At 39.7% G+C, this 170,375-nt stretch carries 162 protein-coding genes, 1 tRNA gene and 3 pseudogenes (1 of these 166 only partly in view); 55 read left to right on the forward strand and 111 right to left on the reverse strand.

The features are described from left to right. Positions 1-550: the beginning of a DUF3336 domain-containing protein gene (locus FTV37_RS04175; RefSeq protein WP_180063100.1), read on the reverse strand. Its footprint begins 962 nt before the window's first position; 550 of the gene's 1,512 nt are visible here — the first part of the coding sequence; the start codon lies at positions 548-550; its stop codon lies off the left edge, out of view. A 189-nt stretch (positions 551-739) separates the two neighbouring features. Here FTV37_RS04175 and FTV37_RS04180 point away from each other — a divergent pair, with 189 nt between their 5' ends. Continuing rightward, on the forward strand, positions 740-1,612 hold the full coding sequence (locus tag FTV37_RS04180; protein WP_180063101.1) for an ATP-binding protein: 873 nt from the start codon (positions 740-742) through the stop codon (positions 1,610-1,612). Positions 1,613-1,681: 69 nt separating this feature from the next. Here the strand turns inward: FTV37_RS04180 and FTV37_RS04185 are convergent, their stop codons facing one another. The 3 genes from FTV37_RS04185 to FTV37_RS17730 are packed head-to-tail and all read right to left on the reverse strand — an operon-like array spanning position 1,682 to position 4,316. Then, entirely contained in the window at positions 1,682-3,025 is a 1,344-nt protein-coding gene (locus FTV37_RS04185) for an amidase (RefSeq protein ID WP_180063102.1), read from the reverse strand. Beyond that, a complete protein-coding gene (locus FTV37_RS04190; RefSeq protein WP_257224201.1) occupies positions 3,022-3,912 on the reverse strand; it encodes an MFS transporter in 891 nt (296 codons plus the stop codon). Before FTV37_RS04190 ends, FTV37_RS04185 begins: the two co-directional genes overlap by 4 nt. A gap of 56 nt (positions 3,913-3,968) precedes the next feature. Then, positions 3,969-4,316, reverse strand: a complete 348-nt coding sequence (locus FTV37_RS17730; protein ID WP_218947553.1) for an MFS transporter — start codon at positions 4,314-4,316, stop codon at positions 3,969-3,971. A 97-nt stretch (positions 4,317-4,413) separates the two neighbouring features. On the opposite strand from FTV37_RS17730, the gene FTV37_RS04195 reads away from it, so the two are divergent. Beyond that, on the forward strand, positions 4,414-5,382 hold the full coding sequence (locus tag FTV37_RS04195; RefSeq protein WP_180063103.1) for an Lrp/AsnC family transcriptional regulator: 969 nt from the start codon (positions 4,414-4,416) through the stop codon (positions 5,380-5,382). A gap of 38 nt (positions 5,383-5,420) precedes the next feature. Here the strand turns inward: FTV37_RS04195 and tsaD are convergent, their stop codons facing one another. Further along, the gene (gene tsaD / locus FTV37_RS04200) at positions 5,421-6,437 is read right to left on the reverse strand and encodes a tRNA (adenosine(37)-N6)-threonylcarbamoyltransferase complex transferase subunit TsaD (protein WP_111885694.1); all 1,017 of its coding nucleotides are present in this window, start codon (positions 6,435-6,437) and stop codon (positions 5,421-5,423) included. A gap of 146 nt (positions 6,438-6,583) precedes the next feature. On the opposite strand from tsaD, the gene rpsU reads away from it, so the two are divergent. Both rpsU and FTV37_RS04210 read left to right on the forward strand, forming a co-directional pair. Continuing rightward, a complete protein-coding gene (gene rpsU, locus FTV37_RS04205) occupies positions 6,584-6,799 on the forward strand; it encodes a 30S ribosomal protein S21 (protein WP_001136722.1) in 216 nt (71 codons plus the stop codon). Positions 6,800-6,838: 39 nt separating this feature from the next. Then, positions 6,839-7,285, forward strand: a complete 447-nt coding sequence (locus FTV37_RS04210) for a GatB/YqeY domain-containing protein (protein WP_180063104.1) — start codon at positions 6,839-6,841, stop codon at positions 7,283-7,285. Positions 7,286-7,399: 114 nt separating this feature from the next. Here FTV37_RS04210 and FTV37_RS04215 read toward each other — a convergent pair whose 3' ends face one another. From FTV37_RS04215 to FTV37_RS04280, 14 genes are all read right to left on the reverse strand, one after another. Continuing rightward, complete coding sequence (locus FTV37_RS04215; RefSeq protein WP_180063105.1) at positions 7,400-7,957, reverse strand: GNAT family N-acetyltransferase; 558 nt, start codon at positions 7,955-7,957, stop codon at positions 7,400-7,402. Between the two features lie 47 nt (positions 7,958-8,004). Next, positions 8,005-8,364: a hypothetical protein gene (locus FTV37_RS04220; RefSeq protein WP_180063106.1), complete on the reverse strand. Its 360-nt coding sequence runs from the start codon at positions 8,362-8,364 to the stop codon at positions 8,005-8,007. Between the two features lie 121 nt (positions 8,365-8,485). Beyond that, positions 8,486-9,925 carry a M48 family metalloprotease gene (locus FTV37_RS04225; RefSeq protein ID WP_078188859.1) on the reverse strand — a complete coding sequence of 480 codons (1,440 nt, stop codon included), beginning with the start codon at positions 9,923-9,925 and terminating at the stop codon, positions 8,486-8,488. Between the two features lie 85 nt (positions 9,926-10,010). Beyond that, a complete protein-coding gene (locus FTV37_RS04230) occupies positions 10,011-10,982 on the reverse strand; it encodes a D-glycerate dehydrogenase (RefSeq protein ID WP_180063107.1) in 972 nt (323 codons plus the stop codon). Between the two features lie 20 nt (positions 10,983-11,002). Continuing rightward, positions 11,003-11,650: a hypothetical protein gene (locus tag FTV37_RS04235; RefSeq protein WP_180063108.1), complete on the reverse strand. Its 648-nt coding sequence runs from the start codon at positions 11,648-11,650 to the stop codon at positions 11,003-11,005. A gap of 174 nt (positions 11,651-11,824) precedes the next feature. Beyond that, positions 11,825-13,714, reverse strand: coding sequence for a M48 family metalloprotease (locus FTV37_RS04240; protein ID WP_180063109.1), 1,890 nt, complete (start codon positions 13,712-13,714; stop codon positions 11,825-11,827). A gap of 91 nt (positions 13,715-13,805) precedes the next feature. Then, positions 13,806-15,344: an amidophosphoribosyltransferase gene (purF, locus tag FTV37_RS04245; RefSeq protein WP_180063110.1), complete on the reverse strand. Its 1,539-nt coding sequence runs from the start codon at positions 15,342-15,344 to the stop codon at positions 13,806-13,808. A gap of 24 nt (positions 15,345-15,368) precedes the next feature. After that, positions 15,369-15,956, reverse strand: a complete 588-nt coding sequence (locus FTV37_RS04250; RefSeq protein WP_078188866.1) for a CvpA family protein — start codon at positions 15,954-15,956, stop codon at positions 15,369-15,371. A gap of 5 nt (positions 15,957-15,961) precedes the next feature. Continuing rightward, entirely contained in the window at positions 15,962-16,963 is a 1,002-nt protein-coding gene (locus FTV37_RS04255; RefSeq protein WP_180003012.1) for a quinone-dependent dihydroorotate dehydrogenase, read from the reverse strand. A gap of 90 nt (positions 16,964-17,053) precedes the next feature. After that, positions 17,054-17,533, reverse strand: coding sequence for a type II secretion system protein GspM (gene gspM / locus FTV37_RS04260; protein ID WP_168378926.1), 480 nt, complete (start codon positions 17,531-17,533; stop codon positions 17,054-17,056). After that, complete coding sequence (gspL, locus tag FTV37_RS04265) at positions 17,533-18,672, reverse strand: type II secretion system protein GspL (protein WP_180063111.1); 1,140 nt, start codon at positions 18,670-18,672, stop codon at positions 17,533-17,535. Before gspL ends, gspM begins: the two co-directional genes overlap by 1 nt. Before the next feature lie 27 nt (positions 18,673-18,699). Then, positions 18,700-19,155, reverse strand: coding sequence for a histidine phosphatase family protein (locus FTV37_RS04270; RefSeq protein ID WP_078193626.1), 456 nt, complete (start codon positions 19,153-19,155; stop codon positions 18,700-18,702). A 79-nt stretch (positions 19,156-19,234) separates the two neighbouring features. Continuing rightward, on the reverse strand, positions 19,235-20,308 hold the full coding sequence (locus tag FTV37_RS04275) for an NAD(P)H-dependent glycerol-3-phosphate dehydrogenase (protein ID WP_180007311.1): 1,074 nt from the start codon (positions 20,306-20,308) through the stop codon (positions 19,235-19,237). 60 nt (positions 20,309-20,368) lie between these two features. After that, positions 20,369-20,959 (reverse strand): nitroreductase family protein, encoded by a 591-nt coding sequence (locus tag FTV37_RS04280; protein WP_171525909.1) that lies wholly within the window; start codon positions 20,957-20,959, stop codon positions 20,369-20,371. A 212-nt stretch (positions 20,960-21,171) separates the two neighbouring features. Here FTV37_RS04280 and FTV37_RS04285 point away from each other — a divergent pair, with 212 nt between their 5' ends. Further along, positions 21,172-21,561, forward strand: coding sequence for a hypothetical protein (locus tag FTV37_RS04285; protein ID WP_180063112.1), 390 nt, complete (start codon positions 21,172-21,174; stop codon positions 21,559-21,561). Positions 21,562-21,660: 99 nt separating this feature from the next. Here FTV37_RS04285 and rhlB read toward each other — a convergent pair whose 3' ends face one another. Together rhlB and FTV37_RS04295 are read right to left on the reverse strand one after the other, a co-directional pair. Further along, on the reverse strand, positions 21,661-22,812 hold the full coding sequence (gene rhlB, locus FTV37_RS04290) for an ATP-dependent RNA helicase RhlB (RefSeq protein ID WP_078188878.1): 1,152 nt from the start codon (positions 22,810-22,812) through the stop codon (positions 21,661-21,663). 99 nt (positions 22,813-22,911) lie between these two features. Then, on the reverse strand, positions 22,912-23,124 hold the full coding sequence (locus FTV37_RS04295) for a cold-shock protein (protein WP_005014923.1): 213 nt from the start codon (positions 23,122-23,124) through the stop codon (positions 22,912-22,914). 413 nt (positions 23,125-23,537) lie between these two features. Between FTV37_RS04295 and FTV37_RS04300 the strand changes: the two genes are divergently transcribed. The 6 genes from FTV37_RS04300 (at position 23,538) to FTV37_RS04325 (ending at position 27,088) form a co-directional block, all read left to right on the forward strand. Continuing rightward, positions 23,538-23,732, forward strand: coding sequence for a sulfurtransferase TusA family protein (locus FTV37_RS04300; RefSeq protein WP_078189214.1), 195 nt, complete (start codon positions 23,538-23,540; stop codon positions 23,730-23,732). A 143-nt stretch (positions 23,733-23,875) separates the two neighbouring features. Next, positions 23,876-24,745 (forward strand): RNA polymerase sigma factor RpoH, encoded by an 870-nt coding sequence (gene rpoH / locus FTV37_RS04305; protein WP_078188879.1) that lies wholly within the window; start codon positions 23,876-23,878, stop codon positions 24,743-24,745. A gap of 171 nt (positions 24,746-24,916) precedes the next feature. Then, positions 24,917-25,282 (forward strand): DUF423 domain-containing protein, encoded by a 366-nt coding sequence (locus FTV37_RS04310; protein WP_180063113.1) that lies wholly within the window; start codon positions 24,917-24,919, stop codon positions 25,280-25,282. 56 nt (positions 25,283-25,338) lie between these two features. After that, positions 25,339-25,536, forward strand: a complete 198-nt coding sequence (thiS, locus tag FTV37_RS04315; RefSeq protein WP_180007313.1) for a sulfur carrier protein ThiS — start codon at positions 25,339-25,341, stop codon at positions 25,534-25,536. A gap of 12 nt (positions 25,537-25,548) precedes the next feature. After that, complete coding sequence (locus FTV37_RS04320; protein WP_180063114.1) at positions 25,549-26,334, forward strand: thiazole synthase; 786 nt, start codon at positions 25,549-25,551, stop codon at positions 26,332-26,334. Between the two features lie 181 nt (positions 26,335-26,515). Further along, positions 26,516-27,088, forward strand: a complete 573-nt coding sequence (locus tag FTV37_RS04325; RefSeq protein ID WP_180063115.1) for a hypothetical protein — start codon at positions 26,516-26,518, stop codon at positions 27,086-27,088. A gap of 80 nt (positions 27,089-27,168) precedes the next feature. Here the strand turns inward: FTV37_RS04325 and FTV37_RS04330 are convergent, their stop codons facing one another. After that, a complete protein-coding gene (locus FTV37_RS04330; RefSeq protein ID WP_078188886.1) occupies positions 27,169-27,780 on the reverse strand; it encodes a glutathione binding-like protein in 612 nt (203 codons plus the stop codon). A 215-nt stretch (positions 27,781-27,995) separates the two neighbouring features. Between FTV37_RS04330 and FTV37_RS04335 the strand changes: the two genes are divergently transcribed. The 3 genes from FTV37_RS04335 (at position 27,996) to trmB (ending at position 32,560) form a co-directional block, all read left to right on the forward strand. After that, entirely contained in the window at positions 27,996-29,438 is a 1,443-nt protein-coding gene (locus FTV37_RS04335; RefSeq protein WP_180041312.1) for a SulP family inorganic anion transporter, read from the forward strand. Positions 29,439-29,727: 289 nt separating this feature from the next. After that, positions 29,728-31,668 carry a sensor histidine kinase gene (locus FTV37_RS04340; protein WP_257224209.1) on the forward strand — a complete coding sequence of 647 codons (1,941 nt, stop codon included), beginning with the start codon at positions 29,728-29,730 and terminating at the stop codon, positions 31,666-31,668. A gap of 175 nt (positions 31,669-31,843) precedes the next feature. Further along, positions 31,844-32,560 (forward strand): tRNA (guanosine(46)-N7)-methyltransferase TrmB, encoded by a 717-nt coding sequence (trmB, locus tag FTV37_RS04345; protein ID WP_078188891.1) that lies wholly within the window; start codon positions 31,844-31,846, stop codon positions 32,558-32,560. 104 nt (positions 32,561-32,664) lie between these two features. Here trmB and FTV37_RS04350 read toward each other — a convergent pair whose 3' ends face one another. From FTV37_RS04350 to FTV37_RS04375, 6 genes are all read right to left on the reverse strand, one after another. Next, positions 32,665-34,182, reverse strand: coding sequence for a GMC family oxidoreductase (locus FTV37_RS04350; protein ID WP_180063117.1), 1,518 nt, complete (start codon positions 34,180-34,182; stop codon positions 32,665-32,667). Positions 34,183-34,400: 218 nt separating this feature from the next. Next, positions 34,401-35,084 carry a class I SAM-dependent methyltransferase gene (locus FTV37_RS04355; RefSeq protein ID WP_180063118.1) on the reverse strand — a complete coding sequence of 228 codons (684 nt, stop codon included), beginning with the start codon at positions 35,082-35,084 and terminating at the stop codon, positions 34,401-34,403. A 62-nt stretch (positions 35,085-35,146) separates the two neighbouring features. After that, on the reverse strand, positions 35,147-35,920 hold the full coding sequence (locus FTV37_RS04360; protein ID WP_180063119.1) for a Rossmann-like and DUF2520 domain-containing protein: 774 nt from the start codon (positions 35,918-35,920) through the stop codon (positions 35,147-35,149). A 226-nt stretch (positions 35,921-36,146) separates the two neighbouring features. After that, positions 36,147-36,359 carry a hypothetical protein gene (locus tag FTV37_RS04365; RefSeq protein ID WP_078193638.1) on the reverse strand — a complete coding sequence of 71 codons (213 nt, stop codon included), beginning with the start codon at positions 36,357-36,359 and terminating at the stop codon, positions 36,147-36,149. A gap of 332 nt (positions 36,360-36,691) precedes the next feature. Continuing rightward, complete coding sequence (pepN, locus tag FTV37_RS04370; protein WP_180063120.1) at positions 36,692-39,301, reverse strand: aminopeptidase N; 2,610 nt, start codon at positions 39,299-39,301, stop codon at positions 36,692-36,694. A gap of 353 nt (positions 39,302-39,654) precedes the next feature. Continuing rightward, the gene (locus FTV37_RS04375) at positions 39,655-39,930 is read right to left on the reverse strand and encodes a hypothetical protein (protein ID WP_180007321.1); all 276 of its coding nucleotides are present in this window, start codon (positions 39,928-39,930) and stop codon (positions 39,655-39,657) included. 493 nt (positions 39,931-40,423) lie between these two features. Here FTV37_RS04375 and FTV37_RS04380 point away from each other — a divergent pair, with 493 nt between their 5' ends. The 3 genes from FTV37_RS04380 to thiM all read left to right on the forward strand — a co-directional run bounded on the left by FTV37_RS04380 (position 40,424) and on the right by thiM (position 42,874). Next, positions 40,424-40,687, forward strand: a complete 264-nt coding sequence (locus tag FTV37_RS04380; protein WP_078188903.1) for a hypothetical protein — start codon at positions 40,424-40,426, stop codon at positions 40,685-40,687. Between the two features lie 148 nt (positions 40,688-40,835). Then, positions 40,836-41,993 (forward strand): hypothetical protein, encoded by a 1,158-nt coding sequence (locus FTV37_RS04385; protein ID WP_180054545.1) that lies wholly within the window; start codon positions 40,836-40,838, stop codon positions 41,991-41,993. 11 nt (positions 41,994-42,004) lie between these two features. Further along, entirely contained in the window at positions 42,005-42,874 is an 870-nt protein-coding gene (gene thiM, locus FTV37_RS04390) for a hydroxyethylthiazole kinase (RefSeq protein ID WP_180063121.1), read from the forward strand. 99 nt (positions 42,875-42,973) lie between these two features. On the opposite strand, the gene FTV37_RS04395 is transcribed toward thiM, so the two are convergent. From FTV37_RS04395 to FTV37_RS04405, 3 genes are all read right to left on the reverse strand, one after another. Next, positions 42,974-43,525 carry a hypothetical protein gene (locus tag FTV37_RS04395; RefSeq protein ID WP_180063122.1) on the reverse strand — a complete coding sequence of 184 codons (552 nt, stop codon included), beginning with the start codon at positions 43,523-43,525 and terminating at the stop codon, positions 42,974-42,976. A 19-nt stretch (positions 43,526-43,544) separates the two neighbouring features. Further along, complete coding sequence (locus tag FTV37_RS04400; protein ID WP_180063123.1) at positions 43,545-44,273, reverse strand: hypothetical protein; 729 nt, start codon at positions 44,271-44,273, stop codon at positions 43,545-43,547. Positions 44,274-44,651: 378 nt separating this feature from the next. Continuing rightward, complete coding sequence (locus tag FTV37_RS04405; RefSeq protein ID WP_180063124.1) at positions 44,652-46,172, reverse strand: transporter associated domain-containing protein; 1,521 nt, start codon at positions 46,170-46,172, stop codon at positions 44,652-44,654. Between the two features lie 616 nt (positions 46,173-46,788). Between FTV37_RS04405 and FTV37_RS04410 the strand changes: the two genes are divergently transcribed. Continuing rightward, positions 46,789-47,253 (forward strand): MarR family winged helix-turn-helix transcriptional regulator, encoded by a 465-nt coding sequence (locus FTV37_RS04410; RefSeq protein ID WP_078193646.1) that lies wholly within the window; start codon positions 46,789-46,791, stop codon positions 47,251-47,253. A 20-nt stretch (positions 47,254-47,273) separates the two neighbouring features. Here FTV37_RS04410 and FTV37_RS04415 read toward each other — a convergent pair whose 3' ends face one another. Continuing rightward, entirely contained in the window at positions 47,274-47,933 is a 660-nt protein-coding gene (locus tag FTV37_RS04415) for an SOS response-associated peptidase family protein (protein ID WP_180063125.1), read from the reverse strand. A 264-nt stretch (positions 47,934-48,197) separates the two neighbouring features. Here FTV37_RS04415 and FTV37_RS04420 point away from each other — a divergent pair, with 264 nt between their 5' ends. Continuing rightward, positions 48,198-48,959: a hypothetical protein gene (locus tag FTV37_RS04420; protein ID WP_180063126.1), complete on the forward strand. Its 762-nt coding sequence runs from the start codon at positions 48,198-48,200 to the stop codon at positions 48,957-48,959. A gap of 76 nt (positions 48,960-49,035) precedes the next feature. On the opposite strand, the gene FTV37_RS04425 is transcribed toward FTV37_RS04420, so the two are convergent. The 5 genes from FTV37_RS04425 to FTV37_RS04445 form a co-directional block, all read right to left on the reverse strand. Further along, positions 49,036-50,478 carry an aldehyde dehydrogenase family protein gene (locus tag FTV37_RS04425; RefSeq protein ID WP_180063127.1) on the reverse strand — a complete coding sequence of 481 codons (1,443 nt, stop codon included), beginning with the start codon at positions 50,476-50,478 and terminating at the stop codon, positions 49,036-49,038. 111 nt (positions 50,479-50,589) lie between these two features. After that, on the reverse strand, positions 50,590-51,066 hold the full coding sequence (locus FTV37_RS04430; protein ID WP_180063128.1) for a hypothetical protein: 477 nt from the start codon (positions 51,064-51,066) through the stop codon (positions 50,590-50,592). Between the two features lie 88 nt (positions 51,067-51,154). After that, complete coding sequence (locus FTV37_RS04435) at positions 51,155-53,317, reverse strand: malate synthase G (RefSeq protein WP_180054559.1); 2,163 nt, start codon at positions 53,315-53,317, stop codon at positions 51,155-51,157. 526 nt (positions 53,318-53,843) lie between these two features. Then, positions 53,844-54,995, reverse strand: coding sequence for a cell division protein ZapE (gene zapE, locus FTV37_RS04440; protein WP_180063129.1), 1,152 nt, complete (start codon positions 54,993-54,995; stop codon positions 53,844-53,846). Between the two features lie 84 nt (positions 54,996-55,079). Next, the gene (locus FTV37_RS04445; protein ID WP_180063130.1) at positions 55,080-56,087 is read right to left on the reverse strand and encodes an AraC family transcriptional regulator; all 1,008 of its coding nucleotides are present in this window, start codon (positions 56,085-56,087) and stop codon (positions 55,080-55,082) included. Positions 56,088-56,244: 157 nt separating this feature from the next. On the opposite strand from FTV37_RS04445, the gene FTV37_RS04450 reads away from it, so the two are divergent. Next, on the forward strand, positions 56,245-57,774 hold the full coding sequence (locus FTV37_RS04450) for an NAD(P)/FAD-dependent oxidoreductase (RefSeq protein ID WP_180063177.1): 1,530 nt from the start codon (positions 56,245-56,247) through the stop codon (positions 57,772-57,774). A gap of 49 nt (positions 57,775-57,823) precedes the next feature. Next, positions 57,824-58,732 (forward strand): lysine exporter LysO family protein, encoded by a 909-nt coding sequence (locus FTV37_RS04455; RefSeq protein ID WP_180063131.1) that lies wholly within the window; start codon positions 57,824-57,826, stop codon positions 58,730-58,732. An 80-nt stretch (positions 58,733-58,812) separates the two neighbouring features. Here the strand turns inward: FTV37_RS04455 and pyrF are convergent, their stop codons facing one another. The 28 genes from pyrF to FTV37_RS04595 all read right to left on the reverse strand — a co-directional run bounded on the left by pyrF (position 58,813) and on the right by FTV37_RS04595 (position 80,844). Then, complete coding sequence (pyrF, locus tag FTV37_RS04460; RefSeq protein WP_180063132.1) at positions 58,813-59,493, reverse strand: orotidine-5'-phosphate decarboxylase; 681 nt, start codon at positions 59,491-59,493, stop codon at positions 58,813-58,815. 240 nt (positions 59,494-59,733) lie between these two features. After that, positions 59,734-60,099 carry a lipopolysaccharide assembly protein LapA domain-containing protein gene (locus FTV37_RS04465; RefSeq protein WP_078188931.1) on the reverse strand — a complete coding sequence of 122 codons (366 nt, stop codon included), beginning with the start codon at positions 60,097-60,099 and terminating at the stop codon, positions 59,734-59,736. A gap of 24 nt (positions 60,100-60,123) precedes the next feature. Next, complete coding sequence (locus FTV37_RS04470; RefSeq protein ID WP_067767464.1) at positions 60,124-60,426, reverse strand: integration host factor subunit beta; 303 nt, start codon at positions 60,424-60,426, stop codon at positions 60,124-60,126. A 162-nt stretch (positions 60,427-60,588) separates the two neighbouring features. Continuing rightward, positions 60,589-62,268, reverse strand: a complete 1,680-nt coding sequence (gene rpsA, locus FTV37_RS04475) for a 30S ribosomal protein S1 (protein ID WP_168378903.1) — start codon at positions 62,266-62,268, stop codon at positions 60,589-60,591. A 107-nt stretch (positions 62,269-62,375) separates the two neighbouring features. Beyond that, on the reverse strand, positions 62,376-63,059 hold the full coding sequence (cmk, locus tag FTV37_RS04480; RefSeq protein WP_180063133.1) for a (d)CMP kinase: 684 nt from the start codon (positions 63,057-63,059) through the stop codon (positions 62,376-62,378). Between the two features lie 17 nt (positions 63,060-63,076). Then, positions 63,077-63,508 (reverse strand): SRPBCC family protein, encoded by a 432-nt coding sequence (locus FTV37_RS04485; protein WP_078188937.1) that lies wholly within the window; start codon positions 63,506-63,508, stop codon positions 63,077-63,079. Positions 63,509-63,534: 26 nt separating this feature from the next. Next, entirely contained in the window at positions 63,535-64,086 is a 552-nt protein-coding gene (gene tadA / locus FTV37_RS04490; RefSeq protein WP_078188939.1) for a tRNA adenosine(34) deaminase TadA, read from the reverse strand. Positions 64,087-64,089: 3 nt separating this feature from the next. Further along, positions 64,090-65,214 (reverse strand): enoyl-CoA hydratase/isomerase family protein, encoded by a 1,125-nt coding sequence (locus tag FTV37_RS04495; protein WP_180022533.1) that lies wholly within the window; start codon positions 65,212-65,214, stop codon positions 64,090-64,092. Then, positions 65,211-65,924, reverse strand: a complete 714-nt coding sequence (gene ung, locus FTV37_RS04500; protein ID WP_180026951.1) for a uracil-DNA glycosylase — start codon at positions 65,922-65,924, stop codon at positions 65,211-65,213. Before ung ends, FTV37_RS04495 begins: the two co-directional genes overlap by 4 nt. A 36-nt stretch (positions 65,925-65,960) precedes the next feature. Next, entirely contained in the window at positions 65,961-66,557 is a 597-nt protein-coding gene (locus tag FTV37_RS04505; RefSeq protein WP_180040238.1) for a 6-carboxytetrahydropterin synthase, read from the reverse strand. A gap of 130 nt (positions 66,558-66,687) precedes the next feature. Continuing rightward, complete coding sequence (gene gspK / locus FTV37_RS04510) at positions 66,688-67,635, reverse strand: type II secretion system minor pseudopilin GspK (RefSeq protein WP_180059030.1); 948 nt, start codon at positions 67,633-67,635, stop codon at positions 66,688-66,690. Between the two features lie 39 nt (positions 67,636-67,674). Further along, entirely contained in the window at positions 67,675-68,304 is a 630-nt protein-coding gene (gene gspJ / locus FTV37_RS04515; protein WP_180063178.1) for a type II secretion system minor pseudopilin GspJ, read from the reverse strand. Positions 68,305-68,350: 46 nt separating this feature from the next. Then, positions 68,351-68,743 (reverse strand): type II secretion system minor pseudopilin GspI, encoded by a 393-nt coding sequence (gene gspI / locus FTV37_RS04520; protein WP_180063134.1) that lies wholly within the window; start codon positions 68,741-68,743, stop codon positions 68,351-68,353. After that, on the reverse strand, positions 68,733-69,290 hold the full coding sequence (locus FTV37_RS04525; RefSeq protein WP_180059029.1) for a type II secretion system protein: 558 nt from the start codon (positions 69,288-69,290) through the stop codon (positions 68,733-68,735). The genes gspI and FTV37_RS04525 overlap by 11 nt, the downstream gene beginning before the upstream one ends. A 9-nt stretch (positions 69,291-69,299) precedes the next feature. After that, complete coding sequence (locus tag FTV37_RS04530) at positions 69,300-69,914, reverse strand: TetR/AcrR family transcriptional regulator (protein WP_168378896.1); 615 nt, start codon at positions 69,912-69,914, stop codon at positions 69,300-69,302. Between the two features lie 42 nt (positions 69,915-69,956). After that, a complete protein-coding gene (locus FTV37_RS04535) occupies positions 69,957-70,730 on the reverse strand; it encodes a TatD family hydrolase (protein WP_180054571.1) in 774 nt (257 codons plus the stop codon). 31 nt (positions 70,731-70,761) lie between these two features. Next, positions 70,762-71,103, reverse strand: coding sequence for a PilZ domain-containing protein (locus FTV37_RS04540; RefSeq protein ID WP_180063135.1), 342 nt, complete (start codon positions 71,101-71,103; stop codon positions 70,762-70,764). Positions 71,104-71,118: 15 nt separating this feature from the next. Then, entirely contained in the window at positions 71,119-72,102 is a 984-nt protein-coding gene (locus FTV37_RS04545; RefSeq protein WP_180063136.1) for a DNA polymerase III subunit delta', read from the reverse strand. Positions 72,103-72,115: 13 nt separating this feature from the next. Next, positions 72,116-72,877: a 3-deoxy-manno-octulosonate cytidylyltransferase gene (kdsB, locus tag FTV37_RS04550; RefSeq protein ID WP_180007338.1), complete on the reverse strand. Its 762-nt coding sequence runs from the start codon at positions 72,875-72,877 to the stop codon at positions 72,116-72,118. A 3-nt stretch (positions 72,878-72,880) separates the two neighbouring features. Further along, positions 72,881-73,894 (reverse strand): tetraacyldisaccharide 4'-kinase, encoded by a 1,014-nt coding sequence (gene lpxK / locus FTV37_RS04555; RefSeq protein ID WP_168378892.1) that lies wholly within the window; start codon positions 73,892-73,894, stop codon positions 72,881-72,883. Between the two features lie 3 nt (positions 73,895-73,897). Beyond that, complete coding sequence (msbA, locus tag FTV37_RS04560; RefSeq protein WP_168378891.1) at positions 73,898-75,625, reverse strand: lipid A export permease/ATP-binding protein MsbA; 1,728 nt, start codon at positions 75,623-75,625, stop codon at positions 73,898-73,900. Continuing rightward, a complete protein-coding gene (locus FTV37_RS04565) occupies positions 75,625-76,047 on the reverse strand; it encodes a biopolymer transporter ExbD (RefSeq protein WP_168378890.1) in 423 nt (140 codons plus the stop codon). Before FTV37_RS04565 ends, msbA begins: the two co-directional genes overlap by 1 nt. A 13-nt stretch (positions 76,048-76,060) precedes the next feature. Continuing rightward, positions 76,061-76,702 (reverse strand): MotA/TolQ/ExbB proton channel family protein, encoded by a 642-nt coding sequence (locus FTV37_RS04570; RefSeq protein ID WP_078188956.1) that lies wholly within the window; start codon positions 76,700-76,702, stop codon positions 76,061-76,063. Positions 76,703-76,733: 31 nt separating this feature from the next. Next, complete coding sequence (locus FTV37_RS04575; RefSeq protein ID WP_111885065.1) at positions 76,734-77,621, reverse strand: ParB/RepB/Spo0J family partition protein; 888 nt, start codon at positions 77,619-77,621, stop codon at positions 76,734-76,736. Further along, the gene (locus FTV37_RS04580) at positions 77,618-78,400 is read right to left on the reverse strand and encodes a ParA family protein (protein WP_078188958.1); all 783 of its coding nucleotides are present in this window, start codon (positions 78,398-78,400) and stop codon (positions 77,618-77,620) included. Before FTV37_RS04580 ends, FTV37_RS04575 begins: the two co-directional genes overlap by 4 nt. A gap of 24 nt (positions 78,401-78,424) precedes the next feature. Beyond that, positions 78,425-79,057, reverse strand: a complete 633-nt coding sequence (gene rsmG, locus FTV37_RS04585; RefSeq protein ID WP_180003083.1) for a 16S rRNA (guanine(527)-N(7))-methyltransferase RsmG — start codon at positions 79,055-79,057, stop codon at positions 78,425-78,427. An 84-nt stretch (positions 79,058-79,141) separates the two neighbouring features. Next, complete coding sequence (murU, locus tag FTV37_RS04590; protein ID WP_180063137.1) at positions 79,142-79,831, reverse strand: N-acetylmuramate alpha-1-phosphate uridylyltransferase MurU; 690 nt, start codon at positions 79,829-79,831, stop codon at positions 79,142-79,144. Next, positions 79,831-80,844 (reverse strand): aminoglycoside phosphotransferase family protein, encoded by a 1,014-nt coding sequence (locus tag FTV37_RS04595; RefSeq protein WP_180063138.1) that lies wholly within the window; start codon positions 80,842-80,844, stop codon positions 79,831-79,833. The genes murU and FTV37_RS04595 overlap by 1 nt, the downstream gene beginning before the upstream one ends. A 120-nt stretch (positions 80,845-80,964) precedes the next feature. On the opposite strand from FTV37_RS04595, the gene FTV37_RS04600 reads away from it, so the two are divergent. After that, positions 80,965-83,445: an LPS-assembly protein LptD gene (locus FTV37_RS04600; protein WP_168378884.1), complete on the forward strand. Its 2,481-nt coding sequence runs from the start codon at positions 80,965-80,967 to the stop codon at positions 83,443-83,445. Beyond that, positions 83,445-84,752: a peptidylprolyl isomerase gene (locus FTV37_RS04605; protein WP_180063139.1), complete on the forward strand. Its 1,308-nt coding sequence runs from the start codon at positions 83,445-83,447 to the stop codon at positions 84,750-84,752. Before FTV37_RS04600 ends, FTV37_RS04605 begins: the two co-directional genes overlap by 1 nt. A 153-nt stretch (positions 84,753-84,905) precedes the next feature. Here FTV37_RS04605 and hfq read toward each other — a convergent pair whose 3' ends face one another. The 4 genes from hfq to tsaE all read right to left on the reverse strand — a co-directional run bounded on the left by hfq (position 84,906) and on the right by tsaE (position 88,940). Further along, positions 84,906-85,415, reverse strand: coding sequence for an RNA chaperone Hfq (hfq, locus tag FTV37_RS04610; protein WP_180026935.1), 510 nt, complete (start codon positions 85,413-85,415; stop codon positions 84,906-84,908). Positions 85,416-85,507: 92 nt separating this feature from the next. After that, entirely contained in the window at positions 85,508-86,452 is a 945-nt protein-coding gene (miaA, locus tag FTV37_RS04615; RefSeq protein WP_180026934.1) for a tRNA (adenosine(37)-N6)-dimethylallyltransferase MiaA, read from the reverse strand. Between the two features lie 6 nt (positions 86,453-86,458). Then, positions 86,459-88,471 (reverse strand): DNA mismatch repair endonuclease MutL, encoded by a 2,013-nt coding sequence (gene mutL / locus FTV37_RS04620; RefSeq protein ID WP_180063140.1) that lies wholly within the window; start codon positions 88,469-88,471, stop codon positions 86,459-86,461. Next, positions 88,461-88,940, reverse strand: coding sequence for a tRNA (adenosine(37)-N6)-threonylcarbamoyltransferase complex ATPase subunit type 1 TsaE (gene tsaE, locus FTV37_RS04625; RefSeq protein WP_180063141.1), 480 nt, complete (start codon positions 88,938-88,940; stop codon positions 88,461-88,463). The genes mutL and tsaE overlap by 11 nt, the downstream gene beginning before the upstream one ends. 135 nt (positions 88,941-89,075) lie before the next feature. On the opposite strand from tsaE, the gene FTV37_RS04630 reads away from it, so the two are divergent. The 3 genes from FTV37_RS04630 (at position 89,076) to FTV37_RS04640 (ending at position 90,983) form a co-directional block, all read left to right on the forward strand. Next, positions 89,076-89,981: a pseudouridine synthase gene (locus FTV37_RS04630; protein WP_180063142.1), complete on the forward strand. Its 906-nt coding sequence runs from the start codon at positions 89,076-89,078 to the stop codon at positions 89,979-89,981. Positions 89,982-90,093: 112 nt separating this feature from the next. Continuing rightward, on the forward strand, positions 90,094-90,441 hold the full coding sequence (locus FTV37_RS04635; protein ID WP_078189014.1) for a type II toxin-antitoxin system RelB/DinJ family antitoxin: 348 nt from the start codon (positions 90,094-90,096) through the stop codon (positions 90,439-90,441). Positions 90,442-90,539: 98 nt separating this feature from the next. Then, positions 90,540-90,983 (forward strand): GNAT family N-acetyltransferase, encoded by a 444-nt coding sequence (locus tag FTV37_RS04640; RefSeq protein WP_180063143.1) that lies wholly within the window; start codon positions 90,540-90,542, stop codon positions 90,981-90,983. A 139-nt stretch (positions 90,984-91,122) separates the two neighbouring features. On the opposite strand, the gene FTV37_RS04645 is transcribed toward FTV37_RS04640, so the two are convergent. Further along, complete coding sequence (locus FTV37_RS04645; protein WP_180063144.1) at positions 91,123-91,842, reverse strand: pseudouridine synthase; 720 nt, start codon at positions 91,840-91,842, stop codon at positions 91,123-91,125. Positions 91,843-91,993: 151 nt separating this feature from the next. Between FTV37_RS04645 and FTV37_RS04650 the strand changes: the two genes are divergently transcribed. Then, positions 91,994-92,449 (forward strand): DUF441 domain-containing protein, encoded by a 456-nt coding sequence (locus FTV37_RS04650; RefSeq protein WP_180003104.1) that lies wholly within the window; start codon positions 91,994-91,996, stop codon positions 92,447-92,449. A 32-nt stretch (positions 92,450-92,481) separates the two neighbouring features. Here the strand turns inward: FTV37_RS04650 and FTV37_RS04655 are convergent, their stop codons facing one another. From FTV37_RS04655 to FTV37_RS04700, 10 genes are all read right to left on the reverse strand, one after another. After that, the gene (locus tag FTV37_RS04655; protein WP_257224202.1) at positions 92,482-93,648 is read right to left on the reverse strand and encodes a CynX/NimT family MFS transporter; all 1,167 of its coding nucleotides are present in this window, start codon (positions 93,646-93,648) and stop codon (positions 92,482-92,484) included. Between the two features lie 305 nt (positions 93,649-93,953). Further along, on the reverse strand, positions 93,954-94,964 hold the full coding sequence (locus tag FTV37_RS04660; protein WP_180003108.1) for a sensor domain-containing diguanylate cyclase: 1,011 nt from the start codon (positions 94,962-94,964) through the stop codon (positions 93,954-93,956). A gap of 252 nt (positions 94,965-95,216) precedes the next feature. Further along, positions 95,217-95,483, reverse strand: a complete 267-nt coding sequence (locus FTV37_RS04665; RefSeq protein WP_257224203.1) for a gamma-glutamylcyclotransferase family protein — start codon at positions 95,481-95,483, stop codon at positions 95,217-95,219. A 69-nt stretch (positions 95,484-95,552) separates the two neighbouring features. After that, positions 95,553-96,473, reverse strand: a complete 921-nt coding sequence (locus FTV37_RS04670) for a LysR family transcriptional regulator (RefSeq protein WP_078189020.1) — start codon at positions 96,471-96,473, stop codon at positions 95,553-95,555. A 181-nt stretch (positions 96,474-96,654) separates the two neighbouring features. Next, positions 96,655-97,641: an ion transporter gene (locus tag FTV37_RS04675; RefSeq protein WP_180007353.1), complete on the reverse strand. Its 987-nt coding sequence runs from the start codon at positions 97,639-97,641 to the stop codon at positions 96,655-96,657. 148 nt (positions 97,642-97,789) lie between these two features. After that, a complete protein-coding gene (locus tag FTV37_RS04680) occupies positions 97,790-99,505 on the reverse strand; it encodes an AAA family ATPase (protein ID WP_180063146.1) in 1,716 nt (571 codons plus the stop codon). 96 nt (positions 99,506-99,601) lie between these two features. Further along, on the reverse strand, positions 99,602-101,617 hold the full coding sequence (locus tag FTV37_RS04685; RefSeq protein ID WP_180063147.1) for a hypothetical protein: 2,016 nt from the start codon (positions 101,615-101,617) through the stop codon (positions 99,602-99,604). Positions 101,618-101,830: 213 nt separating this feature from the next. Next, positions 101,831-102,598 carry a 1-acyl-sn-glycerol-3-phosphate acyltransferase gene (locus tag FTV37_RS04690; protein ID WP_180003116.1) on the reverse strand — a complete coding sequence of 256 codons (768 nt, stop codon included), beginning with the start codon at positions 102,596-102,598 and terminating at the stop codon, positions 101,831-101,833. 11 nt (positions 102,599-102,609) lie between these two features. After that, a complete protein-coding gene (locus FTV37_RS04695) occupies positions 102,610-103,725 on the reverse strand; it encodes a beta-ketoacyl-ACP synthase III (protein ID WP_180026928.1) in 1,116 nt (371 codons plus the stop codon). A gap of 30 nt (positions 103,726-103,755) precedes the next feature. Continuing rightward, positions 103,756-107,706, reverse strand: a complete 3,951-nt coding sequence (locus tag FTV37_RS04700; protein WP_180063148.1) for a DUF3418 domain-containing protein — start codon at positions 107,704-107,706, stop codon at positions 103,756-103,758. Between the two features lie 513 nt (positions 107,707-108,219). On the opposite strand from FTV37_RS04700, the gene ahpC reads away from it, so the two are divergent. The 3 genes from ahpC to FTV37_RS04715 all read left to right on the forward strand — a co-directional run bounded on the left by ahpC (position 108,220) and on the right by FTV37_RS04715 (position 109,976). After that, entirely contained in the window at positions 108,220-108,783 is a 564-nt protein-coding gene (gene ahpC / locus FTV37_RS04705; RefSeq protein ID WP_078193727.1) for an alkyl hydroperoxide reductase subunit C, read from the forward strand. Positions 108,784-109,074: 291 nt separating this feature from the next. Next, entirely contained in the window at positions 109,075-109,551 is a 477-nt protein-coding gene (locus tag FTV37_RS04710; RefSeq protein ID WP_168378868.1) for a hypothetical protein, read from the forward strand. 218 nt (positions 109,552-109,769) lie between these two features. Beyond that, entirely contained in the window at positions 109,770-109,976 is a 207-nt protein-coding gene (locus FTV37_RS04715) for a KTSC domain-containing protein (protein ID WP_078189026.1), read from the forward strand. An 86-nt stretch (positions 109,977-110,062) separates the two neighbouring features. On the opposite strand, the gene FTV37_RS04720 is transcribed toward FTV37_RS04715, so the two are convergent. Both FTV37_RS04720 and FTV37_RS04725 read right to left on the reverse strand, forming a co-directional pair. Further along, positions 110,063-110,656, reverse strand: a complete 594-nt coding sequence (locus FTV37_RS04720) for an O-methyltransferase (protein ID WP_373683558.1) — start codon at positions 110,654-110,656, stop codon at positions 110,063-110,065. 57 nt (positions 110,657-110,713) lie between these two features. Then, entirely contained in the window at positions 110,714-110,932 is a 219-nt protein-coding gene (locus FTV37_RS04725) for a DUF1653 domain-containing protein (protein WP_180010283.1), read from the reverse strand. A 283-nt stretch (positions 110,933-111,215) separates the two neighbouring features. Here FTV37_RS04725 and ahpF point away from each other — a divergent pair, with 283 nt between their 5' ends. From ahpF to FTV37_RS04740, 3 genes are all read left to right on the forward strand, one after another. After that, entirely contained in the window at positions 111,216-112,781 is a 1,566-nt protein-coding gene (ahpF, locus tag FTV37_RS04730; protein ID WP_180063150.1) for an alkyl hydroperoxide reductase subunit F, read from the forward strand. A gap of 266 nt (positions 112,782-113,047) precedes the next feature. Beyond that, the gene (locus FTV37_RS04735; RefSeq protein ID WP_078192893.1) at positions 113,048-113,290 is read left to right on the forward strand and encodes a hypothetical protein; all 243 of its coding nucleotides are present in this window, start codon (positions 113,048-113,050) and stop codon (positions 113,288-113,290) included. A 236-nt stretch (positions 113,291-113,526) separates the two neighbouring features. After that, the gene (locus FTV37_RS04740) at positions 113,527-113,721 is read left to right on the forward strand and encodes a hypothetical protein (RefSeq protein WP_078192892.1); all 195 of its coding nucleotides are present in this window, start codon (positions 113,527-113,529) and stop codon (positions 113,719-113,721) included. 68 nt (positions 113,722-113,789) lie between these two features. Here the strand turns inward: FTV37_RS04740 and FTV37_RS04745 are convergent, their stop codons facing one another. Next, a complete protein-coding gene (locus FTV37_RS04745; RefSeq protein ID WP_180063151.1) occupies positions 113,790-114,437 on the reverse strand; it encodes a LysE family transporter in 648 nt (215 codons plus the stop codon). A gap of 147 nt (positions 114,438-114,584) precedes the next feature. Next, positions 114,585-115,157, reverse strand: coding sequence for an FxsA family protein (locus tag FTV37_RS04750; protein WP_180022547.1), 573 nt, complete (start codon positions 115,155-115,157; stop codon positions 114,585-114,587). A 132-nt stretch (positions 115,158-115,289) separates the two neighbouring features. Between FTV37_RS04750 and ruvC the strand changes: the two genes are divergently transcribed. Continuing rightward, complete coding sequence (ruvC, locus tag FTV37_RS04755; protein ID WP_078189034.1) at positions 115,290-115,835, forward strand: crossover junction endodeoxyribonuclease RuvC; 546 nt, start codon at positions 115,290-115,292, stop codon at positions 115,833-115,835. Positions 115,836-115,905: 70 nt separating this feature from the next. Here ruvC and FTV37_RS04760 read toward each other — a convergent pair whose 3' ends face one another. Beyond that, on the reverse strand, positions 115,906-116,181 hold the full coding sequence (locus FTV37_RS04760; RefSeq protein ID WP_168379658.1) for an acylphosphatase: 276 nt from the start codon (positions 116,179-116,181) through the stop codon (positions 115,906-115,908). 1 nt (position 116,182) lies between these two features. Continuing rightward, a complete protein-coding gene (locus FTV37_RS04765) occupies positions 116,183-117,670 on the reverse strand; it encodes an NAD(P)H-hydrate dehydratase (protein WP_180063152.1) in 1,488 nt (495 codons plus the stop codon). Positions 117,671-117,690: 20 nt separating this feature from the next. On the opposite strand from FTV37_RS04765, the gene queG reads away from it, so the two are divergent. Beyond that, complete coding sequence (gene queG / locus FTV37_RS04770; RefSeq protein WP_180063153.1) at positions 117,691-118,785, forward strand: tRNA epoxyqueuosine(34) reductase QueG; 1,095 nt, start codon at positions 117,691-117,693, stop codon at positions 118,783-118,785. Between the two features lie 277 nt (positions 118,786-119,062). Continuing rightward, positions 119,063-120,055 (forward strand): biotin synthase BioB, encoded by a 993-nt coding sequence (gene bioB, locus FTV37_RS04775; protein ID WP_180027230.1) that lies wholly within the window; start codon positions 119,063-119,065, stop codon positions 120,053-120,055. Between the two features lie 126 nt (positions 120,056-120,181). Here bioB and FTV37_RS04780 read toward each other — a convergent pair whose 3' ends face one another. Together FTV37_RS04780 and FTV37_RS04785 are read right to left on the reverse strand one after the other, a co-directional pair. Beyond that, positions 120,182-120,406, reverse strand: coding sequence for a hypothetical protein (locus FTV37_RS04780; RefSeq protein WP_111885746.1), 225 nt, complete (start codon positions 120,404-120,406; stop codon positions 120,182-120,184). 536 nt (positions 120,407-120,942) lie between these two features. Beyond that, entirely contained in the window at positions 120,943-123,147 is a 2,205-nt protein-coding gene (locus FTV37_RS04785) for an OsmC domain/YcaO domain-containing protein (protein ID WP_180063154.1), read from the reverse strand. Positions 123,148-123,515: 368 nt separating this feature from the next. On the opposite strand from FTV37_RS04785, the gene FTV37_RS04790 reads away from it, so the two are divergent. The 3 genes from FTV37_RS04790 to FTV37_RS04800 all read left to right on the forward strand — a co-directional run bounded on the left by FTV37_RS04790 (position 123,516) and on the right by FTV37_RS04800 (position 125,335). Next, positions 123,516-123,592, forward strand: a tRNA-Ile gene (locus FTV37_RS04790). Between the two features lie 193 nt (positions 123,593-123,785). Further along, positions 123,786-124,982 carry a tyrosine-type recombinase/integrase gene (locus FTV37_RS04795; RefSeq protein ID WP_180042390.1) on the forward strand — a complete coding sequence of 399 codons (1,197 nt, stop codon included), beginning with the start codon at positions 123,786-123,788 and terminating at the stop codon, positions 124,980-124,982. Between the two features lie 119 nt (positions 124,983-125,101). Continuing rightward, positions 125,102-125,335 (forward strand): transcriptional regulator, encoded by a 234-nt coding sequence (locus FTV37_RS04800; protein WP_180042392.1) that lies wholly within the window; start codon positions 125,102-125,104, stop codon positions 125,333-125,335. A 224-nt stretch (positions 125,336-125,559) separates the two neighbouring features. On the opposite strand, the gene FTV37_RS04805 is transcribed toward FTV37_RS04800, so the two are convergent. The 11 genes and pseudogenes from FTV37_RS04805 to FTV37_RS04855 all read right to left on the reverse strand — a co-directional run. Beyond that, complete coding sequence (locus tag FTV37_RS04805; protein WP_180063155.1) at positions 125,560-125,790, reverse strand: hypothetical protein; 231 nt, start codon at positions 125,788-125,790, stop codon at positions 125,560-125,562. A 77-nt stretch (positions 125,791-125,867) separates the two neighbouring features. Then, positions 125,868-126,233 carry an MbcA/ParS/Xre antitoxin family protein gene (locus tag FTV37_RS04810; protein ID WP_180063156.1) on the reverse strand — a complete coding sequence of 122 codons (366 nt, stop codon included), beginning with the start codon at positions 126,231-126,233 and terminating at the stop codon, positions 125,868-125,870. Between the two features lie 268 nt (positions 126,234-126,501). Continuing rightward, positions 126,502-127,281: a hypothetical protein gene (locus FTV37_RS04815; RefSeq protein ID WP_180063157.1), complete on the reverse strand. Its 780-nt coding sequence runs from the start codon at positions 127,279-127,281 to the stop codon at positions 126,502-126,504. Between the two features lie 11 nt (positions 127,282-127,292). Beyond that, positions 127,293-129,344, reverse strand: a complete 2,052-nt coding sequence (locus FTV37_RS04820) for a hypothetical protein (protein WP_180063158.1) — start codon at positions 129,342-129,344, stop codon at positions 127,293-127,295. A 76-nt stretch (positions 129,345-129,420) separates the two neighbouring features. Further along, positions 129,421-130,155 carry a lecithin retinol acyltransferase family protein gene (locus FTV37_RS17735; protein ID WP_218947554.1) on the reverse strand — a complete coding sequence of 245 codons (735 nt, stop codon included), beginning with the start codon at positions 130,153-130,155 and terminating at the stop codon, positions 129,421-129,423. A 147-nt stretch (positions 130,156-130,302) separates the two neighbouring features. After that, positions 130,303-130,704 carry a surface-adhesin E family protein gene (locus tag FTV37_RS04830; RefSeq protein WP_180063159.1) on the reverse strand — a complete coding sequence of 134 codons (402 nt, stop codon included), beginning with the start codon at positions 130,702-130,704 and terminating at the stop codon, positions 130,303-130,305. After that, positions 130,697-131,788, reverse strand: coding sequence for a hypothetical protein (locus FTV37_RS17825; RefSeq protein ID WP_228257156.1), 1,092 nt, complete (start codon positions 131,786-131,788; stop codon positions 130,697-130,699). Before FTV37_RS17825 ends, FTV37_RS04830 begins: the two co-directional genes overlap by 8 nt. Positions 131,789-131,861: 73 nt before the next feature. Next, positions 131,862-135,119, reverse strand: a complete 3,258-nt coding sequence (locus FTV37_RS04840; RefSeq protein WP_180063160.1) for a type I restriction endonuclease subunit R — start codon at positions 135,117-135,119, stop codon at positions 131,862-131,864. Beyond that, positions 135,116-136,516 (reverse strand): restriction endonuclease subunit S, encoded by a 1,401-nt coding sequence (locus FTV37_RS04845; protein WP_180063161.1) that lies wholly within the window; start codon positions 136,514-136,516, stop codon positions 135,116-135,118. Before FTV37_RS04845 ends, FTV37_RS04840 begins: the two co-directional genes overlap by 4 nt. Continuing rightward, positions 136,516-138,837 (reverse strand): class I SAM-dependent DNA methyltransferase, encoded by a 2,322-nt coding sequence (locus FTV37_RS04850; protein WP_180063162.1) that lies wholly within the window; start codon positions 138,835-138,837, stop codon positions 136,516-136,518. Before FTV37_RS04850 ends, FTV37_RS04845 begins: the two co-directional genes overlap by 1 nt. Positions 138,838-139,071: 234 nt before the next feature. Next, positions 139,072-139,572 (reverse strand): annotated as a pseudogene (locus FTV37_RS04855) (IS5 family transposase); the annotation flags it as partial. Between the two features lie 980 nt (positions 139,573-140,552). Between FTV37_RS04855 and FTV37_RS04860 the strand changes: the two are divergent. The 4 genes and pseudogenes from FTV37_RS04860 (at position 140,553) to FTV37_RS04875 (ending at position 144,427) form a co-directional block, all read left to right on the forward strand. After that, the gene (locus tag FTV37_RS04860; protein ID WP_180041571.1) at positions 140,553-140,798 is read left to right on the forward strand and encodes a hypothetical protein; all 246 of its coding nucleotides are present in this window, start codon (positions 140,553-140,555) and stop codon (positions 140,796-140,798) included. A 350-nt stretch (positions 140,799-141,148) separates the two neighbouring features. After that, positions 141,149-141,640 (forward strand): annotated as a pseudogene (locus tag FTV37_RS17830) (transposase); the annotation flags it as partial. A gap of 1,164 nt (positions 141,641-142,804) precedes the next feature. Further along, entirely contained in the window at positions 142,805-143,374 is a 570-nt protein-coding gene (locus FTV37_RS04870) for a 1-acyl-sn-glycerol-3-phosphate acyltransferase (RefSeq protein ID WP_180063164.1), read from the forward strand. 300 nt (positions 143,375-143,674) lie between these two features. Next, a complete protein-coding gene (locus FTV37_RS04875; protein ID WP_111886000.1) occupies positions 143,675-144,427 on the forward strand; it encodes a YebC/PmpR family DNA-binding transcriptional regulator in 753 nt (250 codons plus the stop codon). Positions 144,428-144,516: 89 nt separating this feature from the next. On the opposite strand, the gene FTV37_RS04880 is transcribed toward FTV37_RS04875, so the two are convergent. Next, positions 144,517-144,987, reverse strand: a complete 471-nt coding sequence (locus FTV37_RS04880) for an Lrp/AsnC family transcriptional regulator (protein ID WP_111885999.1) — start codon at positions 144,985-144,987, stop codon at positions 144,517-144,519. A gap of 483 nt (positions 144,988-145,470) precedes the next feature. Between FTV37_RS04880 and FTV37_RS04885 the strand changes: the two genes are divergently transcribed. Then, positions 145,471-146,799 (forward strand): hypothetical protein, encoded by a 1,329-nt coding sequence (locus tag FTV37_RS04885; protein ID WP_180063165.1) that lies wholly within the window; start codon positions 145,471-145,473, stop codon positions 146,797-146,799. Between the two features lie 81 nt (positions 146,800-146,880). Here FTV37_RS04885 and FTV37_RS04890 read toward each other — a convergent pair whose 3' ends face one another. Next, the gene (locus tag FTV37_RS04890; RefSeq protein ID WP_180012150.1) at positions 146,881-147,645 is read right to left on the reverse strand and encodes a glutathione S-transferase family protein; all 765 of its coding nucleotides are present in this window, start codon (positions 147,643-147,645) and stop codon (positions 146,881-146,883) included. A gap of 269 nt (positions 147,646-147,914) precedes the next feature. Here FTV37_RS04890 and ychF point away from each other — a divergent pair, with 269 nt between their 5' ends. Together ychF and FTV37_RS04900 are read left to right on the forward strand one after the other, a co-directional pair. Then, the gene (ychF, locus tag FTV37_RS04895) at positions 147,915-149,006 is read left to right on the forward strand and encodes a redox-regulated ATPase YchF (protein ID WP_078189045.1); all 1,092 of its coding nucleotides are present in this window, start codon (positions 147,915-147,917) and stop codon (positions 149,004-149,006) included. 228 nt (positions 149,007-149,234) lie between these two features. Beyond that, a complete protein-coding gene (locus FTV37_RS04900; protein ID WP_257224204.1) occupies positions 149,235-149,669 on the forward strand; it encodes a hypothetical protein in 435 nt (144 codons plus the stop codon). A 63-nt stretch (positions 149,670-149,732) separates the two neighbouring features. Here the strand turns inward: FTV37_RS04900 and FTV37_RS04905 are convergent, their stop codons facing one another. Further along, the gene (locus FTV37_RS04905; protein WP_180063166.1) at positions 149,733-150,272 is read right to left on the reverse strand and encodes a DUF962 domain-containing protein; all 540 of its coding nucleotides are present in this window, start codon (positions 150,270-150,272) and stop codon (positions 149,733-149,735) included. 100 nt (positions 150,273-150,372) lie between these two features. Between FTV37_RS04905 and FTV37_RS04910 the strand changes: the two genes are divergently transcribed. After that, entirely contained in the window at positions 150,373-151,080 is a 708-nt protein-coding gene (locus FTV37_RS04910; protein WP_180063167.1) for a Crp/Fnr family transcriptional regulator, read from the forward strand. A 96-nt stretch (positions 151,081-151,176) separates the two neighbouring features. Here FTV37_RS04910 and FTV37_RS04915 read toward each other — a convergent pair whose 3' ends face one another. Together FTV37_RS04915 and FTV37_RS04920 are read right to left on the reverse strand one after the other, a co-directional pair. Further along, positions 151,177-151,335, reverse strand: coding sequence for a hypothetical protein (locus tag FTV37_RS04915; RefSeq protein WP_257224205.1), 159 nt, complete (start codon positions 151,333-151,335; stop codon positions 151,177-151,179). Between the two features lie 435 nt (positions 151,336-151,770). After that, a complete protein-coding gene (locus FTV37_RS04920) occupies positions 151,771-152,250 on the reverse strand; it encodes a hypothetical protein (protein ID WP_078194361.1) in 480 nt (159 codons plus the stop codon). Between the two features lie 103 nt (positions 152,251-152,353). Between FTV37_RS04920 and FTV37_RS04925 the strand changes: the two genes are divergently transcribed. From FTV37_RS04925 to dapC, 5 genes are all read left to right on the forward strand, one after another. After that, positions 152,354-153,106, forward strand: a complete 753-nt coding sequence (locus FTV37_RS04925; protein WP_078194362.1) for an AzlC family ABC transporter permease — start codon at positions 152,354-152,356, stop codon at positions 153,104-153,106. Further along, on the forward strand, positions 153,103-153,450 hold the full coding sequence (gene ygaH, locus FTV37_RS04930; protein ID WP_180004109.1) for an L-valine transporter subunit YgaH: 348 nt from the start codon (positions 153,103-153,105) through the stop codon (positions 153,448-153,450). Before FTV37_RS04925 ends, ygaH begins: the two co-directional genes overlap by 4 nt. Before the next feature lie 900 nt (positions 153,451-154,350). Then, positions 154,351-155,565, forward strand: a complete 1,215-nt coding sequence (purT, locus tag FTV37_RS04935) for a formate-dependent phosphoribosylglycinamide formyltransferase (protein ID WP_171263820.1) — start codon at positions 154,351-154,353, stop codon at positions 155,563-155,565. Between the two features lie 29 nt (positions 155,566-155,594). Then, entirely contained in the window at positions 155,595-158,261 is a 2,667-nt protein-coding gene (glnD, locus tag FTV37_RS04940) for a [protein-PII] uridylyltransferase (protein WP_180063168.1), read from the forward strand. A 23-nt stretch (positions 158,262-158,284) separates the two neighbouring features. After that, positions 158,285-159,454, forward strand: coding sequence for a succinyldiaminopimelate transaminase (dapC, locus tag FTV37_RS04945; RefSeq protein WP_180063169.1), 1,170 nt, complete (start codon positions 158,285-158,287; stop codon positions 159,452-159,454). 141 nt (positions 159,455-159,595) lie between these two features. Here dapC and FTV37_RS18140 read toward each other — a convergent pair. The 4 genes and pseudogenes from FTV37_RS18140 to msrB form a co-directional block, all read right to left on the reverse strand. Further along, a pseudogene (locus tag FTV37_RS18140) lies at positions 159,596-161,786 on the reverse strand (TonB-dependent receptor). A 320-nt stretch (positions 161,787-162,106) separates the two neighbouring features. Continuing rightward, the gene (locus FTV37_RS04955; protein WP_180042111.1) at positions 162,107-162,628 is read right to left on the reverse strand and encodes an energy transducer TonB; all 522 of its coding nucleotides are present in this window, start codon (positions 162,626-162,628) and stop codon (positions 162,107-162,109) included. A 102-nt stretch (positions 162,629-162,730) separates the two neighbouring features. Continuing rightward, positions 162,731-163,219, reverse strand: a complete 489-nt coding sequence (locus tag FTV37_RS04960; protein WP_078189057.1) for a glutathione peroxidase — start codon at positions 163,217-163,219, stop codon at positions 162,731-162,733. Then, positions 163,216-163,635, reverse strand: a complete 420-nt coding sequence (msrB, locus tag FTV37_RS04965; RefSeq protein WP_078189058.1) for a peptide-methionine (R)-S-oxide reductase MsrB — start codon at positions 163,633-163,635, stop codon at positions 163,216-163,218. Before msrB ends, FTV37_RS04960 begins: the two co-directional genes overlap by 4 nt. 228 nt (positions 163,636-163,863) lie before the next feature. Between msrB and FTV37_RS04970 the strand changes: the two genes are divergently transcribed. Next, positions 163,864-165,294, forward strand: a complete 1,431-nt coding sequence (locus tag FTV37_RS04970) for a pyridoxal phosphate-dependent aminotransferase (RefSeq protein WP_078189059.1) — start codon at positions 163,864-163,866, stop codon at positions 165,292-165,294. A gap of 231 nt (positions 165,295-165,525) precedes the next feature. Continuing rightward, positions 165,526-166,701, forward strand: a complete 1,176-nt coding sequence (locus FTV37_RS04975) for a YbfB/YjiJ family MFS transporter (protein ID WP_180063170.1) — start codon at positions 165,526-165,528, stop codon at positions 166,699-166,701. A 302-nt stretch (positions 166,702-167,003) separates the two neighbouring features. Here the strand turns inward: FTV37_RS04975 and FTV37_RS04980 are convergent, their stop codons facing one another. Continuing rightward, positions 167,004-167,159, reverse strand: a complete 156-nt coding sequence (locus FTV37_RS04980; RefSeq protein ID WP_180063171.1) for a hypothetical protein — start codon at positions 167,157-167,159, stop codon at positions 167,004-167,006. A 418-nt stretch (positions 167,160-167,577) separates the two neighbouring features. Continuing rightward, positions 167,578-168,831: an NADP-dependent isocitrate dehydrogenase gene (gene icd / locus FTV37_RS04985; RefSeq protein ID WP_078194375.1), complete on the reverse strand. Its 1,254-nt coding sequence runs from the start codon at positions 168,829-168,831 to the stop codon at positions 167,578-167,580. 189 nt (positions 168,832-169,020) lie between these two features. Between icd and FTV37_RS04990 the strand changes: the two genes are divergently transcribed. Further along, positions 169,021-169,809 (forward strand): rRNA large subunit pseudouridine synthase E, encoded by a 789-nt coding sequence (locus tag FTV37_RS04990; RefSeq protein ID WP_180063172.1) that lies wholly within the window; start codon positions 169,021-169,023, stop codon positions 169,807-169,809. 81 nt (positions 169,810-169,890) lie between these two features. Here the strand turns inward: FTV37_RS04990 and FTV37_RS04995 are convergent, their stop codons facing one another. Next, positions 169,891-170,265 (reverse strand): hypothetical protein, encoded by a 375-nt coding sequence (locus FTV37_RS04995; protein WP_180063173.1) that lies wholly within the window; start codon positions 170,263-170,265, stop codon positions 169,891-169,893. Between the last annotated feature and the right edge of the window lie 110 nt (positions 170,266-170,375).

Here is a 170,375-nt window from a genome sequence, read left to right on the forward strand (position 1 = left end):
GCATCAAATCTTGTTCCATCAGTGCTTTACACACACCGGTATGAAACAAACCTAAAGTTGAACCGCCTGAAAACATCAAAACAGGTTGACCATAGGCTTTTTGGCTTTGTTCAAAGAATTCAATTTTTTGTGCAGCATCAAGACAAACGCATTCTTCAGATGCGATAAATGCCAAACTTTTACTCACCTCATCAACATAGTCTTCAATAATTTTTTTGGTGCCGACGTAGGCTTCTGTAAACAGTAAAGGATGAGCAATATTGCCAACATCATAAGTTAAACCTTCACTTAAAATGTACATCAAATCTCGAGTACGTTTCTGAGCACGATATCGTCTCAGTAACCCTAAACGATGTGTGATGATTTCTGCATCAAAATACGGTGAACTATTATCGAATTTCCATTCTTGCGCACCCGATTCTTCATCTATTTTAAGTGCGATATCTTTCCATTCTTCATAACATTCAGCACGGTCGAGCTGACGCTTTAATTTTTTTATCCGATATGCCTGATGTGGATTAATACTTTTTGAAAACCCTGTAAACAACATGACTATCCCTCAGCACACTTTAAACTGTTCACTCAGCTAGATTTATAACAACTTTTTGGTTATTCGAATAGCATAGATCTGCCAGAACAATCATTTAACTTTGACATATTGAGGCGATTATAACTGCATTATTGATGTACACTGCTGTCATATACCAACCAACAACAAGACACGACAAGCTGACTTATCATGGCTACAATTGATTTACCTGACAACATCCTTCAATCACTATCTACTGTACTCTTACAACTACAGCACAGTTTGCCTGAGCTTAAAAAAGCACCCGATTTTTCGAGTATCGCGTTTAAATGGCAAGATAAACAGCTTAAAGCCATTCAACAGCCCAAAGTCATGTATTTAGAAGATTTAAAAGGAATTGAGCGTCAAAAAGAAAAAGTGATTCAAAACACTTTACAGTTTTTAAATGGCTTACCTGCCAATGATGTTTTACTCACTGGCTCTCGTGGTACAGGTAAATCATCCATCGTCCGTGCTCTGCTCACACATTATGCAGACCAAGGTTTACGTTTAATTGAAATTGAGCGTGATGATTTATCTGATTTGCCAGAAATCCAAAAGTTGATTGAACATCGCCCTGAAAAATTTATCGTATATTGTGATGATTTGGCATTCAATGCTGAAGATGAAAACTATCGCAGTTTAAAAAGTGTTTTAGATGGTTCATTACAATCAGGTTCGAGTAATTTTATTATTTATGCTACCAGTAACCGTCGTCATTTATTGCCTGAATTTATGCACGAAAACACACCAATTACCCGTGTAGATGTTCCTCAATATACAGAATTACATCCACAAGAAGCGATTGAAGAAAAGATTTCTTTGTCTGATCGCTTTGGGATGTGGCTGTCTTTTTACCCAATGGATCAAAATTTATATTTAGAAATTGTTGAACATTATTTGGCTAAAGCCGAGATGCCATGGACAGATGAAGCGCGTGCTGAGGCACTACGTTGGTGTCAAGGTCGTGGGCAACGTTCAGGGCGTGCTGCTTATCAATTTTCAAAGCATTGGATTGGGTCAGAACAACTTAAACAAGCCTAGAGCCAAAAAACTAAATAAAAAAAGAACCGCTATAGCGGTTCTTTATTATTGAATATGACAAATGATTCTTTAATTCTGACAAATAGGTGGAAGCACAGAACGAATACCTAAACCATTGGCAATTTTCTGCACTGTGTTTACCACATTAACATCATTAGCTTGAGATGAAACCAACTGAATACCCATCGGCAGTCCGCTTTCACTTTGAGCCATTGGAAAAGCATAACTTGGTGCATCTAAATAGTTAAATGGACGCGTGTATTCACCCACATGACTAAACTCGGTATCCGTTGAGCTTGACACAACTGCAAGGAATGGGCTCACTGGAAACAGCAAACATCGACCATTTAAAGAAGCTTTAAATGTCTGCTGAAACTCAGTTCGCTCTGCAATCAATGACTCGTATTTTTCCTGTGAAATACTCTTACCGCGTAGCACACGCTGACGAACTAATTCCCACATCTGTGTTTCAGCATTTTCAGCTGTATCGCCATGATATAAATAACTTTCATAAGCAATAATGTCAGACGTCCGGTCCGATAAATTATGAAAATCGAAATGTGCAGGTGGTTGCCAATTTTTAATTTCGATTCCCAATGATTCGATGCGTTTTAGCCCTTCGCGCCAAAGGGTTAATACCTCAGGCTCAAGCGGATATGGAAATGCAGATTCATCTAAAGCATAAATTACATTTTGACTTGATGCCGCTCCAACATCTACATCCATCAATACATTGACTAAAGCGCTAATATCATCTGCAAATCGTGCAAAAGGCCCTAGAGTATCTAAAGTTTTGGATAAAGGTACTGCACCCGTGTCGGCAATTTTATGGGCTGAAGGTTTAAAACCAAATATGCCATTTAATGCTGCTGGTGTACGAATCGAACCACCTGTATCACCGCCAAAGGCCATAGGACTAAGACCACTAGCCACAGCAACCGCTGAACCTGAAGATGATCCACCCGGTGCAAATTGCTGCTCTGCCCACGGGTTTTTAGGTGTGCCTTGCATTGGATTTTGACCAGACAAACCAAAAGCCAACTCGGTCATTTTAGTTTTACCTAAAATCACTAAACCTAAATCTTGCAATTGATCAACCAGTTTACAGTTCGCTTGCGCTTTTTGATCTAAATAAACCGTACCTGCATAGGTGATATGACCCGCTACATCCAGATTATCCTTTAGTAAAATTGGCACACCATGAAATGGACTCAATCGTGTGCCTTGCTGAAGCAACTCATCTAAATGTTGTGCCTGTTGCAAAGCCTCGATTTCGAATAATTCCGAAATACAATCTAGATGTTTAAATGTTTGGTTTCGATCAATATAAAATTGAACTGTCTTTACTGAAGTTATCTTTTTGCAGGCAATCTGGCGACCAAGCTCAAGTGCAGATAAATTCACAATATTCATTTTATATCTTCCAAACCTTTTCCTGCCGTTTCAGGCATTTTCATAAATGTGATTAATGTTAATAATGCGCCAACCAATACCATAAAGTAGAAATAATCTTGTTTACCAATACTTTGTAGCCAAGTTAGCACATACGGTGTTGTGCCGCCGAGTAAAGCCACCATCAAGTTGTAGGGTGCGCCAATGCCAACTGCACGAACTTCTGTCGGAAACTGTTCAGACATGACAGCTGGGCCAATGGCGGTATATAAAGCATATAAAACCAAGCCGAAAAGCTCGACCAATAAAATAGATGCAAACGTGCCATCCATCCATTTAATGATTGGATAAAAGAACACTAAATATCCCACAGCAAACACGATCAACTGCGGTTTACGACCAATTTTGTCTGATAGCCAGCCAAATACAGGCTGACACAGCATAAAGATAATTAAGCCAACAGTATTTGCAGCAAAGGCTGTTTGTGGCTCTGCGCCTAAAACTTTAATGGCATAGGTCGGGACATAGACCACAAAAATATAGAATGCAAATGTTGTTAAGATAGAAATACCCACAATACGAAGCGTTTCTTTCGGATGACGTTTAATCAGTACAACCAAAGGATTTTTTACTGATTCTTTTTTATGGGTCATTTCGCTATCAGGTACTGATTTACGAATCCACATACCCACCAAGCCGCCAATCGCACCCAAAATAAACGGAATACGCCATCCGTATTCGCTCATTTGCGTTTCAGTTAAAGTACTTGTTAAAGCCCAAGCAAGACCTGAGGCCATCAAAATACCAATCGCTGAACTGAAAAACATAAAGCTTGAATAGAATCCGCGTTTATTTTTTGGTGCCATCTCTGAAAGATAAGTTGCCGCTGAAGCGAACTCACCACCCAAAGATAAACCCTGAAGTAATCGCGCTAATACCAAAATAATCGGCGCAAAAATACCAATTATTCATAGGTTGGTGAAAGACCTATCATCAAAGAACCACCTGCCATCATTATGATGGTTGCGGCCAAAGCTGCTTTTCGACCATAGCGGTCAGAAAAGATCCCCAATACGATTCCACCTAATGGACGCATGAAAAAACCTACAGCAAAAATTGCGAAGGTCGCAAGCAAGGATGCAGTTGGATCATCTGATGGGAAAAATTGTTTCGCGAAAAATACTGCAAAAGTTGCATAAATCGTCCAATCGAACCATTCAATAGCATTTCCTACAGTTCCTGCAAGAATAACTTTCTTTTGTGATACATTTCCTTGTGTGGAAATTGAGTTTTGCATTTTTGACTCATCCATAAGCGTCTCATTTAATATTTAGACATAAATACAGGTTGTATTTTATTTTATAGACTTAAATTTAGATTATAATTATTTTTTAGACAAGTCAATCATCATGAGTGAATCTTTTAGTTTCGACGGAATCGATACTGCATGCATCAAAGCTCTTATCTCCAATCCGAGAGGATCATGGCGAGAACTGAGCCAGATTAGTGATGTCCCTGAAAAAAAGCTGTCTCGACGTCTAGGTAGATTGCTAGATGACCAAGTTATACGAACTGCAATTGAATTAAATCCTGTGGTTGCCAATAAGGGTTACACCGTTCATGTCTGGATCAGTGTGAAATTTGGGAAGGAAAAAGAAGTTGCGCATTTTTTTGCAAACCGTCCAGAAGTACGCATTGTTTTTCTAACCACAGGACTTGCCGATATTTTCCTTGAAATTGGATTAGAAAAGGCCGCCGATCTCTCTGTTTGGATGCATGATTTTGTTACGCATATTCCGGATATTAAAACCGTAGAAACCCAAGCCGTATTAAAACCATTTACTTGGGCAAGCAAACCCAAAGCTTTAGAAGGTACAAGCGATAAAAACATCAATTTTAGAAGTTTGACTGAAATAGAATTAAAACTGATTCATGCTCTGTCTATTGATGGGCGTTCATCTATTAAAAGTTTGGCAGAGCAAATCGAACTCAGTGAACATAAAACTCATAAATTATTGAATGATTTATTGGAAGAAGGCATTTTCAACATTCGTGTCGATGTAGAACCCAGTTTGATGGGCTATAAGTCAGAAGCGATTATTTTGATTAAAGCTCGTCCAGATGCAGCAAATCAAATTGCCAAGACCTTGTCTGAACTTAAAAACACACGCTGCCTATTTGGCATTAGTGGAGATTCACAATTTTTCTGGCATGTCCTATGTAATGATTCAAGTGATTTATGGAAACTCATTACAGAAGATCTTGGTAATTTTGAAGGCATTCAATCTTGCAATACCAACATGGTGACATTGGCATTAAAACGTGCAGGATTTATGCGAAAAATCAGCAGCGCGCAGTTATTTTCAAATTTAGATTAAAAAAAGAACCGCAAATGCGGTTCTTTTTTTAACGATTTTTACGCTTCGTTTGGATTACTTAATTCCGTCATCGGCCAACGCGGTGTAGTTGTAACAGACAAATCATCATGCTGACCCGCTTTAAGACGCTGATAACCTGCAAACGCAATCATTGCACCATTATCTGTACACAGCGCAGGTTCTGCATAAAACACATTTGCACGGATTTTTGCCAAATCAGCCTCTAAGCGCTCACGTAAACGCTTGTTTGCACTTACACCGCCGGCAATTACTAAACGTTTTAAACCCGTTTGTTTTAATGCTTTCACTGATTTTTTCACCAATGTATCAACCAACGCTTCTTGGAATGATGCAGCGATATCCGCCTCACGACCTTCGCCTTCAACTTTTTTCAATTGAACTGAAACGGCAGTTTTTAAACCACTAAATGAAAAATCTAAACCTTGGTGTAGCATTGGACGTGGAAATTCAAAGGCATTGATGTCGCCATTGATCGCCAATTTCGAAATATTTGGACCACCTGGGTATGGTAGACCCATCATTTTAGCGACTTTATCGAATGCCTCACCTGCTGCATCATCAATCGACTCACCCAATAATTCATATTGACCAATTCCATAAGCAGCCATCAATTGAGTATGTCCGCCAGAGACTAAAAGTGCCACAAATGGAAATTCTGGTGGAGTTTTAGACAACAAAGGCGCCAACATATGACCTTCCATATGATGTACACCAATTGCAGGTTTATTCAGTGCAAATGCCAACGTACGACCAAACAATGCGCCTGTCATTAATGCACCCATCAAGCCCGGCCCGCGAGTATATGCAATTGCATCAATTTCTGATTTATCAACTTTACTTTCTTCAAGCAATTGTTTTAATAACGGAATTAACTTACGCACATGGTCACGTGAAGCTAATTCAGGTACCACACCACCATATTCTGCATGCAGTTTGATTTGGCTATACAATACTTGTCCGCGTAATCCTTGCTCACTATCGTAGAGTGCGAGTCCTGTTTCATCACACGAAGTTTCCAAGCCTAAAACGATCATTAAACTGCCTTTTGCCCATTTCAAAATATTGCGAAACCTATTATAGACTTGTGATATGAGATGTAAATGAGTAAAATACTGACCTTCACTTGTGATCAAGGGTAATTCGACCCGAGATCTTATCCATAACTTAATGAGGATTCTTCATGCCACAAGTTAAATTGAAAGAAGGCGAACCAGTAGACGTAGCTATCCGTCGTTTCAAACGTTCATGCGAAAAAGCGGGTGTTCTTGCTGACGTTCGTAAACGTGAATTCTACGAAAAACCAACTCAAGAACGTAAACGTAAAAAAGCTGCTGCTGTTAAACGCTACCAAAAGAAATTGGCTCGCGAATCAGTACGTACTACTCGCCTTTACTAAGATTAATTTGTGATTGATTGACTAACCTGGACAAGATAAATGACTCCTTTAAAAAACCAAATAACTGAAGTTTTAAAAGCCGCTATGCGTGCTAAAGAAATGGACAAGTTAACGGTAATACGTAGTCTACAGGCAGCAATCAAGCAAATCGAAGTCGATGAGCGCATAGAGCTTGACGATAAGCAAGTTCTTGCGGTCATTGAAAAGCAAATCAAACAACGCAAAGAATCGGTTAAAGCCTTTTTAGGTGCAAATCGAGATGATTTAGCTAGTAAGGAACAAGCCGAGATTGAGGTGTTATCTCAATTTCTACCAGAAGCTATGACTGAGGAAGAACTTGATTCCATCATTGCGCAAACAATTACTGCGCAAGAAGCTACTAGCATGAAAGATATGGGTAAGGTGATGAACTCTCTACGTCCGCTCATAGCCGGACGTGCCGATCCTGCACAAGTTTCAGCTAAAATTAAAGCGAAACTCTCTTAATCTTTCATCTATATTGTTTGATTTGGTCTATTTAAGTACGCTGATGACTTAAATAGCCAAATTATCCAAATTCAAAAATAATTCAAATTCATTCATCATTTATAATTATCTTTCTTATTTAACGATTTCATACTTACAAATATCTCGCCAACTTCCATCTACTGGATTTTGAATTGCAGCTTGTTCGATTTCAATCAATTTAAAATTTGCTCGTTCACATAGACGTCGTGCTTGCTTGTTCTCTACATCTACAAAAGCGTTTAATTGCTGAAATCCTAGATCATTCAATAATTGATCCACAAATAACTGCAAAGCTTCTGTCATCAAACCCTGCCCTTTAAATTCAACATTTCCCCAAAATCCAACGTTAGCTTGGTTTTCCATCCAATTGATTTGATGAATATCCATGACACCTAGAAAGTTATGCGACTGTTGCTCACGAATCACATAAACAAAATTTTCCTGATTTAACGCAGCCAACACTCTCGAATCACAAAATGCCAATGAAGCATCTAAATTAGGTTCTTGTAAGGACCAAGCCAAACTTGCAGGAAACATTCGTAAGGTTTCTATACTTTGACAAATCGCCTCATAAAGTGCTTTTGCATCGTGGCGCTGAATCAACTGAAGCGTGATTCTGCCATGACTCATACCAAAATCATCGAGTTTCATTTTTATTCAGTTTCTCGTAATGATTTAAAATGCTTATAAATTTACTATTAATTTAGGGCACATTGCACATTATATTTTTTTAATAATTGCATCTCTCTAGAAGCAGTCACTTGCTGAATCACATCCTGCTTATTCATAGTATGGTACTCACGATCTAAAAATGCACGATTTTCATCTGCCGCACGATAAAGATCATTTACATAAGTCTGAACAATACCGCAGTATTTCACTTGCTGGTCTGCTTTAAATCCCTGTTGCTGTGGGTCTAACTGACTAAAAAATTGTCGTACATCGGTTTTATATTTTTCGTTAATATCATTCACAGCGATCACATATTGCTCTGCGCTAGCTGCTGCAATATTCGTTGCTAAGCCCAACAGACAGGCCGCCAAAATCATATTTTTCATTTGTAAGTTCTTAATCATAAACATTTTACATCCAGCTAGTTTACACTGATTAATCCAAGCCACTAAAACTACAATTTGCACTTTATAATCGACATAGATAAGTGCATCACATTTGAAATCTTTATATTTTTAATTTCCGTTCATTTTGCATTTCGTCTACACGTTGCTTGATTTTCGCAGAAAGACTTTTCGAGTCTTTGGCGATGCGCTGCGCCTGTAGCAAAGATTTAATCGCGCGTTCTTCATCCCCGCCCCAATACTCTACTTCAGCTCGATAGCGCAGCACATTGACCGAACGGAAGCTTGCATCTTTGTCTGCATCAGCCATTTGCAACATCAGTCGCCAACCACTCAAGTCACGCGGATTTGCTTGTAAAAATCGCTGTAGAATCAGTTGTGCTTGTGCATATTCTTTGTTTCGAATCAAAGCCTCTGCATATTTATAATTTAATGCACGATTTTCAGGCATAATGATTGCCGAACTTTTCACAGCGTTCACAGCATCGGCTGTTTTGTTTTGTCCCAACAGCACATCGGTCTGCAAAATAGTAAAAAGTGCATGCGATGCATTTTGTTTTGCCGCTTCATTTAATAACTTTTGAGCAGCACTAAAGTCACCTTGTTTAATATGCAAGCTCACTAAAGCCAACTCAGCTGCATAATTCTTTTGCGCCACCATCGCATTTAATTGCAATTCAGTCGCCTGACCTGACAGTACTCGACTATACCAGCGCAGAATTTCAAAATCTTGATCAACCAAACTGGTTTTAACTTGAGGCAACTGATTGGCACGTAAGCGCGCTTCGCTCATACGCTCGGTGGTTAAAGGATGTGTCAACCAAAAATCAGGCAGAAAGCTCACTCGACTCGTAGAACGATGCATCACTTCAAAGAAGTCAGCCATGCTCTGCGGATTGTATCCAGCACGGTACATATACTGCATCCCAATACGGTCTGCTTCACGTTCTTGATTGCGGCTATAGGTTAGCTGTTTATCCATTAAAGCAGCTTGTGAGCCCATCATTACAGCCGCACCGACATCACCATCTGCCTGTGAGGCCACCAAGGCTCCGACCAAAATACCGGCTAGTGACAGTAAACCTTGCCCTTTAAAGGCTTCTTGTGAACGACTGTAATGACGTTGTGATACATGTGCAATTTCATGCGCCATCACCCCTGCCACTTCATCCATGTTGCGTGCTGAATTAATTAATCCTGCATTTAATGCAAATAAACCACCAGGTACAGCAAAAGCATTAATTTGTGGATCATTAATTAATAACAAACCGACCGGTTGATTGAGTTGAGTTTGACTCAAAATATGCGTAAAGACAGATAAAAGACGATCTTCCATCCACGGATTTTCAGTCACAGGAAGTTGACGATGCACCTCACGATACACCTTCTCACCAATGGCACGTTCTTTTTGTTGATCCAACAAGCCGACGCCACTACCAATTTCAGGCACAGAAAATTGTGGGGATGAACTAAAATCTACGGACTGCGTCTGCGCCAATGTCGAACAAAGCCCGAGACCACATGCCAGTAAAATCTTTTTCAAAGTCTATTCTCTAAATTTCATATTCGTACTTCATCGAATATAGCATTGAATTTTGGTGAATTATGGAGAAAACTGTTGTGATTGTTTATTCAAATTTTGGATTGACCACATAGCGTGGCGCGCGCTCATGTACCAAAACATCCACTAAATTTTGATAAGCCAATTCCGCCATACGTTTACGGGTAGCCGCTGTTGCCGAACCCACATGGGGCAATGTCACGACATTGGCTAATGTAAATAAAGGTGATTCTTGAAGTGGCTCTTGCTCATACACATCTAAGCCTGCTGCAAAAATTTGACCACGACTTAATGCATCGATTAAAGCAGCTTCATCAATTACTGAACCGCGTGAAATATTGACCAATACCGCATGCGATTGCATCAAGGCCAACTCACGTTCACCAATTAAAGCTTTGGATTCTGCATTTAAATCCACTGCAACGACCACAAAGTCAGCACGTTGCAACAAATCATCCAAATCGCAATATTGTGCTGATAACGATTCAGCCAATTCAATTTTTTCTCGGCGATTATGATAGAGCACATTCATATTAAAGCCGTAGCGAGCACGGCGCCCGATCGCTGCGCCAATATGTCCTAAGCCAATAATTCCGATGGTTTTAGCAAAGACATCCATGCCAAATTGCTCAGGACCCACTGTACGCTTCCACTGCCCTTGTTTGGTCCATTGATCCAATGCAGGCACTTTACGTGCTGCACTCATCAACAAGGTAAATGCTAAATCTGCTGTAGTTTCCGTCAACACATGCGGAGTATGACTCAACCAGATATTTTTTTGGTTTAAAAATGCGAGATCATAGTTGTCATAACCAACACTTACACTTGAGATGACTTTTAATTGTGATGCATGCGCTAAATTCGAAGCATTCAACAAACGCCCCGCACCGATCATGGCGTCAGCATCTTTTGAATGCTCAAGAATTTGCTGATTCACATCACCCAATTTAGGGCTAATTTGGAAAACTTTAAATTGCTGTTCTAAACGTTGGATTATTTCTTGATCTATTTGACTAAAAACCACTACTTTTTTTTGCATAAATTTTCCATTTACGTAATTTAAGTATTTTGTCCTGCCTTATTTTGCATAAATTGCCATAGGCGTTTTTTCAATAAAGGCTGTTCAATCATTTGCTGTAAAGATGCCAATGGATACACCTTCGCATGCTCTAAATGCGGAATATCGCCTAGACAAATGACATTTTTATCCAAGCTCATCGCATCGATAAAACCCTGTACATAAGATGCTGCACCACGACCATCTTGCAAATTCACCCAGCCAAAAGGCCACTGTAAAGCAAAGAAATCGGCACTGACTGCGCGCTGAATATTGCTCCACAAAACTTGCTGCTCTGCCGTTAATTCTGTGGCATCAATGACAATGACACAGTGCATTAAACAGATGGCTTCTAAGTTAAACGAAGGGATTTGAACAATTGGACGAATTTCAACAGGCTCAACAACCTTTGGTTCATCTTTAGGTGCTTCTACAGGTTGATTTACAACAACATCAACGTTCTTTTTAAGCTCAGTCTGTGATGAAACAGGCGTTGGCTGAGGCGCATTTTTGAGTAGAATTTCAGAGACTATTTCAGGAGCCGCCTGATCTCGCCAGATATTTGAGCTAAATTGCTGACACGGAGCCGCCTGAGGAATCCATACATCAATTCCCATTGCCGCCATTATGCTTCGCTGATGCCCAATCATGCTTTCATTTTCACCTATTCAAGGCTTGTTATTCTAACGGGATTCACTCTGTTTTGCTGAACTTTTATAAATCAATTAGACCACTCTATTTCTCTATTGATTATGTAGACTTGCTCAGACTACTTTTGACTTAAAATTAAACAATTTATTCATAAATCAAACCGCTATAAACAATTATACGATCATTAAACTATTTTTCTTTTGCATTAGTTCAACTATCTCAACTGATTCAAATCCAATACGCCAATATAGTAGCTGCAAAACATCCAACTCATCTTGCGTGATAATTCGATCATTCCATAAACATATTTCTGCAACCCCAAGGATGCTTAGACGCTCACGAAGCAACAATCCTGAAATATCATTTAGGATTTCAGCCAAGTCTATTGGCTCATCAGAAATATCGCGATAAAACTCTAATTCTTCTTTCGTTAAGATTCGATTGAGGATTTTTTCACGCACTTCGAGTTGGTTATCACTGTTAATTTGTTGCACATGCAACAAGGCATCAATCAAACGCACAATACTCGGTTTTACATCTTCTAAAGATGTAGGTGTATGTGCAGGCAACAGATTTAACTCATATTTGACTGTTTCAAGTAGTAATGCATCGAGCAAACCAATTTCACCATCTTCCTGAATAATTTTGGCCAGCTTGGTTAAGAACTGCCGTGAAATTGTTGCTGGCATGGTACCAATATTTTTACATGCCTCATGAAAAATTGAGATATGCACACGACCATCAAGATTCAATAATGCATCTACAATCGCACGACTCACTTCAGCTTCAGTCGGAATAAACTCTCGATACTGACGAATCATTAAAATAGCAACCATCACCTCACGCGAACCCGTTGCTGTTTGCAAGGCACGTTGGATCAATTCAGGCCGCTGCCAATTTTCACGAATCTCAGGGTTCAACGGTTTAATTGCATCTCGTATCGCAAAACTAATCGGTGACAAGCGCAGTAAAGGTAATGGTTGTGGCGAGTTCCATGGTGTTGCAACATCTGGACTAGCTTCTTCTAGTGAACGGAATAAATAAAATAGCGGCTGGTTTCGCAGTTTTTTTAAATTTTCTAGTTGCAGGTCATGAATGAGCGCCGGATTTAATTCAAAAATACGCTGTTCAATACTTGGGTGAATATTCATCCAGTTTTGCGGACTGAGTGAGTTTGCAAAACACATATGAGAAATCGATTCCGCATATTCACTATGAATTTGCGAACCTGAATGATGCACATAAATCCTTAATAAGGTTTGAATATTGGCATCATTTTGAATCAGACGTTTGGTTTTCTGATCATTGCGATAGGTTCGAGAACCCAAAGAGATATATTTAATAAAGCGGGAAATCAAAACACCCAAGCTTCCGATCAACCAAATGACCGCGCCAATCGCTACAAAGAGGGTTTCAAACTTATTGTCCCGTGCTTGTCCATTTTTATAGAAACCACGTTTTGCAATTTTACTACCCCACTGACTAAAGGTCGTCAAACCGCTATATAAGATTTTCAAACGGGTATTTTCCGCAGCTTCCCCTGACAAGATTTTATTAAATTCATGGCTCAGCAAACCATACATTTCCATCTCATCTAAGGTTTGTAATGCACCCCAGGTTAAAATGATCGATGTATCTCGAGGGCTAAAACCTGCGGTGAGTGCATTTACACCCACTTCATCGGGTAAGACATAAAGTGCAGGAGTATCGATTAGAAAGGTATCTGCCAGCTGCTCCGTCATACGCAGTGCAACACTTTCTTCAGGAATACTTTCTATCAGACTCAGACGACGCGCACCCAACTGTTTAGCAAGTGAATAACCACCTAAGCGAAAGGTGTAAAAATCATAGAGAACTGAAACCAACATAATCAGCAGTACAGCAGCCACTAAAAATGGGCTAAGAACATGCCAATAGATAGACTGAGTGGAATCATAATAATCCACAATTAAACCGACAATTACATTAATAATTGCGACGGTCAAAAACACTGCCGCCATACACATGGTGACAGGCCAAAACATATTTTTGTTTTTTATAAAATCATAACCCACACGTCTCAATGTAATACCCTTAAGCTACATTGTCTTTTGTTTGCTCATCATAAATGAAAAAAGCGGGAAATTCCCGCTTTTTCAGTGTGTTTTCAGCAGATTATTCTTCGCGAACACCTGTTAAATCCACAGAAGCTGCATCAATGTTAACATCAATATAGGCTGGCTTTTCATTTTTTGCAGAGTCATTACGCTTACGCTCTAATGCTGCCAAATATTCAGCATCAATACCGCCTGCCACATATTTACCATCAAATACCGAGCAATCAAAGTCTTGCAACTCAGGGACTTTCTTGGTGCGTACTGCAGATTTCAAATCTTCCAAGTCTTGGAAAATCAGGCGATCAGCACCAATGATTTCACGGATTTCTTCAACGCTACGTTCTGACGCAATCAGTTCAGATTTGGCTGGCATATCGATACCGTACACGTTTGGATATTTCACCATCGGTGCAGCAGACGCAAAGAATACTTTTTTCGCACCTGCATCACGCGCCATTTGAATGATTTCATTACAAGTCGTACCACGAACAATCGAGTCATCGACCAATAGTACGTTTTTGCCTTGGAACTCTAGCTCTACAGGGTTAAGCTTTTGACGCACAGATTTCTTACGAAGTTGCTGACCCGGCATAATGAAGGTACGACCGATATAACGGTTCTTCATGAAGCCTTCACGGAATTTCACACCTAAGGTATTTGCAAGCTCGAGCGCAGAAGTACGTGAAGTATCAGGAATTGGGATCACGACATCGATATCGTGCTCATCACCCCATTCACGTAGAATTTTCTGAGCAAGTTTTTCGCCCATTTTCAAACGTGCTTTGTAAACTGAAATACCGTCAATGGTTGCATCTGGACGCGCAAAATATACGTATTCAAAGATACAAGGACGATATTCAGGGGCTGCTGCACACTGCTTGGTCGACATCACGCCATCAGCAGTAATATAAATTGCTTCACCCGGTGCAATATCACGCTCAACCTTAAAGCCGAGCGCTGTAATTGCGACAGATTCAGACGCAATGATATATTCCATACCATTTTCAGTCTCACGCGAACCGTAGATCAATGGGCGAATACCATTTGGATCACGGAAACCCACAAGGCCTTGACCTGTGATCATAGCAACAACCGCATAACCACCTTTGCAACGTTCATGCACACGTGAAACCACGTGGAATACATCTTCAGCGCTTGGTGTAAGTTTTGCGCGTTTTTGCAATTCGTGAGCAAATACGTTTAATAATACTTCTGAGTCTGAATCGGTGTTCATATGACGTAAGTCAGTCTTGAACAAGTCATCATGAATTTCAGCAGCATTGGTTAAGTTACCGTTATGTGCAAGCGTAATGCCATAAGGTGAGTTTACATAGAATGGCTGAGCTTCAGCACTGCTAGAAGAACCCGCAGTTGGGTAACGAACATGGCCAATACCATAATTACCCTGTAATGCACGCATATGACGTGTGTGGAACACATCACGTACCATACCCGTATCTTTACGCAGGAATAAACGACCATCCTGACAAGTTACGATCCCGGCTGCATCCTGTCCACGATGTTGTAACATCGTTAACGCATCAAACAACATTTGGTTAACAGGTGATTTACCAGCTATACCAACTACTCCACACATAGCAACCTCGCAGACAAGCTAGGGTTAATAAAAAGGATTATTTGTTGACTCACCCGATCCAGAACGTCCGTGCTTGTTCTGCGACTCAGATGGGAGGTCTGAAGATTTCTGAGCATCTTCAGACTGAATATGATGAAGTGCTTGATTTGCAGCATCTTTGGACAATTCGGTTGCCCAAGGCGCATATGGCAATAATGACTGAACCATTTTAGATTGTTTCCAATGTGGTGAACTTTCTACCCAAGGACCTAGCCCCTGCATAGTGATCAGCACCACCAACAATCCTTTTAAGCTTCCAAAAACACCACCTGCCAGTCGATTTAACGGACCGAGCTTTAATGTTTTCAAAATACTGTTCAATAACCATGTCGCGACCCAAGTCATGACTACAATCAACAATACAATAAATGCGAACGCGGCAATCTTCTGTACCACTGGATCTGTACTTAAAGATGTCATCGAAGGTGCAAGGACGGTTGCATACTTTGCCGCAATGACAAGTGCAAGAATCCATCCAATGAAGTTCGCAAAGGCTTTTACAAATCCTTGACGCAAACCGTTAAGCCCTCCAATGAGCAAAATAATCAGTATAAAGATATCAATGGTATTCATGATATTTACAATGCGTCTACGCAGTCTTTTACAAGTGTCGGACCTGTATATATGAGGCCACTATACACTTGTACAAGGCTAGCTCCTGCTTTTTGTTTCGCAACAGCATCCGCGCCCGACAAAATACCACCTACACCGATCAATGGAATTTGACCGTTTAATACTTTAGCAAAAGCCGCCAAACATGCCGTACTTTTTTCAAAGACTGGCGCACCGGATAGACCACCTGCTTCATCACCATATGGAAGGCCTTCAACACCTTCACGTGACAAAGTCGTATTGGTAACAATCAGACCATCAATTTTAAATTTTAACAATTGTTGGGCAATAAAATTAATGTCTTCTGGTTCTAGATCTGGTGCAACTTTAAGTACTAAGGGTACATAATGTTGATTTTCATCCGCCAACTCGAGTTGACGTTTCTTGAGCGTCTCTAACAGTTCAGTCAAAGCATCACCGCTTTGTAAGCTGCGAAGATTTTTTGTGTTAGGAGATGAAATATTAACGGTAATATAAGAAGCGTAGTTATAAACTTTTTCTAGACAAATCAGATAATCGTCAACTGCTTTTTCAACAGGTGTGACTGCATTTTTACCGATATTGATCCCAAGTACACCCTTAAATTTTGCAGCTTTGACATTTTCGATCAGCTGATCCACGCCATCGTTGTTAAAACCCATACGGTTAATAATGGCTTTTGCTTTCGGTAAACGAAATAAACGAGGTTCAGGGTTCCCTGATTGTGGAAGTGGTGTAATTGTACCAATTTCAATAAAGCCGAAGCCCTGGCTCGCCAGCGCATCGATATAAGCACCGTTTTTATCAAGACCGGCTGCTAAACCAACAGGATTCGGAAATTCGATTCCCATACATGTTACTGGTTTAGACGCCACGTTTTGACGCATCATTCCCATCTTGTGAGAAGATTTCAACAGCGATAATGTCAGCTCATGTGCACGCTCTGGTGCTAAAGTAAACAACAAAGGGCGGGCTAGAGAATACAACATATCTATAAAAGTCTACTGCTTTTTAAGTCGGCATATTATAGGCACAGCACAAATAAAACACCATGCTTAGCAGATCTTTATTTTTACCGATTATTGTACACTCGCTGTTAATTTGACCTGTCCCGCTTCAGAACTTAACTCCATCTTTTCAATACTTAAGCCCATTTGAACCAATTGAGTCAAAAAATTGGCCAGAATTGCATAATTTTCATGCATCACTGCAATCTGTATTTGCTCACCGACTTGTTGAGATGCCACGGATAAACCCTGTTGTTGCGATACACGCTGAACTTTTTCCAACGCGCTCAGTTGTGTATCACCTGCTGGTTTCATCGTGACGGCATTACTTTGCATCCAAACAACAGTATCTTTGAGTTCATTCACGCGCTTTTGTTGAAAATTTGCAGCTTTGTTCATATAAAACAGTGCCGAACCAATCGCTGCCACTACAACAAAAATCGTGGTAAAGATCACCATGACTCGTTCACGAGTAGAAAGTTGGTCTAAATAATCAGTGATGCGCTCAATTTGCCCATCTATACGTTGCTGTAGGTTTTCCATTTTTATCATTATTGTATTTTCACCAATCCAATCGCGCCGTTGGCACTTGGTTGAATATTCCCTAATTCGACTTTAAAACCTTGTTGTTTTAATTGATCAGTTAGGGTTTGTAGTACTTCTGCCGAATTGGCTTTTAGCTCCATATTTAACATCGAGGCTTCATAGCTCACACGATTTGCAGAAATTTGGTTTTGCATTAAAACTGGCCCGACACGGCTCAGTAAAGACAAAGCCTGTGCATTGCCCGTTTGACTCTGACGCAATTGTGATTCGAACTGGCTTTTCAGCGTTTGTTCAGTGACAGGATAGCTTTGACCAAACCAATATTTAAACTGATCAATCGCTTGTGCCGCAGTGATATTGGCCACTTTTTTGTATTGACACCAGCGAACTGCATCATAACTAAACTGAGTAATTAGAGCCGCAACCAAAACAGCTGCACAAGCTTTCCAATAACCGCTTACACCCGTATTGGTTTTGGCTTTCGGCAAAACATTCAGTGGATGTTGTTTCGGTTTTTTTATATTGGGTAGTTCATAATGAAACGATTCAATGTGATCATGCGTTACAGCGGCTTCAAGACTATGCGTCTGATCTGAACTTAGATTTGAAATCTTATAGTTCGGCTGACCAATTTGATAATCTAAATACAATGCCAAATCATCAACAGACTGACCGACATATTCATTATTTCGGACCAATAAATGACCGCTGACATTTGCCAAAACATGTTGCCCTGATTCTGGACTTGGTAAGACCAAAAAGTCAGGTAATAACGAAATGACTTTTACAGGAATTAGCGTCAAAGCATGCTGCATCGTTTCGACTGCACTATGTGCAATCCCCATGACCGTTAATTCATCTGGACTTTGAAAATGATGCAATACTTTCATTGCATCCAAAGGCAAAATGACATATTCCTCAAGTAAATATTTTACGCCGTCTGGGCCAAGTTTTTTATATTGGTTTTTTGGAAAATTTTGCTGAATGATTTGTACATCACGACTCGGAAAGAAAACAACCGCTTCCTTTCCCGCATGTGGCTGAATTTCCTGAATCAACTGTTCAAGTGTCGATGACTGCTTCCAGAAATCCCCTTCTGACCATTGCCAAACCCCATTGGCTTCGGGCATCCATAAATACAACATTAATTTTTCTGCCGTTTTAATTGGTTTTTATGTTGATGGTATAAACGTTTTAATTTGTGTTGATAACCCTGGAGCAATGACCGCTTGTTCATAAATGCGCGCTTCTGCCAAAGCATAGGGATTAAAATATTCTGAGACCAAAACACTGGCCATATGTGCCACAACGTTCATATGGCACACCACCACAATAGACTCATACGGTAAATGTGACAACCATTCCACTGCAACTTTGGCATCATCTTCCGGTTTGATGGCATTACAAATAACCACAGGCACATGTGGAAAATGTTTTTGCAAAGATGACAGTGTTTGCTGCGCACGCAGTAGTGGACTCACCACAAAAACGTCTGGTTGAATTATATCTTTCAAATATGCTGCAGTTTCTGCCGCTTGAGTTTGTCCACGCGCTGTTAAAGGACGCTTTTCATCATTCCCCATTACAGGTGGAGCAGCTTCGCCATGCCTAACCAATGTCAGTTGCATAAAATTTCCTTATTCTATTCCGCACATTATATACAGCCAGTATGACAAAGCTATGTGTATTGCATATTAATCAGCAAACTTAAACTTGCTGATGTGGCAAGACAAATTCAACATCACTACGATGGCCATTTTTCATCAGTGACAATGCAATATTCAGTGCCGGTGCACCTTCAAAAATCACTTCGTACAAGGCACTGGTAATTGGCATATATACACCGAGCTCTTCAGAGCGTGCGCGTACTTGCACAATGGTATTAATCCCTTCCGCAGTTTGTCCCAGTTCTTTGGTGGCTTGTTCTAAGCTTTTACCACTACCGAGTGCAAAGCCGACTTGGTAATTGCGGCTGAGCGGACTACTACAAGTTGCAAATAAATCACCGACACCAGACAGACCTAGGAATGTTAATGGGTTTGCGCCTAATTTCACTGCAAAGCGGCTCATTTCTGCTAAAGCACGTGTCAAAATCATACTCTTGGTATTTTCACCGACACCATAAGCCGCAGCCAGACCCATCGCGACTGCATAGATATTTTTCAGAGCACCGCCCAATTCCACGCCATGCACATCATCACTTGCAAATACACGGAATAATGCACTGTGCAGCGCTTGTTGAACAGCATAACGAACCAGTTCAGATTGGCTTGCAATCACAGTCCCCGCAGGTTGCCCCGCAACAATTTCCTTCGCCAAGTTTGGCCCTGAAAGCACACCATAAGGGACTTCAGGAAGTTCTTCACGAATAATATCGCTCATAAAGCTAAAGGTATTGGCTTCAATACCTTTGGTTAAAGACACCACTGCTTGTGACGTGATAAAAGGCTTGATCTGCTGTAAAACACTACGGAAAGAATGGCTCGGAATGGCCACCAAAATAATATCACGATTACATACTGCTTGTTCTAAATCTGAAACAGCGAGCAAACCTGCTTCTAATTGAAAATCTGGCAAGTAACGTTTATTAATATGTGTTGCATTGATATCCGCAGCCACCGCCTCATCACGAATCCATATCATGGTGTCACAGCCATTACGTACTGCAGTATTAGCCATCGCAGTACCAAAACTCCCACCACCCAGCACCGTAACACGCAGTGCAGTTTTTTGATCAACTGACACAGGGCTAACAAGACTTGCAAAATCAAGTTCTGACATTGTTCTTTTATCCTAATTTCTTTACTGATCGATCTTGTTCAATCGACCTATTTTTCACTTTTATTGGTTTGCTTTATGCCAATGGCTTACAAAGTCAGCAGACTGTATTTCAGCACGCGGTGGAATGGCTTTCACTGCTGTACCGATATAAATAATGCCTGAAATCAAATCATTTTCCGTTAAACCCAAGGCTTGTTTAAACAATTTAGATTCAACCACCGCCCCACTACGCCACATGGTTGAAAAGCCTTGTGCTTGTAGAGAGAGCAAAAAGTTTTGTACTGCTGCGCCTGAACTTAAGATTTGTTCGAAATGCGGAACTTTGGGATGATCTTGTAATTGAGTTAAAGCCAAAACCAATAGTGGCGCACGAAATGGATGGTGTTTCACACGTTCCAACTGCGCTTCTTCTGTTTGTCCAGTATCGGCTAGAGCATGTGAAAGCAACTCACCAAATGCTTCACGTTCAGTTTCAGGAATAATCACGAAACGCGTAGGCTTAAGACGATGATGATCTGGCGCCGTTAAAGCGGCTTGAAACGCATTTTCCAATTGCTCAGCATTCGGCGCAGGTTCAATTAAATGACCAATCGACTGACGCTGATGAATATTTTGATGAACTGTATCAACTGCTGATTTTAGAATTGACATCTATACACTGTACTTTAAAACGTTTGCTCAAGATTAGCATATTCTCAATAACTTACTCTAGAATGTTTACATCAGACTCGGTGCTTATTTGTTAAGTCAGCTTTATTCACAGATTTACTATAAAAAAACCGCATAACTTGTACAGCAGTTCCCTGTTCTATAAGAAATTTTATGTTCAAATAAATCAAATTGTTTCTAACTCGGGGCACCGCATGAAAAAATTCAACAAAACTGTTGCCATGGTTAGCACGCTAAGCGCAACTGTGCTTTTAGCTGCATGTACATCTACGCCAACAAAATCTTTAGCGATTCAAAAACCAAATAATCAATATGAAGTGACTGCCGTAGGTAAAACCAGTTTAGCGGCAAAAAATAATGCAATTGCAGCGGCAAATAGTACCTGTGGTAAAAATGCGACCCCTGTCGTGGTGGATGAAAAGCAAGAATACAACGGAGTTTTAAAAGGCGTGGTCGATGAAAAGACAGGTCAAATGATTCAGGCGGCGGCTGGCGTACTTGGCACCATTACTGGAAATAGCGGTAGCATCAGCAAAGATGATGATTACCAAACCGTACTAACCTTTAGTTGCCGTGCAAACTAAAACGCTAGTCTGTGATTTTGTTTTGTCATTAACTCAAAATGAAATAGTCGACATGAAATAAAAAAGCCTGCAAATCTGCAGGCTTTTTAGAAGCAAAAATTAGCAATAACCGTCTAAACGGGTTAAAGGTAATTTTTGACCAATGGCTTTTTCAATTTCAGGTAGTGAAAAAGCATCATCTTCAGACAAGAAACTAATACTGACACCACGTGTTCCTGCACGACCTGTACGACCGATACGGTGTACATAATCATCAGACTGTTCAGGAAGTGTAAAGTTCACGACATGAGAAACGCCATCGACATGGATACCACGACCCGCAACGTCTGTTGCAATCATGATGTTATGTTGACCATTTTTGAACTGATCAAGCATTTTCAAACGTTTATCTTGAGCGATTTCACCTGACAACATCACCACTTTATAACCGTCCTTTTTGAGATGATCATAAAGTTTACGCACTTGATCACGACGGTTGGCAAAGATCATGACCTTTTCAATTGGTTCATCACGTAAGATGTCTTCCAATAATTTATATTTATCAGACTTCGCCACCATGTAGACACGTTGCTCAACGTCTGCATTGGTTTTCTTTTCAGGCTCAATTTCAACTGTAACGGGTTCAAACAACCACTGCTGTGCAAGATTGAGCACGTCATAACTAAACGTCGCAGAGAACATTAGTGTTTGGCGTTGTTCTTTACGTGGTGAGAAACGCACAATCCGTTTAACTGAAGGAATAAAGCCCATATCTAAAAGACGGTCAGCTTCATCAATCACTAAAAATTCAATTTGATCGAGCCAAACTTCTTTTTGTTCCACAAAGTCAATTAAGCGACCTGGGGTTGCAACCATAATGTCGACAAAATTACGGTTTAATAGATTTTTTTGTTTATCGAAATCTACTCCACCCAATAAAGTCATGACATTAAGATCAGTGTATTTCACTAATTCTTTGGCATCACTTTCAATTTGCAATGCAAGCTCACGGGTTGGTGCAAGAATCAATGCACGCGGTTCACCGCGGAAGCGTTGTTCTTTAATTGGATTATTCAACAGATCATTAATCACACTGACCAAGAAAGCAGCTGTCTTCCCTGTACCAGTTTGAGCACGACCAATAGCGTCATGTCCAGCCAATGTAAATTTTAAAACCTTTTGCTGAATAGGCGTCATATCCTTAAAACCCAAAGCATCAATGGCTTTTTTAAGGTTCGGATGTAAATTTAAGGTTTCAAAACCTGATGACATATAGATGTGCCCTAAATGAATAATCACAAAATTATCGAAGCATTATAAACAAAAAACGCCCCAATTTACATTGGAGCGTTTCTGAGTACATTTAGACGATTAGTCTAAAGGTTGTACTTCTTCAGCTTGGAAGCCTTTTTGACCTTTAACAACGCTGAATTCTACGCGTTGGCCGTCACGAAGTGAACGGTGGCCTTCGCCCATAATTGCGCGGAAATGAACGAATACGTCGTCGCCGCCGTTACGTTGAATAAAGCCAAAGCCTTTAGTGTCGTTGAACCATTTAACAACGCCTTGTTCACGAGCTGTCATAAGTTAATCCTTATCGTATTTAAAAAAGAAGGACCACCCGGTGTTGCAAACAGCAGACCAAACAAGGTTAAAAAATATTTTTATTTCTAAGCTTGTAATCATTCTGTAAAACTATCAACAAAATCCCGGTTACATCCAAATATATCAAGAGTTAAGAGGCTTCACAGCCAACAAAAATCTTAACAACGCAACGAGCTTAACACGGGTTTACTGCAAATAATAGATTTTTTTGATCTATTTTCCTTTTGAATATTCTTATTTTTTCACATCGTTTGAGTTATAAATCACAAAGGATTTTTGCCTATTTTAGGTTGGGATTTGGCACTGTATTTGCTAATATTTCCATTGAAATGTAAACATGTTGGATCTGCTTCGTGAGTGACAGCCAAAATTCGCTTTTAACTGTAGATGCCATGGGTAAACCCTGCCCGATGCCGCTATTGATGCTGAAAAAAGCTTTAAAGAAAAGTCCAGACCAATCTTTATTGTTAAAGTCATCCGATCCGCACAGCCAACAAGATGTATCACGATACTGTCAAATACATCAGTTAAACTGTGAAATGCGCAAAATTTCAGATTCTGAGTTTCATTACTTAATTGAATCTTAAAAAGATTCAGTTAAACTAAATTGCTTCATAATTGAATAAAAGTTTACATTTCTATACCCAATTTTCCATAATTTACGGAAATATTGGATTAAGATGAATCTTAGTTATTGGGCTTACCCATTTTTAGTTCTCAAGGAGAAAACATGAGTGACAGCAGCAATCAATTGATGCCCCTGTCATTATCGGCACCTGGGGTGAATCTTGGTGCTTATATTAGTACTGTTAATCAGATTCCAATTTTATCGGCCGAACAAGAAAAAGAGCTGGCCGAGCGTTATTATTACGACCAAGATTTAGACGCAGCTAAAATGCTGGTGATGTCGCATCTTCGTTTTGTTGTGCATATCGCACGTAGCTATGCAGGCTACGGCTTGCCACAAGGTGACCTGATTCAAGAAGGTAACTTGGGCTTAATGAAAGCGGTAAAACGTTTTGACCCAAATATGGGCGTACGTCTCGTATCTTTTGCTGTGCATTGGATTAAAGCAGAAATTCATGAATATGTGATTCGTAACTGGCGTATTGTCAAAATTGCGACCACTAAAGCACAGCGTAAATTATTCTTTAATTTACGTAGCTTAAAAAAGTCGTCTAAAAAATTAACTTTGGCTGAAGCACAGTCAATTGCCAATGACTTAAATGTGACACCCGAACAAGTCTTGGAAATGGAAGGCCGTTTAACCGCTTATGATGCTGCATTTGAAGCTCAAGGTGATGATGACGATGAAGGTTCGACTCATGTTGCTCCTGCCCTTTATCTCGAAGATAACCGTTACGACCCTGCGCGTTTAGCGGAAGATGAAGACTACGAAGAACAAAGTACTTCAGCTTTACATGAAGCCATGGATCAGCTGGATGATCGTTCACGTAACATCTTACAACGTCGCTGGTTAGATGACGAAAAGTCGACACTGCATGAATTGGCGGCGGAATATAATGTATCTGCTGAACGTATTCGTCAGTTGGAAAAAAATGCGATGGAAAAAATTAAAGTCGCAATGTCTTCAAACTAAGTTGAAGGCTTTTCCCAGTCATACTAAAAAAGAGCATTTCGATGCTCTTTTTTTTATGCCTGAATATTGTCGAATGACAAACTGCAACACAAAAACTTTGGGCATTTTTGCTTTAACCCAAGGTACTAAATATGCTATGGTTATGCGCAAATTTTGTTAAGGTGAATGCACATGTGGATTGCCATTTCCGCACTTAACTTAGCTTTTGCTGTGATGCTTGGTGCCTTTGGTGCACACGGATTAAAAGCGCGCGCGACTGAAGCCCAATTGGCTTGGTGGCAAACTGCAACGGACTATTTCTTTTATCATGCACTGGGCTTACTTGCCCTCGCGATCTTATCCAAAGTCATTCCCCAACTTCCAATAAAAGCCAGTTTCCTGCTTATACAAATTGGTATTTTCTTCTTCTGTGGTTCTTTATATGTGATGGCTCTTGGCTTACCACGCGGTCTCGGTGCCATTACCCCGATTGGTGGAGCGCTGATGATTGCTGGATGGATTATATTGGCATGGAATGCGTTTAAATACGCAAAATAATCAACAGCAGAATTGGCCTTACTCAACAGGCAAGGCAGCAAGAACGGAATCCGCAAATGCAAATCTATTTAAACGGCGAAGCTACACAAACCGAATGTGTCAACCTCTTGCAATTAGTTCAACAATTACAACTGGAAGGTAAACGCTTCGCTGTTGAAAAAAATGAAATGATCATCTCGAAAAGTAAATTGGAACAAACACCAATTACTGAGCAAGATCATATTGAAATTATTCATGCCGTAGGTGGCGGCTAAAATGGAGCTCCCATGGAAGATACACCCCTAATCATTGGTTCACGTACATTTAATTCACGACTTTTAGTTGGTACAGGTAAGTACAAGGACTTAATGGAAACTGACCAGGCCATTCAAGCCAGTGGTGCTGAAATTGTGACCGTTGCCATTCGCCGTGTGAATATTGGTCAGCATCCAGACCAGCCGAACTTGCTTTCAGTGGTTCCACCTGAGAAATATACGATTTTGCCAAATACAGCCGGTTGTTTCGATGCGAACAGCGCGGTTCGTACTTGTATGTTGGCACGTGAACTCTTAGATGGTCACAATTTGGTTAAACTTGAGGTTTTAGGGGATGAGAAAACCCTATATCCAAATATTACTGAGACTTTAAAAGCTGCACGTACATTGATTGACGATGGCTTTGAAATCATGGTTTATACCTCAGATGACCCAATTGTGGCACAAGAACTGGAAAGCATGGGCTGTGTAGCGATTATGCCTTTAGGTAGTCTTATTGGCTCAGGTTTAGGTATTCTCAACCCACACACCATTTCGATCATTAAAGACAATGCCAAAGTACCTGTTTTGGTCGATGCCGGTGTCGGTACAGCAAGTGATGCAGCGATAGCGATGGAATTGGGCTGTGATGGCGTATTAATGAATACGGCAATTGCAGCAGCTCAACACCCTGTTCTGATGGCTTCAGCGATGAAAAAAGCAGTTGAAGCCGGTCGTGAAGCGTTCCTAGCAGGACGTATGCCTCGTAAACGCATGGCAAATGCCAGTTCACCTGAAACCGGATACTTCTTTAAATAAGAACTCATTCACGGTATAAAAGAGGACTCTATTGAGTCCTCTTTTTGATTTTGAAAACCTGATAATAATGAAAATATCCCATATATTTTGTACTTTGAGTCTTTGTGTCGCATCTAGTTGGCTGTCTGCCCAAGTGCCGAGCACAGCCAAATCACTCGCGCCTCAAGGTTGGAACATTTTGATGGCTACGACTGGAGACCTAAACAAAGATCAAATGCCAGATATTGCGATGATCGTGGAAAAGCAAAAAGTCGATGTAGCGACCTATGATGACGATGGCAAAGTCGTTCATAACCATCCACGAAAACTCATCGTGTTTTTTAAAACCGCAAAGGGATATCAACGTATCGTTAAAAACAACAGCATCCCTGTCGCTCAGCAACCGAATTCATGCCTACTAGACCCACTTGCTGAAGCAGAAGACATCCAAATCAGTAAAGGCAATTTACTCGTTCATTTTAGTTATTTTATGGCTTGTGGTGGCTGGGAATGGCCCCGACATAGTTATACCTTCCGTTGGCAAAATCAACGCTTTAACCTGATTGGTTTTGACTACAGTAGCTTTCACCGAGCTTCAGGTGAAGAAACATCGAAAAGCTATAATTTTTCGACCTTAAAACGTAAGGAAATTGTAGGCGGCAATATGTTTGAAGATGCCAAAACTCAAACCAAATGGTCAACCTTCAAATCACCACAGCAACTGACGCTTAAAAATATTAACTTTGATGATTTCTATACACAGTTCGAGTACTAAGTTGAACCTGAGCAATGCCAATCTAGCAATAAACAAACCGCCAATTTCGGCGGTTTGTTTATTCAATTTCAAAACTTAACTTAAGGAATTAAACCTTCATCACGCATCGCAATTTGAACTGATTGACGCTCTGCAACTTTGTTGCGTAAAGCAATGATATTTTTATATGGCGTTAAATCATGACCGATGCCATTTGACCAATTTGTCAGTACAAAGAGATAAGCATCTGCTGGGCCAAAGTTATCATCGACCAAATAGTCGTTATCCGATTCACCAATCGCTTTATCGATGTATGTCAATAAACGATCAATTTCTGCATAAGCTTTTTCTTTAGCGTCTGCATCTAGTGGAGCACCAAAGAATACAGCATAAGCATCATGTAATTCTGAGTTCAAATAGCCAAGCCATTCTAAAACTTTGGCACGACCTAAACCTGATGGCGGAATTAAATCTTGTTTTGGATCATGCTGTGCAAGAAACGGTAAAATTGCCACGTTCTCGGTCAGGATCAAACCTGGGTTAATTTCTAATGCAGGTACATAACCTTTTGGGTTGATCTCGTAATAATCCACCCCTTTTTCTGTTTTATGGTTTTTTAGGTCAACACGGACCAAATCAAAATCGACATTAATTTCATTTAAAATTATATGTGATGCTAATGAACATGCACCTGGAGAATAATAAAGCTTCATATCTGATCCTTGTTATGTACTATTCAATGTTTTAAATCTCTTCTGTCAAACTTTCAAGTGATCAAACCTGTAAATTGCAAAAAAGCGTAAATGCTGAAACACATATACTCATTGACTATTGTCCATAATTAAGAAGATTTCAAGTCAATCTGTTATGCATTTTTATACTCAGTTGTTTTAACATAGCCGCGTTTAAGATTTGATGAAAAGTTACCGTGTTACAACTTAAAAAAGAACAATGGTTTTCCAATATTCGTACCGATGTGCTCGCAGGCTTGGTGGTTGGACTGGCGCTAATTCCAGAATCGATCGCCTTTTCAGCTATTGCTGGGGTTGACCCTCAGGTTGGTTTGTACGCTTCGTTTTGTATTGCCGTCACCATTGCCTTTTTTGGTGGTCGTACAGCAATGATTTCTGCTGCTACGGGTGCGATGGCCTTACTTATGATCACATTGGTCAAAGATCATGGTTTGCAATACCTTTTGGCTGCCACGGTTTTAACTGGTGTGATTCAAATCATTGCTGGCTATTTTAAAGTCGCAAAACTTATGCGCTTCGTCTCGCAGTCAGTGGTGTATGGTTTTTTAAATGCTCTCGCGATTTTAATTTTTGTCGCACAGCTACCTGAAATGTCAAAGATGGATAGTTGGGGCTATGTGTTTATGCTTTTAGGGCTTGCGATTATTTATCTGTTTCCATATCTACCTAAAATTGGCAAAGCTATTCCATCACCGCTGATTTGCATTATTGTCCTCAGTGGCTTGGCATTATTTTTAGGTGCTGACCTGCGTACTGTGAGTGATTTGGGTAAGTTTCCAGAGACTCTACCTATTTTCTTGATTCCTGAAATTCCTTTCAATCTTGAAACCTTCACGATTATTTTCCCTTATTCCATCACCCTAGCAACAGTTGGCCTATTAGAAACCATGATGACCACGACAGTGATCAATGAAGTCACTGGAACCGAAGGAGATCGTCATCAGGAATGTCGTGGTCAAGGGATTGCCAATATTGTCAGTGGCTTTATGGGCGGCATGGCAGGTTGCGCCATGATTGGTCAGTCGATTATTAATGTTAGTTCTGGCGCGCGAACTCGCCTTTCCACTTTGGTTGCAGGTGTATTTTTGTTGTGTTTGGTGGTGTTCTTAAAAGACTGGTTGGCCTATGTCCCAATGGCGGCCTTAGTCGCGATTATGGTCATGGTGTCATTCACTACGTTCCAATGGAATTCAGTCAAGCAATTTTCAAAGCATCCAATGTCTTTTAATGTCGTGATGATTACTGTGGTGATCGTGGTGCTTGCAACACATAATTTGGCGCTTGGCGTATTGGTTGGTGTGCTCCTCTCTGCGTTGTTTATTATCAATCAACTGGAAAGTTCGGTAAAAGTCACATCAGAACTTAAAGACAATATTCGTAGCTACACAGTCTATGGACAAATTTTCTTTAGTAGCTCTGAGAGTTTTTATCAATTTTTTGATTTTCAGGAGAGGGTTAGTCATGTGCGAATTGATCTGAGTCATGCACATATTTGGGATATTACTTCCGTCAATATTTTAAAAAATGTCGTGCAAAAATTTGAGTCAAAACAGATTCAAGTAGAGGTTTTTGGCTTAAATGAAGCAAGTAGCACTTTACTTGACCGTGTCAGTGACTAATGGATTTTTGAAATATTCACTTTGAATCAAATCAATTTTCAATAAAGCGCGACCTATTGGGACCCTAAGCAGGATATATATAGCAAAGGGTTTCAATAATCAAAGTCTCATTTGTAATGACATTACATAAAATACTAAGCCTATAAAAAAGCGAAAAATTCACCATTCATTCGATTTAACTGTATAATTCATCTCATAAAATTATAACTATCAAAAATAAAACAAAGATTTGATGTGACTTTCTATTTATTTTTTTAAATTGTGGATACACAAAATTGGGGGAATTTTGATGGTATGGTTTTGGTCACGACACTGCATTCAAGCAAATCGGCTGCTGGTCTTAGCGAGTCTATTTTGCCTGCTATGTTGTATTGCTATACCCAGTTTTGCCAATGCCACCCCTCAGATCTCAAGCAGTCATTGTCCTGTTGAAATTACCCATATTGCCACAGCTAAAAGCGCTGTCGAGCAAGAGCGCCCACGTACAGGTTGGCAAAATCTGCAAAAGCTTCCAGACACTTGGAATAAACGTTGGCCGGATTATCATGGTATCGCTTGGTACAAAATCCAATTTAAGTTGAACTGTGACCTCCATCAGTTAAATCAACCCATTGCTATCGCTATACAAGGCATCACCCAAAGTGGTCGGGTTTATATCAACGATGCCCTACTTTGGCAAGACTATATTTCAGCAGAACATTTTTCACGAAGCCAACATCAACCAAGAATTTTGAACTTGCCTAGCTCGAGTTTAAAGCAAGGTGTTAATACCATTTGGGTGCAAGTGTATGGTTCAGTGACCCAAAAATCAGGACTCAGTTCAGTTCAAATTGGGGAATACCAGCAAGTCTATGACACCTTTAAAATTTGGTTACTCGAACAACGACAATTAGTCGAACTCAATACGATGATTAATTTCGTCGTGGCTGTGTTCTTTTTTTTAGCATGGCTCGCCAATCGTAATGAAAGAGCTTACTTATGGTTAACCATCACAGGCATGGCTTGGGTATTTTATAGCCTGTGTATTATTTTTAATGGACCAATTTCATTTCTAACCACCGTACAGGTCGACCGCCTACAAAATATCATTTTCTGTTTTTATACGGTTTTTGGCTGTATTGGTGCGTGGTATTTTGCAAACCATCCTTTCCCGAAAATTCAAAAGCTGTTATTAAGCCTTGCCACTATCGCAGCACTCTGTATCGGTTTTGCACCAGAGGCTTATTTAAAGACCGTCATCCAAATTTGTTTTAGCTTCTTTGTTTTGGTCTTTGTGGCCAAATGTATTAGCTACCCCTACTTGGCGTATAAAGCCAAAATGGCTGAAACCTATTTGCTTGCAACGCTGTATTTGATTTATTTACCAATTGCGGTACATGATGCGCACTTTATGATGACCATGGAAGGCCATGCGCTCTCACCATATACTGGCCCACTAACCACCCTCGTTTTGGGCGGCGTACTGGCTTTGCGTTTAGCTCGACACACCCGTCAAATTGAACGTTTTAATAAGACCTTAACTGAAAATGTACAACGTGCAGAACTGAAACTTGCTACCTCACTCGGTCAACAACATCAACTCGCACTTGAAAATGCACGACTTCAAGAACGAATTCATTTATCTCATGACTTGCATGATGGTTTAGGCGGATCTATTGTCCGTTCAATTTTACTGTTAGAACAAAATGACAAAATTGAAAAACCACAAATCATGTCGATGCTTAAACTGTTCCGAAATGATTTAAGACAAGTTATCGATTCGGGTTCAAGTATAGGGACGAAAGTTCCAGACACCCCGATCGAATGGGCGGCGCCGATTCGCCATCGCTTTGTACAGCTCTTTGAAGAATTAGACATGAGCTCAAGCTGGAAATTTGCTGCCGAATGGATTCACTCACCCACTGCAACTCAATGTCTCAATTTGACTCGTGTCGCTGAAGAAACCCTGACCAATATTCTAAAGCATAGTCAGGCTAGCAAAGTTCAAGTCAGTTTGTGCGAAACAGAGACTCAACTGATATTACGTATTGAAGATAATGGTATAGGCTTCAACCCTAACGATGTTGAACAAGGTCTACATGTTGGTCTACATAGTATGCAAACACGAATCCATCGTATCGGTGGTGAATTTAAAATACAGTCACAGCCGGGTTGTACCGTTATTGAGGCCATTTTGCCATTTAAACCTGATGGTGCTGACAGTGAAGATCTTGATGAAAAAACAGCCTAGATTAATGTTAATTCATGACTTTTGAGCTAAGTAATTCACTGTACATGGCAAATCCTCGGCACGGCTTCCGTCGGTGAGATTGAGCAAAAAGAGGATATATTCACGGTAAAAAATTTGACTTGTGCAACTCAGGACTTAAAATACCGCATTCGAATTTTTTACATTTGCCAAAGTTATGTCGAACGATCAATTAGACCAGCACGCTGTAGATCTGGATAACCTAAACGAACACCGTGAAATCGTGACGTTTATGCGCCGCTCTGCGCCACTTAATACTTCGCAACGTACTGCGCTGGAACAATATGGTCATCTAATTTTGGAATATCCTGTTGGGGATTTGCGTCAGCATTTTGAACACCCTGAACGTCCATTAACTGTTGAGATCGGTTTTGGTATGGGTCGCTCTTTGGTACTGATGGCAAAAGCAAACCCTGAACGTAACTTTGTCGGTATTGAAGTACATGTTCCGGGTATCGCTCAATGTGTGTATGAAGCAGGTCTTGCAGGGTTAACTAACCTTCGAGTATTGGATGCTGATGCCATCCAAGTGCTACGTGAAATGCCAGACAACAGTATTAACACTGTGCAATTATACTTCCCAGATCCATGGCAGAAGAAACGTCATTTCAAACGTCGTTTTGTATCTCATGACCGTATGCCATTGGTTGAAGAAAAATTAGAAATCGGCGGCACATTCCACTCAGCAACTGACTGGGAACCGTATGCTGAATGGATGATCGAAGTTCTTGAAGAACGTCCACGTCTTGAAAACCTTGCGGGTAAAGGCAATAGCTACCCTCGTCCAGACTGGCGTCCACAAACTAAATTTGAACGTCGCGGAATTGAAGCAGGCCATAAAATTAATGACTTCATCTTCAAAAAAGTAAACTAATTTTTGAATGAAATAAAAAACCACCGTTAGCGGTGGTTTTTTATTGCTGTTTTTGATCTAAGATTTATCTGTGTTGTATCAAATCACATAAAAACGAATAACCACTAGGCTACTTGCGCTTGGAGCTGACTTTGTCGAATCATATCCACGGCTTTTTCAGCAATCATCACTGTCGGCGCATTGGTATTGCCATTCACCACAGAAGGCATAATAGAGGCATCGACGACACGAAGGTTTTGAATCCCGTAGACTTTTAATTCAGGGTCAACCACAGACATCTCATCCACGCCCATCTTACAACTACCGACAGGGTGATAAACCGTATCCACACGCTGACGTAAGATTGCACGTATATCATCATTTATTTTGACCAGTGAGGTAAATAAATCTTGCTGATAATGACTCGATAAAGACGGAGACATCATTAATTGCTGCGTCAACTTAAAGCCTTGTACCAAATCTTCTAAATCCTGCTCATTCCCTAAAAAGTTTGGATCAATCAATAATGGATCATTTACACTGGAACCACTTAGTTTGATCGTGCCACGACTTCTTGGATTGAGCAGACACACATGACAAGATAAACCATGGCTTGCGTGAAATTTACGTGCATGGTCATCTACTAACGCCACAACAAAGTGTAATTGCAAATTTGGAATGGCTAAATCGGGTGAAGACTTTAGAAAACCACCACATTCTGCAAAATTTGAAGCAATCATACCTCGTCGTTCCTTACGATAGCGACTGATCTGCTTGAACATATCAATTGAGCCAGGTAAGGACACGCCAAATGTGCCTTGGTATTCTTTGACTTTATAACCAAAAATGAAATCGGGATGATCGTGGAAGTTCTTTCCTACACCCGGTAATAAGACCTCCCGTCTGGCTTTTAGGTGTTTCATTTGCCCTGCATGTTGTACTTCTACACCAGTCGCAACTTGATGCTCTATGGTAATTTTATGTGTCGTTGCTTTGGTTAATACAGTTAAATTTGGCCGATCTAAATGTGGAAATAAGTACGCACGCGCCACACTACAACGTTCTCCATTGATATGCGTAACCTGATAAACCCCTAAGCCTTCTTGTTCTGCACCATTAAAATCATCGAGGACTTTATGGCCTTGTGCACGAGCCGCTTCGGTATAGCGTTGATGGAAAATATTGTCGCTTTGCACATCTGTGACGGATAGAGGGCCGTCATTACCGTGGAATTCATTCTGTATTCGATTGTTATTTTCTGAGCGAATAAAATAGGGCAAGACCTCGTCGTATGACCAGCCAGTATTGCCCTGTGCTGCCCATTGATCATAGTCATTTTTATGTCCACGAATATAAATCATGGCATTAATACTGGATGAACCACCAAGGCATTTTCCACGTGGTTGATAGCCTTTACGACCATTCAAGCCAGCTTGAGGCACAGTTTCAAAGGCCCAATTATTGATCTTGGTCGGCAGGCTCACGACGCACGCAGCTGGAATATTGACCGTCCACTGATCACCTTGCCCACCTGCTTCTAACAAGCACACGGATATATTCGGATCTTCACTAAGGCGTGCAGCCAGTACGCATCCCGCACTTCCGCCACCAATCACAATATAATCAAATTCCATTTTTGACATTATTTTCATCCAATTGATTCTTTTTATAAATGCACAATAAGTGATTTAACGCTGACTGAAAAGTTTCTTTTTTAAAAAAATGAACACGCTACCGTGCAAGAAGGATGAAACTGATGATCGAAATTTTGTTTCATGCTTCACTCTTGCAAGGTGGCATCAATATCTGTCAAATTGATCGATGAACTTCATACGCCCAATCGTGGACTCTATTATTTTTTTCAATTAATCGACGTTTTAAAAGCACAGTAAGCTGCATAGCTAAAGATTTGACTGAAACAATGGATTTGATCAAAGCCTATTTCCCTCAGTAAGCTTTGATAATGCTGCTGGCTAATCAGTTCAAAATCATCTTCTAAACGCTGCATCATTTTTGTCGCTTGCGCAGCAGATAAACCTTGCATTTGGCAAAATTCAGGCAGGACACGCTGCTCAAAATTCGAATGAGTTTGCATCAAATCAAAACTTAAAAAAATGCCCTGCGGTTTAAGCAATTCAAAAGCTTTTGCTAAAAAATTCGTTTTCTCTGAAAACGGAATGAAATGCGTCACCAAGATACTCAGCACCGCATCAAAACAACTCAACTGCTCAAAAGCAGTATGACTGCCCAAAACAAATTTAACGCGATGCAACTGTCCAGCAGCTTCAACACGTTGGCGTGTTTGATTCAGCATGTTTTCAGACAATTCTGTAACGGTAAATGACCATGTTGGATTCAAGGCCATGAGATAACCCAATTCATAACCCGTCCCACATCCAATAATCAATATATGGGCATCTTCAGCGACATGGCAATTCAACACCGCCTGAATCTGTTGATGGACAAGTTCATAGCCGGGAATTAATTTTCGTATATGTGCATCATAACTTTCGACCACTTGTGGGCTATTAAAATCTTTTGCCATGTAACATCCTGTTTGACATGTATGTCTAAGCTAATAAATATTCATTGTTCTATATGGATTGTTTATTTCTGATGATGCTCAAGAATCTGCTGACTCAGTATTTCATAGACCGCTTTCAGATCGACTTGATCAGCTTGCTCAAGCATACTGGCGTGCATCTGCATGATATTTTGATCCCCACGCATTGCAGGGCCTGTTTGCATGTTACGTGGTTCAGCCTGGGCTTTCTTCGCCGTCTCTAAAATCAAAGGATAAAGCAAGCTAAAATCGACGTGTTTTGCATCGACTATCTGCTTTGCCATGTCATAACAATAATTACTAAAATTACAGGCAAACACCGCAGCAAGGTGCAGACTCAAACGCTGTGCCGAATCATATTGATAAACCCTTTGACTAATGCTGTTTGCTAAATCTGTAAGTATCCTCAAATCTGCAGAATCCACCGCTTCTACAAAGATCGGTGTCGACATCCAGTCCACATCTCGATCTAAACTAAAGGTTTGTAAAGGATAAAACACCCCTGCTCGCGAATGCTGTTGGGTCAGTACCGTGATATTGGTGCTACCTGACGTATGCACAATCAAAACTTGTGGCAAATAAGCTTTCACTTGATGAATAACGGTTGCAATCGATTGGTCGCTCACCGCAATGATCAAAAGATCAATCTCAGCATTCAACTTAGTTGGGGTATGAATAGCTTCTGCACCTACTCTTGCTGCAAGTTTTTCTGCATTATCAAGATTTCGCGCATAAACTTGCACAATGTGATGTTGTGGATGAAGCACATTGAGCAAATGATGTGCAACACGACCTGCCCCCACAATACTGATTCGCATATAGTTCTAACTCATTTTGGATGGCTACAGCATGTCAGGAAAATATTGGACGTGCAAATCGAGTCGTATTGATAGAATGATTTATTTTCAATACTTCCCATCAATTTCGCTCAGATAAGCACAAAAAAGGGATGCGCTTCATCCCTTTTGCTAGACGTCAATCTGAGTCTGATTCATATCTTGCCCATTTCAATCTAGACAATATCCACGATATACACTTTAGCTTTTACGATTTACCAATGATCTGATTCAGAGTCTGTAGGTATTGTTCTGCATCGCGGCGCGCATTGAATTTCTTTTCAAATACACCTGTGTTTTGCACACTATTGGGTGTGTATTCTACCGAAACAACAAAGGTATCAAGCAAATCTCTATTAATTCGAATTGCAATAATATGATGTGAGTTTAAATAAAAACCTTCATCAACCTTAACTAACATGACCCGCCTCAAAAATCCCACATAATAAAATAGATAAAAAATCTAAACATTCATGAACTTGGATGCCTTACCGCATACAGTCATTCATATGTTAGACCTATTTTATTGTAGCGCCATTATGTGATTTATATTGCAATTATTATGTAATTTAAATAAATTCTCAGAGAAAATTTTTGAGTTTCAGCCATCTAAACATGATTGATTTTCAATTCTAGCTAAAGATTGGATAAAAAGACTGGATATAAAAAAAGCCTGCTGCCATAGCCATGGCAACAGGCTCATTTCAGTAAGACTGATTTAACTCAAATCAATCGTACAGAGAGGTTGAATGATTAAACACTTAACATGCTATTTAAGGTTTCTGATACATTCTTCGATTTCACGACAGGTTTAAGCGCTTCAAGTTCGGCTTTAACTTCACTACGCTGCGGCTCTGCCAACGTGTACCAACGGGACAAAATTTGCAGTAACCGTGAACCGACAATTGGATTTTTCTCATCGAGGAATTTTGCTAATTCAACAATATGCTGCACACCAAAGCTCCAAGTGTTGACAGGATTGCTATTTAAGCCACCAGTAACCGCACGAATACGGTTCGGCACTTTCAAGTCATAATCAGGATGAGCAGTCAGTGCCTTAATGGTTTCCGCAGTTGCTTTCGGATGTGCCGCTTGCAACATAAACCATTGGTCCATCGACAAAGCTTCATTTTTAAAGCGTGTATAGAAGGTTTCTAAAGCTTGCTGTGCTTGTGGTGCATCATTCCAAACCAATACTTTTAAAGCACCAAGACGTTCAGACATATTGCCTGTTGAGCTGAATTGTTCATAAGCCAATTCAAATACAGAAGCATCACCTTGACGTGCCATCATACTCAACATGATGTTTTTCAATGCACGAACACCCATAGCTTGTGAAAACTCTTTCTGCGCATCTGGGTCTAAAGTTGCATAAGTCTCTTTAAAGAATGAACCTAGCTCACGTGCCACACGACTTAACAGTGCTTCACGCTGTTCTTGCACTTGGGCAGGACTGTAGTCGGCATCAATACGGCTACCTAAATAACCCTCTGTCGGTACATCGAATAAACGTGAAGCAAGTAGTGGATCACGCTCAACCAATGCTGGTAATGTATTTTGAATAGCTTGAACATAGATGTCGGCATCATGGCCATTTAACAAAATACGTTCTAACAAGGTTTGGCTGGCTTGCCATTGGTTAAAACCATTCGGCTCATACTGCATCAGGAATGCAAGCTCTTCATCTGAATAGTTAAATTCAAGATTAACAGGTGCAGACAAGTTACGCAGTAAAGACACAACAGGCTGGTTTTTTACACCGCTAAATGTAATTGTTGCAGTATCGGTATCAAATAAATACACGCCATCTTTGATGCCATTTTCAACCAATGCATCTGAGCTGAGAAGTAACTGTTCACCACTCGTGGCATCAAACAATGCCAAAGCCACAGGAATAGGCACAGCTTTTAAATTTGGATATTTCGGATGCGCTTTTAAGCTTTGTTTCAAGCTTAAAGTATAGGTTTGATTTGCAGCATCGTACTCACCTTTTGCTTCAAGTTTTGGTGTGCCCGGTTGGTTATACCAAATCAAGAAACTCGATAAATCTACACCTGAACCTGCTGTCAGTGCTGCCACCCAATCTTCAACAGTCACGGCTTGACCATCGTGGCGTTTGAAATATTCGTCAGTACCTGCACGGAATTTTTCTTTGCCCAGGAGTGTCGCCATCATGCGGTTAATTTCCGCACCTTTTTCATACACAGTTGCGGTATAAAAGTTATTAATTTCAACAAAATGATCTGGACGCGGTGGATGTGAAAGCGGGCCTGAATCTTCTGGGAACTGATGAGCTTTTAACACAGCAACGTCATCGATCCGTTGTACCGCAGCAGATTGTAAATCTTCTGAGAACGACTGATCACGGAATACCGTCAAACCTTCTTTTAAACAAAGTTGGAACCAATCACGACATGTAATACGGTTACCTGTCCAGTTATGGAAGTATTCATGTGCAATCACAGACTGAACACGCATGATCGCTGCATCTGTGGTGTATTCTTCATCAGCAAGCACACAAGAGGTGTTGAAAATATTCAAACCTTTGTTTTCCATTGCACCCATGTTAAATGCACTGGTTGCCACGATCATATAATTGTCTAAATCATAAGGACGACCATAATGTTCTTCGTCCCAACGCATCGAATGTTTTAAAGCTTCCATGGCAATATGACATTTTGGAATGTCTTTTTCTTCTGCATAGATTTCTAAAGCAACATTACGACCTTCAGACGTCACATAAGTGTCTTTAAGTACTGCCAAATCACCAATCACACAAGCAAATAGATACGATGGTTTTTTGGTTGGATCTTGCCAAACGGTATAATGACGACCTTCACCGGTTTCACCCGCTTCAATCAAATTACCATTGGCAAGTAATACAGGGAATTTTTTATCCGCTTCGACACGTGTGGTAAATACCGATAGCACATCAGGACGGTCAGGATAATAGGTAATTTTACGGAAGCCTTCAGGCTCGTTTTGAGTAACGAATAAATCGCCTGCCGCTTGGTATAAACCTTCGAGTTGAGTATTGCTTTCAGGATGAATCACGACTTCGGTTTCAATGACAGCTTGGTCAGGTGCATTTGAAATCACCAGTTGTTCTGCATCTACAACATAGGCATCTGCCGGCAAGACTTGACCATTTAAGCGAATTGATTTGAGTTCCAAATCACGACCCAATAACACCAAATCTCCAGCCGTTTGACGCTGCATCACCAATTTTGCATTTACATTGGTATGCACATCAAAGACTTGAATATCTAGATCGATACTATCTACGACAAATGATGGTTTTTGATAATCTTTTAAATAAACAGTTTGGTCTGCTTCGACCACTGGATTTGCCGCAATGTTCATATCTCGTCCTATTCCTTAGTTATTGCTTTATCAGCTTTTTGAACACATTGTGAATGACTTGATCATACGACAAGATGCATAAGCTGTCTTCGCATTTACAATGATTTATATATGGGCTCAGCGCATGTTGTTTTCAATCATCTTTATTGAATAATTTAAAGGCTGGCACATATTTTCGCCATGTTTAAGCAAAATAAATGCCCGAGTTGAGTACAGCTACTGCAAAGTGCAAACTTTCTACTTACCTAAAATAAATAAAGCACCTATATACTAGAAAGAGAAAGTACAGGTTCTTTATCCATCTGTACTTTCAAATTATTGTGCTCAAACTTTGCTGCTTAAGACTTAGAGGATTATTGATTTTCGAAAATTAAATCGAGTGCGCGGTCATAGTCTGCAGCAAAGTAAAATTGAAATGCCGTGACTTTTGAGCTGAGGAATTGCTGAATTTCTGCCGTCGCACCCGCCACATAAATTTTTGATACTTGATGTTGCTGCGCCAGGCCCAATAACTCGATCGTCTTTTCCAGTGTTTGATCATGCCCAATAATCAGCGCACCAACCGTACCCTGTGGCTGCTTATATAATTGCATGCGAGTGATATTGCTGTTTTTAAGTGCGTCTGACATGTGTATTCCATACAAAGAAAGGATAAAAAAGATCAAAACCTTTAGAAATCAAGCTGAATCATATTGTGTATCAAGTTCAGTAGATTCCGCTTTGTTTCAGTCCTGCAAGTTAAGATCATTAGAATTATAAGCTCAATATATACAAATATACTTTTAAAATCCAATCGCTTAGGTGATTCCTTCCAAAAAGCACCTAAGCTCTCAAATAATCTCAGTCTTCTCATTTGGATTTGATTGCATACTTCTGTTTAAACCATGCACCAAGATGTTTCTTTTTCAACAGTTTAAGCATTTTGAGAATGCATCTGGGATAGAAACACTCATCAATATTATTTTGTTACTTTTAAATTAATAATTTATTTTCAATACCTTAGTAAGTAAATATACAGTTTATCTGCTTTAAAATCTCTACTCAAAACAGTTGAGCATGCGTTTTGCATCTACTTAATTGCCAAAAGCAAAATATTCAGAATAAAACAAAAAGAGGTGCATTATGTTTATTAAAGAACACATCATCCGTATTGAAAATATGAAGACACTGCAAGCGCTTGATGCTGCAAATATCGACCATCAGGTGATTGCAATGTTTATGACCTGCGAAGGGATTCCACTCAAAGCCTTTGAGGTCAGTTCATTACTTAACTCATATAGTGCATTAGGCACTAAGAAAGTTACGTCTAAAAAAGTGCAAGCTTTAATACAAGCCAAACAACTTGGAGAGGAGGACGAATCGATCCCATGCCCAGCCGCTTATTAATAATCCATTCTGACTAAGAGCTGCATCATCACGATGCAGCTTTTTTAATTGTCGACATATCGCCTGAGCTGCCGCAACTGAAATTGCAAACCCGTCTTTAAACAGAGATGTGTATAATCAATTTAACCTTTCAAGAAACGCTGGCAACATGTTCAATATTCTACGCAAACAAATGGATGAAAGTACACAATGCCCGTTGTGTCGTGCATCAATGTATTGGGTAGATGCTGAAAAATTAGATGAGCAAGAATTTAATTTTTATCAGTGTAGCCACTGTCATCATCAAATATTTCCAGAACAGCAATACAACTGTCATTGTGAAAACTGTCAGGCTGCGCGAAAAAAACTACTGAAAGAAACCCGTTTACAAGAACAGCGTAAACTCAAAAATAAAGATATCGTTGAACGTGAATTAAGTGAACTGAGTTTTTTACAGAAACTCTTTTTGCTGGCTTTATTGGATAATCACGTCCAAGAACATACGGCGCATCAAGAATTTATCGACTGGGACGCTATTAAGTATCATAACATCAGCCCGAATTATTTCTTCCAACAATCACTCAAAAAGCATCTCGTGCATGAGCAAATTTTGATTGTGAAAGATGATGCGCTACAAGCTGAACAGTTTTATATCAATGTCCGTCTGGATGGCTATTCGGAGCCCAGTCTTTTTAGCGTAGCGCAGCAACTCCGCCATTGGTTTTATGAAAATTTAGCCTTGGGTGTCCCGTTTAAAAGCGCTGACGAAGTGAAAGAATGTTTGTATCTCCTACTGTTTCAAGAAATTGTGCAATTTATGCAGTTTTACTGTAAGACATGGGGCATTCAAATTGCAGGGAATAAAAGCTTTCAAGTGTTCTGTTATCGCCTACTCGACCATCTTGCGGTTGGGCAGATTTACTATATGATTCAGTCAGCACTCGAATACCTACATAAACAAAAAGCTCTGCAAGTGCGTAATGAAAATTTCATTAATACAAATCTGTTAAAAAAGACCTTACAGCAATATCGTGAACGTGGCTTACAGGAAAAATGGGAAACCTTTACTCTACCTCGTCCGCCACAACTCCCCTTTAGTAAAATGAGTGAAATTTTGCTCTTTCACTTTTTAGGACTCGATGAAAGTATCTTTGTGCAACCAATACGCCATGCTTGGAAAAAAATCGAACCTCGCTTAAATTTTTATTCCACAAAGCGTTGCATGTACTGTGGTTCACAAGAACTCTCTGTCGATTATGATGCCGCAGATTATGTGACCCTGTTCTGCCGTAATTGTAAACATCAAGACCATTACTTCACCCGCTAAGGGAGAAAACGATGAATCAATCTGAAAATTTTGAAACGACCATGAACAGTGAATTGACTGACTTAAATAGCCCGCTTTTGCAAAGCGTTATTAATGCGTGGATTGAACTTCAATCCAAACAACCTTTGGTACATATCATCACCAATGCAGTCGCGAGTAATTATGTGGCCAATGTCCTTTTAGCTGCGGGTGCTTCTCCTGCAATGATTGACAATCCCTTTGAAGCTGAAAGCTTTGCCTCGATTGCCAGTGCATTGAATATCAATTTAGGCACGCCAACGTCTGAACAAATGCAGGCCATGCAAATTGCTGCACAAACAGCACAAAATTTAAATAAACCTTGGGTGCTTGACCCTGTCGGTTATGGCCCCGTTTTGCCGTGGCGATCTGAAATGGTTGACCAATTACTCCAGTACAAGCCAAGTATTATTCGTGGCAATGCATCAGAAATCAGTGGTCTTGCAGGTAATCAAGGTGAGTCACGCGGTGTCGATAGCACGCTCAATAGTGCCGAGATTTATTTAAATGCTGTGCCCTTGTTAGAACACTGTGAATGTGTGGCAATTTCAGGCGAATCAGATTTCATCTTATCGAAAGAAATGAATGCAGTGATACAGATTAATGGTGGGTCTTACTTACAACCCAAAGTAACGGCTTCAGGCTGCGCTTTAGGTGCGTTAACAGCGGCGTATTGCGCCGTAAGTGAAACACTAACTGCTGGCACGATCGCAGCACATTTGCACTTTGCGATTGCGGGTCAAAAAGCCTATGAAATTAGCTCAAGTGTCGGCAGTTTTAATGTTGCTTTTTTAGATGAAATTTATAATCTCAATGAAGATGATTTCAATCAACTTGCCAACATGCAAATTTATTCACTATAAAGCTATGATAACTTGAGGAAAACAAAACAGCTTGAGTAAAACACTCAAGCTGTTCAGGGTTTCATGCTGTTTTTGAATAATTAGAACGCGTCAAAAAGTTTAATGTGCCGTACTGTCACTTGCAGCATTGGCATCAAACATTTCTGAATCTTCGATCGTTTCTGTTGGATTACTCAAAATCATGTCGAGGTCATAGTCCCCCGCATAAACAATATTTTTGATTTTTGAACAGTCGCCATCACTCATTTCATAATTTAAGACTTTGGCTTCATCACCAATTTTAAACTCAGCACGAACGACGTTTTTATTTTCATCAAAACTCAGTTTAGGCTGAACACCTTTTTTCGAATCTTGCTGCGGATCTTGGCTATCCGTGAAAATATCAAAATCCACATTACACGCTTGTTGCGACTGCTTACAGTTAATTTCTGCTTGCATACGTTCCGCTAACGATGGCTCAAAATAGGCAGAAAGTTGATCTTTACTCAAAGCATGCAATTTCAACTCTTGATCATAAATTTGTTTGACCAGTTTTTCGGGGGCAACACATTTCTGCGATTGCTCCTGTACTTTTTGCTCTGCAGGCTGACAAGCCGTTAAAAAGATTGCCGCACCGAAACCTAATAATCGATATATCGTCATTTGTCGCATAACACATCCATGTCCATCATTAAACTGCCCGCCCAACTGCCAGATTCATACTTGCTTCAAAGATGGTTGAAACATTTAATTTACAAATACACATTAAACCCATGCCATCAAAATAATCTGGCACGTGCTGCATAAAAAATTGAACATGTTCATCAGATTTTTTCCGTAGCCGCACCAACTGCTCAGGCGTCACCTTCGGTAAATCACAACGATGAACAAAAATATCCTCAGCCCGATGCTGTACATCATGCTGACGGATTTTATAACTATTTAAAACATCCACATACTCAGTGGGCATCGGGACACCGTGCCTTGGATAAAACTTAACAGAGCGCGAGGCAAATAATGTATATACCTTTGGTTGTGCCAATGTAGCCACAAACCACATCGGAATCGCTGGAAATCGAATCTGATACTGCATTGCCACTTTAATCGCCGAGTTTAAGGTCAGGTTTTTCCGACGATAATCAACCAATACCCCAGCGCGTGAATTAAAAATAAAAATCGGCCGATTGTTATGCATAATTTTTAATATACGCACAATGTTTTGCCCGATCAGTTTATCTTGTTCAAAATACTGAATAATTGGTAATGCAACAATATCGGGGTCATGCATGTATTGATAGAGTTGCTCAATTTTCGAAGTCGGAAAAATACATTGATCAAACTCCCAGAGCCGTTGAAACAACTCATGTTTTTCTTCAGTCTTGAGCTTACTAAAATCAATGATATTTTCAGTAATCGCCATACCAACACCCATTTTTTAATGGATTAACTTTGAATTTCTTCAAAGTACCTAGTTATAAATTTTTCAAAACCGATATATAAAACGAAATAAAAATTATTAATAGATCATCTATGATGATTAAAACCCCGAGCTAAAATAAATCGCTATTTAACTTATGCTCTTTAAAACCAACCATATCAAAATTTTTTACTTTTGAACCGTTTTAGCCCTCTAACAAGCTCAAAAGATGCAGCGTTTTTTGACTGTTACATCATGTAAATATAATACGTTTTAACATCGTGAATTACAGCCCCCTTGGATAGGATTTCTTATACTTTCTAGTCATACAAAAAAGACAGCTTCGAAAAGCTGTCTTTGAGTTATTTTAAAATTTAAGCATTAAGCTTGGTAATAAATATCAACCGTTTTAATGCGGTTTTCATCCATTGCCGTGACTTTAAATTGGATGCCTTTAAATTCAACCACAGTTCCGACTTCAACATTGCCGTGAGTCTGATCTAAAATAAGGCCTGAAACACTGATATAACCATCATCTTCTTCGATCAAATCCAGCATTTCCAATTCAAGTTCTAACTGATACAGATCGAGCATGCCTGAAGCTTTCCAATGTTCATCATCGATTTTAATCAAATCAAGTTGTTCATCCGCATCTGGGAATTCACCAGCAATCGCTTCAAACACATCGAGTGGTGAAATCAGACCTTGTACCGCACCAAATTCATCCGTAACCAGTACCAAAGAGCCTTTAGAAGTCCGCAAGGTATTAATCGCATCAATCACCTTCATTTTTTGGAAAATAAAGATCGGACGATGACGTTTAATCAATGCTTTTAGATCATCTTCACTATCTAAAACATCAATTAGTTCTTTCGCGCGGACAATACTAATCACTTTATCCAAGCTACCACGACACACAGGGAATAAACTGTGCGGCACTGAAAGGACTTGCTCACGAATTTGCTCAGGTGTGTCATTTAAATCCACCCAAGAAATTTGATTACGGGGAGTCATGATCGACGCCACTGAACGCTCTGCAAGCGTCAATACACCTCCAATCATGTAACGTTCTTCGTCTGCAAAGGTTTCTTGTGCTTGATTACCAACTTGATCGGCTTCTAAGCGTCCACCCATCAGCTTTAAAATGCTGTCCGCAGTACGGTGGCGTAATGGAATTTTTGCTTCGTGTTTTTGAGCATTACGCTGACTAAACTGGTTAAAGGCTTCGATGATAATCGCAACACCAATACCTGAGTAGATATAGCCTTTCGGAATATGGAAACCAAAACCTTCTGCAATCAAGCTAATACCGATCAGCAATAAGAAGCTTAAGCATAGGATCACGACGGTCGGATGTCGGTTCACAAAGGCCGTTAACGGTTTAGATGCAAGTAACATCACTGCCATTGCCACAATCATTGCAGCCATCATGACATAAATGTTGTCGACCATACCGATCGCTGTAATGACAGAGTCTAAAGAGAAAACCGCATCTAAGACAACAATTTGCGCCACGACTGCGGTAAAGCTTGCATAAGCCACCTTTGTTGTCACTTGAACTTCCGGCTTACCTTCTAATTTCTCATGCAACTCTGTGACCGCCTTATAGACTAAGAACAATCCACCGAACAATAATATGAGATCTCGACCAGAGAATGTCCAATCAAAAACGGTAATCAGGGGCTTTGTTAATGTGACCAACCAAGAGATTGCAAATAACAATCCTAATCTCATAAATAATGCGAGTGAAAGACCAAGTACGCGGGCTTTATCACGTTGTTCTGGAGGGAGTTTTTCTGCCAAAATGGCAATGAAGACTAGGTTATCAATCCCTAGTACAATTTCTAAAATAATTAATGTAAGTAAACCAACCCAGATTCCGGGATCTAACAAAAATTCCATTAGCTCTCTTCCTCATTCTGGATTGTAAGAATATCTTCAATCAGACCAACGCACGGCGACGGATCCATAAATTTAACCTGTGTAACTATAGACCATTCCATTATGCACAATCTTGCGCATTTGTAATGTATTCAAGCATATTTTTTCGCAGCAACAATATGACAAAATGTTAAAAACGCTGAATGTATTACAAATCGAATGGGCGATATAAAATACACATCTAGATGTTAAAACCTACTTTTTGAGATCTCCTCTTCCACTTTAAAAAAAGTATGAATTCACCTGACTTTTAATTAAATGTAATTAAATACGTTGTACGAGATTGTATGACAAATCTAATGAATTATTTATTTCTACCTTTTGGTAAAAAATATTAATATTCAATTCAAATTAAAAACTTATTTATTTTCACTACACTATCTCTATACTTAACCTTATTTTTAATTTCTGTTAAGCATTTAGACAGAATATCAATATAATCTATTAAGATAATCTAAAAATGAGATATCTTCTACTTTCTATTTTTTTATTGTGAACTCTTGCTATTACCCTCTATTTTTCAATAGAATGTTAAAACATTAAATAAAATTAAAACAAATATTCAGGGGACTTCTTCATGACAAAAAAGTATTCAAAATTTTTACCATCCACCGATGACTTTAGTTTAGAAAATTTTCCTTTCTACTGGGTTACTCAGGTGCATTCACAATATGTTTTAAACGTCGACCATGCATTGAAAAAGTATGGCGTTGATAATTCACGTCGTCGTATCCTGCTCGCACTCAAGTCTAAACCACATGCGAGCGTTTCAGATTTATCTGAAATGGTCGTATCTAAAATGTCGACCACAACCAAGATCGTTTATCGCTTAAAAGATGAAGGCTTGGTAGATACTTATTCTTGTGAAGATGATGCACGTATTACCCGGGTTGTATTAACTGATAAAGGCACTGCAATGACGCAGAAGATTAACGATCTAACGAATGTCGTTCTAGAGCAATCTTTTGAAGGCTTAACACCGCTACAAATTGAAAAAACCATGGAAAGCTTAAAGCATATCTTTAAAAACTTAGCGCGCTAAGCATTTGCATCACCGAAATATCAATCGAAAATATTCAGTTGGGGACTGATTTTTTCGATTTTTATTTTGGGTGCGTGTGCACATTCAAACTCATCAACAGGAAAACCTTGTACAAAACTTTGGATGTTGGGTGATTTCCAACTCAGCCACTCTTCTAACCTCGCATGCGGAATTACAATCACCGAACGTTTTACATTGCCCGGCTCATGAAAATGCTTCATCATCTCATGCTGAATAGCATCCATCGTAATCATGGTACTTGAACGTACAATCTCATCACCTTGTCTACAAATGTCATATAAGGCAGCAATATAAAACGCTTCTCCATCTTTGCGCTTAACACTCCAACGCTGCGGCTTATTATCAATATACATTGACTCATAAAATTCAGACACGGGTATCACGCCAAACTTACATTTTGAAATCGCATTAATAAACGTAGGCTTTTGATACAAAGTTTCATTTCGGGCATTATAGGTTTTAAGTGCGATTGATTTGTCTGCGGCCCATTTAGGCACCATACCAAAATTCACTTTTCGCCACTCTAGCCCTTGTTCAGACTTAAAGAGTAGCGGCAAATCATAATTTGGATAGACTTCCTCAGGATATTCAAAGCTGATTTCAGGCAAGTTTTGAGACTTTAATTGCGATAAGGTAATCGGTTTGAAATTAGCACACATATTTGCCATAATCCGCAAAAATTCAATCTTTATAATAAATGAAAAATCTAGACCGAAGTCGCTTTATCGTCTTAATTCTAAGTATGTGCCTGTATCCCAACCGCACATACCGCAAAAGTCTCTGTACATACCGTTTCATTTCTACCTTTTAGTCTCGACGCGCTCTATCTCAACGAATATCCATTTAAACAAGACCTAATCAATGAGACTGAGATTCCGGCAGGCAAGTACCGCATTCAATATAAGCATTTTCGCAATCAGCAAATGATCAGTTCGAATCACTGGGTTACGGTCAAAAATCTTCCCCACACCCAAGAACAACAATTTTCATTGGTCATCTTGCCTGATGGTGAAGTAATCAATGTCTCTGACTTTAAAATTACATCTCCAGAAATGTTTCCTGAAATCCGTTTTGCAAAACGTGCTCAAAATAGTTATCGCTTGATGCAAAATCAGCAAAGACAAAGAGATCAGTTTGGCGTGATTCTTCCTGACGCAGATGAAGCCCATACGACAGAATTAGAAGATCAATTTGGCTGGTTTACGGTGAACTCAGATGAAGGCCGTGTCAGGACTTCTTGTACTGGCACGTTTAAAATCAATCCTCAAGATACGCTCCCCTATTTCACCACTGCAAATTCCGCTCTTCAGTTTAATTATCAACAAGGGAACCAAAAACATAACGCATACTTAGCGTTTAGTGATAACAATCCGCTTATTTCAATTGCAGATCGAACAATTCATGAGGCAACAGATTACAAAAATGGCTTGAAGTTTGATGTGTATATTCACAATATCCAAAAAATGAAAACCGAGAGTATTTCTTCTAATTATTCAATCTACAATTATAAAGTGCAGGTCAAGCTGTATATGACGGCCTTGCAGCGTAAGCCCATGCTGTTGATGAATCAGCAAATGCACTATCAGGATAATTGTTCAAGCCAAGATATTGGCTCTTTTCTGTATTACAAAACACGTTGGAGTCGTTTTTGGGACTATATACTTCCTGATATTTCATGGAAATAAACTAGAAATGTCCTGCATAACAGAACCTGCAGTGAAGTCTATTGCACAAGATAAAATAGACTTCAATTTGTGTATTTTAAGCAGGGAACGTTTGCCAATGGGTGCGGGTAAATTCCTCAAATATCCACTCACCATTAAAGCGACCAAGGCCTGAATTCCGTTCACCGCCAAAGGGTGCATTAGAATGATCCGCCACACTGATGCCATTGATATGCGTCATGCCTATATCGAGTTTGGCAGCAAACTCTCCGCCGCGCGCTAAGTTTGACGTACATACCGCACTCGATAAACCAAATCGGGTTGAATTCGCCAATTCAAGTGCATGCGCTTCATCTCGCGCTTTTAATATTGGCAAGATTGGCCCAAAGCTTTCTTCTAATGCAATATCAGCGTGCGCTTCCACGTGGGTGAAAATATGCGGTGCAACCAATTGACCTTCAATACCACCTGCATAGGCTAAAATAGCATCTTGCTGAATAGCATTTTGAATAATGATTTTTAATTTATCGACCTGAGACTGGTTAATAATGGGACCAATTAAAGTTTCAGCATCGTTGGGATCACCAACTACAATGCTTTTCACTCGTTCAATCAATTTTTCAACATAAGCATCGTGCAAGGATTCATCCACAATCACTCGATTGATACTCATGCAGATTTGTCCTTGATGCAAAAAACGCCCCATCACGGTCAGTTCAACGGCTAAATCTAAATCGGCATCATCTAAAATCACTAAAGGCGCATTACCGCCAAGTTCTAGCGCTAAACGTTTAATCCGTGAACTTCCTAGTGCTTTCACCCCGACCTGCTGACCCACTTCAGTTGAACCTGTAAATGAAATCATTTTAGGCACAGGATGCTCTACAAAATAGTCGCCAATTTCACTGCCACTGCCTGCAACGACATTTAACACGCCATGCGGCAAGCCCGCTTCTTCAAATAATTTTCCGAGCAACGTTCCACCTGTCACTGGCGTGTCACTTGCAGGCTTCAACACCACACTATTACCGCAGGCAATCGCAGTCACCACAGAACGCATCGATAAATGAAATGGAAAATTCCACGGGCTAATCACCGCAATGACACCCAAGGGTTTGCGCAATACAAAACTCTTTCGACTCGGGTCTTTACTCTCTAGCTGCATAGTTTGCATTTTATCAGGAAAACGCAACGATTCTTGGATAATGCCGAGCGCTGCATCAACTTCAATATTGGCTTTTAAACGTGTACTTCCAGATTCATCTATCAGCCATTGAATAATTTCTTCTCTGCGCTGCTGAATGGTTTGAGTTAATTTAGTGATGACTTGCTGACGTACTTCAATGGGCTTGGTCACTTCTGATTTAAAGGCAGCTTCTGCCGCACTATAAGCACTGTCTACATCGACACTGCTGGCTGCCTGCAATTCAAAAATCTCTGCTTGGCTAAAGGGATTGATATTCTTGATGTGACGCGTTGAAGTCCCTGCTCGCCACTGTCCACCAATATATTGCAAATCTAATGCGGTATATGCTGACATCGTTTCCATCCCATTTTTATCATTCATTCCAATGTAAAGGCTTCAGCATCGAAAAGCTATGAGAAAAACAGGAAGAAACTTTATCCATAATTTATTGTACAACGCTACAACTTAAATAGGATGATTAATCTGCTGCATCGCTTTATAGATTCGCCAATAAATATAACAGCTAACCAAAACTTCAAAACTCAGGTCTTTAACTGTGGTGAGTTGCTCAAGTGCAGCCTCCTCCATGTTTAGGGTCAACATAGGTAACAGCCCTTCGACAACCACAGCGATCAAGATAAAGAGGACTAAACTCTGAATCGTTACGGGCAAATACAATGCAATAAAGCGCTTTAAAAAATCTCGGCCTTGCTCGCCGCCATTGGCTTTAAATATGGCATTCACCCTGCTAATCAGTAGACCAACTTGTAAAACAAACGAAGCCCAAGCTTCTGTAGGTTTGGATTCTGGGGTTAAGGTCAGTGCTAAGTAGCTAAAGAAAATCAATATTGAGCTGGCAATATAGTAGTTTTTATAATGAGTTTCAGAGACTTTATTCAGTCTTATATCATCCACCAACCGATTTACATTCCATAAATACATGGAGTTTCCTTTTCATTTTTTATGTCGACATTCTAACTTTCTCAAGCAATAAAAAAAGCCTCCGAAGAGGCTTTTTTTGATTTACAGATTAGTCACCTGTATAACCTTTTAATTTTAAACGGTAAGCATGAAGAAGCGGCTCTGTATAACCAGAAGGCTGCTCGCCACCTTTGAATACTAAGTCATAAGCAGCTTTGTATGCATAACCATCAAAGCTTGGTGCCATTGGCGTGTAAAGTGGATCGTTGGCATTTTGCTCATCCACAACTTTCGCCATGCGCTTAAATACTTCTTCAACCTGCTCAGCAGTTACGATACCGTGACGTAACCAGTTCGCAACGTGTTGAGAAGAAATACGTAAAGTTGCACGGTCTTCCATCAAACCAACGTTGTTGATGTCTAGAACTTTTGAACAACCTACACCCAAATCAACCCAACGAACCACATAACCCAAGATACCTTGAAGGTTATTTTCGAGTTCTTTGGTTTTCTCTTCTTCAGACCAGTTTGTATCTGTCGCTAAAGGCGGTGTTAACAAGTCATCTAAAGATAGCGGTTGAGTATTCAACAACTCTTTTTGACGCTCAGAAACATTGCACTGATGGTAATGGATCGCGTGAATAACAGCACCAGATGGAGACGGAACCCATGCACAGCTTGCGCCAGCTTCTGGATGCTCAATCTTAGTTTTATACATATCAAGCAACATATCTGGTTTTGGCCACATGCCTTTACCGATTTGCGCTTTACCACGTAAACCTGCTTGAAGACCGATCATCACGTTACGGTTTTCATATGCAGGGAACCAGATTTGAGACTTCACTTCGCCTTTACGAACGAATGGACCTGCTTCCATGAAAGTATGGATTTCATCACCCGTACGGTCCATGAAACCTGTATTAATAAAGATCGTACGATCTTTCGCTTGCGCGATACAGTTTTTCAAGTTCACAGAAGTACGACGTTCTTCGTCCATGATACCGATTTTCAAAGTCTTCGCAGGTAGACCAAGCGCTTGTTCAGCACGCTCAAATAATTCAACTGCAAATGCAACTTCTTCTGGACCGTGCATTTTTGGCTTAACGATATACATAGAACCTTTACGAGAGTTCTTGTTTTCGTTTTCGCCTTTAATATCTGCAAACGTCAATAACGGTGTGATCAATGCATCCATGATGCCTTCGTAGATTTCAGCACCATCTACAAGGATCGCAGGGTTTGTCATCAAATGACCCACGTTACGAAGCAACATCAATGAACGACCGTGAAGCGTAGTTTCACCACCGATTAAGTTTTTGTGCGTACGATCTTTATTTAATGTACGCGTGATGATCTTACCATTTTTCTCGATTGACTCAGAAAGTGTACCTTTCATTAAGCCTAACCAGTTACGGTAGCCTTCAACTTTCTCTTCAGCATCAACTGCTGCAATTGAGTCTTCTAAGTCTTGAATTGTGGTTACTGCAGCTTCAAGAACTAAGTCTTTAACGCCCGCAGCATCAGTTGAACCAATTGGGCTCGTCGCATCAATTTCAATGATTACATGCAAACCATTGTTTAAAAGTACGATTTCAGTTGGCGCAGCTTCGTCACCATTAAAACCAACAAACTGAGCTTCTTTCGCTAAAGTTGCAGTTGAGCCATCTTTTAGGCTTACAACTAACTTTTTGCCTTCTACTGCATATTTAGTTGCATCTGCATGCGAACCATTAGCTAGCGGGAAAGTTTCATTTAAGAAGTTTTTAGCAAATTCGATAACTTTTGCGCCACGAGCTGGGTTATAACCCTTACCTTTTTCCGCGCCGCCTTCTTCAGAGATCACGTCAAAACCGTAAAGAGCATCGTAGAGTGAACCCCAACGTGCGTTCGCAGCGTTTAAGCAGTAACGTGCATTACGCACAGGTACTACCAATTGCGCACCAGCCAATAATGCGATTTCTTCGTCTACATTTTCTGTGCTGATTTGGAAATCTTCTACTTCTGGTAATAAGTAGCCAATTTCAGTAAGGAAAGCTTTGTAAGCTTCGAGTTCAAATTTGTTGTTGCGGTGCCATTCATCAATTTTAGCTTGAATGTCGTCACGCTTAGCCAATAGTGCTTTGTTCTTTGGGCTAAGATCGACAACGACTTGTTCAAAGTTTTTCCAGTAAGTTTCACTGTCTAAACCTGAACCCGGTAGTGCTTCATTTTCGATGAAATCGTAAAGTTCTTTAGCAATCGCTAACTTGCCTTTTTGAATACGTGCAGTCATTGTCTTTCCTGATATTGCTATTTTTTATAACAAGAGATTCTAGTATACCCATTTATACTTTGCTGAATAGTACTATCACATTCCTAAATAATGATCATTTTCTATGTAATGAAATACCCTCATCATTCAACATAATAAAGATCAGAAATACGACGTCATCATCAGCCTGAATACCTTTTTACAGTGTATAAAGTTTTTGAAATGTCGAAATTAGACTTAAGTGCAGAATTTTGTTCTAAAACTGAACAAATAGACCCAAGCGTCAAACAAACTCACTCGATTAAGCCATGAAATGCTGCCAATGTCGATGCTACAACTTCAACCAATCAGTTTAAATTTAACGCTTTTATCGATGAATTATTAAACAGCCATACTTCTTATTTAATGATGCTTTTATCATGAGACTTTGCTTTAACTTCTATTGTTCGTTCCACAGCTTTTCTTAATTTATACATGTTTTCTAAAACTAAAAATCAAAAAAAAAGAACGCCATCAAGACGTTCTTTTTTCATTCCAACAGAAACGCTTAATTTTCTGCCGTAGATTCTGGTGCATTGATTTGACGGTGAGAGGTATGTAGATAATCATCAGATTGCATTTCCAATAAGCGCGAACGTGTACGCTCAATTTCAAATGCCAATTTTTCACCTTGATATAATTCAATAATCGTATCTTCTGAAGTAAGCAACAACTTCACACCACGGTCATAAAACTCATCAACTAGATAGATAAAACGACGAGTCCCTTCAGACAAATAATCCGTCATGTGCGGCACATTACTCACTAAGACCGTATTATAAATATTGGCAATTTCAATAAAGTCCGCTGGACTACGTGGTTTTAGGCAAAGCTCAGAATATTCACACCACAGCACATCTTCCGTATGACCAATGGTTTCTACAATACGCTGATTAATAATAATTGGCTCTTGTGAAACCGTTTGGGTTTGCGTTAATGCTGTAAAACGCTGTGCCATCCACAACTTATGTTCATGTGTTAAAGGCGACTTAAACAACTGCGCTTGTTTCAATACACGTAAACGATAGTCTACGCCTGAGTCTACATTTAAAATCACACAGTTCTTTTTTACCATTTCGATGGTTGGGATAAAACGGTCACGGTGGATCCCGTTTTTATATAAACCATCTGGTGCGATGTTAGATGTTGCAACAAGGGTGATCCCACGCGTAAATAATTTTTGGAATAGATCACTCAAAATCATTGCATCCGTGACATTGGATACAAAGAATTCATCAAAGCAGATCACGACTGCTTCTTTATAAATTTGGTCGGCCACAAGGTCGAGTGGATTACGCTGACCTGAAAGCTTATTTAATTCACGGTGTACGTACTGCATAAAGTGATGGAAATGCATACGTGTTTTACGTCGAAATGGCACAGAATCATAAAACTGATCCATCAGCCAAGTTTTACCACGCCCTACACCGCCCCACATATACACCCCTTTCGGTGCTGTTTGACGACGGAAACGACGAAATGCTTTTTTAGAAGCCTTAAAACGTTGGATTAATTCTTGCCAAACTCGATCCAACTCATGCACTGCTTGCGCCTGTTCCTGATCTGGTAAAAACTGACCAGATGCTAAGGCTTGAGCATAACGCTCAGCCGGTGAAATCGGAGTAAATGCGGTGTTGTGTGTTGACTGAAAATCTGACATATCATTAAATACTTTTTGGGGCTAAATGAATTATAACGAAGAATAAACTCGAAGATATAACACTTTGGCAGTAAAGCGCATTGGCTATTTATTATATTGTCTCGGACTATGCCCAAACCAACGTTTAAACGCATGATTAAACGCCGCAGGTTCTGAATAACCCAGCAATTCTGCAATCATTTCAATTGAATATTCATTATATTCAATCATACGGAGTGCTTTATCTTTAATAATATCTTCACGAATTTGCTTATAACTGGTATTTAACTGTTGCAATTGATGACGTAAAGTTCTTTCCGGCAAGTTCAATGCTTGAGCAGTTGCTGCCATACTTGGCATTGCACCACTTTGTAATTCCAAATAATCTTGTACCCGTTGAACCAATGATGGCGTATCTTCATCGGCGCTTAAACGTTCTAACTCCGCAATACACTTCGACTCATACAATCGAAACGTAATAATATCAGCGGATGGAATACGAATATCTAGAACATCCTCATCAAACCAAAATGCCGCAAATGGCGCGCCAAAACGAACTTGAGAGCCATAATAATCGGTGAACATTTTTAATTTTTCAGGATCTTTGGGTTCAGCAAACGGCAAATCAATTTGAACTTGCGGTGTAGATAGCCCCATCATTTTGTACAGATCACGGATGAATTTATACGTTCCTGAAATCTCTGACTGTGCCAATAATGCACCCAGTGGCGCATACACATCTTGCGGTTGATAGCATAAAGCCACTTTATGCTGACTGATTTGCAAACTTAAACGCCCAGTTAGATGCGTCAACTGTTGAAAGCGAATCCCCTGATTTAAAGCTTGGCGTAAAGTATCACTGGTGACCAATAACATCAGCAACGGGCCATAACCCGCCAACGTATAATGCTGACCAATAAATAAACCTTGCTCAGGTTCTACATCTTTACCAATGACTTTCAGTACATCCCACTCCAAACTTGGATGGATCACTGAAGTTGGATCGAGTGCATCGACACGCAGCCCAATAGTTTGCAAACGTTGATCGACATCTACGCCTGCTTTACGCATTCCTTGTACAAGATACATCAGGCTTAGAATGGATCGTTTCATAAATCGTAAAATGACATTAAATTTCTTCTTTTTTACTACAAATTTGCAATTATGAACATTGCCGTTTCGATCAATTTTTCTGTCATCTCAATCATATTGTTCTGATCATGAACTCAAGCATGCTTAGTTTGTAATCTCGCTTGGAATTAAAAAAATGATGCAGGAAGCGCAAACAAAAACAGTGCAAACCCCAAACGCCAATTCGGAAATTCATACGCAAATCGCCATCATCGGCGGTGGTTTTGGTGGTATTGCTATGGCGATACGACTTTTACAACAAGGTAATCAAGATTTTCTGATCCTCGAAAAAGCCAATGATTTTGGTGGAACCTGGCGTGAAAACCGCTACCCTGGCGCTGCCTGCGATGTGCAATCACATATGTATTCACTTTCTTTTGCACCCAAAACAGATTGGTCAAAGCGTTACGCCGAAGCGCCGGAAATATTTGACTATATCCAACATGTCACCCGTGAATATAATTTAAAACAATTCTGTCGCTTTAACAGTGAAGTGCTTTCAAGCCAATACAATGAATCAACCTGTGACTGGCATTTAGAACTCAAAGATGGCGTTAAAATTACCGCTCAATATGTGATTTTTGCATCTGGCCCGTTACATGTCCCACAAATTCCACATATTCCAGGCATTGAAAAATTTAAGGGTAAAGTGTTCCATTCTTCTCAATGGGATCATCAATATCCATTAGCAGGCAAAAAAGTCGCATCGATTGGTACAGGCGGCAGTGCCATCCAATACATTCCAGAAATTGCACCTCAAACACAGCAACTTTATGTTTTTCAGCGTACAGCGGCTTGGGTCATTCCACGAGATGAACGTAGTTATCATGGTTTAGAAAAATCATTATTTAAAAAAAATGATTGGTTTCGAAAAATTCACCGTGCTCGACTGTATTGGACCAACGAATCACGTGTCGTGCCAATTGTTAAACCAACCACCATGAAGTATGCGCAAAAACTGGCAGAACTATATATTAAGTATCAAGTGAAAGATGCTGAACTTGCCAAGAAACTAACCCCAAACTACATCATGGGCTGTAAACGCATTTTAATTTCTAATAAATACTTTCCAACGTTTAATCGACCGAATGTGGAATTGGTCAGTGATGCAATACAAGAAATCACTGAAAATGCCATTATTACCAAAGATGGAAAATCCCGTGAAATCGATTGTCTGATCTATGGCACAGGCTTTATTACCGATCCAAGAATTTATTTAAAATCATTTGAATGTATTGGTGAAAATGCTCAAGAACTCAAACAAGTTTGGCAAACTGGCGCAGAAAGCTTTTATGGCATTTGCACCAAAGGCTTTCCAAATCTGTTCCAATTATTAGGCCCCAATACCGTACTTGCCCATAATTCAGTGGTATTTATGATTGAGGCACAAGTCGATTACATCTTACAAATGATGCAATTGGTTTCAAAATCTAATGTTCAAGCCATCGCTGTCAAAGATCAGGTGCAAGATCAATTTAACACGCATGTACAAGACATGCTTGATGGTACGGTATGGCAATCAGGCTGCGTGAGTTGGTATCAGCAAAATGGCGGTAAAAATTTTGCACTGTGGCCAACTTATACATGGAAATATTGGCTCGCTACTCGAAAAATAAATCCAGCCGATTTTCGACTCCTCAGTAAAACAAAATCTAGTCATGCAGCTTAAGCAATAACAGGTCATAATAGGCAGGTATTCATTATCTGCCTATTTTTGTATGCAATCTTTCTGGCTGATTTTCCAGCTCTTGATCTGTTTAGGGCTTGGTTTTATTCTTGCACGTCGCCTACCCACTTGGCTTGAAAAAATCGCCTTTAAACTCCTGCCTTACTTTACTTATATTTTGTTATTTGCAATTGCGATCGAATTTTCTGAAACATTACACACTATTCCAGCACCTCTGCAAATCCTCTCTTCATCAGTACTTATTGCACTATTGACCTCAATGGGTGCTTTTATTTGCTGCTATATTTTATTTAAGCTTTTAGGCTATAAACCCAGTCATGGCAAAGTGTCCATGCAGTTAGTAACAAGCTCACTCATCAATATTAGCTATGCTTTTATTGCATTAGGTTTAGGTTATGCTTTTGCTGAAATGGCAGCACATTTTAGTCTTCAGCCACATATGAGTACTTGGGATCTACTTTTAGTCTTCATGTTTCTGATTGGGCTTGATCTCGCCTACTCACCACTGGATCGCTCTTGGTTAAATTGGAAAATTCTACTTGTTCCACTCGGTTGTATCGTCGGTTCACTTTTGGGCGCTTTTGCTGCTGCATACCTATTGCCACAAATCAGTTTGAAAGATTTGATCATGCTGTCACAAGGCTACGGTTTCTATTCGATGACAGGCATCGTCGTGACAGAATTAAAAAATGCACATCTCGGCAGTATCGCGCTGATGAATGATTTATTCAGAGAAATTTTTGCGATTGTGTTTATGTATATTATTGGCTGGCGTTACCCACGCTCTGCAATTTCATCTGCGGGTGCAACAGCCATGGATGTCACCCTACCTATGGTCAAACAAGCCTGTGGCAATGATTTTATTCCACATGCCATGGTCAGCGGCTTTATCCTTTCTATACTTGCACCTATATTGGTGAGTATATTGGCGGTGCTTTAACGATTTTAATCTCCCTAAATCCCTCTTTAAAAAAGAGGGACTTTCTCCTCCCTTTTTCAAAGGGAGGTCGGGTGGGATTCTTACAAAGTCGCTAAAATATCTTTTAAAGTCTGACGCATATTGTCCGATTTGGTAATCGGACGACCAATCACCAAATGTGTAGAACCATCGAGCATGGCTTGTTTAGGTGTCACAATTCGTTTTTGATCATCAGCAGCAGAACCCGCAGGACGGATACCCGGTGTCACTAAAGCAAACTCTGAACCCAAAGTTTCACGCAGCATTTTTGCTTCTTGTGCCGAACACACCACCCCATCCAAACCACTCTCTTTAGTTAATTTTGCTAAACGCTTAACTTGTTCAAATGGCTCAATATCCAGTCCAATATCGGCTAAATCCTCACGGCCCATCGAGGTTAATACCGTTACTGCAATCAGCTGAGTGTTATAGTTACCCGTCTTTAAACGCTCAACACAGGTTTCCATCATTTTACGACCACCTGAAGCATGAACATTCACCATCCACACACCCATATCCGCAGCAGCACAAACTGCTTGCGCTGTAGTGTTTGGAATATCGTGGAATTTTAGATCTAAAAATACTTCAAAACCTTTATCATGCAATGCCTTAACGACACTTGGACCCTCATGGGTAAATAACTCTTTACCAACCTTAACTCTACATAATGCAGGATCTAACTGCTCTGCAATTGTAAGTGCGTCATATTGGCTTTTAGCATCTAGTGCAACGATGATACTCAAGAGACTTACCCTTCATTTTGACAAAATTAGTGCATTATAGATGGATTCAACTTGATCAGAAAGTCATAAAACTCATGTTATTTGAAATGATTAATTTGAATTGAGCTATCTCATTATTTTATTTGAGATAAGCGTTTTATTTTTTCAGCCCATAAAAAAACACCCCGATGATCCACCGGAGTGTTAAATATAAAATTTAAATCTAGTCATAAAAGTAGTTAATTTACTTCTAAAACCCAATTATAACGGGTTAGAAGGACGCTCATTCGCATCAATATCTAAAACTGTCTTTTCATGACGCGTATGTGCAGCCGCTTCAGCAGCAGCCAGTTGAGCAGTTTGAATTTGCTCTTTGCGTAGGCGGTCAATATCTTTACGTAGACGTTTAATTTCCCAGTTATTTTGAAATACTCGAAATACTTGCACTGCCAATAAAAGACCTAACACCAAACCTAAAGACAAGGTTAATAGCAATAAAAGCCCTAAACGCATTGCAGGCACTTGTGTAAATAACAAATCGACTGAAAGTTCAGTTCCGTTTTGCAGAACCAAAGCCAATGAGTATCCAAATAGAACCAGTAAAATTACGACCAATACGTAACGCATAAACACCCCTAACAATGTTTTGAATTAGTTTGCAGATTCGTTTACCGCATCACGTAAAGCTTTACCAGGTTTAAAGTGCGGTACAGCTTTTGCTGCAACTTCAACTGATTTACCTGTTTTTGGGTTACGACCCACACGTGGTTCACGGTGATGTAATGCAAAACTACCAAAACCACGGATTTCAATTCGGTTGTCTGTAGATAACGCTTCGATCATTTGATCGATCATTATCTTAACGGCCTCTTCCACTAAGGGTTCAGCTAAGTGTGGGTTTTTAAGAGAAATACGCTCTATTAAGTCAGACTTATTAAGTGCTTCAGTAGTCATCTGCGACCTCTTTAATTATCAAGCTACCTAGGATCAGTTTCCCGATAATAACCTGTTTAAATACAAAACGGTAGCGTAATAATCACTTACTACGCTACCGTTACAGTAATTGTGTAAAAAATATTAATTAATTTACATTAACAATACAATTCAAACACTTACTTAGTGGTTCATTTGAGCTTTGATCAAATCACCAATAGTCTTAGGACCATTGTCTGAAGATGCTGTAGCTGTCTTGTTCAAGTTAGCTACTGCTTCTTTTTCTTCAGCTTCGTCTTTCGCTTTGATAGACAAGTTGATAGAACGTGATTTGCGGTCTACGTTGATGATTTTAGCTTCAACTTCTTGACCAACTTCAAGGAACTTAGTTGCATCTTCAACGCGGTCGCGGTTGATTTCAGATGCTTTAAGAGTCGCTTCAACTTCATCAGCTAACTTAACAGTAGCGCCTTTAGCGTCAACTGCAGTTACAGTACCTTTAACAAGCGCACCGCGTTCGTTAGCAGCTAAGAAATCGTTGAACGGATCGCTGTTCATTTGTTTGATGCCAAGGCTGATACGGTTGCCTTCAGCGTCTACTGAAAGGATAACCGCTTCAACTGTGTCACCTTTCTTGTAACGACGGATAGCTTCTTCGCCTTGTTCGTTCCAAGAAATGTCAGACAAGTGAACTAGACCATCGATACCGCCTGGTAAACCGATGAAGATACCGAAGTCAGTGATTGACTTGATCGTACCTGAAACTTTTTCACCTTTGTCGTGTTCTTTAGCAAACTCTTCCCATGGGTTAGCACGAGTTTGTTTGATACCAAGAGAAATACGACGACGCTCTTCATCAACTTCAAGAACCATAACGTCAACTTCGTCACCGATCTGAACAACTTTAGATGGGTGGATGTTTTTGTTAGTGTGGTCCATTTCTGAAACGTGTACTAAGCCTTCAACGCCTTCAGCGATTTCAGCGAAGCAACCGTAGTCAGTTAAGTTAGTTACACGAGCTTTAACGATAGAACCTTTAGGGTAACGGTTCATGATCGCTAACCATGGATCTTCGCCTAATTGTTTAAGGCCTAAAGATACGCGGTTACGTTCGCGGTCGAATTTAAGTACTTTAACAGTAACTTCTTGACCAACTTCAACAACTTCTGAAGGGTGCTTGATACGTTTCCAAGCCATGTCAGTGATGTGAAGAAGACCATCAATACCGCCAAGGTCAACGAACGCGCCGTAGTCAGTAAGATTTTTAATAGTACCAGTAACTGTTTGACCTTCTTCAAGCTGAGCAAGAAGAGCTTCACGGTCAGCTGAAGATTCAGCTTCCATAACAGCACGACGAGATACAACAACGTTGTTACGTTTAGCATCAAGTTTGATTACTTTAAATTCTAACTCTTTACCTTCTAAGTGAGTAGTATCACGAATAGGACGAGTATCAACTAAAGAACCTGGAAGGAACGCACGAACTGGACCGATGTCAACAGTGAAACCGCCTTTAACCTTACCAGAGATAACACCAGTAACGATTTCGCCGTCTTCAAAGATTTTTTCAAGTTTAGTCCAAGTTTCAGCACGTTTAGCTTTTTCACGTGATAAAACTGTTTGACCCATACCGTTGTCAAGAGCTTCAACAACTACGTCAACAGTGTCGCCAACTTGAACTTCAAGTTCACGTTGTTCATTTAAGAATTCAGCGCGGTCAACAATACCTTCTGATTTAAGGCCAGTGTCAACTGTTACCCAGTCAGAGTCGATATTTACTACAACGCCTTGGATGACAGCACCCTTTTCAACGTTGAGGTTTAATTCGCTTTCTTCAAAGAGGGCTGCAAAAGATTCGGTCATGATATACCTAGTAAAGTCAGCGGTCTTGGATCAGACAAGGCCGGTTTAATTAAGCGTCTACATAGTCCGTATAAGACTGATCAAGCTATGCTTCTGCTGAAAATTCTTTAGTTTGCTAATTGCTGATCGATGTAATTCGTCATCAGCGTGAATACTTCATCAATACTCAAACTTGAACTATCAATGAAATAAGCATCTGGCGCAGGCTTGAGTGGAGCGACTGTGCGTTCCATATCTCGCTTATCACGCGCTTCGATATTAGCTAAAATGTCGTTTATTTTAACATCCACGCCCATAGCCTGCAACTGATTTACACGGCGCTCCGCACGGGACTGAGCAGAAGCCGTTAAATAAATCTTGGCTTGGGCATTTGGAAAAATCGTAGTTGCCATATCACGGCCATCTGCAACCAAACCAGGTGCTTGAGCAAAGGCATGCTGACGTTCTAAAAGCACAGTTCTAAGTGCAGGAATTGCAGCAACTTTTGAAGCAAACTCTCCAACTCTCTCAGTACGGATAACTTTTGAGACATCTTCACCATCTAAAAGCACCGAAACACCTGCTTCATCTGTCACAAATTGTATGTCTAAATTTGTTGCAATTTTTACGCATTCATCGAGCTTTGAGTCTAATGCATCAATTAAGTCTTGCTTATGCAATGACAATCCCAACAGACGATATAACGCACCTGAGTCGAGTAAGTGGAACTGATAATGTGCCGCAATTTTTGCTGCCAATGTTCCTTTACCTGAGCCACTTGGGCCATCAATTGTAATGATTTGAACTGTCATTGCTCTTCCACTTTTGTTTATACGGTTTTTGCAAGTTTTGAAAAACCAATTTTAATCGCTGACTTCAGTTGCGCAAGGATTAATTGACTAACGAATGGCGCACGCGCCTGTAATTCAATCGTATAAGTGACTAAAGTACGCGCAGCATCAATCGCTTCGAATTGAATCACACCCAAATGATGTTTCACCAGTGGGTTTTTAATAATCTTATATTCAATGCGTTGGTTTGGCTCAAGCAAGGTAATTTGCTCTTGTAACGGCTTCACTGGCCCAAAGCCCATACGACGTACAGAACCCACACCATCAGGACGTTCAGGATCTGCAGAATCTTTGACGCGCACCACTTGAATCGGTGCAAAAGCCACGTTATAGGTCGAATGTTTTGAAAGTAAGTCAAAAACTTGCTCGACCGGTGCATTAAATTCTTTTTTTACTTGAATGGATTTCATGGTGTACCCTATTTTATTTGACAATATTAATTGTCAGTAGAGTTTACTTGATTTTTTAAATTAAGTTCAGTCAAAGTGGCTTTTTCCTGTAACTTCATCAGTCGTTTTTGTTCACGACGCATTTTAAAAAAATCACTTAATTGTTGGGAGCATTGCTCTTGTAGGCAACCATGCTCAAACTCAAAGATATGGTTATAGTAGCCTGAATTTAATAATTGACGCGAACTGACCAAAGAACCTGCTTTAGGCTCAGTCGTCGCAAATACCACACGTTTAATTCTCGAATGTACCAAAGCACCCACACACATTGTGCATGGCTCCAATGTTACATATAAGGTTGCATCATCGGGTAAACGGTAATTATCGATATTTAAACAAGCTTGACGCAAAGCTTGTACTTCCGCATGTGCGGTGGGATCTTTCAGAGAAATCGGCGCATTAAACCCTGCACCTATGACTTGATTTTGACTCACAATGACTGCGCCTACAGGAATTTCTTGCAATTCGGCAGCTTGTGCAGCCTGCTCGAAAGCAAGCTGCATCCAATGTTCATCACTATATAAGTTTGGTTCAGACATCAATTAATAAATTACACCATACTGTCTTAACAGTGCATTCCAACTGTCAATATTGGTTACAGGAGGCTCATCAGCCAGAATTCCTTTGAGGGAAAGATCTGTACCTTTTTTCCATTCTGGAGACAGGTCTTTATCGACTAGACGGGCGCGCACACCTTCAACAAAGTCCGCGTGACGAATTTTCCAATCCGAAATTTGGGTTTCTAGCTCAAACACTTCATTCCAAGAATGCACTTGCTTGCCCCACTGCCACAACAACCATGTTAATGCGGCGGTTGCAGGTGAACCTTTTTGTAGATTTTCACTGGCTTGGCGTAACCAATCACTGCGCGCATCACTTAAACCAATAATTGATTCATAGTCATGTTCAAAATTATGCCCACGGCACACACTTTGAATCACATCTAACGAGTTTTGTAATGGCCCCGGCCCCACAGGACGATGCATACTATTTAAAGTGTCATCAATGGCACGAAAATCGCCCGCTGGATAATGATCCCAATCAATATTAATGACAGTTTCAAGTACATTATCACGCTGAGCATCACAAATATGCGTTGCCCAGCCGATACCATAAGCACCTGCTGCGGTCATAATCGAGCCGGTTAACCCAGTAAACAAACCAATGGCGCCACGGTCAGCAAGGAAACGCGTCGCACCTACATCTGGATACAAACCAATATTAATCTCAGGCATTGCTAAACGTGAATAAGGTGTTACCAAGCGGAAAGGTGCAGCCATAAACAGACCTAAACCACCACCCATGACATAACCTTCGCCCCAAACCAAAATCGGCTTTGCATAGTTATGCAGCAGCAAATCTAGAGCATATTCTTGTTCAAAGAATTTATTCGCCGTTTCAACTTCATCATTGACCACCAATTGTCGCAATTTGCGTACGTCGCCACCTGCACAAAATGCTTTTGGCGTAGTGGAATCTAACCAAATCGCTTTTACTGCATCATCGTGTTGAAAGTCCTGAAAGACTTCAAGCAACGCTGTACAGATAGATTCATCTAATGCATGAAGCGATTTTGGGCGATTCAGGCGAACAATGCGCCAGCCATTTTTCGCTTCTTCAACAATCAGATCTGGGTGATAATTTTTTGAAACGGGAGAATAAGTCATGCGTCCAGCTGCCAGTCTATTGGCTCAATGCCATTTTGTTTAAGATAATTATTACTTTTTGAGAACACCTTACAACCAAAAAAACCACCGCGGTTTGCAGCCAAAGGTGATGGATGCGCGGCTTTTAGCACCAAGTGCTTATTTTGGTCAATGCGTTGTCCCTTACGCTGTGCATATGCCCCCCATAAAATAAAGACAATATGCTCACGTTGTTCATTTAAAACATCAATCACATGATCTGTAAAATCTTCCCAGCCACGTTTTTGATGTGAAGTTGGTTGCCCAGCCTCAACAGTCAGTACCGCATTTAAAAGCAAAACACCTTGTTCTGCCCAGCGTGTTAAGTCCCCATGTTTTGACACAGGCACCCCAAGGTCGGTATTTAACTCATGGAAAATATTACGTAAAGAAGGTGGTAATGCAACCCCCTTTTGTACCGAAAAACTCAAGCCATGTGCCTGATTTGGCCCATGATAAGGGTCTTGGCCTAAAATCACCACCTTTACATTCGCCATAGGCGTCGTATTTAAGGCATTAAAAATCAGCGGATTCGGAGGATAAATCACTTTATCCTGTTTCATTTGTTGTATCAGAAAGTCTTTTAACTCATCCATGCGGGGGCTAAGCAGAAACTCACTTAGACCATATTTCCAGCTAGCATCAAGCTGCACTTTAGCGAGTTTTGCTTGTTGCTCTTCTGTTAAAGACATCACTGTTAACCAATCCTAATAAAACCAAATATTTACTTAAATTTTAACTTGTAAATCAACTGCAGGGTTTAAAAATTTTTGACCCTGTTTTAATTTTTCATACATCTGGGTATCGTTCCATTCCGATTGAACCTGTTCGGAAAAGACGATTTGATCTAACTGCAAGAGCCCCATTTGTACATTATCGATATCTTCTAAAAAGCTTTGCGCATAGCCTGTGTCCGTCTCATGTACGATCACAGAATACACTTCAACATCACCCTCACCATTTTGAGTTTTTGTTGATTTTAGAACTTGTTGTGCCAAGTAAAAGAAGATCCGTGAAAACTGTTCTGCTGAAGGCGATACGGGTAGTTCAACCCACCGTGCGCTGAACTGTTTGCAGGCACGAATGTACTCGGCATCATCATGTTGCCAAAAACAAATCGCGTGATCAAAACTATCAAATAAGTCTTTAATTACCCCTTTGAGCAAACCGAAATCGTAAACCATTTGTCCATGGTCAAGTTTCGACGCTTTGAGTAATAATTCGACTTTATAACTGTGTCCATGAATGGAACGTTTGCAACGGTCTGACGTGCAATTACGCACGATATGCGCGTTTTCAAACTTAAATAACTTACGAATTAACATGTGTCGTAATGCAATCAAATAATCTATGGGTTCTTAGAGATTATAATGCAAAAGTCTAACAAGAGGCATTAATTTTGCTGTTCAGCACAATTGGGAAAAGGCATCATGAAAATTTAGCGATATTTAAGACCTAAAATGGTGCCATACTGCGAAAAGCCACATATACATCTTTATCTTTTCGCACTAACTCACTGGTAAATTGACGCTTTCTTTCATTTAAAATAATTTCAATTTGCGCTTTAAAATAGTTCGACTGCACACCCAATTGTGAATTTAAAACTTCCCTATTTTCTGTGCTCACCTGTGCAAATGGCTCCATTGCCCATAAATCATTGATATTTTCGAAATGTTCAAATTTGGCTGCTTTTTGTTGCAAAGCTTGTTCAACTGCATTGACATCTAAACGATCATCCAAGGTCGCTAACAAAAATGCAGGAGCGGTATTAATGTTTACCGTTGTTTCATGCGAAGGTAAGCTACTCACATAAGGCGCAATTAGTTTATATTGAGCACCGTCAAAACCACGGACTGATTTCAGCTCTTCCACACTATGGAATTTTGCATTTGGCGGTAGTGCCGCATTATTTAAACCACGATAATACGCCAGCTCTGCTCCCATTGGGCCAGAGGTCTCATCATCTTCATCTTGCCAGTCAATCACGGCTTGACTTAATTCTGCGGGTAAACCAACACGCTGCAATATTTTCTCAAACCATAATTTTGCTTTGTCATTTACCACACCCTCTTCTGAAACCAAACTATTGAGGTTAAATTTTCCAGATTCGTCTTGCAGCACACCTGCAACGGTTCCACCTTCCACTGGAAAGGCGGGCATAGGCTGAGCCCAATTTTCTTGGAGGTGATCCACCTGCCCTGCATTTTCGGCATCATTCACCAAAAGTTCAGCAAAAAATGCTTCGGCACTTTTCGCATATAACAACGATTGATTTTGGCGCATCACATAAGCGGTATTTTCAGAAGTATTGGCTTGTTGTTTTGCGATGCCTGCTGCAACTATGGTTGCCAAAGCTACCATCATCAGGATAGTTAACAAAGCGATGCCACGTTGCTGTTTCATAAGCAACTCCGAACTTCAAATGCCTCTACTACCTGACCGTTAACCATTCTTATTTTTATCCAATAAAAAATCAGTATTTAACAAACTGAATAACCATTCGTAGTTTGTCCCATCAACTGTGAGCTGCATCCTGATACCCCGCGGTAACAGTTGAATGGTTTTTTCATTATTCAAATCAGCGTCCGCATCTGGCCAATTCTCTAACTCATTTGGATTGAGTACCGTGATTTTAAATTGCTCTACATTATCCAGTAACACACTCGAATCTGGCTGATCATGCCCTGTTTGGTTTAGATTTTTAAACTTTAGCCGATACAATTTTTTTTCATCAGCTTTGTATTGATATTCCACTCGCTCATCAGGTGCAATACCCTGATTTAATGGGTCAGTGACACCAGTCTTACTGAAATTAAATCGGCCATTTTGCAACACCAGCGCTGGTTGAATATCTCCATTAATATTGGCAGTTAAAGGCACAGCTTGTACCGTGTCTCTGAGTATCTGCTGATGGGCATCTTGCAACTGACTGAGCCGTGCCTCATGGGTTGCGTTTCGTTCTTTCACTTTCGAGACATAATCAAAAACCTTCCAGCCCAATGCAGATAGTACTGCAAAAATGGCAATCGCAACCAAAAGTTCAACTAAGGTAAATCCTGCTTGATTCTTCATTCCTTGCTGCACAAGCACAGGCATATCTTGAGATGTACGTTTTTTTCTAGTTATTATTTTCATCCAACGGAGCCCTATAGTTAAAGAACACTAAACTACTAATCCCTGCTTCTACATCCCCAGTTTCAGCATTCATCAAACTCACTTGGATATCGATACGTTGTACATTTGGACTAATGGTGGCTTGGGCTTTTTTGTCAATTTGCCATTGTTCGCCTTGTTCAGTGACTTGTTTAGATGCAGTACCTGTCATCCATTCACGATTGATTTCCATCTTAGCGATTTCATTCAGCGCGACAAATTGTGCTTTATTTCTTAAAATTGCGTGTGCTGTCGACTGCGTATATTGCATCGCAACATTAGACAAAGCCATTGCCGCAGTAGCAAAAATCGCCAATGCCACCATGACTTCAAGTAGCGTAAACCCTTTAGCCCGCATTAACTTTCCCTAAATGATCGATTTCGATTTCATTACCAATGGGACGTTCTTCAAAATAAAACTGTATACGCACAGGCTTTACCTCACCATTACCCAACCAAATCAACTTGGGTGCATTGGTATTTAACAAATCATCATTATTAGCATTTTCATACTGTTGATCTAAAGGCTGAATCGTAAAAGAGACATTTTCAGGTAATACTCGGGTTTCAAAATCTTTATAGTTTTGCCATTTATTGTTCTGATTTAAAATACTATTTTCTACACGTTTTTGTTCTGGTAAATATTCTTGTACCGCATAGCTTTGCGTGTTGACATCCGTTCCAGCTTTTTGCTGTAAGGCCAATATCAAAGCTTGATCATTTGCATCACGTAATATTCGTTTCAGATCCATTACAAACACTTCGCGTGCTTGCATGGCTTTGCGTTGATCTGTCCCACCGATATTCAAAAGCACCAATGAGGCCATGATGCCCATAATCACAATCACCACCATCAATTCAACGAGGGTGAAGCCACGAACCGATGATGGTGATGCTATTTTCATAAACAGCCTTTAAGCGAATTGAGCAACCGCATGCACTTGTTTTGGTAAGGCCAAGGCTTGATCAATATAAGCAACCCGCAAGGTGTCTCTTGAACCCAAATAACGCTGATAAAAACTAGAGTTCAAAATTGCTGCAGCACCATGTGTAAGTGACCAAATTGAAGCAAGATAATCACGTACTGGCATACTACTTTGAATCGACTCCAAATAACGCTCAGTCATACGGATAATCAATCTTAGACGCTGTTTGCGCACTTGATAAAGTTCACTAAACAAGTGTTGAATACCCACACCCGTTGTCGATAAACGCTCTTCAATTTGATGAAACAACACTGTACGTTCTGGATGATGTAAGTGATGCAACATAAAGAAAGCAAGGTGTTCAGGAAAAGCTTTATCGGTGTCTTTAATCATTTCCAATAACATGCGTTCATTACGAATAATGAGCAACATATATAGTTCATCTTTACTTTGAAAATGTTTATATAACGTCCCTTTTGCCAAGTCGAGTTCTGCCGCTAGCGCATCTAGTGTCATCCCTGCTTCGCCATTTTCCAATAGCAGCTGCTCTGCCACTTGGAAAATTAATGCCTCTCTTGCTCTAAACTGAGCTTGACGATCCATCTTCACCCTATACTCTCTTACTCTTATATCAATTCAAATTATTTACTTAAGATTGAGGAGATTTTCAAAGTTTTGCATTGTAATGAAAGCCATCTCTTCAATTGACTTATCATATACATCACTTAAGGCTTTGGCTACATAAGGAACGTATTTTGGTTCATTAGACTTTCCTCTATAGGGCATCGGTGCAAGGTATGGACTATCAGTTTCAATCAGCACTCGATCCAATGGTACTTGCTTGGCCACATCACGCAAATCTTGTGCATTTTTAAAAGAAACAATGCCTGAAAATGACACGTAATATCCACAATCTAAGACAGCTTTTGCCGTTTCCCAATCTTCAGTAAAACAATGCAAAATACCGTGAGTAGATTTCTCTGCACGGATAATATCCACCGTATCATGCTTTGCAGAACGGGTATGTACAACCACCGGTTTTTTTACGGCTTGCGATGCGTGAATATGACGGGCAAAGCATTCTTTTTGCTCTGCAATAAAGTCTGTACTATGAAAATAGTCCAGCCCTGTTTCACCAATCGCCCAAACCTTTTCAGCTTGTGCTAATTCAATGAGATATTCTTCTGTTGCCCGAGCCATCGTTGCAGGATCTTCACATGGGTGTACCCCAACGGAATAACCTACATCGGCATGACGTGCAGCAATTTTTGAAAGTTCGATATGGTCATCTAGATCAACCGAGATACTCATAAATTTTGAGACCCCGGCTTGACGAGCCTGATCCAATGCAAGATCTAAATTACCCTCATAAGGGCTTAAGTCAAGCATGGTTAAATGGCAATGGGTATCTACAAACACAATATGTACCTACAAGTCTTCACTGTTGTAACTACATAGTGTAACTTCTACGCCCCTCAGATTTAAGCCCTGCAAGTAAACGTTCTGCTTCTGTTTTGAAATAAACGCCTTTTTCGCCGCTTAATTGAATTCCAAAGCCTTGTGGTTTAATGCCATTTTGCTTTTGCGAAATCCAAATCACTTTCCCTGTCAAAGGAATTTTTATACTTTGTTCAGGCAAAGTCGCCAATAAGAAAACCTCTTCACCCATTTTCACAGCTTGCTTTGATGGTACAAATAAACCGCCACCAACGACATAAGGCATGTAGCTCGCAAAAAGTGTTTCCACATCTGGAATATTAGCGTGAACGATCCCGCCCATACGTGGTTGCATGATGTTTCCCCTTAATTAAACATTCATCAGTTTGATGCAAAGCTCATCTACGACCAGATTCCCCTGTACGTTCTGCTCGATGAACCGCTTAGACTGCTGTAATTCTGTATAAATCCCAAAGAGTGTTTCGAGCGAATATTGCTCTGCCAACACCCCAAAATCCAAATCTATATTTTTTATGGATTGATTTAGCTTGACACAAATTATATCGGACAACAAGTATTCAAACATTTGACTAAAATCACTAAAACTCAGTGCTTTATTCCACTTGCTCGCAATTGCCATCGGCATGTTTTTTTGTGTCACAAGTTTTTGCCAATCTTGTAGAAACTCTTGGCGCATATTTAGCCATTCACTACTTGCCAATGAAATCGCTTGTAATGGCATTTGACTGGCTAAGTTCATGAGAACTTTGCGCTGGGTTTCACCACTATCGGGCAAATGCTGCTGTAAATATTGCTGTGATTGTTCGGGTTCAATACGATCCAAGGCATAGTGCTGCATTCGACTACGAATAGTTGCCGGCAATTTCAAATAATGCTCTGCCAACAACATAATCACAATGCGTTCGCCCGGCTCTTCCAGTGTTTTCAGCAACGCATTTGATGATGCAATGTTTAATGCTTCAGCAGGCTCAATCAACACAACTCGCCAACCGTCTACGGTTTGCTGTACAAAAGGCAATAAATCACGAATTTTCTCGATTTTAATTTTGGCGTTTTGCTTTTTATTGTCTTCATCTGTACTGATATGGACAAAATTTGGATGTGTATCTGACTTTAACCACTGGCAACTCCCGCACTCACCACACGGCTCAGTTCGCTCATCACGTTTTTGACACAGCACCCATGCAAGAAATTGTTTTGCAAATGCCTCTTTACCACAGCCTTTTTTGCCATACAAAAGCACGCCATGTCCCAATTGTGGAAAACGGCTGGTTAATGTATTCCATGTATTTTTCTGCCAAGGGTACACTTGCGCCACAATTTCATTTTGCATAAATCGTTTAACCTTATTCGAAGTTCGAAACATCCATTTGGTTCAAACGATCAAGGTCAGCTTGAGTATCTACGCCCGGTGGAAGGTTCGCTTCTGCCACAGCAATGGCAATACGGTGACCATTTTCCAAAACGCGTAATTGTTCAAGGCTTTCTAATTTTTCCAGCACACCCATATCCCAAGTGACATATTCTTGTAGGAGTTTTACGCGGTATGCATATAGGCCTAAATGACGATAAGCCTGATCATGCAAGGTTTGTTCAGCTTGCTTTGCACCATCACGGTCATAAGGAATAGTCGCACGGCTGAAATACAGCGCTTGATTGTGCTTTGACATCACCACTTTGACGATACTGTCACGTTGAAACTCATCTAGACTATGAATCGGCTCACAGAGCGTCGACATCGAACATGTCGGTTGATCAACAAGTAATTGTGCAACTTGTTTTACCAATTGAGCGGGAAGCAAAGGTTCATCACCTTGCACATTGACAATAATGTCATCACTCGCCCAACCTTTGATGCATGCAACTTCACTTAAACGATCTGTCCCTGATGGATGCTCTGCAGAGGTCAGTACCACATCAACCCCTTCTGCACGACACACTGCTGCAATACGCTCATCATCTGTAGCGACACAAAGATCATCGAATCCTGCAACTTTTTTGGCTTGATCGACCACACGTAAAATCATCGGACGACCATGAATTTCAAGTAAAGGCTTACCCGGTAAACGTGAACTTGAAAAACGTGCAGGAATAACAATATGTTTCATAAATTAAATGCCTTCGGGAAGTTTCAGACCCAGTTTTTTCAACTGCGCATGCAAAGTTTCATAACACGCAGGTGACAACACTGCATCTACAGGAACAACCCATATTTCTCTTTTAAAATCTGGATTATTTTTGAGGATCGCTAAAATTTTAACTGCATCTTTTTCAGTGGTAATGATGGGATTGGCATCTTCAAATTGCAAATCACTCAGTTCATATTCATAATGATCTGGGAATTCATGACATTGAAATTGATGAATCCCCATGTTTTCTAGGGTTTTATAAAATCGTTGCGGAAAACCGATACCCACTACGGCATAAAAATCTTTATTTGCATCAAATGTCGTCACAAGATCTTTATTGAGCAAATAAGGCTGCGCCGCTTCTAGGTGCATATTCAGTGGAGAACTTGGATCTGCTGAATGCTCAATGACCGTTCCACTGGCAAGGCGCTTTTTCGGTTCACGCAAATAACCTTCAGGTAATAATTTTTCATTGCCTAAACCACGGTTATTATCCAGTACGATCCACTCCAACTGGCGTTGAAGCGCCCAATGCTGCAAACCATCATCACAGATAATCAAATCCAATTCATGCTTAGATAGCAGCAACTCAATACTTTGTTGGCGATTTGGACCGACCGCCATCGGCACACCTGTAGACTGAACGATTAAGCTCGGTTCATCACCCACGATTTCAGCCGTCGAATCTAAATCCACATAGGCCGGAAATGGTCCTTGACCACCATAGCCACGACTGATCACACCAACACGCAGCTTTAAGCTATTTAAATAACTAACCAAGTGAATGAGCAAAGGGGTTTTACCACTTCCACCGACTGTGATGTTACCAATGACCATGACTGGAATGGGCGCTTTATAGCTTTGCTTTATACCTGATTGATAGAGTTTTTTATTGAGTAAAAAGCCGCCACGATAAAGCCATGACAAAGGTCTAAACACAACGAGCCACTTTGCCTGTTCATTCCAAGCATCCTGAATCAATTGTGTAAAAGACATGACTTAATTTTCCTCAAAATTACGCTGATGAAGTTGGTAATATGCACCACGTTGTGCCATCAATTCCGTATGAGAACCTTGTTCAATAATACGCCCTTTATCCATCACTACAATACAGTCTGCATTTTCAATGGTCGATAAACGATGCGCAATCACGATCGTGGTACGATCTTGCATCGCAGCGTCAAATGCTTGCTGAATAAAAAATTCAGATTCGTTATCTAGTGCACTGGTCGCTTCATCTAAAATTAAAATCGGTGCATTTTTCAAAATCGCACGCGCAATTGCAATCCGTTGACGTTGACCACCAGACAGATTTAAACCTTGGGCACCCAACGGCGTGTCATAACCTTGCGGTAAATCCATAATAAAATCATGTGCAAATGCAGCTTTAGCAGCAGCAATGACTTGTTCATCTGTTGCATGCTCGAGCTGTCCATAAGCAATATTTTCACGCACAGTACGGTTAAACAAAACCACTTGCTGATTGACCATCGAAATCTGAGTACGCAAGCTATTGAGTTCTATGTCGTGAATATCATGCTGATCAAGCAACAACTGTCCTGACGACACCTCTTGGTAACGCACCAAAAGATTGACCAGTGAGGTTTTACCTGCACCTGAACGCCCAACCAATGCAACGGTTTGCCCTGCATTGATTTTTAAATTGAAGTCATGAATCGCATGGTGACCATCAGCATAGATCAAATTAACATTTTTAAATTCGACATCGCCTTTCAAAGCAGGCTTCAGCGTGCCGTTATTTACTTCTTCAGGCATATCAAGCAATTCAAAAACTGAATAAGCTGCTGCCATGCCTCGTTGTAGTTTTTCGTTGACATCCGTCAAGGTTTTAATTGGCTTACTCAGCATACCTGCGGCAGTGATATACGCTACAAACTCACCCGCTGTTGTATCTTGTAAAATCTCAGGGCGTAGCGCGATATACATCACGATACTGAGCGCGATCGACATAATCAGCTGAACAATTGGGCTATTGAGTTGTTGCACCACAACCATTTTTAAGCCGCGGCGTAAGTTCTCCATTGAGCTTTCATAAAAACGTTTTTGTTCATAATCTTGCCCTGCAAAGCCCTTAACCACTAGGTTGCCTTGCACTGTCTCTTGCACCACATGGTTAACATCACCCATGGTACTTTGCACTTGCATGGATAATTTACGCATGCGCTTGGATGCTTTACGGATAATCAGCCCAATAATTGGACCAAAAATCAAAATACACAGAGTTAAACGCCAGTTGGTATAGAGCAAATAACCCAATAATGCGATGGTAATCAGACCCTGTTGTACAATCGTTTTCAGTGACTCAGATGATGCTGCCGTCAACTGTTCAACGTTATACATAATTTTTGCAGTGATATGACCGCTCGAATTATCTAAATAATATTGCGAAGGCAAACGCATGAGTTTTGCGAACACTTGCTGACGAATATTAAAGATTAAGTTTCGAGAAATCACTGCGGTAAAATATCCCCCCATGAACAAACCGAGTCCACGGAAGAACATCAATAAAACCACCAAGAGTGGAAATAAGGTTGTAAAGCTTTGATCTTTGTTTTGAATGGCTTCAATAATGCGTTCCAATAATTTTGCGACAGAAACTTCTGTCGCAGCATTAATACCGAAACCAAGCAAAACCAGCAGGCCGATTCCCCAAAAAGGTTTTAAATAACTTAATAGGCGTAAATAGACCTTAAAATCGTGCTTCACTAATAACCTCGAGTTGGAACTTTAGTACTGATGTTGACATTCACAAATCCAAGTTGACCTGCAACATCCATCACCCGAATCACATCTTGATGTGTTGCTTTTGCATCTGCGGCAATCACAAACATTAAATCACGACGATCATTGGCTGTCTGTTTAATTGCAGTATTCAAATCAGAAACTTCTTTACTGGCCAATGACTGACCATTGACAGAATAATGTCCTGTTGAATCCACCACAACTTCAATTTTTTGATCATAGTTTTTAGGTGGAACACCTTGTGCATCTGGCAAAGTGAGGTTCATTCGACTCATCTGATTAAAGGTAGTCGAGAGCAACAAGAACACCAAAATAAACATCAAACAGTCAATCATCGGTGTGAGGTTGATATGAATATCTTCAACCTGACGACGTTTAAATTTCATGCGCAGTCTCCACTCAGCTGGCTTTCTGAATGTCCTGACTTTCTACTTCAGGTGTTTTTTTATAAAACAAAGCGGCATGAAACAATGTCGACTGCTGTTCTAACTCAGCCACATATTCCTGAACCAAACGTTGGAAATAGCGATGCGCAAATAATGCAGGCACAGCAATTAACATACCAGCCGCAGTGGTGATCAATGCTTTAGAAATACCCGGCATCATCAACACTGGATCACTATTGGTACCAATATCAATCATTAAGAATGCTTCAATGATACCGATCACCGTACCCAACAAACCTAGTAACGGTGCAACAGCGCTTAAGGTGCCCAAAAAGTTGATATTTTTTTCTAAATAACCAATTTCTTGTGACGCTGTGACTTCCATTTGCGCACGTGCATATTGCTCGTTTTGATCTTTACTAGCGTAACCTGCGCCCAATACACGACCCAATGTACTTTGCTGTAAAGTTGGACTTTGCTTTAGCTGCTGCACCACATCTTTCACCGATGTGTTTACATTCATCATCAAGTCTTTTGGCAACACCATTGATTTCTTTAAACGAATAAAGCGCTCAATGGTAATGGCTACCGTAAAGATCGAACAAATGACGAGCGGGATCATTAACCACCCGCCCGCTTTGACTAATTCCCACATTTGATTTTCCCCAATAAATCGAATTTAAAAATTATTCAGCTAGACAAATATTTAAAATGCCATCTAGCTCTTCAAGAGTATGGTAGCTAATCACCAGCTTGCCTTTCCCTTGTTTATTATGATCAATTTTCACGTCTGCACTGAAACGATCAGAGAGACGTTGTGTCAGTTGTTGAATGTCTGATGAAACAATTGGTTTAGCTTTTTGTTGTTTTGGTGCATTCAAATCACGAACAAATTGTTCGGTTTGACGTACAGACATACTTTTTTCAATCACCATTTCAGCAACTTTAAGCTGATCTTTGGCTTTTAACGTCAAGATCGCACGTGCATGCCCCATATCGAGCAAACCTTGCTGCATAAAGTCTTTGACTTGATCCGCTAAAGACAAGAGGCGTAGCAAGTTACTAATCGTGGTACGTGCTTTACCAACCGTATCGGCAATCTCTTGATGACTTAAACCAAATTCGTCATGGAAGCGTTGTAAAGCCATGGCTTGATCGATTGGGTTCAAATCTTGACGTTGAATGTTTTCAATCAACGCCAAGGCAATTGCCACTTGGTCACTCAAGTCACGAACAATGGCTGGAACTTCGGTTAAACCTGCAAGCTGAGCCGCACGCCAACGACGCTCACCTGCAATAATTTCGTAGGGATGCTTTTCATCTTCGACAGGACGAATGACGATTGGTTGCATGACACCATGCTTTTCAATCGATGCAGCAAGTTCTTGTAAATCTTGTTCTTTAATGAAACGACGCGGTTGATACTCGCCGCGTTTCAATAAATGCACATCAATTTGTTTTAACTGTCCATGATCTAAAGCTTTTGCTTCGAGCTGTAGTTTTTCTTTTTGGATTGAGCCGAGTAAGGCATCCAGACCACGACCTTTAGCCAGTCCGCGTTTTTTTACGGTCATGCTTTAGTTCCTTTTTTTACTTTGGTTTTTTTTAACATCTCAGCTGCCAAGTTCAAATAAGCAACTGCACCCTTCGAGCTTTTTTCAAAATAAATTACTGGTAAACCGTGCGCAGGCGCTTCAGCCAAACGAATATTTCGCGGAATGACCGTGTCATAAAGTTTCTGACCGAAGTATTGTTCAAGCTCAGCAGACACATCACGTGTTAAGGCATTACGCGCATCGTACATGGTACGAAGCACACCCACGATCTCTAGATCTGGGTTTAAAGCTTGCTGAATACGGTCAATGGTTTGGGTTAAGTCAGCCAAACCTTCCAATGCATAATATTCACACTGCATTGGAATCAGCACCGCACGTACCGCTGCAAGTGCATTGACAGTGATCAAACTTAAACTTGGCGCACAATCGACAATAATATAGTCGAAGTCTTTTTCAACACTTGCCAACGCTTCACGCAAAATAAACTCACGACCGTCTTGATCCGCAATCGCCAGTTCAACACCGGCCAAGTCACGGTTTGCACCTAAAACTTTATAGCCCACTTCCGCTTTATATATGGCGGTTTCAATCGGCACTTCGCCGAGTAAGACATCTGTGACTGAATACAGCAAATCATTTTTTTGAATGCCCGAACCCATCGTGGCATTGCCTTGTGAATCCATGTCCACAAGTAAAACTCGTTTTTTTAATATGGCTAAAGATGCAGCCAAGTTCACAGCAGTTGTGGTTTTACCTACGCCACCCTTTTGGTTTGCAATCGCAATAATTTGAGCCATGGTAACCCCAGTCCTTTGAAAATTTTAAATACGTTTAAGAAAAATTAAATGACGCTGCTCATCAAGTCGTGGAACTTTTAATGCAACGATATCAATCTTGAAATCACTTTTTAGTGTTTCAACTTCTTCTTCAGGAATTAAGCCTTTCATCGACGCGATAATACTTTGCGCATGCATATACGGTTTAGACGCATCCACAAAATCCGTTAACGATGCAAAAGCACGACTGGTAATCACATCAAACTGCCCCAGTTCATTAATGCTGTCTTCATTTTCGACACGTGTTTGTACCGCAATGACATTTTTTAGTTTTAAGTCAGCAATAAATTGTTTTAAGAATCGAATTTTTTTACCGTTGGCATCTAAAAGCACACATTCACGTTCAGGCTGACACAGTGCAATGATCATGCCCGGCATGCCACCACCCGTACCGATATCCAATAAACGACCTGCAGGCAAATCATTTAGGATACTTAAGCTATCCAATAAATGCTTAACCAACATTTCTTTAGGATCACGAATAGCAGTCAAGTTATACGCTTTGTTCCACAGCACTAGGGCATCTTGGTATTTCAGCAATAGATTTAATGCTTCTTCACTCAAATCTAAGCCAAGCTTTTGACTACCTTGCTTTAAGTCTTGAAAAAAAGGATGCATAAAGAAGACATCTCAATAAAAATTAACTGAAGTATACCGATTTCTAAGCCGTGGAACAGTAGCTAACGCTTAGCGAATATGCACTTAATCGTACATGCCTTGGCGAATCTGTAGATCTAGATCACTTAAACGCTCAGGTGTGCCAACATCAACCCACGCAGTTTGCATTTTCTCTGCAGAAATTTTTCCATCCAACATAGCCTGTTTCAATAAAGGTGCGAGCGAACGCTTACCAGCTTCCAATCCATTAAACATGTTTGGATGTATAACTGCGATCCCGCTATAGGTGAGTGCCTCGCCTGTATGTTCTTGCTCAAAGGTATAACTACGCCCTGCATCCAAGATAAAATCACCCTTTGGATGTTGCGTTGGGTTAGTCACATAGACCAAGTGTGCCAAGTCATCTTTTAGCTCAACATTGAGCAAGGCTGAAAAATCGTAGGTCGTCCAAACGTCACCATTGACTAAAATAAACGGTTCTGTTCCAAGCAAAGGTAAGGCATTAATAATACCACCGGCTGTTTCCAAGCCTTCTGCTTCACGTGTCCAGCGAATATCCACACCAAACTGCGAGCCATCGCCCAAAGTACCAATCAATATATCTGCAAGCCATGCAGAATTGATGATGATTTCAGTTACGCCAATTTTTTTTAGCTTTTCTATATGCCAAACAATCAGTGGTTTTCCACCCACTTCAAGCAACGGCTTTGGCTTATACAATGTTAAAGGGCGCATCCGATTTCCGAGACCCGCCGCTAAAATCATGGCTTTCATTATGCAACAACCTCATAAGTGCCGTATTTGGCTTCAAATTTCGGCAATACTTTAGCCTGAATAAATTGCATAAAAGGTTGTAATTCTGCATACGGTTTACTTTCTTCAAGTAAATACCACATCACACGCGGCAAATCTTTGAGATAACCTGACTTACCATCACGCTCAAATAAGCGCACAAAAATACCTAAAATTTTGATATGACGTTGAATCGCCATGAGGTCTGCGTCTTGTTTGAATTGCTCAAAGCTACGACCTTCTTTTGCCGATGCAGGTAGCAAATCATAGAATGTTTTAAACCATGCATAAACGCGATCTGCATTCCACTGCACATAAGCATCACGTGTAATAGAAATCAAATCATAAGTATCTGCACCAATCACAGCATCTTGGAAATCAATCACGCCCTGATCTTGCTCACCATCTAGTACCATCAAATTACGGCTATGAAAATCACGATGCACAATCACTTGAGGCTGAGCCAATGCAGCATTGGCTAAGATAGCAAAGGTACGTTTAATGAGTGCCGATTCTTCTGCAGTTGGTTGTACCTGTAAAGATGGCAACAACCAATCCGTTAACAGCTCCATTTCAGAAATCAGCTTTTCATAGGCGTATGCAGGAAAATGAGCAGTACCATCAATTGACTGTAATTGAATCAACTGTTTAAAACTTTGAGCATAATGTGCGTCTACTGTTTGATCATTCAACAACGTGGACAATAAAACATCACCAAAATCTTCTAACAATAAGAAGCCTTGATCGAGGTCTTTGGCCATGATATGTGGTACACGCACGCCATGTGCATCAAAAAATTCATCAATCGACACAAAAGGACCACAATCTTCTTTTTCTGGTGGTGCATCCATGAGCATAAATGTTTTATTATTCAATTTGATTCGTGCATAACGACGGAAGCTTGCATCGCCTGCTAAGAAGTTAATTTCAAATTGATCTGAACCGAGTACAGATGAAATCCATGTTTGTATCAATTGTTCACGTTGTGTATTCATTTGCGATAAATTCTAATACAGGCTGAGTTTTTAAAGTGCTAAGTGTAGCTACTTATCAACTTTTTCTCTATGATGCGACAATAATTAATTGCGATTAAGCATACCTGGTTAATGAGACAAATGAAGCATCAGTTTAAATTTAATCCTTTAGCGACTGCGATCTTAACCCTTCTATGTGGTAGCTCGTTACCAAGCTATGCAGCACCTGTTTCAAACCCGTCCACGGATGACGATACAGAACAACTCAAACAAAGCATTTCAGAAGCTTATCCTGGGCAGCAGTTCTTCGAACAATATTATGTCGATAAGTCTGCACCTGAAGCACAGATTCGCAACACCAATCAATTAAGTTCTGCATTTTGTACTGGCACGTGGATTACCCCTGTTGCGCCAACGACAAAAGCGGTCGCACCTGAAGATGCAACCTCTACCATTACCGCTGACTATGGTCATTTTGACCCGAATGGCGACTCCATTCTTGAAGGTAATGTTCTGATTGACCAAGAAGGTCGTCAAATTCGTGCCGATCAAATCAAAATTGATAAAACCCAAACCTACGCCAATGCTTCTGGCCGCGTGCAAATGGCGCAGTCTGGGCTAATTTCTCAAAGCGATTCAATTGATTACAATTTAAAAACCCAACAAGGTGATTTAAATAACAGTTTCTTTATTGCTGAACAGCAGCATGCGCATGGTCGTGCTGAAAAAATTTCGCGCACTTCAACAGAAACCCTAGAATTAGAAAATGCGGTTTATACCACTTGTCCACCCGATGAAAAACCAACGTGGAAAATTCAAGCAGACAAAATTAAGCTGAATCAAGAAACTGGCCGCGGTGAAACCAAAGGTACAACATTATATGTAAAAAACGTACCTGTGATGGCTGTGCCCTATTTCAACTTCCCGATTGATGACCGTCGTACCACTGGTATTTTGACCCCGAGCTTTGGTTTTACCAATGACGGTGGTATTGAGCTTGCAGTACCTGTATATTTAAACCTTGCGCCAAACTATGATGCTACGGTAACACCACGTTATATTGCAGACCGTGGCGCAATGATGGAAGGTGAATTCCGTTATTTGACCAAAAACTTTGGTTCAGGGATGGTGTGGGGTGGTTATTTACCATCCGACCAAAAGTATGACGATCAAGATCGTAAAGACTTACATTTCCTCCATAACTGGAAAATTAACGATCAATTCACGACAAATTTAGAATATAACTATGCATCTGATAAAGACTATTTCTCAGATCTCAATAATAATCCAAACTCAAAAACTGACCTGAACTTACGCCGTGCATGGGAACTCAATTATAAAAATGGTATCCCCGGCCTAAAAGCACAGCTTAAAGTTGAAGACTTCCAAACACTGGATAAAACTGTCAGTGATGAAGACCGTCCGTATGCGCGCTTGCCGCAATTCCTACTGAACTACAAGACTGGTAATCCGCTCGGCTTACAGTACGAATTTAACAACGATACAGCATATTTTAAAAAGAATCTGCGTGGCGATAATATTCCGCAAAACAATAGTGATGCGACAATGTATGAGCCAAGTGGTGCACGTATTTATAACGACTTTAGTGTGCGTTATAACTATCGTAACCCATGGTCTTTTGTAATTCCAGAAGTGTCTATTCGTAACGTAAACACGATTTATGATCAAGATACTGTTGATCGTGCCAATACAAATAACAATCACTCTAGTAGTGAAAGTAAATCGGTCATTGTACCGCAATTTACTTTAGATGCAGGTCTTGTGATGGAGCGCGAAGGTCGTTATCTACAAACTTTAACGCCACGTTTCTTCTACGCGTATTCTCCATACAAAAACCAAGACACTAACCCAAACTTTGACTCAACCACAGCATCAATTAACTATGACCAGTTGTTTAGCCCGCGTCGTTTCTACGGTAATGACCGTTTAGAAGACAACAACTTCGCATCTCTAGGTTTAAGCTATAGTTTATTTGATGATGTAGGTCTTGAGCGTTTAAAAGCTAGCGTTGGTCAAAGTTTCTATTTTGAAGACCGCCGCGTCACGCTAAACAACGTCTCTGATAAATTTGATACCGAACGCCATACTGGCCCTGTCGTGAGCATTTCTAGCCAGCTATCTGACAGCATCAGTGTCAATGCCAATTCTGCATGGATGGCGAATGGTGATAATGCTCAGCGCGATATTCAAATGTATTACACAGGAAATAAAGGCAATTTATACAATGTCGGTTATTTCTATCGTAAAGACATTCCGAACCGCCAAGACAGCTATGACCAAGCAGTAGCATCGTTTATTCAACCTATTCACAATAACTGGCGTATTATCGGTCATGCACAATATGACCTCGACAACAGTATTGCGCGTGAATATTTACTTGGTGTGAACTACGAGTCATGCTGCTGGGGTGTTTCAGTTTATGGTCGTTCGTACTATAACGATTTAGATGATGTAACATCTTCAGATGTTAAACCAAAACGTGCCATTATGGCGGAGTTCACCCTAAAAGGTTTAGGTGGCTTCAACAATAAATTAACCTCTTTGCTTGAAAACCGAGTGTTGGGTTTTAACAATATTAATCAATCTTGGACAGAACGTTAATGAAGACAAAACAGTTAAAACAAATTTTTAAAGCGTCAGCTTTGGCACTTTGCCTATCGACTTCTGTATCTGTATTTGCTGCTGCGCAACCTAAAGATGAAATTGTAGCTGTCGTTGACAATAGCGTGATTCTACGTAGTGATCTTGATCAAAGCATTGCCGAGATCATTCACCAACTTCAAGCAAAAAAACAAACCGCCCCACCGACCGAATACTTGCAGCAACAAGCTTTAGAACAGCTGATTACGCGCCAAGCACAGCTTGAACAAGTGAAACGCTATAACGTCAAAGCGGATGAAAAATCACTCAATGAAGCCGTACTTAAAGTTGCGAAAGATGCCGGCTCTCCAAGCTTAGAAGCGTTTCAGCAAAAATTAGATGCTGTTGCACCAAATACCTATGCAGGTTTACGTGCACGTATCGCTGAAGACATCGCGTTACAACGCCTACGCCAACAGTTGGTCACTTCTCGTATTCAAATCAGTGACCAAGATGTGAAAAACTTCTTAAGTTCACCACAAGGTCAAGCTGCGCTAGGTAATCAAGTCCACGTCTTACATGTACGCGTTGCTAGCAGTGATAATGCCGTTAAAATCACTGAAGACATTCGCAAAGAACTGGCAGCAAGTAACGATGTTAAAGCGATTACCAACAAATACAACACCAAAGACATTAAAGTTGACGGTGCAGATATGGGCTTCCGCAACTTATCTGATATTCCAGATGAACTTGCTGCACGTGTAGCACCTTTGCAAGTCGGTCAAACCACTGAACTGATTTCAGTACGTGATGGCGTTCATGTTTTAAAATTGGTTGACCGTAAAGGTGGCGAACAAAAAGCCATTGTTCCACAATACCAAACTCGCCATATCTTGATTCAACCTTCTGAAGTGGTGAGTCCTGAAAACGCAAAACAAATGATAGACAGCTTGTATAACCGCCTGCAAAAAGGTGAAGATTTTGCTGTCTTGGCTTCAACATTCTCGAATGACACCGGTTCTGCTGCCAATGGTGGTAGTTTAGGTTGGGTTAGCCCAGGTGTTATGGTTCCAGAATTTGAAGCGATGATGAAATCAACAGCGAAAGGTGAAATCAGCAAACCTTTCCAATCTCAGTTTGGTTGGCACATCCTGCAAGTAACAGATACACGTCAACAAGACATGACACATGAAGTACAAGAACGTATGGCACGTCAGATTTTAGGTGAGCGTCAATTTGACACTGAACTGGACAGCTGGTTACGTGAAATTCGCAACAATGCCTATGTTGAAATTAAAGATCCTACTCTAGATCGTAAAAAGAAATAAGTGAATAAACAAAAAACCAGCTTCGGCTGGTTTTTTTATGTCGATTCTTATCATCATTCAGCACTTTAGTAATTATTACATACCCTTTGTGAAAACAATCTACTCTTTTATAGGCAAAAAAACCTCCCATTTGGGAGGTTTTTTTTAATTCAATTAACGATTGTTGTTTTCGTCGTCTTGAGCATCTTCAAATTTAGTTTCGCCATCAAAACCAGCATTTTGACCGCCGAAACCACTTTGACCACCGAAGCCACCTTGACCACCAAAGCCACCTTGACCACCGAAGCCACCTTGACCACCGAAGCCACCTTGACCACCAAAGCCACTTTGACCACCGAAGCCACCTTGACCACCGAAGCCACCTTGACCACCGAAGCCACCTTGTTGACCGCCGAAGCCGCCTTGTTGACCACCGAAGCCAGCAGCGCCTTGAGCACCAGCAGGAGCACCAGCAGGACGTGGGTTACGTGCTGGAACAACAGTTGAAATAGCGTGTTTGTAAACCATTTGGCTTACAGTATTTTTTAATAAAACAACGTATTGGTCGAAAGATTCAATATGACCTTGCAATTTAATACCGTTTACAAGGAAGATCGACACTGGAATACGTTCTTTACGGAGAGAATTTAAGAACGGATCTTGTAAAGTTTGACCTTTAGACATGTTATAACTCCAAAAAATAATAAAAATCAGCGCAAAAGCTACCTTTACTTTTCAATTAAAAATTATCAAAAAGGTAGTCTGTAAATTTTGCTTTATCCGTAGCACTTTCGCAAGTCTTCTTGAGCCTGCTGCGCAGTTAAATATGTAGTAAATTTATGCGTTTCTTGCAAAGATCTTAACCAAGTATATTGACGTTTTGCAAGTTGTCGTGTTGCAAAAAGTGCCTTATCCTCCATTTCACTCTGTTTTTCGCTACTTTGATCACTATTTTTCAAAAAATCTAAAGCTTGACGATATCCAACTGAGCGCATAGAGGGTAAATTTTCATCTAAATCGTATTTTTCAATGAGAGCTTTCACTTCATTTAAAAATCCAATTTCCCACATTATTTTTAGACGTTGAGCTATACGCTCATGTAATTCTAATCGGTCTGGCAATAATGCGTAATTATGAAAATTGTAACGGTATGGTACGTTTTTAGGTTGCTCAGCTTGTAACTGCGTAATGGGTTTACCTGTTAATTTAAAAACTTCGAGCGCACGGATAATTCGTTGCTTATCACTCGGTTTAAATTTTTCACCTGCCAATGGGTCTACATTGCACAGTTCTGCATATACAGCGTCCCAACCTTGCGACTCAGCTTTGGCTTCAATTTCAGCACGTACAGCATAGTCTGCACTTGGTAAGTTTGAAGACAACCCTTCCAATAAAGCTTTGTAATACAACATCGTGCCACCGACTAAAATCGGTGTTTTACCTCGGGCATGCATATCATCAATCAGCACACACGCATCTTCCACAAAGTTCGCTGCCGAATACACTTCTAGCGGACTGATAATATCAATCAAATGATGTGGATATTTCTCCAACTCAGCTTTACTCGGCTTGGCCGTACCAATATCCATATCCTGAAAAACCAAAGCAGAATCGACTGAAATTAATTCGAATCCACCTTGCTCGTATAACTCACATGCCAAGGCGGTTTTACCGCTTGCAGTTGGTCCCATTAAGTTGATGACCGGCAATTGATTTGACATGTAAAACTACTCTCCCCGAGCAAAAAGTTTATCTAGCTGTGCCAATGGAAACGCACGCCACGTCGGACGTCCATGGTTACATTGGCTGGCAAATTCAGTTTGTTCCATCTGACGCAGTAATGCATTCATTTCAGATAGACTTAAAATACGGTGTGCGCGTACAGCGCCATGACAAGCCATGCCTGCCAATATTTGATCACGCTTTTGTAGTAACCCTGCAACCTGATCACTTGGGTCTAAATCATTTAATAAATCTGGAATCAGCGCATCAAAGTCTGCTTTATGCAAAATGGCAGGAACACCACGAACAATGACTTGCTCATCGCCATATTGGTCTATTTCTAAACCTAGGCGTGCCAATTGTTCTTTGAGCTCATCGACGCGCATCGCTTGCATCCGACTGATACTGACGACTTTAGGAATCAGCAATTGCTGTGATGTCCAAAACTCAGGTTTATCCCAAGCCGTTTTCATTTGTTGTAAAACAATGCGCTCATGCGCAGCATGCATATCAACAATGATTAAACCTTCGGTGTTTTGGGCCAAAATATAAATACCATGCAATTGCGCAATGGCAATCCCCAAAGGATGCTCATCGACTTTCTGCTGAATATGTTCAGCCAATGCGGTATCCGGATCATTTAACGACTCAGTTTGACGTAAAGGCGCCAAATAACTTTGCAATGCATTATTGAGCTGTCTGGAACCCGCTAAATTTGACTGATATCCAGCACTATTGTTCGACGCATTTGAATATTGCTGTGTATAAGCTTCCTGCCCTGTTGGCGCATGATTAGAAGCATATTGCACTGTTGCAGGTGAACTAAAGTCAGTGAGTCCGCCTGAGATCTCTGGACTGACAAAATTTGAGCCTTGCTCTGCAACTGGCTGAGATTGATGTAATGAAAATTGTTCCTGATGACGCGGCTGCGGAATAATATTTTCGTGTGCCTGCCCGTCGAGTTTCATTGCAGATGACAATTCGGCTGTCGCGGTTTGAAATTGCGCTAAAGTCGATTTGGCAAAATGGCGCACAAACTCATGTACTTCACGTTGATTTAGAAAACGTATTTCATGCTTGGTTGGATGCACATTCACATCGATATTTTCTGGATCAACTTCCATAAATAACAAATAAGCCGCATGTTGATGTCCATGCAAAATACCGTCATAGGCCATGCGAAGTGCATGTGAAACGGTCTTGTCTTTTACGATACGTCCATTCACATAGACATATTGCATATCGGCTTGCGCACGTGCATCTGAAGGATGACCTAACCACCCACTGAGACGCATATTGACGCTATCAGCATCCATCCAGTACGCATTTTCAGTAAATTGACGGCCTAATAATTGTTGCACCCGCTGAAAACGCAGCGCACCACTATCTGCAATAGGCAAGTTCAGCTTAATGCTATTGTTATGCTCAAGGACAAAACGTAGATCAAAATGGGTCAGTGCCAAACGACGGACAATTTCTTCGATATGTCCAAACTCAGTCCCCGGTTTTTTGAGAAACTTACGCCGTGCAGGCACATTAAAAAATAAATCTTGCACACGGATGGTTGTGCCTTGCGTCGCTGCCACAGGCTGAATTTCTTGCGAATCAAATGCTGTGCCATTTACTTCGACCTGATAGCCTACACCGTCATCATTTTGGCTACTGGTCAGTGTCAAACGAGACACCGCAGCGATCGAAGCCAAGGCTTCCCCACGAAAGCCCAGACTTACAATGGCATGTAAATCTTCAGCAGTTTGGATTTTACTGGTGGCATGGCGCATGACCGCCAAAGGTAAATCTTCAGGGTGGATGCCCCGACCATTGTCTATAATTTCAATCAGTGTACTGCCGCCTTGTTCAATACGAACAATCAGCTCAGTCGCCCCTGCATCAATGGCATTTTCCAGTAATTCTTTGACCACAGAAGCGGGACGTTCAATCACTTCCCCTGCGGCAATTTGGTTGGCTAAGGCAGGATCAAGCGTTCGAATGCGGCGGGCACTGATTTCATTCAGCATGGTTAAATTTTTGCTCCAAAGCGTTTTGCAAAGTTTCTGAAGAAGAGCTTAAAGTTGCTGTACGGGTGCTTTCATCCGCAGACTTTTCAATATTAATAATTAAATCAGCCGCAGGGATTTCGTCGCCCCCTTTTGATGGCCATTCAAATAAAAATAGGGCATTCGGCGTTTCTAAATAATCACGGATGCCCATGAGTTCAAGCTCATAGGGGTCGTTGAGACGATATAAGTCAAAATGAAAAATATCTTGTCCTTGAATATTGTAAGGTTCAACCAATGTATAGGTCGGACTTTTTACCGCACCTTGATGACCCAAGTGTTGTAAAAAATAACGGGTTAACGTGGTTTTTCCTGCACCCAAGTCACCAAGTAAATACGCTACACCCGTCGTAAAATGCGTCGCCAGTACGGTAGCTAAGTTTTGGGTATCGACTTCACTATTAAGTTCCAGACTGAATGAATACTGCATATTACTCACAACATGTACATAAGAATTAAATATGATAGCATCGCACTGGCTAAAATGGATATGTTCACACTACAGATTGAGCATTTTTCATGATGTGTTCTCTGCTTCATTTGCTCAGTTTTTAGATCTTTCTTCATGCACAGTTTTGAATTTACTCCCCCGATGATCAATGGTGTCAGTGCCAGCAAAGTCTTCCTAGACGGTCAACACACGCAAGCCTCTACCGTCTATGCATATTTGTGTGAACAATTTCCTCATATCCAAGCAGCAGAGTGGCAACAACGATTTAAGGATGGATTGGTCTATGCCGCAAATGGTGACGTTTTAACGATAGACAGTCCTTTTGAAGCCAATCGTCATGTTTATTATTATCGATTCTTAGCGCATGAAATCCATGTTCCTTTTGAGCATCAGATTTTGTTTGAAAATGATCATTTCATTGTGGCCGATAAACCACATTTTCTCACCATGAGTCCAACCGGTCAGTATGTACAAGAAACCTTATTGGTTCGACTCAAAAAGCAAACGCAGCTTGAACAGCTAACGCCGATTCATCGTTTAGACCGTGAAACTGCAGGCGTGGTGCTGTTTTCCAAATGTGTCGAAAGCCGTGGGCTGTATCAACAGATGTTTGCCACGCGCCAAGTTCAAAAAACTTATCATGCCATTGCAGCTTATCGAGATGAATTAAATTTCCCAATCACAACTCGCTATCGCATGGAAAAAGGTCAACCTTTTTATACAATGCAAATAGTAGATGGTGAACCTAACAGCGAAACCTTCATTCAGCTGATCCAGCAGCATGGAAACCGCGCTAAGTATGAATTAAATCCCCATACCGGCAAGCAACACCAACTTCGTGTACATTTAAATGCTTTGGGCATTCCAATTCAAAATGACCCCTTTTATCCAGTAGTACAACATAAGGCAGATGACGATTTCAGCCAACCTTTACAACTACTTGCGAAACAGCTTGAGTTTATCGATCCTGTGACAGAGCAGGCTTTTCAATTCAGTTCTGCCTATGAATTGACACTGTAAATCTATTGTCATTACATTAAATTGATAAAATACTGCCAAACTTTCTTGAATTTATAACAGTTTTGATTAGAATAAATGCGAAAAGTTAAGTATTTTAAAGCTTTCTAAGAATATGAGAAAAACTGAAGTCTACCAAATCCGCCTCGATTCACAGGAAAAGAAACAGGCCTTTGCCGTGTTTAAGCAATTAGGCATTACACCTGCACAGGCTGTACGTCTATTCTTTAAACAAGTTGTTTTAACCAAATCGATCCCCTTCTCTATTGAAAACCAAAATATCAATATTGAACAATTGATTAAGTTACGTAAATTAAAACAACAAGAAGCTCAAGCCATTTCAACCACTGAAATTAGCCCTGCGGAATTAGAAATTTTAAATAATGATCCATTATTAGATGATGATCATCTCGACTTGTTTGAAGAGCTCAATGCAATTTTGGGTGAAGGTGACAAAACTTAACACTGTCGCATTTATAAACAATTTATAAATCAACCAATTTCGAAAATTCGATATGCTTCATGCAAGACTGATAAAAATAGCATGGAGTATAGAAAAAAATGATTGTTCGACGCGCAACTGAAGCAGACCTTCATCCACTTGCTGTTTTATTTGATGAATATCGCCAATTTTATGGCACCTCTTCTAATCTTGATATCTCATATAAATTTCTAAGACAACGTTTTGAAAATAATGAAAGCGTAATTTTTATTTGCTTAAAAGATGATGTGATTACTGGGTTTATCTTACTGTATTTAGGCTTTTCATCTGTGGCTTGTTCAACTTACTATATTTTAGATGATGTCTATGTCAGCCCTATATATCGTCGTCAAGGTTCAGCCAAACAATTGATCGATACTGCGGTTCTCTTTGCTCAACATGAAGGCGCGCTTCGAATCAGCCTCGAAACTCAAAAAAATAACTATCACTCACATCAGCTCTATGAATCGATGGGCTTCATTAAAGACGATGAATTTCAAACTTATCATTACTTTATTCGCTAATGCATTGCTCAGCATTAAAATACATCAACAAAGCATGTTGAAAAACGAATCTTTCGATCAGTAGATAGCAGACATATTAAAGGGCTTTAATACCGCACATTCATCCTTCAAATGATGACGTATCAAAGCCCTGTACCTATTACTGTGAATTTAGATTTTCACGAAATTTCGATTGTTCAATTTGCGCTGCATTCAAATAGATCCATTCACCCTCAGCAATATCTTCAAGCTTTAATTGTCCTATTTGAGCACGATGTAATGTTTCAACTTTATTGCCGACAGCCGCCAACATCCGCTTCACTTGATGATATACCCCTTGATGGACAGTCATTTGCAATTGATGTGAAGCCAATAGCTGTACATCGGTTGCAGCGAAAATGCCTTTTTCGTTTCGCAGCTCCACGCCTTGTTGCAATTGTTGCATTTGCTCAGGCGTCACAGGATCTGCGGTATGCATCGAATACACTTTGGCAACATGCTTTTTAGGGTGTGTCAGTGCTTGCAGATATTGACCATCATCCGTAAGCAGCAACAGTCCAGTGGTGTCTTGATCCAGCCGCCCTACGCATTGCAAACCACGATTTAACAGCACATCATCAAATAATTCAAAAACACTAAAATGATGGGTTGCCTGATGCGAACATTCATAACCTTGAGGTTTATTTAACGCAATATATATATGCTCACGATAGGTATAGTCCTGTCCATGCACACTGTAAGTTAAATCATTCAAGTCCAGCTTTTGCTTTGGATTATCTACAATCTCACCGTGTATTTCGACCGCACCATTTTTAATCAACTGTTGGCAATATTTACGCGAACCAAAACCTTGTGATTGCAGCATTTTTTCCAAAAACATAGAACAACCTAATAAACACCATATATTGCTATTTTATACTGAACCACGAGCCAACTTGCAGGAAAAATAGCGGAAATAATCTTGAACGCCAGTTTTTAATGTTTCTGCGCTACACTATTGATTATTTATTGAAGTTTCTCACGAATATCCTATGTCTCAGTTGGATTTAAATCTGATCGTGTTATTGGTGTTATTGGCTTGTGGCATCTTTAGCCACAATACAGCGATCACCATAGCAGCAGGTGTCTTGATTATTTTCCGCATCACGCCTTTAAGTGAATTTTTCCCCTATCTGCAACAATATGGCTTAAACATTGGCATTATTATTTTAACCATTGGCGTACTCACGCCGATCGCTAGCGGAAAAATACCCGGTGATTCGATTTTAAAATCCTTTTTAAGTTGGAAATCCCTCGTCGCAATCGCCATTGGCATCTTTGTCGCATGGCTAGGCGGACGTGGTGTCAAACTGATGTCCAATCAGCCAGATGTGGTTGCCGGACTATTGATTGGGACAGTCGCAGGTGTTGCCATGCTGCGTGGTGTACCTGTCGGCCCACTCATTGCAGCAGGCATCTTGTCGCTACTGATTGGGATTAAACAATAAGGCCGTTGCTGACATAGCGGTTTAACAAAATTTTAATTTGAGCCATGCTGCATTTGAAATAAACGTCGACTAAGCATGATTCCAACGAATGATAATGCTGACATCAAGATCCCCGCCCAAAACCACGCTCCAGTTTGTGAAACCACAGTGGCAATCACAGGTGGCAGAACAAATTGTGATATGGCAGAGCATTGTAAAATCATGCCGACCGTCGTACTAATTGCCGCAGGATAAGGTGCAAAATGCAGTGATTGCGCAAAGACCGTCGCAGCAACCAAGCCTCCAAAAAGCGAAAAACTAAACACCGTTAAATATTGCAGTAAAAAAGGTAACGCATCTTTAGAGAGATAAAACCCTAAGGAGCAAATGATCAAAACAGCAAAACCCAGTTGGACTAAAGTTTTAGCTTGAAAACCACGCTGTAATAGCAGTCCACACCCCCATGTGCCCACAGCATTCGCAACGGCAACACTGGCTGTTAAAGCACCCGCCAGTTCTGCTGAAATTTGGTTTTGGGCATAAATCATCGGTAAGAAGCCCACCAATGCAAACCACTGCCCTGCATATGTCCCAAAAATGAGCGCCAAAAGCCATGCTGCAGGATGTTTCAGAGTATCCCGAATGAGACCAATAATAGGTGTTGTATTCAGCGCCACATTAGGCTGAGGAATAAACATAGCGATACAGAGTAGTAATGCTGCAGTAATCATAGCGAAACTGAGCCAAACCACACTCCAACCATATTGAGCAATTAGAAATGGCGCAACCAATAAGGCAATGCCCATACCTCCACCCATATAGGCACTCCACAGCCCCATCTTTGCGCTGATGTGCTGTAGCGGTACAAGCTGACGGATAAATGCAGGCCCTGTGAGTGTCACCAATAAGAAGCCAAATCCTTCTATGACACGCAGTAGCAACAAGACATCAAAGCTTTGTGCAAAGCTCCCCCATGCACTTGCTATCGTCAATAGACTTAAGCCCAATAAGATACACAGTTTAAATCCAATTTTTTGGATATAACTACCAATCAACAATGCAAAGCACATTCCTGCACCCTGTACTAGTGAGAGCAATAAACCAGACTGAATAAAGCTAATACCAAGTTGCTGTTGTAATACAGGTATTGCGGGCGGTAATTTCCCGATATGCATTGCAGCAACAAAACCTGCCGCAATAATGAATAAATCTTTTGACATCCCTTTCATTGAATTGTCATGCTCTTTTCGCCATGCAATAGTGCACAGCTTAACAATTCAAAATATTATTTTGAGTCAAAAAACAAATGACCTTAGATGATTTTTCAATTATTCAATCATCTTGCACCGTCACATGCTAAGCGCACTTTGATTTAAATTAAACAATAATATTCCGTGATGTCATCTGCAATTGTTTGAGACAACACGTATTCCCATCAAAAATGTTTTTTCTGATACTTTCAATAATTTGGCGGTAGTGAAGGAATTCACCTGCATAACAATTAGTGAATTATTTAAGCAGTGAGTTATTCAATATTAACTTGTTTCCGCTCACGCTTATTGGCGTACATTTTCAAATCTGCCATTTCCACCAATTGATCGATGGATTCGGCATCCTCTGGAAATAAAGCCATGCCAATACTGGCACCAATTTTCAAGCTCATTTGCTCGAATGCAAATGGCAGTCCGCAACTTTCTGCGATTCGATTCATCGCCGTTTGCGCACGCTCTAAGTTGGCAATATTGGTTAAAATCACAGCAAATTCATCACCGCCCAAGCGTGCAACCAAGTCATCTTGACGTGTTTCACGCAAAATGCGCTGTGCAATTTCTTTCAGTGCAGCATCCCCAATGCGATGTCCAAACTGATCATTAATCGGCTTCAGACCATCCATATCAATCATCAAGATACCCAGTACTTTTTTCTGCGCACGTGCTTTTTCTATCCCTTGGCGTAAAAAGTCGACAAACAAAGCCCGATTGGCTAAGCCTGTTAAGCTATCTTGAGTCGCCAATTTATATAACTCTGTCGCACCGAAACGTGTTGCATGGTACATCGCCGCAGCGATCAACTCAGACATCAAACTCAATATATGTAAATCAGCTTCCTGAAAGGCATCGACTTGGTCAGAGTAAATCTTTAAAACACCGACACCTTCATCACAATGAATCAATGGCACTACTGCCATCGAACGCAATCCAACACGTTGACATGCCACGCGATCTACCCGTGCATCTGTTTCCGAATCTTGGCAATACAGTGTTTGTTTTTGCGCTATACATAGACCCGATAAACTATTTTCAATATGAAGTCTTAAACCCAGTAAATGACTCGCCCCACCAGACACTGCACGATAGACCATATCACCATCTTCAGCCAACTCTACAACTGCACCTTTAGCATGTGTAATCTGCTGCGCCTGTTCTGCCACTACGGTCATCACTGCATTTAGATCTAAACCCAGTTTGGCAATAGCTGTCTGAGTTTGAATCACAGACATGAGTTGAGTTGGTGAGGGTTCTATAGAATTGGGCATGATTGAGTTCAAACAGGGTTCAATGTGAGATACAGCTCAATTCTAAAAATTATTCATCCACTTGTATAGCGATCTTAAAGTGATTTCTGTGCATTCAAGCACTTTAGATACAACTCTTTTAGATACGGCTCTTTAAAAAATTGCACTCAAGGAAACAACAGAGCAAGCAGAATCATCGATACACATATCGAAGGTTGGGGAAAGTCATGATGTATGGATGGCCCACGTATTTTACGACTCTCCCTCACGATATTATTTCAAGGCATAAATTTCACTCTGCATCCATTCTCCGCCTTCCAGTTGTACATCGACAGCAACACGTTGATATTCAGTACCTTCAAATTCATCTAAAGCAGCCCAATGTGCGGCTAAGTTTTCAGAGATAAAAACATAGCCTTCAATCGCATGACCTGCCTTCGATAAACGAATGCCCGGACTGCCCATCGCCGCACCCCAGCCTTTATCTTCTAATTCACCCCACACCACACCTTTCTTCCACTCGCCACCAATGCGATCCATCACGTGAGCATTGGGCTGACCTAGACGTCATGTCCCGTATACAAAAAGACTCTGAGTCATAGCTCCTCCTTAGTTGGAATAATATTGATTGCGTTTTTGTGAGAATTTGGCCAACTGTTTTAGGAAGCCTTCAAAATAGCTTTTTTCAGCCTCTTCGGTACGATAACCGGCGTACAAAGTCCGTCTTAAACCTTCAGGTGAAACACAATCTAAGCGTCGAGAGGTCACCCAACCTTTTTGTTCATATTCATTTACCACCCAATCAGGTAATGCCGCGATACCACGACCACTTGCAACCAACTGAATCAGCATCTGGGTCAAATCTGTGGTACGGACGTGTTTAGGCTGAATATTGGCCGGTAAAAATAATTTCGCCATGATATCTAAACGATGTTTATCGACCGGATAGGTAATCAGCGTTTCTTCTGCTAATTCTTGAACAGTCACATTTGTTGCACGAACCAATGGATGCGTATTTGACAGTACCAAACGAGACTCATATTCAAAGATAGGGAAATATTCCACACCTTTTAAATTGATCGGATCTGCCGTAATCAGAAGATCAAACTCGCCCGTTTGTAATAGTTCATGCGGATTGGCTTCAAAGCCAGAGGCAAAGTCTAAATCTACATCGGGGTATTGTTGACGGTAGACATTCAATAACGGCATGAGCCAGTCAAAGCAACTATGACATTCAGAAGAAAAAATAATTCGGCCGGTTTGACCATGCACAATACGTGTAATGTCCGATTGCGCAATTTGAACTTGCGGCAAAATGTCATCGGCAAGGCGTAGTAAACGTTGCCCAACATTCGAAAAGGTCACAGGACGTGTCCGTCGGTTCACCACCTCTACCCCATACCAATGATCAAGCTCTTTCAACTGGTGTGAAAGTGCAGAAGGCGTTAAACACAGATCATTAGATGCAGCGACCAAAGAACCATGTTCTCTGAGTGCCAATAATGTTTTGAGATGGCGTAATTCCAACATAATGAGTTCCACAAACGACATACTGAATGAGCTGAAAATCAGTATTTTTAAATTATATTTATCATATCATGATATTTATGAATCATATTCATCATAAATTTTATTTAACTATTTTTTATTCACATGAATATACTTCATCAAGTTTTACTGAATCATCTTTAGCTAATGTGTTTTTTTCACATTACAAATCAGGTAATTTTTTTCCACAATGCGGGCAATATGCATACTGCTCACGCTCCTGCTTTAATGATTCCTCTTTTTGCTCACGTAACAATTGCCAAATAATATCCTGTGTTTGCTCACGGGTTAAACCCACTGTTTTTCGGATTTCTTCGATTTTTTCAGGCTCAAGTACAAAATCAATTTCACGATTTTGAATCAACTCACGAAAACTGAGTTCTAATTGTTGTTTGCGTTGCTCCAATTCATGTGCCAAACCATTGGCTAAAATACCTGCTGGCAATGCTGCCAAGCCAACCCCTAATATCGTAATCATTGCACCTAATATCCGCCCAACAGGGGTTATCGGTGTTACATCGCCATAACCGACCGTCGTTAAAGTAACAACAGCCCACCACATGGACGCAGGAATAGAACTAAAGACCTCTGGCTGTGCTTTACTCTCAACTAAATACACCCCAGCTGCGGCCATAATAATCATAATAAATAAAATAAAAACAACAGCTTGAAATGAACCTTTTTCACGTTCAATGACACGTAACAAAATTTGCAACGACACAAAATATCGAGTTAATTTTAATAAACGCAGTAATCGTAAAATACGTAAAAAACGCAAATCAAAATGGACAAAGAAATTTAGATATGCAGGTAAAATTGCCAATAAATCAATAATTGCGCCACCACTTTTTACCCAATTCAAACGATTACGCCAAGCGGAGTAAAATGGGTCTTTATCTGCAATCGACCAAAGCCTCAATACGTATTCAACACTAAATACAATGATTGAAAAATTTTCAAAAAAATCAAAGTAAACTTGATAAGACAAATAAATATCATTGACCGATTCGAGTAAAACCGCAGCAGCATTACCTAAAATCAGCAATATCAAAGCATAGTTGAGAAAATGACTAAATTTAGTTTCATAATCATCATTATGTAAATTGTTATAGACAAATTTACGCAGTGAATACCATGCACTAAAAGTCATAATTCAAATCGTTAGCAAATTAACTTGCTACAGTGTAAACCATCGCTTAGGAAAAATACGAATCCTTTAGACAGTCTACTGTTAAATCTATTGAACGATATTAACCACACTTTATTCATCAGTATTTTTCGTATGCACCATATATCCATTATTCCACAAATAATAAAGCCAAACGAACTTGGTCATATCCCATGCGTGGACTGGTTAACTCCACAATTGGACGCAACTTAACCGTGCCGTCATCATTATAATGTGCTGGGTCTTGTCGTTTCGCCAAACGTTTATAGATTTTACGCACCTGCTCAACCACATCTTCTCCCGGATGTGCCACCGAGATATCCAAACCTTGCTCTTTTTGCAGACGAGCCAAATGATTAATAATCGTAGCTTGTGTTAAACCACGCTCCACAGCAATATCTTGAATTTCATAACCTTCCTCAAACAACTCACGAGTTTGATCTAAAGTCGCTGTGGCAAAGCTTTGTTTCACACCAGTTTTGGCAATTTTCTTTTCATTGCGCTCGATTTCCACTTCATTCAGTGTTCCGCCACAGTGGCGAATAAAGGCTTTATGTTGTACGGTTAAATCAGCCTCTGCAAAATTGGTTTCCGCTTCGTCAGAGAGTTCCTGAAAGCGTCGATCGGCTTTAATCGCCAAACTGTCGAGTTCTAAGGCTTGTTCATTAAAACCAAGTAAACGCAAACCATCTAATGTTTTTAAACGCGACAATGCCACATAACCCTGACCTTTCTCAAAAGTATGGGTCAAGTTAATTTCAGCCGCTGCAAGGGTCATCCCTTGAGATTTATGAATGGTAATCGCCCAGGCCAAACGCAGTGGAATTTGTTGGAAACTGGCAATGGTTTTACCATCATCATTATCGACAGACCATGTTTCAGGTTCGACCACTAAGGTCGTGCCGTCCGTAAGTTTTACTTTAGGCAAGATGCCATATTCATCATCTTCTTCAAAACCTATCACTTCACCGAGGCTGCCATTGATATAGCCCACGTCAAAGTTGTTTTTTACAAACATCACTTTAGCATTTTTCTTTAAGGTCAAAGTTTCCGGCGCACGCACTGAAGATTTTAAGGTTTCAATCAGTTTGTCATTACCATCGCATTGAGCATCAAACTGGCGAGATTCCTGTTCAATTTCATTTAGATGTTTATAGTTAATACTATCTACATCCATATTATGGGTATACAAGCGCGTAAAGGTTTCACCTATATTTTGTGAACTTGTCTGCCTTAAAGCATGCAAATGATCGCCCGTAATTTGCTGAGCACGAATCGCATTTAGAATATCATTGAGATAGTCATTACCCTGACGATGTTGTTCGGTCAAATAACACACGCGAAACTTCGCTTCTACCCATGCCTCAGACATAAAGCAAAACTTGTCACGGTTTAATTCACCTTTGCGTCCCACAGGGGGTAACTGGAAGAAGTCACCTGCAACAATGACTTGAATCCCCCCAAAAGCATCTTCACTGTCTTTAAAAAATTTTAAAACTTTATTCACCAAGTTTAATTGCTTGGCATGCAACATCGAAATTTCATCGATGATTAAAACTTGGGCATTTTCCAAATGCTCTTTTAAATATTTACGTTCTTTTAAGCGCTTTAACTCATCTTCGGAAATCGCATCTTTAATCCCAATCCCTGCCCATGTATGAATTGTCATGCCATTCATATGGGTTGCAGCAATCCCTGTAGAAGCCGTAATTGCCACCGGCACTTTGCGCGCTTTTAGATAATTGATGTACTGATTTAAAGTATAAGTTTTCCCTGCACCAGCCGAACCTGTTAAAAACACATTTTCGCCTGCTTTGAGCAGCTTGAGTGCAGTTTCTTGTTTCATAAGACCTATACCGTAAAAGAACGGCTATAGCCTAACGATTTTTGACTCAAAAGTTAAGCGCACAACACAGTTTCCTAAATCCGTATTTCGCCAATCTTACTTTAAGCTATTGAACCTATTTAAAAATTCTTTGGCGATATTTACTTTTTCTATTTCTGCTTGGGTATTATTTGAATACTCAAGTTGATCAAAAACCAAAATGTGGTTTTGCACATGACAGCCCAAAGTCATCGATACATGCAAAATGGGATGGTACATATGAAAAGCTACATATACTCTTGCAATGATACTGGCGCTATAACTTGATGCCAAACAATGTTTAAAGTGAATAGATTCATCAATAATTCGATCGATGGTTTTTAATTCTTCAAAGACCCAATCTTGAAAATATATTTTGTCTTCTGTTGTAAATGGCTGCCAGACTGTTGTCGCAAATTTACGCTTTAATTGAGTTAACATTTCTTGCTTTTGTTGCTTAGCATGCCAATGCACCGCCTGATGAAAGACCCCATTCCAGGTAATATTTTTAGGGACTGTATGACCTGTAGAATAAGTCGCACTAACATAGTCACGCACATATGCATCAAATACAGATACTCTTAAATTAGCATGCTTTAAATAAAATAAATTTCGAAAATCCTGCAGTTGAATTTTATGCTGTCGTAACATACTTAAAAACTGGCGATTTTCTTGGGTTTCTGGACGGATATAATCCATCAAAGCCTGCGGTAAATGCTGCGTACAACGTACTAAATGTTGCAGATAGGCCTGCATAATACGGCTCAAAGGTAGATAGACTTTTTTTATGGCCTGATCCTCCGCGCCTAACACCTGTCGCATTAAGATCAACCACTCATCTAAATACAAAATCGATGGGCTGATCACTACACGATGGTCATCATGCTGCTGATATTTTCGCTGTAAAACAAACTGTAGATTTTTTTCATGATTAAACCAATCATGTTCATGCGCAATCGTATGGCAATTTTGAATAAATAAGCGCGCTGCAACAAATTGAAAATGTTGTAGGGTTGCAAGAATCAATGCGGGATGAATATGCTGCGTATCGACAAAACTTAATGCCGTCACAGCCACTCGTACATTACTGTGTTGAAAATTACGACTCAGCCAATCCAACACTTCGGCTGACTGCTTGAACATCCATCGCACTGCACGGTTGTTGTCGAGTAAAGGGAGTTTTCCACATTTTTTTTGCCAAATTGCTGTGGCTTGCACAAAATTGCTATGGCTTAATATGTCCTGCTCTGCCCAAACATCCCGATGCATCAAACGAATAAAACCCAGCAAATTGGGACGCTCATATGCATGGTCGAGCAACAAAATAATATCTTCTATATGTTCATTTAATTCTTGTAAATTGAACCGATCTTCATAGCTCAAACTCATGATCCGGTATATGGTCGGATCTAAAAATTGTGCTGTAGCAAAACAAATCTCGTCCAAACTATCCATCAAGAGCTGTATCGGCAATATTTCAGCTTCTGTAAGTGAATGAAGCGCAAACATCTGCTCAATCTTTTGCATCAACCAAAGTGGTAGACAGATTTGGTATTCGATATACGTTTGTAATAGCGGTGTCTGATAAATCTGCTGCTCTTGCATCAGCTGATCAAAAATTTGCGCTTCAACTGCTGTCATCTGTGCTAAAAACTGCTGAACACGCGCTGGCCCATTTAGATGTTGAAAAATCGACTGTAAGATCAATTGTCTAAACTGCTGTGCTTTTTCTCTGAGCAAAAGTGAATGTTGCGGCTTTAGGTCTCCAGTAAAAAAATATAATTCATGAAATAAGAAATCTTCTATTGTCTCAATACAAGGCACTGTCGAATGCAATTCAGCAATTTTGATAAGTCTAAACGAACTTCTAGGAAACTGATAACCAATTGATTCACGACTTTGTAGTTGTAAGGCCCACAGTCCATTACACAGTTGAATGCGGTGCTGCTCTTGCTCAATTTTAAAGATATTTTGTGAATTGAGTGCTGTAGCAAGATCCATTTGCTCTTGATACAACTGCTTTAAACTTGGAGATATTCGAATAAGTTGCCGAGCAATATGCTCAAGCTGCGGGGTCAAGCTGTTCTGTTCCATCTTCCGCCCTAACGATCGTTGATTATTTTGCAACCTTCACTATAGTCAAAGTTTAATGCTCCGACTACTGCCATTAATCGGCCAAATAGCTGTACAAAAGGTCAATACGAAGGCGTTAAATAAAATAATCTAAAGGCTATTGTTGTGACAAAATTCACCATGATTTTGAGCTGTGACGGATAAAAAATGGGTAAAGTTTCAGAGTAGTCACTATTATTGATCTGTAGAATGTTGTTCTGCACGGATTTTTTTGAGCTGTTCTATCGCAGTGTAAATATCTTGTTGTAGAGCCTCTCGATAACGCTTTAAATCCTCCACACTCTGAATATGACTTAAACTTTGACGGGGTAAAAATTGAAAATAGAACGGAATGCGCTTGGGGATAATCCGTTTGGGTAAAGACGGAATCACATCACCATGGCGTAATAATTTATCGAGTTTTTGTATTTTTAATAGTTGTTTAAACCAACGATGTTCAACGATCACACTGGCATCAAAACCCAGTTCAAAGACTTCATCCCCACCTAAAGCAGCAAAAGGCACGATGTCATAATTAAATTCTTGCGCCAGTTTTAAAAAGCCATAACGTTGCTTCCAGATCAGTTGATAGGCTTCGCCTTTGCGTTTCAAAACCTCTCGACCGCCACCGGGAAAAACCAAAATGGAATAACCTTGTTGCATCACTGTTCTGACATAGTCCTGAATACCTTGGACTGCACCGAACTTTTTGACCATGCCACGCCAACCAGGCAAATAAAAATGGCTATGATCAGCAATACTGACCACAGCCACTTTATGTTCATTGTAGAGATAATCAATAATCACCGGTGAATCGAGTACACCGTAAATTGTGTGATTCCCTACATACATTGCAGGTTTAGATGCATCGATATATTCAGCGCCCAAAAACGTTGGCGTGAAATACATGCGGGATAAAGCGCTTAAACGCTTTATCCATTTTGCATCATGTTCAACCTGCAAATGTGCTGACCTTAGGCAGCATCATGTTTTTGAACAAGTACAGAACCTACTGAGTAGCCTGCACCAAATGAGCAAAGTACACCGTATTCGCCATGGTTTACTTCATTCGCAGTACGGTGCAATGCAATAATGACACCTGCTGATGAAGTATTGGCAAATTCATCAAGAATGATTGGTACAAGGTCTGGCTGAGCATGTTCTTTACCCACAACCAGTTTCAGAATCAATTCATTCATGCTGGCATTTGCTTGGTGTAACCAGAAGCGTTTTACATCTGTTGCCGCAATTTTATTGTCATCCAATTGCTTGGTGATCATTTTCGCCACTAATGGACACACTTCTTTAAATACTTTACGACCGTCTTGACGGAAACGGTTGTTGTCGATGTCAGCATCGACTTCACTCATATTTAAGTAACCGAAGTTGTTACGAATGTTGTTTGAGAACTGTGTAAACAGGTCAATATCCAACACTTCAAAACCAGCTTTGGTTTCAGTTTCTTCAATGATCGAAGCCGTTGCAACGTCACCAAAGATGAAGTGACAGTCACGCATACGGAAATCTGTATGCCCAGATGTAATCTCAACGTTTACCAATAACACGCGACGAGCGCCTGATTTGATCGCGTCATAGGCTTGCTTGATACCAAAAGTTGCAGCTGAACATGCAACGTTCATGTCATAGGCATAACCCTGAATACCCAACGCAGTTTGAATTTCAATTGAAACGGCTGGATATGCACGTTGAATGTTAGAGCATGACAAGATCACAACATCGATGTCTTCAGCAGTCACACCCGCATTTTCCATCGCTTGCTTTGCAGCAGCTACGCCCCATTCCGCTTGTAGCGAAATTTCATCATTTGGACGCTCATGTAACACTGGGCGTAAACGTTTTGGATCTAAAATACCGCTTTTTTCAGCAACATAACGTGCTTTCACGCCAGACGCTTTTTCGATAAATTCTGCACTTGAACCACGGCGCGCTTCTAGCTCACCGGCTTCAATTTTTTCAGCATTGTCGCTGTTGTACTGTTCCACATAAGCATTTAAAGCTTCAACTAACTCTTCGTTAGTAATTACGTCTTCTGGATGATAAAGACCTGTACCCGTAATGCGGATGCCCATGTAAAACTCCTTTTAGAAATTACCTATATCTTAACTGATTCCGAGCTTATCCCATACTTTTTGCAAGCGGGATGGAGAAATTGGCATCTTGGTCTTCATTGGTTGAGAGAAAATAGAGATGCGTAACTCCTCAACCATGAAATACAATTCTTTAAGGCGAGTGTCATTTTTAAACTTAAATAATTTTTCCATCCATGGGTCAACTTGATCAATGGCAGAATTGTCCCTTTGTAGGTTATTTGGCAAGCGGTCTAAACGCAAGACTAATGCCTTCAAATATCTTGGAAATTCGAGCCACACATCGGAAGTTTTGCCATAAACAAAATCTGAAAGTTGCATCAAATCGAGTTGATCTTCAATGTCATCAATGTTCTTTCCAAACACAGAATCATCTAAAACCAACAATTTCCGACGTATATCCTGCCATTGAATATAGGTTTCAGTTAAAACGGCTAACGCTTGCTGCCCATGGGTTAAGAAAGATTTCTTTACATTTAAAATTAGGTTTTGGTACTCCTGCACATTGACAGGTAGCTCATTTATTGCAAGCTGAAGTGTGGCATAAACTAACATTTGCTCTAGTTTTGCTTTGTCACCTAGCGGTGAATAAGCCAATGCCAAGGGTTTAGAAATCTGTTTTTTCAACTGACGAACTAAGTCCCCCAGCTGCATATGAACCAAACGAATGATCCCTTCGCGGTGTTGTTTGACTGCTTCAAATTGGTCATTGAAAGTCTGAATCACCACACCAGATTCGTCTTTGGCATCCAACTCCGCAAAGCCTTTGACTGGAACAAGCGCTTGGTATTGTTTCACCAGCACACCCGTGACTTTTTGTGATGCTTCGAACACAAAATTATCAGGGAAGGTTTTAAACTCACCTTTTAACTGTTTGACTGGGCTATGAGTTTCAGTACGACAGCGAGCTTTGAGTTCATCTAGGTCACGACCTTGCTCAATCACACGGCCTTTTTCATCAATGACTTTGATTAAAGGCAGCAGATATTGCTCAACGCGTTCCCAAGAAAAGTCCTTATCTGTGATTTGCTCACCACGTAGTTGGAACGCCAAGAAACTAAAAATATGCTCGCGCAAATGCACGGCATCGACACGATCCATCAATTTACGCGCTGTATCTGGGATTGGCACCAAATGACGGCGCTTATCTTTTGGCAATGCTTTAAGTAAAGCTTCAATCAGGTCTTGTCGCCAACCAGGTATACCCCATGACCAAATATTTTCATCCACTTGCGGCAAAGCTTGAACTGGAATTTTGACCGTTGCGCCATCTTCATCATGACTTGGGTCAAAACGATAACTTGCAGCCAAACGCAGTTCACCATTACGTAGGTAGTCTGGAAATTGCTGGGTCGTTGGACGGTCATTCATCCAAAGTGCATCATCATCGATAAATAAATGCCGTGGATTTTTCGGTTCTACAGTTGCACGCCAGTCTTCAAAACTACGACGACTTGCCACCTCTTCAGGCACTTTTGCAGCATAAAATTGGTAGATGGTTTCTTCATCCACCACCAAATCACGACGACGCAGTTTATCTTCAACACGCTCAACTTCTTCGAGTTTTAATAAATTGTGTTTTAAGAACGGCGGCGTAATACCCAAATGTCCCGTCGTCAACGCATCGCGTAGGAAAATTTCATGCGCCGCCGGATGATCCACTTTTTCATAATTAATCTGACGACGTGGCTCAATAATCAAACCAAATAAAGAAATTTGATCATAAGCATTCACCACACCAGCTTTTTTCGACCAATGCGGCTCAAAATAATGATGCTTCAATAAATCGCCTGCAGCCAATAAAATCCATTCAGGTTCAATTTTCGCCAACGTTCGAATATATACCTGAGAGGTCTCAACCATCTCAAAAGCCATGACCCAAGGTGTATTGGTTTTATGCAAAGTTGATGCAGGGAAAATGCGTGCCTTTTGCTGACGCACTGCCATGAACACATTACGTTCATCGGTTTTGTTGGCAATAAATGAAAGTAAACCCGTTAATAACGCACGGTGCAGATTTTCATAATTGGCCTTCTTTTCATTAAAGGACAGTTTTAAGCCCTGAGCCAAATCCACCAATTGCTCATGGGTTTTTTTCCACTCACGGAGGCGTAACCAACTAAGGAAATGGTTGCGTGCAAAGGTTCGACGCTTATTCTCACTCATGTCACGGTTAGCAACCAAAGCTTCCCATAATTTGATATAGAACAAGAAATCCGAGTCAGCTTCACGGAACAAAGCATGTTTCTGATCGGCCTGCATTTGTTTATCCGCAGGACGTTCACGTGGATCTTGTACCGCTAAAGCAGCGACAATAATCAAGACTTCATTTAATACGCCAAAATGCGCTCCGCCCAAAATCATCCGTGCAAGACGCGGGTCGATTGGCATTTTCGCCATTTGCTGACCAATTTTGGTTAAACCACCACCCTTCGTCGGAGGAAGTCCCCCTTTTGTAAAGGGGGATTTAGGGGGATTACTTTCAATAGAATCCCCCCCAACCCCTCTTTGCGAAAGAGGGGCTTTCCCTTTCTCAACCATCGCCCCAAGCTCAATCAAAAGCTTACGACCATCATTCACCAAACGATGATCTGGCGGCTCAATAAAATCGAAGTCTTCTAATTCACCAAAGCCCAAACTTTGCATTTGCAAAATAACCGAGGCCAAGTTGGTTCGTTTAATCTCCGGTTCGGTAAATTCAGGACGACTCATAAAGTCTTCTTCTGAATACAGTCGAATACACACACCCGGTGCGATACGACCACAACGACCTTTACGCTGATTTGCTGCCGCTTGCGATACAGCCTCAATCGGTAAACGTTGTACACGTGAACGATAGTTATAACGGGATATCCGTGCAAAGCCACTATCAATTACGTAGCGAATATTCGGTACAGTTAAAGCAGTTTCTGCCACGTTGGTGGCAATAATAATACGTCGCCCACCACCCGATGGATTAAAGATCTTTTGCTGTTCTGCCAAAGCCAATCGAGCATATAAAGGTAAAACTTCGGTATGATGTGGCCCAAACTTTTGCAGTGTTTCCTGTAACTCACGAATTTCTTGTTCAGTGCTGGCAAAAATCAAAATGTCAGCATGTTCAGGATGACCTTTTTCCTGCGCATCTTGAAAACATTCTTCTACGGCCGAAACCACGGCACGGGGTAAATTTTCTTCAAAATCGTCAAATTCATCATCATCACTACCGATAATGCTCAGCTCAGAAATCGGACGATAACGCAACTCTACAGGGAAGCTTCGACCTTCCACCTCAAAAATAGGTGCCCCATTAAAGTAATTCGAGAATCGATTTACGTCTAAAGTTGCTGAAGTAATAATGACTTTGAGATCTTTACGACGAGGCAAGAGCTGTTTGAGATAGCCCATGATGAAGTCGATATTCAGCGAACGTTCATGCGCTTCATCGATAATAATCGTGTCATATTTATTTAAGAATCGGTCATTAGCCAGTTCAGCCAATAAAATACCGTCAGTCATCAAACGAACGATTGAATCTTGTGAACCTTGTTCATTGAAACGAACTTTAAAGGAGATCGACTCTCCTAGCTTTTCGCCCACTTCTTCTGCAATACGTTGCGAAACGCTACGTGCAGCCAGTCGACGGGGTTGAGTATGACCAATCAAACCCGTTAAACCACGACCTGCAAGCATTGCAATTTGCGGTAATTGTGTTGTTTTACCCGAACCGGTTTCACCTGCCACAATAATCACTTGATGCTGCTGAATCGCTTCAATTAGTTTGTCCGCATACTGCGTAACAGGTAAGTCTTGATTTAATTTAATATTTGGAATGCGGGCAATCCGTTCGCGCACTTTCGCATTCGACTTTTCAAACAGTTCTTTATGCTGCTTTTCGTTGGCGTCTTTTCCCTTACGCAATCGATTTAAACGGTGAACATCACGAGCCATCACCATCTGATCTACATTTAAATCTTTCGCCACCAAGAATACGCCTTACAACTACATGAAACCCGATATTCTACTCGGTTTCATCGCATTTCCCAATGCAACAATTGAAAACCCGAAGTGAATTTATCTGGCGCGACTGGCGTGGTGCGGTTTAGATCTCAAATCTGAAAATAGGATGAATTCGCCATATCCCCCTTCATCCGCCTAATTGAACAAAAGAAATGCTTCGCTGATGAGCGAATCGGCATGCCTAAAGATGGATTAAATCAACAATAGAAAAATTTAAATCACTTTTTTTAAATTTTACCCTTGAATTTTAAGGGGTGTGACTTCATGTCTGTGTAGGACGTTTAGGGTAGTTCCTGTCATTTAATCCTCACACAACTGCGGTTAAATGAGATGAAATACTGGTCTATTGGGAAATGAGTAAATCACTATTAATTCGGATTTTCCGATATTAGTTATGTAAAAATACTATTTCAGCAATAAGAAAAATTTCTGTACCCTATTGGAAATCAAAAACAAACCTCAATCATGGAGACAATGATGAGCTTAATTAATACTGAAGTTAAACCGTTTAAAGCACAAGCATTCCAAAATGGTCAATTCATCGAAGTAACTGAAGCTGATCTTAAAGGTAAATGGTCTGTTGTATTCTTCTACCCAGCTGACTTCACTTTCGTTTGCCCAACTGAACTTGGTGACCTTGCTGACAACTATGCAGAATTCCAAAAACTAGGTGTTGAAATCTACTCAGTTTCTACTGACACTCATTTCACTCACAAAGCTTGGCACGATTCTTCAGAAGAAATCAAAAAAATCCAATACGTAATGGTTGGTGATGCGAACTGGACTCTTGCTAAAAACTTTGACGTATTAATCGAAGCTGACGGTCTTGCTGATCGTGGTACTTTCGTTATCGATCCAGAAGGTAAAATCCAAATCGTTGAAATCAACGCTGGTGGTATCGGTCGTGATGCTCAAGAACTTCTTCGTAAAGTTAAAGCAGCTCAATACGTACACGCTCACCCAGGCGAAGTTTGCCCAGCTAAATGGAAAGAAGGCGACGCAACTCTTGCTCCTTCAATCGACCTAGTTGGTAAAATCTAATCTGTATTAGATTGAACTGATTCAAAAACCACGCTTTTAGCGTGGTTTTTTTATGCCTATTATCTGCGAGTATATACATCTATACACCCTACGCAGTTCACACTTTATTCATACAACTTTAACGTACTAGCACTTTCCACATATCTGTAGATATTCATCAAGTTAGAGCTTACACAAATATAATAAAAATGCGCCGCAAACCTGATGGTCTAGACTTACATCTTTGTCGGTATTTCAGTATTTTTAACTTGAATTTTAGGTCAATTGCTTATTTCAGGAAGATGTAAGCCCATGAAAAAATATTTCGTCTCGATCAGTTTAATTTTATGTTCGTTTACGACTTTTGCTGCCGTGAACTGCGAAGGTGAAATTAAAAACCAAAGTATTCGTGAGGATATTAAAGTCAAAAAAAATTGTCAGCTTGAGGGTTTAATTGTTCATGGCAATGTGATTTTAGAAAATGGCGCCAGTGTTGAACTACATGACAACCACATCAAAGGCAATATTGAATCGAATAAAAATTTTACCAAGATCATTGCCAATCATAACAATATCAATGGCAATGTCGATTTTACGACAGGGAAAAACATCCAACTCCTCAATAACCAAATTTCAGGCGACCTGAAATTAAAGAAAAATAACGGCAATATTGTGCTAAATAATAACGAAATCGCAGGTAATTTAATTTGTCTTGAAAATGCTTTTTCAATTAATGGCAGCAACAACCAAGTCAAAGGCAATAAATCAGAACAATGCCGTAGTTTTTAACTCTCTCGACACCAACAAGCGATAATGACGCTTATGGCATTTCTCTGAATTGGCATTATTTTTATCAAATTAGTTGATAAAGAAATGAAAAAAATGTGAGATAAAACATTATTTTTTAACAATTCTGCAATACTCCACGCCCCGAATTTGTCTTAATTTCAAAAGAGATAAACCTTTAACTGCAGTATGACTATAACAACGCAATAAGGGGGTGGCTTATGACAACAACTGTGGTAACTTCTTGGAAATACAGTTCTTCTTCACGTTACTTAAAAATATTTTATGCGAATGGTTCTGGGGATCTCTTTTATCCAGTTTCACCTTTTATTTATGATAATTTACTTCGATGTAGTGATAAAACGGCATTTGTCCACAAATATCTAGAATATGATCTACATTTTTCACGAGTAAGCTTACAGGGTTAAACCGCTACAAGTTTAGCGCTATAGCAACAGTATTTTTATTAATTAAAAAATATTTTCGATGAAATCAGGGCTGAATGCCCTGATTTTTAGTTACGCCAAGTCACCATAAAGAGCCCTGCGCCCACATTTAATGTTGTACTGATAAAACGATCATCCGTTTCAACACGCTGGATAAATTCAGCGACCTCATCAGCATGTGACAGCACATTGTCCACGATTAACACGCCACTTTGAACTTGTATCAATTCAGCTAAATATGGCCAATACCCGATATACGCATCACGTTCTGCATCCAATAAAATGAAGTCATAATGCTGATTTGACTGCTGTAAAAAATGCAGTGCATCGCCATGATGGAACTGGATATATTCGGATAAAGCTAAATTTTCCGCATGTTGTTTAGCTTGCTCAATACGCGCTGCATCAATTTCAATGGTTTCGACCCGCCCTTGTGTAGACTGCGCAGCATCTGCTAACCACAGCGTGGAATAGCCTGTAGATGTTCCAATTTCCAAGATTTGTTTGGCTTGTTTTAAGCGAATTTGCATAGCCAAAAACAGTGCAGACTCAGGCTCAATATTTCGGTAACGCGCAAGTCGGTGATTTTGCGCAGCATCGTGAGCACTAAAGTCTGCATAGAGTTGTTGCGTATAGTTTTTAAAATTTGCATCCATGCTTATGATTCTATCCTTTTGCTATTTCATTCATATTTATAAATTGAAGTACTAAATATCTACTTAGTGGGTTTCTTGGATCAGCTTAAAACGTGGAATTACTTCACCATCAATTTCAACGGTTTCCATAAACATCTCTAAGGGTCTGACCCACATGGAATAGTCGTCATACAAGCACTGATAGACCACAACTTTTTCACGCGTTTCACTATGTGTTGCAACATGAAAGACTTGATACAACTGACCTTTATAATGCTGATAAATCCCTTTCTTAACCTGCATGTCATTTCCTTAAAAAGTTCTCAATACAATTGCGTTGACTCTAGCATTCTCTCGCTTAAAGCGCGATGAATTCGTTTATTTTTCCACTATTTAACTTGTATTTCTCGATAGTGGCCCAATATTGACTGCATTCACATCGGTATATTCTTATGATTTAGAAAGAAATTTAATCACTTGATTTGTAAAACCGATTAATTTTATAAAAACAAACCGTTTCACCTATTTAATGGTTTGTTCTATCATTCTCTCATCAAATAAATTTACTCCTCTGGAGACGTTAGCAATGTTAGATCAAAATACTTCTGCTCAATTAAAAACCTTACTTGAACGCCTTGAAGGCCCGATTGAAATCGTCGCAACTTTAAACGGCACGGACAAATCAGACAAAATTAAAGAATTGGTGACTGAAGTTGCTGCTTTATCTGATTTAGTGACTGCACGTTTTGACGGTAACAACAGCCGTGCGCCAAGCTTTGGTATTGCAAAAGCAGGTGAAACACCACGCGTATTCTTCGCAGGTCTACCGATGGGCCACGAGTTCACGTCTTTGATTCTAGCTTTGCTACAAACTTCAGGTTATGCACCGAAAGTTTCTGACGAAGTACTGAATACCATTAAAGGTTTAGGTCTTAAAGCTGATTTTGATGTATTTGTATCACTCAGCTGCCATAACTGTCCTGACGTAGTTCAAGCACTAAACTTGATCGCAATTTACAACCCTGGCACAACTGCAACCATGATTGATGGTGCATTCTTCCAAGAAGAAGTGGAAGAACGCAAAATCATGGCTGTGCCGATGGTATTCCAAGACGGCAATCACATCGGTCAAGGTCGTATGACCTTGGAAGAAATCATTGCTAAATTAGACACCAACTCTGCTGCAAAAGATGCTGAAAAGCTAAATGCCAAAGAAGCATTTGATGTCCTTGTGATTGGTGGTGGCCCTGCAGGTAATACTTCTGCAATCTATGCAGCACGTAAAGGTATTAAAACCGGTATCGTGGCTGAACGCATGGGCGGTCAGGTCATGGATACTATGGACATTGAGAACTTCACGTCGATTCAAAAGACCCAAGGTCCTAAGTTTGCTGCTGAAATGGAAGCACATGTACGTGAGTACGGTGTGGACATCATGAACTTGCAACGTGTATCAGACATCAAAGGTGCAGATCAAACAGCCAATGGTCTAGTTGAAGTAACTTTAGAGAATGGTGCAAAACTTGAATCTAAAACAGTGATTCTTTCAACAGGTGCACGCTGGAGAGAGATGAATGTTCCAGGTGAGCAAGAATACCGTACTCGTGGTGTTGCATACTGCCCACACTGTGACGGTCCATTGTTTAAAGGTAAACGTGTTGCAGTCATAGGTGGTGGTAACTCAGGTGTCGAAGCGGCGATTGACCTTGCTGGTATTGTAGAACATGTAACACTTGTTGAGTTTGATACCAAGCTTCGTGCTGACCAAGTCCTTCAAGACAAGTTAAATAGCTTACCGAACACCACTGTGATCATGAATGCATTGTCTACAGAAGTGGTCGGTGATGGTTCACAAGTGACTGCATTGAACTACAAAGACCGTGCAACAGATGAAATCAAAACGATTGAATTGGCCGGTATCTTTGTACAAATTGGTTTGTTACCAAACACTGATTTCTTGAAAGGAACAGCTGTAGAACTTTCAAACCGTGGTGAGATCGTAATTAACGAACGTAACGAAACCAATGTGAAAGGTGTATTTGCTGCAGGTGACTGTACAACAGTACCGTACAAACAAATCATCATTGCGACAGGTGAAGGCGCGAAAGCATCATTGTCTGCTTTTGATTACATCATCCGTTCGGGTCAATAATTCAGTTTAGACAGAACAGCAAAAGCCAGTTTTCGAACTGGCTTTTTTTATGACTGAAAATTCATGTCTTGTTTCATTTATAAATTAGCAATAAAACAAATATTTAACTCTCTGACGCTATTCACTTACACAATAATGAGCAAAACAAACCGTTTAAAACTTGTACATCTGCTTATTTGCACATTAAGATAAAACAATCATCACGGATTGATGGTTGACAATAACAACAAGAATGTTGGTCAAATTCGACTAAATGGAGAAAAGCAATGCACTATCAATATCACTGTGCTTGTTGCAATAAAGTATTGGCTTCAAGCGATAAAGAATGTTCCGAATGTGGCTCGCATAATATCCGTAGCCCATATGGCTTTTGGATATTTTGCATACTCAGTTGTTTGGCTGTTGCCATTCTATTTAAGAGTGTCCAAGTGTATTTGCAACAGCACGATACTGAAGCGACAACCCAACTCAACATCTTTGAAGTACTCAAGCAGGATGGTAAAAATTAAGCTTTTTTTACAACAGCCAAACATAGCCCTATGAACAGGCTGGCAATGTGTAAAATTTTAGCTAAGCTGAATTTAAGCACCGTTATCGGGTCGCGTTAAAGTCATTCAAAGAGATAAGTTAAAATGATGAAAGCCTGAATGATTTCAGGCTTTTTTATGCGCTAGCATCGCCCTGCTCACTTATCTTCACGAGGAAAATTCTTTAAACTATGGCGATAGCAATGAGGTTCTAGATGATGGTGCAGTTAATCAAAAAAGGCGGTTTACGTGAACGCGCCAATCGTAGCCGATTATACAAGGGCTCTGAAAATACCGAAACCACCCTCAAACCGAACCGTTATCGTGATCATGCTGAAACTACCGATGTTGCACAAGATCCATCAAATACAGCACCATCTAAAGACCAAGATCAAACCAATCCAGAGCAATAGAACTTGGACATAAAAAAGCCAAGTTTTAACACTTGGCTTTCGCTTTGCTTACAGCAATATGTTTGCAGCTATTGAAGATTGAACATTCTAATTGCGTCGAACCACAGCCAAATCGCAAAAATTAAAAATAACGCCCCTGAAACCACATCAATATAACTACCCGAACGTTGGTAGAGTGCTTTAATTTTAGGCAAAGACATAATCATCATAAACAAACTAAACACAATAAAAGTTTGAATCGGAATGATGACAGCAAGCTGTGCTTTTAGGTTACTACTGGCTGATGAACTCAACGCCAGTGAGAACACACTACTAAAATAGATCAGTGTTTTCGGATTGGCTAAATTCGTAAATAAACCTAATAAGAAATAATTTTCAGTATTCTGCTGACTTAAGGCCTGCCCATCTTCTAAATTGGCTGTTTGATTTAAACTTTTAAGCCCACCACTAAACATCGCCCAACCCATTTTCGCTAAGAAAAATCCACCAACAGCCATTAAAACTTGTTGTATCCATGGAAATTGCTCGACCAAAACCGTAAAGCCCAATAAGGTTAAAACGACCCACACCACAATCCCAACTGAGATCCCCGCAATAATTTTTAAGGTATTTGCACGGGTTGTTGATACTGCACATTTAGCAATTAATAATACATCTGGACCGGGACTCAACTGCGCAACAAAATGAAGCACACAGATGGTGAATAACAGTGACATGCAAGCTGATTCATTTGAATTAAAACGTGAAGATTATATCGCTTGTTCAATTTTTTTGTTGGCAACACAAGGTTTATTTTTAGGCCGTATCAAAATTTACGCAAAAAAAAAAGCCGAATACACATTCGGCCTTTCATACTGAGTTAATTATTTTTTATTGACATCTTTCAGTTCAATTTGTTTCGCATCTGGCGTCACTTCACGAGCTTCACCATCAATAACGGATGAATCACGACCTGATTGCTGATTTTGCATATCTTGCATTTGACGCATCATATCTGCAAATGGGTTCTGACCCTGAGCACCGCCCATGCCTCCCATATCGCCCATCATGCCACCCATCATTTTTTCCATCATGGCTTGCTGACGCTTCATCATTGTTTTCATCATGACTGCTTTCATGGCATTTTGTACAGGTGGAATCAAAATAAGTAATGCCATAATATCTGAGATTAGACCCGGTAACAGCAATAAGAAACCAGCCAAAATTTTTGGTAAATTTCCAGTTAAAGCTGGATCATTACTCATTTGACCTGCTTGCATTTGCTGCATTTGAGGCATCAGACCTGATGAATATTTACGGATAATATTCATCCCTATAAAGAAGGCCACCACGAACCAGAAAAAGACATACCACATGCTGCCGACGAGGTCGCCCACACCGATCCAGACAAACACTTCCAGGATCAAGCCTGCTAAAATCAGAAGAAATAATTTCATGAAAATTAAACAAATCTCAGTAAATTAATTTAAGGTGTTGCGTTCAACTGCTCAATCACTATCAAGCTTTTTTGACACGCTTATGTAACAATATGGGCATTATTTTATTTTTAAAGGGCAAATAGGGCAAACATGTCATTAATTATCGGTATTGACCCTGGGTCTCGCCTAACTGGTTACGGCATCATCGAGAAGGATGGCTCTAAACTACGTTTTGTCGATGCTGGCACCATTCGTACCGAAACAACAGAAATGCCTGAACGCTTAAAACGTATCTTTGCTGGTATTGATCGCATCGTAAAGTTTCACGGGCCTACTGAAGCTGCTGTTGAACAAGTCTTTATGGCTCAAAACCCTGACTCAGCCCTAAAACTAGGTCAAGCACGCGGTGCTGCCATTGCCGCTTTAACCAATTTAGATTTACAAGTCGCTGAATATACTGCACGTCAAATCAAACAATCTGTGGTCGGCTATGGGGCTGCTGATAAAGAGCAAGTCCAAATGATGGTTATGCGCATTCTGAACCTAAGCATCAAACCCCAGCAGGATGCAGCCGATGCTTTGGCTGCCGCAATTTGTCATGCGCATGCGTCTGGTAGTATGAGTAAAATGGCTGTACTGAATGCCTTAGGTGGTATGGCTCGCGGCCGAAGTCGTGTAAGCACTCGACGTCGGTAAATAATCGTCAAATCATATAGTTCAGTAATTCATTCTGTTTTCAAAAGCCCACCTAATCTAGTGATCAAATTTAGCGAATCATTTTAAAACCGCTATAGTCTAATTCATGCATTGGAATTTCTTGCTGATCGATTTTAGTCACGTCTGCTCGTAACGGCCCCACCAGACTGTGTTTCAGTATTTTATGAATGGCGTCTTCAGTTCCTATAATCAGCGCTTCAACTTCGCCCGTCGCTAGATTTTTCACATAGCCATTTAAACCGAGTGCAAGCGCTTGCTGCTCAAACCAACGACGGTAGCCAACACCCTGCACTTTACCTTGAATTCTCAATTTAACTGCATGCATTTTAGTCTTTAACTCCTGAATGATTAACCACATGATAAACCGCTTGGGCCATATCCTGCGCTTGCAAACCACGCATCCCCGGCTTCGCCAATACATCACCTGCTAAAGCATGCAGACTTACGATTTCATGCAGATGAATTTGCTGATGGAATTGTGCTTTTAAACTTGCAATCATCCCTGCAAGCACATCGCCCATACCGCCTGTACCCATTCCTGCATTACCTGCGGTGCAAATCCAAAGTTGATCTTCAAGTATCAAGCTGCCTGCCCCTTTAAGCACCCATTGACCTTGAAATTTTTCTTTTAAATGTTGAATTGCTTGTATACGATCTGCTTCAACTTCAGCAGTAGTAATACCCAATAATTTCGCAGCTTCACCCGGATGTGGCGTTGCATAGGTTCGTGCATTCAAATTTTCAGGTGCTTCAGCTAGAAACCATAAGGCATCTGCATCCAAAACAATTTCCAAGGTTGACTGCTGAATCAATGGAAACCAAGACTGAAACTGCTGTTGTGCCCAATCGTCACGACCAAGTCCCATGCCAAAGCTAATCGCATCAACATGATCGATCAGTTGCTGAATCGTTTCTGTATTTAAAGCATTGATATCGCGTAGCATAATATTCGGTGCGCGCGCCAAAATCGCGGTGTGATGTCGTGCATCACAAACAACCGTGACCTTACCTGCACCTGCATGGAATGCAGCCTCAGCAGCCATTATCACCGCCCCACCCATTTCAGCATGCCCACCAACAACCAAAACATGACCATAACTGCCTTTATGACCAAAGGCTTGACGTGCAGGTAAGGCTATTTTCTGCGGAGACAAATAAGCAAGTGGCTCTAGCTCTGCATCAGTTGGTATACATGCCATCACCGAAACTTCACCTGCATATTCCTTCGCTTGACCTGTAAATAGCCCTGCTTTTAGACCCAATGCCGTAAAGGTATAATCGGCTTGAAATGCGATGGGTAAAGGCTGTCCTGTATTGGCATGTAAACCGCTTGGAATATCAATTGCAATTTTAAGTCCCGTGCATACGTTCAATCGTTGAATAATGGCTTGCCATTCATTAGAAAGTTCACGATTGAGTCCAATACCAAATAATGCGTCAACATAGACATCATAGTCACGCTGAAAATCAAAATGTGTATAGATCTTGAGCTTGTGATCTGTCGCTTCTTGTACTGCAGAATGTAAATCTTTCGATGCTCCAATTTCAGCGGCGTAAATATCGACTTGAAAGCCTGCTTGCTGTAGGTATTGCGCTGTAAGATAGCCATCTCCTGCGTTATTGCCCTGTCCACAACATACAGCGATATTTTTTAAATTTTGCTGCTTTAACCTTGGAATGAGTTGCTGAGCAATCGACCATGCGACCTGCTGCATCAGACCATAACTGCTATTGTGCTGAGCAAACCAACGCTGCTCCCAAGCTTGAATACTTTGGCTAAGATAAACAGGGCTATGGTAAACTTGCAGACGCATTGTTTTTCCTTGTTATGATTATGGCCGCTTCAACTCCTGCACAAAAAATTCCTGTCGATCAATATGATCCAGAAACCCTAAAAGCATGGATTAAAGCGCAAGCCTTAAATTTAGGTTTTTCTGATTGTGTCATCGCAAAGCCAGATGCTCAAGAGGAACTCCCTCGTTTTAAAGAATATTTAGAACGTGGTTATCATGGCGATATGAAATTCCTAGAGGAAAACCTTGAAAAACGTGCCAATCCTGCACTTTTAGTCCCCGGCACCCGCAGTATCATTTGTGTCCGCATGGATTATTTGGTCGAACCCCCAAAACCACGTTATGTTCCTGATGAGCCAAATGCAGCCATCATTGCACGCTATGCACGAGGTCGTGACTACCACAAAGTCATGCGTGGTCGTTTAAAAACCTTGTCGAATATCATCCGTGAAAAAATCGGAGATTTTGAATCTAGACCCTTTGCCGACTCTGCACCAGTGTTTGAAAAATCCTTAGCTGAAAATGCAGGCATGGGCTGGACAGGCAAACACACCTTACTGATCCATAAAAAATCAGGCTCATTTTTTGTATTAGGTGAGCTGTTTACATCACTCGAATTACCTTTTGATTCGCCGGCAACCAAACATTGTGGTTCATGCACAGCCTGTATTGATATCTGTCCAACTCAGGCCATCGTTGAGCCCTATATGTTAGATGCACGTAAATGCATTGCCTACTTAACCATCGAATACAAAGGCATCATTCCTGAAGAATTACGTCGTGGCATCGGTAACCGTGTGTTTGGTTGTGATGACTGTCAGCTCATCTGTCCATGGAATAGTTTTGCGCATAAAACTCAAATTGAGGACTTTTATCCACGTCATGGTCTCGACCAAGTGAGTTTATTAGATCTGTGGCAATGGGATGAAGCCACCTTTTTAAGCTGTACTGAAGGCAGTCCTATCCGACGAACAGGCTATCAAAGCTTTATGCGAAATATCGCCATTGGCTTAGGCAATGCACCATACAGTTCAAATATTGTTCAATCATTAAAAAATTCTCGCGAAAAACATGACGCGATTGTGCAAGTTCATATTGATTGGGCAATTGCAGAACAAAACTCAAAAATGCTTTAAGGACTTTTATTCTCTATTTTCCAGATCCTTACAAAGTTTTCATTTAAGCTAGAACTTAATGACGTAATCCAAGAAAATTAATTTTTTAGCTCAAAATAAACATTGCAGCGATTGTGCTGACATTTAACATAACTTTGTAAGTATCTTAAATATCAAAAGTTCTTTAAAAAAGCCATTTCAATGCACTTTAGCTAAATTTCAATGTTACAAAATAGTCTTGGAAGTCTGCAAATTTTACGTATGATGATCTGCATTAGGCAGAAAATATGGATCATTTATGAGCTACCGAAATGACTGGACACATCCAGAAATACAAGAGTTGTATCAACAACCATTGATGGATTTATTATTCCAAGCACAGACCATTCACCGTGAATATTTCCAAGCCAATCATATTCAAGTCAGCACCTTACTTTCGATTAAAACCGGTAAGTGCCCTGAAGACTGTAAATATTGCTCTCAGTCTGCACATTATGACTCTGGATTAGAAGCTGAAAAACGTCTGGCTGTGGAAAAAGTCATCAATGAAGCGAAAGCTGCGCTTGCCTCAGGTTCTTCGCGTTTTTGTATGGGCGCTGCATGGCGTAATCCACATGAACGGGACATGCCCTATGTGCTAGAAATGGTGCGTGAAGTCAAAGCGCTGGGACTTGAAACCTGTATGACCCTTGGCATGCTAAATCAATCTCAGGCAGAGCGCCTACATGAGGCAGGCTTAGATTATTACAACCATAACCTCGATACTTCTCGTGAGTATTATCCCAATGTCATTAGCACACGTAGCTATGATGACCGTTTAACGACGCTAGACTATGTTCGCCAATCTGGAATGAAAATCTGTAGCGGCGGAATTGTGGGCTTAGGTGAAAGCCGTGATGACCGTATCGCCTTTTTGATGGAGTTGGCAACGCTGCCGATTCATCCTGAATCCGTGCCGATCAATCTCCTTGTCCCTATTCAAGGTACCCCACTTGCAGAGGTTGAGAAACTTGATGTGATCGAATGGATTCGCACCATTGCAGTCGCACGGATCATTATGCCAAAAAGCTATATTCGACTCTCTGCAGGTCGTGAATCCCTGAGTGATTCAGAACAAGCTTTGGCATTTATGGCAGGTGCAAATTCACTCTTTTCTGGTGAAAAACTACTGACCACGCCAAATGCAGGCGAAGGCAAAGATCAGCTTTTATTTAGCAAACTCGGTTTAATCGCGGAACAGCCCAAACCAACTGCTGCACAGCTTTCAACTGATGCCATGCAAATGGCTTAAAACCCAAGCCCCGAACATCGGGGCTTAGTTTTATTGAATGATCAGTGGTAGGTTTCTATGTGCAATGCAAGAGATGGTGCGAATAAATGAATGGTTGAATCACCATGAGTATGGAAAATATATCGATTACTTCGCAAAGTTATGTGCTGTTATTAAAATTCCATAGCCTGCATTTAAATAATCCCCTTCACGAATAATGTCTTGACCATTAGCATGTTGAACCACCAATTGCTGCTGAATCACATCATAATGAAAAGATTCAAAGCAATCCTGATGTTGTAATAACCATGCAATGGTATCTGCCATATTGGCATCGACGGTATAACGCTCGGCTTGAAAATCTTTACTCATATCTGCATGAAAACTGTGAATGTATTTCTATTTTAATGATTTCAATATTGACCGGCATTAAAAAAGTGAGCTTTCGCTCACTTTTTTTTCGGCTGAGACTCTGCATTACTTTGTCACACCGCACTTACGACATTCCTTGTGCGAACCGATTTCTTCCATTTGCTCGTATTCGTAAATATGCATGCAAAATAGTTTTCTGAATAATTGAAGCATGTTGTTAAAACTCCCGTTTATTTATTAATGTGCTTCTGAATATTTCGTCCTGAAATATTATGATCATGCCTAAACACGCCATAGCTAATTTATTAGCATATTTTTCCAATGAGTCAAATATCTTTACTTTAAAATGACACAATTTCGGATAATCGGTTATTTTTAAGCCTTCCTTATATTCACCTGAGTTATAAGGATTTTTATTAATATCAACATCACAGATATAGATTAATTTTCAGCAAATTTCGCACAAAAAAACTCCCCCTTAGGAGAGTTTTTTCAAATAGATGATCACATGAGTAACGTTATTCACAAGCCCAGATTTAAACGTTCTGACTGGCAAACTTCGCACGTGCAGCATGCAATTTTTTATAGCTATCAATCAGACGTAAATGACGATCTAAACCTTCAAGTTGCATATTGGTTTCAGTTAAACCGTAGAAGCGAAGACTGCCATCCATTGAACCAATCACTGCATCCATACGTTCGTCACCAAACATACGACGGAAATTATGTTCATAGTCATTGAGATCTAAGTCATCGTCCAATTCAACTTCTAAAACCACATTCATGCATTGATAGAACAAACCACGTTCAACTGTATTAGTGTTGTACTGAAGGAAGGTTTCGACCAACTCTTTTGCTTCTTCAAATTCTTGTAAGGCAATATAGATCAGTAGTTTGAGCTCAAGAACCGTTAATTGGCCCCATACGGTATTGTCATCAAACTCAATCCCGATGAGCGTCACAATATCCGTGTAATCATCCACCTCAAGCTCTTCTAAGCGCTCAACCAATGACACTAACTCGTCTTCATCTAGGCGATGAATGTTTAAAATATCTTCACGGAAGTCCAAAGCTTTGTTGGTGTTATCCCAAACCAAGTCTTCAACCAAATACACTTCAGAATAACCCGGAACCAAAATACGACATGCCGTAGCACCTAGATGCTGGTAGACCGCCATATACACTTCTTTGCCCATGTCTTCTAGAATCGCAAACATCGCTGCAGCTTCTTCTGCATTGGCATTTTCACCTTCTGCAGTGAAATCCCACTCTACAAAATCATAGTCTGATTGTGCGCTAAAGAATTTCCAAGACACCAAACCACTTGAGTCAATAAAGTGTTCTACAAAGTTATTTGGCTCAGTGACTGCATTCGAGCTAAACGTTGGTTTTGGTAGATCGTTTAGACCTTCAAAGCTTCGGCCTTGTAGAAGCTCGGTTAAGCTACGCTCTAAAGCCACTTCGAGTTTAGGGTGCGCACCAAAAGATGCAAAAACCCCACCAGTACGTGGGTTCATTAAGGTTACACACATCACAGGATACTGACCACCAAGTGAAGCATCTTTTACCAATACAGGAAAACCTTGTTCTTCTAAGCCCTGAATACCCGCAACAATACTTGGATATTTGGCTAAAACCTCTTCTGGTACATCTGGTAGAGCCAATTCACCTTCTAAAATCTCACGTTTGACCGCACGCTCAAAGATTTCCGATAAACATTGCACTTGAGCCTCAGCCAAGGTATTCCCTGCACTCATCCCGTTTGACAAGTATAAATTTTCAATCAAGTTTGATGGGAAATACACTGTTTCACCGTCGGACTGACGGACAAATGGAAGAGAGCAAATACCGCGTGCTATATTTCCTGAATTGGTGTCATATAGATGTGTACCTAATAACTCATTTTCTGGGTTATAAATTTCACGTGTGTAGTCATCCAAAATTTCGACAGGTAACTCGCCTTCTGGGCCGGGTTGGAACCATTTTTCATCTGGGTAATGCACAAAGTCAGCATTGGCAATCTCTTCACCCCAGAACTGGTCGTTATAGAAGAAGTTGCAATTGAGACGTTCAATAAATTCACCCAAAGCCGAAGCTAATGCGCTTTCTTTGGTTGAGCCTTTACCATTGGTAAAACACATGGGCGATTGTGCATCACGAATATGTAGAGACCAAACATTCGGCACGATGTTACGCCATGATGCAATTTCAATCTTCATGCCTAAACCTGCCAAAATACCTGACATATTGGCAATGGTTTCTTCCAATGGCAGATCTTTACCCGGAATAAACGTGGTACTGTCTGACGCTAAATTTGGCATAAGTAAAGCTTGTGCATCTGCATCAATGCTTTCTACTTCTTCAATGACAAATTCAGGACCAGTTTGAATGACTTTTTTAACCGTACAGCGGTCAATTGAACGCAAAATGCCTTGACGGTCTTTTTCTGAAATATCCGCAGGAAGTTCAACTTGAATTTTGAAAATTTGCTTGTAGCGGTTTTCAGGATCAACAATATTATTTTGTGATAAGCGAATATTATCTGTCGGAATGTCTCGCGCCGCACAATACACTTTTACAAAATACGCTGCACATAATGCTGATGACGCTAAAAAGTAGTCGAATGGTCCGGGAGCAGAACCATCACCTTTATAGCGAATAGGTTGGTCGGCAATTACCGTGAAGTCATCAAATTTGGCTTCTTGTCGAAGGTTATCGAGATAATTAACCTTAATTTCCATGTGGGCACCTAAATATTCTTATGTGTCAGTGCAACACATAAAAATGAAAACATAAGCCGAATAACTGTAGGACATTGACTTAAAAATGTGAGGCCAGTACCAATCTAAGCGCTGTTGGGCACGGTACTGACAAGAATGGGCATTATTATAAGGTTATTTTGACTGTTTGATAACTTTTGTCGTGATTTACATCACGATAGGATTCGACACTTTGTGCATTTTGGTCGAATCCAAGCTCAACTGCTGCAACTACAGCCAATTTGTTGTGTTAGTGTGCAGCCGTGAAGAAAAAGGCTTGTCTTTTAAAAAAATCTTCGCTAGTATGCTTTGCGTCTGAACTTGTTGATAAATAACACATTCAGAATATAGGGCCTATAGCTCAGTTGGTTAGAGCAGCGGACTCATAATCCGTTGGTCCACAGTTCAAGTCTGTGTGGGCCCACCAAATTTTAAAATCATATACACTTATATGACATATAAACCCTTAATTCTAATAGAGTTAAGGGTTTTTTATTATCACTAACAAACTTATATACACTCATATAAAACTCCCCTCCTTGTATCCTTGCTTGTATCCTTAATTAAAACTATAACTCAGGATACAAACGATTAATTCATGCAAGGAAAATCAATACATTATGACTAAAGCTAAACTTTTAACGGATGTAGCCTATTCTTCGAAAAAACCAAAGGATAAAGAATACCGAATTTCCGATATCCCCGGGCTTTACATGAGAGTTCAAACTTCTGGTAAAAAATCTTGGCAATATCGAATTAAAAATAGTGATGGTAAATGGACTTGGAGAGGATTAGGCCCCTACCCTGAAATTTCTGTTAAGGCTGCACGATCATTAGTATATAAATACGAAACTGGAGAAATTCAATTTGAATCTAAAAATGATCGATTAAAAAATGAAAAAATCGAACATGACAAATTATTTGGCTCACTATTGAATGAATGGATTGATACCAAAAAAAATACATGGGAGCCTTCAACTTTCAAAAAAGAAGTGCAATCAATCGAAAAACACATTTTACCCACTTTTTCTCATCGTAAATATGAAGATATTTCTTCTAGCGAATGGCTTTTATTTTTTCAAACTAAACAGCGTGAAGAAAAAATTTTCAATCGTATTGAGAAGCTGATTTCATATTGTAGAAATGCTTATGAGCTTGCTGTATTTAAAAATAAGACCAAATACAACCCACTTGCAGGCATTAATAAATTCTTAGACAAAAAAATCGCTAGTAACATGAAGCATGTTGGATTAAATGAATTGCCTCTTATGTTAGAAAGAATCAGAACATATAAATCCGAAACGATTAGCATCGGACTGGAATTGTTGATTTTAATGTTTCCACGACCTGGGGAATTGCGCCAAGCAAAATGGGAACAATTTAACTTCGAAGATAAAGTTTGGATTCGCCCTTCGGACATTATGAAGCGTGGTATTGAGCACGCAATCCCTCTTTCCAATCAAACCTTGCAATTACTTGAAAGGTTAAAACAAATATCAAATCGTGAAAGCAGTTATTTATTTCCGTCAAGAGACAGCATTAATAAACCCATTTCAAACTTAACCTTCAATGCAGCATTAAACAGATTAGGCTATTTCGGACAACAAAATCCCCATGGTTTCCGACACATTGCTAGTACGCATTTAAATGATCATTTTAGCGATCGAGAACAAGTTATTGAAGCCGCTTTATCTCATCTCAAGAATGGAGTGAAAGGTGCCTACGATAAAGGTGCTCATTTACGTGAAAGAGTAGAAATTATGCAATTTTGGTCTGATCTAATTTATGAATTATCTGGTCCAAGGAACTTTAAATAGTTCCTTATAGGTTAATTTATAGACTTATTTGAATATTTTTGCATTTATTTAACGTACGACAAATTATTTTTTCAAGTAGTGATATTCTCGCTTCAATTAAATCGAAGCAGGATATTAAAATGCCTCCATTTTTATTCGATAAAGAAAGTACATCACTTGTTCCGTTACGCATTACTCGAAAAGATGTATGTAAGTTGCTTAGTATTTCGCTCAATCAATTACGCAAGATTTCTCTTGCTGATGAAACATTTCCAGCATGCATTAAAAGCGGAACCAGTAGACAAGCTGGTGTATATTATGACTATGATGAAATAAAAAATTGGCACTTCCGAAAGTTAGAGGAAAGAGAATAATAAACCGATAAAGATTGAGTAAAATTAGCTCAAATTTAAACTGACAGCTGCTATTAAATTAGGGAACTGTCAGATTAGATTTGAGCTACTACATTTCAAGCGTGAATTTTAATTTTTTGATTGGAACATGCTCTCGAATATTTGACTCCGCAAACTCGGTACGGTTCACTGGCAGCAACTATTGAATATGGGTAACTGTCAGATCGGTTTTGAGATAGTACAGTTTATTCAACATCTATTCGAATTACTTTTGCATTAGCTTTTTTAATATTATTTACTGCACTTTCAATAGCTAAATCGAGTGTTTTAGATTCTCTTGAAAACTCTAGATATAAATTTTTATTGATTGAACATACAAGCGCATCATCACACCCTGCCTCATATAGCCTATCTTCAAAACCATTATGTGATGCATTCAGATCGACTATATGTATTGTAAAGCTAAATTTTTTCATAACTTAAAATCTCTGATTGATACTTCTATAAGTAATAATCAACAAATAAAAAATTATTTTAACAAAATCGACTTTTATCAACATCTTAATCTTAGCGCACTAACTTGTTGTGAAACATGAACCAGCCCACTGATGGTATTTATTTGATGAATTGGAATACCACCCGTCACACTGTTTGGTGAATTCATAAAAAGACGCATCAATTTCACATCTCCACCAGATAAAATATTTAAAGATTCATAAATACTGATAAGTAATAGCGCTAACTCCCCTTGTTTAGAATGAGCGTCTAATCTTAATTTAACTTTCAATCGACTTATGCTTGTTCTAGAAACTCCAATTACAGTTGCGAGTTGACTTTGACTTATATCAAGTTGGTCTGCCACATTCAGTACAGCTTTAGCTAACACCTTTTTTTGTTTTTCTGATTGGGCTTTTTCCATAATGAAATTATCAATCCATCTCTACTATTTCAATTTTAAAGATTTTATTTCTTTACTGCTTATTACAAGACATTATTTAGCATTAGCCAAGGCAAGACTTTATTTGTCCCGAATACCGGAACAACTCTGTGAAATCATTAAATCACTTATATATTTACTAAAGGAATATAGCATAAAAACAACTATTTAAAACAAAACGCCTAATGGTTAACATCAGACGTTGTTCTACAATAATTTTAGTACTCTGATTATTAATACTGATTTATCTTTAAGACTTCTGCTCAATTTTCAAAGATTCATCTCCACCAATTTGTGTTGTTGCATTATAAGGAAGCTGAGCATTAACCTGCATTACTTGCTCGATATGCTCTATACGCTTTGAAATAACAGTATCAATGTGATGTTGCATTTTCTCTTTACTTGCAACCACGGATGCAACCACAATCTGACAGCGTGTATTTAAGTTCTTTAACTGCTCCGTCTTAAAATCAAAATGCTTTGCCATTTCACGATCAATCCCACTCATATAGAGTTTTCGAGCGTCAGAGTCTTCTGGAAACTTATTCGCGATTTCTAACATCTGTGGAACTTTAGCAAACATAAAATCATCATTATCCATATCCTTACTCAAATCAGCGTACATGGATTCAACTTTCTGAATTTGCTCCTGACTACCATTTTCAAGCAAAACTAATCGTTCTTCCGCTAAATGGTTCACTTCTTTCAGCATTTGCATCATAGAACCTTGCATTGCTTGAAATCCTTTACAGCGTGCTTCTATCATCACTGCTTCAAGACGGGCATTGACTTCCATCAATTCCAACTGAGCATTTTTAACCAAATTAACACGTTCATTTTCAAGTTTAGCTGCTTCAACTTTATCTGGATCATAATTTGTTACCATCGAACTAGTAGATGCAGATGTTGAATATGAACCTCCACCATAATCACGATCCCCGCCGCCATTTAAAGCAGTTCCACCCAAAAAACTTCCTACAGCGCTTGCAGCTTTGCTGACAAAGCCGCCAATAGAACTAAATAACCCCATTAACCTTTTCCTTACTTCATTAATGCTTTGCGCATTTTAAATATCAATGTATTTACGTCTTTTTCTCGTTGCGCCAATGCTTCGCTATAGCTTTGTGCATCCTGCAAGCATGCTGCTAAGTTTTGCTGCTGAACTTTACGCAGTTCTTCACTCATGATTTGAACAACATCATCACGCTCTATTAACTGTTCTTTAGCTAAAAAATCTGTAATTTCATTGACAAGGCTTTGCTGCCAAGTTTCACTAAAACGTATCAGCCATATCTTTTGCGCCGTGGTTTGAGTATTAAAGATGACCTTTTCCAACTGCTGCATGAAATGATGCACAAGTTTGGTTAGCGCTTGCTCTTTTTCTAACTTCTCTTGGCGGTGTCCATTGGGTTGAAATGCATACGTTGTATGAATACCTAGGCGTTTTTGCAGATAAAATTGATCCAATTCGGTTTGGTATTGTTCAATACATGTCAAAACAGCAATCACCATTTGTTCATCAATGGTCTTATTTAGGCCAGCATCTAACAAAGGCTGGATCTGTTTCAGAAGCGTTAAGCGCTCATTGCGCCATTCACTGAACCATTTAGCAATCTCTTCTGTTTCAATGCTGCTCTCCAGCCCTATTTGGTTAAGATCCTGTTGATACTTATCTACAAGAATAAAATAGTCTTCTGCTGATTTACGTACGGCATTGACTGCTGTTTTTACAAAATCAAGGGATTCGCCTAACCACTCCATTTCTTTTAGTGTTTTGGTACATAGCGTTGCCGTATGCTCAGCGAGCAATTCAAAGCTTGGACGCGCTTGCTGTTCAAGTTGAGCGAGTCCAAGCAATGTATGGGTCTGCTCCAAATTGAGAGATATTTGCTGCGACTCTGATAAAAGATTTATTAATTTAGAACGCAACGGCGTTAACCCTAAATCAAGACGTTTTTTAAGATGCTGTAATTGTGCTTCTAGCAACTGCTTTTCTTCAACTGTGACATTAAGACTTATAGGCAATCTTTTATCTAATTCCTGCTTTAATTCAAAAGTCGTCTTTACAAAATCTAAATGATTACTTTCCCATTCATCAATTTTCACTAAAAGACTATTCAACCACTTCTGTGTAGAAAGACTGTACTGCCATATAGATCGATTAATTTCATCAGCTTTATAATTTTTGATATCAGCAAAAAAATCAGGAGAATTTTTTTCTATGTTAGAAATTGTGTCATTGCTCATATCATCATAAGTTAAACCTAGCTCCAAAAGTCTTTTCTCTAAGCATCTCTTTTCATAATAAAGTTCAAAAATAGTATTGTACAGATTACATCTTTTTTGAGTTTCATTTATTCGATTCTGATAATCCTCAAAAAATTCATTATGAAACTGCTCTAAAAAAGGTTCAAAAATCGGTATCCACTCTTTTTTTATAAATAACTCCAAAATTATTTTACCTTTTTCTTTGCCTATCATACTTGGATGGTCTGGTAATAGCTTTGGATTATTTAATACTTTCAATACAGGAAATACGTTATAGTTTAAGAAATTCTGATAACTTCCTGTAATATACCAAGTAAAAGAATCATACGCACTGAAGCCTGTTATATAGTTAATCTTTTTTAAATGGCCTAATTTATCTATATGTTTTGAAATAAATATACCGGTGCTCTTCGCACCTCTAAATTTCTTTGGATAGTCCAATCGTAAATTATGTGAACCTTGTTTAAAAAAATATGAACCTTTAGTACGATCAGTTCGCTCATCATAATAAAAAATCTCAGACAAAATTTCCCATTGTCCAATATCAATTCCATTAGGACCGTAAGATGCTTTTTTCTCACCCCATTCTTTATATGTCACGTGCTTAACATGATTAAAGTTTGGGTACAACAATCCTGTTCTACGATCAAATACGACTTGTGGTTTATTCTTGAAAGTGAACCAATTCTGTTCTTCTATAGCATCATATAAAATTTCATCAACATCGTCATAAGCAAGTAGTTTCTTTTTTATATCAAATAATTGAGTTTTTAAAATGCTGATGTCATTTTGTTCATCACAGTTGATTTTTGGAACCGTATTCACATTACCCTCTGTATCTCTCAATAAAATTGAGTCAAAATTTCCAATAATTAGAATATAAATCTTATGACTAAATTCATCACCAATTACGTCGATCCCAATGCAACCACTGTTTAGCATCCAAGGTGATATCGCTTTGTAGTTTAAGCATAGTCAATATGGTGAGTCGATTCTCAGGATCACCAGTTAAGCAACTGGCAGAAAATTGGTGGCAATTATCAAAAAATACGTTGTAATCACGTGTAGAACCTATAATTTTTTTTGCACGCTCAGCAACAACCTCACTGCCTACAGGATCGCCATTATTACATGAGACATAAATTGCATTTGCAGGTGTTCCACCAATGAATTCTTGAGGAGTTACACTTTCAATATTTCCATGTTTGTTTAAATGTACAATTTTATTATTACCAATATAAACACCAGAATGCTCTGTGTTCAAAAACAAATTACAATACACAATTGATCCTGGTATTGGATTTACTCTCATAGTCAGATTATTTAATCCATTCGCCACATAATGAGCTGCTATATATTTAGAAACAACAGTCGGTGCAATACTTCCAGCTAATGCACCTGTAAGAATATATTTAGCTGAATTTAAAAGAATTGCAGGATCATCTCCTGCTTTTTCAACAATGACAGTTGCCTTCTCAATAGTCTCAACTGTTTTCATTTCTGCCTCAAAGGCTTTTTCTTTAGCAACCATCACAGCATATTCAACAACACTGTTATATTTAATAGCATCTGTTGCACTTTTGGCTGTGTCTGTTACGGTATCAATCGCATTACTGAAAAAATCTTTAATTCCCATAAGGCCCCCTAATTCAATACTCTCTTTTAAATTGTTTTATTTTGTTTATGCACCAACACATCATAAATAATATGAGAGAACTACTTCATCTTAGCAGGGTCGCCCATAAACGTGATCACTTGCCTTTAACTACCAACTCACCATACATTAATGATCACATATTGCCTTAGCAAAACTTGAACCAACTGTATCGGGAATAATAGGTGTCATTTTCACATACGAATCTGTATAGCTATCAATAACTCTATTCCCTTTGTATTTAACTTCGGTTTTAAATCCTAAGAGATCTGCACTACAATTTACATGGTACAAATTTTTAGTATAATCACCCAGTCCCAGCCCATCTTTTGAAATATCATTAATAACGATTTTTTTTACCCAAAATTGAGTTACATTACTCGATATAGTTGAATAACCAGTTGGTACTTTTCGGATGCTTTGCCGATCCAGCTCATATCTAAATTCATCCGTTTCACCTAAATATTCCCATTCAGATGCTTGAACAGATGAAATACCGCATACTATTATTGCCAAAAATAACTTATTCATAACCAACCTCTAATTCATTATTCTCTTCTGCCCCAGTATCACCACCATTTGCTACCGATTCAGGCTCTAGCTGTTCAGGTGCATTATTGGTAATTTTATTAAAATTCTGACTCATCTCAACACCTAAACGAGAATCATAAGAATTATTATGAGAATATGAGGCTGAGTTTTCTGTAGATATACCACTATTAGTGTCAGATTTATGTCTTCTTGCTTGTACCTTTTTATTTAGCAGGCTTATCAATTGAATTTCAATTGTTTTTTGATGATCAGATGCCAAATGACTTGTATTCGTAGGTATATAATAATACTTTTGATTTCGAGCTAAAACCCTATCATCTCTCAAATACTCATCGCGATTGAAACCCATCTGATTAGCAACAGCATTATCCATGAGTCTTGCAGCATTATCTAGATAAAGACAATAGAGGTTATCAATTTCCGTATTTACATAACAATCACGAACACTTCTAGCCACTCCCGAAATTCCCGAATCTGACAGTATCTCTAAAAATTCATCTACAGCATCATTCATGTAGCTATAATTATCTGTAATCGTAGTATTAGCTAAATAAGGATCAGTTATTTCATCATTAGATGTATCAGTATAAAGATAATGTGTTGAGGTATCATCCGCAGATTCTTCATAAGGAGCTGTTTCATAATCAGCACTAGGCTCTTCAGTTTTTTTAGTTACTATAGAGCCAACAAATAATATTGTTGCTAATACCCCAATACCTAAAATTGAAAAAATCCAAACACCCTTTGAACTTTCCTTTTCTGGTTTAGGCGTTACATCTAATGGTGAGCTTTCGTTACTATATGCAGATAAAGGTTGTGATTGAGGGTTTTGAGCTATTTTTTCTTTAAATTTATCAAAAGCGACAAAAAAGCTTCCAAATACTAAAAATGCCACCCCTAAAGTTAGAGGTACGATTACTGAGCCTAAAATAAATACACCCACTACACCCAAAAAGCTATGAGGTTCGATAATAGAATAAGCAACATAATAAGGCAGCAATAACAATGACACGTAAATCACTATATATGCCGCTAGATATAAAAACCCCAAGAAATATGCCATAACGCCCCTACATCATTTCAGATTTAATAAGTTTATAAAAATGACCTTGTATTAAAATTTAACTTTGAACTTACTACTGACGGTCCCTATTCACCAACACATCATAAATAATATGCGCAAACTGCTTCATCTTGGCAGGATCGCTCATCAACTGTGTCATTTGCTCCATATGCGCTGCATTACTATCTAACACTGCATCATCAAGCGCCGTGTCAAACTCACCGAGCATCGCTTGCTCACGTGGGTTGTTATGAATCTGCGTCATCATACGGGTGTTTTCAGCCATCTTATCGGCAACCGTATAGGCATAATTAATCATATCCTGATCCGTTAAGTTATCCGTCACAAATAACTCATTCACACGGCGCAAAATTTGCGACAAGAAATCCTCTTTCTTCTCCTTCGCCTTTGCTGTCCCCACATCATTCGCAGGTTCTAACTTATGCTCAGTGCTATCCGCTTGAAGCTGAATATCCTGCTGACGCAGCTTAGACAAACGGTAATGAGTCATTTCCACATTACTCAGGTCAATCACATCCTCATCTGCTATTTGCTCACGCAGCATTGGACGTAAGGCACGTGCGTATAGGCTTAGCTTCTCAAGGTCTTTATCGTCATAGTCCACGATTTGCGACATAAATTCATAGAAACGGCTAAAGCTACCCAAATCCTTTTTAAAGATTTCTAAGGCATCACGGGCTTTTTTGGCGTCACGAAATTCATTTTCTGCATTGGCAATTAAAACAGGCTCACCTGTGCGCTTGGTAATTTCTAACCGCTGTTTAGTCACATCATAATCATTCACTGCTTGTTTATAGCGTTGATCCCAGCGTTGTAAAGCAGGCTTACAGATGTTTGCCACCGCCGCAGGTGATTTATTTTTGGCATAGAAAGCATCGGCAAATTGCTCTACCTCTGTCCAAAGGAAAATCCCTGCTGATTTAAGCTTTTCAAACAAGTCATACACTTGGTCAGGATTGGATACATCTGCCAATTCTGCTGTTTGGTAGTACGGTTGGAAGGCATCTAAAATGTCTTGTGGTTCATTAAAGAAGTCCAACACAAATGTGCCTGTTTGCGCTTTGCTTGGATAAGTACGGTTTAAGCGAGACAGCGTTTGTACGCACTCCACCCCACCCAATTTCTTATCCACGTACATGGCACAGAGTTTCGGTTGGTCAAAGCCTGTTTGGAACTTATTCGCCACAATCATCACCTGAAAGTCATCGCTATCGAATGCTTTACGCATCTCCCGACCTTTCAAATTTGGGTTCATATTACTTTCAGTAAACTTCTGACCCAATAGATGGCTACTGTCTGAATCATTCTCATTGAATTCCACTTCACCCGAAAAAGCTACCATCGCTTGAATGTTTGGGTATTTCTGTTCCGTGATGTATTTATCAAAGGCTTGTTTATAGCGCACGGCTTCTTTACGTGAGCTTGTGACCACCATGGCTTTGGCTTGGTTATTGAGTAAGCCCATCACATTCTTTTTAAAATGTTCAATGATGACTGCGACTTTTTGCGAGATGTTGTAATCATGCAAACGTACCCATTGATTGAGCTTAATCTTGGCTTTTTTGGCATCTACCGTATCGTCTTTTTCTTCAATCTTCTGCTTAAGCTGATAGATGACTTTATAGTTGGTGTAGTTTTTCAGTACATCCAAAATAAAGCCTTCTTCAATCGCTTGGCGCATTGAATAGACATGATAGGCTTGCGGTAGATTGGTCTTTGATGCTGGCATGCTTGGATCAGGCACACGACCAAAGAGCTGTAAGGTTTTATCTTTTGGCGTTGCGGTAAAGGCATAGAAACTTAAATTATCACTGCCTTTACGTGATGCCATCACCGCATCAAGCATATCTTCTGAGGATAGGCTGTCATCTTCCGCACGTTCTTCCACCATCAAGGTTTCTTTAAGCTGACGTGCAGTAGAACCGCTTTGTGATGAATGTGCTTCATCTGCAATCACGGCGTATTTGCGCTCTTTCAAGCTTGTGCTGTTTTCAATCGCACGTAGTACAAATGGGAACGTTTGAATAGTGACAATAATGATCGGCTGTGCCATTTCTAAGGCTTTTGCCAATTTCTCCGATTTTGAACCATCGCCTTCTTTGTTATTAATACGACCCACCACACCGTCGGCATGTTCAAACTGGTAAATGGTGTCTTGTAGCTGTGCATCTAAGATGGTGCGATCCGTTACCACAATCACCGAATCAAACAGTTTTTTATTGTTGGTATCGTAAAGGCTAGAAAGTTGATGCGCCGTCCATGCAATGGAATTCGATTTACCCGAACCTGCACTGTGCTGAATCAAGTATTTTTGTCCTGTACCTTCCTTTAAAGAATCTTCAACCAATTGGGTCACGACTTTCCATTGGTGATAACGTGGGAAAATCAGGCTTTCTTTTTTGTATTTTTTACCTTCCCAATCTTCTTTTTCTTCAATTTGTAGATGAATAAAATTGCCGATGATATTCAGCAAGCGATCAGGGGTTAGCACTTCATTCCATAAATAGCCTGTGGCGTATTCATTGATATTTTCAGGAATGTCATTACCTGCGCCTTGATCTTTAGTGCCTTTGTTAAACGGTAAGAAATAGGTGCTATCGCCTTGTAAATGGGTGGTCATATAAACGTCAAACTGACTTACGGCAAAATGAACCAATGCACCACGTTTAAACATTAAAAGTGGTTCAGGCTTATTGGTTTCAGGGTCTTTCGGTAAGCGAGTTTTACGGTACTGTGCCATGGCATTTTGCACCGCTTGTTTAAACTCGGACTTTAGCTCCATGGTTGCCACAGGAAAGCCATTGATAAACAGCACAAGGTCAATGCGCCATTTTTTGGCTTGTTTGCCTGTTGCCTCAAGTTCGGCTTTATTGGCGTATGGGCTATAAACCAGTTCAGGCACTACACGGCAAATGTTTTGCTTATAGCGTTCATTCAGTTCAGGGTTTAAGCCATGTTCAGGTTTAAACTGACAAAATGAAAAACGGCAACCACGGGTACGAATGCCATGACGCAACACGCCCAATGTACCATAACTGCGGGATTGGGCATCAGTGGCGTTAATATCGGCTTTTTTCAGTTGTGCTTCTACGGTGTCTAAAAAATGGCGTTCGGTGTCATTGGGGAAAATGCCTTTAAACTTTTGCCATTCCTTGTCTTGAGTGCGTTGTACAAAGTCCAATAGGTCTTGGGTATATAGGGCTTTTTCTCGGTTGTAGCCTGCACCTGATCCAAGTTGCCAACCGTGCGACTGCATTTGGGCAATGATGTCTTGTTGGAACTCCGTTTCTAAAGTTGCATCCTTTCTCATGCGCCAAGCTCCGTATTCGCCTCATTATTGTTATGGTTTTGGTTTTGCCAATTTCGAACATCAATCTTGCCTGTGACCGCAGAGGAAATAAGGGCTGTACGGCGTTCTTGCATCAGTTGAATGGCTGATTGAGCTTTATCAATCAGATTATCCATTTTGCTCAATTCGACTTTTAAAAAGTCAATGATTGCATCTTGCTCATATAACAATGGTAGAATAATTTTGACGTTTCTTAGACTATCAACACCTACATTCCCTTGAGTATTTGAATTAATCTGCTGTTGAATTGCTTGTAAGAAAGCTTGGGACTTTAAATAATAAGATAAATATTTACCCGTTGTTCTTAATGGATTGGATTTAATAGTTACACATGAGTATGAAACTAAAAACTCTTTATCTATATCTACATACGACAAAGTTCCAATGGTTGCATATCGAGCAAAAATAATGTCATCTTTAGTTGTTTTAATTTTTCTAGATAGCTTTTGATAATCTGAATAGGCAACTTTTTTACAGCTTTCAAAGTCAATCTCACTAACAACGTCTTGTAAATCTCCTGTCATTACATAAGGGATTCCTTCATCAACGGAATTGGGCATGTAATGATCGATATCACTGACTGTATTTATAGCGTAATCAAATTTAAGAATTTCCCAATGCTCAGGCACTTGCCCTAACCATTCCACCCCTGAATCTTTCATAGTTACATCAGGATTTAAACCTTTGGTCACAGCATGGCTAATCACCGCTTGACGCTTTTCTTTAAGCAGTTCAATCAGCTTTTCTTGTTTGGCAATTAAGCTATCAATTTTTGCGGTTTCATGGTCGAGGAAATTGGCGATTTGGGTTTGCTCATCAGGTGATGGAAGCCAAGCATCCGCCGATCTCAACATCGCTTGTGTGATACTGAAAACTTTTACACCTTTGACAGCCAATTGAATTTGAGATCGAAACTCTTTTGAGTCAAATAAATAAGCATAAAATCTACTCGCACAAGCATCATAAGGACGGGCAATAACAGTGTGATAACCTGCAAATATCTGCTCATCACCAACTAAATGTGTAAAATTTCCTGATCCTTTTAAATCTTCCGAAGTATCAGCAAAAACAAAGTCACCGTTATTCAAAAGCGCATTTTCAGATGTTTTTAGGTAGCTTTCACTTACGCATTTTAGTGGGTGTTTTCGAGGATCAACTTCAAAGCCATATTTAGAATGGACTTCACCATAGTTCACGCATGGAATACCTTCATCTTGAAGATTTTCTTTCGTGATGGATAAGCCTTTACTAAAATCAAATAAATACCGCAATTTACTCATAGCCCAATGACTAGGAATCTCACCTAACCATTCAATACCTGAATCTTTATATTCAGCATATTTCTGATACTTTGCCATTAAGAATGCACCTCTTGAAGCAGTGCCATAATTTCACGGCTCACCGCATCCAAATCCGCATCAATCTCACTTAAATCACGTGGCGGTTCATACACATAAAAATGACGGTTAAACGGAATTTCATACCCCACGATACCAATTTCACCATCTTGTGCATCACGCTTATCAGCATTGATCCACGCATCAGGCACATGCGGTTGTACCTCACGCTTAAAATAAGACTCAATTAAATCGGTAGTGCTGACATTTGGATTTAAAGCAATGTTTTCGGCATCACGTAAATCACCATCTTGTACAAATTCAACCACTTTGCCTTGATAACTAAACTGACCATACAGCGGATTTTCTGCGCCTTTAACCACCTTGCTCACCACAGGTTCAGCATCAGCATTTTTCCATGTAATGGCATCAATAAATTGCTTTTTCTCTTTGGTCTCTAATTTAATGTTGGCATCTTTTAAGGCTTGTTTCAGTACATCATCAAAAGCATTAAAGTCATCACATTGCGCCGTGCCAATCTTGTCTTGTAAGGCTTGCGCTTTGGTCAATAAACTACGTTGCTCTAACCACAATTTTGGCTCAAGTACGGTTTTAATGTCTTTTTCTTTCAGTTCGCTAAATTCAGCTTTAATCAGCGCACGAATCTCAGCTTCATACTCAGTCAATTGACCATAGCTGTCTGCTGTCCAAGTATTGCTATAATCGTCATACAGCTTTTGCATCACGGCATTAAACGGCTTTGGTGCAAAACGTAAAGTGGCAATACGCTCATCGCTCACCTGAGCCGATAAACGCAACGGACGCTCAATGGTCACACGGCGGTAGCCAAACTCGTAGCTGTTAAAAATCTTGCTTGAGAAAGTCTTCGCCGTTTCAGTTTTAGCACTTGCAGATTGACGACCACGATTCGATTTTACATCGGCAGGTTTATCCAGCTCATGGGCATCCATCACCTCAAAACTGCCATAAGTGCGACTAATCAGGGCAATATCATCTTCGCTCATTTCATTACGTTTTGAGCCAAGTGACTTACGCATTTTGCTATACAGGTTACTGCCGTCTATAAGCTGTACTTTGCCTTTACGCTCAGCGTCTTTTTTATTGCTCAGCACCCAAACATAGGTGGCAATACCTGTGTTATAGAACATATCGGTTGGTAGGGCGATAATCGCTTCTAGCAAATCGGCTTCTAAAATATAACGGCGGATTTCACTCTCGCCACTGCCTGCACTGCCTGTAAACAGTGGTGAACCATTGAGAATAATCCCAATACGGCTACCTTGTTGATTATCGGCATCTGGCTGACGCATTTTGCTCATTAAGTGCATTAAAAACAGTAACGAACCATCCGACACACGTGGCAAGCCTGCACCAAAACGACCTTCAAAGCCTTTTTGCTCATACTCAGATTTAATATCGTCTTCAATCTTCTTCCAATCCACCCCAAATGGAGGATTGGACAGCATATAATCAAACTTGTCGTAGGCAAGTTGGTCATTGGACAGCGTATTGCCGAGTTTAATGTTTTTAACATCCTGACCTTTAATCAGCATATCGGCTTTACAGATGGCATAGGATTCAGGGTTTAACTCCTGACCATAGACACGAATCACCGCATCAGGGTTATGTTCACGCACATATTCCGTACCTGAAGATAAAAATCCGCCTGTACCCGCTGTTGGGTCATATACGGTACGGATAATACCTTCTTTGGTTAAAGCATCATCATCTTTACCAAACACTAAGCCTGTGGTTAAACGCACAATGTCACGCGGGGTAAAATGTTCCCCTGCGGTTTCGTTTGATCCTTCCGCAAAACGGCGAATCAGTTCTTCAAACACTAAGCCCATTTCGTGATTGGATACGGCGTTATAACTTAAGTCTGTTGCAGCAAACTTTTGTACCACTTTATACAGTAAGTTGGCATCATCGAGTAAACCTACAAATTCATCAAACTTAAAATGTTCAAAAATCTCTCGTGCGTCTTTAGAAAATTGCTGAATGTAATTAATGAGGTTGGCACGAATGTCCTTTTGCCCAAGACTGCCCAAATCCAGTTCTGAGGTATTACAGAACGATAAGCCATTGGTGGCTTTTAAAAGCATTTTTTCTTTGGCTTCTTCAGGCAGTGGCATTTGTTTTACTTTTTCATTGGCAGCCAATACGTCTGCCTTGCTTGACTCAAGCACACACTCTAAACGGCGCAATAAGGTAAACGGTAAAATCACACGTCCATACTGTGATTGCTTAAAGTCACCACGAAGCAAATCTGCAACCGACCAAATGAAAGCCGCAGTCTGTGAAAAGTTATTATTTGTCATTTAAAAAACACCGCCAGCGAAGTAGCTGTAAAACTTGAAATTTATAATGTTGATTGTGCCTGATTTGAAAGGAGTTTTACTAGTCTTAGAATGGGACAAAAGACGATTGTTTAGTATAACAATCGAGTTACTTCGTCAATTTTAAAATAAGGAATGTATCTTTTTATTTTCAATTTGAAAGGGCTTTGTTGCACAAAGATTTAAAAGGCAGCACTCTGCTCATTTGAACAAAACTCAAGTGACAACTTGGGTATGAGGACGACCTAATTCTGTAAATTTATTCAATACGGCTATACGTGCATGGATCTCATTTACCTGACTAGAAAAACTTCTCGCTGTTAATTTATCGCCTAATAATTTGATGCAATGCATCTTAGTTTCAACCAAACTTCGACGGTGATAACCAGACCATTTTTTCCAAAGTGATCTGCCTAAACGTTTGACTGTCTTTAATAATTCATTCCGCTCTAAAGATCTTAATTTCTGATCTTTCCATGGCTTTGCATTTTTTCTTGGCTGAATGACTGCATGTGCATTTCGATCTAAAATGACTTGTCTACAGTGCTTCGTATCATAAGCACCGTCGGTATAGACCGAATCAATTCGTTCATCTAAAGAAATTTGAGCAAGTAAATCATCGAGAACTTGCGAATCGCTTACATTATTTGTAGTAAGTTGTACTGCACGTATTTGAAGGGTTTCAGCATCGATCCCAATATGAAGCTTACGCCATTGGATTATGAAAAAGCCCATCAAAAGATGGTTATATGTGTCTAGAATTTTGGTGGCTATTCACCCCCATCTTTAAGCTCACGTAAATATTAAAAAAAAGCACATATTATATAACTGTAAAATTAACGTAAATTTAATTAAGAAATATGCAATATAAGCTCTATAATTTTCGCTAAAAATCAATTTAAATACATTTCTATCCATATATCAAACCTTCACTTTAAGAAAATAAAAATCAAATCATGCCAAAAAAAATTCACCACCATACAATTATTTTAAATAAAATTTTTTCAACACAAAAACTCACACCTTAAATTAAAATAATTATTTAAATATAAATAAATCAACATTCAAAAATAAAATATTACTCAAAAAACAATCACAGCATAATTGAAGTTTAATTCTTAAAAATCCAAAACACCATCAAACCACACAACATCAAATAAAACCACAATAAAAAAACAAACACTATCAACTCAACACTATAAACAAAATTAACATAAATTTAAAATCATAAAAACCAAACAACAAAACAATTAACATTCAATAAAATAAAAATCTACAAAATAAATTATATTTGAATATAAAAATAAATAAACCACAGAATAAAGTTCATTGAAAAATCAACAATTAAAGCCTCCAAAATAAAACATTAAAAACAATTAAACAGAAATTCAAAATTTATGACGTAACACCGATCAAAATACAGCCACTTTATGACGTAACAAAGGCTGCATTTTATACGAAGTATGACGTAACACTGATTATTTTTCACACAATTTATGACATAACAAAAAAAAATTTAAATCCTTCCCGGTGAGTAACGGTAGTCTTGTTTATTTTTCAAACACCACTCTTTAAAAAATCAAAAAATAACTTTTTATTGTCTTCCGTGCTTTTTTTGAACACTTGCAATGTCGACACGCTGCAAAATTTTAAGAGAATAATTAAGATAATATTTTCACATAAGCGTATTATTAGATATGAATTTTGAACTTTATATATGTCAAGAAACAAAAAATATCGGATATTCATTAATATCTGAATTAAACATTAAAAATGGCTCAGAGCTGAGTGGTTTTTTAAATGTAAATACTTGCTATAATAATCACGAAGCCTTTCTTATCTGGCTTGATAGATTATTAAAAGAAAGAAAAAATCGAATTAACAAACATGAAATTAAACAAAAATTATTTGAAAGCATCCCATCTTCCATGAGTGATTACTAGTCAATATCATACAATCCATATCAATTAAAACCCCCAAATTTAATGGAATATTGCACTTACAATATTCCATTAAAATAAAAATACTTTCAAACATCCAATTAAAAAACTAGTAAAATTTATCTTTAACACTCATATTCAATAAAATACAAGCCAACAAAAATATATAATATTATTTTTAAAAAAATCAAAAACACCCCCTAAATCCTCGGATTTCTTAAATTAAAAATTATTAATATCCAATAAATTAAATATCAACCAATTGGCTATTTAATTTTTCTCATTTTTCATAATTAATTTTATCAAATTTTATAACGCTAATTTCTTAACTGTGATTATTGAAATTCAAGTAATATCAACCTGAATATCTTCATCAATTGCGTAAATTTCATATTCGTATAGATACTGCAATCGTACAAATACGAGCAGTTCAGCTCACAATTAATAATGTCAGTGATTCACAGGTGCTTGGTGATTTACTTAATCAGATTCCACAAGATGAGCCGATTTATTCCGAATATACTGATGAAGCTTATGATCCCAAGCAGTGCGGTCAGTTCATTGCAGATCATTAAACACATGCAGTGATTCCACCTAAAAAATGTAAAGCCTTGGAAAATTCAGAAGAATAGCTCATAGAGGCGAAGTAACTTGGTTTGGATAGTTAAACGTTTAGACATCAGCTGATGGAAAAAGGTCAGGCTATCATTGGCGAAGTTTTGTTAAAACCAAGATGCATTGCATCAAATTATTAGGCGATAAACTGTACTTAGAGAATTTTGACAGTCAAGTATGAGATAGCCGTATTAAATAAATTTACAGACTTAGGCAGACCTCATACCTAAGTTGTCACTTAAATTTTAGTAACTTATGAAACCATATCTTCAAAGGCTTTATGCAACAAAGCTATCACAAACTCATTCTTATCAGATTACATTTTTATTAATCCGAATCAGAGCAAGTTTTACGCAAAATTGAATTAAATATTCTTAGAACTATATAGAATTGTAGATACTAAAAGTTCAACATTGATGGAATGCTATTAAGTAAATTTTTATTTAATTCGCTGATTGTAAAATATGCCTAGCTCGCACGGGTTGAATTTTATACAAACAGAACAATACTGGTCATAAAAACAACAATCAAAACCATGTATCCTAATTTGTATCCTCAACACTGATCATTATAAATAAACTTTCATAATCAATAAGATGAAAATTTGTAGTCGTCCGTGTGGGCCCACCATATAAAACAACCCCTTACGTGCATTAATCGTGAGGGGTTTTTTAATGTTAAAAACTAAATAAAGTCAGTCTAAGCCTTTAAAAGATATGGCAGATAACATATAGATACGTACAAAACTTCAAGCCAGCTTGAGTAAGCCACGATTGCTTAATACGAGAAGTAGGTTATAAAAAAATACATTCAAGAAAAATTTAAAAGCTTAAGTTCTAAATACCCGTAAATTAAGTCACGATTTGTTATACTTAAAAGATATTATTTTATTCATTATAAGCAAATGTTTTTTGATTCATGACTTTTAGAAATACTACATATTTCGCATTTTAAAAGTGCAAAAATTAAGACTCAACCTGTTCAGGCTTTCTTAAGTCCAAATAAAACTCAACAATTGACCAAATAACAATCAAAGCAAACATAGCAACAGCGAATAACACAGCAGTTAAATAAATCATGCTTGAGTTCTCCGTTAGAAAACGAGTTAAGACCAACAGGTTAAAAGTTTTAACCTACGACAAAAGTCTAATAAGAATTTCTGACGGTGCCTAGCCATATTTAGCAAATTTTTAAGAGTATTTTTATCTATGATGATAGCTTTGCTATATAAAATTTAACCGATTTATTGCTAAAAAGTATAATTTTTCAATCCGCCCTTCTTATTCCGATTTGTAATATATGCACAATTCAGATCAAAGCTCACTTAAATCCTCTTGACTCATGATCCAAACAAGCAGAAATTACACCTTTTTAAAATCACCGTATCACCGACTATGTTGAAAAAGTTTATTGGCGAATCCGCATTTAAATTGGCGGGCTGGAAATACCGCGTAGAACCTGATGTTTTAGAAAATAAACAAGTGATCGTCGGCTTTGAACACACCTCAATGATGGATGCTGTACTTTCATTGGCCCTTTGCCAAATTTATGACATCAAAATTCACACGCTGATTAAAAAAGAACTCTTTAAAGGTCCATTTAAACCTGTTCTTGAAGCGATTGGCGGGATTCCTGTAGACCGTAAAGCCAATAAAGACATCGTGACTCAAATGGTTGAGCATTTTGAAGCCAATGAAAAATTTAATTTAGTCATTGCTCCAGAAGCGACCCGTGCAGTACGTGGTGAAACACGAAAACCAATTCGTACAGGCTTTTGGTATATTGCTAAAGCAGCAGGTGTGCCGATTGTATTAATGTATGCCAACTCAAAAACCAAACAAGGTGGTATTTTTGGCAAGATTTACCCGACTGAGCTCGATCACGATTTAGCTTTAATTAAGCAACTCTATAAAGATAAAGTAGGTTTAGATATCGTGATCCCAGAACCTAAAAATAAAGACTAAGCGCCATTCACGTTTTAACGAACTACGTATTTAAAGATATAAATGTATCGTGCTCCACGCATTGTACATTTATATCTTCCTGTTATAACAGGATCAGACTCCCCCTTTTAGCCCGATTCTCATCATAAGAAAAATTACAGTACGGGCGTTTAGACATTTCGCATTATTTTCTCAAATTTGGATATTTTTTTTTCAACTACTCAATTCATGAAATCCAGTACTTTCACACAAAAAAGCCATTATGGTAGAATTTGCTCAATTTGATAGGCATAAGGCCAATCTACAAGGAGCATATTTCGCATGGCGGGTCATTCCAAGTGGGCTAATACTAAGCATCGTAAAGCAAAACAAGATGCGAGCCGCGCTAAAGTATTCACAAAATTTATCCGTGAAATCGTGACAGCTGCACGCTTAGGCGGCGGTGATGTAGCGTCTAACCCACGTTTACGTGCTGTTGTTGAAAAAGCATTAGTTGCAAACATGACACGTGACACCATTAACCGTGCGATCCAACGTGGTGTGGGCGGTGAAGAAAATACCGATCTAAAAGAAGTAACCTACGAAGGATATGGCGTTGGTGGTGTTGCTGTCATCATTGAAACAATGACGGATAACTTGAACCGTACTGTTCCTGACGTTCGTCATTGCTTCTCGAAAACTGATGGTAATTTAGGTACTGCAGGTTCAGTAGCTTATATGTTTACCAAACGTGGTGAGATTACTTTTGAAGATGTTTCTTTAGAAGATCAAATCATGGACGTCGCTTTAGAAGCGGGTGCTGAAGACATCGAAGTGGACGAAGAAGAAATTCTAGTTATCACCACACCTGAAACTTTCGGTGAGGTTCAGGATGCACTTGCAGCAGCAGGTTTAAAATCTGATAACGCCGAAGTGGTCATGAACCCTTCAACTAAAGCGTTAATTTCAGATATCGAACAAGCGAAAAAAATCATCAAAATGATTGATATGTTTGAAGATCTTGACGACGTTCAAAACGTGTATACCAACGTTGAATTCACCGATGAAGTGATGGCTGAGTTAGAAGCTCTATAGTTCAATCGAGTGAAGTATAAAACGCACCCTTCGGTGCGTTTTTTATTGCCTAGCTTTCAACTGTTTGAGTTTATATATGAGGGCTGCATTTAAACCTTATTTAATAAGCCATTACAGTTAAAAACATTATATTGTTTAATTACAAAGCTCGAATGTAATGCAACTACGTGTTCAATTTTACCAATGCGCTTGAGTAAAATTTCACTATAGTTTTCCATATCCCGTGCAACGACTTCCACAATAAAATCGGCAGACTGCCCTGTCACCAAAAATGCATTAATGACTTCTGGAATACTTTCTAATGCTTCTAAAAATTTAGCAAAGGTATCTGTATCATGTTTGCTTAAGGACACCTGTAGCAGCACATGCAAACTAAAGCCCAATTTTTGATAATTAATTTCACGTTTCAGACCACTGATAATATTGTGATCAATCAATTGTTTGATCCGACGATGAACTGAACTGACCGATAAATTCACCCGCTCTGACAGTTCATTTAAATTGACATCTTCATGGGTCAAAATTTCTAAAATTTGTTTATCAAAACGGTCTAGTTCCATCAGTCTACTCCAGCCATTTTTGAAAACAGTGCTGATGATCCAGATTCATCAAACACCTGTTGTCATTTTCAATGTTATTTTAAGTTTTAAAATCAGCATTTATGTGCAAGTTTTCTCATGTATAGCATGATTTATTAAAAATAATAAAGCTCATATGCATTATGAACATAATAATTTGCATAAATATCGTGTTTAAATGAATGTTTTTTCATCAAAGTTTAGTTTTTATATTCTAAATAACGTCTTTAGACAACCTACCAATAAAGCTTCTCGATGCATTCCATTGATCTGAATAAATCAATTTCTGATAAAAGGGAAAGATATTTTATTTATATTTTTCAATTTTTTATTTTTACTTTATTTTTCAATGTGCGCTCTATGTCACATTTCTTTTTTTTCACTTATTTACTTGGTTTGGTAATTACATTAAAAAATAGCGGCGGTTCATAAATATACAAAAAAAACAAAAACGGAAGAATAAACATGGCAATTAAATCACTGAGTTCACTCAGCTCAAAATTAAGTTCTGTACTAAGCCCTTCCCTACAGCTCAGTACAATTAGCAGCACGGTCAGTAACCTACTTAGCCCGCTTAAACCTACAACCAATATCACGGATACGCTGACAGGATTATTGGGTAATTTAGGTGGCACAAAGTCTTTTGATTTTAGCGCACTGACTAAAACGCTGCCCCAAGTGATTAGCACGATTCAAAGTCTTACATCCAATAACGGTTCAAATTCGGATGCACTCAAGACTTTGATGACAACACTGCAACCGCTCCTACAAAATTTAGGTGGCAACGCTGGCTCAACAGAGATGAATCAGTTGGTTCAATCCTTACCTACCATTGTCAACAGCTTGCAAAGTTTACTGAGTAGCACCAATAATCAAGGTAATCTTCCTGACAATATTAGCAGTGCTGTAAATGCCATCAAACCATTGCTTGCTATGCTTGGAAGCGCAACTGGGTCAACGGATTCAACGCAAATTATCAATACACTCAGTCAAGTTTTAGAATATGCGCAACCCATTATTCAGATGATTGGGAGCTCGTCTTCTGGAAACATTGACTTTGGGCAAATTGCACAAGGTGCAACGAGTGCCCTCCTACCTTTATTAGCCTCAATCAATAAAGATAACTCATCTATTGATATGGAACAATTGAGTCATGCTTTACCGACTGTGATTGGAAGTGTGACCAATCTAGTGACCGCCATTTCATCAGCCAACCAAGGCAATATCCCTGAGACCATTTCAGGGGTGATCAAAGGACTTAATCCGCTATTAGATTTACTGGCAAAAAGTGATGTCATCGATACGAATCAGGCTCAAACCGTCAAAGCGATTTATGATGTATTAAATAGCGTGAGCACCATTTTGGATGTGGTCAACAATCCATCCTTACTGAAGCTTTCAACTGATTTAAATCAAGTGATTGATTCGTTGAAACCAGTCATTGCTCTGATGGACAGCAATGGTGAAGCGACTCAGTTCCTCGATCAACTGACCATTCCAGATCTTGGCGATTTACTTGGCAATCTTGCTCCTGAAAAAATTGATCTTGGTTCTATCACGGATCAGTTCAACCAATTGACTGAAAACCTCACGGGCCAATTACCGAATATTAATGACCTATTGGAAAATTTAGGTTCTGCTCAAGGTGATTTTGATATCTCCACCATCATCCCAAGTATTAAGGATGCGCTAGGCAATATATTCTACCCTGTTATGCCGCTGAATACTTTACAAGCCGATAGTATCAGTCCAGTGCTGAATATTTTGGATATTCAACAACAAAGCTATATTTAAGGATTGAATGTCTGATGAAAAAGCGCGCTGTTAGGCGCGCTTTTTTAAAGCAGTATGACGCAAAGCTTTCATATAAAGAGCTTATACACCACGCCAATCTACACGTGCGTTACGTTCTGTTTGGTATATACGTTGCACATATTGACCTAAAGGCAAATCGCTCAAATAGGCTTTGTAAGCTTTAAACTCTTCTGACAAGGTTTCGCCATGCTCTTTTTCCCACGGCGTTCCAACAATCTCTAATATCGGCGCCAACATTGAACACACTGCAATATCAGCCAAACCTAATCGGTCGCCTACAAAATAACGCCCACCTTGTTCGATCAGACGTTGATTTAAATCAACCACAATTTCGTCCAATCGCTCACGTGAAGCCGCAACCTTATCCGTATCTAATTGATAACCTTTAGAAACCAGTGCCTTTATAATGGGCTTGGAATATTTTTCAAACTGACGTAAATAGCCCTTTTCACCAATTAAAATATCAAGTGATTCTTCACTTTCATTTAATACATGGGCCAACCCCCAACGGCGCACATGTTGGCCTAACTCAATGGAGAGTTCATTAATTTCTAAAGCGTCTTCACGCAGTTTGACATCTGGACGGATCAGACTATGTTCGGGGTAGGTCGCATCCAAGTAAAAGGCGATTTGAGTTGAATCTGCAACCCAATGATCTTGATCACGTAAAATCGGTAATTTGTTTTGCCCTGTTTTAAGCTGTGCAAATGCACGATGTACACCCGGCATTAAATTATGAGCCACATAATCCAACTCTTTATGATCGAGTAACCAGCGCGCCTTTTCACAAAAATGTGAGAGTGGAAACTGGTAGAGAGTTCGCATAAATGCTCCAAGTTTTTGTTGTAACTGTGGTTTATAAAACCCAGTAATTTTATAGGGATACTTTAGTCACTGTGTTATTGAAACACAATGTCATTTTTGCACCTATTCTGCATCCGTAGTGCAACTTAAGCTTTATTCAGACGTGAATTCATCTCGATCTCAGCGCGATTCAATAAGTTATACATTCTCCCTCCCATATCACCTGACTTTATTATGGCTTTCATGTAAAATCATCCACAATTTTTTTATAATACTTTGTGAGTTATTTCATGGGTTTTAACTGTGGTATTGTCGGCCTGCCGAACGTTGGTAAATCAACGCTTTTCAACGCATTAACCAAAGCTGCGATTGCTGCTGAAAACTTCCCATTCTGTACAATTGAGCCAAATACTGGGATCGTACCTGTACCTGACCCACGTATGGATAAACTTGCTGAAATTGTAAACCCACAACGTGTTGTCCCAACCACGATGGAATTTGTGGATATTGCAGGTCTCGTTGCTGGTGCATCTAAAGGTGAAGGCCTTGGTAACCAATTCTTAGCTAACATTCGTGAAACGGATGCTATTGCACATGTTGTACGTTGTTTTGAAGACGAGAATGTCATTCACGTAAATGGCAAAATTGATCCACTTGACGATATCGCAACAATCAACACTGAACTTGCACTTGCTGACTTAGAAGCTGTTTCTAAAGCAATTACACGTCTAGCAAAATCTGCAAAAGGTGGCGATAAAGAAGCGATTGCGACCAAAGCTGTTTTAGACAAAATCTTACCTTTACTGGATGAAGGTAAACCTGCGCGTGCAGCTGACCTTGATGAAGATGAACGTAAATTGGTGCGTGGTTATGGCTTCCTAACCCTTAAACCAACCATGTATATTGCCAACGTTGCAGAAGATGGTTTCGAAAATAACCCTCACTTAGAAGCAGTACAAAAATTAGCTGCTGAAGAAAATGCGATTGTGGTTCCACTTTGCAACCAAATCGAAGCAGAAATTTCATTACTTGAAGATGAAGACCGAGCTGAATTCCTTGAAGCTTTAGGCATGGAAGAACCTGGTCTAAACGTGGTTATTCGTGCAGGTTATGGCTTACTTGGCCTTCAAACTTACTTTACAGCTGGTGTACAAGAAGTTCGTGCTTGGACAGTGAAAATTGGTGCAACTGCACCTCAAGCTGCAGGTGTGATTCACACTGACTTCGAAAAAGGCTTTATTCGTGCTGAATGTGTTGCCTACAACGACTTCGTTCAATACAACGGTGAAGCTGGCGCTAAAGAAGCAGGTAAATGGCGTTTAGAAGGTAAAACATACATCGTTCAAGATGGCGATGTTTTACACTTCCGTTTTAACGTATAAGAGCACCCATAAAAAGCCAGCAATTTGCTGGCTTTTTAATTTCAGGCAAAAGCCCAAGCCAAAAAATAAGCATATTTAAAAACTTAAAACCTGCTTAAAAACAAAATTATATCGACACGAATACATGATTTGGTTGCCGAGTCACCACAGTGCAACGACTTAAATCTCTACCGTTCTGCTATAAATTTATTCATAGGCACTAATGCCTATTTTCATAGAACAATAGCAATGAAAAAAATCAGCACAATTCTAACAGCAGGTATCTTTACAATGCTTAGTGCAACTGCGTTTGCACGTCCACAAGGCACCACACTTACAGGTGGTACAGGTGCAAACCATAAAGGTGGTACTTGTGTTTCCATTGCTAAAGATACAAAACATCAGGAACGTACTGCTACACATGCAGCACAAGTTGCGCAGCATGATGCAAAAGTCGCTCGACACGATGCAAAACAAGCCAGCCAATTGGCTCAGAGTAAAGTGAAACATAATCAAAAATTAGCAAAACATGATGCAGCTCAAGCACAGCATCTTGCAACACAAGCAAAATCAGAAGCTAAAACTTCAGCCCATGCTGCCAAAGCTGCAAATACTGACGCAAAAGCAAAAATCGCTGCACAAAAGGTCGCAGCGGAACAACATAAAGCTGCTGTGAAATCCTAAACAGTTGAGAATCAACACATCGCAAAAAAAGCCGGAATTATCCGGCTTTTTTATTCAACTCATTTATGGGTGAGCAATATGTAATGCTTTTGAATCCATCTCTGCACGCTGTCTTCTTCCTTCTGTCAACATGCGTTGTTCAAGCTCTTTACGAAAGCCGAGTAGAAACACAAATTCTGCTAGGACAAATAAAGGCCCTATTGCCAAGCCAATAACATCATCCATAAACGCAGGCTTTTTCTTTTCATAATAATGACCGATAAATTGGATGATCCAACCCACAACAAAGATCCCCACACTCCAGATCAACCATGACATAAGGCTCATTTTTGCGATCATTAAGGCTAAGGGATATGTGACGGCAAACACCAAAAGCATGATCAAACCGAAAATTTTATCTAAACTCAGGTAATAAATGACACTGGCAATAATCAACAATAATGCAAGGGTTAGTTCAAAACCTGAAATCATCAGCCCTGCTCGTGCTGTTAGACACATAATCGAAAATACAATGAGCGGGATACCCACAAAATGCGTCAGTACATTTTTTCGATCTAAATGATATGCTGCATATTGGCTTAGCAGTCTTTCAAGTTTGCTCATTAACTTACTCCTTGTTCATTCACTCATTTCACTATATAAAAAATGCATCAATAAAGTTGTCAGCTAATAGACAAATTGGACCAAAAAATAAGGATATGCTGTGCTGGACGCTCAATATGTGCATCAACTCAATAAAAATGTGTGGTATTCAGGCTTAAATCTTTCCTTCCAAGACTTTATCTGCCGCCATGCCCTGACCTTAACTTTCGAAAAAGACGCACGTGTTTTTTTATCAGGACAGCGTTTTAATGGTATGTATGCAGTCTTAGAAGGCGCAGTTCGCTTAGGCTATATTGATATTCATGGCAAAGAAGCAATTGCCGCCATTGCTGAGCCAATTATGTGGTTTGGCGAAATATCCTTGGTTGACCAATTACCACGTTCTCACGATGCCATCTGTACCAAAAAGTCCACCTTATTACACCTACCCGCTCAGGCAATTCAGCAGTTAATACAACAACACCCCGAGTTTTGGTTTCATATTGCCCAGCTCACCAGTCAAAAACTTCGCTATGCCTTTATGGAACTCATTGCCTTACATACGCAAAGTTTAAGTCAACGTCTCGCACAGCGTCTGCTGTTTATTTTAAATGGATATGGAAATCATTTGGAAATTGAGCAACACACCATACACATCTCACAGGAACAACTCGCGCAACTGATGAATTGCTCACGACAATCAGTCAATCAGGAGCTTCAGCAGTTGGAAAAAATGCAGGTGCTTCGTGTTGCGTTTAAACAAATTGAAATTTTAGATCTAGCGCAGTTACATCAGATTGCTCATGCACTTCCTGTGCATGATGTCTGACATTTGTGATTTAAATAAGTGCATTTAATTGCACCAGAATGATTCTTTATAGTTATTTTGCTTTTATTTGTGGCACTTCGCTTTATCGAGTTTTGATCACGACAATAATTGGCAAACATTTACACTGTCAAAACCATTTGTACATGCTGCAATTTCTTGAGTTGATGCTTCTGATCTGTCTTCAGTCGCTGCTTGTACATTGACCGCTGTAGTCAAAACAGCCAAAACCGATAACATCATTAATGTTTTTTTCATCTTAATCACCTATTCAACGTCTTTAATTTAATTTACATACTTCATCTTTTACGCATTTATTTTTACATATTTTATCAAATAATGATAATTTTAATTTTTTATCACATTATCTATACTTTGTATTATTAATATTTTAAAGATATTAATTAAAGAGAAGGACAGACGACTAGCGTTCTAAAATGGAGTGTTTTTTATCAATGAATCTTTATAAAAAATAATTATGCACTTAATAATCAATGCTTTTTATCTATTTAACTTCAGAAAAAAACCATGCAATTTGGAATTTAGCTCAATACTACTGCAGCGCACTGATTTAATTTTTTATATGAAATAGCGATGCTTTTAGGAGGATTTTCCAATACTCTATTATAGATTTATTCTTGTTTTTTGATATTTTCTAAAAAAAAGCAGTGAAAATTCACTGCTTTGATCGGGTTAAATGCCTACTTTTTTCGGATCGGTATTTCCGAGTTCAGGGTTTTCAATCGCACCTTTGCATTGATTTTTATCACGCTCATAATCTGCTTGCTTTTGTGCAACAGTCGAACTCTGATCAATACTTTCACGTGCCCAAATTTCCAAACTTGTCAAAGCTTTACGACACAGTGCATATTTACCTTCAGTCACAGAATCGGTCATTTTGACATTGATACGCCATTCGGTACTCAATTTACGTGCTGGAACACGGACTTTCTCTTCCATCTGATCAACTTGCTTTGCATAAACAATCGGATCGGCTTCATTGATAAACGCCCAAGCTTTGGCAGCATACTCCGTTGCATCATTGGTTAATTTGGGTGCTGCTTTAATTTCGACTTGAGCTTGTTCAGCTCCATCATTACCACAGGCCTGCAACAACACCGTGCTGCTCAATAATGAAACAATCAGTATCCCACGCATCTTTAACCTCTGCATATCCGGCTCATTTCAGCAAACATATTCGGCAATATGCTAGTGAATTCGCGTACAATACTCAATCATCATTTGACCTGTTGTTCAACTCTTTCAAAGGTGTGTCGTGTCTGAGCACAAACTTCCTACAGTTCAGCCTGCGGGTTTTTGGCAAGGTGCTAAAGATAGTCAAGCCATTATCTTTACCTATCTTCCTGTTTCTTTTGCATTTGGGGTTTCTGCGACTCAATTTGGTTTCACTGCGTGGGAAGCCTTATTTTTATCTTGCTCTATGTATGCAGGTGCCAGTCAGTTTCTCGTCGTTGCTTTACTGGGAAGTGGAACATCCATTTGGATGACTGCACTCACTGTGATTGCTCTCGATATACGCCATTTGCTCTACGGTCCTGCTTTACAAAACCTGATTCAAGACCGACTCAATTTAAAGAAAACGGCAGTTTGGGCTTGGGGTTTAACTGACGAAGTTTTCGCATCAGGTATGATCAAACTGTCGCAACGTCGTCAAGAATGGTCAGAATCTTGGATGTTAGGACTCAGCTTATTTAGTTGGCTGTCTTGGGCAACAGGCTCATTTTTAGGCGGTTTATTTGCCGATCAAGTCAGCAACCTTCCACAATTTTTACAAGCCGCACTCGACTTCCTACTGCCTGCATTGTTTTTAAGCTTTTTACTCGCAGCATTTGAGAAAAAACATACATTTGTGGTCACGGTTACAATTATTGTTTCTGCGATTGCCTGCTACTTTATCGACTTGTCTGCTGCGATTTTTATCGGTATTTCTTCTGGTATTTTTGCCGGTTTATTCAAACATTATGTCTTAAAGAAACCTGATCCTGAACATATGGGTGAAGCATCATGAATCTAGAAATTATCCTGGTCGGGATCTTGGTCGGAATTGCGAATTTTGCATCACGGTTTGGGCCATTTTTTGTAATTCAGAAATTTCAGCAAGGTTCACAGCAGCGTGGTTCTTTATGGCTAAAAATCGCTTTGGGCTCGATTGGTATCGCTGCAATTAGTTCAATGTTGGTGGTTGCAACCTTACCACCTCTGCTTGAAGCCCCAAATAAAAGCTTTGCCATGTTGGTTGGATTTGCTGTGCTTGCAGGTTTGTATTTCAAGTTTAAGAAAATTGTACCAGCCACGCTCACTGCAGCACTGACTTACGGCTTAGTCTATACCTATATACCTTTTCACCTCTAAAGCTAAGTCAGCGACAATCCAAATCTCCCTCAAGCACAAGCTTCTTCAGCCTGTGCCTTTTAATTAGCAATATTTATGAGATAGTCAACACATAACACAAAAAATCTTAAGGAAAACAATAGATGGCAAAGTACCATTTTATTCAAGGCAAAATTTATATCATTCTAGACAACCATCTGAATTAAGCTGGGGACTGCAAAAACCCATCGAAAGCGTATATTTTCAATGCTTCATTCAAAGCCAGCTATTCAGTGCTAATTTCTGCGCTGTACATTGCCAACCAGCAGATCAGATCCGCGCCATTTATATAGAGAAAAATCAGCAACAAAAGATTGTGGGCTTATATAACTGCACACAGCAGATTCTGCACTTACATCCACGTCGCCTGATGTTTTCACACATATCGATGCCCCGCCTGTTCAGCAATTTTCTGCAGCTTTCGGGTTTTTTATTGATTTTTCTATTGTGCATTTTTAGCCTCAGTTCATGGCTCAATTCATCATTTCACATTCTATCGGTAGCTGCAGACGCACTCTATTTCACTGCCATTTTAATTGGCTTAATATTGATTTTATGCATATGCGTCGCACCACTGCTCGGATTGCTGTACTGGCCCAACTTCCGCCAAACATCTGTGCAGCTTTGTGCGCTTCAATGTGCAAATTTGGATATTGAGCCATTCCCTGCATCTGTAAAAAATGCAGGTATATTTAAAGTGAATTTAAATAAAAAACAACTAATTACCACTTTTTAAAGATTTTAACAGATAAATAATTACACGAACGCTCCCCCATAAAGATATAAAAAAAATTGTTGGACAATATCATTTATTTATGTGAACACTCGCTTATCTCTCGAACAAGTTCTGCTATGCTTAAATTCCCATAAAATCAAGCATGGATGATTTACATGAGCGTCACTATTGGTACTCCACTTCAGTCTTCAGCGTATAAAGTCTTACTGTTAGGTTCTGGTGAACTCGGTAAAGAAGTTGTGATTTCATTGCAACGTTTGGGTGTAGAAGTTCATGCTGCCGATCGTTATGACCATGCTCCTGCCATGCAAGTTGCACATTTTTCTCATACTTTAAATATGGCAGATCCTGAGGCACTTAAAGCTTTAATTTCTCAAGTGAAGCCTCATTTGATTGTTCCTGAAATTGAAGCCATTGCGACTCAAGTTTTAGTCGAGATCGAAGAACAAAATATTGCCACTGTCATTCCTTCTGCAAAAGCTGTCAACCTGACGATGAACCGTGAAGGGATTCGCCGTCTAGCTGCCGAAGAGCTTGGACTCCCGACTTCAGCCTACCGATTTGCCAATACCCTTGAAGCGTTCCGTGCTGCATGCGATGACATTGGCTATCCAAACTTTGTTAAGCCTGTCATGTCTTCTTCGGGTAAAGGACAGTCACGTGTAAAAAGCTTTGATGAAGTCGATGCTGCTTGGGAATATGCACAAACAGGTGGACGTGTAAATCAAGGTACAGTGATTGTGGAATCACAAATTGACTTTGACTTTGAAATCACCCTGCTGACTGTTCGTGCAAAAAATGCAGAAACAGGTGAAATTGAAACATCATTTTGCGACCCGATTGGCCACCGCCAAGACGCTGGTGACTATGTAGAAAGTTGGCAGCCACAACTCATGACTGCTCTTGCTTTAGAGGAAGCCAAGCGTATTGCCAATAAAGTAACCATTGCATTAGGTGGATGTGGCATTTTTGGGGTGGAACTGTTTGTCAAAGGCGATAAAGTATGGTTTAGTGAGGTATCACCTCGTCCACACGATACAGGCCTTGTCACGCTTGCATCGCAATTCCAAAGCGAATTCGAACTGCATGCACGTGCCATTCTTGGTCTGCCTGTGAATACTGCTCGACACAGTACTGCTGCGAGCGCAGTCATCTATGCAGGCGTGGATGATACCAATTTATCATTTACTGGCTTAAATCTTGCTTTGGCTAATCCAGACACCGATTTACGCCTCTTTGGTAAACCAGAAGGCTTTAAACGTCGCCGTATGGGCGTAGCAACAGCACGCGCTGAAACCACAGATCACGCGCGTGAACTTGCTCAACATGCTGCACAACAAGTCAGTGTTCAACAAAACTAAGTTTGTAACACCTTAACGGACCACTGTTCATGATCAATACGCTTCCTCTGCTGAATTACATTAAAAGTAACCACGACATTCAGGCGATTAACCAATGGCGCTCAGATGTTGAAAATCAGCTACAGGAATGCTTTGAAAATGGACAGTCGATTCGTGATGTGATTTTGGCTCGTTCGAATCTAATCGATGAAGCCTTAAAGTTCTTATGGACACATGCTGAACTCGACCAAACCGATCTCGGTTTATTTGCTGTCGGTGGCTATGGTCGCCGCGAAATGCTGCCTTACTCCGACGTCGATATCATGATTTTGTCTGAAGATGAAATCAGCCCAGAACAAGAAAAACTCATCTCCAGCTTTATTTCAACACTTTGGGATGTTGGTAATTTCAAGCCGGGCATCAGTGTGCGTACTATTAATGATTGTGTCGCTCAAGCCACCAATGATTTAACTGTAGCAACAGCTTTGATTGAAGCACGTTTGATTGTGGGCAATGAACACCTAGCCAAATGGCCACGCCGTATCGTGTCACAGACATGGACGGATAAAACCTTCTATGATGCAAAAATGCAAGAGCAAGCCAAACGATATGCTCAACACAACAATACCGAAAGCAACTTAGAACCCGATATTAAAAATGCGCCCGGTGGTATCCGTGATATCAACCAAATCGGCTGGATTGCTAAGCGTCATTTCCGTGTCAATCGCATCTATGACCTTGTACATTTGGGTTTTATTTCAGAGTTTGAACTTGGCGTTCTTGAAGAAACAGAAAGCTTTCTTTGGGAAATTCGTCATCATTTGCATCGCTTAACCAAGCGCGACGAAAACCGATTATTGTTTGATTATCAACGTGACATTGCCGCTAAATTTGGCTATCAACGTGAAGAAGGTAAATCACCGAATTATCCAATCGAACAGTTCATGAAACGTTACTACCGTAGCGCTCAGCAAGTGACGACGTTAAATGAAATGCTCTTGGCTTATTTCAATGAATCGGTCATCACACCGCGCTTGCCTGACTATGAACGTAAAATTGAAGAGATCAATACCAATTTCAAATTAGTCGATGGCAAATTGGCGGTGCAGCATCATAAAATTTTTTCTGAAAATCCAAGTGCTATTTTAGAAATTTTCTACCTCTTGGCGAATCGTCCAGAAATTGAAGGGATTCGTGCCCGAACTTTACGTCTATTGTCTCTTGCGGCAAAACGTATTGATCAAAACTTCCGTAACAATCCCGCACATCAAGCCTTATTTATGGCGATCATTCGCTCACCCTACCGTTTATATGACACCATGGTGGCGATGAAACGTTATGGTGTGCTCGGCAACTATATTCCTGCCTTTGGGCAAATCATGGGACTCATGCAATACGACTTGTTCCATATTTATACTGTCGATGCCCACACCCTATTACTACTACGTAATTTAAACCGTTTTAAAGAGCCTGAATTTGCTAAGGACTTCCCTGTCGTTAGCTCCGTATTCCAACGACTGGCGCGCCGTGACATTGTTTATTTAGCGGCAATTTTCCATGATATCGCCAAAGGTCGTGGTGGTGACCACAGTGAACTTGGTGCAGCGGATGCAATTGCTTTTTGCCGTACCCATGGGTTTACTGAACGTGAATGCAACCTTGTCGCATGGTTGATTCAAAACCATCTATTGATGTCCGTTACTTCTCAGAAAAAAGATATTTCCGATCCAGATGTAGTGAAAGAATTTGCTGAGAAAATGGGCGATATGGAACATCTCGACTATCTTTACACATTGACAGTTGCTGATATCAATGCAACTAATCCGACGCTTTGGAATACATGGCGTGCATCCCTCATGCGCCAACTGTATACACAAGCGCGTGATGTGATTCGTTCTGGTTTGGGTCGTCCTGTAGATTATCCAATGCTGATCGAAGACACTAAATTTGCGGCCAGTGAACTATTAGTCAACGATTTTTCGCTCTACGATGTAGAAACTGTTTGGCAAGAACTCGGTGATGAATATTTCCTAAAAGAATCTGCCGATGAAATCGCATGGCATACGCGCGCCATATTAAAGCATGGCAATAATGCAGAACCATTGGTACTGATGCGAGCACATCGCAAATTTGCACAAGATGCGGTACAGATCTTTATTTACACCCAAGATCAGCCTAACTTGTTTGCGACCACAGTGGCTATTTTGGACAGAATGAATCTAGATGTTCAAGATGCCCGTATTATCACTGCATCCACTGCATTTAGTTTGGACACCTATGTTGTACTTGACCGTTTTGGCACCTTATTAACAGATCCTGAACGTGAGCAAACTGTTATTGAAGCACTCAAACAAGCCTTGAGCCAATCTGACAAGTATCCAGGCCTGATGCAACGTCGTATCCCACGTCAACTGCGTCATTTTGATATTGAAAATACCGTGAGTATTTCTTTCAATGAAGCACTTCAACAAAATATGGTTGAAATTGCGACACTTGACCATCCGGGCTTACTTGCTAAAGTTGGTGGTTTATTTATGATGCAAGGTTTAGATATTCACTCTGCGAAAATTGCAACGCTCGGTGAACGTGCTGAAGATATTTTCTATGTCACTAAAAAAGATGGCTCACCTATGAGTGATTCAGAAGCGGAAACGTTTGCTGCACAGTTAAAGTCAGCACTCGATGAAGCATCGAATCAGGTTTGTAGTCATCATTAACTTAAATTATCGGTATCCATTCCATGAACTCCAGTTTGTCATTATTGCACCCTTATCCATTTGAAAAGCTAAATAAGCTATTTCAGGATGTGAAACCCGCAGATTTGCCTTTGATTCCCCTATCGATTGGTGAGCCAAAGCATCCTGCACCGGAGTTTGTGAAACAGGCCATTATTGATAATTTTCAACACTTATCTACTTACCCAAACAGCAAGGGTTTACCTGAGCTTCGCACGAGCATTGCAAATTGGTTAACTCGTCGCTTTAAACTCAATAGCATCAGTGCAGACACCAACGTATTGCCTGTGTCTGGTACACGTGAAGCGATCTTCTCGTTTGTACAAGCTTTGATTAAACGTGAAGATGCCCCATATGTGGTGATGCCAAATCCGTTCTACCAAATCTATGAAGGCGCAACTTTACTTGCGGGTGCAGAACCTTACTTCATTAACTGTACAGAAGAAAATAACTACCTTGGCGACTTTGACGCTGTGCCAGCTGAAGTTTGGGAAAAAACCGCTTTACTGTTTGTCTGCACACCGGGTAATCCTACAGGTGCGGTACTTTCTAAAGAACAGTTTAAAAAACTGATTGCACTGTCTGACCAATATAATTTTGTGATTGCATCTGATGAATGCTACTCAGAGCTTTGGTTTGATGAAGCACCTGTTGGTCTGCTTGAAGTCTGTGCTGAAATAGGCCGTGATGATTATAAGAACTGCGTGGTATTCCACTCACTGTCTAAGCGTTCTAACTTACCGGGTATGCGTTCTGGCTTTGTTGCAGGTGATGCTGCGCTTTTAAAACCTTATTTACAATACCGTACTTATCATGGCGCTGCGATGCCTGTTCAACACCAGTTAGCTTCAATTGCAGCTTGGGATGACGAAGCACACGTCGAAGAAAACCGCGTCCAGTACCGTGCAAAATTTGAATTATTCCAACGCGAACTAGGTCACCTACTACCATTACAAAAACCTGATGCAGGGTTCTACTACTGGTTAAAAGTGGATAATGATGAAAGCTTTGCCAAAATGCTCATGGAAAAAGCACACGTTAAAGTGCTTCCAGGCCGTTACTTATCGCGTGATACAGCACAAGGTAATCCGGGTGAAAACCATGTCCGTTTAGCCCTTGTTGCCGATATTGCCCAATGTGAAGAAGTGATTCGTCGCTTAAAAACAGTACTTTAATTGATTTAAAGCGTTTTGCTTAAAACAAAAAATGCCCCAAATTTGGGGCATTTTTATTTGAGTCATTTCTTAACAATCATTCAGAGCTAATTATTTAAGGTATTCAATTAGAAACAATCATTAAGAAATCATTGAACACTATTAGAAATCAAATGTTGCACTCAATTTAAATGTTCGAGGTTCGCTTAGTGACAAATATGTATAGTCGTTCACCGATGCTGAAGCCCAATAGTCTTTATCTAAAACATTAGTCACACTAAAATTCAAACTGGTGGGTACACTCTTAATTTGCGTTTTATAGTTTGCACCCAAATCTACACGTGTCCAATCTTTAAGTTTCAATGTGTTGGCATTGTTTGCATAAGTTGAACCCGTATATACAACACGCCCATTTACACTGACATCTTGCTCAATTGGCAGTTTCCAATCCGCTTCGACATTGGCTTGGAACTCCGGCACACCGATCACACGATGTCCATCAAATAAACCTTGGTATGTATCTTTTTGTTCGGTATCAATCCAAGTTACGCCGCCCAATATTTTGATTGAATCTGTTAATTGACCATAGGCATTAAATTCAAGCCCTTGGTGAATATTCGTCGCCTGACTGATTTGTGCAGTCCCTGAGCTATTCACTGAGGCTTTTTGGCGATCTGTATAGAAATAATTCAATGTTCCGCCAATCAAGCCATTTTCATATTTCACGCCCAGTTCTTTTTGTTTCGAGACAAATGGATCGGCAATAAAGTTATTACCTTCACTATCCAAAATCGCTTCGCCTTGAACCAAAGCTTCGATGTAATTGGCATACATAGACCATTCAGGCGTTAATTTATAACTCACGCCTAATGCCGGAGTAAGCTGATTTTTATTAATATTGTATTTATAGGTTCCGTAAGAATATACGTCTTGATCAACTTCTTGATAACGCGCACCAAGCATGAGGGTCAAACGATCATCTAACATCGAAATATTGTCGCCCAAGGCAAAACTTTTCAAGGTACTGACACCTGCTTTTGGATAAGTCCCTTCTACCCCCAACCATTTGTCAATGTTTGAATCTTCGGTGTAAATTGGATCATAAAAATTATCATTCAAACTGGTGGCATAACCATAGCTATAGCGTTTATCTGCACGATATAAAGAACCAGAAGCGACCACTTGATGTTTTAAAGCACTTGTTTCAAATTGAGTTTTCACACCCAGTTCTGCTGAGTGATTACGATCTTTACGTGGAATCATCGATGCAGAAAGTTTTGCCGTTCCTGCTGCAGTATCACTTAATTATTGACTTGAGTAAACACCGGCTTCTTCTGATTTGCGAAAACCATATGCTGCATAGGCTGTCGTTGCATCGGTTAAGTCATATTCAGCGCGTACACTTCCGAATAAATCTTCTTCGTTTGAATAAGTCCATGCTTGACCATGATAATTAGCATACTGAGCAGCACTCGGAAGCTGTGTAACCGCATTGGTTAAACGTAAACTTGGTCGATTTTCTGAAAGGCGGTTATTGTTATATCCCAAATCACCAGATAGGCGGAGACGCTCTCCTTTGTAGTCCGCAGCAATCAAAGCCAATCCAAGTGTTTTCTTTTCTTGATCAATCTCGGTTCCGCCATCATGGTAAGCGGTATTGACCCGCACCCCAAATTGATCATCTGTCCCAAAGCGACGTGATACATCCGATGCCACATAGGCACCATTGAAGTTTGTCCCCACCGTCACACGTGTTAAGGGATCATTACTGGCTCGTTTCGGAAGCAAGTTAATTGAACCACCAATTCCTGTTCCTCCCGGGATTGCACCATTTAAAAATGCCGAAGCACCTTTGAAGACTTCTATCCGCTCAAACAGTTCTGTTGGAATATATTGGCGCGGCAATATGCCATACAAGCCGTTATATGCCGTATCATCTGATGCCAGTGCAAAACCACGAATAAAATAGGCTTCTTGAAAGTTCCCATAACCTTTGGCGGTACGCACACCAGCATCTGCTTGTAGCACATCCCCAACGCTTTTCGCTTGGCGGTCTTGAATATATTGCTGGGTATAACTGGTGATATTAAATGGTGTTTCTAAATTTTTCTGATTACCGAAAATGCCCACTTTACCACCTGTCGCGACTTGCCCCCCCTGCATAAGGCTTCATCAAGCCATTTGCAGAAGCATCCGCACTCACGACCACATTAATGGCTTCTAGCGTTTGAACTTCAGTACTATCGATATTGGCAGCGGGATGTTCCGTTTCAGCGACTTCATTCGCATAAACATATGTGAACCCTTGTGTAGCACACGCCATCATCACACAGAGCTGCTTCATTTTTAACATTGGGAGAGTAATCCTAGAAAATACGCACACATAATAAATGATAATGATTAGCATTTATTCTTTCATTTCATCTTTTACGATGCTTTTTATTTATTACTTTTTATTTTTTAATTGTAATTTTTTATTAAGCTCAACTTAACGAATTACACTCACCTGATTGCCGAAGAGCGATTTCATTCATCAAATACACAAGGATTAAGTAATTTAATTGCCACTCATGAAACTAATCTCCAAACTTCATCTATCAGATGGAAACCCGAAAATTACAGATCATTCGGGGAGCTTAGAACGATAATTAACATGTGCCTTCTGCTATAGGCTTATTGAGGTGGATCAATAGCAAATTCATGCTCAACGGTATAACTGAGATTTTTATCAACCATCGGAATAGGTTCAAGTCGCGCAACCAATAGGGATTTTTGTACTTTTTGATCAAAGCTTTTAGAGCCTGAACTTGCGATGAGTTTTGAACTACCAATGTAGCCTGTTGCAGCAATCACGGTGAGCTGTAGTTTGACAGGATGCTTATACGCTTTCTTCTCAGACGTAGACAGCACATATTGCGGTGCATTTACCCAAGAGACTTCATAGATTTTCGGTTTTACATGTGGATCAATTACATCAGCAACACGTGTAGGTTGATATTCTTCAACAGGTGTTTTTAATAATTTCAATAATGTGTTGACCCGAGCATCTGTCGTGCGGTCTAGATTGCTGGCATCAACAGACGTTTTTGCAGATTCAGAAGCGTTCAAATTGCTATCTGCCCACGCTGTACTCAAACAAACGGGTAAAAAAACCGTTAAAACACAAATTCGACGTTTAACCATCTGCTTAAACAATGTTATGACCTTCAAATAAAGAGCCGTCAGTATAAAACATCCAAAAAAAATAAAGACGCTTTCGCGCCTTTATATCAACCTCAGTTCCGCCAATAATTCACTTTATTTTGACTGAGCCAAAGCTTTTTCAATGTCTTCATTCAATGTTTCAGGCTTGGTCGTGGGTGCATAGCGGTTCAAGACCTGACCATTTTTCCCAATTAAAAACTTCGTAAAATTCCACTTAATGCCATTTCCCAATACACCTTTCGAGTTATTGGTTAAGTAACGGAAAATCACATGTGCTTCAGGGCCTTTTACATTCACTTTGGCAAACATCGGGAAAGATACGCCATAGTTTTTTTGACAAAACGCGCCAATTTGATCATTCGAACCCGGATCTTGTCCGCCAAATTGGTTGCATGGAAAGCCTAAAACTTCCAAACCTTGATCTTTATATTGTTCGTAAATTTTTTCCAAACCTGCAAATTGAGGAGTAAACCCACATTTGCTGGCGGTATTTACAATTAATAAAACCTTACCTTCATAATCTGCAAAGGATTTATTACTTCCGTCCAGTAATTCTGCTTCAAACTGGTGAATGGTGGTCATGGATAAGTTTCCTCATCATTTTTTTCTTTTGTTTCTAATTCTAAGGATGCCGAATTAATACAATAACGTAATCCAGTCGGCTGTGGGCCATCAGCAAAAACATGCCCTAAATGTGCGTCACAATGATGACAAACAATTTCTGTCCTGACCATACCGTGTGTCGTATCTACATTTTCTTCCACCGCAGCAGGTTCAATCGGCTTATAAAAGCTAGGCCAACCACAACCGCTATCGTATTTTGTTTCAGAAGAAAAAAGCGGTTCCCCGCAACAACGGCATACATAAGTACCAGCTTGTTTAGTATTCCAATATTTTCCAGTGAAAGCTTGCTCCGTGCCTTTCTGACGCGTTATGCGAAACTCTTCTGGTGACAATTCTCTTTGCCATTCTCTTTCTGTTTTATTGAGTTTTCCCATGATGACGTCCCTTTATATCGTGGTATTTAAAATAGGATAATCCTATATTTACGTCATTCATTCTTAAATTTCTAGTCTTTATTCAACAATTTACAAAATCTATATAATGACCAAAAAAGCAAAAGGTAAGCAAATCTAAATCAATGGTAAGCAAAATGCCAAATTAAATGCTTTTTTGTGAGCAACTTTAGTGATAATCTTAGCGCTACTCTTGCTCAGGATTAAAAAATGTCGCAGAAAAAGAGCGTAATTTTTAAAAATCTGCTGCCCGTGATCAAACAATATCAACAGGCAGGGTTTACGCATGAAAAAATAGTTGCTTTACTCAGAGACGAACATCATCTCGATTTAGTAACGACCGAGACATTTAAAAGCTATTTATACCGTTATGCAAAAGTGACCTCCACTCTTTCCGAGAATATAAAAATGCCGAATACGTTTAACACCCCACGCGAAATTAAGAAATCGTCTAAGCTCGAGCATGTTTGCTACGACATTCGCGGACCAGTGTTACGAGCGGCCAATGAGATGGAAGAGGCAGGCCATAAAATTATTAAATTAAATATTGGTAACCCTGCTCCTTTTGGTTTTGAAGCACCTCAAGAAATTATTAACGACGTGGCACTCAACCTGCCAAATGCAATTGGTTATACCGACTCAAAAGGCATCTTCCCTGCGCGTAAAGCGATTTGTCAGTATTATCAACAAAAAGGCATCTTAAACATGCACGTGAATGACGTGTATGTCGGTAATGGCGTATCTGAACTGATCGTGATGGCAATGCAAGGCTTGCTCGACGATGGCGACGAAATGCTGGTGCCAATGCCGGATTATCCGCTTTGGACAGCAGCAGTTAACCTTTCTGGCGGTACAGCTATTCACTATAAATGTGATGAAGAAAATTTCTGGTATCCAGATATTGCCGACATGGAAAGTAAAATCACCCCGAATACCCGCGGTATCGTGGTGATTAACCCAAACAACCCAACAGGTGCGGTTTACCCACGTCATGTGCTTGAGCAAATTGTGGCTCTTGCGAAGAAATACGATTTAATTTTGTTTGCTGATGAAATTTACGACAAGATCGTTTATGACGGTATTGAACATGTTTCTGTTGCTTCATTGGCAGGTGATCAACTGTGTATTTCTTTCAATGGCTTATCTAAAGCGTATCGAATAGCCGGTTACCGTTCAGGCTGGATGGCAATTACAGGCGATAAATCACGTGCGCTAGACTACATTGAAGGTTTAGACATGCTCGCGTCGATGCGTCTGTGTGCCAACCACCAAGCGCAATATGCGATTCAAACAGCCTTGGGCGGTTATCAATCGATTAATGATCTCATCCGTCCGGGCGGTCGTTTATATGAACAACGCAACATTGCTTGGGAAATGTTGAATGATATTCCAGGTGTATCTTGTGTGAAACCAGAGGGTGCTATGTACTGCTTCCCTAAATTGGATCCTGAAATTTACCCAATCCAAGACGATGAGAAATTCATGCTAGATTTCCTCCGTGCTGAAAAAGTACTGTTGGTTCAAGGTACGGGTTTTAACTGGCCGACACCTGATCATTTCCGTGTGGTGTTCTTGCCTGCTGAAAATGAACTACGTGAAGCACTCACTCGTTTAGGTCGTTTCTTGGCGAAAATGCGTTAATTCATAAGTGCTTTAAAAATAAAAAAACCGTACGCCATGTACGGTTTTTTATTACTGTATCTTTAAATTTGATTTCTTACTATACGCACACCACAGCTATCTTTTTGAATAGTTAAGTTTTTAAGAATTAATTTTTAGCTTAGACCTTAGTCAAAACTTTAAGATCTGTTGATTTTTCTATAGCCTATTCATGTTATTTTTTAACCAATCATAAAAATACATGAGTACAGGATGTTCTCTAACAAAATTAAACTGAGCCTATTTCTCTGTCTAAGCATGTGCCTAGGCATCGGGATATTACGTTTTTCCTATACCGCACTCCTCCCTTCAACCCGTGAAGCATTTGGTTGGAGCCCAAGTTTTGCCAGCATCTTAGGCAGTGCCAATTTGCTCGGCTACTTGATCGGTGCATTTTGGGCCATGAAATTACCCCAAAATAAAAGCATGGTGAATTATATCCAACTCGCAGCTATTGCAGGGACACTCAGTTTACTCAGTTGTGCATTTTCAGGTTTTTCAGAACTTTGGTATAGCACTTGGCGCGTTATTTCAGGGATCAGCGGCGGCTTACTAATGATCCTCTCCCCAAGTGTCGTGGCCCAATGTTCACAGCTTCAAGACCGCTTTAAAATCAACTTTATTGGTTTCAGTGGTATTGGCTTAGGGGTGTTAATGGCAACGCTATTTTTGCCTTACATCCAAGATATTTCGACAATGTGGGCTTGGTTGATTTTGTTTTCTTTTTCAGCCCTGATTTGTATTTTAATCAGCGTGCTTTTGAAGAGTTTTAAATCACAGCTCACAACACTCACCGCGATTCCTGCAGTAGAACATAAAGTCGATGGAATTTTCTATTGTCTCTTAATTGTGTATAGCACCAGTGCATTTGCTTACGTGCCCCATTCATTATTTTGGATTGACTATTTAACTCACACCCTACACCTGAGCCCGATCGGGATCAATTTCAATTGGATTTTATATGGTCTAGGAAGTGCTTTAGGAGCCTTTGCTGCTTACTGCTTGGCACAAAAACTGGGAAATATTAGTGCTCTTAAAATATTATATAGCAGCTATGTCTTGGCGATTTTTATAGCAATTATTAATATCCATCCACTTTTTACTTTTTTATCTTCTTTTGCTACAGGCCTGCTCAATCCAGCAGTGGTTTTTCTCACCTCTTATACCATTCTGCAAATCTATGGTAGCGCCTATAAAAAGCTCTGGAGTATTGCAACCCTGTGCTTTGCATCTATTCAATTGATTGGCGGTTTAAGCTTTAGTTTTTTACAGCGAATTGGTATTGATTATTCACAGCAATTTATTTTGGCCGCATGCGTACTCTGCATTGGAACAATGCAACTCTTTTGGTTCACTCGAACAGCAAAATTAAGTAAGCATCTCGTCTAGGTAGATCACAAGACATTCAACTACATCACCAATCATGTATATAAAGAAAAGACCTATTTAAATAGGTCTTTTCTTTTTGATAAATCGTGAATGGACTAAGCTTTTTTCAGCTTTTTCTTTAACTTTTTCAAAGCAGAATTATGCTTTGAAATTTTGTTCAACCTCGCTTTAATTTCCTTTTTAAGTGATTTGGTTTTCTTAGACAAATTCATCTCCTTCTCGTCTACGTATAAAACTTAAATTTCGTTCAATTAGAAAATCGTTTGACCAAATGAACTTTGACTCACAAAGTCTTTAGCCTATTAATGATGTTGTTGACGCTGATTTCGTTGATGTGGCTGTTGTTTCTGTTTCTTTTGGTCTTGTTGCTGTTGCTGTTGCTGTTGCTGTTGCTGTTGCTGATCATTTTGCTGCTGTTGATCAGTTTGTTGGTTTTGTTGATGCTGTTTACGAGACATTTCATTTCTCCTTTTCATCACAAGTGTCGCAATGTACTACTACTAGATGTACTTCTACTAAAGGACAACAACCAATGTACCGCTAATTTTCAAGGATCCAAGCCGATAAATGTTTCGAATTACGTCATTGTAAAATCACTGGCGAATAATTAATTTGAAATCAATCCCCCTCTTTTTTTTGCATTACCTAAGTTCACGCTAATAGTGCGGTTTTAAACTTTTGGTAACATGACAAGCATGCCAGACCATCTGATTGATTGCGTGAAGTCACCTTTTGATTGCTGTTTTTTGAATGGTATTGTGAAGCTATGATTCTGTGTTTTTAATGTTTAGTCCTAAAAAAGGACTGAATGATTCAATCCTTTTTACCTAGCCTTTTATGCATCTAGCTTTTTTACACCTAGATTAGCAAATAAAGTTAGTCCATATGCTCAATGATGGCTTGTCCAAACTCCGAACAACGCAAGAGTTTTGCACCTTGCATGAGTCGTTCAAAATCATAGGTCACTGTTTTGGCTTCAATCGCCCCTGCAATACCTTTAATAATTAGATCTGCAGCTTCTGTCCAGCCCATATTTCGCAGCAACATTTCTGCAGACAGAATAATAGAACCTGGGTTTACTTTATCTTGACCCGCATATTTAGGCGCTGTGCCATGTGTCGCTTCATATACTTGCACAGCGCCACCAATATTGGCACCCGGTGCAATACCAATACCGCCAACTTCGGCCGCCAAAGCATCTGAAATATAGTCACCGTTTAAATTTAGGGTAGCAATGACTGAATAATCGGTCGGACGCATCAGAATCTGCTGTAAAAAAGCGTCTGCGATCGCATCTTTAATCACGATCTCTTTGCCAGTTTTCGGATTTTTTATTTTGACCCAAGGACCTCCATCTAGCAATTCACCACCAAAGCGCTCAAGTGCGACTTCATAACCCCACTCTTTAAACGCACCTTCGGTATATTTCATGATATTGCCTTTATGCACCAAGGTGACATTCGGCTTATCATTATCAATGGCGAATTGAATAGCTTTCCGAACCAAACGCTGAGAACCTTCTTTAGATACAGGCTTAATACCGATACCGCAATTTTCCTCAAAGCGAATCTTAGTGACGCCCATTTCCTCTTTAAGAAATTTGATCATTTTCTTGGCTTCAGGTGAATCTGCTTTCCATTCGATCCCAGCGTAGATATCTTCTGAGTTCTCTCGGAAGATCACCATGTCTGTACGTTCAGGATGCTGAACAGGTGAAGGAACGCCCTTAAACCAACGTACTGGGCGCACACAGACGTAGAGATCTAATTCTTGACGTAGTGCAACATTTAGCGAACGAATGCCACCACCGACAGGCGTCGTTAATGGCCCTTTAATTGAAACCACAAATTCGCGTAAAGCCTCAAAGGTTTCTTCGGGCATATAGGTACCATAAATTTTATTGGCTTTTTCACCACAATAAACTTCCATCCATTCTATGGCACGTTTTCCACCATAAGCTTTTTGTACTGCGGCATTCACCACGGTTTTCATCACTGGAGTGATATCAACACCAATACCATCGCCTTCAATAAATGGAATAATTGGATTATTGGGAACATTGAATGATAAGTCTGAATTTACTGTAATTTTTGTCCCATCCACTGGAACGACGATCTTTTGATAACCCATTTTTATGACCCTCCCTGAGAAGCGAGTGAAAAAATAATTGCTGTTTGATAAGACTTTTAATTGCGCTTCACGCATAATACTCTAAAGCAAATCTACCTTTTTTGAGATTTAGATGGGAAATAGCTGCATTTCCCTATTGAATAAATCTTAACCAATTTGAATTATTGTATTTAATAGAAGTTATTTCCTATGAAAATCGTCATCTTAAACAAGCCATATGACGTGCTCTCCCAATTCCGTAAAGACGAAGCGCATATGACCATATCTGACTTCGTGGACGATCCTAGTCTACGTATTGCAGGTCGTTTAGATATGGACTCTGAAGGTTTGGTATTTTTAACCGATCATGGTGGTTTAAATCAGTACATTACCAAGCCTGAAAATAAAAAGTTCAAAACCTACTTAGTGCAAGTCGATGGTGACATCACAGAAGAAGCACTTGAGCAATTACGTAAAGGCGTTGAGCTGAAAGATGGTCTGACTTTGCCAGCCAAAGCCATCAAAGTGCAACAACCAGAATGGTTATGGGAACGTGATCCTCCTGTACGTTTCCGTGCAAATATTCCAACCTCTTGGGTTGAAATCCAAATTTGTGAAGGCCGTAACCGCCAAGTTCGTCGTATGACTTCAGCAGTCGGTTTCCCAACTTTACGTTTAATTCGTACACGTATTGGTGCAATTGATTTAGTTCAATTGGCTTTAGAGCCAGGTGAAACCAAAGAAATTGAGCCTTTACTGTACCCTGACTTTCAAAATATACCTGCTGAAGAACCTTACCGTTCACGCTCTTATGTGAAAAAACCAGGCGGTACAGGTGGTAAGCCAATGGTTCGTAAGAATAAAGATGGCTCAGTGAAAAAGTCTGGTACAAAACGTATCTGGCAAATGGATGAGAGCGAAAAACCAAAACGCCGTACCAATGGTACAACTCGTCCGAATACCAAAGCCCCTCGTGGCCGTGGTCGTAACGGACGTTGATATTATTTCTTAAAAATCAGTTTGAAAAAAGCTTACACCAGTGAGCTTTTTTTCAATAAAAATGTATCTTTAAAGCATAATTTATACAACTTTACTTGCTACTAACGAATCTCTCAGTGATGGCTTTAATACTTGAACCTCACCTGTTTCATGTCTTAATATTCTATATGAATAAATATTTTCAGTTTCTAATCCATAAATATTCTGAAATCTCATCTTAAATTTAAAATCCAAATCATTGATTTTTCCTGATAAAAAATCATTAGTATAAGTGTCATTCAAACAATCTAGCCTTAATTTAAATTCAATAGACTCATCAACTAATATTTTCATTTCACGCTGATAAATTGCGTCATCCAAAGTCATTAATAAAACAATTCTTGATTCATTAATTCTCGAATAAACACTAAAAATTAATGAACATAACTTTTCAGGCTTATTAGGGTCTGTTGACATTTGTTGATTAAAAAAATAGCGAGATAGTAAAATTAAATCGCCAAACCCAATTTTACACTCGCTATGCCTCGAACAATGCTAAATGATCAACACTGGTCCAAGTTACTTGC

The sequence above is a fragment of the Acinetobacter sp. YH16042 genome (assembly GCF_013417245.1).
Lineage (GTDB): Bacteria > Pseudomonadota > Gammaproteobacteria > Pseudomonadales > Moraxellaceae > Acinetobacter > Acinetobacter amyesii.

What these genes read in the sequence shown, in the direction of transcription:
- FTV37_RS04180 (WP_180063101.1), top strand. Translation starts at nt 740, where the DNA reads ATGGCTACAATTGATTTACCTGACAACATCCTTCAATCACTATCTACT.
- FTV37_RS04185 (WP_180063102.1), bottom strand. Translation starts at nt 3,025, where the DNA reads ATGAATATTGTGAATTTATCTGCACTTGAGCTTGGTCGCCAGATTGCC.
- FTV37_RS17730 (WP_218947553.1), bottom strand. Translation starts at nt 4,316, where the DNA reads ATGGATGAGTCAAAAATGCAAAACTCAATTTCCACACAAGGAAATGTA.
- FTV37_RS04195 (WP_180063103.1), top strand. Translation starts at nt 4,414, where the DNA reads ATGAGTGAATCTTTTAGTTTCGACGGAATCGATACTGCATGCATCAAA.
- tsaD (WP_111885694.1), bottom strand. Translation starts at nt 6,437, where the DNA reads ATGATCGTTTTAGGCTTGGAAACTTCGTGTGATGAAACAGGACTCGCA.
- rpsU (WP_001136722.1), top strand. Translation starts at nt 6,584, where the DNA reads ATGCCACAAGTTAAATTGAAAGAAGGCGAACCAGTAGACGTAGCTATC.
- FTV37_RS04210 (WP_180063104.1), top strand. Translation starts at nt 6,839, where the DNA reads ATGACTCCTTTAAAAAACCAAATAACTGAAGTTTTAAAAGCCGCTATG.
- FTV37_RS04215 (WP_180063105.1), bottom strand. Translation starts at nt 7,957, where the DNA reads ATGAAACTCGATGATTTTGGTATGAGTCATGGCAGAATCACGCTTCAG.
- FTV37_RS04220 (WP_180063106.1), bottom strand. Translation starts at nt 8,364, where the DNA reads ATGAAAAATATGATTTTGGCGGCCTGTCTGTTGGGCTTAGCAACGAAT.
- FTV37_RS04230 (WP_180063107.1), bottom strand. Translation starts at nt 10,982, where the DNA reads ATGCAAAAAAAAGTAGTGGTTTTTAGTCAAATAGATCAAGAAATAATC.
- FTV37_RS04235 (WP_180063108.1), bottom strand. Translation starts at nt 11,650, where the DNA reads ATGATTGGGCATCAGCGAAGCATAATGGCGGCAATGGGAATTGATGTA.
- purF (WP_180063110.1), bottom strand. Translation starts at nt 15,344, where the DNA reads ATGTGTGGAGTAGTTGGTATAGCTGGTAAATCACCTGTTAACCAAATG.
- FTV37_RS04250 (WP_078188866.1), bottom strand. Translation starts at nt 15,956, where the DNA reads ATGAATACCATTGATATCTTTATACTGATTATTTTGCTCATTGGAGGG.
- FTV37_RS04255 (WP_180003012.1), bottom strand. Translation starts at nt 16,963, where the DNA reads ATGTTGTATTCTCTAGCCCGCCCTTTGTTGTTTACTTTAGCACCAGAG.
- gspM (WP_168378926.1), bottom strand. Translation starts at nt 17,533, where the DNA reads ATGATAAAAATGGAAAACCTACAGCAACGTATAGATGGGCAAATTGAG.
- gspL (WP_180063111.1), bottom strand. Translation starts at nt 18,672, where the DNA reads ATGTTGTATTTATGGATGCCCGAAGCCAATGGGGTTTGGCAATGGTCA.
- FTV37_RS04270 (WP_078193626.1), bottom strand. Translation starts at nt 19,155, where the DNA reads ATGCAACTGACATTGGTTAGGCATGGCGAAGCTGCTCCACCTGTAATG.
- FTV37_RS04275 (WP_180007311.1), bottom strand. Translation starts at nt 20,308, where the DNA reads ATGTCAGAACTTGATTTTGCAAGTCTTGTTAGCCCTGTGTCAGTTGAT.
- FTV37_RS04280 (WP_171525909.1), bottom strand. Translation starts at nt 20,959, where the DNA reads ATGTCAATTCTAAAATCAGCAGTTGATACAGTTCATCAAAATATTCAT.
- FTV37_RS04285 (WP_180063112.1), top strand. Translation starts at nt 21,172, where the DNA reads ATGAAAAAATTCAACAAAACTGTTGCCATGGTTAGCACGCTAAGCGCA.
- rhlB (WP_078188878.1), bottom strand. Translation starts at nt 22,812, where the DNA reads ATGTCATCAGGTTTTGAAACCTTAAATTTACATCCGAACCTTAAAAAA.
- FTV37_RS04295 (WP_005014923.1), bottom strand. Translation starts at nt 23,124, where the DNA reads ATGACAGCTCGTGAACAAGGCGTTGTTAAATGGTTCAACGACACTAAA.
- FTV37_RS04300 (WP_078189214.1), top strand. Translation starts at nt 23,538, where the DNA reads ATGGGTAAACCCTGCCCGATGCCGCTATTGATGCTGAAAAAAGCTTTA.
- rpoH (WP_078188879.1), top strand. Translation starts at nt 23,876, where the DNA reads ATGAGTGACAGCAGCAATCAATTGATGCCCCTGTCATTATCGGCACCT.
- FTV37_RS04310 (WP_180063113.1), top strand. Translation starts at nt 24,917, where the DNA reads ATGTGGATTGCCATTTCCGCACTTAACTTAGCTTTTGCTGTGATGCTT.
- thiS (WP_180007313.1), top strand. Translation starts at nt 25,339, where the DNA reads ATGCAAATCTATTTAAACGGCGAAGCTACACAAACCGAATGTGTCAAC.
- FTV37_RS04320 (WP_180063114.1), top strand. Translation starts at nt 25,549, where the DNA reads ATGGAAGATACACCCCTAATCATTGGTTCACGTACATTTAATTCACGA.
- FTV37_RS04325 (WP_180063115.1), top strand. Translation starts at nt 26,516, where the DNA reads ATGGCTACGACTGGAGACCTAAACAAAGATCAAATGCCAGATATTGCG.
- FTV37_RS04330 (WP_078188886.1), bottom strand. Translation starts at nt 27,780, where the DNA reads ATGAAGCTTTATTATTCTCCAGGTGCATGTTCATTAGCATCACATATA.
- FTV37_RS04340 (WP_257224209.1), top strand. Translation starts at nt 29,728, where the DNA reads ATGGTATGGTTTTGGTCACGACACTGCATTCAAGCAAATCGGCTGCTG.
- trmB (WP_078188891.1), top strand. Translation starts at nt 31,844, where the DNA reads ATGTCGAACGATCAATTAGACCAGCACGCTGTAGATCTGGATAACCTA.
- FTV37_RS04350 (WP_180063117.1), bottom strand. Translation starts at nt 34,182, where the DNA reads ATGTCAAAAATGGAATTTGATTATATTGTGATTGGTGGCGGAAGTGCG.
- FTV37_RS04355 (WP_180063118.1), bottom strand. Translation starts at nt 35,084, where the DNA reads ATGGCAAAAGATTTTAATAGCCCACAAGTGGTCGAAAGTTATGATGCA.
- FTV37_RS04360 (WP_180063119.1), bottom strand. Translation starts at nt 35,920, where the DNA reads ATGCGAATCAGTATTGTGGGGGCAGGTCGTGTTGCACATCATTTGCTC.
- FTV37_RS04365 (WP_078193638.1), bottom strand. Translation starts at nt 36,359, where the DNA reads ATGTTAGTTAAGGTTGATGAAGGTTTTTATTTAAACTCACATCATATT.
- pepN (WP_180063120.1), bottom strand. Translation starts at nt 39,301, where the DNA reads ATGAACATTGCGGCAAATCCAGTGGTCGAAGCAGACCAAACTGTTTAT.
- FTV37_RS04375 (WP_180007321.1), bottom strand. Translation starts at nt 39,930, where the DNA reads ATGTCAGACGCACTTAAAAACAGCAATATCACTCGCATGCAATTATAT.
- FTV37_RS04380 (WP_078188903.1), top strand. Translation starts at nt 40,424, where the DNA reads ATGTTTATTAAAGAACACATCATCCGTATTGAAAATATGAAGACACTG.
- FTV37_RS04385 (WP_180054545.1), top strand. Translation starts at nt 40,836, where the DNA reads ATGTTCAATATTCTACGCAAACAAATGGATGAAAGTACACAATGCCCG.
- thiM (WP_180063121.1), top strand. Translation starts at nt 42,005, where the DNA reads ATGAATCAATCTGAAAATTTTGAAACGACCATGAACAGTGAATTGACT.
- FTV37_RS04395 (WP_180063122.1), bottom strand. Translation starts at nt 43,525, where the DNA reads ATGCGACAAATGACGATATATCGATTATTAGGTTTCGGTGCGGCAATC.
- FTV37_RS04400 (WP_180063123.1), bottom strand. Translation starts at nt 44,273, where the DNA reads ATGGCGATTACTGAAAATATCATTGATTTTAGTAAGCTCAAGACTGAA.
- FTV37_RS04405 (WP_180063124.1), bottom strand. Translation starts at nt 46,172, where the DNA reads ATGGAATTTTTGTTAGATCCCGGAATCTGGGTTGGTTTACTTACATTA.
- FTV37_RS04410 (WP_078193646.1), top strand. Translation starts at nt 46,789, where the DNA reads ATGACAAAAAAGTATTCAAAATTTTTACCATCCACCGATGACTTTAGT.
- FTV37_RS04415 (WP_180063125.1), bottom strand. Translation starts at nt 47,933, where the DNA reads ATGTGTGCTAATTTCAAACCGATTACCTTATCGCAATTAAAGTCTCAA.
- FTV37_RS04420 (WP_180063126.1), top strand. Translation starts at nt 48,198, where the DNA reads ATGATCAGTTCGAATCACTGGGTTACGGTCAAAAATCTTCCCCACACC.
- FTV37_RS04425 (WP_180063127.1), bottom strand. Translation starts at nt 50,478, where the DNA reads ATGTCAGCATATACCGCATTAGATTTGCAATATATTGGTGGACAGTGG.
- FTV37_RS04430 (WP_180063128.1), bottom strand. Translation starts at nt 51,066, where the DNA reads ATGTATTTATGGAATGTAAATCGGTTGGTGGATGATATAAGACTGAAT.
- FTV37_RS04435 (WP_180054559.1), bottom strand. Translation starts at nt 53,317, where the DNA reads ATGACTGCACGTATTCAAAAAGGCAAGTTAGCGATTGCTAAAGAACTT.
- zapE (WP_180063129.1), bottom strand. Translation starts at nt 54,995, where the DNA reads ATGTCAGATTTTCAGTCAACACACAACACCGCATTTACTCCGATTTCA.
- FTV37_RS04445 (WP_180063130.1), bottom strand. Translation starts at nt 56,087, where the DNA reads ATGAAACGATCCATTCTAAGCCTGATGTATCTTGTACAAGGAATGCGT.
- FTV37_RS04450 (WP_180063177.1), top strand. Translation starts at nt 56,245, where the DNA reads ATGCAGGAAGCGCAAACAAAAACAGTGCAAACCCCAAACGCCAATTCG.
- FTV37_RS04455 (WP_180063131.1), top strand. Translation starts at nt 57,824, where the DNA reads ATGCAATCTTTCTGGCTGATTTTCCAGCTCTTGATCTGTTTAGGGCTT.
- FTV37_RS04465 (WP_078188931.1), bottom strand. Translation starts at nt 60,099, where the DNA reads ATGCGTTACGTATTGGTCGTAATTTTACTGGTTCTATTTGGATACTCA.
- FTV37_RS04470 (WP_067767464.1), bottom strand. Translation starts at nt 60,426, where the DNA reads ATGACTACTGAAGCACTTAATAAGTCTGACTTAATAGAGCGTATTTCT.
- rpsA (WP_168378903.1), bottom strand. Translation starts at nt 62,268, where the DNA reads ATGACCGAATCTTTTGCAGCCCTCTTTGAAGAAAGCGAATTAAACCTC.
- cmk (WP_180063133.1), bottom strand. Translation starts at nt 63,059, where the DNA reads ATGACAGTTCAAATCATTACAATTGATGGCCCAAGTGGCTCAGGTAAA.
- FTV37_RS04485 (WP_078188937.1), bottom strand. Translation starts at nt 63,508, where the DNA reads ATGAAATCCATTCAAGTAAAAAAAGAATTTAATGCACCGGTCGAGCAA.
- tadA (WP_078188939.1), bottom strand. Translation starts at nt 64,086, where the DNA reads ATGTCTGAACCAAACTTATATAGTGATGAACATTGGATGCAGCTTGCT.
- FTV37_RS04495 (WP_180022533.1), bottom strand. Translation starts at nt 65,214, where the DNA reads ATGACTTATTCTCCCGTTTCAAAAAATTATCACCCAGATCTGATTGTT.
- ung (WP_180026951.1), bottom strand. Translation starts at nt 65,924, where the DNA reads ATGTCTTTAACAGAAGAGCAACAAGCAAAACTCGCTAAAGTGCAGCTT.
- FTV37_RS04505 (WP_180040238.1), bottom strand. Translation starts at nt 66,557, where the DNA reads ATGTTAATTCGTAAGTTATTTAAGTTTGAAAACGCGCATATCGTGCGT.
- gspK (WP_180059030.1), bottom strand. Translation starts at nt 67,635, where the DNA reads ATGAAACAGCAACGTGGCATCGCTTTGTTAACTATCCTGATGATGGTA.
- gspJ (WP_180063178.1), bottom strand. Translation starts at nt 68,304, where the DNA reads ATGAAGAATCAAGCAGGATTTACCTTAGTTGAACTTTTGGTTGCGATT.
- gspI (WP_180063134.1), bottom strand. Translation starts at nt 68,743, where the DNA reads ATGCGGGCTAAAGGGTTTACGCTACTTGAAGTCATGGTGGCATTGGCG.
- FTV37_RS04525 (WP_180059029.1), bottom strand. Translation starts at nt 69,290, where the DNA reads ATGAAAATAGCATCACCATCATCGGTTCGTGGCTTCACCCTCGTTGAA.
- FTV37_RS04530 (WP_168378896.1), bottom strand. Translation starts at nt 69,914, where the DNA reads ATGGATCGTCAAGCTCAGTTTAGAGCAAGAGAGGCATTAATTTTCCAA.
- FTV37_RS04540 (WP_180063135.1), bottom strand. Translation starts at nt 71,103, where the DNA reads ATGCAACCACGTATGGGCGGGATCGTTCACGCTAATATTCCAGATGTG.
- FTV37_RS04545 (WP_180063136.1), bottom strand. Translation starts at nt 72,102, where the DNA reads ATGCAAAATGAAATTGTGGCGCAAGTGTACCCTTGGCAGAAAAATACA.
- kdsB (WP_180007338.1), bottom strand. Translation starts at nt 72,877, where the DNA reads ATGAAACATATTGTTATTCCTGCACGTTTTTCAAGTTCACGTTTACCG.
- lpxK (WP_168378892.1), bottom strand. Translation starts at nt 73,894, where the DNA reads ATGTCTTTTACACAATTGATTCAGGATGCTTGGAATGAACAGGCAAAG.
- FTV37_RS04565 (WP_168378890.1), bottom strand. Translation starts at nt 76,047, where the DNA reads ATGAAATTTAAACGTCGTCAGGTTGAAGATATTCATATCAACCTCACA.
- FTV37_RS04570 (WP_078188956.1), bottom strand. Translation starts at nt 76,702, where the DNA reads ATGTGGGAATTAGTCAAAGCGGGCGGGTGGTTAATGATCCCGCTCGTC.
- FTV37_RS04575 (WP_111885065.1), bottom strand. Translation starts at nt 77,621, where the DNA reads ATGACCGTAAAAAAACGCGGACTGGCTAAAGGTCGTGGTCTGGATGCC.
- FTV37_RS04580 (WP_078188958.1), bottom strand. Translation starts at nt 78,400, where the DNA reads ATGGCTCAAATTATTGCGATTGCAAACCAAAAGGGTGGCGTAGGTAAA.
- rsmG (WP_180003083.1), bottom strand. Translation starts at nt 79,057, where the DNA reads ATGCATCCTTTTTTTCAAGACTTAAAGCAAGGTAGTCAAAAGCTTGGC.
- murU (WP_180063137.1), bottom strand. Translation starts at nt 79,831, where the DNA reads ATGAAAGCCATGATTTTAGCGGCGGGTCTCGGAAATCGGATGCGCCCT.
- FTV37_RS04595 (WP_180063138.1), bottom strand. Translation starts at nt 80,844, where the DNA reads ATGAATACACAACGTGAACAATTGATACAAACATGGATTTCATCTGTA.
- FTV37_RS04600 (WP_168378884.1), top strand. Translation starts at nt 80,965, where the DNA reads ATGAAGCATCAGTTTAAATTTAATCCTTTAGCGACTGCGATCTTAACC.
- FTV37_RS04605 (WP_180063139.1), top strand. Translation starts at nt 83,445, where the DNA reads ATGAAGACAAAACAGTTAAAACAAATTTTTAAAGCGTCAGCTTTGGCA.
- hfq (WP_180026935.1), bottom strand. Translation starts at nt 85,415, where the DNA reads ATGTCTAAAGGTCAAACTTTACAAGATCCGTTCTTAAATTCTCTCCGT.
- miaA (WP_180026934.1), bottom strand. Translation starts at nt 86,452, where the DNA reads ATGTCAAATCAATTGCCGGTCATCAACTTAATGGGACCAACTGCAAGC.
- mutL (WP_180063140.1), bottom strand. Translation starts at nt 88,471, where the DNA reads ATGCTGAATGAAATCAGTGCCCGCCGCATTCGAACGCTTGATCCTGCC.
- tsaE (WP_180063141.1), bottom strand. Translation starts at nt 88,940, where the DNA reads ATGCAGTATTCATTCAGTCTGGAACTTAATAGTGAAGTCGATACCCAA.
- FTV37_RS04630 (WP_180063142.1), top strand. Translation starts at nt 89,076, where the DNA reads ATGCACAGTTTTGAATTTACTCCCCCGATGATCAATGGTGTCAGTGCC.
- FTV37_RS04635 (WP_078189014.1), top strand. Translation starts at nt 90,094, where the DNA reads ATGAGAAAAACTGAAGTCTACCAAATCCGCCTCGATTCACAGGAAAAG.
- FTV37_RS04640 (WP_180063143.1), top strand. Translation starts at nt 90,540, where the DNA reads ATGATTGTTCGACGCGCAACTGAAGCAGACCTTCATCCACTTGCTGTT.
- FTV37_RS04645 (WP_180063144.1), bottom strand. Translation starts at nt 91,842, where the DNA reads ATGTTTTTGGAAAAAATGCTGCAATCACAAGGTTTTGGTTCGCGTAAA.
- FTV37_RS04650 (WP_180003104.1), top strand. Translation starts at nt 91,994, where the DNA reads ATGTCTCAGTTGGATTTAAATCTGATCGTGTTATTGGTGTTATTGGCT.
- FTV37_RS04655 (WP_257224202.1), bottom strand. Translation starts at nt 93,648, where the DNA reads ATGTCAAAAGATTTATTCATTATTGCGGCAGGTTTTGTTGCTGCAATG.
- FTV37_RS04660 (WP_180003108.1), bottom strand. Translation starts at nt 94,964, where the DNA reads ATGCCCAATTCTATAGAACCCTCACCAACTCAACTCATGTCTGTGATT.
- FTV37_RS04665 (WP_257224203.1), bottom strand. Translation starts at nt 95,483, where the DNA reads ATGGATCGCATTGGTGGCGAGTGGAAGAAAGGTGTGGTGTGGGGTGAA.
- FTV37_RS04670 (WP_078189020.1), bottom strand. Translation starts at nt 96,473, where the DNA reads ATGTTGGAATTACGCCATCTCAAAACATTATTGGCACTCAGAGAACAT.
- FTV37_RS04675 (WP_180007353.1), bottom strand. Translation starts at nt 97,641, where the DNA reads ATGACTTTTAGTGCATGGTATTCACTGCGTAAATTTGTCTATAACAAT.
- FTV37_RS04680 (WP_180063146.1), bottom strand. Translation starts at nt 99,505, where the DNA reads ATGAAACAAGAAACTGCACTCAAGCTGCTCAAAGCAGGCGAAAATGTG.
- FTV37_RS04685 (WP_180063147.1), bottom strand. Translation starts at nt 101,617, where the DNA reads ATGGAACAGAACAGCTTGACCCCGCAGCTTGAGCATATTGCTCGGCAA.
- FTV37_RS04695 (WP_180026928.1), bottom strand. Translation starts at nt 103,725, where the DNA reads ATGGGCATCCGCATTACGGGTACAGGTCTTTATCATCCAGAAGACGTA.
- ahpC (WP_078193727.1), top strand. Translation starts at nt 108,220, where the DNA reads ATGAGCTTAATTAATACTGAAGTTAAACCGTTTAAAGCACAAGCATTC.
- FTV37_RS04710 (WP_168378868.1), top strand. Translation starts at nt 109,075, where the DNA reads ATGAAAAAATATTTCGTCTCGATCAGTTTAATTTTATGTTCGTTTACG.
- FTV37_RS04715 (WP_078189026.1), top strand. Translation starts at nt 109,770, where the DNA reads ATGACAACAACTGTGGTAACTTCTTGGAAATACAGTTCTTCTTCACGT.
- FTV37_RS04725 (WP_180010283.1), bottom strand. Translation starts at nt 110,932, where the DNA reads ATGCAGGTTAAGAAAGGGATTTATCAGCATTATAAAGGTCAGTTGTAT.
- ahpF (WP_180063150.1), top strand. Translation starts at nt 111,216, where the DNA reads ATGTTAGATCAAAATACTTCTGCTCAATTAAAAACCTTACTTGAACGC.
- FTV37_RS04735 (WP_078192893.1), top strand. Translation starts at nt 113,048, where the DNA reads ATGCACTATCAATATCACTGTGCTTGTTGCAATAAAGTATTGGCTTCA.
- FTV37_RS04740 (WP_078192892.1), top strand. Translation starts at nt 113,527, where the DNA reads ATGGTGCAGTTAATCAAAAAAGGCGGTTTACGTGAACGCGCCAATCGT.
- FTV37_RS04745 (WP_180063151.1), bottom strand. Translation starts at nt 114,437, where the DNA reads ATGTCACTGTTATTCACCATCTGTGTGCTTCATTTTGTTGCGCAGTTG.
- FTV37_RS04750 (WP_180022547.1), bottom strand. Translation starts at nt 115,157, where the DNA reads ATGAAATTATTTCTTCTGATTTTAGCAGGCTTGATCCTGGAAGTGTTT.
- ruvC (WP_078189034.1), top strand. Translation starts at nt 115,290, where the DNA reads ATGTCATTAATTATCGGTATTGACCCTGGGTCTCGCCTAACTGGTTAC.
- FTV37_RS04760 (WP_168379658.1), bottom strand. Translation starts at nt 116,181, where the DNA reads ATGCATGCAGTTAAATTGAGAATTCAAGGTAAAGTGCAGGGTGTTGGC.
- FTV37_RS04765 (WP_180063152.1), bottom strand. Translation starts at nt 117,670, where the DNA reads ATGCGTCTGCAAGTTTACCATAGCCCTGTTTATCTTAGCCAAAGTATT.
- queG (WP_180063153.1), top strand. Translation starts at nt 117,691, where the DNA reads ATGGCCGCTTCAACTCCTGCACAAAAAATTCCTGTCGATCAATATGAT.
- bioB (WP_180027230.1), top strand. Translation starts at nt 119,063, where the DNA reads ATGAGCTACCGAAATGACTGGACACATCCAGAAATACAAGAGTTGTAT.
- FTV37_RS04780 (WP_111885746.1), bottom strand. Translation starts at nt 120,406, where the DNA reads ATGAGTAAAGATTTTCAAGCCGAGCGTTATACCGTCGATGCCAATATG.
- FTV37_RS04785 (WP_180063154.1), bottom strand. Translation starts at nt 123,147, where the DNA reads ATGGAAATTAAGGTTAATTATCTCGATAACCTTCGACAAGAAGCCAAA.
- FTV37_RS04795 (WP_180042390.1), top strand. Translation starts at nt 123,786, where the DNA reads ATGACTAAAGCTAAACTTTTAACGGATGTAGCCTATTCTTCGAAAAAA.
- FTV37_RS04800 (WP_180042392.1), top strand. Translation starts at nt 125,102, where the DNA reads ATGCCTCCATTTTTATTCGATAAAGAAAGTACATCACTTGTTCCGTTA.
- FTV37_RS04805 (WP_180063155.1), bottom strand. Translation starts at nt 125,790, where the DNA reads ATGAAAAAATTTAGCTTTACAATACATATAGTCGATCTGAATGCATCA.
- FTV37_RS04810 (WP_180063156.1), bottom strand. Translation starts at nt 126,233, where the DNA reads ATGGAAAAAGCCCAATCAGAAAAACAAAAAAAGGTGTTAGCTAAAGCT.
- FTV37_RS04815 (WP_180063157.1), bottom strand. Translation starts at nt 127,281, where the DNA reads ATGGGGTTATTTAGTTCTATTGGCGGCTTTGTCAGCAAAGCTGCAAGC.
- FTV37_RS17735 (WP_218947554.1), bottom strand. Translation starts at nt 130,155, where the DNA reads ATGGGAATTAAAGATTTTTTCAGTAATGCGATTGATACCGTAACAGAC.
- FTV37_RS04830 (WP_180063159.1), bottom strand. Translation starts at nt 130,704, where the DNA reads ATGAATAAGTTATTTTTGGCAATAATAGTATGCGGTATTTCATCTGTT.
- FTV37_RS17825 (WP_228257156.1), bottom strand. Translation starts at nt 131,788, where the DNA reads ATGGCATATTTCTTGGGGTTTTTATATCTAGCGGCATATATAGTGATT.
- FTV37_RS04840 (WP_180063160.1), bottom strand. Translation starts at nt 135,119, where the DNA reads ATGAGAAAGGATGCAACTTTAGAAACGGAGTTCCAACAAGACATCATT.
- FTV37_RS04845 (WP_180063161.1), bottom strand. Translation starts at nt 136,516, where the DNA reads ATGGCAAAGTATCAGAAATATGCTGAATATAAAGATTCAGGTATTGAA.
- FTV37_RS04850 (WP_180063162.1), bottom strand. Translation starts at nt 138,837, where the DNA reads ATGACAAATAATAACTTTTCACAGACTGCGGCTTTCATTTGGTCGGTT.
- FTV37_RS04860 (WP_180041571.1), top strand. Translation starts at nt 140,553, where the DNA reads ATGAATTTTGAACTTTATATATGTCAAGAAACAAAAAATATCGGATAT.
- FTV37_RS04870 (WP_180063164.1), top strand. Translation starts at nt 142,805, where the DNA reads ATGTTGAAAAAGTTTATTGGCGAATCCGCATTTAAATTGGCGGGCTGG.
- FTV37_RS04875 (WP_111886000.1), top strand. Translation starts at nt 143,675, where the DNA reads ATGGCGGGTCATTCCAAGTGGGCTAATACTAAGCATCGTAAAGCAAAA.
- FTV37_RS04880 (WP_111885999.1), bottom strand. Translation starts at nt 144,987, where the DNA reads ATGGAACTAGACCGTTTTGATAAACAAATTTTAGAAATTTTGACCCAT.
- FTV37_RS04885 (WP_180063165.1), top strand. Translation starts at nt 145,471, where the DNA reads ATGGCAATTAAATCACTGAGTTCACTCAGCTCAAAATTAAGTTCTGTA.
- FTV37_RS04890 (WP_180012150.1), bottom strand. Translation starts at nt 147,645, where the DNA reads ATGCGAACTCTCTACCAGTTTCCACTCTCACATTTTTGTGAAAAGGCG.
- ychF (WP_078189045.1), top strand. Translation starts at nt 147,915, where the DNA reads ATGGGTTTTAACTGTGGTATTGTCGGCCTGCCGAACGTTGGTAAATCA.
- FTV37_RS04900 (WP_257224204.1), top strand. Translation starts at nt 149,235, where the DNA reads ATGAAAAAAATCAGCACAATTCTAACAGCAGGTATCTTTACAATGCTT.
- FTV37_RS04905 (WP_180063166.1), bottom strand. Translation starts at nt 150,272, where the DNA reads ATGAGCAAACTTGAAAGACTGCTAAGCCAATATGCAGCATATCATTTA.
- FTV37_RS04915 (WP_257224205.1), bottom strand. Translation starts at nt 151,335, where the DNA reads ATGAAAAAAACATTAATGATGTTATCGGTTTTGGCTGTTTTGACTACA.
- FTV37_RS04920 (WP_078194361.1), bottom strand. Translation starts at nt 152,250, where the DNA reads ATGCAGAGGTTAAAGATGCGTGGGATACTGATTGTTTCATTATTGAGC.
- ygaH (WP_180004109.1), top strand. Translation starts at nt 153,103, where the DNA reads ATGAATCTAGAAATTATCCTGGTCGGGATCTTGGTCGGAATTGCGAAT.
- purT (WP_171263820.1), top strand. Translation starts at nt 154,351, where the DNA reads ATGATTTACATGAGCGTCACTATTGGTACTCCACTTCAGTCTTCAGCG.
- glnD (WP_180063168.1), top strand. Translation starts at nt 155,595, where the DNA reads ATGATCAATACGCTTCCTCTGCTGAATTACATTAAAAGTAACCACGAC.
- dapC (WP_180063169.1), top strand. Translation starts at nt 158,285, where the DNA reads ATGAACTCCAGTTTGTCATTATTGCACCCTTATCCATTTGAAAAGCTA.
- FTV37_RS04960 (WP_078189057.1), bottom strand. Translation starts at nt 163,219, where the DNA reads ATGACCACCATTCACCAGTTTGAAGCAGAATTACTGGACGGAAGTAAT.
- msrB (WP_078189058.1), bottom strand. Translation starts at nt 163,635, where the DNA reads ATGGGAAAACTCAATAAAACAGAAAGAGAATGGCAAAGAGAATTGTCA.
- FTV37_RS04970 (WP_078189059.1), top strand. Translation starts at nt 163,864, where the DNA reads ATGTCGCAGAAAAAGAGCGTAATTTTTAAAAATCTGCTGCCCGTGATC.
- FTV37_RS04975 (WP_180063170.1), top strand. Translation starts at nt 165,526, where the DNA reads ATGTTCTCTAACAAAATTAAACTGAGCCTATTTCTCTGTCTAAGCATG.
- FTV37_RS04980 (WP_180063171.1), bottom strand. Translation starts at nt 167,159, where the DNA reads ATGTCTCGTAAACAGCATCAACAAAACCAACAAACTGATCAACAGCAG.
- icd (WP_078194375.1), bottom strand. Translation starts at nt 168,831, where the DNA reads ATGGGTTATCAAAAGATCGTCGTTCCAGTGGATGGGACAAAAATTACA.
- FTV37_RS04990 (WP_180063172.1), top strand. Translation starts at nt 169,021, where the DNA reads ATGAAAATCGTCATCTTAAACAAGCCATATGACGTGCTCTCCCAATTC.
- FTV37_RS04995 (WP_180063173.1), bottom strand. Translation starts at nt 170,265, where the DNA reads ATGTCAACAGACCCTAATAAGCCTGAAAAGTTATGTTCATTAATTTTT.